Origin of the sequence: Flavobacterium flevense (genome assembly GCF_900142775.1) — a bacterium.
Taxonomy (GTDB): domain Bacteria; phylum Bacteroidota; class Bacteroidia; order Flavobacteriales; family Flavobacteriaceae; genus Flavobacterium; species Flavobacterium flevense.
Map to the genome: position 1 here is coordinate 115343 of NZ_FRCC01000004.1, position 230686 is coordinate 346028.

The 230686-nt window shown below is 34.4% G+C and carries 172 protein-coding genes, 4 tRNA genes and 1 riboswitch (1 of these 177 only partly in view); of the genes, 93 read left to right on the forward strand and 83 right to left on the reverse strand.

Going from position 1 to position 230686, the window contains the following annotated elements:
* Window positions 1-5 precede the first annotated feature (5 nt).
* From trxA to BUB89_RS08545, 4 genes are all read left to right on the forward strand, one after another.
* The gene (gene trxA / locus BUB89_RS08530; protein WP_073244015.1) at window positions 6-323 is read left to right on the forward strand and encodes a thioredoxin; all 318 of its coding nucleotides are present in this window, start codon (window positions 6-8) and stop codon (window positions 321-323) included.
* 140 nt (window positions 324-463) lie between these two features.
* Window positions 464-1390, forward strand: coding sequence for a DUF58 domain-containing protein (locus tag BUB89_RS08535; protein WP_073244017.1), 927 nt, complete (start codon window positions 464-466; stop codon window positions 1388-1390).
* Window positions 1391-1476: 86 nt separating this feature from the next.
* A tRNA-Asp gene (locus tag BUB89_RS08540) sits at window positions 1477-1550 on the forward strand.
* 287 nt (window positions 1551-1837) lie between these two features.
* Window positions 1838-1911 (forward strand) — tRNA-Asp (locus BUB89_RS08545).
* A gap of 155 nt (window positions 1912-2066) precedes the next feature.
* On the opposite strand, the gene BUB89_RS08550 is transcribed toward BUB89_RS08545, so the two are convergent.
* Window positions 2067-2567 carry a DUF456 domain-containing protein gene (locus tag BUB89_RS08550; protein ID WP_073244019.1) on the reverse strand — a complete coding sequence of 167 codons (501 nt, stop codon included), beginning with the start codon at window positions 2565-2567 and terminating at the stop codon, window positions 2067-2069.
* A 126-nt stretch (window positions 2568-2693) separates the two neighbouring features.
* Between BUB89_RS08550 and BUB89_RS08555 the strand changes: the two genes are divergently transcribed.
* Window positions 2694-3170, forward strand: a complete 477-nt coding sequence (locus BUB89_RS08555) for a hypothetical protein (protein WP_073244021.1) — start codon at window positions 2694-2696, stop codon at window positions 3168-3170.
* Window positions 3171-3247: 77 nt separating this feature from the next.
* On the opposite strand, the gene BUB89_RS08560 is transcribed toward BUB89_RS08555, so the two are convergent.
* The gene (locus BUB89_RS08560; RefSeq protein WP_073244023.1) at window positions 3248-4357 is read right to left on the reverse strand and encodes a glycosyltransferase family 2 protein; all 1110 of its coding nucleotides are present in this window, start codon (window positions 4355-4357) and stop codon (window positions 3248-3250) included.
* 15 nt (window positions 4358-4372) lie between these two features.
* Window positions 4373-5338 carry a lysylphosphatidylglycerol synthase transmembrane domain-containing protein gene (locus BUB89_RS08565; protein ID WP_073244025.1) on the reverse strand — a complete coding sequence of 322 codons (966 nt, stop codon included), beginning with the start codon at window positions 5336-5338 and terminating at the stop codon, window positions 4373-4375.
* Window positions 5339-6060: 722 nt separating this feature from the next.
* On the opposite strand from BUB89_RS08565, the gene ruvC reads away from it, so the two are divergent.
* From ruvC to BUB89_RS08625, 12 genes are all read left to right on the forward strand, one after another.
* Window positions 6061-6615 carry a crossover junction endodeoxyribonuclease RuvC gene (gene ruvC / locus BUB89_RS08570; protein ID WP_073244027.1) on the forward strand — a complete coding sequence of 185 codons (555 nt, stop codon included), beginning with the start codon at window positions 6061-6063 and terminating at the stop codon, window positions 6613-6615.
* A gap of 61 nt (window positions 6616-6676) precedes the next feature.
* Complete coding sequence (hemW, locus tag BUB89_RS08575) at window positions 6677-7810, forward strand: radical SAM family heme chaperone HemW (protein WP_073244029.1); 1134 nt, start codon at window positions 6677-6679, stop codon at window positions 7808-7810.
* Window positions 7811-7901: 91 nt separating this feature from the next.
* Window positions 7902-8651: a cyclase family protein gene (locus BUB89_RS08580; RefSeq protein ID WP_073244031.1), complete on the forward strand. Its 750-nt coding sequence runs from the start codon at window positions 7902-7904 to the stop codon at window positions 8649-8651.
* Window positions 8648-9046, forward strand: coding sequence for a GNAT family N-acetyltransferase (locus BUB89_RS08585; protein WP_073244033.1), 399 nt, complete (start codon window positions 8648-8650; stop codon window positions 9044-9046). Before BUB89_RS08580 ends, BUB89_RS08585 begins: the two co-directional genes overlap by 4 nt.
* The gene (locus BUB89_RS08590) at window positions 9046-9414 is read left to right on the forward strand and encodes an MmcQ/YjbR family DNA-binding protein (RefSeq protein WP_073244035.1); all 369 of its coding nucleotides are present in this window, start codon (window positions 9046-9048) and stop codon (window positions 9412-9414) included. The genes BUB89_RS08585 and BUB89_RS08590 overlap by 1 nt, the downstream gene beginning before the upstream one ends.
* 126 nt (window positions 9415-9540) lie before the next feature.
* Window positions 9541-10548: a LacI family DNA-binding transcriptional regulator gene (locus BUB89_RS08595; protein ID WP_073244037.1), complete on the forward strand. Its 1008-nt coding sequence runs from the start codon at window positions 9541-9543 to the stop codon at window positions 10546-10548.
* Between the two features lie 85 nt (window positions 10549-10633).
* Window positions 10634-11776 carry an iron-containing alcohol dehydrogenase gene (locus tag BUB89_RS08600; protein WP_073244039.1) on the forward strand — a complete coding sequence of 381 codons (1143 nt, stop codon included), beginning with the start codon at window positions 10634-10636 and terminating at the stop codon, window positions 11774-11776.
* A gap of 10 nt (window positions 11777-11786) precedes the next feature.
* Window positions 11787-12716: a dihydrodipicolinate synthase family protein gene (locus BUB89_RS08605; protein WP_073244041.1), complete on the forward strand. Its 930-nt coding sequence runs from the start codon at window positions 11787-11789 to the stop codon at window positions 12714-12716.
* The gene (gene pdxA, locus BUB89_RS08610) at window positions 12716-13759 is read left to right on the forward strand and encodes a 4-hydroxythreonine-4-phosphate dehydrogenase PdxA (protein WP_073244043.1); all 1044 of its coding nucleotides are present in this window, start codon (window positions 12716-12718) and stop codon (window positions 13757-13759) included. Before BUB89_RS08605 ends, pdxA begins: the two co-directional genes overlap by 1 nt.
* A 3-nt stretch (window positions 13760-13762) precedes the next feature.
* Window positions 13763-14914: a four-carbon acid sugar kinase family protein gene (locus BUB89_RS08615; RefSeq protein ID WP_073244045.1), complete on the forward strand. Its 1152-nt coding sequence runs from the start codon at window positions 13763-13765 to the stop codon at window positions 14912-14914.
* Window positions 14915-14926: 12 nt separating this feature from the next.
* Window positions 14927-16495, forward strand: a complete 1569-nt coding sequence (locus BUB89_RS08620) for a sodium:solute symporter family protein (protein ID WP_073244048.1) — start codon at window positions 14927-14929, stop codon at window positions 16493-16495.
* Between the two features lie 299 nt (window positions 16496-16794).
* On the forward strand, window positions 16795-17484 hold the full coding sequence (locus BUB89_RS08625; RefSeq protein WP_073244050.1) for a PH domain-containing protein: 690 nt from the start codon (window positions 16795-16797) through the stop codon (window positions 17482-17484).
* A gap of 89 nt (window positions 17485-17573) precedes the next feature.
* Here BUB89_RS08625 and BUB89_RS08630 read toward each other — a convergent pair whose 3' ends face one another.
* Window positions 17574-18959, reverse strand: coding sequence for a hypothetical protein (locus BUB89_RS08630; RefSeq protein ID WP_073244052.1), 1386 nt, complete (start codon window positions 18957-18959; stop codon window positions 17574-17576).
* A 17-nt stretch (window positions 18960-18976) separates the two neighbouring features.
* On the reverse strand, window positions 18977-21241 hold the full coding sequence (locus BUB89_RS08635) for a TonB-dependent receptor plug domain-containing protein (protein WP_083552617.1): 2265 nt from the start codon (window positions 21239-21241) through the stop codon (window positions 18977-18979).
* A gap of 141 nt (window positions 21242-21382) precedes the next feature.
* Here BUB89_RS08635 and BUB89_RS08640 point away from each other — a divergent pair, with 141 nt between their 5' ends.
* From BUB89_RS08640 to BUB89_RS08655, 4 genes are all read left to right on the forward strand, one after another.
* The gene (locus BUB89_RS08640) at window positions 21383-22459 is read left to right on the forward strand and encodes a helix-turn-helix domain-containing protein (protein WP_073244057.1); all 1077 of its coding nucleotides are present in this window, start codon (window positions 21383-21385) and stop codon (window positions 22457-22459) included.
* Window positions 22460-22707: 248 nt separating this feature from the next.
* On the forward strand, window positions 22708-25518 hold the full coding sequence (locus tag BUB89_RS08645; protein WP_073244058.1) for a TonB-dependent receptor: 2811 nt from the start codon (window positions 22708-22710) through the stop codon (window positions 25516-25518).
* Window positions 25519-25677: 159 nt separating this feature from the next.
* Window positions 25678-26733 carry a phytase gene (locus tag BUB89_RS08650; protein WP_073244059.1) on the forward strand — a complete coding sequence of 352 codons (1056 nt, stop codon included), beginning with the start codon at window positions 25678-25680 and terminating at the stop codon, window positions 26731-26733.
* A gap of 750 nt (window positions 26734-27483) precedes the next feature.
* The gene (locus BUB89_RS08655) at window positions 27484-28245 is read left to right on the forward strand and encodes a hypothetical protein (protein ID WP_073244060.1); all 762 of its coding nucleotides are present in this window, start codon (window positions 27484-27486) and stop codon (window positions 28243-28245) included.
* A gap of 111 nt (window positions 28246-28356) precedes the next feature.
* On the opposite strand, the gene pckA is transcribed toward BUB89_RS08655, so the two are convergent.
* The gene (gene pckA / locus BUB89_RS08660) at window positions 28357-29946 is read right to left on the reverse strand and encodes a phosphoenolpyruvate carboxykinase (ATP) (protein ID WP_073244061.1); all 1590 of its coding nucleotides are present in this window, start codon (window positions 29944-29946) and stop codon (window positions 28357-28359) included.
* Between the two features lie 74 nt (window positions 29947-30020).
* Window positions 30021-30416 carry a DUF423 domain-containing protein gene (locus tag BUB89_RS08665; RefSeq protein WP_073244062.1) on the reverse strand — a complete coding sequence of 132 codons (396 nt, stop codon included), beginning with the start codon at window positions 30414-30416 and terminating at the stop codon, window positions 30021-30023.
* 437 nt (window positions 30417-30853) lie between these two features.
* Here BUB89_RS08665 and BUB89_RS08670 point away from each other — a divergent pair, with 437 nt between their 5' ends.
* A complete protein-coding gene (locus tag BUB89_RS08670; protein WP_073244064.1) occupies window positions 30854-32212 on the forward strand; it encodes a saccharopine dehydrogenase family protein in 1359 nt (452 codons plus the stop codon).
* 679 nt (window positions 32213-32891) lie between these two features.
* The gene (locus BUB89_RS08675) at window positions 32892-33542 is read left to right on the forward strand and encodes a DUF4145 domain-containing protein (protein ID WP_073244066.1); all 651 of its coding nucleotides are present in this window, start codon (window positions 32892-32894) and stop codon (window positions 33540-33542) included.
* A 105-nt stretch (window positions 33543-33647) separates the two neighbouring features.
* Here the strand turns inward: BUB89_RS08675 and BUB89_RS08680 are convergent, their stop codons facing one another.
* The 4 genes from BUB89_RS08680 to BUB89_RS08695 all read right to left on the reverse strand — a co-directional run bounded on the left by BUB89_RS08680 (window position 33648) and on the right by BUB89_RS08695 (window position 39142).
* Window positions 33648-35126: a M56 family metallopeptidase gene (locus BUB89_RS08680; protein ID WP_073244068.1), complete on the reverse strand. Its 1479-nt coding sequence runs from the start codon at window positions 35124-35126 to the stop codon at window positions 33648-33650.
* Between the two features lie 44 nt (window positions 35127-35170).
* A complete protein-coding gene (locus BUB89_RS08685; protein ID WP_083552621.1) occupies window positions 35171-36907 on the reverse strand; it encodes a M56 family metallopeptidase in 1737 nt (578 codons plus the stop codon).
* Window positions 36904-37275 carry a BlaI/MecI/CopY family transcriptional regulator gene (locus BUB89_RS08690; RefSeq protein ID WP_073244072.1) on the reverse strand — a complete coding sequence of 124 codons (372 nt, stop codon included), beginning with the start codon at window positions 37273-37275 and terminating at the stop codon, window positions 36904-36906. The genes BUB89_RS08685 and BUB89_RS08690 overlap by 4 nt, the downstream gene beginning before the upstream one ends.
* Window positions 37276-37753: 478 nt before the next feature.
* On the reverse strand, window positions 37754-39142 hold the full coding sequence (locus tag BUB89_RS08695) for a dipeptidase (RefSeq protein WP_073244074.1): 1389 nt from the start codon (window positions 39140-39142) through the stop codon (window positions 37754-37756).
* A gap of 113 nt (window positions 39143-39255) precedes the next feature.
* Here BUB89_RS08695 and BUB89_RS08700 point away from each other — a divergent pair.
* Window positions 39256-39337: transfer RNA gene (locus BUB89_RS08700), tRNA-Leu, on the forward strand.
* A 116-nt stretch (window positions 39338-39453) separates the two neighbouring features.
* Here the strand turns inward: BUB89_RS08700 and BUB89_RS08705 are convergent.
* Together BUB89_RS08705 and BUB89_RS08710 are read right to left on the reverse strand one after the other, a co-directional pair.
* Complete coding sequence (locus BUB89_RS08705) at window positions 39454-41403, reverse strand: RagB/SusD family nutrient uptake outer membrane protein (RefSeq protein ID WP_073244076.1); 1950 nt, start codon at window positions 41401-41403, stop codon at window positions 39454-39456.
* Window positions 41404-41423: 20 nt separating this feature from the next.
* The gene (locus tag BUB89_RS08710) at window positions 41424-44492 is read right to left on the reverse strand and encodes a SusC/RagA family TonB-linked outer membrane protein (RefSeq protein WP_073244377.1); all 3069 of its coding nucleotides are present in this window, start codon (window positions 44490-44492) and stop codon (window positions 41424-41426) included.
* A gap of 430 nt (window positions 44493-44922) precedes the next feature.
* Here BUB89_RS08710 and BUB89_RS08715 point away from each other — a divergent pair, with 430 nt between their 5' ends.
* From BUB89_RS08715 to BUB89_RS08725, 3 genes are all read left to right on the forward strand, one after another.
* Complete coding sequence (locus tag BUB89_RS08715) at window positions 44923-46269, forward strand: rhamnogalacturonan acetylesterase (protein ID WP_083552624.1); 1347 nt, start codon at window positions 44923-44925, stop codon at window positions 46267-46269.
* A 19-nt stretch (window positions 46270-46288) separates the two neighbouring features.
* Window positions 46289-49147, forward strand: a complete 2859-nt coding sequence (locus tag BUB89_RS08720) for a glycoside hydrolase family 2 TIM barrel-domain containing protein (protein WP_073244381.1) — start codon at window positions 46289-46291, stop codon at window positions 49145-49147.
* Between the two features lie 189 nt (window positions 49148-49336).
* On the forward strand, window positions 49337-50875 hold the full coding sequence (locus tag BUB89_RS08725) for a rhamnogalacturonan acetylesterase (protein WP_073244078.1): 1539 nt from the start codon (window positions 49337-49339) through the stop codon (window positions 50873-50875).
* A gap of 380 nt (window positions 50876-51255) precedes the next feature.
* On the opposite strand, the gene BUB89_RS08730 is transcribed toward BUB89_RS08725, so the two are convergent.
* On the reverse strand, window positions 51256-53715 hold the full coding sequence (locus BUB89_RS08730) for a glycosyl hydrolase 115 family protein (RefSeq protein WP_073244080.1): 2460 nt from the start codon (window positions 53713-53715) through the stop codon (window positions 51256-51258).
* 191 nt (window positions 53716-53906) lie between these two features.
* Between BUB89_RS08730 and BUB89_RS08735 the strand changes: the two genes are divergently transcribed.
* Window positions 53907-54890, forward strand: coding sequence for a pectinesterase family protein (locus tag BUB89_RS08735; protein WP_073244082.1), 984 nt, complete (start codon window positions 53907-53909; stop codon window positions 54888-54890).
* Between the two features lie 604 nt (window positions 54891-55494).
* Here BUB89_RS08735 and BUB89_RS08740 read toward each other — a convergent pair.
* From BUB89_RS08740 to BUB89_RS08800, 13 genes are all read right to left on the reverse strand, one after another.
* On the reverse strand, window positions 55495-57342 hold the full coding sequence (locus BUB89_RS08740; protein WP_073244084.1) for a rhamnogalacturonan lyase: 1848 nt from the start codon (window positions 57340-57342) through the stop codon (window positions 55495-55497).
* 327 nt (window positions 57343-57669) lie between these two features.
* Window positions 57670-59802 carry a hypothetical protein gene (locus BUB89_RS08745; protein WP_073244086.1) on the reverse strand — a complete coding sequence of 711 codons (2133 nt, stop codon included), beginning with the start codon at window positions 59800-59802 and terminating at the stop codon, window positions 57670-57672.
* Window positions 59803-59805: 3 nt separating this feature from the next.
* Entirely contained in the window at window positions 59806-60888 is a 1083-nt protein-coding gene (locus BUB89_RS08750) for a glycoside hydrolase family protein (protein WP_073244088.1), read from the reverse strand.
* Between the two features lie 2 nt (window positions 60889-60890).
* Window positions 60891-64514 (reverse strand): DUF4450 domain-containing protein, encoded by a 3624-nt coding sequence (locus BUB89_RS08755; RefSeq protein WP_073244090.1) that lies wholly within the window; start codon window positions 64512-64514, stop codon window positions 60891-60893.
* 183 nt (window positions 64515-64697) lie between these two features.
* A complete protein-coding gene (locus tag BUB89_RS08760; protein WP_073244092.1) occupies window positions 64698-66155 on the reverse strand; it encodes a glycoside hydrolase family 28 protein in 1458 nt (485 codons plus the stop codon).
* Window positions 66156-66372: 217 nt separating this feature from the next.
* Entirely contained in the window at window positions 66373-67743 is a 1371-nt protein-coding gene (locus tag BUB89_RS08765; RefSeq protein ID WP_073244094.1) for a sulfatase-like hydrolase/transferase, read from the reverse strand.
* Window positions 67744-67762: 19 nt separating this feature from the next.
* Window positions 67763-69130: a glycoside hydrolase family 88/105 protein gene (locus BUB89_RS08770; protein WP_234982594.1), complete on the reverse strand. Its 1368-nt coding sequence runs from the start codon at window positions 69128-69130 to the stop codon at window positions 67763-67765.
* A 37-nt stretch (window positions 69131-69167) separates the two neighbouring features.
* The gene (locus tag BUB89_RS08775; RefSeq protein ID WP_141384378.1) at window positions 69168-70271 is read right to left on the reverse strand and encodes a PKD domain-containing protein; all 1104 of its coding nucleotides are present in this window, start codon (window positions 70269-70271) and stop codon (window positions 69168-69170) included.
* A 329-nt stretch (window positions 70272-70600) separates the two neighbouring features.
* Entirely contained in the window at window positions 70601-71926 is a 1326-nt protein-coding gene (xylA, locus tag BUB89_RS08780; RefSeq protein ID WP_073244096.1) for a xylose isomerase, read from the reverse strand.
* A gap of 15 nt (window positions 71927-71941) precedes the next feature.
* Entirely contained in the window at window positions 71942-73423 is a 1482-nt protein-coding gene (locus tag BUB89_RS08785) for a xylulokinase (RefSeq protein ID WP_073244098.1), read from the reverse strand.
* 3 nt (window positions 73424-73426) lie between these two features.
* Entirely contained in the window at window positions 73427-74425 is a 999-nt protein-coding gene (locus BUB89_RS08790; protein WP_073244100.1) for a GntR family transcriptional regulator, read from the reverse strand.
* 140 nt (window positions 74426-74565) lie between these two features.
* Complete coding sequence (gene uxuA / locus BUB89_RS08795) at window positions 74566-75741, reverse strand: mannonate dehydratase (protein WP_073244102.1); 1176 nt, start codon at window positions 75739-75741, stop codon at window positions 74566-74568.
* A 9-nt stretch (window positions 75742-75750) separates the two neighbouring features.
* Window positions 75751-76488: an SDR family NAD(P)-dependent oxidoreductase gene (locus tag BUB89_RS08800; RefSeq protein WP_073244104.1), complete on the reverse strand. Its 738-nt coding sequence runs from the start codon at window positions 76486-76488 to the stop codon at window positions 75751-75753.
* Between the two features lie 617 nt (window positions 76489-77105).
* Between BUB89_RS08800 and BUB89_RS08805 the strand changes: the two genes are divergently transcribed.
* From BUB89_RS08805 to BUB89_RS08840, 8 genes are all read left to right on the forward strand, one after another.
* The gene (locus BUB89_RS08805; RefSeq protein WP_073244106.1) at window positions 77106-79346 is read left to right on the forward strand and encodes a fasciclin domain-containing protein; all 2241 of its coding nucleotides are present in this window, start codon (window positions 77106-77108) and stop codon (window positions 79344-79346) included.
* A 4-nt stretch (window positions 79347-79350) separates the two neighbouring features.
* Window positions 79351-82632, forward strand: a complete 3282-nt coding sequence (locus BUB89_RS08810) for a SusC/RagA family TonB-linked outer membrane protein (protein ID WP_073244108.1) — start codon at window positions 79351-79353, stop codon at window positions 82630-82632.
* Window positions 82633-82650: 18 nt separating this feature from the next.
* Window positions 82651-84168, forward strand: a complete 1518-nt coding sequence (locus BUB89_RS08815) for a RagB/SusD family nutrient uptake outer membrane protein (RefSeq protein ID WP_073244110.1) — start codon at window positions 82651-82653, stop codon at window positions 84166-84168.
* Between the two features lie 13 nt (window positions 84169-84181).
* Window positions 84182-85900, forward strand: a complete 1719-nt coding sequence (locus tag BUB89_RS08820) for a fasciclin domain-containing protein (protein WP_073244112.1) — start codon at window positions 84182-84184, stop codon at window positions 85898-85900.
* Window positions 85901-85950: 50 nt separating this feature from the next.
* Window positions 85951-87432: a fasciclin domain-containing protein gene (locus BUB89_RS08825; protein WP_073244114.1), complete on the forward strand. Its 1482-nt coding sequence runs from the start codon at window positions 85951-85953 to the stop codon at window positions 87430-87432.
* Between the two features lie 85 nt (window positions 87433-87517).
* Window positions 87518-90643, forward strand: coding sequence for a SusC/RagA family TonB-linked outer membrane protein (locus BUB89_RS08830; RefSeq protein WP_234982604.1), 3126 nt, complete (start codon window positions 87518-87520; stop codon window positions 90641-90643).
* Between the two features lie 29 nt (window positions 90644-90672).
* Window positions 90673-92421, forward strand: coding sequence for a RagB/SusD family nutrient uptake outer membrane protein (locus BUB89_RS08835; protein ID WP_234982611.1), 1749 nt, complete (start codon window positions 90673-90675; stop codon window positions 92419-92421).
* A gap of 168 nt (window positions 92422-92589) precedes the next feature.
* The gene (locus BUB89_RS08840) at window positions 92590-93021 is read left to right on the forward strand and encodes a hypothetical protein (RefSeq protein ID WP_073244117.1); all 432 of its coding nucleotides are present in this window, start codon (window positions 92590-92592) and stop codon (window positions 93019-93021) included.
* 271 nt (window positions 93022-93292) lie between these two features.
* Here the strand turns inward: BUB89_RS08840 and BUB89_RS08845 are convergent, their stop codons facing one another.
* From BUB89_RS08845 to BUB89_RS08875, 7 genes are all read right to left on the reverse strand, one after another.
* The gene (locus BUB89_RS08845) at window positions 93293-94201 is read right to left on the reverse strand and encodes a pseudouridine synthase (protein WP_073244119.1); all 909 of its coding nucleotides are present in this window, start codon (window positions 94199-94201) and stop codon (window positions 93293-93295) included.
* Window positions 94202-94374: 173 nt separating this feature from the next.
* On the reverse strand, window positions 94375-95331 hold the full coding sequence (locus BUB89_RS08850) for a geranylgeranylglycerol-phosphate geranylgeranyltransferase (RefSeq protein ID WP_073244121.1): 957 nt from the start codon (window positions 95329-95331) through the stop codon (window positions 94375-94377).
* Between the two features lie 145 nt (window positions 95332-95476).
* Window positions 95477-96910, reverse strand: a complete 1434-nt coding sequence (locus tag BUB89_RS08855) for a sensor histidine kinase (RefSeq protein WP_073244123.1) — start codon at window positions 96908-96910, stop codon at window positions 95477-95479.
* A 212-nt stretch (window positions 96911-97122) separates the two neighbouring features.
* On the reverse strand, window positions 97123-98061 hold the full coding sequence (locus BUB89_RS08860) for a mevalonate kinase family protein (protein WP_073244125.1): 939 nt from the start codon (window positions 98059-98061) through the stop codon (window positions 97123-97125).
* 134 nt (window positions 98062-98195) lie between these two features.
* The gene (locus BUB89_RS17870; protein WP_083552631.1) at window positions 98196-98366 is read right to left on the reverse strand and encodes a type II toxin-antitoxin system RelE/ParE family toxin; all 171 of its coding nucleotides are present in this window, start codon (window positions 98364-98366) and stop codon (window positions 98196-98198) included.
* Window positions 98367-98368: 2 nt separating this feature from the next.
* Window positions 98369-98587, reverse strand: coding sequence for a hypothetical protein (locus tag BUB89_RS08870; RefSeq protein ID WP_073244127.1), 219 nt, complete (start codon window positions 98585-98587; stop codon window positions 98369-98371).
* Between the two features lie 30 nt (window positions 98588-98617).
* Window positions 98618-99703 (reverse strand): diphosphomevalonate decarboxylase, encoded by a 1086-nt coding sequence (locus BUB89_RS08875; RefSeq protein ID WP_073244129.1) that lies wholly within the window; start codon window positions 99701-99703, stop codon window positions 98618-98620.
* Window positions 99704-99808: 105 nt separating this feature from the next.
* Here BUB89_RS08875 and BUB89_RS08880 point away from each other — a divergent pair, with 105 nt between their 5' ends.
* Window positions 99809-100285 (forward strand): TspO/MBR family protein, encoded by a 477-nt coding sequence (locus tag BUB89_RS08880; protein ID WP_073244390.1) that lies wholly within the window; start codon window positions 99809-99811, stop codon window positions 100283-100285.
* Window positions 100286-100349: 64 nt separating this feature from the next.
* Here the strand turns inward: BUB89_RS08880 and BUB89_RS08885 are convergent, their stop codons facing one another.
* The 13 genes from BUB89_RS08885 to BUB89_RS08945 all read right to left on the reverse strand — a co-directional run bounded on the left by BUB89_RS08885 (window position 100350) and on the right by BUB89_RS08945 (window position 113201).
* Complete coding sequence (locus BUB89_RS08885; protein ID WP_073244131.1) at window positions 100350-101090, reverse strand: peptidase associated/transthyretin-like domain-containing protein; 741 nt, start codon at window positions 101088-101090, stop codon at window positions 100350-100352.
* A 102-nt stretch (window positions 101091-101192) separates the two neighbouring features.
* On the reverse strand, window positions 101193-101660 hold the full coding sequence (locus BUB89_RS08890) for a YdeI/OmpD-associated family protein (protein ID WP_073244133.1): 468 nt from the start codon (window positions 101658-101660) through the stop codon (window positions 101193-101195).
* A gap of 20 nt (window positions 101661-101680) precedes the next feature.
* Window positions 101681-102334 (reverse strand): hypothetical protein, encoded by a 654-nt coding sequence (locus tag BUB89_RS08895; RefSeq protein WP_141384380.1) that lies wholly within the window; start codon window positions 102332-102334, stop codon window positions 101681-101683.
* Between the two features lie 158 nt (window positions 102335-102492).
* Window positions 102493-103713, reverse strand: coding sequence for a BaiN/RdsA family NAD(P)/FAD-dependent oxidoreductase (locus tag BUB89_RS08900; protein ID WP_073244137.1), 1221 nt, complete (start codon window positions 103711-103713; stop codon window positions 102493-102495).
* Window positions 103714-103915: 202 nt separating this feature from the next.
* Window positions 103916-104026, reverse strand: a complete 111-nt coding sequence (locus tag BUB89_RS18370) for a GxxExxY protein (protein ID WP_373862908.1) — start codon at window positions 104024-104026, stop codon at window positions 103916-103918.
* 42 nt (window positions 104027-104068) lie between these two features.
* Window positions 104069-104752, reverse strand: a complete 684-nt coding sequence (locus tag BUB89_RS08910) for a glycerophosphodiester phosphodiesterase (RefSeq protein WP_073244139.1) — start codon at window positions 104750-104752, stop codon at window positions 104069-104071.
* A 97-nt stretch (window positions 104753-104849) separates the two neighbouring features.
* Window positions 104850-106655 carry a glycoside hydrolase family 13 protein gene (locus tag BUB89_RS08915; RefSeq protein ID WP_073244141.1) on the reverse strand — a complete coding sequence of 602 codons (1806 nt, stop codon included), beginning with the start codon at window positions 106653-106655 and terminating at the stop codon, window positions 104850-104852.
* A gap of 219 nt (window positions 106656-106874) precedes the next feature.
* The gene (gene acs / locus BUB89_RS08920) at window positions 106875-108782 is read right to left on the reverse strand and encodes an acetate--CoA ligase (RefSeq protein ID WP_073244143.1); all 1908 of its coding nucleotides are present in this window, start codon (window positions 108780-108782) and stop codon (window positions 106875-106877) included.
* Between the two features lie 23 nt (window positions 108783-108805).
* Window positions 108806-109168 carry a response regulator transcription factor gene (locus tag BUB89_RS08925; RefSeq protein ID WP_073244145.1) on the reverse strand — a complete coding sequence of 121 codons (363 nt, stop codon included), beginning with the start codon at window positions 109166-109168 and terminating at the stop codon, window positions 108806-108808.
* Entirely contained in the window at window positions 109165-111867 is a 2703-nt protein-coding gene (locus tag BUB89_RS08930) for an ATP-binding protein (protein ID WP_073244147.1), read from the reverse strand. The genes BUB89_RS08925 and BUB89_RS08930 overlap by 4 nt, the downstream gene beginning before the upstream one ends.
* Complete coding sequence (locus BUB89_RS08935) at window positions 111860-112054, reverse strand: hypothetical protein (RefSeq protein ID WP_073244148.1); 195 nt, start codon at window positions 112052-112054, stop codon at window positions 111860-111862. The genes BUB89_RS08930 and BUB89_RS08935 overlap by 8 nt, the downstream gene beginning before the upstream one ends.
* Before the next feature lie 62 nt (window positions 112055-112116).
* Window positions 112117-112677: an acetate uptake transporter gene (locus BUB89_RS08940; protein WP_073244150.1), complete on the reverse strand. Its 561-nt coding sequence runs from the start codon at window positions 112675-112677 to the stop codon at window positions 112117-112119.
* Between the two features lie 104 nt (window positions 112678-112781).
* Complete coding sequence (locus tag BUB89_RS08945) at window positions 112782-113201, reverse strand: IS1/IS1595 family N-terminal zinc-binding domain-containing protein (RefSeq protein ID WP_073244152.1); 420 nt, start codon at window positions 113199-113201, stop codon at window positions 112782-112784.
* Window positions 113202-113543: 342 nt separating this feature from the next.
* Between BUB89_RS08945 and BUB89_RS08950 the strand changes: the two genes are divergently transcribed.
* From BUB89_RS08950 to BUB89_RS08975, 6 genes are all read left to right on the forward strand, one after another.
* Complete coding sequence (locus BUB89_RS08950; RefSeq protein WP_073244154.1) at window positions 113544-114152, forward strand: RNA polymerase sigma factor; 609 nt, start codon at window positions 113544-113546, stop codon at window positions 114150-114152.
* A 76-nt stretch (window positions 114153-114228) separates the two neighbouring features.
* The gene (locus BUB89_RS08955) at window positions 114229-115344 is read left to right on the forward strand and encodes a FecR family protein (protein ID WP_073244156.1); all 1116 of its coding nucleotides are present in this window, start codon (window positions 114229-114231) and stop codon (window positions 115342-115344) included.
* A gap of 140 nt (window positions 115345-115484) precedes the next feature.
* A complete protein-coding gene (locus BUB89_RS08960) occupies window positions 115485-119060 on the forward strand; it encodes a TonB-dependent receptor (protein WP_200806824.1) in 3576 nt (1191 codons plus the stop codon).
* A 15-nt stretch (window positions 119061-119075) separates the two neighbouring features.
* On the forward strand, window positions 119076-121160 hold the full coding sequence (locus BUB89_RS08965) for a RagB/SusD family nutrient uptake outer membrane protein (RefSeq protein WP_073244158.1): 2085 nt from the start codon (window positions 119076-119078) through the stop codon (window positions 121158-121160).
* A gap of 202 nt (window positions 121161-121362) precedes the next feature.
* The gene (locus tag BUB89_RS08970; RefSeq protein WP_073244394.1) at window positions 121363-123969 is read left to right on the forward strand and encodes an alpha-L-arabinofuranosidase C-terminal domain-containing protein; all 2607 of its coding nucleotides are present in this window, start codon (window positions 121363-121365) and stop codon (window positions 123967-123969) included.
* Window positions 123970-124037: 68 nt separating this feature from the next.
* Window positions 124038-126410, forward strand: coding sequence for a glycoside hydrolase family 127 protein (locus BUB89_RS08975; RefSeq protein WP_073244160.1), 2373 nt, complete (start codon window positions 124038-124040; stop codon window positions 126408-126410).
* Between the two features lie 296 nt (window positions 126411-126706).
* On the opposite strand, the gene BUB89_RS08980 is transcribed toward BUB89_RS08975, so the two are convergent.
* Window positions 126707-126779 (reverse strand) — tRNA-Phe (locus tag BUB89_RS08980).
* A 99-nt stretch (window positions 126780-126878) separates the two neighbouring features.
* Between BUB89_RS08980 and BUB89_RS08985 the strand changes: the two genes are divergently transcribed.
* The 6 genes from BUB89_RS08985 (at window position 126879) to BUB89_RS09010 (ending at window position 133130) form a co-directional block, all read left to right on the forward strand.
* Window positions 126879-127613, forward strand: coding sequence for a type III pantothenate kinase (locus tag BUB89_RS08985; RefSeq protein WP_073244162.1), 735 nt, complete (start codon window positions 126879-126881; stop codon window positions 127611-127613).
* Window positions 127606-128847: a BamG family beta-barrel-assembly machinery protein gene (locus BUB89_RS08990; protein WP_073244164.1), complete on the forward strand. Its 1242-nt coding sequence runs from the start codon at window positions 127606-127608 to the stop codon at window positions 128845-128847. Before BUB89_RS08985 ends, BUB89_RS08990 begins: the two co-directional genes overlap by 8 nt.
* A gap of 45 nt (window positions 128848-128892) precedes the next feature.
* A complete protein-coding gene (gene lptC, locus BUB89_RS08995) occupies window positions 128893-129447 on the forward strand; it encodes an LPS export ABC transporter periplasmic protein LptC (protein ID WP_073244166.1) in 555 nt (184 codons plus the stop codon).
* An 18-nt stretch (window positions 129448-129465) separates the two neighbouring features.
* Window positions 129466-129660, forward strand: a complete 195-nt coding sequence (locus tag BUB89_RS09000; protein ID WP_073244168.1) for a hypothetical protein — start codon at window positions 129466-129468, stop codon at window positions 129658-129660.
* A 3-nt stretch (window positions 129661-129663) separates the two neighbouring features.
* Window positions 129664-130923 (forward strand): hemolysin family protein, encoded by a 1260-nt coding sequence (locus BUB89_RS09005; protein ID WP_073244170.1) that lies wholly within the window; start codon window positions 129664-129666, stop codon window positions 130921-130923.
* A 107-nt stretch (window positions 130924-131030) separates the two neighbouring features.
* The gene (locus BUB89_RS09010; protein WP_073244172.1) at window positions 131031-133130 is read left to right on the forward strand and encodes a peptidylprolyl isomerase; all 2100 of its coding nucleotides are present in this window, start codon (window positions 131031-131033) and stop codon (window positions 133128-133130) included.
* A 75-nt stretch (window positions 133131-133205) separates the two neighbouring features.
* Here BUB89_RS09010 and BUB89_RS09015 read toward each other — a convergent pair whose 3' ends face one another.
* Both BUB89_RS09015 and BUB89_RS09020 read right to left on the reverse strand, forming a co-directional pair.
* A complete protein-coding gene (locus BUB89_RS09015) occupies window positions 133206-134129 on the reverse strand; it encodes a GYDIA family GHMP kinase (RefSeq protein WP_073244174.1) in 924 nt (307 codons plus the stop codon).
* Between the two features lie 27 nt (window positions 134130-134156).
* A complete protein-coding gene (locus tag BUB89_RS09020) occupies window positions 134157-135476 on the reverse strand; it encodes a hydroxymethylglutaryl-CoA reductase, degradative (protein WP_073244176.1) in 1320 nt (439 codons plus the stop codon).
* A 179-nt stretch (window positions 135477-135655) separates the two neighbouring features.
* Between BUB89_RS09020 and BUB89_RS09025 the strand changes: the two genes are divergently transcribed.
* The 3 genes from BUB89_RS09025 to BUB89_RS09035 all read left to right on the forward strand — a co-directional run bounded on the left by BUB89_RS09025 (window position 135656) and on the right by BUB89_RS09035 (window position 140115).
* Window positions 135656-137821, forward strand: a complete 2166-nt coding sequence (locus BUB89_RS09025; RefSeq protein ID WP_073244178.1) for a S9 family peptidase — start codon at window positions 135656-135658, stop codon at window positions 137819-137821.
* Between the two features lie 238 nt (window positions 137822-138059).
* Complete coding sequence (locus BUB89_RS09030; RefSeq protein WP_073244180.1) at window positions 138060-139601, forward strand: peptide MFS transporter; 1542 nt, start codon at window positions 138060-138062, stop codon at window positions 139599-139601.
* A gap of 52 nt (window positions 139602-139653) precedes the next feature.
* Entirely contained in the window at window positions 139654-140115 is a 462-nt protein-coding gene (locus BUB89_RS09035) for a thioredoxin family protein (RefSeq protein ID WP_073244182.1), read from the forward strand.
* A gap of 16 nt (window positions 140116-140131) precedes the next feature.
* On the opposite strand, the gene BUB89_RS09040 is transcribed toward BUB89_RS09035, so the two are convergent.
* From BUB89_RS09040 to surE, 4 genes are all read right to left on the reverse strand, one after another.
* Entirely contained in the window at window positions 140132-142153 is a 2022-nt protein-coding gene (locus tag BUB89_RS09040; RefSeq protein ID WP_073244184.1) for a ComEC/Rec2 family competence protein, read from the reverse strand.
* Window positions 142154-142190: 37 nt separating this feature from the next.
* A complete protein-coding gene (locus BUB89_RS09045; protein ID WP_073244186.1) occupies window positions 142191-142697 on the reverse strand; it encodes a C40 family peptidase in 507 nt (168 codons plus the stop codon).
* Window positions 142690-143805 carry a lipid-A-disaccharide synthase gene (gene lpxB / locus BUB89_RS09050; RefSeq protein WP_073244188.1) on the reverse strand — a complete coding sequence of 372 codons (1116 nt, stop codon included), beginning with the start codon at window positions 143803-143805 and terminating at the stop codon, window positions 142690-142692. The genes BUB89_RS09045 and lpxB overlap by 8 nt, the downstream gene beginning before the upstream one ends.
* An 86-nt stretch (window positions 143806-143891) precedes the next feature.
* Window positions 143892-144671, reverse strand: a complete 780-nt coding sequence (gene surE / locus BUB89_RS09055) for a 5'/3'-nucleotidase SurE (RefSeq protein WP_073244190.1) — start codon at window positions 144669-144671, stop codon at window positions 143892-143894.
* A 184-nt stretch (window positions 144672-144855) separates the two neighbouring features.
* Here surE and BUB89_RS09060 point away from each other — a divergent pair, with 184 nt between their 5' ends.
* The gene (locus tag BUB89_RS09060; protein ID WP_073244192.1) at window positions 144856-147126 is read left to right on the forward strand and encodes a carboxy terminal-processing peptidase; all 2271 of its coding nucleotides are present in this window, start codon (window positions 144856-144858) and stop codon (window positions 147124-147126) included.
* An 80-nt stretch (window positions 147127-147206) separates the two neighbouring features.
* A complete protein-coding gene (locus tag BUB89_RS09065; protein WP_073244194.1) occupies window positions 147207-148037 on the forward strand; it encodes a DNA/RNA non-specific endonuclease in 831 nt (276 codons plus the stop codon).
* A 21-nt stretch (window positions 148038-148058) separates the two neighbouring features.
* On the opposite strand, the gene rodA is transcribed toward BUB89_RS09065, so the two are convergent.
* The 6 genes from rodA to purH all read right to left on the reverse strand — a co-directional run bounded on the left by rodA (window position 148059) and on the right by purH (window position 155268).
* A complete protein-coding gene (rodA, locus tag BUB89_RS09070) occupies window positions 148059-149291 on the reverse strand; it encodes a rod shape-determining protein RodA (protein ID WP_073244196.1) in 1233 nt (410 codons plus the stop codon).
* Between the two features lie 15 nt (window positions 149292-149306).
* Window positions 149307-151247 (reverse strand): penicillin-binding protein 2, encoded by a 1941-nt coding sequence (gene mrdA / locus BUB89_RS09075; protein ID WP_073244198.1) that lies wholly within the window; start codon window positions 151245-151247, stop codon window positions 149307-149309.
* A complete protein-coding gene (locus tag BUB89_RS09080; protein WP_073244200.1) occupies window positions 151244-151750 on the reverse strand; it encodes a rod shape-determining protein MreD in 507 nt (168 codons plus the stop codon). The genes mrdA and BUB89_RS09080 overlap by 4 nt, the downstream gene beginning before the upstream one ends.
* A complete protein-coding gene (mreC, locus tag BUB89_RS09085; RefSeq protein WP_073244203.1) occupies window positions 151743-152570 on the reverse strand; it encodes a rod shape-determining protein MreC in 828 nt (275 codons plus the stop codon). Before mreC ends, BUB89_RS09080 begins: the two co-directional genes overlap by 8 nt.
* An 88-nt stretch (window positions 152571-152658) precedes the next feature.
* Window positions 152659-153687, reverse strand: a complete 1029-nt coding sequence (locus BUB89_RS09090; RefSeq protein WP_073244205.1) for a rod shape-determining protein — start codon at window positions 153685-153687, stop codon at window positions 152659-152661.
* Window positions 153688-153741: 54 nt separating this feature from the next.
* Window positions 153742-155268 (reverse strand): bifunctional phosphoribosylaminoimidazolecarboxamide formyltransferase/IMP cyclohydrolase, encoded by a 1527-nt coding sequence (gene purH / locus BUB89_RS09095; protein ID WP_073244207.1) that lies wholly within the window; start codon window positions 155266-155268, stop codon window positions 153742-153744.
* A 194-nt stretch (window positions 155269-155462) separates the two neighbouring features.
* Here purH and BUB89_RS09100 point away from each other — a divergent pair, with 194 nt between their 5' ends.
* Complete coding sequence (locus BUB89_RS09100) at window positions 155463-156713, forward strand: ABC transporter permease (protein WP_073244209.1); 1251 nt, start codon at window positions 155463-155465, stop codon at window positions 156711-156713.
* A gap of 118 nt (window positions 156714-156831) precedes the next feature.
* Here the strand turns inward: BUB89_RS09100 and BUB89_RS09105 are convergent, their stop codons facing one another.
* The 6 genes from BUB89_RS09105 to tamL all read right to left on the reverse strand — a co-directional run bounded on the left by BUB89_RS09105 (window position 156832) and on the right by tamL (window position 162751).
* Window positions 156832-157128, reverse strand: a complete 297-nt coding sequence (locus BUB89_RS09105) for a type II toxin-antitoxin system RelE/ParE family toxin (protein ID WP_073244211.1) — start codon at window positions 157126-157128, stop codon at window positions 156832-156834.
* Window positions 157128-157391, reverse strand: coding sequence for a hypothetical protein (locus BUB89_RS09110; RefSeq protein WP_141384381.1), 264 nt, complete (start codon window positions 157389-157391; stop codon window positions 157128-157130). The genes BUB89_RS09105 and BUB89_RS09110 overlap by 1 nt, the downstream gene beginning before the upstream one ends.
* 50 nt (window positions 157392-157441) lie before the next feature.
* Window positions 157442-158044, reverse strand: a complete 603-nt coding sequence (locus BUB89_RS09115) for a hypothetical protein (RefSeq protein ID WP_073244215.1) — start codon at window positions 158042-158044, stop codon at window positions 157442-157444.
* Between the two features lie 88 nt (window positions 158045-158132).
* Window positions 158133-158987 (reverse strand): acetyl-CoA carboxylase, carboxyltransferase subunit beta, encoded by an 855-nt coding sequence (accD, locus tag BUB89_RS09120; RefSeq protein WP_073244217.1) that lies wholly within the window; start codon window positions 158985-158987, stop codon window positions 158133-158135.
* A 77-nt stretch (window positions 158988-159064) separates the two neighbouring features.
* On the reverse strand, window positions 159065-160132 hold the full coding sequence (gene fbaA / locus BUB89_RS09125) for a class II fructose-bisphosphate aldolase (protein WP_073244219.1): 1068 nt from the start codon (window positions 160130-160132) through the stop codon (window positions 159065-159067).
* Window positions 160133-160192: 60 nt separating this feature from the next.
* A complete protein-coding gene (tamL, locus tag BUB89_RS09130; RefSeq protein ID WP_073244221.1) occupies window positions 160193-162751 on the reverse strand; it encodes a translocation and assembly module lipoprotein TamL in 2559 nt (852 codons plus the stop codon).
* A gap of 37 nt (window positions 162752-162788) precedes the next feature.
* Between tamL and BUB89_RS09135 the strand changes: the two genes are divergently transcribed.
* Window positions 162789-163520, forward strand: coding sequence for a TrmH family RNA methyltransferase (locus tag BUB89_RS09135; protein WP_073244396.1), 732 nt, complete (start codon window positions 162789-162791; stop codon window positions 163518-163520).
* A gap of 2 nt (window positions 163521-163522) precedes the next feature.
* On the opposite strand, the gene porT is transcribed toward BUB89_RS09135, so the two are convergent.
* From porT to BUB89_RS09160, 4 genes are all read right to left on the reverse strand, one after another.
* A complete protein-coding gene (porT, locus tag BUB89_RS09140) occupies window positions 163523-164224 on the reverse strand; it encodes a type IX secretion/gliding motility protein PorT/SprT (RefSeq protein WP_073244223.1) in 702 nt (233 codons plus the stop codon).
* Window positions 164225-164239: 15 nt separating this feature from the next.
* Window positions 164240-164971, reverse strand: coding sequence for a bifunctional demethylmenaquinone methyltransferase/2-methoxy-6-polyprenyl-1,4-benzoquinol methylase UbiE (ubiE, locus tag BUB89_RS09145; RefSeq protein WP_073244224.1), 732 nt, complete (start codon window positions 164969-164971; stop codon window positions 164240-164242).
* A 534-nt stretch (window positions 164972-165505) separates the two neighbouring features.
* Window positions 165506-166003, reverse strand: coding sequence for a dihydrofolate reductase (locus BUB89_RS09155; protein ID WP_073244226.1), 498 nt, complete (start codon window positions 166001-166003; stop codon window positions 165506-165508).
* Between the two features lie 6 nt (window positions 166004-166009).
* Window positions 166010-166345 (reverse strand): 2TM domain-containing protein, encoded by a 336-nt coding sequence (locus BUB89_RS09160; protein WP_073244228.1) that lies wholly within the window; start codon window positions 166343-166345, stop codon window positions 166010-166012.
* Window positions 166346-166583: 238 nt separating this feature from the next.
* Between BUB89_RS09160 and BUB89_RS09165 the strand changes: the two genes are divergently transcribed.
* Window positions 166584-166880, forward strand: a complete 297-nt coding sequence (locus tag BUB89_RS09165) for an isoamylase early set domain-containing protein (RefSeq protein ID WP_073244230.1) — start codon at window positions 166584-166586, stop codon at window positions 166878-166880.
* Window positions 166881-166895: 15 nt separating this feature from the next.
* Here BUB89_RS09165 and BUB89_RS09170 read toward each other — a convergent pair whose 3' ends face one another.
* The 4 genes from BUB89_RS09170 to BUB89_RS09185 form a co-directional block, all read right to left on the reverse strand.
* On the reverse strand, window positions 166896-167720 hold the full coding sequence (locus BUB89_RS09170) for a thymidylate synthase (protein WP_073244232.1): 825 nt from the start codon (window positions 167718-167720) through the stop codon (window positions 166896-166898).
* Between the two features lie 73 nt (window positions 167721-167793).
* The gene (locus BUB89_RS09175; RefSeq protein ID WP_073244234.1) at window positions 167794-168414 is read right to left on the reverse strand and encodes a bifunctional nuclease family protein; all 621 of its coding nucleotides are present in this window, start codon (window positions 168412-168414) and stop codon (window positions 167794-167796) included.
* A gap of 147 nt (window positions 168415-168561) precedes the next feature.
* Window positions 168562-169530 carry an electron transfer flavoprotein subunit alpha/FixB family protein gene (locus tag BUB89_RS09180; protein ID WP_073244236.1) on the reverse strand — a complete coding sequence of 323 codons (969 nt, stop codon included), beginning with the start codon at window positions 169528-169530 and terminating at the stop codon, window positions 168562-168564.
* A gap of 146 nt (window positions 169531-169676) precedes the next feature.
* Entirely contained in the window at window positions 169677-170423 is a 747-nt protein-coding gene (locus tag BUB89_RS09185; protein ID WP_073244238.1) for an electron transfer flavoprotein subunit beta/FixA family protein, read from the reverse strand.
* Between the two features lie 265 nt (window positions 170424-170688).
* Here BUB89_RS09185 and BUB89_RS09190 point away from each other — a divergent pair, with 265 nt between their 5' ends.
* The 4 genes from BUB89_RS09190 (at window position 170689) to BUB89_RS09205 (ending at window position 177462) form a co-directional block, all read left to right on the forward strand.
* Complete coding sequence (locus BUB89_RS09190; RefSeq protein ID WP_073244240.1) at window positions 170689-171666, forward strand: pyruvate dehydrogenase complex E1 component subunit beta; 978 nt, start codon at window positions 170689-170691, stop codon at window positions 171664-171666.
* 70 nt (window positions 171667-171736) lie between these two features.
* A complete protein-coding gene (locus BUB89_RS09195; RefSeq protein WP_073244242.1) occupies window positions 171737-174223 on the forward strand; it encodes a DUF5686 and carboxypeptidase-like regulatory domain-containing protein in 2487 nt (828 codons plus the stop codon).
* Window positions 174224-174340: 117 nt separating this feature from the next.
* Window positions 174341-174871: an inorganic diphosphatase gene (locus tag BUB89_RS09200; protein WP_073244244.1), complete on the forward strand. Its 531-nt coding sequence runs from the start codon at window positions 174341-174343 to the stop codon at window positions 174869-174871.
* Window positions 174872-174981: 110 nt separating this feature from the next.
* On the forward strand, window positions 174982-177462 hold the full coding sequence (locus BUB89_RS09205) for a sodium-translocating pyrophosphatase (RefSeq protein ID WP_234982612.1): 2481 nt from the start codon (window positions 174982-174984) through the stop codon (window positions 177460-177462).
* A 58-nt stretch (window positions 177463-177520) separates the two neighbouring features.
* Here the strand turns inward: BUB89_RS09205 and BUB89_RS09210 are convergent, their stop codons facing one another.
* The 4 genes from BUB89_RS09210 to metK all read right to left on the reverse strand — a co-directional run bounded on the left by BUB89_RS09210 (window position 177521) and on the right by metK (window position 181937).
* The gene (locus BUB89_RS09210) at window positions 177521-177916 is read right to left on the reverse strand and encodes a hypothetical protein (protein WP_073244246.1); all 396 of its coding nucleotides are present in this window, start codon (window positions 177914-177916) and stop codon (window positions 177521-177523) included.
* Window positions 177917-178070: 154 nt separating this feature from the next.
* Window positions 178071-178685, reverse strand: a complete 615-nt coding sequence (locus tag BUB89_RS09215; protein WP_073244248.1) for a deoxynucleoside kinase — start codon at window positions 178683-178685, stop codon at window positions 178071-178073.
* A gap of 157 nt (window positions 178686-178842) precedes the next feature.
* Entirely contained in the window at window positions 178843-180597 is a 1755-nt protein-coding gene (locus BUB89_RS09220) for a DUF4153 domain-containing protein (RefSeq protein WP_073244250.1), read from the reverse strand.
* 89 nt (window positions 180598-180686) lie between these two features.
* A complete protein-coding gene (metK, locus tag BUB89_RS09225) occupies window positions 180687-181937 on the reverse strand; it encodes a methionine adenosyltransferase (RefSeq protein ID WP_073244252.1) in 1251 nt (416 codons plus the stop codon).
* Between the two features lie 475 nt (window positions 181938-182412).
* Here metK and BUB89_RS09230 point away from each other — a divergent pair, with 475 nt between their 5' ends.
* The 7 genes from BUB89_RS09230 to BUB89_RS09260 all read left to right on the forward strand — a co-directional run bounded on the left by BUB89_RS09230 (window position 182413) and on the right by BUB89_RS09260 (window position 190746).
* Complete coding sequence (locus BUB89_RS09230; protein WP_073244254.1) at window positions 182413-183687, forward strand: O-acetylhomoserine aminocarboxypropyltransferase/cysteine synthase family protein; 1275 nt, start codon at window positions 182413-182415, stop codon at window positions 183685-183687.
* 650 nt (window positions 183688-184337) lie between these two features.
* Complete coding sequence (locus BUB89_RS09235) at window positions 184338-184544, forward strand: hypothetical protein (protein WP_073244256.1); 207 nt, start codon at window positions 184338-184340, stop codon at window positions 184542-184544.
* Window positions 184545-184716: 172 nt separating this feature from the next.
* Window positions 184717-184823: riboswitch (SAM riboswitch) on the forward strand.
* Window positions 184824-184888: 65 nt separating this feature from the next.
* Complete coding sequence (locus BUB89_RS09240) at window positions 184889-185866, forward strand: alpha/beta fold hydrolase (RefSeq protein WP_234982614.1); 978 nt, start codon at window positions 184889-184891, stop codon at window positions 185864-185866.
* Window positions 185867-185873: 7 nt separating this feature from the next.
* The gene (gene thrA / locus BUB89_RS09245) at window positions 185874-188285 is read left to right on the forward strand and encodes a bifunctional aspartate kinase/homoserine dehydrogenase I (RefSeq protein ID WP_073244260.1); all 2412 of its coding nucleotides are present in this window, start codon (window positions 185874-185876) and stop codon (window positions 188283-188285) included.
* A gap of 156 nt (window positions 188286-188441) precedes the next feature.
* Window positions 188442-188894, forward strand: a complete 453-nt coding sequence (locus BUB89_RS09250) for an OsmC family protein (protein WP_073244262.1) — start codon at window positions 188442-188444, stop codon at window positions 188892-188894.
* Between the two features lie 97 nt (window positions 188895-188991).
* Entirely contained in the window at window positions 188992-190164 is a 1173-nt protein-coding gene (locus BUB89_RS09255; protein ID WP_073244264.1) for a trans-sulfuration enzyme family protein, read from the forward strand.
* 171 nt (window positions 190165-190335) lie between these two features.
* Complete coding sequence (locus tag BUB89_RS09260; protein ID WP_073244400.1) at window positions 190336-190746, forward strand: RrF2 family transcriptional regulator; 411 nt, start codon at window positions 190336-190338, stop codon at window positions 190744-190746.
* 104 nt (window positions 190747-190850) lie between these two features.
* Here BUB89_RS09260 and BUB89_RS09265 read toward each other — a convergent pair whose 3' ends face one another.
* Complete coding sequence (locus tag BUB89_RS09265) at window positions 190851-191633, reverse strand: sulfite exporter TauE/SafE family protein (RefSeq protein ID WP_073244266.1); 783 nt, start codon at window positions 191631-191633, stop codon at window positions 190851-190853.
* Window positions 191634-191941: 308 nt separating this feature from the next.
* On the opposite strand from BUB89_RS09265, the gene BUB89_RS09270 reads away from it, so the two are divergent.
* From BUB89_RS09270 to metF, 10 genes are all read left to right on the forward strand, one after another.
* On the forward strand, window positions 191942-192643 hold the full coding sequence (locus tag BUB89_RS09270; RefSeq protein ID WP_073244268.1) for a phosphoadenylyl-sulfate reductase: 702 nt from the start codon (window positions 191942-191944) through the stop codon (window positions 192641-192643).
* Window positions 192644-192734: 91 nt separating this feature from the next.
* On the forward strand, window positions 192735-193634 hold the full coding sequence (gene cysD, locus BUB89_RS09275) for a sulfate adenylyltransferase subunit CysD (RefSeq protein ID WP_073244270.1): 900 nt from the start codon (window positions 192735-192737) through the stop codon (window positions 193632-193634).
* A gap of 93 nt (window positions 193635-193727) precedes the next feature.
* On the forward strand, window positions 193728-194972 hold the full coding sequence (locus BUB89_RS09280) for a sulfate adenylyltransferase subunit 1 (protein ID WP_073244272.1): 1245 nt from the start codon (window positions 193728-193730) through the stop codon (window positions 194970-194972).
* Between the two features lie 125 nt (window positions 194973-195097).
* A complete protein-coding gene (locus BUB89_RS09285) occupies window positions 195098-197188 on the forward strand; it encodes a HEPN domain-containing protein (protein WP_073244402.1) in 2091 nt (696 codons plus the stop codon).
* 10 nt (window positions 197189-197198) lie between these two features.
* Window positions 197199-197822: a precorrin-2 dehydrogenase/sirohydrochlorin ferrochelatase family protein gene (locus BUB89_RS09290; protein WP_073244273.1), complete on the forward strand. Its 624-nt coding sequence runs from the start codon at window positions 197199-197201 to the stop codon at window positions 197820-197822.
* 236 nt (window positions 197823-198058) lie between these two features.
* Window positions 198059-199111, forward strand: a complete 1053-nt coding sequence (locus BUB89_RS09295) for an NAD(P)/FAD-dependent oxidoreductase (RefSeq protein WP_073244274.1) — start codon at window positions 198059-198061, stop codon at window positions 199109-199111.
* 377 nt (window positions 199112-199488) lie between these two features.
* The gene (locus tag BUB89_RS09300; RefSeq protein ID WP_073244277.1) at window positions 199489-200490 is read left to right on the forward strand and encodes a homocysteine S-methyltransferase family protein; all 1002 of its coding nucleotides are present in this window, start codon (window positions 199489-199491) and stop codon (window positions 200488-200490) included.
* Window positions 200491-200507: 17 nt separating this feature from the next.
* The gene (locus BUB89_RS09305) at window positions 200508-200933 is read left to right on the forward strand and encodes a hypothetical protein (RefSeq protein ID WP_073244279.1); all 426 of its coding nucleotides are present in this window, start codon (window positions 200508-200510) and stop codon (window positions 200931-200933) included.
* A 646-nt stretch (window positions 200934-201579) separates the two neighbouring features.
* Window positions 201580-204261 carry a methionine synthase gene (gene metH / locus BUB89_RS09310; RefSeq protein ID WP_073244281.1) on the forward strand — a complete coding sequence of 894 codons (2682 nt, stop codon included), beginning with the start codon at window positions 201580-201582 and terminating at the stop codon, window positions 204259-204261.
* 298 nt (window positions 204262-204559) lie between these two features.
* Window positions 204560-205513 carry a methylenetetrahydrofolate reductase [NAD(P)H] gene (metF, locus tag BUB89_RS09315; RefSeq protein ID WP_073244283.1) on the forward strand — a complete coding sequence of 318 codons (954 nt, stop codon included), beginning with the start codon at window positions 204560-204562 and terminating at the stop codon, window positions 205511-205513.
* A gap of 168 nt (window positions 205514-205681) precedes the next feature.
* Here the strand turns inward: metF and BUB89_RS09320 are convergent, their stop codons facing one another.
* Complete coding sequence (locus tag BUB89_RS09320; protein ID WP_073244286.1) at window positions 205682-206083, reverse strand: energy transducer TonB; 402 nt, start codon at window positions 206081-206083, stop codon at window positions 205682-205684.
* Window positions 206084-206298: 215 nt separating this feature from the next.
* Here BUB89_RS09320 and BUB89_RS09325 point away from each other — a divergent pair, with 215 nt between their 5' ends.
* Window positions 206299-208674 carry a TonB-dependent receptor gene (locus tag BUB89_RS09325; RefSeq protein ID WP_073244288.1) on the forward strand — a complete coding sequence of 792 codons (2376 nt, stop codon included), beginning with the start codon at window positions 206299-206301 and terminating at the stop codon, window positions 208672-208674.
* Between the two features lie 83 nt (window positions 208675-208757).
* Here the strand turns inward: BUB89_RS09325 and BUB89_RS09330 are convergent, their stop codons facing one another.
* Window positions 208758-209048, reverse strand: a complete 291-nt coding sequence (locus BUB89_RS09330) for a hypothetical protein (protein ID WP_073244290.1) — start codon at window positions 209046-209048, stop codon at window positions 208758-208760.
* 1 nt (window position 209049) lies between these two features.
* On the reverse strand, window positions 209050-209247 hold the full coding sequence (locus BUB89_RS09335; RefSeq protein ID WP_073244292.1) for a hypothetical protein: 198 nt from the start codon (window positions 209245-209247) through the stop codon (window positions 209050-209052).
* 170 nt (window positions 209248-209417) lie between these two features.
* Between BUB89_RS09335 and BUB89_RS09340 the strand changes: the two genes are divergently transcribed.
* Together BUB89_RS09340 and BUB89_RS09345 are read left to right on the forward strand one after the other, a co-directional pair.
* Window positions 209418-210005 (forward strand): hypothetical protein, encoded by a 588-nt coding sequence (locus BUB89_RS09340; protein WP_073244294.1) that lies wholly within the window; start codon window positions 209418-209420, stop codon window positions 210003-210005.
* 164 nt (window positions 210006-210169) lie between these two features.
* Complete coding sequence (locus BUB89_RS09345; protein WP_141384383.1) at window positions 210170-213268, forward strand: T9SS type B sorting domain-containing protein; 3099 nt, start codon at window positions 210170-210172, stop codon at window positions 213266-213268.
* Between the two features lie 3 nt (window positions 213269-213271).
* Here the strand turns inward: BUB89_RS09345 and gldA are convergent, their stop codons facing one another.
* The gene (gene gldA, locus BUB89_RS09350) at window positions 213272-214168 is read right to left on the reverse strand and encodes a gliding motility-associated ABC transporter ATP-binding subunit GldA (protein WP_073244298.1); all 897 of its coding nucleotides are present in this window, start codon (window positions 214166-214168) and stop codon (window positions 213272-213274) included.
* A gap of 285 nt (window positions 214169-214453) precedes the next feature.
* On the opposite strand from gldA, the gene BUB89_RS09355 reads away from it, so the two are divergent.
* The 12 genes from BUB89_RS09355 to BUB89_RS09410 all read left to right on the forward strand — a co-directional run.
* On the forward strand, window positions 214454-215299 hold the full coding sequence (locus tag BUB89_RS09355; RefSeq protein WP_073244300.1) for a prephenate dehydratase: 846 nt from the start codon (window positions 214454-214456) through the stop codon (window positions 215297-215299).
* A 76-nt stretch (window positions 215300-215375) separates the two neighbouring features.
* Entirely contained in the window at window positions 215376-216521 is a 1146-nt protein-coding gene (locus tag BUB89_RS09360; RefSeq protein WP_073244302.1) for a pyridoxal phosphate-dependent aminotransferase, read from the forward strand.
* Between the two features lie 4 nt (window positions 216522-216525).
* Window positions 216526-217383, forward strand: a complete 858-nt coding sequence (locus BUB89_RS09365; RefSeq protein WP_073244304.1) for a prephenate dehydrogenase — start codon at window positions 216526-216528, stop codon at window positions 217381-217383.
* A gap of 52 nt (window positions 217384-217435) precedes the next feature.
* Window positions 217436-218518, forward strand: coding sequence for a bifunctional 3-deoxy-7-phosphoheptulonate synthase/chorismate mutase type II (locus tag BUB89_RS09370; RefSeq protein WP_073244306.1), 1083 nt, complete (start codon window positions 217436-217438; stop codon window positions 218516-218518).
* A 173-nt stretch (window positions 218519-218691) separates the two neighbouring features.
* Complete coding sequence (gene rsgA / locus BUB89_RS09375) at window positions 218692-219672, forward strand: ribosome small subunit-dependent GTPase A (RefSeq protein ID WP_073244308.1); 981 nt, start codon at window positions 218692-218694, stop codon at window positions 219670-219672.
* Entirely contained in the window at window positions 219669-220121 is a 453-nt protein-coding gene (gene dtd, locus BUB89_RS09380) for a D-aminoacyl-tRNA deacylase (protein ID WP_073244310.1), read from the forward strand. Before rsgA ends, dtd begins: the two co-directional genes overlap by 4 nt.
* Before the next feature lie 109 nt (window positions 220122-220230).
* Window positions 220231-222657 carry an aminotransferase class I/II-fold pyridoxal phosphate-dependent enzyme gene (locus BUB89_RS09385; protein ID WP_073244312.1) on the forward strand — a complete coding sequence of 809 codons (2427 nt, stop codon included), beginning with the start codon at window positions 220231-220233 and terminating at the stop codon, window positions 222655-222657.
* 26 nt (window positions 222658-222683) lie between these two features.
* Window positions 222684-223064, forward strand: coding sequence for a DUF7793 family protein (locus tag BUB89_RS09390; protein ID WP_073244314.1), 381 nt, complete (start codon window positions 222684-222686; stop codon window positions 223062-223064).
* Window positions 223065-223388: 324 nt separating this feature from the next.
* Window positions 223389-224891, forward strand: a complete 1503-nt coding sequence (locus tag BUB89_RS09395) for an ATP-binding protein (protein ID WP_073244316.1) — start codon at window positions 223389-223391, stop codon at window positions 224889-224891.
* Window positions 224892-225037: 146 nt separating this feature from the next.
* Window positions 225038-226948 carry a transglutaminase family protein gene (locus BUB89_RS09400; RefSeq protein ID WP_073244318.1) on the forward strand — a complete coding sequence of 637 codons (1911 nt, stop codon included), beginning with the start codon at window positions 225038-225040 and terminating at the stop codon, window positions 226946-226948.
* Between the two features lie 5 nt (window positions 226949-226953).
* Window positions 226954-228972, forward strand: coding sequence for a DUF3857 domain-containing protein (locus tag BUB89_RS09405; RefSeq protein ID WP_073244320.1), 2019 nt, complete (start codon window positions 226954-226956; stop codon window positions 228970-228972).
* A 5-nt stretch (window positions 228973-228977) separates the two neighbouring features.
* Window positions 228978-230686: the 5' portion of a DUF3857 domain-containing protein gene (locus BUB89_RS09410; protein ID WP_073244322.1), read on the forward strand. The gene runs 292 nt beyond the window's last position; 1709 of the gene's 2001 nt are visible here — the first part of the coding sequence; its start codon is at window positions 228978-228980; its stop codon lies off the right edge, out of view.

Here is a 230686-nt window from a genome sequence, read left to right on the forward strand (position 1 = left end):
GAAATATGGCATTAGCAATAACAGACGCTACTTTTGAAGAAGTAGTATTGAAATCAGATAAACCTGTAATGGTAGATTTTTGGGCAGCATGGTGTGGACCTTGTAGAATGGTAGGTCCAATCATTGACGAATTGAGTACTGAATATGACGGAAAAGTTGTTATAGGGAAAGTAGACGTTGATGCAAACCAGGAATTTGCTGCAAAATACGGAGTGAGAAACATACCTACGGTATTGGTTTTTCATAACGGAGAAGTCGTAGGGAAACAAGTAGGGGTAGCTCCTAAACAAACTTACGCAGATAGTTTAGACGCTTTGTTGTAATCGTAAGATTATGATTTATATGAGAAAAAGGTTTGGCGAAAGTCAAGCCTTTTTTTTGCTTTAAACTGAATTCAGGAGTCTGTTTTCTTTTTTCTTGTTTCTTTTCTCTATTATTTTCAATCTTTTAATACATTTGAGAGATGAAGATAGCATCACAAATAGAAAAAATATCCAGTTTCCAACATTTAGAATTGTTGGCTAATCAGGTTGTGGAAGGTTTTATTTCGGGTATGCATAAGAGTCCGTTTCATGGGTTTTCGGCCGAGTTTGCGGAACATAAAGTGTATAATGTGGGCGAAAGCACCAAACATATTGACTGGAAGCTTTTTGCAAAAACAGATCGATTGTACACCAAACAATTTGAGGAAGAAACGAATCTGCGTTGTCATATTATCATCGATAATTCCTCTTCCATGCATTTTCCCAAATTGAAAGGAAGTCAGCATTTTTATGAAAACAAAATTGGATTTTCTGTTTTGGCTTCGGCAGTTTTGATGAATCTTTTAAGGAAGCAAAGAGATGCAGTAGGCTTAAGTGTTTTTTCGGACACCTATGAGTATTACGCACCCGAAAAAGGAAGTGACAGACATCACAGAATGGTGTTGAATGCTCTGGAAAATTTGTTGAAAGAATCTGTAGTTAAAAAAAGTACTGATACGATTACTTTTTTACATCAGATAGCCGAGAAAATGCACCGCCGCTCGATGGTTATTTTATTTACTGATATGTTTCAAACGGGTGATGAAGCCAAATTATTGAGTGCATTACAGCATCTGAAGCACAACAAACACAAAGTGGTTTTATTTCATGTTTTTGACGGTAAAACCGAGTTTAGTTTTGATTTTGACAATGCACCCCGAAAATTTATTGATGTAGAAACAGGCGAAGAAATTTCAGTTTTTGCCGAAAATGTCAAGTCAGCATATGAAAAACAAGTGGCTTTATACTTTAAAAAGCTTGCTTTAAGTTGCGCTCAAAATAAAATCAAGTACGTTCCTGTAAGTGTAAGAGAAGATTTTGAAAAAATCATCTTAACCTATTTAACTGAAAAACATAACTTTGGCTAAAGGGTCAAAAAAAATATTGTTATTTTTAATAAAAACACTTGTGTAAACAGAAATCTATTGTATCTTTGCCACCGCAATAAAGCAGAGGTTTGGTAGTTCAGTTGGTTAGAATACATGCCTGTCACGCATGGGGTCGCGGGTTCGAGTCCCGTCCAGACCGCTAATATTGGGAAAGCCTTTCGTAACAGAAAGGCTTTTTTTTCCACTATACGGTATTTAAAGCTAGTTGTGTTGTTTGGTTAGCATTTGTAACGCTAACCGCGGGTTTAGTAGTTAGACCAATGAAAAGCTTTTCACTTAATTGTGAATGGCTTTTTTGATTTAAATACGTGTTATACTGTCTAAATTCAAGTTTTATAAAATTGATTTAAAAAGTAAATAGTTTTTTGTTTAAGGCTTGTTTTTAAAGAAAATTATATTGTATATTTGCACTCGCAATAAAGCAGAGGTTTGGTAGTTCAGTTGGTTAGAATACATGCCTGTCACGCATGGGGTCGCGGGTTCGAGTCCCGTCCAGACCGCTAAAATTGTTAAAAGCGATTCATTTCTGAATCGCTTTTTTTGTTATATATTTCCTGTCATCTCGTCTTTTGGGATGAGACGGGTTCTAGTTCTCTAGTTAGGACAAGAACGATAAATTTGCAAGAAGCCTTTCTTAACGGAAAGGCTTCTTTAATCAAAACAGAAGCGCCCTATACTCCCAAACAATAGAAATAAATATTCCAAAGTAAATTACACAAAGCAGGAACTGAATAAAACTGGAAGCTAAAATTCCTAAAACAGATCCGGTTGCAGCTCTTAGTGCTTCTTTTGCATTTTTAGAATCAAAAAATAACTCCCCAATTAGCGCACCTAAAAACGGTCCAATTATAAATCCTAACGGAATAGGAGCTAATAAACCAACAACAAGTCCAATGTTTGTTCCCCAAATTCCCGCCTTACTGCCACCAAATCGCTGAGTCCCTTTGGCAGGTAAAACATAATTAGCAATCGAAAAAAGTATCACTATTAACAACGTGATTCCCAGAACCCAGTAATTAGCCGGGATTACATTTGTAAAATAAAGCAGCACAATTCCAAGCCAGCTAATGCTTATGCCGGGCAGCACAGGTAAAAAACTGCCCAATATCCCAACAAGCATACATGCTAGACCAAGTATTAAAAGAAAAATATCCATAAACTAATTTTTTAGTAATTTTGAAAAAATAAATTACAGAAAGTTAAAGATTATTTGCTTTCCAAAGCATCTCAAAAAAAATAATTGTATTTTTATAAAATATTGTTCCAATTCAAATTCTAAACCTTGAAGCATTATTACTTTTTTTCACTTTTCATTATAGTTACTTCCTGTCAATACTTCGAGAAGCAAGTGCCGTCAGAAAAAGAATTATTGCAAAAGGAACTGAAAGCCATTAACTGGAAAGAAGTAGATGAGTACCCTTCGTTTGCTGATTGCGATAAATTAGAAGATAAAACACAACGCAAACAATGTTTTTTTGAATATTTAACCCAATTAATACAGGAAAAATTACAAGTAGACACACTTTCTGTTTTGTATCCTGAACTCGATACCATTGAGGTAAAAGTAACTGTTTTTCCTGATTCCAGAATGCAATTTGAACCACAATTTCCTAAAGATTCCGTGGCTTATGACACCATAAAAATCGACAGCATTTTGCACGTGAAATTAGTAGATTTCCCAAAAGTTAATCCGGCGATTAAACAAGGAATCCCTGTTAAGACACAATTTATTCTTCCGGTTATTATTAAAGTTGAGTAGTTTTTTTAGGAGCTTATTCCAGCTTTCGCCTTTATCTCATTCCGTTTCACTTCATGAGGATATCGGCTCTATCTGGGCTAAAACCGTCTGCCTTTCCATTCATATTTTCCAAATAACGAGTACAAAGCAACTCCCACACTAAAAAAAGGATACAATAAACTGCTAACAACCAAATAGCGCATTTTCTGTTGGGTTAAAAATTGATGGGTTTGGTAAATCAAAATACTATCAACAATAAATTTGGAAAAAATCAGCATCAAAAAAACTGAGAACGAAATAAATCCTGTTATCCAAAATCCATAACTCAGCATCACAATCAAATTTCCGGCAAAAACCAACAAGCCTAATAATTTACCAAAATAACTTTGATACGAACTCGTTTTAGAAGCCCAGCGGACTCTTTGGTAAAATAAAGTTTTCCAATTCTCGACTGGTTTTGTAGTAACAATGTTATTTTCGGATTTTAAATAATGCACTTTTTTACTCCCAAAATTTCGGGAGAGTATTGCTTTTTGCAACAGGAAAACATCGTCTCCACTGGCAATAGCATCATTTCCTTCAAAACCATTCAGGACCTTAAATAGTGATTTAGTATAAGCGAAATTAGCACCATTACACATAAAACCTTTCTCTATTCCAAAACTGCCCATTGTTGCTCCTTGTAAACTAGCCAGATCCAATTGCTGAAAATGCTGTAAAAAAGAATTATTGCATTCATAAGTCACTGCTCCTGCAATCATTGCAACGTCATGTGTCTGAATGTAATTGTCTAAACTTAAAAGCCAGTTTTCAGGAACTTTACAGTCTGCATCGGTGCTGATAATCCATTCGTTTTTTGCAACTTGCATGGCGGTGCTTATAGCGTCTTTTTTAGGAGAATTCGACACGCGAAGATTGTCAATTTGTGAAATCTGAAATTTAAAATCTAAAATCTGAAATTTGAAATCTGATTCATCATCCACCAGAATCACTTCAAATAAATCCGTTGGATAATTCATTTTCGAAATGCTTTCTAAAAGAGCAGGTAAATTTTCGGCTTCATTCCGGAAAGGAACTACAATTGTAAAGCTGGTTTTAGGCTTTAAGCCAATAGCATCGTAGTTTTTTATTTTGGTAAACCCATAAATCAGTGTTCCAATTGAAATAATGTAAAATAAAAACGGTAAAAATAAAATAATTGTAATCATGATTATTTTATTAGGTTATAGCTCCCTATCGTCTGGAGAAGTCTGGGGTGAGGGCTTAAAATTCAACACATAATAACTGCCAATAACCACAGGAATTACCACATTAAGAAACCACATCAGGGTAGAAATAAAAACCACAATCCATTCGTTTACTCCTAAAATCCCAAAGAAATATATGGCAACACCACCTTTTACAGCAAAATCCAAAAACTGAAAAGTAGGCAAAGAGGAAGCTAAAAAATAAACGCTGGCAATGGTAGAAATTAGGATTAAATAAGGCAAATGAACATCAAAAGCCAAAAACAAAAAGTAGTATTGATGTGAGAAAACCAGATAACGACAAGTTCCTAAAAGAATATTTTTCCGGTGAATACTTTTAGGAATTTCATTGATTTTATGAATGAGTTTTTCTATCGAAAAGCCTTTTATTGTTATTTTTTTGATTGAAAAAAGTAAAAGAAAAACGGCAATCAAAATCCCAAAAAGTATCAGAACCATTTTTGGGGTGATTACCTCATACAGCGTGTTGAAATACAACAATCCAAATATTCCGAAAATAACCGTCAAAACCATTTGGATTCCGTTGCAAATTAAATTCAGGAAAACTACTTTTTTGGTTTCTGATTTATTGAAAAACAGCGCTTTTCCGGCATATTCGCCTACGCCATTTGGTGTAAATAATCCGGCGGTTAAAGCAGCTAAGACTTGTTTAGTGGATTCAGAAACGGAGATTTTACGAATGTGCTGTGCCAGATTTTGCCATTTTAAAATTTCAAAATATCGATTTAAAACACTCAGCAACAAGATAAAACTAATTCCTGTAATGGATTGATTTTTTTGGAATAAAGCAATGAATTTCTGCCAATCGAGTTGGTCGTTATTCGCCAGTTGGTTGTAAATAAAATAAAAGGCGCCACCTACAATCAAAACTTTGATTAGAAGTACCAGGAATTGCTTAGTTTTGTGAGGAATTGAAATCATAACGAAGAACTATTGCGCAAAGAAACGCAAAGACTCACAGAGTTTCACAAAGAATTTTAAATTTTTTAGCTGTGTGATAAAGTGTTTCACAAAGTTGCGCGAAGTTATCACAGAGATTCACAAAGAATTTTAAATAAGTTTTGTGCATCTCTGTTTTTTTTCTTTGCGAAACTCTGTGTAACAAAAAGAAGTATTGCAAAGAAATGAAAAGTAAATCCCGAAGAGATGTTAAGGATTAAAATTAGTTTTTATGATTGTTCACTAAGGGGACTAAATAAAAAAGGCTACAGATGACACTGATTGAACAGATAAAAACGGATTTTTATCACTCTTTAGTGAATTACAATCTGCGATAATCCGTAAAATCCGTTTCATCAGTGTGCCATTCTCAATGAGGGTATAAGAAACGATAGTAATTAACTTTGCGAAACTCTGCGTAACAAAAAGAAGTATTGCAAAAAGAAATGAAAAGTAAATCCCGAAGAGATGTTAAGGATTTAAATTAGTTTTTATGACTGTTCACTAAGGGGACTAAATAAAAAAGGCCACAGATGACACTGATTGAACAGATAAAAACGGATTTTTATCACTCTTTGGTGAATTTCTGCGATAATCCGTAAAATCCGTTTCATCAGTGTGCCATTCTCAATGAGGGTATAAGAAACGATAGTAATTAAATTTGCGAAACTCTATGTAACAATAAAAGCGTACAAAAATAAATAATGACAAAAGAACGCATCATATTAGGTATCGATCCGGGAACAACCATAATGGGTTTTGGTTTGATACGGGTTATCAATAAAAAAATGGAATTTGTTCAGTTGAACGAATTGCAGTTGTCTAAATATGATAATCACTATCAAAAGCTGAAAATCATTTTTGAGCGTACTATTGAATTAATTGACACGCATCATCCGGACGAAATTGCCATCGAAGCGCCTTTTTTTGGTAAAAATGTGCAATCTATGCTAAAGTTGGGTCGTGCCCAAGGAGTAGCCATGGCGGCGGGACTTTCCAGAGATATTCCTATTACCGAATACGAACCTAAGAAAATAAAAATGGCGATCACCGGAAACGGAAACGCCAGCAAAGAGCAGGTGGCAAAAATGCTGCAACAGCTTTTAGGACTGAAAGAATTGCCTAAAAATCTGGATTCCACCGATGGATTAGCAGCTGCAGTTTGTCATTTTTTCAACTCAGGAAAAGTGGTGGCTGGAAAAAGTTATTCGGGCTGGGATGCTTTTGTGAAACAAAATGAAGAACGAGTTAAAAAGTAATCAGTATGCAGTAGTTAGTCAGCAGAACTGACCACTGATCACTGTTGCTGACCATCAATTTATGTCAGGAATCTACATACATATCCCTTTTTGCAAGCAGGCATGCAATTATTGTGACTTTCATTTTTCTACATCAATGAAGAAAAAAGAGGAGATGGTTTTGGCTTTGGCCAAAGAAATAGCAATGCGTAAAAAGGAGTTTGCTAATCAAATGGTTGAGACCATTTATTTTGGAGGAGGAACGCCAAGCAGATTGCAGATTTCAGATTTGAAATTGCAGATGGATTCGATTTATGAAAATTATAAAGTTATCCAAAATCCAGAAATTACCTTAGAAGCTAATCCTGATGATTTATCAGAGGAATATCTGATTGAACTTTCAAAAATTGGGATTAATCGTCTCTCTATCGGGATTCAATCTTTCTATGAAGAGGATTTGAAAATGATGAATCGCGCTCATAATTCGGCGGAAGCCAAAAAATGTTTGGAAATAGCTACCAGATATTTCGATAATATTTCTCTGGATTTAATTTATGGAGTTCCCGGGATGAGTAACGAAAAATGGCAACATAATATTGAAACCGCTTTGAGTTTTGGAATCCCGCACATTTCCAGTTATGCCTTGACGGTGGAACCCAAAACCGCTTTGAAAAAACTGATTCAAACTGGTGAAATTGCTGAACCAAAAGACGAAGTAGCTTCGGAACATTTTATGATTCTGGTAGAAACATTGGAAAACAACGGATTTATTCATTACGAATTATCCAATTTTGGAAAGCCTGATTTCTTTTCTAAAAATAATTCGGCGTATTGGCTGGGTAAAAAATACATCGGGATTGGTCCTTCAGCCCACAGTTATGATGGGATTTCCAGAAGTTGGAATATCGCCAACAATGCATTGTATCTAAAATCAATTCAGAATAATGAATTGCCTGCTGAAACTGAAAAACTATCTGTTGAAGATCGTTATAACGAATATATTATGACGGGTTTGAGGACTATTTGGGGTGTTTCACTGGATAGAATTGCATCTGAATTTAGTCAAAACTTTTTGGATTATTTATTAAAACAAGCTCAAAAATTCCTGAATGATGATTTACTTTTTATAGAAAATAACATTTTGAAACCCACGCCAAAAGGAAAATTTTTGACGGATGGGATTGCATCAGACTTATTTTATTTAAATTTGGAATAATTGTTTAACCGCAAAGAACACAAAGAAGGCACAAAGTACGCTAAGCTTTGTGAAATTTGCGTAAACTTAGTGCCCTTTGCGGTTAAGAAAAATGAAAGCGAAAATCAACAACTTCGAAGTCGATTTATCAAAACCCATTGATATTTCTATTCCGTTGACCAATACGGATGCGAATCCTATTGCCTGGTATCTTGAAAAACCGGAAATAAAACCTGTTTTTTTTGGTGAATGGACGGGGAGTGTCAAAGATGGCGCTTCGACCAATTTTAATAATATCTTTTTTAATCCGCATGCTCACGGCACACATACCGAGTGTCTGGGGCATATTACTAAAGAATTTTATAGTCTCAATCAATGTTTGAAGCAGTTTTTCTTTGTGGCTGAATTGATTTCGGTGCAACCGCAAACTCAGGGAGAAGATTTGTTAATTGCTAAAAATCAGCTTGAGCATCTTTTGAAGGGAAAAACTCCCGAAGCTTTAATTATCAGGACGCTTCCTAATTTGGAAAACAAAAAGCATCGGAATTATTCGAATACCAATCCGCCTTATTTGTCTGAGGAAGCGGCGATTTTCATTCACGAAAGCGGAATTCAGCATTTATTGATTGATTTACCAAGTGTGGATAAAGAGCATGACGAGGGAAAACTGTTGGCTCACAAAGCCTTTTGGAATGTAAAAGATGTTGTTCACCTTAATGCTGATGCCCGATTGCATTGTACGATTACCGAAATGATTTTTGTTGAAGATGAGGTGCGAGACGGAAGTTATTTGTTGAATTTGCAAATTGCTTCTTTTGAAAATGACGCTTCGCCATCAAAACCTGTTTTGTATAAAATATGATTACTATATCTACTGATAAAAATAAATTAGACGTTGCTTTCATTCAGGATTTCCTGAAAGATATTTACTGGGCAGCGGGTCGTACTATTGAAGAAGTGCAAACAACAATTGAACATTCTTTTTGTTTCGGAATTTATTTAGACGATCAACAAATAGGTTTTGCCAGAGTAATTACCGATTATGTGGTTTTTGCCTATTTGATGGATGTTTTTATTGATGAAAAACACCGCGGAAATGGCTATTCATCACTTTTGATAGATGCTATGATGAAAGAACCGCAATTGAAAAACATAAAAATTTGGCGATTAGCGACCACTGATGCTCATTTTTTATATGAGAAATTCGGATTCAAATTGTTAGCACATCCCGAGAAATTAATGGAAAAAGTACTATAATGGATTTAGAAACATTTTACGAATATTGTCTTTCGAAAAAAGGCGTTACGGAGCATTTTCCTTTTGATCAGGACACTCTGGTTTTTAAGGTAGGAGGTAAGATATTTGCGCTTTCCTCTTTAAAACAATGGGAATCAGGGCAGCCATCGGTTAATTTAAAATGTGATCCCGATACAGCTAAAGAATGGAGAGTTCAATTTGAGGCTGTAAAGCCGGGTTTTCACATGAATAAAAATCATTGGAATACCGTTGCGATTAATTTTGATGTTTCTGATTTGTTATTGAAAGAAATGATAGATGGTTCTTATTCTTTGGTTTTCAATAGTTTGACTAAAAAAGTGCAAAATGAACTTTTAGCGGCTAATTAGTTGGTAAGTGTATCTGTCTTGTTTTTAGTGTTTTACGTTTATTTTAGCGTATTTAAAAAACAAAAGTCAGTAAAATTTGTTTTTTAAAATTAAAATCCACATATTTGTCATGTAAACGTTTACATTGTGTCAAATTTAAAGTCAGTAGCAAAGCATTCAAAGGTTTCCATAGCCACAGTATCTAGGGTGATTAATAATGATCCTAAGGTAAGTAAAGCTACTATGCTCAAAGTTATGGCTTCGATTGAAGCCTTAGAATACAAGCCTAATCGTGTGGCACAGCGTTTAAGAAGTACTAATAATAAAACCAAATTATTAGGCCTTATTATTCCGGATATTCAAAATCCATTTTTTGTTGATGTAGTCAGAGGTGTTGAAGATTATGCGTATCAGAATAACTTTGCGGTTATGATAGGTAATTTTGGACAGGATGAAAAGAAGGAAAAATTGTACTTAGATATCCTTCAGTCGGAAAACATTGATGGACTTATTGTAGCTCCCATTCATGGTAAAGACAAAGGAATTGAAAATTTAGTAAAAAAGAATATTCCGGTAGTTTGTATCGACAGGGGCTTGACTGAGATTGATGTTGATGTTGTAAAAGTTGATAATGAACAAGGAGCTTTTAATGCTATTGATCATCTATTGAGTATTGGTCACCGAAGAATTGCGTTTATTTCAGGTAATTTTAAGATTCCTACTTATATTGAGCGTTTGGCGGGATATAAAAGAGCCTTAAATGATTACGGAGTAGCATTTGATGAAAAATTAATTTTTTCAAGAGATACCGATTATAAGAGTGGATTTGAAATTGCTAATAAAATTTTAGAATTAAAAGACAGACCAACAGCTATTTTCTCCGGAAATAACCTGTTGACTTTAGGAGCTTTAGAAGCTATTCATGCAAAAAGCATCAAGATACCTGAAGAGATTTCGATAATAGGTTTTGATGATATGCCATGGTCCATTTCATTAAATCCGCCATTATCAGCTGTGCGTCAGCCTGGTTTTGACATGGGAAGAAAAGCTGCGGAAATGCTTTATGAAAGAATGCTGAACCCAGCTAAAAAGAAAGAAAATATTATATTAAAAACAGAATTAATACTGAGAAAGTCAACTACTCGATTGGAGTAGTTTTTTTATCATTAAAAATGTAAACGTTTACATTTTTTAAAAAAAGCTTTTTCCAGTTTAAGAATGGTGAGTTAAAAGAGAAAGAATGAAAGAAATTGTAATTTTAAATCCTAATCGTGTCGTTTTCGGGGAGGGAAGTATGCAGCGATTTGTTAGTGATTTTGTTGAAAGAGGACTAAAAAAGATGTTCTTGTTAAGTATAGCAGAACTTAATACTACACTAGCTCCTTTTTTACAGCAATTACAAGCACATGGAGTTGCAGTTTTTGTTGACGAATCTATTGTTGGTGAACCTACATTTGAGGATTTTGACAAAATTTTGCTAAAAGCAAAAAAATTTGATGCCGACAGTATTGTTGGTATTGGTGGAGGAAGCGTGCTGGATGTTGCTAAATTAGTAGCGGCACAGTTAAAGAATTCACAAACCTTAGAAGAAGTTAAAGGCAATGGCAACCTAAAAGAAAGACAAACTTACGTAGCCTGTATTCCTACAACTTCAGGGACAGGAAGCGAAGTTTCGCCTAACGCCATTTTTGTAAATAATCAGGGAGAAAAAGTAGGTGTTATTAGTCCGTATTTAGTTCCTGATGCGGCTTATGTTGATCCTGTTTTGACGGTTTTGTTGCCTAAAAAGATAACAGCGGCAACAGGAATTGATGCTTTAACGCATTGTTTAGAAGCCTATACCAATAAATTTGCACATCCTTTTGTGGATTTGTATGCTCTAGAAGGTGTCAGACTTATTGCAAAATACCTGAAAAGAGCCTGTGATGATGGAACTGATTTAGAAGCCAGAACTCAGGTAGCTTTAGGGAGCATGTATGGAGGAATGTGTCTGGGACCGGTTAATACGGCTGCTGTTCATGCTCTATCTTACCCATTAGGAGTTGAATATCATATTCCGCACGGATTGTCAAATGCTTTATTGCTGCCGTATGTGATGGAATACAATATCGAAGCCGATGCCAGTAAATATGAGCGAATAGCGGAGGTTTTAGGAGCAGAAAAAAAAGCTACTTCAAAGGAAACGGCTTTAGAAGGAGTAAAAATCATGAAACAATTAATTGTCGATTGTGGTTTACCGTTAACTTTAAGCGAGGCAGGAGTCAAAGAAGAATCGATTCCTCAATTAGCAGAAGGAGCTGTCAAAGTACAACGGTTATTAAAAAATAATATTAGAGAAATTGCGGTGGATGATGCTATAGCCATTTATAAAGCCGCTTTTTAACAGAATAAAAATGAAAAATATAAAGAAATATAGTGGAGTAGTTGTACCAATGGTGACCCCATTGCGTGCTGATAAGAGTATTGATTTAGACGCTGTAACTACTTTGGTTAATCATTTAATCGAAGGGGGATGTCATCCTTTTGTATTAGGAACTACAGGCGAATCCAGTTCTGTTACTTTCGAAAATAAAGTAGCATTAGTTAAAAAAACAGTTGAAGCAGCTAGCGGAAAAGCAATGGTATATGCTGGGATTTCGGGGAATTCTTTTCAGGAATCTTTAGATCAGGCTACAATTTATACTGATTTAGGAGTGGATGTTTTAGTAGCTCACGTGCCTTATTATTATCCGCTGAATCAAAATCATATTTTAAATTATTATCAGCAATTGGCATCGGCTGTTTCTTTGCCGTTGATTGTTTATAATATGCCTATGACCACTAATATGTCTATTGATTTAGAAACCGCAGACGTTTTGAGTCAGCATCCTAATATTGTGGGTTACAAAGAATCAGAAAGAGGTGAAGAACGTATGGCAAAAGCTATCAGCTTATGGAAAGACAGAGAAGATTTCTCCTATCTGTTAGGCTGGGCAGCCAAATCTTATGAAGGGATGCTACTGGGAGCCGATGGATTAGTACCAAGTACAGGAAACTTAACGCCTCAGTTGTACAGCACAATTTACGAAAGTGTGCTTTCAGGAAATAATGAAGCGGCACAAAAAGCACAGGAAAAAAGCGATGCTATTTCTAAAGTATATCAGGAAAACCAAATTTTATGTAATGCTATTCCGATTTTGAAATTCTTGTTGGCAAAATATAATTTATGTACAAAAGAAGTTTTACTGCCGATGATTGCTCTGAATGAAGCCGAAGAAAAGATAGCGACAGCAAAAATAAACCACTACGGAAACGATTTAAAAAGCTTAAACAGTATTGAATAATGGAGAATAGAAAGCCAATATTAGGGATAACAATGGGAGATCCCGCAAGTATAGGACCTGAAGTAGCGGTAAAAGCATTATTAGATCCAAAGGTGTATGAAGTATGTCAGCCTGTTTTAGTAGGGGAAGCCGATGTGTTTGAAAAAGCAATTGGGTTTTGTGGTCTGGATTTAAAAATAAACAGAATCTCAAAAATTGCCGACGCCAGATTCGAAAAAGGAATTGCGGATGTTTTTGATTTAAATTATATGAATATCGCCGATTTAAAGATGGGCGAAATCACTGCCGAAGCAGGCGATGTGGCTTTTAGAACGGTTGTTAAAAATATCGAATTGGCCTTAGCCGGAGAAATTGACGGAACAGTAACAGGACCAATCAACAAAGAATCTATCCAAAAAGCAGGACACGTTTTTGCCGGGCATACCGAAATCTATGCACATTATACCGATACCAAAAAATACGGAATGTTATTGGTAGAAGAAAACTTAAGAGTTATTCACGTTTCCACGCATGTGTCATTGCGACAAGCTTGTGATTTGGTTAAAAAAGACCGAATCCTGGATACCATTTCGTTGATTGATGATGCTTGTAAAAAATTAGGAGTTAAGAATCCTAAAATTGGAGTTGCAGGATTAAATCCGCATGCCAGTGATGGAGGACTTTTTGGTTGGGAAGAAGAACAAGAAATACTTCCGGCAGTTCAGGAAGCGCTAAAAAGAGGATTTAACGTAGAAGGACCTATTCCTGCCGATACATTATTCCCTAAAGCTATTGGTGGGGTTTATGACGGCTGTGTGGCTATGTACCACGATCAGGGACATATTCCTTTTAAAACAGTAGGATTCAACTGGGATCAGGCTAAGGGACAAATGAAGAGTGTAAGAGGTGTCAATATTACATTGGGATTACCCATAATCAGAACCTCGGTAGATCATGGTACTGCAATGGAAATTGCAGGAAGAGGCATTGCCAGTCCGGATGCTATGGTACTTGCCATAGAATATGCAGCTAAACTTCATAAAAATAAACAAGACAATCAATAGAAGATGATAGCGGTTATATCAGATGATTTTACAGGTGCTGCCGAAATAGGCGGAATTGCGCTTCGAAACGGATTTTCTGTTACGATAGATACTTGCGTAAACAAGGATTATACCTGTGATGTTTTAGTAATTGCAACAAATACAAGGTCTTTATGTAAAACTGAAGCTCAAAAACAAATCAAAGATGTTACAGAAGAATTACTTAAATTAGGTCCCGATTTTATTTATAAAAAGACAGATTCTTTACTTAGAGGGAAAATTGGAGACGAACTGGATGTACAATTAGCTATTTCCGGAAAGAAAAAAGTATTGTTAGTGCCTGCCAATCCTTCTATGAACAGGACTATCGTTAACGGAATTTATTATATCAATAATATTCCATTGATGGAGTCTGATTTTTTTGGAAATGAATTTGATAAAGGAACTACTTCTAATGTTTTAGACATGATTGGGGGCGATTATAAAGACCAGTCATTTTCTGTTTCTTTGGGGCAAAAAATACCACAGGAAGGTTTCATAATTGGGAATACCCCCACAAATGAAGATTTGATGGGTTGGGCTAATGTGATTGATGATACCATGTTACCTGCGGGTGGAGCCAGTTTTTTTAATGCTATTTTGAAAAAAATAAAAAAAGAAAAAGACTTAAAGAAAATCCCATTGTTGTTTGGTAAAAAAGCGTTGTATGTATGCGGAAGTAATCATTTACCAAGCAGGGAAGTAGTTAAAAAAGTTAAAGAGGATGGTGGAAGTGTTTTGTACATGCCAGAATCTATTTTTTGTAAAGAAGATTATCAGCAAACTATTGACGACTGGGCAGGCGAAATTAGTGTTGCCTTAGAAAAAAAAGATAAAGTAATTATTGCCATTGATACCTTAGATTGTGATGATGTTGATGACATTCCGTTTCGAATAAAAGAAATTTTTGCAACAGTCATAAAAAAGGTGCTTGCAAGGGTAAAAGTGGAAGAATTATTGATAGAAGGTGGTGCAACTGCCTATTCTATAATCGAAAATTTAGAATATAAAAAGTTTTACCCGGAACAGGAATTAGCACAAGGAGTGATAAGAATGAGAATTGAGCAGGAAAAAGAGATGTTTTTAACCCTAAAACCAGGAAGTTATCAATGGACTGAGTCTATCTGGAAATTTTAATTTTTATAAATTATGAATCAAGCTTCGTTACATTTTATTGATTATTTTATTATTGTTTTATCCCTGATTGCAACTTTTTGGGTTGGAGTTAAGTTTTCTAAAAAAAACACGAATACGGAACAATATTTTGCTGCCAGCGGAAGTATTCCGGCCTGGGCAGTGGGGATGTCTATTTTTGCCACATTAATCAGTAGTGTAACCTTTTTGGCTTATCCGGGAGAAGGATTTAAATCGAACTGGATTTTGCTGGTTCAGGGATTTATGGTTCCCATAGTTTTGCTGTTTTCTATTCGTTTTATTGTGCCTTTGTATCGCAATGTCATTGGTTTAAGTGCTTATGAATATTTCGAAAAGAGATTTGGCTATCTTGCCAGAGTCTATGGATCTTTAGGATTTATATTTGCTCATTTTTCTAAAATGGGTTCCGTACTGTTTTTATTGGCGTTAGCCTTGTCTTCCATGACAGGTTTTGATGCTTTAACTATTATCTGGGTAATAGGAATAGCCATTATTTTTATAACGCTTTTTGGCGGAATGGAAGCCGTTATCTGGCTGGATGTTATTCAGGGATTTTTATTGATTTTAGGAGGTATAGTAGCTATTGCGGTTATTATTTTTAAAACGGATGGTGGTCTTGGAGAAATAGTTAGTTATGCTGTGGAGCATGATAAAATAGGTTTTGGTCCTTATGATTTTGATTTTGTTAATCTTACTTTCTGGGTTATGGTGATTAATGGTACTTTTTATGCCATTCAAAAATACGGAGCTGATCAAACCATTGTACAACGTTATTTAACGGCTAAGTCTGATAAAGATGCAATTAATGCTTCTATATTGGGAATTGCCATTACCGTGCCTGTATGGACAGTTTTTATGTTTATTGGTACAGCATTATTCTCTTTTTATGCTTTAAATCCATTAGAGTTACCGGCTGGTATTAGTTCTGACGCTGTTTTTCCTTATTTTATTACAACACAATTGCCACCCGGTTTGATAGGTTTAATTTTATCAGCATTAATTGCCGCTGCTATTTCCAGTCTGGATGCCGATTTGAACTGTTTAGCAGCAGTAGGAGTTGATGATTATTATAAAAGAATCAAGCCTAATAGTTCAGGTGCTGATCAACTTAGAATGGGGAAAATTCTGGTAGTATTAGCAGGATTAGCCGCTATTATGGTAGCATCAGTGTATGTGTATTCAGGTGAAAACGAAGGGATTTTGTCAACTGTTTTTATGTTGTATGCTATTTTTTCCGGAGGTATTGCAGGGATGTTATTGCTGGGGCTTTTTGTAAACAGAGCTAACAGACAAGGATTGAATGTAGGTATTGTAGCCTGTATTTTGTTTACCGGTTTTGCTTTACTAACCTCTACATCAACAGGATCAGGCGAAAATAAACATCTTTTGTTAGATATGGGGATTTATAATTACACCCAACACAAATACATGTTAGGGGTTTACAGCCATTTAGTATTGTTTAGTGTGGGCTGGATCGCCAGTTACTTCTTTCCAAAAGCTGATGTACCTAACAATCTTACCTATTATGGTTATTTAGAGAAAAAAAGAAAAGGACTGATTTAGAATCGAAATAATAAATAATATAAAAAGCCTTAGTTATTTGTACAAAATAGCTAAGGCTTTTTTATGTATTTTTATACCAAATATAAGCGGTAATTTAGTAAAATCATTATGGGTATAATGCCGTTGTATATTTTATTTAGTTCAATTTTTTATTGAACTTTTTTGAAATAACAAACGGTATTATCGAAAATAATTCAGACTAAAGTTGGGATAATTAACTCTTATTTATGAAATTACGTATTACTTTTGTACTATTGAAAATGATTATCCAAACCTACAGCTAATAAATTAAGTCTAAAATGAAAGATCAGATTAAAAAATTTTTAAACGAAGAGCAAGATCCTAAGGCTATCGAAAAAATCACTTCAAAACTGAATGATTTATTGATGAAGAATGAAGAAATAGGCTATATAGGAGTACAGAAAAAACCGGCACTAACGGTTTTTCCGGATAGCATTGTTTTGACCAATAAAAGAATCATTATTTGTCAGCCTAAAAATTTAGGACTTTCAATGGATTTTATCGATTATACCTGGGATCAGATTGAAGGTACATTTGTAAAAGAGAATATCTTAGGTTCAGAGTTTTCTTTTTCTACCAAAACAGATATGACAGTTTCCATAGATTATATTCCGAAGATTCAGGCCAGAAAAATATTTACGTATGCTAAAGAACAATTGGATATTATAAAAAACGGAGCAGCTCATAATACTGCTGTTGTTGCTGAAGAAATTACTGAGGTTCCAGAAGAAATTGAAGAAATGGAAACCGAAGAGGTCACTCATTATGCTGAGATTATGCCGGCAGTTTCTAATCCTGTTGAGACTGTTCAGGAGAATCACACTCCTGCAACAGAAAAACCAAGCAGCGAATTGACGCAGGATGAACTTTTTGCAAAACTACAGAATTACAAAAAACTCCTTGACAACGGATTGATTTTACAAGGAGAATACGATGCATTCAAAAAAGAAATATTGAGTTTGATGTAAAATGGAATACTTATTTTAAAAAGCAAAAAATCCGGACAAATTAAAAACTTGTCCGGATTTTTTTATTTCAATTTTGTGAATTATATTTCTTAGTAAGCTCCAATATAGTAACTACCTGAAGCTGTTTTTAATTTAGCTCCTTTTTTGATTGTTTTGGTTTTTGTATTTACAATATAAATATTACCATCTTTCCCGGCCGGAGTTAATGGAAGATATACGTTGTCTCCAATAACACCAATATTCTGGAACTGACGTAAAGTTGTAGATAATTCGGCATCTTCCTCAATTTCTGTAGTTAATTTAACCGCAGTTTTGTCATTAAGATTAATTAACGCAACATATCCACCTGCTGTGTCTTCCATAGTATAAAGAACTACAGCAATACCATCTTTAACATATCTCCAGGCTTTAATACTGGCGCCAGTGATACTCAAAGCTGTATTCAAATTAAAATGATATGCTTGATCATACTCGTTAGTTGTTTTGTCAATACGAAGAATATCGGGACCTGAAGTTGCAGTAGCTTGATAAATATGACCATCAGTACCTACATATTGTGTCATGGTACGGTAACCAAGATTGTCTATCATAGTATTATTTGAAGAGATGATTTTAGCATTTCTTAAATTAGGATAATCTATTACATAGGTAAGGGTTCCTAAATTTCTTTCGTCAGTTCTGTCCCATCCATTAATAGCTCCGGAAGTTGGATTTGTAGTTACAGTACCGTTGATATCATGCCTGCGTACACCTAAGCCAATAAATAATTTAGTTTTTGCTTGGTTTAGCACAGGAACATCAGCTCTCCATACATGGTATCCTTGTGATTCTAATTCAGTACCAAGATCTATGTTAATGCTGCCAGTATTCGTAATAGCAGTGTTGTTTAAATCTATATTAGCAATTTTTATCGTTCCTTTAGGATTGCGGTAAACAAAATTTGGAGCTGTTCCTGTATATGGATCTAAAGCCTCACCAAAAGATACACCTACACCAATTCCCTCAGCTGCTTTAACCCAACGAGGGGATGTTCCTAAAATTGTAGCAGTATTTAATTCAAAACCTACTTCTTCGTATTTTCCTGCACCTGAAACACTGTATTTATTGAATACACCACCTTCAGTTCCGGTGTATTGAATATTGTATAAAAATTTACCATCTGCAGAAGCCTGAACACGTGCTGTACGGCTGGACTTTAAAGCAAATCCATTAACATATTTATCACCTTCCATTTTAAAAAGATCTACTTCATAGTCAGGGTTTTCAGCATTTTCTGGTGTTATGGCGTAAGCACGAGTTCCTCCATTACCAGCAGTACCATTTGCATCAGGAAAAGAACCTGTTAAGGAAATCCAGCGTGTTCCGTCATTTCCTGAATTGTCTCCTGAATCGTTGTTGTCATCATTACTACAGCTTCCTAATGTCAGGGCAGTAGCGATACTAAATAATGCTATTTTAAATAGATTTTTTTTCATGATATATATTTATTTGATTATAAAAATTTACTAAAGGTGTAATTCAATTTGAAATAGATTCCTCTACCTGGTTTTTGAATTTGGAAGTTGTCATAGATTTCTGCATTCAATAGGTTTTTTACATCTATACTGGCTACCAGTTTTTTAGAAGGGAATCGATAACTTACTCCTAAATCATGTATAAACTGACTGGGAGTTAAAGACCAATCAGGCTGTCCCCAAACAATGTAATATTCGCCTACATATCCTATTGTATAATAGGCGTTAAGTATGGATTTTTTTTGAAAAACATCATTAAAGCGATATTGAACATTGGCATTAGCGGTTAGGTAGGGTTCGTTAGGAACTTGTTGACCAAAGAGGCTATGTGCATTTCCATTTTCATCTCGTTCTTGTTTAAAAACGTTGTTGAATTTGGAGAAATTTAAAGAAGCATTTAATCTGTTATTATAGATATAAATAATTTCTGCTTCAAAACCACGTGCTTGTGTCCGGCCAAGATTTACATATCGGGTGGTTTGAATATCAGCATCAGCTTCATCTTCAATTTCTGAGACATCAACAGCTTGTTGGGTTATTTTTTTATAGCCATTACGCCAAAAAGCATTGGCATAAAAAGATATTTTGTGTTTACCAGAATCTATTGCTCCATAGCGAAAACCTAAGTTATAATTGATGTTTTTTTCTGGTTCTAAGCTAAGATTAGGCAGAATGTTAATCTCAGGAGCTCCAAATAATTGGTTTTCAGTAGGCATGATATAAGAGTTCTCAGTAGAACCAATAACAAATAAATCAGAAATTACATTGTATGATGCAGTAGCTCCGTAGCCAAAATTATAATTAGAGGTTGTAGTGTCTCGTTTTACAACTGCATTTACACCGTCTGTAGTAACAATTTCTGATTTTGTCTGATTGGTTCTGTTGGTTGTATATTTTCCTAAAAAGTTGGTTTTTAGCTTTCTGTTGAAAGTTTCAGCTTCATAATTCATCGAAATAATGTGTTTAGAAACCAGACTCCTTGTTGCTAAATCCTGAGAAGCCGGATTTAATAAATCTTCATCTTTTCTGTTAGTCGCTTCGTATTTGTGGTTTATAGAAATACGGTGTCCGTTAGCAATCATGTAACCCAGATTAGATCTTGCATTCGTGATTTTTCTATCGGTATTCGTAATCGTTTTTGGTCCTTGTTGCCCTCCATTTGTTCGTAATGGTACTCTTTCTCCAAATTCAACAACTTCTCTAATAGTGCCATCCCAATTGTAAGCAAAACTCACAGTATCTTGTAAATACGTACTTCGCTCGCTTCTTACCGCATTAATATTTAATGCTAAGTCTTTTAAAAGAAAATCTTTCTTAGTGTAATTAAGTATTAAAGCATGTGCTTCCGTTTCATTAAAACGACCTACATATGGAACTGCCATAGTTATTCCATGAGGAATTTCTCTGTAGTTGCTGGAGCCATTATAGCCTATGAAAAATTGATCAGCCCATTTGGTATCGGTAAAACCCACTTCAAAACGACCTCCCACGGATTTATAATCGTTGTTAAAACGTTTTGCCCGATAAGGTCTGATGATTTGTTGCAGATGATTTACGTAAGTTGTAGATCGGCCCCAGGTTTCAAAACTATTATCAGTATAAGTGTAAAATCCTGATCCTCTAAAAGAAATTCCGGTTTTTTTATCGCGATAATTAGCGCTTAAATCAGATTGAAAAGTATTGAATGATCCATAAGAGACAGCGGCAGTGGCATTATTTTGAGAAACATCCTTTTTCAAGACTACATTGATAGCACCACCTACATAATCACCTGTTAAATGAGAGGGTAATATTCCTTTGTAAACCTCGATACGCTCAATCATTGAGGGAGGTATGTTGTTCAGATTGAAAGAAGAACCAAAAGTGGAAACCTCAATTCCATCAAGAAATATTCCTATAGTACTCCCGGACATGCCGTTAAGGTTGTATTCAACATTCGAACCAATTCCTCCATTTTGCCTTACCCGTACACCAACTGAGCGGTCTAATAATTCATTGGTTGTTAAATTTCTTAGTGATGCATCTTTAGTTTCAATAACATTTACAGCAAAACCAGTAGTTTCTATTTTTTCTTTTTTTGATTTTCCTTTGATACTTACAGCATTTAGTTCTTCAGCCTCTTCAATTTCCTTCCTGTTTTTTTTTTCTGTTACAGCCGTTTTTTCTTTTGGTTGTTTTTCCTGCGAAAAGACCATTGTAGAAAGTAAGAGTATTACTGTAGAAAAAAGTAGTTTTATGTTCATTATCGAATTTAAATATGTTTTTTATCTAAAAATTATTCTTAATTAGATTTATTATAAATAGATTTGCGCAAAAATACTATCAGCATCCACAAGATGAATAGGGAAAAACGGATTATTACTTTGTAAAAACGGATTATTATTTTGAAATTTAAATCGAAAATTCCAGGACATCAGCAACCTTTCATTTCAATTGAAACAGGCGATTTATACCATCAGAAAAGTCAGTTTACTGAAGAGAGAAGCACTTTGAAAATGGATGAAAATGATGAAATTACTATTCATAACCAAATTTCTGAAGGGATTTTGATTATGGATATTAAAATGCGTTTTTCAACAGAGCAAACCATTCAGACCGAAATGCTGGGGGAATCGATAGTAATGAATTTTATTTGTTCGAATAATTTAGGAACCCGGATAGAGGAACTCGAAGGGGAACAATATTCTATTGAAAACACCCATAATATTTTGTATGCTTCTAAATTGAACGCTACTTATAAAATTCCGGCTTTAGAAGAAATAAATTGCCTGTACATTATTTTATCTCCTGATTTTTATTCGAAATTAATTAACGAAGATTGGGGACTGCACAAAAAATTCTCTAAAAATATCAATCAGAAAAAAACAGGATACTTAACCCCTAAATATGCTCCTTTTACTCCGGGGATACAGTGGATTATTCACGAAATCAAAAACTGTACTTATGATGGTTCGATGAAAAAAATATATCTGGAAGCTAAAATTAAAGAACTCCTTCTTTTACAATTGGATTCCTTAATAGAGAAACCAAAAAATGAAGAACAAGAAATAGGAGAGGAGGATTTAAGCAAACTTTTGAAAGCGAAATTGATTTTAGAAAAAAATTTCACAAATGCACCGTCTCTTTCGGAGCTGTCCCGATTAATTTCTCTTAACGAATTCAAATTAAAAAAAGGATTTAAGGCGCATTTTAAAACTACCATAAAAAGTTATGTTACGGAACTCAGAATGGAATATGCCAAAAAACTATTTAAAAATGAAGTTTCTAATGTAAGCGAAGTAGCTTATAAATGTGGTTATAAAGATGTATCTCACTTCTCGGCTGCCTTTAAATTCTTCTACGGATTTACTCCGGCCAGTTTTAGAAAATTAAACGCAGGAGCAAAAATCTACCTTTTGTACTTGGACTTTCTGGACATTTTTTATTTAGACCTACTGTCAATAGATTATTGTTTGGTTTAAGAAACTTTTAAAATTTATCAAATCATATGGATTCCCCTCTTTTGGAGGGGTGCCCAGCGGGCGGGGTAGTTTTTTATATTAGGGAGCTTCTTAAATTCAAATCTAAAATATTTCTTCTTTCGAATATTAGCTTATTGTAAACAAATATTTTTATAACCCAATATTGATAACAATACCTTAATTTTTTTCAAGGTTTTACTTAATAAATGACGCCTAGTTTTGCGTGAAAATTAATTAAAACAAGAACAATGAAGAAAAATTATTTAGTCGTGCTGTTTTTTTTACTGGCACTTGCAGGTTATGCTCAAAAAGGAGTAATATCCGGAAAAGTGCTTGATGTTGATGATAAAATGCCGTTACCTGGTGCAATGCTCCAGCTGGAAGGGATGAATAAATACACCATTTCAGATTATAACGGGCGTTATGAATTTTTAAATGTACAGGAAGGATCTTATACTTTAAAAGTGTCATACATAGGATATACTGCCGGATCAGCTACACTTACAGTGACTAAAGGAGGAAATACGGTTTATAATTTTGCACTAAAAGCTTCAGGAACAGAGTTGAATGAAGTGGTAGTGGGAGATATTTTAAAAGGACAGGCCAAAGCCCTGAGTCAGCAAAAACACAATAAGAATATTGGAAATGTAATTTCTTCTGATCAGGTAGGTCGTTTTCCGGATGCCAATATTGGAGACGCCTTGAAGCGTGTTCCGGGTGTTACCATGCAAAATGATCAGGGAGAAGCCAGAAATATTATCATTAGAGGTTTAGCGCCATCACTGAACTCAGTTACTTTAAATGGTGACCGAATCCCATCGGCTGAGGGAGATAACAGAAATGTGCAAATGGATTTGATTCCGTCAGATATGATTTCGACTATCGAAGTCAATAAAACCCTGACTTCTGATATGGATGCCGATGCTATTGGAGGTTCGGTAAATTTGATTACACGAGCAACTCCTAATGGTGAGCGTATTTCGGCTACAGTGGCTGGAGGTTATTTACCTATTCGAGAAAAAGCATCTTACACAGCCGGTTTGGTTTACGGAAATCGTTTTTTGAACGATAAATTCGGAGCGGTTATTAGCGGTTCGTACAATAATGTAGATTATGGTTCGGATAACGTAGAAAACGAATGGACAAAAGATGATTTTGGGAACGAATTTCTACAGGCTTCTGAAATCAGAAAGTACGATGTACAACGTATTCGCCGTAGTGCTTCGATTGCTTTGGATTATAAATTCGATGAAAATAACACCATTTTTGCGAATGCTATTTACAACTGGAGAGACGATAGAGAGAACCGTTTCAGAACTACTTATGATGATATTGAAGCGATTTATGATGGTGAAGATATCATTGGTTTTGAAGGTCGTGTAAAACGCCAGACTAAAGGTGGTGTGGATAATAACAGAAATAAAAGCAGAAGACTGGAAGATCAGCGTGTTCAGAATTACTCACTTCGTGGAGAGCACTTAATCAATTCTAAGCTGGATTTAGACTGGTCAGCTAATTATGCTAAAGCCAGAGAATACCGACCGGGAGAGCGTTATATCGAGTACCGTCAAGAAGGTTTGGATATTTTTCAGGACTTTTCTGAAAACAAATTTCCTTTAGTAACTTCATCAGGAGAAGCATTGGATCAATTAGAATTGGATTCCGCATCTGAAAATACCGATGATACTTCCGAAAGTGAATTTGGAGCCAAAGTAAATATCCGTGTGCCTTTTACGATTATTCCATCTGAAAAAGGAAGGTTAAGAACCGGTCTTAGATTACGACTGAAAGAGAAAATGAGAAACAATATTTTCTATGCTTACGAACCTGTTAATGATGATATGGCTTTGTTATCGGATGTACCAACGAGCTTTTTTGACGGAAAAGGATTCAATCCGGGAGATAAATATGTGCCGGGAACTTTTGCTTCGGCTGACTTTTTAGGAAATCTGGATTTAAATAATGCTTCACTATTCGATAAAGAAGCTGATCCAGCTGAATATTTGGCGGTAAATTACAATGCAAAAGAAAATATCTATGCTGCTTATGTAAGATGGGATCAGGATTTTAATGACAAATTATCGATGGTGTTAGGTTTCCGTTCCGAAACGACTCATATCGATTATACCGGAAACCGTGTATTAGACGAAGAAGAATTAGAAGGTGAAATCACTACAACTAATACTTACACCAATCTTTTGCCAAGTATTTCATTCCAATACAATGCTACTAAAGATTTGATTTTAAGAGCAGCGGCAACTACCGCTTTGGCCAGACCTAATTATTATGCTTTGGCTCCGTTTGTAAACAACATTGCTTCGGATATGGAAATTACTGCCGGAAATCCGGATCTTGATGTTACCTATTCTTATAATTATGATTTCATGGCCGAGAATTATTTCAAATCAGTTGGTTTGATTTCAGGAGGTGTTTTCTACAAAAGATTAAATGATTTTATCTACAATTATAGCGATAATCAATATACAACGGATAAGTTTACTGCTGATTTTCCAAATCAAAGCAACCCAATCCCAACAGGAGAAAACTGGTCATTTGTACAATCGAGAAACGGAAAAAGCGTAGATGTTTACGGATTTGAAGTGGCTTTACAACGTCAGTTGGATTTCTTTGAAAGTAAATTTTTAAGAGGATTTGGAGTTTATTTGAACTATACCTACACCAAATCAGAAGCAAAAGGAATTGCGGATGAAGACGGAAACGAAAGAAAAAACATCAGCCTTCCGGGAACAGCACCGCACATGTTCAACGGTTCATTGTCATGGGAGAACAAACGTTTTTCTGCCAGAGTTTCTACTAATTTTGCTGCCGATTATTTAGACGAATTAGGAGCTGATGACTATCAGGATAGTTATTATGACAAACAATTTTTCTTAGATGCGAATGCTGCTTACAAAATCACGCCAAACATTCGTCTTTTTGCGGAAGCGAATAATTTAACCAATCAGCCGTTGCGTTATTACCAAGGCGTAGAAGCAAACACAAAACAAGTAGAATACTATCAGGCACGTTTTAACTTTGGTTTGAAATTTGACTTTTAGTTCCACAGAAAATATAATTAATTTAAGATAGGCCACAGATGACACTGATTGAACAGATAAAAACGGATTTTTCATAGCTCTTTGTAAATCACAATCTGCGATAATCCGTTAAAATCAGTTTCATCTGTGTGCCATTCTCAATAATTGGTATAAGAAAATATGAAAACAACATACATAGCCATTGCATTTTTAGGATTAACAGCGGCATCTTGCGGGAGCAAATTGGCAGCCGTTAGAAAAGATGCTTTGAAACCGGCAGTAGTTACACAGCCATTACCACATGATACCGATGATCCTGCTATTTGGATCAACCCTACAGACGCTACAAAAAGTATTATTATTGGTACCGATAAAGATACCGATGGCGGATTATACGCCTTTGATTTGAACGGGAAAATCATTGGAAAATCGGAAGTTTTAATGAGACCTAACAATGTTGATATTGCTTACGGTTTAGTAATTGACGGCAAAAAAACAGATGTTGCTGTAACGACTGAAAGGGAAAATAACAAAATCAGAATTTTTAGTCTTCCTGACTTGAAGCCTATTGATAATGGAGGAATTCCTGTTTTTGAAGGCGAACTAATGCGCGACCCTATGGGAATTGCCTTGTACACACGCCCGAGCGACCAAAAGATTTTTGCTGTGGTAGGAAGAAAAGAAGGACCTGTTAATGGTTATTTGTGGCAATACGAATTGACCGATGCCGGAAACGGAAAAGCGGGTGCAACGGTGGTACGTAAATTTGGAAACTACAGTGGTAAAAAAGAAATTGAAGCCATTGCCGTGGATAACGAATTAGGTACCATTTTATATTGCGATGAACAATTTGGAATCCGAAAATATGTAGCTGACCCAGCCGCTAAAAACGATAACGAGTTAGCCCTTTTTGGTCAAAAAGATTTTAAAGCGGATAACGAAGGAATTGCTATTTATAAAAAATCAGCAACCGAAGGTTATATTTTGGTTTCCAATCAGCAAGCCAATACTTTTATGGTGTATCCAAGAGAAGGAGCTAACGGAAATCCAAATGAATATCCGTTACTGGCTGAAATTCCAACTTCAACCATAGAATGTGATGGAGCTGATGTGACGAATGTAAATCTTGGCGGTCAGTTTCAAAACGGACTTTTTGTAGCCATGAGCAACGGAATGACGTTTCATTATTACAATTGGGACAGTATTCAGCAATTGATTGATGCTGCTAAAAAGTAAGTTGTTTTTAATACGACCCTATCAGGGTTTTAAACCCTGATAGGGTTCTGAAAATCTTTAAATCGCCACTTTTAGCAATAAAAAGGCGATTTTTTTTGTTATCCCCTGCCAGTATTACTGTTTAACACCTGCTCTATTGGTACGAAGTACTAATAGTATTGGTAGGTCGAACCAATAGACCACCTACTTCGTACTAATAATAGAGGTACTTAACACCAATAGTATTGGTAGGTCGAACCAATAGACTACCTACTTCGTACTAATAATAGAGGCAGTTTAAACCAATAGTATTGGTAGGTCGAACCAATAGACGACCTAGTTAGCACCAATAATAGAGGTACTTAATACCAATATTATTAGTACTTCGAACCAATAGACCGCTTACTTCGTACTAACAATAGAGGTATTTAACACTAGTTTTTTAGGGAAATAGAATGGACTGCTAGTATAAAGCAAATAAAAGAGGATATTCGCTTGTATAAAAATGAATAGAAATGGCTTTTAAGCCATTTTAAAATTTAAGTTTTCAATAGGCTTTAGCCAAAATCTAAATACGGATTGGGCTAAAGCCTTTTTCTTTTGCAAATGTTTATCATCTGGCTAAAGCCAGACGCAATTGATGAAAACTTTAATTTTTGTAAGATTTATTTATATATTTGAGAAATCATACAGTAAACAAAACATGTACATATACCATTTAAAATAAAACAGTTTGTTTTAAGTGTATATAAATTCAATAAAACGATACCGTTGAAGCAACTTGAAATTAATAATAATCGAGCTCCATATATTTTTCGTTATCGTCCAGATAATAACTTTACATTGGATGAAATTTCGAACAGTTACATATATTTTCCTAACTCTGAAAAATTAAATGACCCATTTGATGCAAATTCAGAAATGTTAGATATTGTTTATACTCCATCCGAATTTCAAATGCTATTTGAAACAGTTTTTGAAAATATGCCTTTAGAAGCTCGTCAATATTTTAAGAAGACTTTTGAAAACAAGCCAGAAGAATTATTTGCTTTTGTCAACAATAGTAAACAAGAATTTATTGGTAAGTTTGGAATAGCATGTTTTACGATTAGTGAATTGAATCTTCTCTTATGGGCTAGTTATGCAAATAATCATAAAGGACTATGTATTCAATATAACATAGAATACGATAAAGAGTATTTTTCAGGCATCAGGCAAGTAGAATATTTTAAAAACTTTGAAAAAATAAAATATCATCCAGCTTCTAATCCAGATGGATTTCAGGATGTACTATTTAAAAAGTTTCATCTTTGGAGTAACGAATTTGAACTTCGATTATTAAAAGTAAATGAAGGCAAATTTCATCATAAAAAAGAAGCGATACGAAATATTATTTTTGGATTGAGAGCTTCGGATGAGTTCAAAAGTGAAATTGTAGAAATTATCAGATCAAAGTATCAACATGTCAAACTTTATCAACCTTTGATTTTTAAGGAATCGTTTGAAATGGGATATCAAGAACTTATACTATGAATTTCCCCGCTCGTGCGCGAATCCTTTCGCGTTCGTCCTTGGTAAAGTATATTAAACGAAAACCCGAAACTTTCCAGTTATCGGGTTTTGTGTTTTATAAAAATACTGTGTTTACACTTCCGGAGCTCCGTCCAGAATTTCCTCATTCGCATACGACTCAAATTGTACAAAATTTGCTTTGAATTTTGCGGCTAATTCAATCGCTTTTGTGTCATACAAGTTTTTGTCCTCCCAGGTGTTTCTGGGATTTAATATTTCGACAGGAACATTAGGACAAGATTCCGGAATAGCCATTTTAAAAATAGCATGATTGTGGTAATCAACATGGTCTAATTCCCCGTTTAAAGCTGCCGTAATCATGGCTCGGGTGTATTTTAACTTCATTCGACTTCCCGTGCCGTAAGGACCGCCGGTCCATCCTGTGTTGATGAGCCACACTTTTACATCGGCATCTTTCATTTTTTTGCTCAGCATTTCAGCATATCTGGTAGGATGCAAAGGCATAAATGGTGCACCAAAACAAGCCGAAAAATTAGGCTGAGGTTCTGTTACTCCAGCTTCGGTTCCTGCAATTTTTGCGGTATAACCGGATATAAAATGATAAGCCGCCTGACCCGGAGTCAGTTTTGCTATTGGAGGTAAAATCCCAAAAGAATCGGCAGTCAGGAAAAAGATATTTTTTGGATTTCGACCAATAGAACCCGGCTGTACATTGTGAATAAAGTCAATAGGGTAACTCACTCGTGTATTAGGAGAAATGGAAATATCGGTGTAATCGACTTCGTTAGTGTGTTTCTTGTAGACGATATTTTCCAGCAGGGCTCCTTTTTTTATCGCTCTAAAAATATCAGGTTCGTTTTCTTCGTTCAGGTTAACCACTTTAGCGTAGCAACCGCCTTCAAAATTAAAAACAGTGTTTTCGCTCGTCCAGCCATGTTCGTCATCTCCAATTAATTTTCTATTTGGGTCGGCAGAAAGTGTTGTTTTTCCGGTGCCTGATAATCCAAAGAATATTGCGGTTTGACCATCTTCGCCCACATTGGCACTGCAATGCATGGATAAGGCATTTTTAAAAACCGGAAGAATGAAGTTTAAAGCAGAGAAGATCCCTTTTTTCATCTCGCCTGTATATCCGGTTCCGCCAATGATGATGGTTTTTCGGGTAAAATTCAATATGGCAAAATTGCTCTGGCGTGTTCCGTCAGTTTCAGGATCAGCTAAGAAACTGGGAGCACAAATCAGCGTCCAGTCGGCAATAAAATTAGTTAGTTCTTTTTCATCCGGTCTCAAAAACATATTGTAGCAAAATAAATTTGCCCAGGCTGTTTCGGTAATCACGCGAACATTCAATCGGTAATTAGGATCGGCACATACATAAGCATCTCTTACAAAGAGCTCTTTATTCGCTAAATAGGCTGTTAGTTTGTTATAAAGCGCATCAAATTTTGCAGGTTCAAAAGGAATATTGATATCGCCCCACCAAACTTCGTTTTCGGTAATGCTGTCTTTTACAATAAAGCGATCCTGAGGCGAGCGACCCGAAAATTTCCCCGTATGAATGGCTAATGCTCCGGTTACCGTTTCAGTTCCTTCACCACGACTCAGAGTGATTTCATGAAGTTGATCAGCTGTTAACTGATAGTGAATTTTGGCGTTTTTAATTCCGATATTTTCAAGAGAAAACAAATTATTGACAATCATAAGGCAGCTTGTTTAGTAGTTGTTAGGTTTCATATTAAAGATAAAACATATATTTTAGTTCCTCTTTTGAATTCCTAATTTTTATCTGACTTTTTTGTGATATTATACAGCAAAACTGCCCAGGCACTGATTAATAAAAAGCCACCAATGGGCGTTACAAAACCAATGATTTTGAAGTCAAAAAAAGGAGTAAGCTCGTTTGTTGCCAGTAAATAAATAGAACCCGAGAATAAAACCACTCCCGAAAGCACTAAATTATAAATATTGTTTTTTGCTTTCGAAGTTAAATCAGGAATTAATCCAATGAATAAAAGAAACAAAGCGTGATACATCTGGTAGCGAACTCCAGTTTCAAAGGTGGCTAATTGTTCGATGCTGAGTACTTTTTTAAGAGCATGAGCACCAAAAGCACCTAAAATTATAGCAATCATTCCTAATATAGCCGCTGTAATAATCGTTTTTTTATTCATTTTTGTTCTGTTTGAGTTTCTTACAAAAGTATTCGAAATCCAAGGAAACCAAAAGCTTTTTGGCCGATAGTTTGCCGTAATTTGTGCTAAAGTTTTGTGAAATTTTATTTGACAAGTCGATTGATTTTTTACCGCAAAGCTTGCAAAGTTTTTCGCAATCTCGAAACTTCGGGACGTAAAAGTTCCTCAGAGTTACGCAAAGATTTTAAATAAAAAATAATTTGCGACCCGAGCCATAGGTTTTATTTAGCTTTTTAAAAATGATTTAACCGCAAATTACACAAATTAGCGCTAATTAATTTGTGGTAATTTGAGTAATTTGTGGTGAATTAGACTCTTAATGTTTGTGATACTTTAATCAGCGGTTATTTTTATTTAATGGCTATCCCTTGTCTTCCCACAAACATTTCCTTATTTTTGAGTACTATTTTCCAGCTATGAGAGAAATTCTAATTATTGGTGCCGGTCGATCCGCTTCATCGCTGATTCAGTATCTTTTGGATAAATCCCAGGAAGAGCAATTGCATCTTGTTATTGCCGATTTATCATTGGAATTAGCGCAAAAGAAAACCAATAATCATCCTAATGCGACTCCTATTGCCTTAGATATTTTGGATAAAAGTCAAAGAAAAGCCGCTATTGCAAAAGCTACTATTGTCATTTCGATGTTGCCGGCTCATTTGCATATTGAAATCGCCCGAGATTGTGTGCTTTTCAGGAAAAATCTGGTGACGGCTTCTTATATCAGTGATGCGATGCTGACTCTGGATGAAGAAGTGAAAGAATACGGACTCATTTTTATGAACGAAATGGGCTTAGATCCCGGAATCGATCACATGAGCGCGATGAAAGTCATTGACGAAATCAGAGAAAAAGGCGGAAAAATGCTGTTATTCGAGTCTTTTTGTGGCGGACTCGTAGCTCCCGAATCGGATACGAATCTTTGGAATTACAAATTTACCTGGGCACCCCGGAATGTGGTTTTAGCAGGTCAGGGTGGTGTGGCCAAATTTCTTCAGGAAGGAACCTATAAATACATTCCGTACACCAGTTTGTTCCGTCGTACCGAATTTCTGGAAGTAGAAGGTTACGGACGATTTGAGGCCTATTCGAACAGAGATTCTTTAAAATACCGAAGCATTTATGGCTTAGACGATATTCTCACTTTGTATCGCGGGACGATTCGCCGTGTTGGTTTTTCCAAAGCCTGGAATATGTTTGTGCAACTGGGCATGACCGATGATTCGTATATCATGGAAGACTCTGAAAACATGAGTTACCGCCAGTTTATGAATTCGTTTTTGCCGTATCATCCCACTGATTCCGTGGAGATAAAGACCCGTTTGCAGCTCAAAATTGATCCTGACGATATTATGTGGGACAAATTATTGGAGTTGGATTTGTTCAATGACAAGAAAATGGTAGGTCTTAAAAATGCCACTCCAGCCCAAATTCTCGAAAAAATCCTCAATGACAGTTGGAAACTCCAGCCCGATGACAAAGACATGATTGTGATGTATCATAAATTTGGCTATGAAATCAACGGCAAAAAAGTACAAATGGATTCCCAAATGGTTTGTATAGGTCAAGACCAAACCTATACCGCAATGGCAAAAACCGTGGGATTGCCTGTCGCTATGGCAACCTTATTAATCCTGAACGGAAAAATTACCACTCCCGGAGTACAACTCCCTATCCTTAAAGAAGTGTATTTACCCGTTTTAAAAGAATTGGAACAATATGGTGTTGTTTTCAAGGAACAAATGCTGCCGTATTTGGGGTATAAGTATAGTTAATAATTTGGCGTTTTTATTAAGTGATAAAATTAGATTTATTAATTTTCTTTTTTGCTTGATCAAAAAAGAAACAAAAAAATCAAGTCTTACGCTTCCTCATCGGTCAAATTAGTTTTCGAATACTAAAAGAAAAGAACTCGTCCCGAAGCATCGGGACTCAAACAGCTTTTCTTTTTACGCATTCTTCAAACATTTGACACTCGATTGCGGAAGCTAAGGACACATCCCAATGCAACTAAACGTTATTTAGATTATTTTTTTAGAAATAAAATGATACTTTGAAAGAGCTAAACTTTACAATCAAAGAGTGTTTTATTTAAGAAGTTTGATAAGATGATAATTTGGGCGTTCCCTCGTTAAGAAAATAATATTTTAATTCTGGATTTTTCAACGAGGTCAGGCTGTACGCTATATTCCCGATTAACAAAAACTACGGCTAAAAAGCCTTGTTTTTCTAAATCGGGAGATGCCGGTTCCATCCTTAACGCAATTCAGCGGTACCATTATTATTTTGTTTTTAAAGACATGATGTAATTTGTAATCATTTATTGATATATTTGGTTTGCGCAAAGTATATTAATGATTACTATAATCTAGCTTAATTTAGCAGAATATAGTGACTATATAATAATTTTTATAAATAAGTTAGAAGGTTCAACAACTAAATAAATCACAAAGTATGGCTAGTGTTAATAGTTTAAATGGTACAATGACAATAAAAAATCATCCAGATGAGTGCCCTTATTGTCATAAAAAAATAACACCTGTAAATATTTATGGTTTTCGAAATTCAAAAACCAACTTATTAGACGTTTTACAGAAATGTCCAAATGAACAATGCTCACAGACTTTTATTGCATACTATTTACATATTGGTGGTAGTTCATTTGATTACATTGGGAAAACTACTCAAGGAAGTTTGCGAGGAAAGGTTTTTTCTCAAACCATCATTGAAATTTCTCCTGCTTTTAATATTATTTATAATCAAGCTTTTACAGCTGAACAACAAGGTTTAGATGAAATTTGTGGTGTTGGTTATCGCAAAGCATTGGAATTTTTAATTAAAGAATATGCAATTAAAAATAAACCTGAAAAGAAAGATGCAATTGAAAAGAAACTTCTTGGACCTTGTATTGCTGAATATGTGGACGATAATAGAATTAAAGCAGTTGCAAAAAGGGCTGTTTGGTTAGGAAATGACGAAACACATTATATAAAAAAATGGGAAGGAAAAAATCTTGAAGATTTGAAAAAGTTAATTGAATTAACTGTTCATTGGATTGAAATGGAAGTTTTATCCAAAAGTTTTGAAGAAGAAATGCCTGAATAGCCTAATCGTAGATAACGCCCCAATAAAAAATCCGTTTACTCTTAAAAAAGGAATAAACGGATTAGTTTTTATTATTTTTGTTAAAATCTGTAAGCTATTAATAAATTAACTTTTGGATTGAATTGCAATAGGTAAGCTATATAACGTTCGGACAGCTTCTCCATTGATTTCCCCAGGAGTCCATTTAGGAGAGGTTTTTAAAACACGTATTGCTTCTTCACCAGCTCCATATCCAAAGTTATCTCTAATGATTTTAAAATTGGATAAATTTCCGTCTTTTTCGACAATGAAAGTAAGGTAAACTTTTCCCCTTAATGTATTTCCATCAGGTGTTTTAGGTGTTACAAAATTATCTCCTACGAATTTATAAAAAGCATCCATGCCTCCAGAGAATTCTGGTTTTTCCGTTAAACCAGCTGTGTTGTAGATTGTATTAGGATCTTGCTGTTTTGTTTTACTATTTTTTGGGTCAAATTCATCAATGATAAATGTTTTGGGTTCTTCTTTTTCTATTTTTTCTATTATTTCTTTTTCAGATAAGGGTTTGTCATTGTTACTACGAATAACTAATGGCGGAGCAAGTTGTTTTTGTTTTGCTGTTAAATCGGAATATTTTTTCTTTGCAACTACTTTTCCTTTTTCGTCTTTAATTTCAAAAGTGGTTTTCTTGTAATATGCTTCTCCGTTTACGTAGACATTTTTTCCTTCTTTTTGTGGAGTTTCTTGTGCTACTACTTTAGTGCATAAAGAAAACACGAGTGCTGTCAATAATGGAATTAGAATTCCTTTTTTCAGCAAAGCTCTTGTTGTAGATGTGTTTTTTGTCATCATAATTAATCTTTTTTTGGTTACTGAATAATTTAAATTACTGGCCAAGTAATAGGTTGGGTTCACGTTTGCTTTTGATAAAAGTAAATTTTGATAAAACGGAACATTGTTATGCGATTTCACGACTTTCTCGTCTGCAAGGAATTCGTGGTTAAGTTGGATTGCTTTTTTGTAGAAAATAAATATGGGATTGAACCAGAAAATTACTTTCAAAATCTCGATAAATAGAATATCTAAAGTGTGTTTTTGATTTACATGGATTAATTCATGGGTGTATAATTCATCTTCAATTTTTCGATCATTATAATCCGTTTCATTGATAAAAATGTAGTTTAGAAAAGTGTACGGAAGTGTTTTTTCTTTTAGTAAAACCAGTTTTGCATTTTTGTAATTTATCGTAGGATTTGATTGGGCTTTAGCGTTTAATTTCCAAATGTTTACAACAAACCGAAGTAATAATGACAATGTAATTACACTATAAAGACTCCAAGCGGATATTAGCCAATAATTAGTAGTATCTTCAATGACAGGCATACTAGTTTCTTCAGTCATTGGAATAATAGTTGGCATAGTTTCTTGTTGAGGTATTTGCTGAATGATTTCGATAGTTATAAAAGGAATAGCAAATGAAAACAGCAAACTAAACAACAAGTAAAACCTGTTGAACTGATGCATTTTTTCTCTTTCCAATAGTGAAAAATATACTACCAACAGCGCAGTTAAGGAAAGTGTGGATTTGATTAGAAAGTCGGTCATTTTTTCTTTTTTTGAAGTTCAACGTCAATTATTTTTTTTAATCCTTAATGTTTTTTGCCCGAACCAAAAGCTAAATTAGTGTTGTACAATACGGTAACGGCTTTATAGTTGATTTCTCCAGGTTTCCATTTAGGACTTAGTTCTAAAACACGAACGACTTCTTCGTTTACGATATGTCCTGTGTTGCTTTGCGTTCTTATATTGCTAAGACTCCCATCTTTTTCTATTTGGAAAGTTATATTAACTTCGTTGCTCTCTAGTAATCCCTTTGGTTTCTTTATGTTTTTATTGAAAAATTCTTCAAATTTACCATCTCCTCCAGGGAACTCTGGTTTTTCAGTTAGTTCTGCTGTGTTATAGAGTTGTTCTTTTTTTTCTGTTTCTTTTCCATTTACTTTTGTAATAATTTCTTCCTTTTTTTGATTTTGGGTAGCATTTACATAAAAAGTAATTTCAATTGTATCTCCTGGAAATTTCTCAGGGTTATTCCTCTTTTTTTCTTTCTCGTAATATGAAGGTGTCTGTAAGGAGTAGCTAAACATTTCTGGATTTTCTTTTGTTCTAAATTTTTCCTCCACAAATCCTCCAAAAATATTTGCAATTTCTGTATGTAGTACTAGTTCTTTTTGTGAATTGGTCAATAGTAGGCCATCCAGAGAAAAAGAACAATCTTTTTTGTTTATCAAATTCTCTAATTCTTCTCTTATTGGTTTTCTTTTTTCGGGATAGAGCCTTGTCCTTTCATAAATTAAATATTTATTTTTCTCTTCTTGGGTTAAAGCTTCATATTTTTTATTCAATAGTAATTTTTTGTTTTGATCTCTAACTATTACTTGTACTCCAGCATAATAAGTGTCTTTTTTTTGTTCGTTCACAACATTGGATTTTGTTGTTTCTTTAGCATTGTCTAACGGTGTCTTTTGGTCTGTTTTTTTGACACATGAAATGAAAACAAGTCCAGAAAGAAAAGGTATTAAAACCAATTTTTTCAAAATGGATTTAGATAGAGAGGTGTCTTTTGTCATCATAATTAATCTTTTTTTTGTTACTGAATAATTCAAATTACTTGCCAGGTAATAGGTTGGGTTTGCATTTGCCTTAGATAAAAGTAAGTTTTGGTACAACGGAACATTGTTATGCGATTGCACGACTTTCTCGTCGGCGAGGAATTCGTGATTGAGTTGGATTGCCTTTTTGTAAAAAATATGAATGGGGTTGAACCAGAAAATCACTTTTAAAATTTCGATTAGTAAAATGTCTAGAGTGTGTTTTTGATTTACATGAATTAATTCATGCGTGTATAATTCATCTTCAATTTTTCGATCATTATAATCCGTTTCATTGATAAAAATGTAGTTTAGAAAAGTGTACGGAAGTGTTTGTTCTTTTAGTAAAACCAGTTTTGCATTTTTGTAATTTATCGTAGGATTTGAGTGGGCTTTAGCATTTAATTTCCAAATGTTTACAACAAACCGAAGTAATAATGACAATGTAATTACACTATAAAGACTCCAAGCGGATATTAGCCAATAATTAGTAGTATCTTCAATGACAGTCATACTAGTTCCTCCACTCATTGGAATACTAGTAGGCGTAGTTTCCTGATGAGGTAACTCCTGAATGATTTCGATAGTTATAAAAGGAATAGCAAATGAAAACAGCAAACTGAACAACAAGTAAAACCTATTGAACTGATGCATTTTTTCTCTTTCCAATAGTAAAAAATATACTACCAACAGCGCAGTTAAGGAAAGTGTGGATTTGATTAGAAAGTCGATCATTTTTTCTTTTTTTGAAGTTCTACATCGATGATCTTTTTTAATTCTTCTAATTCTTTTTCGGATAAATTAGTTTCCTTAGTAAAGAAAGAAGCAAATTGCGATGCCGAATTATTGAAGAAGTTACTAATCAATCCATTGACATGTTTCGAGAAATAATCTGATTTTTTGACCAATGGATAGTATTGTCTGGAGTTTCCAAATTCAGTGTAAGCGACAAATTTTTTATCCATCATTCTTTTTAACAATGTAGCTACTGTGGTTGTTTTTGGTTTTGGTTCCGGAAAAGCTTCGAGCAAGTCTTTCATAAAGGCTTTTTCCAGTTTCCAAAGGTGTTCCATTAATTGTTCTTCTGAATTGGATAATGACATTTGTTCTATGTTTTTAGAGTTTGTTCTACAAATGTAGAGTAATAAATTGAATTTCCAAATTTTTTTACAAAAAAATCCATTCACTTTGTTTAAAATGAACGGATTAAACTATTTTTTCTTGGTCACTTAGCGTCTTTTTGGCAAAATCTATTTCGATAACCCCGATCGATTACTATCATTTTACCAAAGAAAATTCATAGTAATTGATTGGCGGTGGTTTGTTCTGTTTTAAATCGAAGCGTTTTTTTTGTAACGATTCGCTTGCGTTAGGGATTGAAGAGTAAATCCTTTTGTTTTTTCTTTAAAAACAAAAGATTGAAATGAAAAGCCCGACCTCGTTGCTTGCATAAATGTTTTTTAATTACTCACTTTCTGCAACGAGGGAACGCCCAAATAAAAAATCCGCTCATTGCTGAACGGATTTTGTTTCTTTTACTTAATGTCTTTGCGAAAAAACTTAGTGTCCTCTGCGGTTAAATTACTTTGATAACTCCACAAAATATTTATAAAATAACGGAATGGTTTCGATTCCTTTCAGGTAATTGAAAATCCCAAAATGCTCGTTAGGGGAATGAATGGCATCACTATCAAGTCCAAATCCCATCAGGATGGTTTTGCTTTTTAGTTCTTTTTCGAATAAAGCGACAATAGGAATGCTTCCACCGGAACGCACCGGAATGGCAGGAATGCCAAAGGTTTCGGTGTACGCCTTATTTGCGGCTTGGTAGCCAATGCTGTCAATAGGAGTTACATAACCCTGTCCGCCATGATGCGGAGTAACTTTTACGCTAACTGCTGCGGGAGCAATTGCGGTGAAATGTTTCGTAAATAATTCGGTAATTTCCTCCCAGTCCTGATTAGGGACCAGTCGCATTGAGATTTTGGCGAAAGCCTTAGAGGGAATTACGGTTTTGGCTCCCTGACCGGTATAACCGCCCCAGATTCCGTTGACATCCAGCGTAGGACGAATGGCGTTTCTTTCATTGGTAACATAGCCTTCTTCGCCGTAAACGGCATTAAGGTCGAGTGCTTTTTTGTAGTTTTCAATATCAAAAGGGGCTTTGGCCATTTCAGCTCTTTCAGCCAGCGATAATTCTTCTACCTTATCATAAAATCCCGGAATGGTAATGCGATTGTTTTCATCGTGAAGCGAAGCAATCATTTTACTCAGAATATTAATAGGATTAGCTACTGCACCACCATATAATCCCGAATGTAAATCGCGGTTAGGACCTGTAACTTCAACTTCTACATAACTCAAGCCTCTTAATCCGGTGGTTATGGAAGGTTGCTGATTAGAAATCATTCCGGTATCTGATATCAGAATAACATCATTTTTTAGTTTTGCTGTGTTGTTTTCGACAAAACTTTTCAGGTTAACGCTGCCCACTTCTTCCTCGCCTTCAATCATGAATTTGACGTTGCAAGGCAGGGTATTGCTCTGAATCATGTATTCAAATGCTTTGATGTGCATGTACATTTGGCCTTTATCATCGCAAGCACCACGGGCAAAAATAGCTCCTTCGGGATGAATGTCGGTTTTTTTGATTACGGGTTCAAATGGAGGAGAAGTCCAGAGTTCCATTGGGTCCGGTGGTTGCACATCATAATGACCATAAACTAAAACGGTTGGTAAATTAGGGTCAATAATTTTTTCACCATAAACAATAGGGTAGCCGTTGGTTTCGCAAATTTCGACTTTATCACATCCGGCTTTTTCCAGACTTTGCTTTACCGCTACAGAAGTATCGATTACATCCTGAGAATAGGCAGAATCAGCGCTTACAGATGGGATTTTTAATAGTTCGATTAATTCGTTGATAAAACGGTCTTTATTTTGTTGGATATAGGTTTTGATGTTTTCCATTGATTAGGCTCTATTTTGCTACTTTCAAAAATACAAAAAAGAGAATAATAATTTTTTTTAATTTTTGCTTTGAATATTGGAAAGTATGCTTATATTTGCACCCACAATAGCGCGCGGATATGGCGAAATTGGTAGACGTGCCAGACTTAGGATCTGGTGCCGCAAGGCGTGTAGGTTCGAGTCCTATTATCCGCACAAACATTAAGACTTAATTAGCTGAAATTAGCTTTTTAAGTCTTTTTTTTTGGGTTATAGTCAAAAAAAAAAGAGGAAGCTTATGCCTCCTCTTTGTAATGATAAATTGTTTTAAATTAGTTATATCCAGGGTTTTGCATTGCAGTTTTTTCTGCAGCAGTCAATGGTCTTCCATTTGCGTATATTCCATCTAAGAAAGTTTGAGGAATAGGTCTTAATATGTGATAATCCTGAATGTTTGGTGAAGCTTCAGGGTTGTAAGCTCTAGCTCTGGCTACTAAAGTTTTTGTTCTGCTTAAGTCTTCCCAACGGTGGAATTCGCCGCAAAGTTCTCTGGTGCGTTCATTTAGAACAAGACAAAGCATACGATCATAATCAGTTGTGTAACCTAATCGGGTGATTACGGCCTGATCGGCAGCTGGAAGTGCATTAATTGCACTAATAGTTAAATCAGTAGTAGCTGTTGTAGTTGCAATGTTGTTAGATTCATAATATGAATTTTCAGGTATGAATGAAACAGCTCTTGTTCCTTGTCCTGCGGCTGTCCATGCAGCTGATCCGTCAGTATAAGCAGCTCTGTTTTCGCCTGATTTATAAGTGGCACGATTACGAACATCATTAATGTACGGTAATGCATCTGCATAAGAGCCGGTTCCTAATTTAGCTAAACGAATTTTTGCTTCAGCTGCCATTAATTTAGTTTCAGCAGAACGAGCTAATATGATGTCTCGACTTCCTTTTGTAGCGTTAAAATCTAAACGTGACCCATCCATGTATTTACTTAAAGATGGAAATCTTACGTCTTTCATCAAACCAAAGTTGTCAGCAGCATACGCTACAAATACACTTGGAATTGTTTTACCTGTTTTAGAATAGATTATAGTTCCATTGTTTCTTGTTAAGGCAAATCTATTATCTGATGGACTGTTCATTATATACATGATACCTAAGTCGCCATTAACGTATCCGCTTCCTGAAGCAGCTTTATTGACAATGCTTTTTGTTTGGAAACTTTTCCAAAAACGGGAATCGTTTACTTTATCAAATATGTCATAAGTAAAATAAGTGGGTGCTAAACGGCTAAACGGTCTTCCTCCGGATGTATTACGCTCCATTTGTGGTAATTGATCATAAGTAGAAAGGAAATACAAATGTTGTTGGTTTCCTCCGGTTGTTAATTGGTTGGAATTAAAATCGGCTGATAAAATTAATTCTGACAATTTTTCATTAGCTCCATTCGCAGCTTTAAAATCCCATAATTCAACATAGTTGGCAGCTAGCGGATGACGTGAAATTACTTCATCTGATAAAGTAACTACTTGCTGTAAATCAGCTGTTTTAGTTGCTGAATTCCAGGCATCGTTGATTTCGCTGGCACGGGTTAGATAAGCTTTTGCTAAATAATGAGCAGCGGCATCTTTGGTAATTTTATTTGGACCACCTGTATTAACTAATAAATTGTATGCCTGAGTAAAATCGTCAATAACCTGATTTAGAACTTCCTCTGCAGTTGCTCTTGTATATTCAAGTTCGACTGTATTGCTAACGGTTAATTTTAATGGTACACCACCATATTGTCTCACTAATTTTAAATAATTGTAAGCTCTCATAAAATAGCCTTCTCCTAATGCGATTTTTTTAACAGCATCATTAGTTGAAGTGATTGCTGTTGCGGATTCAATCATTTGGTTGGCATTTCCTATGGCTACATATAAATTATCCCAATTGGTATTAGCAGCTACAGTATTGGAGTTGGATACGGTTACAAATGATCCAAATCCGGAAGCATAAGAATTCCATAGTCCATTGGATGGATCCCCACCCACATGGAACTCGTCTGTTCCTGATTGATTTGCTGTAAGGGGAACTTCGCGATTCATATCTAAAGCAAATGTCTGATAATAGGTTCCTACAGACAGTGCAAGGATTCCTTCTTCGGTATTGTAATAATCTTTACTGTATGCAGTAGTTAATTTTTCGTCTAGAAAATCCTGACTACAAGAGCTACTAAGTCCTAATGTAGCTACCAGCATTAGATTGATATATAGTTTTTTATAATTTTTCATAATTTATTTTTTTTAATTTATTAGAATTGAACATTTAATCCTAATGTCATTCCTCGGTTAGAATAAGAAGTTTGTGTATCCAGGTCAATCCATTTAACTTTAGAAAAAATCATTCCCGGATTAGCTGCCTGTACATAAACTCTTAGTCTTGATAATCCTAATTTTTCAACAAATTTTTCTTCAAAGTTATAGCCTAAAGAGATATTTCTTATTTTTAAGAAAGATCCGTTTCTGTAGCCTAGAATTGTATTGTACAAATCTCCGGTACCTGCTGAAAAGAAAGGTCTTTGGTACTCAGCATCAGTATTATCGTCTGTATAATAATCCAGTTGTCTTTGGCTGGTTTTTCCACTTAAATTTTCTCCGCCCACATTGTATAAATATCCAAAACGACCAATAACGAAGAACGATAATTCGATGTTTTTGTAATTAAAAGTATTAGTTAAACCAGCAATGTATTTAGGCTCTGTACTTCCTAAAATTTTACGGTCATTATTCGCATCAATTTTATAATCGCCGTTTTGATCTACCGGTCTGGCATTACCAAATGTGAAAACAGTACTTCCCGCAGCGTCATTAAATTTAGCCATTTCTGCGGCATCTTCAGGTCTCCATATTCCATTAGATTCAAAACCATAGATAACGCCTCTGGTTTGTCCAATAAACAGGCTGTTGTTAATGTCGTCAAATTTACCATTTTGTAATTCAACAATAGTACTCTTTTGATAAGAAGCACTTAAGCTGGAGCTCCACTCAAAGTCAGTGGTTTTAACGTTTACCGTGTTTAAGGTAAGTTCCACCCCATTTCCTTTAGTTTTTCCAATATTTTGTAATGTAGTATTATAACCAGTAATTGTTGGTATACCTCTGTTGAATAATAAATCATCGGTTTTTGAAGTGTAATATTCTAAACTTCCTGAAACTCTGTTGTTGAATAATCCAAAGTCGACACCATAGTTATATTGCGTAGTTCTTTCCCAGCCTAATTCTACGTTTCCTAATTGACTGCTATTTACAACTCCGGAAGAGGTAGAATATAAAATTTGAGCTAATGGCGGTTGAGTTTGGTAAGGGTCTACTGAGGCATTTGCAGTGACTCCGTATCCTGCTCTAAGTTTTAACGCATTCAGCCAAGTGATGTTTTGAAGAAACTTTTCTCTGTCTATTCTCCATGCAAGAGAAGCACTTGGGAAAAAGGACCATTTGTAGCCAGGTGCTAATTGTGATGCTCCATCATAACGTCCTGAAGCAGTTATTAAATATTTGTCGTCAAAGCCATAAGTTAATCTTCCCATGTAAGAAAACAATCCTGATTCTGTAATATTAGAAGAGTAGCCGGCTAAAGTTACATTTGCAGTTGTTAAAGCATTCCATTTGTTGTCTGGGTTTTTAATGTTTTGTGCAGACATTGCACTTTCTTCATTAAAATATTGTGTCTGGCTTTGTAATAAGGTTACACCAAAATCATGTTTGTCTATTGTTTTGTTATATAAAATCAAATGATCCAGAGTATAAGATATCGTTTGATTTTTTGATAATGAAGCAAAACTGGTTCCGGAGCGAGCAGATGATTGACCGTCCAGGAATGCTCCGTTGCGATAAGAAGTGATATCTGGTCCAAAATTTACTCTGTATTTTAAACCATCTAAAGCTTTTGAAAAACCTCCAAAATCCAATTGAGCATTAAGGCTTCCGAAAAATCGCAATGTTAAACGTTGATCCTGAGAGTATTTGTATTCTTCGTATACGTTTCTGATGGTAGAGTCTCCTCCTGGATTTTGTATTCTGTTTCCATCGGCATCAAGAGGTACGGCGTAAGGAAGATTCTGTCTTGCAGTAATGTAAATCCCGTCAGATGATGCTACTGCAGATCTACCTACATTTGATAGACCATATTCGTTTAGACCATAACTAGTGTTAAGGCTAACTCCCATAGAGAACCACTTTGTTGGTGTGATATCAACATTTGCAATACCATTATAACGTCTATAGCTTTGTCCTTTCAAAGTTCCTGTATTGTCTAAAAACCCGAATGATCCATAAGCTTTCATTTTTTCGGTACCACCACTAACGCTCAAAGTATGTTGTTGGGTAACTCCTGTTTGGGTAACATATTTTGTCCAGTCGGTTGTGCTTACTTTCGAACCGTCCCAGCTTCCTCCGGCCCATCCTTTTTCGATATTGGCCCAGGCAGCCGGATCGGTTGTAGCTAAAAAGATGTCTTTGTCATTGTCAATGTTAGGGTTGTTTCCTGCAGGAAAAGCACCAGGATTAGAGTAATGTCTCGCCCATCTGCGCAATTCAATATACTCTCCGGCATTCATCAATGGTGCTCTTTCGTTAATTGTTTCTGTGCTAACTGCTGAGTCATAATTGATAGTAAACTTTCCGTTTTTTCCTTTCTTGGTGGAAACAATGATTACCCCATTGGCTCCACGAGATCCGTAAATAGCGGTTGCAGAAGCATCTTTTAATACGTCAATGGATTCAATGTCAGTAGGGTTAATAAAATCGATACCTCCTGAATTTAATGGGATACCATCTACTACATACAAAGGGGAATTTGATGCTGAAATAGAACGTGATCCACGAATGGTAATATTTCCTACGGTTCCAGGACGTTCGTTTGAACCAATGTCAACACCGGCTGCTTTTCCCTGCATCGCTTGTACGGCATTTTGTACCGGTCGTGATGCAATTTCTTCAGCGCCAACACTAACAATGGATCCTGTTAAGTCTTTTTTCTTTCTGGTTCCATAACCTACTACAACTACTTCCTCAAGGCTATTGCCTTCTTCTTCAAGACTAAAGTTAATACTCTTTTGAGTTCCTACTTTAGCTTCTTTTGTTTTCATTCCAATGAAGGAAACGACTAAAATGTCTTCTGGGTTAGCTTTGATGGCAAATTTACCGTCAAAATCTGTTTGAACACCGGTGGATGTGTTTTTAATCAATACATTGGCTCCCGGTATTGGCATACCTGTATTGTCTTTAATGGTTCCTGTAACAGTATTGGTTTGGGCTATAGCACACATATTGGTTAGAATGATGCTAATTAAAACCACATACTTTAAGAATTGATGTTTCATAAAAAATGATTTTGGTTTGTTAATGGGTTTGTTTGTGTGATAATAATATGATAAAAATTGATTTGTATTTTTTGAAATTACAAAAAAAAATCCATAAATTATTATTAATACAAACATAAAATTAACTTTTATTTAACGTGTCCTGTACTTTCCTGTTTTTTTGTAAAAATGAATGTTTTTATCTAAAAAAAGATTTGAAATAAGATCTGGAAATGGTATTTCGGAGTTTGTTTTTTATATTTAACAGTACTATTTCTATCTAAAAAATGTGTTGGTTCTGGTTTTGTCTTTTTGTTTTAAGATTTACAGCAAAAAATATCAAATCAGTCTTGTTGCATTTGTCTTAATCCGGAATTACCTAGACAGTGCAGGATACTGATTTGTGATGAATACAGTATTTTAGTCAATTATTTTAAAACAAGCTTGATTTATGATTCAAAAAAACAAGATGGTTTTGCTATTGTTTTTAATATGCAGTTACCCTATTTCAAAAGCAGCTACTATTTCTCAGAATCTGGTTTCGGTTTCAAAAGAAATAGCAGAAAAAAAAGTTTTTTACTTTGGTAAAAAAGTAAAAAGATCCAAAGAAGCCTTTATTCTTAATAAGACAATAAATTACGATTCCTCTCTGGGTTATGGGTTTGATTTTAATACTGCTGAAAATGTAAAATTAAATTCAGATTCTTTTTCTATTGATACACCTGTCTATTTTTCGGTACAATTACCGGAGGGAAACTATCAGGTTTCGGTAACTTATGGTAGTGCTGTACAAAATACTAATACGACTATCAAAGCAGAATCAAGAAGATTGATGCTCGATCAGCATCCACTTAAAAAAGGAGAAACTACTACTAAAATTTTTAATGTAAATGTCAGAACTCCTAAAATCAATGAAACAGCTGAAATCAAACTGAAAGACAGGGATTTGGGACAGTTGAATTGGGATGATAAACTAACTTTGGAATTTTTGGGAACTGTTGCAATCAAGAGTATTTCTATTATTCCAATAAAAGAGGTAACCACCGTTTATTTAGCTGGTGATTCAACAGTAACTGATCAGGATTTAGAACCCTGGGCTTCCTGGGGACAGTTTATAACGAACTATTTTGACAAAAATATTGTTATAGCAAATTATGCTGCGTCAGGATTAACATTACGCTCGTTTAAAGCCAGTTTGCGATTAGAGAAAGTCTTATCAGTTATCAAGCCGGGTGATTATTTAATAGTCGAATTTGCTCATAATGATGAAAAAGAAAAAGGGGAAGGAATAGGTCCATGGGAATCTTATTCGGCTTCTATTCGAGAATATGTTCAGGCAGCCAGAGACAAAGGCGCTTTTCCTATTTTGATTACTCCGGTGCAACGTCGTGCTTTTAATGCCGATGGAACTTTAAAACCAACACACGGTGATTATCCGGATGCGATGCGAAAAGTGGCTCAGGAAATGAATGTTCCTTTAGTAGATATTTCAAAACTGACTACTACATTATATGAAAGTTGGGGCGATGAGCCTTCCCGAAAAGCTTTTGTTCAATATCCGGCTAATACTTTTCCGGGACAAAAGGAAAAATTAGAAGATAATACGCATTTTAACTCTTTTGGAGCCAATGAAATTGCACTTTGTGTAATCAAAGGACTTCGGGATTTAAATAGTCCGTTGGCACATTATATTCTAAAAGAAGTACCTCCGTACAATCCAAATCATCCTAATGCTTTCGCAAAATGGACTTTGCCTATGAGTAAGCGTTTTGAAATCGTAAAACCAGATGGAAATTAATTTTTATAACCAAAAAAATATGTTTTTAAAAAAATCATTACAAACTGCTGTTGCATTATTGCTACCATTCTTATGCGTAATAAACGCCAATGCACAGCAAACTAAAAAAGTTTTCCTTTCGGGAACGGATTTTGAACATCCCGTAAAATGGGATTTTATGTGTACTGCCGGAAATAACAGCAAGCAGTGGTCTAAAATTAATGTACCGTCAAACTGGGAATTGGAAGGTTTTGGCGAATATACCTATGGTCGCTGGTACAAAGAATTAAATCAAAAAGAACCTAGTAAAGAAGAAGGTTTTTACAAACACGAATTCCAGATTGCTGCTTCCGATAAAGGAAAAGTTATTTATATCGTTTTTGGCGCAGCCATGACGGATACGGAAGTTAAAATCAACGGAAAATCGGCAGGACCAATCCATCAGGGTGGTTTTTACGAATTCAAATATGATATTTCGTCATTGTTGAACTATGGAGGAAATAATGTTTTAGAAGCACATGTTTCGAAACATTCGGCTAATAACTCCGTTAATGCTGCCGAAAGAAAGGCCGATTGGTGGCTTTTTGGAGGGATTTACCGTCCGGTGTGGCTGGAAATTATGGCAAACGAAAATATCGCTCACGTTGCTGTGGATGCTAAAATGGATGGAACTTTGAATGCCCATTTAGATCTTCAGAATATTTCTGAAAAAAGTACTGTTGCGGCTTCAATTACTGCTGTAGGAAGTGAGAAAGTTATTGGAACACATTCTTTTGATGTGAATGCTAAAGAAGCTAAAAAAGTCATTAGCATGCAGTTTCCAAATATCAAACCCTGGAGTCCGGAAACGCCTAATTTGTATAATCTAAAATTAGAATTAAAACAGAACGGCAAAACCATTCATGAAATTACAGAACGCATTGGTTTCAGAACTTTGGAATTCATCAAAAAAGACGGAATCTACGTGAACGGTAAAAAAATCATCATGAAAGGTATCAACCGACATGAAATTTGGCCGGAATCAGGCAGAAGCACCAGCAAGCGTTTGAGTATTATGGATGTCAATTTGTTGAAAGACATGAATATGAATGCCGTACGTGGTCACTATCCTGCCGATAGTCATTTTCTGCAAGTTTGTGATTCATTGGGAATTTTTGTTTTGGATGAATTAGCAGGTTGGCAAAATTCGTATGATACGGAGACCGGAACCAAATTAGTAACAGAAATGGTAACGCGCGATGTCAATCACGCATCCGTTATTATATGGGACAACGGAAACGAAGGCGGATGGAATTATAAAGTAGATCAGGTTTTCAGAGATTTAGATCCTCAAAAACGTATTGTAATTCATCCTTGGTCCGATTATGATGGTTGGGATGTACACCACTATCCGGCGTATCAAACCGGGATTCATCGTTTTGTAAAAGGAGAAAATGTCTTTTTTCCAACAGAGTTTATGCATGCTACGTATGATAATGGCGGTGGTGCCGGATTACAGGATTTCTGGAATCATTTTAAGGAAAGCCCTTTGTTTGCCGGTGGATTTATCTGGGTTTTTTGTGATGAAGCAGTTAAAAGAAGTGACTGGACAGGAAAAGAACAATTTGATTCGAAAGGATCTCTGGCTGCCGATGGAGTTCTTGGTCCTCACCGTGAAAAAGAAGGGAGTTTTTATGCTATTAAGGAAATCTGGGCACCTATTCAGTTTGCGCCAGTAAGTATTACTTCTAAGTTTGATGGTTCGTTTTTTATTAGTAACGATTATATTTTTAGTGATCTAAACACTTGTACGATGGAGTACAAAGTGGTTAAGGGAGACAAAGAGGCTTTTTACGGTAAAAATACCAGTTCTATTTTAGAGAAAGGAAAAATTGAAATTCCAAGTATTGAACCAGGTGAAACTTCGAAGATAAAAATGCCTGTTGGAGCAAACTTTTTCGAAGGAGACTGGGTAGAAATTACCGCTCATGACCAGCACGGAAGAGAAATCTATACCTGGACCTGGACTATTCACAAAGCCGATTACTTTGCTGAGAAATTTTTATTGAAAAAAGAATCAAAAGCAAAAGTGAGTATCAAAGACGAAGCTGCTTCGGTTACATTGATTAGCAAAGAAGTTCAGGTTACATTCGATAAAAAAACTGGAAAAATCACTACAGTTAAAAATAAAAACGGAATTGTGCCTTTGACCAATGGGCCAACACCAATTGGGATGATAGCCGAAGTGAAAAATATTGAATCTGCTGTAGAAAATAATAATGCTGTAGTTACAGTGAATTATAAAGGAGGAATCAAAAATATCAAATGGACCATGACTGCCGATGGGCGATTGAAAATGGAAATGTTAGCGCTTAAAGATGCAGGAGCTAATAATGGTTTTGATGGTGCATTTTTTCAGGATAAAGTAGATGCTTTTGGTATTACTTTTGATTTTCCTGAAGAAGGAGTAGAGAGTATGAAATGGCTTGGGAAAGGACCTTATCATGTCTGGAAAAACAGAATTCAGGGAACGACTTATGGAATTTGGGAGAAAGAATACAATCAAACCATTCCGGGAGAAAGTTTTGAAAACATGGTATTACCGGAATTTAAAGGCTATCATGCTGATTTTTATGGAGGAGCTTTAAAAGCTAAAGGAAATAATAGTTTTAAAATGTTTTCGGCTTCCGAAAAAGTGTTTTTAAGATTATTTACTCCGGATTTACCTAAAAATGCTTTTGAAGGTGCTTATCCGCAACCCGCTTTCCCGGAAGGAAATATTTCGTTTATGTATGAAATTCCGGCCATGCGTTCCTTTAAACCAATTGAGCATCACGGGCCACACAGTCAGCCGGCAAGTATCCGAATTAAAAGTGGAGACGAAGGAATTCAGATGAATTTATGGTTCGATTTTAGATAAATAATAATTTATTTTGACACGAATTCTCGAATAATTTTTTAAATATTATTGCCAGATTACGCTAATTAATTTCGACAAAGTCGAATTGTATTTGTGACAATTATATAGAAAGAAAATTAATAAATAAAAATTATTCGAGAATTCGTGGGTACAAAAATAGAGAAGAAGTATAACAACAAATACTAAAAAATGAAGAATAATAAATTAATGTTATTTGCCTTTTTAGCACTTTTTTTAGTGCAATTTAAGGCTGATGCACAACAAAAAATAACAGTTTATACGGTAGGAGATTCTACGGTTAAAAATGGTCGTGGCGATGGAACAGGAGGTCTTTGGGGCTGGGGCGATTACATAGGGCAGTTTTTAGACAGTACTAAAGTCACAGTAGAAAATCATGCACTGGGAGGAACAAGTACCAGAACCTATCAGAATTTAGGCTTATGGGATGCGGTGTATAAAAAACTGAAAAAAGGGGATTATGTTTTAATCCAATTTGGTCATAATGATGACGGACCGCTAAATGATACCATAAGGGCCAGAGGTACCATAAAAGGAATTTCTGAAAAAACGGAAGAAATTGATAATTTGATTACTAAAAAACGCGAAACAGTACATAGCTACGGCTGGTACATTCGTAAAATAGTAAAAGAAGCGAAAGAAAAAGGAGCTATTCCGGTGGTGATGTCACCAATTCCAAGAAATACCTGGAAAGACGGAAAATTGCCAAGAAACAATACTTCTTACGGATTATGGGCAAAGCAAATTGCAGATCAGGAAAAAGTAACATTTATTGATTTGAATGATCGAATGGCTAAAAAGTTAGAGCAATTTGGCGAAGCAAAGGTAACTGGAACGTATTTTTATAAAAAAGACCATACCCATCCATCAGCAAAAGGAGCTGTGGTAGCTGCAACTTCTATAATTGAAGGTTTGCAAGTTTCTAAAAATCCTTTAAAAAAGTATATTCTGGAAAACCCGAAAATCAAATTGCCTCGAAAAATTAATATTTTCCTGATTGGTGATTCTACAATGGCAGATAACAAAAATGAAAATGCAGTAGGCTGGGGTGTGATGTTACCTCGCTATTTTGACACTACCAGAGTGAATATCGTCAACAAAGCCAGAGGTGGAAGAAGTTCACGTACTTTTGATTTTGAAGGACTTTGGGAGAAAACCAAAAAAGAAATCCAGCCGGAAGATTTCGTTATTATTCAGTTTGGACATAACGATGCCGGTAAAATTGACAAAGAAAAATTTAGAGGTTCTATCAACGGAATTGGCGATGAAACCCAAGTAGTCAATCGTGCAGACAGTTTGATGGAAACGGTGCATACTTACGGTTGGTATATGAAGAAATACATTCGTGAAGCCAGAGAAAAAGAAGCGACTCCAATTGTGATGAGTTTGACTCCAAGAAACGAATGGCCAAACGGAAAAGTGGAACAAAGAGACGAAACATATATTAAATGGTCGCAACAAGTAGCAGAGCTTGAAAAAGCAGATTATATCAATTTAAGTAAAAAAGTAGCTCAAAAATTTGAAGCTTTAGGACCGGAAAAAGTAAAAGAATTTTATCCTAAAGATCATACCCATACCGGTAGAGCAGGAGCTAATATTGTTGCCGAGACCGCTGCAGAAGAGTTAAGAAACCTAAAAGGAAGCAAGATTAGAGATTTTGTTTTAAGTAAAAAAGAAATTGATAGTTTGCCTTCAGATGCAGTGGAGTAAATAAATTAGTTTTTGTGTTTTAGTTGTCCTTAACGTCCGCAGTCGAGTGTCAAATGTTTGAAGAATGCGTAAAAAGAAAAGTTGTTTGAGTCCCGATGCTTCGGGACGAGTTCTTTTCTTTTAGCATTTGAAAACTAATTTGACCGACGAGGAAGTGTAAGACTTGATTTTTTTGTTTCTTTTTTGATCAAGCAAAAAAGAAAATTGGAAAATCTAATTTTTTACCTTTGACAAAAACGTCATTGATAATATAGAGAACTATAATTTAGAATGACTTCTCGATACAATTTTGAACAATAAAGCTATCGCATTATCATTCAAAATCACTCGAAGTGACGAACTAAAAAAAATTAGAATAAGTTTTAAAATATGAGATACCCTTAATCAAACGGTATCTCATATTTTTTTTGTCCTTTTGGGAAAATGGCTAATTGGTCAATTACAATTCCGGTTTGATTTACCTCGATTTTTATAGTGTGTTTTCCTGTGTTTTCTATTGTTACCGGAAGCCTAAAAATAGCAGCATTCCGCAATACATTCGCTTTCCATGCAGCGTTTCTGTCATAGCTGTTTAGCTTGAATGTTTCAGAAGTTTTTCCATCGAATGAAATAGTCGCCTGATGATCTGAATTGTTAGCATGCGTGGGAATAAAGCGAACTTCAATTTCGTATTCTCCTGTTTTTTTAGTTTCGAAAGTATAAGTTACCGAAGGTTTTTCGGTTTCAAAATAACTTGATTTTAAAGGAAACAGCGTGATAGCAGCATTGCTGTAGCCAAATCCTTCAATCAGTTTCCATTGGTAATTTTTAGCGCCTTGACTTGCTGTAAAATCCTTTGCCTGAATGGCAATTAATTCAGTTGTATTAGTTTTGCTTTCTTCAATTTTTTGGGTGTTATCATATTTTATGGGTTCAAAAACAGGCAATTTTCTCGGTGCCATACTCATCATATTGTTCCATTTTCCATTACTCATTCCGGTATTGTAATACTGAGTCAATTTTTCAATTTGCTCGAAACCTTCTTTCGATAAATTTTCGAATTTTTCCTTTTCTGTTTCGTCTTTACTTTCTAAAGATAATTTCCAATAGAGAAATTTATGATTGATATAAGTGGCTGCTTTTACAGGATATACAACCAACTGGAACCAGGCATCTTTTCGTTCATTAGGAATAGATACAGACAAACCATTTACTTTTTCAACTAATTCATCATAAAGTTGGATTCTTCGTTTGGCTTCATCAACAGTAAATTCAGAAGGATTAATTTGGGTAGTAGGTTCTGTTTGGCTCCAGCCCATGAATTCGGGTTTTCTCAACATGGCTAATCGGTAATATTCGCTCATTATATGGCTTACCTCATTAGCAACGGCATCGTTAAATTCTCTTGCTGCCCAGTTTGTCAAATGCTCATTGATTCCATCCGGTTTTATGGAGTTGATATCCCAAGCTAAATCCATGAAAAATTCCAAATCATATTCGGCAGGTTTGATATCGCCTACATTCACAATCCACATTTTTTGATCTCCATTGGCGTAAGCCTTTGACATTTCTGACCAAATTAAACCGGGTTGTGCCGTGGATAACCACAAATAATCATGCGGTCTTCCCCAATAACTTAGATGGTAATAAATACCGCCGCCGCCAATTCTTTTTTGCTCTTTTTCGTCGCTAATTCGTCTGATATAACCGTAGTTATCATCCGTCCACATCAGTGTCACATCTTCAGGAACCTTAAGTCCTTTGTTGTACAATTCTAAAACTTCTTTATACGGAATCATTACTTGCGGAATAGAAGTAATGGGTTTTTTAAAGGTCGAAGCCAGCATTTCGCGTTGTTTAGTAATGACTTTTTCAACCATTTCTTTAGCTTCTTCAGTACTTTTAGCACCTTCCATCTGGCTGTCATGAACCCCGCGAATTCCAAGTGTGAAAGAGGCTTCTGCTTTGCTATCACGAACTTCATTCAAACGATCTTGCCAATATTTATTGATGTTTTCGCTATTGGTAAAATAATTAAAAGCACCCATGGTTTCTTTTTTCCACTCGTCAACATTGTTTCTCAACATGGGTTCGGCATGCGAAGTTCCCAGCAGAATATGGTATTTTTGAGCCATTTCTTTGTTACCTTCGATTTTAAAAAATGCTTTAGTCGATTCGTGCATCGCTGGCCAAATCGTGTTGGCTTTCAAACGCAACAGTAATTGAAATATTTTTTCATAGGTTTTAGGACCAATATCCCCCGTTTCTTTTTCGAATGTTTTAGCCGCCCAGGGTTGCAATCCCCAGTCTTCATCGTTTAAGAATATCCCACGAAATTGCACCGAAGGATTTTCGGTAACGCCGCCAGCAGGAAGATTCAAAACTAATGTTTCTTTTTTAATAGGGTTTACATCAGCCCACCATTTCCATGGTGAAATCCCTAATTTTTCGGCAGTTTCAAAAATTCCGTAAACCGTTCCGCGAACATCACTTCCTACAATGTACAAATTGTTTTTTGTGTTACTGATGCTGAATTTTTCCCAGGAGCCGGATAAATTTTTATTTGTTTTTTTATAATTTTTTAAAAGATTTTCATCAATTTGTCCAATGTAAATTCCGCTTTTAGAAGTCGTTTTTTGAGTCGAAATAATCTCAGGTTTTTGCCCTGTGATCTCCTGAATGTCGTTTGCCAGTTCATTTACTGCCCAAACCACTAGTTGGTCTGTATTTTGATCGATGTAAATGGATGAAACTTCATTTTTGTTGGCAATAAGAAAGCTGTTTTTGCTTTCCTGACTCCAAAAAAGTTGTGTTGTAAAGACAAATACTATTAGAAGTGAATTTTGGATTTTGTTTTTCATTAAATGATTATTTTGAAGAAGTTTTGACGGTTTTTTAATAGCCGTCTAAAATAAGATAATAACTTCTAAATAAGAAGCTATTTCGTGTTTTTTATAGCTTGTAATCGATTACCGAAAACTGAGTTTTTTTCTTTATTTTTGGAGTTCGCTATGTTCTTTATTGAAAGAATGTATAATTAAATTATTAGACGATGAAGTATATTTTAGTATTGTTTTTTTGTGTTTTTTCGAATGTTAGTTTTGGTGCAGAATTAAAATTAGATTCAGATAAAAAGTTAATAGTTGCTCAGGATGGAAGCGGTGATTTCAAAACCGTTCAGGCTGCAATTGATGCAGCAAATACCGATGAAGGAGCTGTTGAAATTTATATTAAAAAAGGAATTTATAAAGAGAAGTTAGTTATTCTGTCATCTAAACCAGGATTGAAATTAATAGGTGAGGATAAAGAAAATACGATTATTACCAATGATGATTATTCAGGAAAACCAAATCCAAATTCGAATCGAAATTTTGGAACTTCCGATTCCTACACACTTTTAGTTCGCGCCGATGATGTTCAAATAGAAAACTTGACCATTGAAAATTCCTGGTGCGAAAAAGGGCAAGCGGTTTCTTTGTGTGCAAAAGGGAATCGTTTTATAATAAGAAATTCGAATATTTTAGGTTGTCAGGATACTTTGCTGACTGACGGTGATGGGTATTATCAATACTATGAAAATTGCTATATCGATGGGACAACTGATTTTATTTTTGGTCCAGCCAGAGCAGTATTTGTAGATTGTACTATTCGCAGTAAAAAAGATTCCTATATTACAGCAGCATCTACTCCCGAAAATCAGGAATTTGGTTATGTTTTTTTTAATTGCGTATTGATTGCTGATGCCAATGTGACCAAAGTTTTCTTAGGCCGTCCGTGGCGTCCTTATGCTAAAACAGTATTTATAAAATCAAAATTAGGAAGCCATATTTTGCCGGAAGGTTGGAATCCATGGGCAGATGAGCGTTTTCCTGATAAAACGAAAACTACTTTTTATGCGGAATATAAGAACAAAGGAAAAGGAGCAAAAACGAATAAAAGAGTTTCCTGGTCACATCAATTAACAAAAGAAGAAGCTGCAAAATATACTTTGAAGAATATCCTTCCTAAGGATGATTTTTGGAAAACAATTCGATAATTTCTCAGCTGCTCAGCTCCGCAAAGTCTGTGACTTTGAGGATGCGTTAGTCTGTCTCTGACAGACGTATAGAATATTGTTTTGTAAGGCAGGTAAAAATAGAGCCACGAATTCACGAATTAAATTATTAAAATTCGTGAATTCGTGGCTTTCTCAGCTCCGCAAAGTCTGTGACTTTGAGGATGCGTTAATCTGTCTCTGACAGACGTAAAAAGTATCGGTTAAAAACCGATTGTCACTACCTCAAAGTCGGAGACTTTGCGGAGCTGTCATAGATAAAAAGGCACGCAGATTTTGCAGATTTTCGCAGAAAAATTATTTAAAAAAAATCTGCGAAAATCTGTAGAATCTGCGTGAAAAATTATTGTTTGGACGGGTAAGGGTTTTTAAGAACCGCGTTGCAAACGCTTCATTTTGTTCTTAAAAGTAAGTAGGTACTCGTTGCAAACGAGCACCAGATGGAGTCTCCGGCTTTGAGTTATTCTGTCTCTGACAGACGTATAGAATATTTTTTTTAATGCAGTTAAAAACAGAGCCACGAATTCACTAATTATAAAAAATTTAATTCGTGAATTCGTGGCTTTCATTTAAAATAAAATACCTATTAAGGAACCAATTTAATATTCGGTTTTGGAGCTGGTTTCATTCCGGTTCCCATATAAAAACTGGTATGTGGCGGCTGATTGTAACCTACATTTTGCCAGGCTATCGCTAAACGATATTGCGAATCGTGCATTAGCGTATATTGTCTGATTGCGGTTGGAATTGTGGTAGAATAGATCCGCAATTCACTATTGTCTTCACTTCTTAAAATCAACTCTTCTCTCCAATCGCCCAGTATATCAGCCGAAAGGGCAGGAGTTGATTTTGAACCATTATTAGAACGGGCACCTTCGGCAGTGAAAATTCTGCCTTTTCCGTATTTGTCAATATAATTCGAATTTAAAATTTCTCTCGAAGCATCGCCATCCCAGTAAATTAAGAAATTGGTAGAACGAGGTGCTTCCCCAATTTTATTCCCTTTGATGTCATACAAACCTTTAGAACCTGACCACCACATTTGAGCACCCACTCTGCTCGAATCAATGTTATCAGCAACACCTCTTCCTATATCCTGATCTTCCATTGCGGTAAACAATACTTTTCCATCGGCAGCCGAGAACAAAGCTACTCCGGGACCTTTAGTGCCTTCTTCGATTTCGTGTACGCCAAAAACTTCCTGACCGGGAATTTCGGGATCTAAATCGCTTACATGAAGTGCATCCCCATGTCTGAAACCGGTGGTGTACAAGCCTTTTCCATCATTGTCAACAACCATAGCACCAAAGATAATTTCGTCTTTTCCGTCATGATCTACATCGGCTACAGAGAGTCCGTGATTCCCCATTCCCGAATAAGGATTTCCTCCATTTTTACTGTCAAAAACCCATTTTGAAGTTAATTGTTTGTCTTTAAAATCCCAGGCGGCCATCACAATTCGACCATAATATCCTCTGCACATCACCACACTTGGATGTACACCGTCAAGATAGGCAATACAAGCCGTAAAACGATCGACTCTGTTTCCGGTGTTATCGTTTTTTCCGTTTCCGCCTTTTCCACCCCATTTTCCTATGTCGCCTCTTTCAGGAATATAAGGAACAGTGTGGACAATTTTCCCTGTTTTTCCGTCAAAAACAGTCAGGTATTCCAGGCCTTGTAAAATTTTACCATAAGTGGGTGAATTTTTATTCAAATCCCGCCAGTCTTTTGATGCGTCTCCCACCACATTGTTGGCACTATCAGTCGTACCATCGGCAGTTTTACAAACCAATTCGGCTATGCCATCACCGTCTAAATCATAGACCATGAATTGGGTATAATGGGCACCTTCGCGAATGTTTTTGCCTAAATTAATTTCCCATAAAAATTTCCCCTCTAAGGTGTAGGCTTGAAAAACAGGAGTGTCGCTTATTCCTGTAAAAGAATTGTCTTTCCCAGCACCCGCCATGTGAACCACTAAATCATAACGTCCGTCTCCGTCTAAATCTCCCGTAGAACAGTCGTTAGGAGTATAACCGGATATCCCTTTTAACGGAATGGATAAATAGTTTTTATCGGGACTATTGGCCGGAATGCTGAAACTTCCTTTTGTTTGTTTTTCGACTCCGTTTACAACAGTTTTTACAAACCAGCTATTGTTTTCAGTGGGATTGGCTTTTTCATCAATTAGATTGGTTGCGTCAGAAATAGGTTTGTCGTTGACACGAATGGGAGTGTTGGTTCCGCTTTTTCGATACAAGTTAAAAGCTAAATTATCAGCATCGGTTCCTAAAACTCTCCAGCTAACATAAAAGCGTCCGTTTTCTTTTACGGCAATTAGCCCTCTGTCTAAGGATTCCATTTGCCTTTGACTGAATAATAAAGTGCTCGACAGCTGAAAAGCCAGTAATGCTATCAGGTATTTTTTCATTTTGGTGGTTAAATTGGTTAATAGGGTTTTGATTAAATTGTCTTTTGGACTTTAAATAAGGCTTAAGGTTTAAATCATCTAAAAATTTAATGTAGTTTATATCAGGTGTAAACGTCCTTAGCATCCGCAGTCGAGTGTCAAATGTTTGAAGAATACGTAAAAAGAAAATCTGTTTGAGCGCAGCGAGTTATTTTCTTTTAGTATTCGAAAACTGATTTGACCGACGAGGGTGCGTAAGACTTGATTTTTTTGTTTCTTTTTTGATCAAGCAAAAAAGAAAATTTAAAAAAAAATCCTGAGAGTTTTTAATTCTCAGGATTTAACTTACTAAAACATTTTTTCAAGACCTTCCCAGCGTACATTCCATTTTCCATCTTTAGGGAAACCCGGATTTTTTTCGGTAGTACCATCCCAACCGGCACACATCATGGCTACGGTTGTAAGTAATCCTCCATTTCCCGGAAGATAAATTGGTAAACGATCTTCCTGATAATTGTGTCCGTTAGCCAAATAAGTATTGGTTTGCACTTTCATAAACAACGCATCAACCGCTTTGTCACGCATTCCTAAACGAGCTGCTGTCATAGCTGTCATTGGAAAATCCCATCCCCAAGTGTCTTCCCATGACCATGTTTTCCAAATCAAATCGAAGGTATTCTTCATGATTTTTTTGTCTAACAAAGTCGTTTCCGGCAACATTCCGTAGGTTCCAAAAACGGATGGATGGTCGGTTTTGTATTCCGGATTCGTATAAGAATCGGTAGCGCTTTCGGTAGCTAAATATACATTTTCCTGAACAGGAAGTTTAGATAATTGAGCAATAACATCTTTCCATTTGGCTACTTCCGGTTCTCCTAAACGTTTTTTCCATTCTAAAGCGGTGTTTAAAGCCCAGTTCCAATACGCCAATTCATAAGTTGGGTTGAAAGTTTCAACGGCTTTAAAACGTTCTTGAGCAGGAATTACTCCAGGCCCCAGAATATACCTTTTTTTCTCTTTGTCATAATAAGCAAAAGAAGCCATAAAATCAGCCGTAGCAAAAACACGTTTTTTGTATAAATCTAAAGTAGCTTTGTCTTTGTATTTGCGGTACATTAATTCGGCATAAGTAATAAAGTGTGGCTGTTGCCAAATTAATAATGCTCCAATAGAAGATGGTGCTTCGTTACCATCCGGATCAGTCATTTTTTGCCATCTTACGCCTTCAAAACCTTGCCTTTCGGCAATTTTTTTAGCATTGTCATAGACTTTGTTGTACCAAGGCAAACTTTTTTCTAACAAACCAGCTCTTCCCCATAACGGAAAATGAACTCCATGCCACCAGTGCATTTCTAAGTGGGGTTTTCCGTACCAGCTGTTGTAAGTCAGCCCCGTTTCCTGTGGCGGTTCATTTCCTGTACATTGCAATTTGGTTAAGTATTGCGATAAAATTACTCTTCTTTCTAATTCAAAAGCGCGTTCATCAGTACATTGTGAAAAATCAACTGCAGCACCGCTTTTCCAGAATTTTCCCCATCCGGCAACGCTGCTCGATTGTACCGCTGCAACATCCGGAATACTTAATTTTCCTTTATGAGCTGGTGCAAATTCGCAACTGAATTCAAATTGGTTGCTTTTAGAAGGAGTTAAAAGATAATAATGCGCTTCTTTTTGAGCAATAGCTGCATTTCCTTTCCATTTTAAACCAATATTATAAGTTATCGAATCCATCTTGTGTGATACAATAGCTTCGTTTTTTCCATTGTTCGAAAGGGTGCTGGTGTATTTGAAATCAGATTTCCATTGGTTTCCATTGTCTCCCCATTTCATGGTTGGGAAAGGAATACGAAGGCGGATTTTCAATTGTCCTTTTTTCATTAAATCAGAAGCAACTTTGACTCCAATAACATCTTTTTCCTGATGCGAAGCGGTCCAGACTTTTACAGGAGTTCCTTCAAAAGTAAAAGTACTTTCGATTTCACCTGTCCACACATTAAGAACTTGTTTAATGTTTTTAATATCAGATGGTTTTGCCAGTGTTCCGTCATTTTTGTAGAATTCAAAACCTAAATTCCCCAGTTGCAATCGGTGTGCATTGGCACGGAAATATTCTACGGCTTTTGCAGCATGCTCCGGTGTTTTTTGCTGAACAGAATAAGGAACTTTTCTGCCATTCTGGTCAAAGTCTCTCAGTGTTTCTTCAAACTTATAATTTTCGGTGTTGGGAACAGCATCCCATCCCCATTCGGATTGCGTACCTAACGGAACACCCGCCTGATAATAATCCGGGAACGTTTGTAAACCGGTAGCATCAACGGTAAACGCAAAAGTTCCGTTACCAACTGATAACGAATTTAAAGTGTCAATTTTTGTGATATTTACATTATGTCTGCTTACTAATGCTTTTCGGTCAATTTTATCCTGTGCTTTTGCTGTGGTTAATAACAAACACAAGGAGAGTGTGATGAATACTTTTTTCATATATTATAATTTTTGATTGATTTTAAAAATAAAAGCGGAAGCGGTTTCATATTTTCCGCCTTGCGAAGCGGTAAATAGGTAAGTAGGCTTTCCGTCTTGAAATAAGAGTTGGGGTCTTTCGACTCTGCCGTATCGGTTTAAATGTTTTGGAGCAGGAGCTTGTGTGATATATTTACTCAGTTCCTGATAACCTATCAAGGGTTCTGACCAGTGTTTACCATCTTTGGATTCCATATACAATCCTTTGTCCATGCCAAAGACTCCCATATCCCGAGCCAGCATTTTAAATTTGCCGTTTTCAAACCATACATAAGCATCTTCACATTGCTGATTGTTTCCCATAGTATGAAAATCAACCACAGGATTTCCTTCATATTTGGTATAAGGTCCTTCCAGAGATTTGGCTGTAGCCAAACCATATTTTCGGTTTCCTTTGGTTTCAAATTTTGGATGAACATAACCATCCGTATCCAGCGATTTGTAATACAACCAATACTCTCCATTAGGATGTTTGATAAACGAAGGATTGGTAGTCAATAAATCGTCCCATTGCCCTTCTTTTCCGGGTAATAATAAAGGTTCGTCCGGTCTTGTCCATGGCCCGTAAAGCGAATCAGCTGTAGCCAGACCAATGCGTTTGGTATTCATTTTTCCATTAGAATTTCCTAAAAAAAACAAGGCATATTTTCCATCTACAAAATGAATGCTTGGATTGTGACAAGTGGTTGCATCCCAATAACCTTCACCTCTTGGCGAAAGCACTGTACTCACATATTCATAAGGGCCTTCGGGTGTATTAGCAACAGCATGAGCAATTTCAGAACTGTTAATCCATCCGCTCATACCTTTGGATTTAGGCCAACGGGAAAAAAACACATGAATCTTTCTATCCGGTCCTTCAATAGGACTGTTGCACCACACATAGTAATCTTCAAATTCTAAGGCGCGACCTACTGGCGATAAGCTTTTGGCAAAATCGGATAGTTTTGGTTCCTGGTCGATAGTTAAAAAATCATGAGCATGCACAGGAAGCATGGCTGCTAATGAAGCCAACAAAGTGGTGCCTAAAAATTCTTTTCTATTCATACTTAGTTTCTGTTTAACGTTAAACTCATAATTCCAATAATGACTTCATTGGCAATGGCTTTAATTTCTATATTTTTTAGCGTTTTATTTTTGTTCAGCGGTATATCAATAATTGTTCCGGCACCGCCTTCTACACCAAAATCACTGAATCCTTTTATGGATTTAAAATCTTTGAAATCGCGTGTGATGTTTCCGGTTTTTAAATACACTCTTGGAGGTTTTTGCGCATTAGTAGTAAAAGCATAACCATCAGTATAATAATCCTGCTCTATTGGCCACCAGTTTTCCGGATTTTTAAGTTCCAGTTTTTCGCTGCTTCCATCGCTGTAAGTCACTATAATTTCACCGTTAATAAAACGGCTTTGCATTGGATTTGTCGTTCCAGCCATCATCAAATAAGCCTGAGATGCCGTTCCCGACAGCGGGATTGAAAGCGCATTAGGGAAATTATCCCATTGCGAGACAAAAGCGATATTTTTATCAGTTGAAGGCGTTGTAAACGGAACACCTTGCGGACTAATAATCTGATTATTCGTTCCTGCTTTGGCTCTTAATCCGGAGTCGTCAATTATAGGTTTTATAAAAGGATAACACCAGTTCCCGATTCCCTGTGTTGGGATTTGAAGACTTGGCGATTGTGCTCTTGGACTCATGTATTTGTTTTCGAAAATATTCGTGATTTTATCATTAAAAAACGCGTCTAGTTTTACAGCTTCCCATTTTGCTTTAGCATTACTTGCAATGTCCCAGTTGGTAAAACTCAATTTTGTTGTAGTTCCATCTTCTAAATTCATTTCCAGCTGATTCGTTCCTGAATCCAATTGACCTAACGGAATTTCCATGTTGTTTTCTGAATTGGTTTGTAAACTAAATTTCGTTTTGCTTCCTTTTTGATTCGAAATAAAGAAACCGTTTACCGCTTTTTCAGTATTGTTTTTGATAATTACTACAGCATTTTCTCCTTGTATCGCATTCGAAATTACTTCGAGATTAGGTTTGATGTTAATATCAATGGCCTGCCACCAAATCATTTCTTTTTGTTTTAGTTTTACAAAAAATGATTTGTTGCCAATAGTATTCGCCACCGCAGTAATTTCATTAGTATTGATAACCGGATTTTTTAATGCATTTTGAGTATCTTTTATTTCTAAAATACTAGCGTTTTTTGTTGCAATACGAATGTTTTCGCCTTCGCAAATGGACGAAATTGGAGCCAGTTGCTCTAAGGTTTCGTTACTCCACACAATCTCAATTTTGTAGGAACCAGCATACGGATTTTCGATACTTATTTTTGGGCTGCCAACTGTTCCGTCAATCATTTTCCATGGTACTTCTTTTCCATTAACAATCACTTTGCTAATTGTTGAATGAGTAGCGTTGACTATTAAATTTAAGTTCATTTTTGTCGAAAAATGAGGTGTAATTTGGTAAATGTCAGTATCGTTTTTTCTTTCGAAAGAAAAAGCTATGTCAGGAATTTCAAGCGAAGCATGATTCCAGGCTTTTGGTAAGCCCGGCTGTATGGTTAAAGTGTTTTTAAGCGCATCAGGCTGAATTCCGAAAAGTCCTTCTACTAATGTTCGTCCAGTCATCCCAACTGGATCGGCAAAATCGCGGTACAATTCGCCACGAATGGCATCCTGAAATAATAATTGTTCAAATCCTCCCGGACAGGCACCCAGATACATGCTTTCGATTAAACCACTTTCCCAAAGTTGGTATGCTTTTTCCGATTGTCCGCCTTGCCAGTACGCTAATGCGGTGTGCAAAATTTCGGCAAGTGCCACATTATTGACAGACCAGGTGTAGGGTTGCCAGTTTGTGGTGGAAATTAATTCCAAATTGTCTTTATCCAAACCTTCTGCAGCAACGGGAATATGAGGAATTTCGGTATCTACAAATCGTAACGCCTGATACGCCTGAAAAGGATTGGCTATTTCACTGTCTAAAGCGTGGTAAACCGTCCAGATTCCGGGTGTATCATGCGTCAGTTGGTTGCCTAATAGGTCTTTGTATTCCGCAAAAATACCTTTGTTATTTTTCCATAATTTTTGCTGAATGGCCTGATGAATGTGTGCCGCTTCTTTGGCATAAGAAGAGCCGTCTTCGCCCACAATTGGAGCTAATTCAGCAGCCATTTTATTCGCATAATAATTGTATGCGGAAGTGTAGGTTACGCCACCACCACTGTAGCCCAAACCGTCACTCGCCCAGATCGCTGCATAGGCATCATACATGCCATCGCCATCTACATCATAATTTCTTTTTTCCCAAGCCAAATGTCTTTTGATAACAGGCCACATTTTTTTCAGGAAATCGATATCGCCAGTCCATTTAAAATGACGAATTAACTGGTCAATAAAAACCAGATTCATATCATAATGATGCGCTACGTCATTTCGGTTTGGATGGCGACTAATGTAACCACTGCTAAACATCGAAGTACCAATTTTTTCTAATTGGCGGGCATAATTTCTAACTGTATCAGGTACAACCGGACCCGTTTCAGGCTCAGTAACTTGCGATTTTCCATAACTTTCAAAATGGGTTTTTGCTCTGTCGTGCCAACCTAAAGGATCAGCAACATAAGCACCACGCCAGGCATTTAAGTGCATACGCCAGGCAATTGCTCCGTGTAAATAAGCCGGATTTTCCCAAATAGCATCCGCAGCCATGGCTAATGCTCCGCCCAAAGTATTGATGTAAGGGTCAGGAGTGTTCACTTTAATTCGGTTTGCCAAAACTTCGCTTTGTGCAAGGGCTTTTTGGAATTTTTCGGCTATTGCTTTTTGGCTTGTATTGTCAATTTTTGCAGTGTTTTCAAACAGCCAATAATTTCCTTCTTTCGAAAATTGGTTCAATTGTCCAATAATCATTGGAGCTGAATCTACTTTAGAAGTGTAATTTTCTAAAGGTGTTTTTAAGAAATTAGCACTGGACAAATGCGTTTTTGAATCCGGGAAAACAGCATTCATTATTTGCGTGTTTTCGGTTACTTTTTTACTGCTTTCAGAACCATAGGAAAGCGTAAAACTGTTTTTATTAATTAAGTATTTATTGTTGATACAATATTCCGGATGCAAGTAAAACACCGATTCAGGATCACCACCAATGTCTCCGTTTCTGGAGAATTTTTTTCCGCTGGCTCCACCATAAGCCCAAACCAACGAAATGTTTTCAGGGATATTATTGCCAATAACTTTTAAGATAAAACCATCGCTGTCTGCCAAAGCTACAACTTGAATCGTCAATGAAGATTTACCAAGTAAAGCATCGTTTATCTCATATTCTACAATTCCGGGAGTATATTTGGTGTTTATTTTATCGGCTTCGGTAATCCATTTGCTGTTTTTACCGTTGATAATTCCCAGTTTCAAATTCCCACCCATTCCTGGCATGTAAGTAGCAAATTCAGGTAAATCTCCGGCTTCAACTCTAAAAGCAGTATTGTTACCGTATAAAGCACGATTGAATTTTCGGGTTCCGTTTTTTAGAACGAAACTTTTGCCTTCGGGTGCGTAATGGATTTTTCGTGCTTCTCCATGCCATACATTTTGACTTTGAGCAGTCAGATTGGGTATAGCAAAAGAAAGACAAATAAGAGAAATAGAAACTTTAAACTTCATTATAGAATTATTTTTTTTTTGCCACGAATTACTTCGTCTATTCGCTATCGCTCGGGTCACGAATTTTATTTGTTGTTTATTATCCTTTTTATTTCTCAAATTTTATTTTAATTTGTGAAATAATAAATAATTTTTTGATGCTAAACCTCAATACTTAAATTAGTGAATTCGTGGCTTTATTTTTTATTTGTTTACAGATTTTGAAAAATCTACATTTTTAGTGTTTTCAATTTTTATCGTCGAATGATCCAATGCATTTATAGTTACATTGTCCAGCATCCAGTTGCTGCTGTATTTAATGCTTCCGGCAGTTTCGGCTGTAATGTGCACATCTTTTAGCGTTACATTTTCTACAATGGATTCTTCTAATCCTGCTACTGAAATCGCTTTTTTGGCTCCTTTGATGTCAATGTTTTTCAGATGAATGTTTCTAAAACTTGGAATTCCTTTTGACTCCGGTTCCACTTTAGTAAGCATTTTTTTCCAGTGTGGAGGTAGCGTTTCTTCGGTGTAACCTGCAGGAAGTTTAGAATAGCTGTAAGCGGGATTCCAATTCATCGAAATGGTGATAAAAGTACCTACACTTTCCATTTTTATATTTTCCATATAAATGTCTTCTACCGTTCCGCCTCGATTAGTAGCTGATTTTATATTTAATCCGTTTTTAGTGCCGTATCCCTGAATGTTGGAAACATAGACATGACGAATGCTTCCTGAAGTTTCACTGCCCAGAGTGAATAATCCTGCACCCTGACGGGCAATGCAATCGCGTACCACCACATATTCTGTTGGGCGGTTGACTCTTAATCCGTCCCAGTCGCGTCCTGCTTTTAGACAAAAATTATCATCATTACAATCAATATCGCAGTTTTGAACTAAGATCCATTTTGACGAATCAATATCTATTCCATCGGTGCTTGGTCCGTGTCCGCCAATGTTGTTTCTTATTTTGATGCCATCAACGGTTACATATTCTGAATACAAAACCTGAACCGTCCAAAATCCTGCTCTTTGAATGTTTAAATCTTTTAGAAATACATTTTTAGAATTCGTGATTAAAATGGTTCTTGGACGCTTGGCATCATAATCTACAATCCATCGCAAGTCTTTGGCTTCGTATTCTTTGCGTAAATTCCAGTAGTAATCCCAATATACTTTTCCCTGACCATCAATAGTTCCTTCGCCATCCAGTGTTACATTTTTTTGATCTAAAACATTGATCAAAGCTGCTGGCCATTTCATTTCGATTCCTGCCACCCGAGTATCAATTTCGAGATAATCGGCAATATTTTCGCTACCTAAAATAGTTACGTCTTTTGGCACATTAAAATGAACGCCTTCTTTGATAAATAAGGAACCTGTTAAGTAATTTCCAGGTTTGAAAGTAAGGGTTCCACCGCCATTTTTACTGCATTCGTCTATAGCTTTCTGAATACTTTTAGTCGAAAGTGTTTTACCATCATTAATAGCTCCGTAATCATTTGCATAATAAATTTTGGAGTTGAATTTATTTTCTTTGGCACCCACTTTGTTGATCCAATCCGGTTTAAAATCTTTGGAATGACTGCCGACTTGCGCTGTTGGTTTACATGCAAAAAGCAAAAATAACAGCGAACTTAAAATGATGTGGTATTGTTTCATTACAATTGATTTTATTTTCGAAAATCTTTATTTTATATTGAAATTGTATCCTGTACTTGCCTGATTTTAAGTTGAAATAGTGTAAATTGATAAAATGGAGATAGTTTTGGATAATTTAGTTTTGATTTTCGAACAACTTAGAACTGTTTTTAAATTTAATATTGGCACACGGATGAAACAAATGAAACAGATTTTCACTGATTGTTATCCGATTAATTTATTCTCCGGCTGAATTTACTTCTGTAGCATCTTTACTAAATTGAACTTCTAAACCTTGTTTTAATTTATCAGCAATATTAGGATGGATTTGTAATACGTTTTCTTTCTCCTCAGGATCTTTTTCGATATTAAAAAGTTCAAAAACAGTTGGGCTGTTTTTATGTCTTGTTCGGATTAATTTCCAGGGTTTTTCAATGATACTTTCCTGTAAATGCCCACGGATATAAATAGATTGATTAGGTATAGAATCATTAGAAATTATCGAATTCCAAATGTTTTTTCCTTCTATAGTTTTAGGAAGTGATTTGGCTCCAGCCAAAGACAAAATTGTAGGCATTAAATCAGTAACCGAAATGTAGTTTTGGTTTAAAGAAGGATTGATTTTGTTTTTCCAATAGATGATGGCGGGAACACGTATTGCTCCTTCGTAATTAGAAGTTTTCCAGTCCCGCAACGGATAATTACTCCCTAAAACGTCATTGGCTGCATGTCTTCCTTTATATTGGTTTCCCGGAATCCATTTGTCCATAGCGCCATTATCGCTCATAAAAATAATAACGGTATTCTTGTCTAAATGCTGTTGTTTTAAGGCTTTTAGGATTTGCCCGATGCTGTAATCTAAATGTGCCATAGCAGCAGCATAATCTCTTCGGGAATTATTTTTGATGGTTTTTAAATAGGGCTTTTTCCATTTGTCTTCTTCCTGCAAAGGAAAATGCGGAGCGCTATAACTCAGCTGAATGTAAAAGTTTTTAGAGGGATCTCTTTTAGTTTTAAGCCAGGAAATTGCTTCGTTTTCGACCAAATCAGTAACATGTCCTTTTTCGGTTATGAATTCGCCATTTCGATGCCAACTAGGATCTCCGTTTTTGTATTCGTGAGAATATTGATCTATTTGTCCGTGTAAAAAGCCATAAGAATAATCAAAACCATAGGCTTTAGGTCCGCTGGATGGATTCAAGCCCAAATGCCATTTTCCAAACAAAGCCGTTTGGTAATTTTGTTGGTGTAAAGCTTGTGGTAAAGTGGTCACATCGCTGGGAAGACTTAAATTACTTTTGTCGCTTATAGGAGCTACAATTCCCATACGGCTGGAAGGTCTTCCTGTAAAAAAACTAGCTCTTGATGGAGAACAGGTAGGAGCAGCGTACAAACGATTGAGTTGGGCACCATTTTTAGCTAACCAATCAATATTAGGAGTATGAATTTCGGAACCATTATAACCTACATCATTCCAGCCGGCATCATCAGCAACAATAACTACAAAATTAGGTGTAGCAGGAGAATTGTTTTTTTCTTTTTTTGGCTGACCAAAAGATAAAAAGCAAGTTGATAATGCTACTATGCTGTTGATGATGAGGCTGTTCATGAAATGATATTTTTAAAATTTATTTACTAGGTTTTAATTGTAAGGAGCTGTCGTTGATTTCGAATTCATTGTTTTTAAGCATTATAATAATTTCTGAACCTGCTAAAATCACAGGACCATAACCATGAGCTGCAAATACATTGATTGGTCGATAGTAGTAAAAGGCCGGGTCAAATCCCATTCCGGTTCCTACACAAGTTCCTTCTACTTCTCCTTTGTCGTTTACTTTTGTGGCAACAGCATTCCAGGCTAATAAAGCTGCCGGAGCATAAGCTGCTTTGTCAATATAGCCTCTGTTGATGGCGCGAGTAATAGAAAAAGCATAAATAGCAGTTGCCGAAGTTTCTAAGTAAGTGTCATTGCGATCAATCAATTGATGCCAAAAACCGGTACCGTCCTGATAAGCAACCAGTCCTTTGATGTGTGCTCTTAATTGATTTAAAACCCCATTGTATCCAGGGTGGTCTTTTGGTAAAACTTCTAATAATTCGACCAAAGTCATCACTGCCCAACCATTGGCACGAGCCCAATGAAACTGCGGATGCTCTTCCATTGATTGTACCCATCCGTGCATGTATAAGTTTTTCTCGCTGTTGTACATTCTGTCTGAGAATTGTTTCACTTGTTTCACGGCATCATCATAATATTTCACGTCGCCTGTTAGTTTCCCCATTTGTGCCAAAGCAGGAACCGACATGAACAAATCATCCAGCCATAAAGTGTTGGGTTGCGGTCTGTTTCTGGCTAAAGTTCCATCGGTCAGGCGAAATTCTTTAGTACTGATGTAATTCATGAAATGATCAATCAATGGTTTTAAATCAGCTTTTAAACCCGCTCTTTGTGCTTTAATCATGGAAGCCGTAACAGCACCACCATCATCAAGAGCATGTGGTGTTAAAAATCCATGAATTGGGGAAGGAAACTTAGGGTTTTTTTGAATTTCTTTCTTGTAATACGGTGCGATATCAGCGATTAATTTTAATCTTTTATTGGTATAATCAGCATATTTTTGATCTCCGGTTGCTTCAGTTGCAAGAAGCATTGCTGCATAAGTTACACCCCATTCATAACTGGTCAATCTAAAAGTTCCCGGAGCAAAAATGGTGTTTTCGTCCAGTTTTTTTAAATCAGTAACTTCTTGTTTTGTTTTACTATCTATCAAACTGGCAGGAGTTGTTTTTTCTAAAAAAGCATATATTTTATCAATCGTCGCTTTAATTTCCTGTGTTGATTTTGCTCCGTAAGGTGTTGGGTAATCCGGTTGTAAAAGATGCAATGGTGCGGTAACATCATTAGCAGGTTGTTGTGCATTTGCCAATGTTGGGATTGCCATTATGACTGCTGCAACGCCTATTTTAATTCCAGTTGAGAATGGTTTGGTTTTCATGTACTTAAATTTTGGTGGTTAGATAGATTAATAGCTATTATTTTACGGCAACATCCCATACTTTTGATAGTTGAGAAGTCCCTTTTGATCCTTGAACTTTTAAAATTACAACATATTTGCCAGCTTCTTTATACTGATGAATAGGATTTTGAGTGGTAGCGGTAGTTCCGTCTCCAAAATCCCAATTCCAGGAGTTGATTTCACCTTCCGATTCATCAAAGAAAGTGACTTCTCTTTTGTTCATGTTTATAATTTTATGCGACCATTTGGCTTCAATATCTTTTTTGAATTGCTTTTCCAAAGGCATTAGTTTAAAAGGCAGGCTGTAGGAAGCGTTTCCGTACATTTTGTGTTCTTTGGAAAGGTTCCAAAAACCGTTGTTTTCGGTTTTATTCACATCATCATAATCGATTATTGCCCAGCAAAGATCGATGTTTTTATTTTCGGTTAAAATAGATTCCACTGCTCTGGACGGATCATTTCCGGCATAATCAAAAGGGGTAATCCAGAATTCTAATGTTAGTTTTCCGCCTTGTCCGGGTTTAAAATCATAATGATAAGATGCATTTGCATAAGGTAAATTTTTAATCCACGGCTGGCTTCCCCAAACCATAGTCCAGTCTTTATCTACGGCAGGAGTAAAAATATGATAGTTTTGTGCATGCACTCCGTGGTAGGAGAAATAAGCATCCATGGTATTAGTCAGTGCAGGATTTGGATGAAAACGATCAATAAATGGTCCTCCTGACTGATCCGCATCGACTATTAATTCGAAAGTATCATTGTGTAATCCGGGAAGTGAAAAATCCCAATAATCATCATAAGCTTCATAAAGAAAATACAAACGATTGAGTCCTTTTACCCAGCCTACTTTTACACTAACATCCAGATTTTTTGGGTCGGCTTTGGGTTGTTTTCCACTGTCATCCCACAATTGATCCATGCCTGTAACATAATTTTTAGGAACTATTTTCCAATCTTCATTATTACCGTCAATGGTTGGGATTTTATTGGCTGGAAACTGAAAAATCTGAAAGCTTCTGTTATCCTGGGATTTGGCAGCGATGCTCATCAAAGAGAATAGCATCATCATCAAAATGTGTTTTGAATTTAGACTAATACATAAAGTTTTGATTTTCATTGCTATTAATTTTTCTTTTATAATTCAAAAGCCCTAGCATAAATGGTAGGGCTTAAAACTAAAAACTCACACTAAAACTAAACTAAAAACTAAATTATAATTTTCCAAAAAGGATGAAATTTCTTTTTCTAAATGCTAAAAAAAATGAATTTGCTTTTAAATAAGCCAAATTATTTATACATCAATATTAGCTTTTTAATCTTGTATGAGAATCCTGTACTATCCTGTTTTTGAGTAATAAAAAAAAGAGTGTATAAAAAAACACCCTACAATAAGATATTCTTATGCTGTAGGGTGTTTAAAAAAAAGGAAATTTTATTTAATTAAAATTAAATGTATTGATTGATAATGTTTTCAAAAAGCTCTTGTTTTCCGCTTTTTAAATCCAATTCTCCGTTTTCTAAGGCAATTTTGTATAAATCGTTTAAACCTAATTTTCCGTTTTCAAAATCTTTACCTTTTCCGGAATCGAAAGAGCTGTATCTTTCTGTTCTTAATTTGTCATAAGGAGAAGAAGTGATGATTTTATCAGCAGTTAGTAATGCTCTTGCAAAAGTATCTGCGCCACCAATGTGAGCTAAAAATACATCTTCCATATCCGTTGAGTTTCTTCTGATTTTTGCATCGAAATTAACTCCACCACCTTGTAATCCACCCGCTTTTAAGAAAACAAGCATAGCTTCAGTAGTTTCCTGAATGTTGTTAGGGAATTGATCTGTATCCCATCCGTTTTGGTAATCTCCACGGTTAGCATCTAAGCTTCCAAGCATTCCTGCATTAGCAGCAACTTCAATTTCGTGTTGGAACGTGTGTTGTGCTAAAGTAGCGTGATTTACTTCGATATTGATTTTGAAATCATCTTGTAAACCGTATTTGTTCAAGAAACCAATTGCTGTAGCCGAATCAAAATCATATTGATGTTTCATTGGTTCCATTGGCTTTGGCTCAATAAAAAAGTTTCCTTTGAATCCTTGTGCACGTGCATAATCTCTGGCTTTGATAAGGAATTGTCCCATGTGGTCTAATTCACGTCCCATGTCAGTGTTTAGCAAAGACATGTATCCTTCACGACCACCCCAGAAAACATAATTTTCACCATCTAAAGCGATTGTTGCGTCTAAAGCTAATTTTACTTGTCCACCTGCTCTGGCTAATACATTAAAATCAGGATTAGTAGAAGCTCCGTTCATGTATCTTGGATTTGAAAAACAGTTTGCTGTTCCCCAAAGCAATTTAATTCCAGATTCTGCTTTCTTTTGTTTTAAATACTCAGTAATAGCTGCTAATCTGCTTTCTGATTCTGCAAATGTTGCTCCTTCCTGAATTAAATCATAATCGTGAAAACAGAAATAATCAAATCCCATTTTGCTAATGAATTCAAAAGCAGCATCGGCTTTGTCCTTTGCAGCCTGAATTGGGTCATTAGACTGATCCCAAGGGAAATTTTGTGTTCCTGGACCAAAAGGATCAGAACCCTGACCACAGAACGTATGCCAATATGCTATAGCAAATTTAAAATGCTCACGCATAGTTTTTCCGGCTACAACCTGATCCGGATTGTAATATTTGAATGCTAACGGATTATCTGATTCTTTTCCTTCAAATTTGATTTCGCCAATACCCTTAAAGTATTCTTTACTTCCAATTATTGCCATTTTTTTTGTTTTTAGTTATTTGTTTATAATGAGTTCTAATTCTTTTTTCCAATTTTGATAGGCTATTAAATAAGGTGTACTGTTTTGTAAAGGCATGTAGGTCATTACATGATCGTTTTTGATGATGTTTTCACCAAAAGTTTCGTAATCACCATCAATTAAACCAACTGCTCTTGCGGCACCAACAGCTCCTGTGGTATTGTAAATCTCTATTTCATGTCCAATTAGCGTAGCTACTGTATTAGAGAAAATTTCGGAGCGGAATAAATTGTCGTTTCCGGCACGGATAACGTTTATTTGTGCTTTATCGGCTTTCATGATTTCCATTCCGTAAACAAAAGCAAAAGCAATTCCTTCCAGAGTAGCACGATACATATGTCCGTGTCCGTGTTTGTTGAGGTTTAAATTCAGGAAATGACTGCCAATATTCTTGTTGTTGAACATTCTTTCTGCACCGTTCCCAAAAGGAATCACAACCACACCGTCAGAACCTACGGCTACTTCTTCGGCTTTGAGATTCATGTTTTCATAAGAATCCATTCCGCATTGATTGCGTAACCATCGGTATTGAATTCCAGCGCCATTAATGCACAATAATTTTCCCACTGTAGGTTTTTCATTGGTATAATTAACATGGACAAAACTGTTGATTCTGGATGTTTCTTTCGATTTTAACTGGTCTGTCACAGCATATATTACTCCTGATGTTCCACCGGTTGCAGCAACTTCACCAGGTTTTAAAATGTTTAGTGATAAAGCATTATTCGGTTGGTCACCTGCCCGATAGACTACCGGAATACCAACAGGAAGTCCTGATTCCTTTGCACCTTTTTCATTCAGGAAACTTTGATTTGTAAAATTGTCTACAATTGTAGGTGTTAGTGAAGCGTCAATTCCGTAGTATTTCAATAACCATTCGGCAACTTCATTTTCTTTGTAATCCCAAAGCATTCCTTCTGAAAGACCGTTTTTAGTTGTGTTGATTTCGCCTGTCAATTTGTAAGCAATAAAGTCGCCCGGCAGCATGTACTTATGGATTTGAGCATAAATTTCAGGTTCGTTTTCTTTAACCCACGTTAGCTTAGACGCCGTAAAATTTCCCGGAGAATTCAATAGGTGAGAGGCACATTGCTCTTCGCCTAAATCTTCGAATGCTTTATCTCCAATTTCTACCGCCCGGCTATCACACCAGATGATAGAATTTCGAAGTGATTTTCCGTTTTTATCCACTACTACTAATCCATGCATTTGATAAGAAATACCAACACCAGTTATTTTAGAAGCATCAATATTGGCTTCTTTTATAGCTCTTTTAGTCGCAATGCAGCAGTATTCCCACCACATTTCAGGATCTTGTTCTGCCCAGTCTTTATGATAGGCGGTAATTGCCATTTCATCAGCCGGTTCGTGTAATGCGATTATTTTTTTTCCTGTTGCTGCTTCTACAACGGCAACTTTTACAGAGGAACTTCCTATGTCAAATCCGATATAATACATAATTTATAATGATTCTCTAATGGTTAATTTTGTTGGAACATAATATTGCATTGGTTCATCTTTGGTAACAAATTCGGCTGCTTTATTTCCTAATTCATTAAAGTCAGTTGTGACAACAGAGATGCCTTTATAAATAAACTTTTTCATTGGGGTTTCGTTATAGGATAAAAAACCAACATCTTTTCCCGGTTCTAAATCTTTTTCACGACATTGTTCTAAAAATATGCCTAAAATCCTGTCGCTTACACTGATGTACGCAATATCTTTTTCGATGATAAACTCTTTTGGATTAGTAATTATTTCATGATTAAGATTGAAATCAGTACAGAATTTTTTGAAAAAAGTTATTGTTTCTTTGGGATGATTGGTAAATGTTGGATAAACAAAAACCGTTTTTTTATATTTTTTAAACAAATGTTCTCCTTGTTCTAAAGCCTTATAAAAAGCTTTGCCAAAATCCTGAAAAACATAATTATTTTTTGATTTCGAATGAATATTCCAATCAATTAATAATAATTTTTCATTAGAAATGACGGATAGGGTAGGAGCTATTTCTTTATTGTCAAAATTCATCACAACATACTTGAAATATTTCCCAATACTGTTGTTGATGATGTTTTTAAAATTATCTATGTTATAATGATGAAACTGAACGTCAACAATAATATTATCGGCTAAATTGTTTACAAAGGAGTGGTATAAAACCTCTTTGTAGGCTTTGAAAGTGTCTAATACAAGCAAAACTTTTCTGGTTTCTCCCGCTACAAAATACCCTTTGTTAGGCACCGAATCAATAAGTTTTTGTTCTTTTAAAATGGTATAAGCCTTAAAAACAGTATCCCTTGAAAGCTGATTTTTTTTGCAAATGCTATTTACTGACGGAAGTTGTTCTCCTTTTGCTAAAATATTTTCGGCAATAGCATTGTTAATAGCATCAACTAACTGCTGGTATTTTGGAATATCACTTTCGTGATTGATAGTAAAGGCAAAGTTAGTTTCCATTTTTAACGTACTGTTCTGTTCCGGTATGCAAATATAGATTTAATTTTTATATAAAAAATAGTTTTGGAAATTTTGTATAAAAAAAAACTCTCATTTGCTGTTTTGCGAATGAGAGTTTTGTAAAAAAAAATGCGTTAGGATTAGTTTTGTTGCAACTTGTATTTCAGTCCAATTTCTAAGCCTCTTAATTCGGCCAGGCCTTTCATTCTTCCTATTAATGAATAGCCGGGATATTGTTCTTTGCCTTCTTCTAATGAATGTAGAAAACCGTGGTCAGGACGCATTGGCAAACTTACTTTTCTTTTGTTCATCAGTAAGATTAGTTTTTCCATAACTGCTTCCATCGGGTTATCTCCGTTAAGATGTTCCGATTCTCTAAAAATATTTTCATCCGTTCTAATTACATTTCGAAGATGTAAAAAATGAATTCTGTCACCAAAATTTTCAATTATTTGAACCAAATCATTTTTAGGATCCGCACCAAGCGAACCGGTACAATAACATAAACCATTTGCATTAACGGGAACAGCTTCGGTGATTTTTTTAATATCATCGGCAGTACAAACTACTCTGGGTAATCCCATAACCGGAAATGGAGGGTCGTCAGGATGTATGGCTAATTTTAGTCCTAATTCTTCGGCTACAGGTGCAACTTCAGATAAAAAGTAAATCAGATTTTCTCTTAGTTTATTGTCATCAATGTCTTTGTAATTGTCTAATAAAGACAGAATTTGTTCTGCTGTAAAATTGATTTTGCTTCCCGGTAACCCCAGAAGTACATTTTTAAATAAAAGTTCTTTTTCTTCGGTGGATAGGGTAGAGCCAAAATTCAGGGCTTGCTCTTTTTGTTCCAAAGTATATTCGTTTTCAGCATTGGGTCTTTTTAACAAATGAATGTCAAAATAAACAAAAGCAATATGATTGTACAGTAACGCTTTTGTACCGTCAGGATTTTCAAAATTATGATTAGTACGAACCCAGTCCAGAATAGGCATAAAGTTATAGGTAATCACTTTGATTCCACATTGGGCAATGTTTTTCAGGCTGGTTTTGTAATTTTCTATGTATTGTTTAAAATTACCGCAAGCTCGTTTGATTTCTTCATGAACTGGTAAGCTTTCGATTACGGTCCATTCCATTCCGGCTTCCCGGATAATTTTTTGTCTTTCCTGTATGGCTTCAACTGTCCAGATTTCTCCCACAGGGATTTGGTGTAAAGCCGTTACAATGCCGGAAACGCCACATTGTCTGATGTCTTGTAAGGCGATGGCATCAGTAGGGCCAAACCATCGCATCGTGTGTTGCATTTGTATCATTTTCGAAAATTAAAATCCGATACTGTTTCCTCCGTCAACCGGAAGGACAGTTCCTGTTACATATTTAGATTCTGATGTTGCATAGAAATAGGCGGCGTCTGCAATGTCATCTGGTTCTCCTAAGAATCCCATTGGAGTTCTTCCCAAAACTTTATTTTTTCTTTCCGGATCACTATCTAATGCTTTAGCCGACATTTTAGTTTTAATAAAACCCGGAGCGATACAGTTCACGCGAATTCCAAATGAAGCCAGCTCCACAGCCATAGCACGAGTCATGGATTCGATGGCACCTTTACTTGCTGAGTAAGCAATTACTTTAGGGATTCCGTATTGAGAAGCCATCGAGCTGATATTGACAATGCTTCCGTTTTTATTTGCTTTCATGTTTTTTACTACTTCACGGCTTACTGCAAATACACTTAAAAGGTTAGTGTGTATAACAGACAGGAAATCTTCGTCAGTAACATCAGTAAATTCTTTCTTAAGATTAATTCCTGCGTTATTTACTAAAATGTCTATTGGTGCGTCTTTAGCGAGTTCGGCAATCATAGCCGGAATTTCGTCTAAATTATTTAAGTCAAAGATTACAGGTATTGCATTTGCGCCAATTTCAGCACAGGCTTCTTCTGTTTTTTCTTTGGTACGTCCTATTATATAGGTCTTAATTCCGTTATCGCATAATTTTTTAGCGGTTGCAAAACCCAAACCTGAATTTCCTCCGGTAACAATAGCTGTCTTTGTATTCATAAAATTATAATTTTTTGGAAGTCAAAAGTAATAGTTTATTTGGATTAAAATAAAAATTAAATTCTTAATGTGAAAAAAATATTAAGTTATTTCAATTTATTTTAATGTGTAATTATCTGATATTGTGTTAAAAAGCAATATCTTTAATAGCGTTTTCGTGCCTGCTAATTTAAAATGTACTTCAGTTCGGGAGAATTATGAGATGATATATTTATTCTTTAAAAACAAACCTCAAAGAGTTTAGAAAATTTAACAAAAAAAATTAATTTGATTTATAATGGAAGGCAATAATAGGTCATTTTCGAAGTTAATCAGGCGTTTTTGTTAAATGTAAAAAATATGTTAATTTAATATACATGTATTTTAAACATTTATTTAAATCTTCATTGAAAACAAAAAACTCAGTAAATACAGGGGTTTGTTAATTTTTATAATATTAATAGATAGATTACGATATGTGTATTTTATTTTAATTTTTTTTAATACATATATAAAAAACAGGATACAACAGGATAGATGTATTAAGCTGAACCTATAACTTTGAAAAGTTAAATATTGATAAAAAATAGTTAAAAAAAACACAAATAAATTATTCACCACTTATAAGCTAACCAAGAATGAAGAGAAAATTGAATTACTATTTATTAATCCTGCCGCTTCTGGCGTTATTTTCCAGTTGTAGTCGAGACGTATTTGATGAATACTATGCACGTCCGGATTATCTTGAAAATCCTATTTATCAACGATTAGATGAATTAGGTAATTTTAAAAATTTCACTGCCTTAATTGAAAAAGCAGGCTATAAGGATATCTTGAGTAAATCAGGGTATTGGACTATGTTTGCGCCAAATGATGATGCATTTACTGCTTATTTCCAGGAAAGCGGCTTTTCTGATGTGACTAAAATAGACGAGGCAACAGCTGCTAAAATAGTTAGGTATGCCCTTGTTTATAATGCTTTTAGAGAAGATCAATTATCTGATTATCAGTCTTCTGCTGGATGGGTGCCTGATAATTCTTTTAGAAGAAGAACGGCCTTTTATGATAGTTTTGTAACTAAAACAATTGATGGTTTACCAAAAGTAATTGTAGGTTCTAACCGTAATGGGGTTAATAATTATGTTGCTGGGGACAATAATAATAAATACGTTACTTATTTTACCGATGAGTATTTTACGGCAGCAGGTTTGAGTGCTACAGATTTTAATTATTTCTATCCTGATAAAGAATATACGGGATTTAATCTTTTTGATGGTGGTGTAAAAGAAGCTGACATTATTGCCGAAAATGGTATTATTCATGAAGTAGATAAAGTAAACCTTCCTTTAATGAATATTGATCAGTATTTAGAATCAAAATCTGAATATAGTGAGTTTAGACAAATGTTAGAAAATAATTTGGTTGATTATGTCTTTAATCAAGCAGCTACTACTACTTATCGAAATTTCACAGGAAATTCTGAAGATGTTTTTGTTAAAGCCTACGATCCTACTTTAGTATTTGCACCTAATAATGAAAATTTTATAAAATCTGAAGATAATGATGGTCAGTCAGATGCTTACACTATGATTGTGCCAGAAGATGAACCATTAAAAGAATTTATAAGAACCATCTTGCTTAAAAACTATGCTTCTCTTACTGCGCTACCTCAGTATGTTTTTCAAGATTTTTTTAATGCTCACATGATACAACGTGCAGTTTGGCCATCAACTCCTGGAAGTTATACTAATGGTTTAGGTGAAGATATACGATTTGATTTTAATACTGATATTACTGATAAGAAAATATTGAGTAACGGCTTTTTTTATGGAGCTAATAAAGTTCAAAAATCAAATTTGTTTTATAGCGTTTATACTTCAGCTTATTTAGATCCTAAGTATACTTTTGCTACCAGAATTTATAATGATGCTACTGGATTTAAAGAAATGATTAGCAATATAAATCAGAAGTTTACAATTTTTTTACCTTCTGATGCTGTATTGAGAAGCCTAGGATTTGAATACGACGGAAGATTTTCATCATGGGTATATATTTCTCCTGTAAATGGTGCTGCTGATTCAGCAATTAATGCCAGAAATAGATTGATTAGGGTGTTGTATAATTGTATTGTATTAACTCCTGATGGAGAGCTGGATAATATAGCAACGACTTCAGGAATGATTCGTACAGGTGACAATGAACTTCCGGGTGAATATATAAAATGGGATCATAATAGAATTTATGCTGCAGGAAATCAAACAGGAGGAGTTCAGACTTATGTTAATATTATAGGAAGTGAAGAACAGCAAAATGGGACTACTTATTATATTGATAATGTGCCAAAATATTCTGAGGAACTTCAAGGCTTAGTAATTGCTCGTTTAGCAGCAACTAATCCACAGTTTAATAGTTTTTATCAATATTTACGTAATTCTTCTATTTATAATTCAACTACAGGTAAGATAGAAGGTGTAGAATTGGGTACCTCATATACTTTTGTAATACCAAATACTGCAGCTATTGCAAAAGCAATTCTAGCGGGTGATTTACCGTCTAATCCAGCAACAGCATCACTAGGAGAAAGGGACGTGATTGCAGATTTTATCCGTTATCATATTATAGTAAATAAGACAGCTTCGAATGATGGTCTTGTAACAGGTCAATACGAAACTTTAAGAAAAGATCAAATTGGAGATCCAACGTATGTTGGTATAATTAGCAACGCTGGAAGTTTATCATTTAAAGATGAAACAACAGTTAATAGTATCGGAGGAGAAAATCCTGCAGCTAATTTTATTCCAGCAAGCAGTAATAACTTAGCAGATAGATCTTTAATTCATTTAGTAGATAACTATCTTACACTTCCTAAAATTCAGTAATAAAATGAGAAAACAAATTACAAATATATTACGCAATTTTACATTTGCCCTCGTTTTACTGATGGCAATGCCAGCATTATCACAACAATCTAGTACTGCTATGTTAGTTCGTGGTCAGGTTATTGATGCGGGTGATAATCAAACTATTCCTGGAGCTACTGTAGTCGAACAAGATGCTGAGAGTCGTACAGTAGGTGGTGTGGTTACAGATTTTGATGGGAATTTTGCAATACGAGTTAAAAATCCAAATAATAAATTAGTAGTTTCTACTATAGGATATAAATCTAAGACGGTTGCTATTAACGGAAAGCAATCTGTTAAAGTATTCTTAGTTTCTACAGTTGAGTCCTTAAAAGAGATTGTGGTTACTTCGGCTAAAACTTCTGATAATGGATTAATGCGAATTGCAGACCGCGATCGTACTACGAGTTCGGTTTCTATTAATGCAGCGGATTTAGAAAATACGCAAGCAGCTTCTATTGATGAGGCTTTACAAGGGCGTTTGTCTGGTGTTGATATTGTTGCTACCAGTGGAGATCCAGGTGCTGGAATGCAAATTCGTATTCGTGGAACCTCTTCTATTACAGGTTCTTCAGATCCATTGATTGTAGTTGACGGTATGCCTTATGAAACTTCAGTTCCTGAAGATTTTAACTTTGGTTCTGCTGATGAACAAGGATATGCTGCATTAATTAATATTGCTCCATCCGATATTGAAACCATTACTATTTTAAAAGATGCGGCCGCTACTGCCATTTGGGGGTCTCGTGCAGCTAGTGGTGTTTTATTGATTACTACTAAGCGTGGATCGGTAGGTGCTCCAAAGATCACTTATACGTATAGAGGAACTTATTCTAAATTGCCTCCTACTATTCCTATGCTAAGTGGAGATCAATATTCGCAATTGATTCCTGAAGAGTTTATGAATAGAAATGGAGTGCCTTTGAATACTTTAAACGTAAAGGAATTTCAATATGATCCACAGGATGTATATTATTTTAATAACTACAGTCAAAATACTAATTGGATAGACGCAATTACTCAAGCTGGTATTACAGGAGAGCATACTCTTGCTCTGTCAGGTGGTGGTCAAAAAGCAAGATATTATACATCCGTAGGTTATTACAAATCAAAGGGGGTAACTATAGGTACTGGTTTAGAAAGATTGAATGCTAGATTGAATTTAGACTATAATGTCTCGGATCGTATTAAGTTCAAGACAGATTTGTCATACACAAATACAGATACTCAGCGTAATTATGTAAATGGAACGAGTAGTGGAGATCGTTTAAGAGGAGTTGCTTATACTAAAATGCCTAATATGAGTATTTATGAATATGATGAATTAGGAAATCTTACTCCAAACTATTTCTCACCTGCAGCAAACGTTCAGGGTACTTATGCAGGTACTTACAATCCGCTTGCGATGGCTAAGTTAGCAATTAACGATCAGGTAGAAAATCGTATTGTTCCACACTTTAATTTGAGCGTAGGTATTGTTCCAGGAGTATTCATGTCAACTTTTGATTTACAGTTTGATTATAAAAGTACGAAAACAAAATCTTTTTTACCTCAAAATGCAACAGGTCGCCCTTTTACCGAAACAGTGGTAAATAGAGCTTCAGATGCTGATGCCGATGAGGCTAGTATTATTACAAAAACTAATTTTATATACACGCCTAAAATAGGAGAAAAACAAACTTTTCAAGCTTTAGTTTCATTACAATCCAATGACTATCGTTATACGTCTCATCAAGCATTAACCTCTAATACGGCTTCGTCTTTGTTGACGGATCCATCAAATCCATCTCGTACGCAAAATTCGGAATTGTTTTTAGGTACGGGTAATCTTCAGGCCAGAAATGTTGGAGCTGTTTTTACAGCACAGTATGGTTTATTAGATCGTTATTTGATAAATGTAGGTTTAAGAGCTGATGGAAATTCAAAATTCACAGGAAAAAACAGATATGGGTATTTTCCTTCTGTTTCTGCTCGTTGGAGAATATCAGGTGAGCCATTCATGAAAAGTTTTGAAAAAATTGATGACTTAAGTATGAGATTGAGTTATGGACATTCAGGTGGAGCACCTCGATTTGATTATCGTTTTTTTAATGTCTATAATAATTATCAAACAGAATATCTAGGTCTTAACGGTGTTGTTCCTGGTAATATGGAGTTGACCAATTTAAAATGGGAAACAAAAATTGGTAAAAACTTAGGATTCAATCTTCAAATGTTTAACAAGCGTTTGAGCATTGATGCCGAAATATACCAGACCACTTCTAAAGATCTTCTTTTTAGGGATCTTGATGTAACATCTGTTTCTGGTTATAGTACTATTTCAGATCAAAACGTAGGTACAATGGAAAGTTCAGGATGGGAAATTGGTCTTAATGCAACTCCATTTAAATCAAAAAAGTGGAAAATAGATTTTAATTTTAATATTTCGAACAATCAGAACATGATTACAGAAATATCTGAATTTGTTGCAACTGAAAGTGGAAACACCGATAGAAATGGTCAGTTTAAACGTTTCTTACAGGTTGATAACCCTTTTGGTTCATTCTATGGATACCGTTTCAAAGGAGTGTATACTGATCTTGACGCAACAAGAGCTAGAGATGCTAATGGAAATGTGATTGCAGGTCCTAATGGAGAAGAGGTGTTTATGCGTTTCAACTATCCTAATACTGATTATGTATTTCAACCAGGAGATGCTATCTATGAGGATATCAATAAAGATGGAAACATTGATAGCCGTGATGTGGTTTATTTAGGGAATAGTAACCCTAAATTTGCAGGAGGTTTTGGGTCAAATGTTAGTTTTAATAATCAATTGAGGTTAATGCTTTTCTTTACCTATCGTTTCGATTTTGATATTGTTAATGGAACTGATATGAGTACTACTAACATGTATGGATGGAGTAATCAAAGTACTGCTGTTTTATCTAGATGGCGTAACCCTGGTGATGTAACGAATATGCCTAGAGCGATTTATGGTGCTGGGTACAATTGGTTAGGTTCTGATCGTTATGTAGAAGATGCTTCATTTGTTCGTTTACGTTCTGTAACTTTAAGTTATAATTTAGGTAAAAATATATTGAAGAAATTAAATCTAGATGAGATAAGAGTTTACGTAACAGCAGATAACTTGTATACTTTTACAAAATATAGAGGTCAGGATCCAGAGGTAAGTATGGGGTCAGGAGCTTTTGGAATGTCTATAGATAATGCAGCGACACCACCTACAAAACGATTTTCATTTGGTTTAACAACTCGTTTTTAAATAAAAAATATTTGATTTATGCAAACTAAAATAAAAACAATATTAGCAATCTTTATACTTTTTGTTGCGGCAAGTTCGTGCAATGATTATTTAGATTTACGTCCACAAGATGGAATTGTACGTGATGAATTTTGGAAGACAAAGGAGGATGTACAAGCAGCTGTGATAGGAATTTATTCCTCAATGTTAAGTTCGCCTCCAGGTGTTGGTGATTTAACAATGACTCAATATTTATTCATGCACGGTGAATTAAGAGGTGGAATGGTTACTGAAGGTCCTAATGTTACCGATGACGCAAGAGATATTATGAATACCAATGTTCTTCCCTCTAATGGATTGACAGATTGGGGTGCATTTTACAGAACGATTAATTATTGTAATACAGTTATTGCTTTGGCTCCAGCTGTTAGAAATGAGGATCCTACCTTTACTCAAATACAATTAAATCATTTTCTGTCTGAAGCTCTGGCTATTAGAGCATATTTGTATTTTACATTGGCGCGTACATTTAAAGATGTGCCTTTAAAATTGGAACCTACTTTAAATGATCAAGATAATTTTCAATTACCTACTACGCCACAAAATGTGGTTTTTGATCAGGTAATTGAAGATTTAAAATTAGCAGAGGAATATGCGGTAGAGGATTATGGAGATGTTGCTTCAAACAAAGGACGCATAACAGTTTATGCTATAAACGCTATGTTGGCAGATGTGTATTTATGGACAGAAGATTATGATCAAGCACTTATTGCAACAACTAAGGTAATTGACTCAAATAAATATTCTTTAATAGACGCATCTAATAGCTGGTTTAATACGGTATATGCCAGAGGAAATTCTAGTGAAAGTATTTTTGAATTTCAATATACTACAGCAAATTTGGGGCCTTTTTATAATATCTTTTTACAGAGACCTCAATTTATTGCTGGGCCAATTGTGTTAGAAGAAGTGTTTGGAGTTGATTTTGATAATCCAGAAAATGCTGACATACGTGGAGTACGTGCTTCATTAGTTGCGGGTACAAATGAGATATATAAATTTACTGGATTAAATAATGCTGATCGTAAAGCGTTGCAAGATTCTGATACGCATTGGTTTGTGTATCGCTATGCTGATGTGAAGCTAATGAGAGCAGAAGCCTTGGCTAGATTAGGAGGAATAAATGAAAACATAGAACAAGGTCAAGAAGCACTTGATATTATTGAGGAAATTCGTTTAAAAAGAGAAGCAATTGAATTGACTGAAATGACAGTTTTTCCAGATAACACAAGTGGAATTTTAGATTATATTTTGGCTGAGAGAGCTAGAGAATTTGCTTTTGAAGGGAAACGTTGGTATGATTTGTTGCGAATGGCTCGAGCTAATGATTATGAGCGTATTGATTTATTAATAAGTAATGCAATTGCGACTGCTCCTCCAGCTCAACAACAAACTATAATTGCAAAACTTAGAGATCCTAATAGCCACTATTTACCTATAAATACATTTGAACTTTTTACCAATAAAGCATTAGTACAAAATCCGTTTTACAAATAAAAAAAATTAAGTCATGAAAAGATTATTAAGATTGCCTAGCCTGTTGAGACTTACTTTACTATTTTTAATAGCTTTAGTGTTTCAAAATTGTTCCGAACCAAAAATAAAAGAGAGTACAGATGAAACTTTGAATATAACGGAATATTTAAGAGATAATCCAGATTATTCTATGTTTTTAGAACTTCTTGATTTGACAAATTATGCTTCCTTTATGAATACTTACGGTACTTATACCATATTTGTTCCAAATAATGAGGCTGTACAACAGTATTTGAATAGTGTGGGAGCAACATCATTAAGTGAAGTGCCTTTATTAGATTTACAAAATATAGCTAAACTGCATATTCTAGACAAAGTTGTTAATACTAATTCATTTAATGACGGTAAAATTGCTACACCAAGTTTGTATGGTCAGTTTTTAATAACTGGCGCTGTAAATGCTGATGATGGTTCTAGTATAACAGTAAATAAAAGTGCTAAAATTGTAAGTCCAAATATAAAATTAGGAAATGGTGTAGTTCATGGTATTGATCAAGTATTGCGTGTTGCTGATAAAACTTTAGCACAAACTATTGAAGAAGATCCTAATCTTTCTTTATTTACCGAAGTTTTAAAAGCTACGGGATGGTATGAAAAATTAAATCAACCTATTACTTACGATGATAATAATATTGGAAGTTATTTAACTGTATTAGCTCAAACTAATGATGTTTTTAATGAAACTAAATGGAAGAATCCTGCGAATAATAACGAGGAAATCACATTGAATACTTTAGAAAATTTAAAATTGAGATATAGTAAACCTGTTGATCCTTCAAAACCAGCAGATCCTACTGATTTAAAAGATAGTTTGAATTTATTTGTACAGTATAGAATTTTGCCAGGATTAAATTATATGGCAGATATTGCAACAAAGTCTTCATTTGAAACTAAAGCACCTCTTGAGGTTATTAGTGCTAGATTGAGTAATGACACTATATTGTTGAATGATGATGTTTTTAACGGTATTCGTGAAAAAGGTGTTGCCATAGTTAGAAATATAAGTGATGTTACTGCTTCAAACGGTGTTTTACATTATGTAGAATCAAACTTTAATATTAAGAAAAGACTTCCTGCTCCTGTATATTTTGATCTTTGTGATCAACCTGAATTCAAACAAAACACCGCTGTTTATCGTGTACCCGGAAAATGGGCTACTTATACTGATGAACAATTATCAGGTATAACTTGGGAAGGAAAAGCAACAACTGTAACTTATACGGCAGGAAATACTACTGCATGGCGTGGAGATGTTATTGAATTACTCCGTTTAAATTCAAGTTATTTCACATCAATAACATTTGATACGCCAGTAATAATTAAAGGACGATATAAAGTTTGGATTTCATTTAGAACAAATACAAGATCTTCAGCATCTGTAAGGGTATTAGTAAACGATATGCCAATGTCTAGACTTATTAATTTTAGAGAATATTATAATTCTACTATTCCTGAACGTGTTTATGAATCTCAAGGATATAAAACAAATTTATCGCCTGTGGATAGAAACTATTGTACTAGACTTGTAGGTATTGTAGAAATTCCTACTACAGGAAGACATAAATTGAAATTTGAAAGAATATTGGATAGTAGTAATGGTCAAACCTGGATTGATGTAGCTGAATTCCGTCCTGTTGAAATGGATCAGTTGTATCCAAGACTTCAATCAGGAGGAGATGGTTTAGTTCCTTAATAAAAGTTCAAGTTAAATAACAATTCAAATACAAACTTAATTAAGTAAAAATGATTCTATTAAAATATAATTATAAGAGATTTTTTGCTAGTGTTTTAACACTAGCAATAATCTCATGTTCTAACCCTTGGGATGACCGTGAAGACAATGGTGATTCTAATCTAGATAGTAATTTGACTGAGGCAATTACAAATACAACTGAGACTACCCAATTTGCAGAATTATTAGTAGAAACAGGTTATGATAAAGTTTTGGCGGCTTCAAAAACCTATACTGTTTTCGTACCTACTAATGCAGCTATGGCAGCGGTTAGTGATGCAATTTTAGACGATCCAGAAGCTTTAAAACAATTTGTAGCAAATCACATTGCTTTAACAGCGTATTCTTCTGAAAGAAATGAAGAGGAAACGCAAATAAAAATGTATAGTAATAAATACTTAACATTTCAAGGTAATACTATGATTGATGACGCAACTATTGTAACAGCAGATCAGTATGCGGCTAATGGAGTATTTCATATTATTGATACACCATTGATTCCAAAATTAAATATTTGGGAATATGTAAATTCAGTTTCAGAAAGTAATCAAACAGCTGCTTATTTATTAAGTTTAAAAGCATTTAATATTTATCAATCAGATAGTATTGGAAAGGTAGTGTCTGAAGAAAATGGTGCTGGGTATCTTGCAGACTCATTGACCAATTCCTATTTAAGAAATGTTTACAATCTAAACAATGAGAAAAATTCGTATACGTTTTTCTTAATGGAGGATGATGGATATAATGCTGAAGTAGACAAGATGAAACCCTATTTGATTAAAACTTCAATTGATCCTATAGTTAGAGATTCAACCGCTACTTATGCCCAGTATTTTACGTTGAGAGATATGGCTTTTCATGGAAAATATGAATTAGATGAATTACCAGCTACTTTAGTTTCAAGATTTGGCGTAGAAGTTCCTGTCGACAAAACTCAAATTGTAGAAGAAATTCATTTAAGTAATGGAATTGTTTATGTAATGAGAAAAGTAGATGTTCCTTTAGAAAAGCGTTTGCTTACTACTAAAATTGAAGGAGAGAACAATGGTCCATATTTTAACTTTATTCGCTCAAGAATGTTTTATCGAGACCGTACTGATCTTTCTGGATTGTTCTTTCAAGACATATTTGTGCAAAATCCAGGTTCTCCTTTGCCTTGGATAACTTATAATGCAAAAGATTTTTACAGTACTACTTATAAGGTATATTGGCGAGCTATAAATGATATTCAAACAAATGTTTTTCAACAGCGTTTATTGATATATGGAAAGTCTGAAGTTGTTAATGATGCGACAGTTTTTTCACAAACAATTGCTTTATTTCCGTATATGAATGTAGAACTTGATAACTATGAAGAGGTGTTTATTGGAGAATTTACATTAGGAGAAGCTCAGGATATCGATTTTATTTCATTAGTAGGTGCCAATACAGGAACTAACGGAAACAACTCGCTGACATTGGATTATTTGAAATTTATTCCTGTAATTAAATAATATCTATAAAAAATTAGTTATGCTAAAAAATATAAAACTAAGCTGCTTAGTAGGTCTTTTTTTTGCTAGTGGACTATACATACCAATGTATGCACAACAAGCACAAGATTCTACAGCTACAGCAACTACTACTATAAATAAAAATGTAAAAGGGATTTTGGTAAAAGGTATTGTTAAAAGTGCCAAAACTAAAACAGCTTTGTCAGGAATAAATATTGCTGTTGAAGGTTTTTCAGCAGTTATTACAAATGATGATGGTAGCTTTGAGATAAAAGTTCCTAATTTAGAAGCGCTACTTAAAATTAGTGGAGAAAATTTTCAAACTAAGGTTTATGCCTTAAGAAGTCAAGAGTCTGGAATTGAAATTTTCTTAAATGAACCTAATTATACTCAAGCCTATCAAGTTGCTAATACGGCAGCTGGAGACCAAATGCAGTACAATAATACAAATGCAGCTAGTGTTGTTAATTTCAGTAAAGACCAATGGTCAAATCCTATAAATGAATCTGTTGGTGGATTTCTTCAGGGAAAAGTTGCTGGTTTAAATACAGTTAGGAATTCTAGTACTCCAGGGGCAGGCAGTTATTTATCATTGCGTGGTTTTAACTCACTGTATGCTACTAACAAACCGTTGATTATTGTGGATGGAATGATTTATGATGACGAAGATTACGGTTCAGGAATTATACCAAATAATGTTTCTTCTCCTTTATCTAATTTGGATGTTAAGGATATTGAGGATATAACTGTTATAAAAGACGGTTCTTCATTATACGGTACAAAAGGTGCTAATGGAGTGATTAAAATAACAACGATTCGTCCAACTGAGTTATCTACTAAAATTGACTTTACAATGTACGGAGGGGTAAATCAAACTCCAGATCAATTGCCATTACTAGGTTCAGATGCTTTTCGTACTCATCTCTCTCAACTAGAAGCTACTCGTGGATTGTCTCAACAACAAATTGCTGCTTTGCCATACATGAATGACGAAATAGGTTCGGCGGGTTATTTTAAATACCATAATAATACTAATTGGCAAGATCAAGTTTTTAAGCAAACAACAAGTCAAAATTACTTTCTAAAGATTCGAGGAGGTGATGAAATCGCTAAGTTTGGTTTGTCTGTAGGTTATATGGATAGTAAAGGTATTGTTGATCAAACTAATACTAAAAGATATAGTACTCGTTTAAATGCAGCATTAAAATTAACAGATAGACTTTCTGTTGATGCTAATTTATCATTTATTAATAATGTACAAGAGCAGTGGGATCAAGGTTTTGCTTATAAGACAAGTCCTATGTATTTAGCGTTAACTAAATCGCCTTTTTTCGCTATAAATGATATAAATGATTTGGGAGAAATATCGCCTAACTTGTCTGATGTTGATGATTTTAATGTAAGTAATCCAAATGCAATTTTAACAAATGGTTTTGGAAAGAATAATAATTATCGCTTCTTTGGAAATCTTAAATTCAAGTATGCTTTAAATAAAGCTTGGGATATTAATACAATTTTAGGTTTGACGTTAAACAAAGAGAGAGAAACTTTCTTTATACCAGATTTAGGAGTGGCTGACATAGTACTTAATACTGCTATTGGGAACAACCGTTCAGGAAGTGAAGTCCAACAGTACAATAGTCTTTTTACAGATACTTATGCTAATTATTTTAAGAAGTTTAATAATGATCATAATCTAGACGTTCGTTTTGGAATTAGAACACAAAATAATAAGTCTGAAAGTGATTTAGGTTTAGGTTACAATTCTTCTACTGATGATTTTACGATGGTAGGTGCTGGATCTAACTTATTGCGTCAGGTAGGTGGAGCTCTAGGAGAATGGAATTGGTTGAATGTATATGCTAATGCAGATTATAACTATCGTAATAAATATTTCTTAACTACAAGTTATGCAGTAGATGGTTCAAGTAGATTTGGAGATAAAATTTCAAACGGAAATGATAAATACGCATTAATGACCTCTATAACAGGAGCTTGGTTGGTGTCTTCTGAAGGCTTTATGAAGAATGTTAAATCTATTGATTATTTAAAATTGAGAGCTAGTATTGGACATAGTGGGAATGATGATATTGGTAATTTTACCGCTCAAAAATACTATGAGTCTCAAAATTTATTGGGAATGCAAGGTTTAGTAAGAGGAAATATCGGAAATCCAAACTTACAATGGGAAACGGTTAAAAAATTCAATTTAGGTGCTGATTTAGGTGTTTTTAATGAAAGAATAAATGCTTCTCTTGATGTCTTTTCTAATAAAACCGATAACATGATTGTTTATCAAACGATTAGTAATTTAAGTGGTTTTGATGATGTTGTTTCTAATAGTGCGTCGATGCGTACTATAGGCGCAGACTTATCATTGAATGCACGTGTATTCAAATCAGCAGATTTTACTTTTGATTTTGGATTGAATATAAGTCGTTATAAAAATGAAATTCAAAGTTTGCCAAATGGAGATATTCTTACTCAATTTGCAGGGGCTACTTATCTAACTTCAGTAGGAAAAGATGCTAACTTATTTTATGGTTTAAAAAGTGTTGGAGTATTTAGTACTACTGCCGAAGCAAATGCAGCTGGTTTAAATAGACGTTTATCAAATGGCGAATTAGTTGCATTTACTGCGGGAGATATGCAATTTGTTGATAAAAACGATGATAATATAATTGACAATAATGACCGTATGGTTATTGGTAATCCAAATGCTGATTTGTTAGGTAGTTTTTCAACAAATATTGCATACAAACGTTTTAGTCTTCAAGCCTTGTTTAATTTTTCTCTTGGAAACGATATCTACAATGGCTTGCGTTATAACTTAGAAAAAATGAGTGGTTATGAAAACCAAAGTATCGCTGTAGCTAATCGTTGGAGAGCAGAAGAACAACAAACTGATATGCCAAAAGCAGTATGGGGTGATCCAATGGGGAATGCTGAATTTTCCAACAGATGGATTGAAGATGGTTCTTATTTAAGATTAAAAACATTAGTGTTGGGGTATGATTTTAAAGTTAACGATATGAATTATATTAAGTATATCAAGCTTTATGCTACGGCTAATAACTTACTAACTTTTACTAAATATCTTGGGTATGATCCTGAGTTCAGTGCTACTTCATCAATTTTTGGTCAAGGAACTGATATAGGCTTAGCTCCTCAATTTACATCGATTCAATTAGGATTGCGTTTAGGACTTTAATTATTTACTCTCATAGAAAGAACATACAGATGATAACAACGATTAAAACAAAAACAACAAAAAGTATCGTATCCATTTTATCGGTTATGACACTATTATTTAGCCTTGGCTCATGTCAGGACTATCTGGATGTGCAACCTGAAGATAAGCTTGTAGGGGATCAATTATATCGAGATATTTACGATGCTGATGCAGCCGTGATAGGAGTTTACGGTAAGTTTATGGCTCTTGCTGAAAAACACGTAATTCTTAACGAAATGCGTGCCGATTTGATGACTACTACTAGAAATTCCACTCCTTATTTAAAGGAACTTTCGCAGCATAATGTTTCAGCCGAAAACCCATACATTAGTCCTAAAGAGTTTTATGAAGTGATTCAAAATTGTAATGATATCTTAAAAAATTTCGATATCATGTTAGCTGATAAAAAATTTACGCAATCCCAATATGAACAACGTTATGCTGATGTAGGGTGTATTCGTTCATGGGTTTATTTGCAATTAGGTATTCACTTTGGTAGCGTTCCTTATATTACTGAGCCTATTGAAACTTTAGAAGATGTACAAAACATATCTAAATACCCAAGAATTTCTTTTGATCAACTTATTGATAAATTAGTAGTTTTTACAGAATCATTAACATATAAAAAATTATACGATTCACAAAGTAGTTTAGTTATAACAGTTGATACTTATAATACGGCGAAGTTCTTTATTAATAAAGAATGTTTATTAGGAGATTTAAACCTTTGGAAGGGTAATTATTTAGCTGCGGCTTCATATTATAAAAACGTTCTAGAAACTTCTTCTAATAGTGCAAATATTAATGAGTTGTTTGATGTTTACCGTCTTAAAGGGGCTGATGTTACAACAAATAATGATTTAGCTGTTGGTTATGTTAGATTTTCTGAACAAGATGCTAGATCTTTAATTAACAATAATACCCAAGGTTGGAGGTCAATATTTCCTAGAGAGAGAGATGCAACTTGGAATATTGAATGGATTTGGTCTTTGCCTTTTGATAGTGATTTTGCTCCTGCAAATCCTTTTATAAATATTTTTTCAAAAAATTCAGGAAGTTATTTAGCTATGCCATCACAAAGAGCTATTGATTTATGGAATAGTCAAAGACAACAAAATGATTTTCCTTACGATGCTCGTGGTTCAAAGTTTACTTATAATATGGTAGGAGATGATCCTGTAATTATGAAATATCTATACAAATTTGAAGCCGCTAATGATCAGTTTAAAAGAGAAGGTGATTGGTTTTTGTATCGTGCAGCTAAATTGCATTTGCGATATGCCGAAGCAGCAAATAGAGACAACCAGCAAAAAATTGCTTATGCTCTATTGAATGTTGGTATATACGAAGCATACAGAGATGGGCTTACGACTTCCGATGATGTAACTAATGTTATGCAAACTAAAGAGCCTTTTCCTTATGATTTTGATGCTCGTAATGGTGAAGCTCCCCGTTTTAGAGGTAATTGGCATCGTAATGTTGGAATTAGAGGACGTGCACGTTTGACAACTGTTGGCGCAATTGGTGATGACATGATAACTACTGAAAACAATATTATAAATGAAGCTGCTTTAGAGCTAGCATACGAAGGAAACCGTTGGGAAGATTTAGTGCGTATAGCTAGACGTAGAAATGATCCTTCTTTCTTAGCTGATAAAATCTATGAGAAATTAAATAAAGAGGGTAATGCTGAAGCTGCTAATGTTAGAACGAAATTAATGAATCCTAGTAATTGGTACTTGCCATTTAAATGGTAATATATAGATTGAATAGTTTGTAGAGAAAAGGTTTGTTGGTTATTCCAGCAAACCTTTTTGTTTGTATTTTAATTTACGAAAAAACTTGTTAATTTAAAATAATTTATTAAATTTGAATGGGTTACAAAAAATGTAACTCTTTAATCAATTTAACCAAATTTTTAAATTATGAAAAAATTAACCGTTTTTTTTGTTCTATTATTAAGCTTCTCTTTTGCAGAAATGTCAGCACAAAAAATATATTATTCGCTGATAGGACCAACTACTTTAAATGTTTATGTGAATGGTCATAAAGTTATTGATGTTACAAGTACTTACCAAGGACATAATGTTCTTAATGGCGAACTGGATATTACGGATAAGCTCATACATACTAATAGTCCTTGGGATATAATTGAGGTTTATGCATACAGCAACTTATATGGAAATACTCCTATAAATTTATTTGCTGGAGAATATGGATTACCTACTTATTCTCTGGAAGACGAATTAACTTTCAATTTTTTGAATGAAGAACATACTGCTGCGTCTTATTCTTGTACATGGGCACTGGGTGCCAATGATATGTATATAGAGGCAGCAGCACCTGGGTATAATTGATACACCTGGTTTTTTTAGGTAAATAAATTTATGATAAAAATCGAGATAAGACTGAATTTTAAAGTTGATTATGTTAGAACTAAATTAATGAATCCTAGTAACTGGTACTTACCATTTAAATGGTAATTTATAGATTGAATAATTTGTAGAGAATTAGCCGTTTCAAAATTTTGAAACGGCTTTTTTTTCATGAAAAATAGCTGATCAGTTCCCAACAAAAAACCGCCTCAAAACTTAATTTGAGGCGGTTTTTGTTTGCGTAAAACGAAAACTAGGTATTTTTCAAGTTGATAATTTCTTGCTCGGTTAGTAATCTCCAGTTTCCTCTAGGTAAGTTCTTTTTAGTCAAACCGGCAAAAGCAACACGATCGATTCTTAAAACATCATAATCAAAATGTTCAAAGATAGAACGAACTACTTTTACATTGGATGTTTTTAATTTCAGTCCGATTTCGCTTTTTGCTTCTCCTTCAATATAGCTTACTTCTTCTACAAAAACACGGTGTCCGTCCAGTACTAATCCTTTACTGATTTTTTCCAAATCTTCAAATTTCAAGTTTTTATCTAAGGAAACCTGATAGATTTTAGAGGACTTTTGATTAGGTAATGAAAACTTTCTAATCATATCCGTATCATTGGTAAACAATAAAAGACCAGTGGTATTTTTATCCATTCTTCCTACAGCTGCAATTTTTGAAGTTGTAGAACCTTTAACCAGTTCTAATACGTTTCTGAATTCCTGACCTTCGTCAAGAGCAGTAGTAAAGTTTTTTGGCTTGTTTAGTAAGATATATACTTTTTTCTCAGGCGTTAATTTTACACCGTCAAAATTTACTTCGTCTCCCGGTTTTACCAGATAACCCATTTCGGTAACAGGAATGCCATTCACTTTTACATTTCCTGATTGAATATAGATATCGGCATCTCTGCGAGAGCAAACTCCCGAGTTAGAAATGTACTTATTCAAACGGATTTCGTCTTTTGCCTTCGCTCTTTTAGGAGCCTGATTAGGCTTTTTCTCTATCTTTTTAGCAGCTTCTTCAGCAGCTTTTGCAGTTGGTTTTACTTTTTTAGGGCCTTGTGCTCTTTTTGGCATCGCAGGTTTTGGCTTGTTAGAGCTTGGTCTGGAGCTGTTAGGTCTGGAACCGCCTCTTTTATTATTGCCTTCCTTGTTGTTCATAATAATCAAATAATTTACTTCGTCAGTCAGGACTATTTAGTCCCCGAAGGTGCAAAGATACTATTTATATCATTGAGAAACGATTTTCGATAATCAGAAAACGATAACTACTTAATTAAAGGTGTTTTAATTAGTTTTTGGTTTTCTTTATAGCAGGAAATGTTATCTATGGACTAAATCGACATAAATAATTTTTTTCCGTGCCATAAAATGCTTGGATTAATAAGCATAATACAAAATACTCCTGCAACAATAAGAAATTTAAGTACGTTATGAAGCAGTAAAAAATGAGCTTTTGAATTAGATTTCCATAAATATTTTATAAAAAAGATTAGGGTTATCAGACAGAAATAAAAATAAATGTCCATATAACCTACATCATAAATTTCGATTAAAAGATAAATAGGGAACAAGGTAAGGAGGCTCAAAAAACTAATTACTTTTTTAGAGAATTGTTCTCCATAAATAATAGGAATGGTTCTGTAATTATCAGTTACATCACCTTTTATGTTTTCTAAATCCTTAATCATTTCGCGAATAAGTAATAAAAGAAACAAAAAAGCGGCATGTGCCGAAATTACGGCAAACTGTCTTTTATAGGTTTCTATTTCATACAAAGGTAAACGGGTGTAATAATACAACAAGATCGCAAAGAAAGGAAGAATAGCTAAAAATGCTGCCATAAGATTGCCTATCCAGGGCTGTTTTTTTATTTTATGCGAGTAAAACCAAATTAGGAAAATATAAACAGAGAAGAATAAAAAAGCACGCCATGAAATAAATAAGGCTATTACAGCTACAATAAAATTCAGCGTAAAATAAACCTTCAACTTTGTGCTTTGACTTACTAAACGATCCAACATAGACTTGTTAGGACGATTAATCAAATCTTTCCGACTGTCGTAAAAATTATTAATGATGTAACCGGAAGCGATAGTCACAGAAGAAGCAAATACGATTAAAAATAAATTAAAATCAAGCAGTATATCTAATGCCCGAATCTCAGGAGCAAGGATAAATATAGCCGACAGGTATTGTGCTAAAATAATAATTGGAATGTTATAACCTCTGACTACAGAGAACAAACTGATAATTTTTAACGCTAAAAGTTTGTTTTTTCTACTTAACATATTTTTTACTTCTCTTACTAGTATTCGTTCTAAACCGATATTATTTTCATCAAATTTAATGGTTTGTTTTTAAAACGAGCTTGATTTATTTAAAAAGAACTAAAAAAGAAGCGGTTTAGTATTTTTATTTTTTGGATTAGAAGAATCAGGCAACAACTTCCTGTTTTTTGGGTATTTTTACTGTAAACTTAGTGCCCAAATTAATTTCCGATGTGATTTCAACGGTTCCATTTAGATTTTCAATAGTATCTTTTACTAAATATAAGCCTAAACCCGATCCCTTATTATCGTTGTTAGTCACAAAAAACATATCAAATATTTTATTTTGATATTCTTTTTTTACACCTATTCCATTATCCTCAATTGAAATATAAATATAATCTTTATCCTGATAGGTTTTTATAGTTATAAAAGGTGATTCTTTTTGTGTGTCTGAATATTTGATAGCATTTGTCAGGATATTGTTGATGATGATTTTTAGTTTTAATTCATCACTATAAATGCTGTCAATATTTAATTCTTTGCTAATATTGATGCGTTTGAATTCCTCACGATATTGATTTTGAACAATTGCTTCTTCAATAATTTGGTTCAAATTCACTTTAGAGAGTGTCGTTTTAGTCTTTTTATTTTTGGAGTAATCAATAATATCTTTTATAAACTGATCTTGTTTATCAAGACTTTCTTGCATGAGCTCTAAGTAGTTTCTTATTTGAGTCATGTCATTTTCAGTATTCATAATTTCTATTAATCCTTTTAAAGATAAAATAGGAGATCTTAAGTCGTGTGATGCACTGTACACAAATTTATCTAACTCTTTGTTGGCAATAGTTAGGTTCTTATTAGTTTCTTCTATTTCCTGCTTAGAACGTCTTAATTTATTAATCATTAGCATATAATAAATACTGGCGCTTCCTATTATTAGTAAGATAAGAAAAAAGTTAATTACCAATAAAATATCCTTAACAAGACGGCTTCCGGAACTTAAGGTTTCCGAAAAAAGACGTTCGTTTAAAGTGAGTTTGCTACTTATTACTTTTATTTTTTTTAAGATAACTTCCTTGTCCTGATTACTTAAATTATTGCTGATGATTTTTTGGTTGACAATATTGCCAATTTGTTCTAATTCTTCCACTAATTTATCTGCTTCTTCCCATTCTTTTATGGCTTTTGCAAAAAAGGAAACATTTCTAAAGTTTTTAAAAAGCCATATTAAATCATCAAAATCCTCGGGACTATTTCTTCCCGCTCTAAGACTTTGTTCGATGTTTTCAATGGGGGCATTGTTGAGGAGTCCTATCCGGGCAATTTTGTCTCCTTTAGGGACATTTAATTCCTGATTGAATAATTGCCATTCACTATTCTCCTTCGTAAAAAGATAGGTTATTAAATGACGTGTAGCATCTTTTTGTCCTTTAGAGTAAAGAGATTCTCCATTGATATAAGCTCTTGAGGAAGATAGTATTTTGATTGTAAAAAAATTGGTGACAATCAACAAAGTGCATGATATAGCTACTATGAGCAGAGGAGTAAGAGAATGACTGAGCTTAATTTTTTTTAAAAAAGTAGTTTTAAGCATAGTGTTTTTTTAGATTATTAAAAAAAAACAGTAGCTAAAGATACGGTATTTTTATGTTTTAAAAGTAAGAATTTGTCCATTCTTCAAATAGAATAAAAATGGTTTATGGTTTATGTTCAATACTTTAATTTGAGAGCAGTTGTTTTTTTGCATAAAAAAACCAGAATCAACAAATATTCTGGTTTGTATGTAAATGAAATAGGGAATAAGAATTAAAATTGGTAGACTACTTCTAATTTGTAGTCTTTCAACGAAGCTTTCGCACGTTCTAAATCTTCTGTAAATCCTAAAATATAACCACCGCCGCCAGAGCCGCATAATTTTAAATAATAATCATTAGTCTCAATTCCTTTTTGCCAAATTTCATGAAATTGTTCGGGAATCATTGGTTTAAAATGACTTAAAACTACCCGGGATAATTTTTTAGTATTGGTGAATAAGGATTTCATGTCACCACCAAGGAAATTCTCTACACAAGCATCAGTGTATTTTACAAATTGATTTTTCAACATGGCACGGAAACCTTTGTCTTTAAGATTTTCCATGAAAATATTAATCATAGGAGCAGTTTCTCCTATAATTCCCGAGTCTAATAAAAAAACAGCAGCTTTTCCGTCAAAACTTTGAGTAGGAATTCCCGTTGCTTCAATATGATCTTTTGAATTAATTAAAATAGGGATACTCAAATAGCTGTTTAAAGGGTCTAATCCGGAACTTTTTCCGTGGAAAAAACTCTCCATTTGGGCAAAAATATTTTTTAATTGTAATAATTTATCACGGGTAAGGTTTTCAAGAACCGTGATTTTATTTTGAGCATATTTATCATAAATAGCCGCTACCAGTGCCCCACTGCTTCCTACACCATAACCTTGCGGAATACTGGAATCAAAATACATTCCGGTATCAATGTCATTTTTTAATGATTTTAAATCAAAAGAAACCAAATTTGCCTGCTCATTTTCCAGTTTTCCTAAATAATCAGCAAAACGTTTTAAGCTGGCATTAGAAGCGATGGCTTCTGCCGAAGGTTTTTCTTCTTTTTTTAAGGCTCCGTTATAGAAATTATAAGGAATGGACAATCCTTTAGAATCACGAATAATTCCATATTCTCCAAAGAGTAATATTTTTGAGTAAAATAAAGGTCCTTTCATATTTTTATTTTAAATCTTTCAATTATTTGGGTTTTGTCTGGTGTCAAAAACAGCAACTATAACAATCTGTTTGTAGTTGAAATGATAAAACAAACTCGTTTGTTTAGTAATAACTACCTTTCTAATCTTTTTATTTATGTTTGAAATTGAAATAATTCCGGATTTTCAACTATTAGTTGTATTGCAGAATTAATCTTATTTAAAAATTTTCTTTTTATTTCATTATTCCATTTTGCTTCTAAATAGTTGAAAATTTCTTCAATTTCAATTTTAGCTTTAGGAGTAATTACAACTTCTCTTTTCATCTTTAAAGATGAGGTTTTATAAAATCATCAAATGAAGAAAAATTGCCTTTTTCATATTCTTCTAAAGATTCATTTATAATATTTTGTTGTTCTTCACTTAAATTATTCCACCAATCTTTTTTCTTTGAATTAAAAATATTTTTAATGGATGTAATAATAGATTCATCATTGGTCTCTGCCAATAATTTTATCAATTCTAATTTTTCTAATTGAATATCCATTATCTAAATTTTATTAAAGATACTAATAAATTATTTTATTTGATGTGCTCCATTTCCAATTTCGTCACAAAGGTACTGCCCATTTTGACAATAGCCAACTAATTCGTCCTTAATAAATTGCAATACAGTCTCTTTGTGTGTCTTTGGGTATAAAACATGCACATTTGCACCGGCATCCAGTGTGAAACAAACCGGATTTTTAGTTTCAGCTCTGAATTTCCAGATTTTATTAATGATTTCCAGTGTATTGGGTTTCATCAATATAAAATAAGGCATCGAGGTCATCATCATGGCGTGCAAAGTGAGTGCTTCGCTTTCTGTTATTTTAATAAATTCTTCCAGATTTCCATTTTCAAAAACCCCAATCAGTTTATCCAGGTTTTCATGTGCCTGTTCAAATCGCCTTTCGGCAAAAGGATGATTGTGCATCAAGTCATGTCCTACAGTACTCGAAACTTGTTTTTCGCCTTTGTCAACAAGCAAAATAGTATCCTGGTAATTTTTGAAATTTTCATGAATTGTATATGGAAATTCAACTCCAAAGAAATCCGAACTCCCTTCAATATTAGCTTGATTTCCCCAAACTACAACTTCTCCTTTTACACTTCGGCAAGCACTTCCTGAACCCAATCGTGCTAAAAGCGAAGCCTTTTGATAAAAATAATCCTCGCTCATCTCCGGATTTAAAACTTTTTCCAGACTCATCAGGTTCATTGCTAAAGCAGCCATTCCGGATGCCGAGGAAGCAATTCCTGAACTATGCGGAAATGTGTTTTGTGTGTCAATCGTAAAATGATAGTCTTTCAAAAAAGGTAAATAGATTTCAATCCTTTCGAAGAATTTCTGAATTTTGGGTTTGAAATCTTCTTTAGGTTTTCCTTCAAATAGTAAATCAAAAGAGAAATTATCAGGATTAATTTTTTTCTCGAATGCCAATGTGGTAATCGTTTTGCAGTTGTTTAAAGTAAAACTCACTGATGGATTAGCCGGAATTTGATCTGCTTTTTTTCCCCAATATTTCACTAAGGCAATATTGCTGGGAGCGCTCCATTGAAACTGACCGCTTTCTAAAGTTTGAGAATATGAAGTGGGAATAAAATCCTTTGCTGTAAACATGAATGATAAAATTTTCGCAAAGATACTTTTTTTGATTTATTCATACATTTCTTTATTTGTTCAATCAGTATAAAGTTTTTGATTATTTTTGAAAAAAAGAAAAAAATGAATAAAATCACTAAAATACTCATCGTTGTTGTCACGTGTTTAGCTATTGGTTATTTTTCCGGAACGGTGACTCGTTCTGCCATTACAGATTGGTATCCAACTTTAGAAAAACCAAGTTTCAATCCGCCTAACTGGGTTTTTGCTCCGGTGTGGAGTATGCTGTACATTATGATGGGAGTTGCTGCGGGACTGGTTTGGAACCGAATCGATTTCGAAAAAGAACTGGTTAAAAAAGCCTTGATTCTTTTTGCAATTCAATTAGCTTTAAATGCACTGTGGTCGTATTTGTTTTTTGGTTTACACAACCCTATGTTGGCCGGTTTAGAAATAATCGTGCTTTGGCTGTTTATTTATGAAACCTATTTGCAATTTTCTAAAATCAATAAAATTGCAGGCTATTTATTTATTCCCTATTTGGCGTGGGTAAGTTTTGCTGCAGTTTTGAATATAAGTATCTGGTGGTTGAATCGATAAAAATGCAATAGCAATAACAATTTCAATAGCAATTTCAAAATCAAATTCAATAAGTAGTAATAATCTATTCAGGAGTGTGTAACTTTTTGAATTCCAGATTCTTTTTAAACAAAAAATCCATCGTTACTAGGGTGTTGTTTGATGTTGCGATGTTTTTTGAATTGGGATCTGCATCGCAAAATTCAAGAAATAATTCGATTTCATCTGGTTTTAACTTCAAAGTTTCAAGGAAATAGCTTTGATCACAACTTGTTTTAGCTAAGTCTTTAAAAGGAATTGTGGGTCTCTCTTTTTTTACCGGTTCTTTTTCTTTTTTAAATAATCCTCCCAACAGACTTCCAACAGCAATAAAATCGATTCCGTTGTCAATGGTACCCATATTTACACCAATAACTTTTGGTCTGTTCGCTGCTTTTTCTAAAGCATATTGAGCTAGTTTTTCTTGCTCGTACTTTGCATCTTTACTTAATTTTATAGACGGTATTTTAGTGATGACTACTTCCTTTAATTCTTCCGCTTTTAATGTTAATTCAATGATTAAATTCTTGTCATTTGTAATAAAAGGATTGACAATGATTTTTTTTAGCTCATAGTTTTTTGCTATAAAAAGGAGTGTGTCATCCATTTTTGCAGTAATTGAGAAGTTGCCATTAGCATCAGAAATACAAAGTGTTCTGGAGTTTGAGTTTATGATTTCTACATTTGGAATAGTATAATTGTTAAACACAATTTTTCCACTTATGGTTTGTGAGAAACTAATCTGAGAACTGAAAAGAACGAAGGTGCTGAGTAGTTTTATTTTCATAGGTTTGGTCTAATAGCTTGAAAGTAAAATTATTAGATTCTTCTTAATGAAAACTTACTAAATATGTAAAGTCTTGTTAATTTATTTTTTGTAAATAAAACTTCAATTTTCTCCTTTAATGATTTGGTTAATTGTACTGGCTATCCGGTCTACTTTGGTTTGGTCTTTTTTTGCTGCATAAATCCAGTCAATGTAAGCTTTTTGAGTTCCTTTAGTTAAGTTGGTAAAGATTTCATAAGCTCCGGGCTCGTCTTTTAAACAAAGTGCTAATTCATCCGGGATTTCAATAGCAGAATCATCTTTGTATAAAATGACTTTAACATAATCACCAGCTTCTTTTTTTATCTTTTTTCTAACAGCAGCTTTTAATGGAAGAAATAGTTTGCCATTTCCCATGGGCATTAACTTGTAATTCTTTAACTCATAATTATCAATACTTCCACTAACGGTTACCCAGCCAAAAGGAGCTTTTTTATCTTGTACTATTTCAGGTATAACGGCATACGTCCAGCCGCCTTTTCCAGGAAATTTTTCAAGTAAGTATTCCTTGTCAACTAAAGGTTTTTCCATTTTGAAATAATTAATCTGACTTATTTAGCAGCGTGTATTTTTCTGAATTCAATACTTTTTTTATAAAGAAAATCCATTAATATAAGATCATTTGAATTTTCAGATAAGGTTTTTTTAGATTCCGGATCAAAATTGCAAAAAGTAAGAAAGGCATTTATCTCTTCCTTTTTTAATTGTAACGTTTCGGTATAGAATTTTTGGTCAAAACTGCTTGTAGCAAGTTCTTTAAATTCTCTTTCAGGAATTTCTTTTTCGTCTTTTCCTTTAAATAATCCAGCTAGTTTTTTTCCGATTTTTACAAAATCCATCCCGTTTTCAATCGTACCATTATTTACGCCTTGAACTTTTAAAGCATTTGCTCTTCTGCGAACTCCTGCTTCTTCACTTTTTTGTTGTTCCCATTTTTTATCTAATCCCCAATCAATATCCACCCGATGAATAATAACTTCTTTCAGTTCTTCGGGAGTTTTTTCAATTCTGACAATAATATTATTGGTTTCTAAATCCTGTAAACTGAGTTTTATTCCTTTTAAAGTATAGTCTTTTACGTAAAAAAGAATACTGTCATTTACACTTGCTGATAGTATAAATTCTCCTTTTTCGTTAGTTCTTGTGCCTGTTTGTGTGTTTTTATTAATTACATCAACATTTTGAAGGAAAAAATTATCAGACATCACTTTTCCTCTAAGCAGTTTGTGGGCTTGGGAATATGTTATTTGACTAACAAAGACGAACAGAATAAGCAGCAATTTTACTTTCATTGTAAATTAATTTGTAAGTAAAATTACTTTTTTTTGTCGAAAGTATTCCTGATGTTCAGCGTAAATTTTTGTTAAATCGCATTGGCCAGAATAAATCCGCTGGTCCATGCATTTTGGAAATTAAATCCTCCTGTGATAGCATCAATATTGACGATTTCACCTGCGAAATAGAGATTTTCGTGTAGTTTGCTTTCCATGGTTTTGAAATTGATTTCTTTAAGATCAATTCCGCCAGCAGTAACAAATTCATCTTTAAAAGTACTTTTCCCATTGACCTGAAAACTGGCATTCGTGAGTTGTCCGGCCAGGTTTTGAATCTGAACTTTAGACAAATCAGCCCATTTGGTTTCTATGGAAATTCCGGAAGCGAGAACTAAACTTTCCCAAAGCCGGTTAGTTAGTTCGAAAGGTGATTTTTTAGAAACCGTTTTTTTAGCATGATCCTGCTTTAAATCTTTTAATTGTTGTTCAGCTTCTTCTGTGTCCACATCATTTAACCAATTTACAAAAATGCTAAACTGATAGTTTTTATCATGTAAAATGCGGGCTCCCCAAGCTGATAATTTCAGGATTGCCGGGCCGCTCATTCCCCAATGAGTAATCAATAACGGACCAGTTGATGTTAATTTTGTGTCTTTTACTTTCACCGAAACCTGTGCTGAAACTCCGGGAAGTTCTTTAATTCTTGCATCTTTAATATTGAACGTAAACAACGAAGGAACCGGACTTACAATTGCGTGACCATGCTGTTGCAGCATTTCCCATATTTTTGGATTGCTGCCTGTTGCTAAGATGAGTTTTCCAACTAAATAATTTTCGTTTTGAGTTTCTATTTTCCAATGATTTTCTCCCGAAATTTCAGAATTAAAAATCGATTGTACTGCTTGTCCAGTTAGCACACTGATGCCTAATTTTTGAGTTGCTTTTAGAAAACAATCAATAATAGTTTGAGACGAATTTGAAACAGGGAACATTCTGCCGTCTTCTTCAATTTTTAATTCTACTCCATGTTTTTCAAACCATTCTATGGTGTCGCCTGAGCAAAATTGATGAAAAGGACCTCTTAATTCTTTTTCACCACGAGGATAAAATTTGACTAATTCGTTAGGTTCAAAGCAAGCATGGGTTACGTTGCAACGACCACCGCCTGAAATGCGTACTTTTTGCAATACTTCGGCACCGCGTTCTAAAATAGCTACTTTTAGTTTTGGATTTTTTTCTACAATGTTAATGGCTGTAAAAAATCCTGCTGCGCCACCGCCAACAATTATAATGTCAAATTTTGAATTCATTTATAAACCATTAAGAGAGTTAAGGTTAGTTAAGTTTTTTTTACCATTAAGGAATATTAAGCTCTGTATGAAATATTTTTTTAAATCATTAAGAGGTTTTAGTCGTCTGCGAGTCTTGAAAAATAGTCATTTATTAATGGTTTATAAGATTTTGTTATGTTGGTTGTATTGAAGTTGATGAGTAGTCCTTGTGGGATACTCATTAACATTCTTCATATATTTTTTCTAACAAGCCAGGACCTAGTTTTTTATGAACTTTTATGGCATATCCAATAATTTCATACGATAATTGGGTTACTTCTTTTTTAGTCATAAATAAAATGATTTATTTAATAAACTTAATGTCCTTAATGGTTTAAAAGAAAATTCTATCTGGAAAATCAGAGATAATTCCGTTTACGTTGAATGTTTTTATTTTTTGAATGGCATTTTCCGAATTTACTGTCCAAGGATAAATTTCGAATCCCTTTTGTTGCATCAAAATTACATTTTCTTTTGATAATAATTTATAATAGGGATTAATAGCAAAAGCGTTTATCTTTTTGGCGAAAGCCAAAGCACTGTCAATGGATTCTTCGGTCAAAACACCAATTTTGATTTTTGGGTCTAATGAATGGGTTTCTTCGAGCATTTTCCAATCAAAACTGGAAATGAGAAAATGGTTGTAATCCCAATTTTTTTCTGAAATGTAACGAGATATTAATTGAATTACCGGCTTAGGAGTTCCAATACCTTTAAGTTCAATGTTGATAAAACACAGTTGATTCACTAAATCAAATACTTCGGTTAAAGTGGGTATTTCTGCTGTATTTTCAATTTTTAAAGCTTTCAATTCCTTTAAAGACAATTGATTTACTTTGCCTTTACCATTGGTAGTTCGGTCGACGGTTTCATCGTGGATAACAATTAATTCGTTGTCAGAACTTAAATGAACATCGAGTTCAATCCCGTCAACGCCTAAATGAATCGCTTTTTCGAAAGCAATTAAAGTATTTTCTGGTTCGTAACCTTTTGCACCGCGATGACCTATTTTGAGCATAAAGTTTTTTAATCGCAAAGTTCGCAAAGTTTTACGCAAGGTTCACAAAGTAGGAACTTTTTATTTTTTTTGAATTTTTAGGGTAAATCCAGGCATGTTATTCTAATTCTAAAATTAAAGCCGATTTACCTTCGATAACAATAGCGTTTTCCAGATTGTACATTTCATTTGTTAAAACGTCTTTTCCTGTTTTATAATCACCAATATTTTCTTTAAATCGCAAGGTGCTGATTTCCTGATTTTCCGGATTGTTGTTGATGATTACCATGACACTTTTTAACAGATTGTATCTAAAATAAACATACACATTATGCTCCGGAATATAATGCGTTGTTTTTCCAAAATGTACAGCATCATTGGTCTTTCGCCAATGAAATAATTTGGAAGTAAAATCAAAGTACGCATTCTGGCATTCGGAGCGTGTTTCGGGATTGAAGGCATTGTTTTCGTCATCCTCCCAGCCACCTGGAAAATCTTTTCTAATATCGGCATCACCTAAATGTTGATCTCCGGACATACCAATTTCAGAGCCGTAATATAACTGTGGAATTCCTCGTAAAGTGGCAAGCATACACATTGCCATTTTGTATTTTCGAATATCATTATTGTAAATCTGATTGAAGCGTTTGCTGTCGTGATTTTCGGCAAAAATCAATAGATTATTCGCATTTGGAAACAAAAAATCCCGGGCAATAATATCATACACTCTGGTAACTCCTCGATCCCAGCTGCCATCATCTTCATCAAAAAGGATTTGGAAAGCATCTAAAAGTGCAAAATCCATCACGCTGGGTAAATTAGAATTGAAATTCTGAATTTTCCCTATCGGGCTGTCTTTTTGCCAATAGGAGAGAAGTCCCTGATTACGCATGGTGATTTCGCCTACAAGATTAAAATCCGGATATTCATTGGTAATGGCTTTAGTCCATTTTGAAATATATTGAGGTTCGGAATAGTTATAAGTATCGATTCGAAGTCCGTCTAAATTGGCATATTCAATCCACCAAATCGCATTTTGAACCAAATAATTAAAAACCAGCGGATTTACGATGTTTAAATCAGGCATTGAAGGGACAAACCATCCTTTAATACAGGTGTTTCGGTCAATTTCAGAAGCATTAGGGTCACTTATGGTGCTTCTTTTATGATTGGTTTCAGTATAATTTTCAAATTGATGAATCCAGTCAGCGGTAGGTAAATCTTTTACCATCCAGTGTTGTAGTCCCCAGTGATTGGTTACATAATCCATGACTAATTTCATGTCACGCTGATGGATTTCACTTGCTAAACGAGTATAATCTTCATTAGTCCCATAACGCGGATCAATTTTATAAACATCTGATTGTCCGTAGCCGTGGTAAGAATATTCAGCATCATTGTCTTCACACAGCGGAGTACTCCAAATGGTTGTTATGCCTAATGAGTGAATGTAATCCAGATGTTGAATAATTCCTTCGATATCGCCACCATGTCTTCCTCCGGGCAAATCCCTGTTGTATTTTTCGGTGGTAAACTTGTCGTTATCATTGTTTTTATTTCCGTTAGCAAAACGGTCAGGCATTAAAAGATAAATGGTGTCCGAGGAATCAAAACTTTTACGAAGTGATGCACCTTTTCTTCGTGTTCTTAATTCATATTTTTGAATAAAAGTGGTTTTATCTTTTTGTTTAAATATAAAATCAATTTCATTTGCAGCTATCTTTTGGGTATCGATGGTTACAAAAATAAAATTAGGATTTTCGGTACGTTTTACATTTGTAATTGCACTGCTGTTGGGAATTGTAATTTGGCACTGCGCAATATTATTTCCGTAAAAAAGAAGCTGCAGTTCGGGATTGTGCATTCCTGAAAACCAAAAAGGAGGCTCTATTCTTTGTATTAATGGATGTAATTCAGTATTCATAAAATAGAAAATTAGAGCAGTAGCATAAACAAAGCTTAGATTTGGAAATTTAATGGGCTATTCATGAAACAGCAGCTGACGAAAAACTGATTTTAAACGAATGTAGTAAAAATAAAACCATTCAGGTTATTGATGATGTTTAAATAATTCTTATAAAAAAGAAAAGCTGCCCGGTTTAATGAGCAGCTTTGGGTTATTTATGAATATCTGATTGAAAAATCAGATTTTACCATTTTTAATTTCTTCTACGATTTCAGGATTTAACAACGTAGTTGTATCTCCAAAATTAGAATAATCACCTTCGGCAATCTTACGAAGAATTCTACGCATGATTTTGCCGGAACGTGTTTTTGGCAATCCGGAAACAAACTGAATTTTATCTAATTTAGCAATAGGTCCTATATGAGCCGAAATATGCTGGTTAATCTCTTTGGCAAGGTTTTCTTTATCCCGTTTTTCACCTGTTTCTTTTAGAATTACAAAACCGTAAAGTGCATTTCCTTTAATGTCATGAGGGAATCCCACAATGGCACTTTCGGCAACAGCCGGATGTTCGTTGATGGCATCTTCAATAGGTGCAGTTCCCAGATTGTGTCCGGAAACAATCACCACATCATCCACACGACCGGTGATTCTGTAATAACCTACTTCATCGCGTAAAGCTCCGTCACCACTAAAATATTTGCCTGGAAAGGCAGAGAAATAAGTATCTTTATAACGTTGATGATCGCCCCAGATAGTTCTGGCAATCCCCGGCCATGGATATTTGATACACAAACTTCCTACTACCTGATTGTCTTCGATTTCATTGCGTTTTTCATCCATTAAAACGGCCTGAATTCCAGGAAGCGGTAAAGTGGCATAAGTGGGTTTTGTAGGGGTAATAAATGGTATTGGAGAAATAAGAATTCCTCCTGTTTCCGTTTGCCACCAGGTGTCTACAACTGGGCAACGTTTTCCGCCCACATGGTCATTGTACCAATGCCAGGCTTCTTCATTAATAGGTTCTCCTACTGAACCTATGACTTTTAATGTGCTTAAAGGGTATTTTTGAATATAATCTAAGCTTTCTTTAGCCAAAGATCTGATAGCAGTAGGTGCTGTATAAAATTGATTTACTTTATGTTTTTCAATCACTTCCCAAAAACGACTGAAATCCGGATAAGAAGGAACGCCTTCGAAAATTACCGTTGTAGCCCCATTCAATAACGGTCCGTATAAGATATATGAATGTCCGGTAATCCAGCCAATATCGGCAGTACACCAGAAAATATCATTTTCTTCGTAATTAAAAACATTTTGGAACGTATAAGCGGTATACACCATATAACCTGCTGTGGTATGCACCATCCCTTTAGGTTTTCCTGTGGAACCCGAAGTGTAAAGTATAAACAATGGATCTTCGGCATCCATAATTTCAGCAGTGTTGTTATCGGATGCTTTTTCTAATAAAGGTGCTAGCCAGTGGTCGCGTCCTTCTTTCATCTGAACGGCAGCGTTGATTCGGTTAACCACTAAAACATTTTCTACCGATGGACAATTAATTAAAGCCTCGTCAATAATTCCTTTTAAATCAATGGTTTTATTGCCACGGTATCCGCCATCTGAGGTAATCACCATTTTACATTCACTGTCATTAATTCTGCTGGCTACTGCTGATGCTGAAAAACCGGCAAAAACTACCGAGTGAATAGCTCCAATACGGGCACAGGCAAGAGTAGTAATGGCTAATTCAGGAATCATTGGTAAATAGATACATACACGATCTCCTTTTTTGATTCCCTGGCTCAATAAAACATTGGCCATTTTGCTCACACGCTGGTGTAATTCATTGTAGGTAATAGCTTGTGACGCTTCATCCGGATTGTTAGGTTCAAAAATAATAGCTGTTTTATCTCCTTTTTTAGCAAGATGACGGTCAATACAGTTTTTAGTGATATTTACCTTAGCATCTGTAAACCATTTTATTTCGGCTTCAGCCATATTAAAATCAACCACTTTATCCCATTCCTGATACCAGGTAAAGTTTTCAGAAGCGATTTTGTCCCAAAATTTCTTAGGGTCTTTTATCGATTTTTTGTATTCTTTAAAGTATTCTTCGAAATTACTTATTTTGTAGCGACTCATAATTTTGTATATATTTAGTTTTGTTAGTTTAATAATTCCTGTGCTTGTTCAACAAGCTTTTTGAGTGAAAATGGTTTGGTGATGTATAAATTAGCACCCAGTGAAAGCCCTTTTTCAATATCTTTTTCTTTGTTTTTAGCCGAAAGGAAAATCACTTTGCAATTTTCTAATCGGGGTTCCTGTTTTATTTGTTCTAATGTGCTGTAACCGTCAACCATAGGCATCATTACATCCAGAATGATGATATCCGGAAGTTGGTTTTTTAAAATATCCAGTGCTTCCTGTCCGTCGCGGGCAATAAATACTTCAAAATTATTTTTCTTAAAAGTATATTCCAGTGACATCACTATATTAGGTTCATCGTCGACTATTAATATTTTCTTCATTTTTCAGCAGTGTTGTAATTGGGTAATGTAAAAATAATAGTTGTTCCGTTATCAACAGAACTTTTGGCCCATATTTTTCCTTTATGATGTTCGATTATTTTTTTGCAAATAGCTAAACCTAAGCCACTTCCAATGGGTTTTTTAATATTTTGATTTCGGGATTGATAGAATTTGTCGAAAACCGCTTCCAGATCATCCGGTTTTATCTCCTTGCCATTGTTATGAATGCTGACCGTAATAAAATCTTTGTCATCACTAATATTAATGCTGATTTCTCCTGCTGTATCATCACAAAATTTTATAGCATTTGAAAGAAGATTGTGCAGTACCTGAATGATACGTTCTTCGTCATAAAATGCTTTTATTTCGTGCTTTTTATTGTCAAATTTTATTTTTATGTTTTTGTTTGTAATCAATTGTTGTAATGATTCCAAAGTGCTTTCTATAGTGTTATAAATGTTGTTTTTAGAAAGGTAGATTTTTTGTTTTCCGGTTTCGAATTTTTCTAAATCCAGTATTTTGTCAATCAAACGGTTAAGTCGATCCGATTCGGAAATGATGTTTTGTAAAAATTTTTGGCGTACTTCTGTGGGAATATTTTCATCATCATGAAGTATTTCAGTTGCGGCTCTGATAGCTGTTATAGGAGTCCTTAATTCGTGAGTTACGGTATCCAGAAATTCGTCTTTTTGAATGTCTTTGTTAATGAGTTCCTGATTAGCCACCTGCAGTTGCTCGGAAATTTTTTTAAGTTCATTCGAACTTTCCGTTAGCTTCTTATTAATTATAATATTTTCTTTCGATTCTTCGAGAATACGCAGTACTTCGGGCAGACTTATTTTGTCTTCTTTGGCAACACTGGAAATAACAATTTTGGCGGAAGCCGTACCAATATGCCCGGTGAGTAAATTTTCGGCAAATTTTATAAAACGGGCATCTGCTATTTTATTGTCTTTATCAATATTGTACTTTAAATTAAAGATTGTCAGTGCGCGTTTTGTTCTTTCGATACCCAGAAAACGTTCCAGGATTTTTTCAATATCCGAAATATTAGCCGTTCCTTTCCATACATAGGCATTTTCATGATTGGTAATATAGCGGTCAATATCTACAAACATCTCGGCATAATTGCGTTCTCTGTAATTTCCGCTAAAGCTTACTGAAACAGCGATGTAGCTCATGAAATTAACTAATAAACTCCAGAAAACGGCTTGCGGAATAGGATCTAAATAATCCAATCCAAAAAGCTGAAAGGGTTTTAACAATGCAATTCCCCATGGGCCTTCCTGTACAAAAGTGCTTGCTGACTGCGTGGTTCCGATAGCATACGGAATTAATAAGGTGTAAAAACAAATTAAAAATCCAAGGATAATACCGGTTAAAGCTCCTTTTTTAGAACCTCTTTTCCAGAATAATGCACCAAAAAAAGCAGGTGCCAGCTGGGCAATTATTACAAAAGAAACCAGTCCGATAGAAACTAAAGTGTAGTCTAAAACAAATACACGATAAATAATATAAGCTAAAATAATAAGTGAAAAAATCCCTATTTTACGACTAAGTACAATTCGTTTGGTATTCTTTTCCGGTGAAATGTTTTCTAATGAGCCAATAAATCCATATGGAATTAAAAGGTTGTTGCTCAGCATAGTTGCCAAGGCTATTGAAGAAACGATAATCATCGAAATAGCAGCCGAAAACCCTCCCAGAAAGACTAAGGTAGTTAAAAAATTATTGTTGAAATGTTGCGGTATTAATAGAGAATAAGTGTCGGAATTGAGACCTTGTGTTTCAAAAAGAATATTTCCTCCCCAGGCTATAGGAAATACAAAAATATTAAACAGCAATAAATAGAGCGGGAGCAACCAGATGGCTGTACGAATGTGTTTTTCCTGATTGTTTTCTACTATTGAAGTATGAAACTGTCGGGGAAGAATAAAAATAGCAAACATAGAAATCAGGCACAGGAAAAACCAGTTAATCCCATTGCTCAATGGACCGATAGTGTTTTTTTTATCAAAATTTTCTAAAACGGAAGCTTTAGCATAAATATCGTCAAAACCATCAAAAACAAAATAGGTTACATAAACCCCAATAATTAAAAAGAAAACTAATTTTAATATGGATTCAATGGCAATAGCAGTTACAATTCCGCGTCTTTTTTCGGAAGCATCCACATATTTATTCCCGTAATAAGAGGCAAATAAAGCAAGGGCAACACAAATATAAGTCGTGTTATCGCTAAAAATATTAGAACTTGCCTGCGTTTTAGTTACAATATGAAAAGTATCTGAAATGGCTTTGAGTTGTAGTGCAATATAAGGTACAATTCCAAAAATAGATATTAAGGTTACAGCAGCTCCCAGCGAACGGCTATTGCCATAGCGTAGTGAAATAAAATCGGCTATACTGGTTATTTTATTGATTCGGGAAATCCGGATGATTCTTTTAAGGATAATAATCCAGGTAGGAATAATAATAATAGGACCCAGATAAATAGGTAAATAATCTAAGCCTGATTTTGCTGCTAAGCCAATACTTCCATAATAGGTCCAGGCCGTACAATAAACGGCTAAAGAGAAAGAATAAATATAAGGATTGTTAGTCCACTTTGAATGGCTTCTTTTTTCAGACCAATGCGCAATATAAAAAAGGATTACTACATAGATGGCCAGGATGATTAAAAGCCCAAGACTACTCATAATATTTTTTGATAATTAAGTAGGTTGTACCAATAGAAAATAACCAGGCCGAAAAGAGATAGATGTAAATAACAGGAAAACCAAATAACGGTTTAGAACTGTCAAATAAAAGGATAAGCGGAATGTTCAATGCTAAAATCATTAGCATTGAAAGGATAATTAGTTTTTGCTCATGTCTTTTTTTCATAGAAATGAAACACAATAGTCTTGGTTTTACAAGACTATTGTGTTGTGTTTTTACTGTTTATTTTATAAAGGTAACAGCTGTTTACCTGATTTTTCATTAATAACAATTGCGGCTGCCTCATAAAAAGCAAAAAATCCGCATAATATCCCTTCATAACCAGCAATGGTATGAATTTGTTCGCTTCCTGTAAAACTGGCTGCTGATAATAAAGCAAACAAAATTACAAGGGAACCAAAAATAAGTTTTCCTATAGTGTTTCCGTTTAGTGTTCCAACGAAAAAAGCCAGTGTGAATAAGCCCCATATCCCTAAATAACATCCCATTGAAGCGCCGTCTGGTTTTGTAACTCCTATTAATGGAAGCAGCCATAAGGTAACAAGAGAGATCCAAAAGAAACCATAAGAAGTAAAAGCGGCCATAGCAAAACCATTTCCTTTTTTCCATTCCATAATTCCTGCAATAACTTGTTGAGTTCCTCCAAAAAATATTCCCATCCCCATAATCATCGAATTCAATTCAAAGAATCCTGCATTGTGGATGTTCAATAACATGGTTGTCATTCCGAAGCCAAAAAGGCCTAATGGTGCCGGGTTAGCAGTGGTGTCTTTTAAGATCTGTTCCATTGTGGTTTAAAAAAATTAAGGTTAATTAAGGTTAAATAGAATACCAAATTCAGTTTTTTTAATTATAAAAAAAAATAGGCTATATATATATGTTAATGCTATAGTTATTTTTTAAAACGTTCCCATTTTATAAGCATAAATTTATCTCCTAATTCGGTGATAATCATTCCGGCTCCTGAAAGGGCTTCTTTGTTTTTTATATATTCAATTAATTCTAAATGGTTTAGTATTTTATAAGTAGGATGGTAATTAGAATTGATTGGCTTTTTTATATTAAAAGATTTTATCCAGTTGCTAATGCTTACATGAGACACTCCTATGATTCTTTCGATTTCTCTATAGCTCAATCCTTCAAGATAGAGCTGTAAAGCTTTTGTTACGTAGTAATCATCAATTTTTTTTCCAACTTTATTTACGGTAAAAAAATAGTTGCAGCTTTTGCACAGATACCTTTGTTTTTCGTTGATAACACCACTTTTTACAATTTTGTTATTTTGGCATTTTGGACAGCTGATTATTTCCATGTATATTTATTTTGCATAAATATACTAAATTAGCAATTATTTTTTATTAAAAAATAATTTTCATTTAATAATTTCAATTTTTTTTCATCATGTGTTTCTTTTATTTTAGTAACAATAATAATGATTGTCGGTTATTTTTGTATTAAATAAAAAAAAAGTTATAATTTAATGAGTATATAATAAAAAATAAGTCCTTTATGTATAAAGAAGCTTTATAGTATGATTTGGTTAGTCATATGTTGGTAGTGTTTTAAAGAGTTGTTGTTTTGTAACAGCAGCTCTTTTTACCCAAGAATAAAGCCCGAAAGGATGGGATGAAATATAAATAATTAATTTTTGAGTTTGAAAAATCACATTTTACATACCGGAGTTCTTGATGATAATAAGCTGTGGCAAGATTTAAAAGCAGGAGACGAGAAAGCTTTTTCTACGCTTTTTAAGAGGTATTATGGTAATTTAATTCAATATGGGAATTCCTTTTCTCCACATGCCGAGAAAATTCAGGATTGTGTTCAGGATGTTTTTACAGATATCTGGATTTATAGAAACAGCCTTAGTGACACTGTGGTTGTAAAAGCTTATTTATTATCATGTGTACGTAAACGTATTGTGCGTTTGCAACAGCGTGATAAGGTTTTTAACAAAGCAACATCTATGGATGCTGTTACTTTTTTGCTTGATTTTTCAGTAGAACAACAATTAATTTCCGATGAATTGACCGTAGCTAAAGTTGAGCATCTTAATAAACTGTTAAATATTTTGCCTTCCCGGCAAAAAGAAGCTTTGTTTTTAAAATACCATCATGGCTTAAATATAGATGAAATAGCAGCAATATTAAATGTGAATTATCAATCGGCCAGTAATTTATTACATAGGGCACTGGTAAATATTCGTAAGGAATGGAACATAAATGTAACCTTATTAATGGTATTAATGATGAATTGGGTTTAAGAAGGAAAAGAAAATTGCGAATAATGAGTATGTAAAAGGATGATTGTCCTTTATGATAGAAGAAATACGGTGCGAAATGAAAAAAAGAAATAAATATAGAGAAATAGAAGATTTTTTGGCTGACGAATCATTCCGACTGTGGATGAGGTCAAAAAATGATATGGCAGGTTGGGAAGACTGGACATTAGATCATCCTAAACGGGCTAAATTAGTCGAAGAAGCCCGTCTGTGGTTACTGGCTATGAAAGTTCCCGAACATGATTTGACTCAGGAACAGCTGGATGATGCTCTGCAAAATACCTGGCTGAAAATTGAACAAAAAGAGCAAAGTCCTAAAAGAGAAAATAAATTAATCAAAGTATGGAACGATGGCTGGTTTGGAAAAATTGCGGCAGTTCTGGTTCTTGGTTTGCTTTCATTTTATGCGTACACCAATTATTTTACTGCTGCAAACACCGATTTTTATCAGGAACAAATAGTTGCTCACGCAGAAGCAGATGGTTTATTAGAACAAATAAATAATTCGAATAAACCACAGATTATAAATTTATCCGATGGAAGTTCAGTGTTGTTACAGCCTAAAAGTAAGCTGAGTTATCCGAAAGTTTTTATGGGTAATGAACGAAAAGTGTATTTGTCAGGAGAAGCTTTTTTTGAAATTAGTAAAAATCCTCAAAAACCATTTTTTGTTCATGCTAATGAAGTTGTAACGAAAGTCGTGGGTACCAGCTTCCGAATTAAAGCGTATACAAATGATTCTGATGTGGAGGTTTTAGTACGAACAGGAAAAGTAAAAGTGAATTCTGAAAAAGCGTACTCTAAATCAAGCCAAAAAGAAATAGTATTGTTGCCCAATCAGGCGCTTCGTTTTGAACGTAAAAATCAAACTTTTAAGAAAATAACTGATATCACAACCGATAAATCAATTAGTAGTTCAGTGAGAAGTATTGAACAATTAAGTTTTGATTTTACAGATATTCCCGTTAGCCAGATTTTAAAAACAATAGAGCTGGCTTACTCGGTAGAGATAGATTATCCAAAACAGGAATTGAAAAAATGCCATTTGACCACCTCCTTAAATGATCAGCCTTTACCGGAAAAATTAAAGATTATCTGTAAAAGTATCGGTAATAATTCCAGTTATACCATGAATGGAAATCAAATCACGATTTTGTCTAAAGGATGTAATTAATTTCAATGCCTATGAATAAAAAAAGCGTCGAAAATGCTGCAACATTATCGACGCCTGTGCTCATTCTCACTCTGCAAAGTGGGTTTGAAATGTTTCTTAAAATACGCTCAAAATAGTATTAATCAAAACAAACCAAAATTATGAAAAAAAACCAAGTAAAACAACGATTTCTAATCCGACTCATGAAGATGACATTGTATCAATTTGTATTAGCGGTTGTGTTTTCGACCGTTACCATGGCAAATAGCCTTAATGGACAGGGAAAGTTAGACACAAAAGTGACTATATCCATCACGGATATGAATTTAAATAATGCCTTAAAAGAGCTGGGTAAATCAGCTGATGTGAAATTTTCATATAATTCCAGAATGGTAGCATTTGACCAAAAGGTTAGTGTTAAAGCTACTAATGAGGTTTTATCAGCTGTGCTTTCCAGAATCTTACAGCCATTGAATATTAAATATACGGTAGTTAGTAATCAAATTATATTACAAAAAGACAATAAAAAAGATAATAATGACATCGAAGCTTTTTTACAAACAGTTGGACAACAGCAAAAAACGCTTAGTGGAGTAGTTGTTGATGCCGGTGGACTTTCTCTTCCGGGGGCAAGTGTTTTAGTCAAAGGAACTAAAAATAGTGTTTCTACAGATATAGATGGAAAATTTAGCATTAGAGTCGATGATACCGCCACCACACTGGTAATCTCTTATGTTGGATTTGATTCAGTGGAAATTCCTATTGGTAATAAGACTGATTTTAGAATTACACTTAATGAATCTTCGCAAAGTTTAGAAGAAGTTGTGGTTGTAGGATATGGAACTCAAAGAAAGAGTGATTTAACAGGAGCAATATCTTCAGTTTCAGGTGAACAATTAGCTACGGTTCCGGCTATGACAGCTGCACAGGCTTTACAAGGTAGAGCGGCGGGTTTGAATATTGTAACTACGAGTGGTGCTCCGGGTGCGGGAACTAATATCACTATTAGAGGCGGAACCTCAATTACACAAAGTACTAAACCGCTTTATATTGTGGATGGTTTTCAAATGGATGATGCATTAAATGTTATAAATCCTAACGATATTAAAAGTATTGAGATTTTAAAAGATGCTTCGTCTACAGCAATTTATGGAGCTCGTGGATCTAATGGTATTATTGTAATTACAACAAAATCGGGAAAAAAAGGACAAACAACAGTTTCTTACAACTCTTTTATCTCGTTTGATGAACTTTCTAAAAAAATGGATGTAATGTCTAATACAGAAGATTTTGTCAAATATCAATACGAAATGGCAGTTTTACAAGGAAAGCCAGCCTCATGGAGTAATGTTTTTGACAATAGTTTAGCAACAGATACGCCTAATTTTTATACAGGTGCTTATGATCGTATTAATAATCGTTATGCTTCAGGTAATGCTATTGACTGGCAGAAAAAAATGTTTGGAGGATCAGGTTATACTCAAAATCAAAATGTTACCGTATCAACTGGTAATGAAAAAACACAGGCATTTTTAAGTTATAATTACAATAATCAGGAAGGGATTATAGCAAATCATAGTGACAGAAGGAACACATTCCGTGCTAAAATCAATTCAGAATTATATAAAGGCTTACGTTTAGACCTTAATACTATGTTTAGTAATACTTCAACAGATGGTGGTGGTGCTTATGGTGGTCTAAAGGATGTGCTCTTGCAGCCCATCAATGGTGGAACATTGTTTTCTCAGGATCAGCTGATTAATACACAGACTTTTGGAGATTTTTCCGGTTTAGATTCTGCTTATGATACTGAAAATCCATTAGTAGAAAACGAAGCTTCCCAATCTAATAGACGCTCTCGTGTTTTTCTTGTGAATACTGGTGTAGAATTTGATTTTCTGAAAAACTTTACATGGCGTACTTCCGGTCAATATTCCTGGTCAAGTGGTAAAGGAACTAGTTTTTCAGATGAAAATTCAAGAGCAGCATTAACTGATCCTGTTAATACCGGTATTAATGGAAGTATCAGTAATTCAGAATCGTTTAGTTACCAAATCACAAATACCTTGAATTACAAGAAAACATTTGCGGATAAACACGATGTTTCTGTTTTATTAGGACAGGAGGTTACTTATAATGAATCTGAAAGCAATAGTCTAAGTCTTAGACAATTTCCATTACCTAACTTTGGTTTAGACGATATTTCAAATGCAACTGTATCAGATAAAAATACAGGTCATTCCCGCAATGGATTAGCTTCTTTCTTTGGGCGATTAAATTATGCTTATGATAATCGTTATCTTTTAACTGGAACATTACGTTATGATGGTTCTTCTAAATTTGCAGAAGGAAATAAGTGGGGTGTCTTTCCATCTGTTTCCGGAGCATGGAGAATTTCAGAAGAAAATTTTTGGAAAAATAATGCTATTGGAAATGTTATCAATAATTTTAAACTGCGTGCCGGTTATGGTATTACCGGTAATAATGGAATTGGTAATAACTTATATCTTACAACCGTAAGTCAAACGGATTATCCAATTAATAACACTCCGGGGAATCCGGCTTATGTGCCAAGTTCAACATTGGGTAATCAAGGTTTGCAATGGGAAACTTTACATGCTACAAACCTTGGTTTAGATATTTCTTTATTCAATAGAAGAATCGATATCACAGCAGAATGGTATAACAATCAAATTAGTGATATGTTATTAAAAAGTATCATTCCTTCTTCAACAGGATACGCAAATCAATATCAAAATGTGGGAACAATGCGTAACCGTGGTTGGGAATTTACAGTGAGTACAACAAATGTGAAAACTTCTAATTTCCGTTGGACAACTGATTTAAACCTGGCTTTTAATAAGTCTAAAGTACTTTCTTTAGAAGAAGATCAAACACAGAAAACGTTTAATGTAGGAGGGAACAGATCCGGTTCAGTAACATATTATGCTACTGTGGGAGATCAATTAGGAGATATGTATGGTTATGTATATCAGGGACTTTATACAACCGATGATTTTACTCAAAATCCTGATGGGACTTATGTTTTAAATCCTGGTGTTGTAAAACCATTTAGTGGAACTGCAAGTCCGGGTGATGTAAAATTTGCTGCTGATAATGAAGCTGGCGATCAATTTACACGTCAATTAGTAAAAATAGGTAATGGTGCTCCTGATTGTATTGGAGGTATCACTAATACGTTTCGCTATAAAGGTTTTGATTTAAATACGTTTATGAAATTCAGTATTGGAAATGATATTTATAATGCTACTAAGCACAGTACAAGCCCTTATGCTCTTTTTCAAAATGTACCTACAGAGTTTGGTAATAATTACTACCGTTTAATTGATCCTTTGACAGGACAAAAAGCAACTTCGCTTAGTCGTTTACAAGAATTAAATCCTGATGAAGCATCTCGTACATCTGCTTTAAATCTTTTGAACTCAAGTTATATCACTTATCCTTCTTCTTATTTTGTTGAAGATGGTTCTTATTTACGCCTTGCGCAAATAACACTGGGATATACACTACCTAAAGCATGGTCTGAAAAAGCTAAAATTTCTAATGCCCGTTTTTATTTTACAGCTAATAACATATTGACTATTACAGGCTATTCTGGTTTTGATCCTGAAGTTTCTGCGGGTGATAATGATTTAGTAGCTGTTACCCCGGGATATGACAGCTCTGCTTATCCTCGTTCCAGAAGCTTTGTTCTAGGTTTAAACTTAACATTTTAATGCAAAATATACATCATGAAAAAATCTATTAAATTGTTTGAGAAAAAAAAGGCATTAATAATTTCGATTCTTATCGTTTCTCTAAATATGACTTCTTGCCAGGATTATCTGGATATGCCTTCTTATAACGCTGTTGATACTGAAACAGTATTTTCAGATGAATTAACCGCTGATATGTTTGTTCAGGGTTGTTATCGCGGTATTATTCATTCGGAGTTATTTTATCAGCTTGGAGCAGGGGAGACAGTAACACATTCTTCTGAAGACGGAACAACTAATAATTCTAAATATAACATTTGCAACTATTTTTACGACGCAACAACACCGTACACTGTTACAACTATTTTTAAAGAACAATACCGTATTATAGAATCCACTAATATTGCTATTAGTCGATTAAGTAAAATGCCTGAAACTAGTAAAACGAAAGCGTTATTAGGCGAAGCTAAAGCAATCAGAGCTTTTTGTTATTATAATCTAATTCGTGTATATGGAGATGTTCCCGCTGTATGGCAACCTTTGGAAGAGCTGAATCCGGATGATGAAAATACATTTTATCCAAAACGTGCTTCTCGTGATGAGATTTATGATCGTATTGTTGCTGATCTTCAGTCGGCTGTACAGGATATTCCCTGGTTTTCTGAAAGCGGTTATGCTACTTATGAGCGTTTAACAAAACAAGGTACTTATGCTTTATTAGCCCGTATCGCATTACACGCAGGTGGTTATTCATTACGCTGGAATCTGGAAACAAATGATCAGGGAAGCTTAATGATGTCCAGACGTTCGGATGTTGCTCGCGCTCAGGAGCTTTATCAAATTGCAGATAAGGCATGTGAGGCTGTTATTTCCAGAAATGAAAATAGTCTGGTTCAGGCACAAGGTAATAAAAGTGGCTTTGAATATTTATGGTATAATTTCTGCCAAAGAAATTTTTCAGCTACCAGAAATGAGATGCTTTGGGAAGTGGCTAATTTAGGTCAAAATACCAATTCTCCTTTTGGTGTTTATGCTCATCCGGGGACTAGAGGTGGAGTGTTTGGATCCCGTAAAGCATTACAATTCATGTTGCCAACATATTATTTGTCGTTTAATCCAAATGATACACGACGTGATGTCTCCTGTACTGCTTATAGTATTTATTTTTTAAATAATGGTTCGGCAAGTGATAAATGGGTTGATGTAGGAACAACATTCTCTTGTATTATGCCTGGAAAATTCCGTATCTCTTGGTGTAATGAGCCACAAGGAGCTTCACAACGTAATCTTAATATTCCTGTTTTACGATATGCCGATGTATTATTAATGTATGCCGAAACTCAAAATTATCTTAACAATAATCCAACAGCAGCTGCTAAAGATGCTTTGCAAAAAGTAAGGGATAGAGCAGGAATTGGTTCTTTAACTATACCTTCAGATAAACAAGGATTTGAAGATGCTATTGTTCAGGAACGTAAATGGGAATTTGCAGGCGAATTTAACTTGCGTACTGATTTAATTCGAATGAATCGTTTAGCAACTGAATTAGCAGCGACAAAACAGGATATGAAAGATCTTTCAGATAGAAAAAACGCATATGCTAACACAGCGGTGTATCGTTTGTATAAATTTCATCTTGACGCACAAACTTACGGAGATCCGTTTTTGGCAGTTAAATATATTGATTTAACTGATCCTGCAGAAATTGCAGCGATCCAAACAGTACCAACAACCTCTTCTCAATATGCTGCTTTTCTGGCTAAAACTGCCGGAATTGCACAGGCTCACGGTTATACTGTGACGGGAGATGATAAATGGTATCCGGTAAATATGTTTCAGGCTTACACAAGCGCATATAATGGAAATGCCCGTAAAACCGTTGGATTTACTTCAGGTTTTAATACACTTCAAATAGGGAATATTATTTATACTAAACCAACCGGTTCAGCTGAAAATGGAGGTCAATATCCTAATTGGATTGAGGCTCCTGACGGTAGCGATGGATTGTATTATGGCTTTCAGCAAAATCGTTCAGAATTGCTTCCTTTTGCTAATAAATCTGCTGGTCATCCTCTTGTTGATAACCCAAATTTAACGCAACATCCCGGTTATCTAAATTAATAATTTTAATTTAAGGGTATTATAAAAAATCTCAAAGCGATATTTAATTTGCTTTGAGATTTTTTATTTTAATATATTCCGTTCCTTGTATTTAATAGCTTTTATCATAATCAGTTTGATTTCCATTAAATTTATAATCAAATTAATAAATGTTTTATTTACATTTGTTAATTCCAATCAAAATTTTATAAAGAATAAACCAATGAAAAATAAAATTAAACAGAATGTCATTGCTTTTGCAATAAGTCTTTTAATGGTCTTGCCCTTTTTTGCAAATAACGCCAAAACAGAACATCCGGGCTCAGTCTATTTGTTTGCTTACACACCAGAGAATGTATCGGGGAGAACGGGATTGCAGTTTGCGTGGAGCGTCGATAGAAAAAGCTGGCATTCGGTGGGTCAGAATTACAATTTTTTACTTTCCGATTATGGAAGATGGGGATCCCAAAAAAAGATGATAGCACCTTATCTTTTTCAGGATGCACACGGGACATACCATTGTGTATGGAGTTTAAATGATAAAGATGGAACTTTTGCTCATGCAGCTTCGAAAGATTTGATTAGCTGGGGACGTCAATCTTATCCGGAAGTGATGCAGAATAACAATTGCATTAAACCAATAGTTTCTCAAAATAACGGTGTTTTTACTGTGTCATGGAAGAGTTCTGCTGCTGCGAATGGATTATTTGCCGTAACCACAAGTAATTTTGTTGATTATTCAGCTACAAAAACAATTCAGGATACGGAGCGTGTCGATTTAAGAGAAAAAATTACAATAGCCGGAATTCCTCAAAACGGAACTGTACATAAGGTTATCTGGGATGTAGTAAATAGTTTGATAAAAAATGAACAGTTAGCTGCTTATAATAATCAGTTAAAAGAAGAATCTTCAAAAACAGATGCTGTTCGTTTTGCGTCACTGAAACCGCTAAATGCTACCATTACTGTTGAAGCTACCGGAAGTAAAAAAATAAGCAACATGCTTACCGGAGTATTTTTTGAAGACATTAATTATGCTGCCGATGGTGGTTTGTATGCTGAATTGATTCAGAACCGTGGTTTTGAGTATGCTTTGAGTGACAAGGAAGGTCATGATAAATCATGGAATAGTTCTAAATCGTGGAGTGTCGAAGGAAATCAAAATACTTTTACTATTGATTCGCTTTCGCCAATTCATGAAAACAACAAGCATTATGCTGTTTTGAAAATAACTGAAATTGGAAGAGGTTTCAGTAATGAAGGTTTTGATGGTATCGCTTTAAAAGCAGGGGATAAATATGATTTTTCATTGTTTTGTCGAAATTTGGCTGCAGCCAAAACAAAACTCATCATTCGTTTGACAGGGAAAAATGGAGAAAAATATGCCGAAACTACTATTAATTCGAATGGTGTAAATTGGAAAAAATACAATGCTGTTTTGGTTTCGAATAAAACAGTAACGGATGCAAAATTAGAAATTCTACCTCAAAGTCAGGGAAGTATCGCTCTGGATATGATTTCGCTATTTCCACAAAAAACATTTAAAGGACGTAAAAATGGTCTCCGTTCCGATTTGGCACAGACCATTGCTGATATTCAGCCAAAATTCATGCGTTTTCCCGGCGGATGTGTAGCTCATGGTGACGGAGTTGATAATATTTACCATTGGAAAAATACCATCGGGCCATTAGAATCAAGAAAGCCACAACGCAATCTTTGGGGGTATCATCAATCGATGGGATTGGGTTATTTCGAATATTTTCAGTTTTGTGAAGATATGGGAGCAGCGCCTTTGCCGGTAGTTGCAGCAGGAGTTCCTTGTCAGAATTCAGGAACAGGCGGAGCAGGACAACAAGGCGGAATCCCAATGAGCGAAATGGACGATTATGTTCAGGATGTTTTAGATTTAATAGAATATGCTAATGGAGATGTGAATACCAAATGGGGTAAGAAAAGAGCCGAAGCGGGACATCCTAAACCCTTTAACCTTAAATATGTAGGAATAGGAAATGAAGATTTAATTACAGATATTTTCGAAGAGCGTTTTACAATGATTTTTAATGCTGTCAAAGCAAAATATCCTGAAATTACCGTTATTGGTACCGTTGGGCCATTTTATGAAGGAACAGATTATACTGAAGGTTGGGCTCTTGCCGATAAATTAAATATCCCAATGGTCGATGAGCATTATTATGAATCCGTGGGTTGGTTTATCAATAATCAGGATTTTTATGATAAGTACGATCGTTCTAAGGCGAAAGTATATTTAGGAGAATATGCCGCTTTTTTACCGGGACGTCCTAATAATATCGAAACGGCTTTGGCGGAAGCCTTGTATTTAACATCAATTGAACGCAACGGAGATGTAGTAAGTATGGCTTCGATTGCGCCAATGCTTGCCAAAGAAGGTCACACTCAATGGAATCCGGATATTATCTATTTTAATAATTCGGAAGTGAAACCAACGGTGGGTTATCAGGTTCAGAAAATGTACGGAAACAATGCAGGAGATGTTTATTTGCCGAATAATATTATGCTTTCTGATGGAAATGAAGCCGTTCGAAAACGCATCGGAGTTTCGGTAGTTCGCGATAGCAAAAGCAATGATTTGATTCTGAAATTGGTCAACATGCTTCCTGTTGCAGTAAATACCCAATTGGATTTAAAAAATCTGGGAGTAACCGCTTCGAATGCCAGTCGTACTTTGTTAACAGGAGTTCCTGATAGTAAAACGGCTTTACCAAAAACGGATACGATTGCTATAAGTGAAAATTTTTCGACTGAGCTACCAGCGTATTCATTTTCGCTTATTCGAATAAAAACAAAATAAATTCTAAAATTCATTTCTGAAAATAGATGAGGGAGCATTTGTTTTCAGAATAAAATCTAAATAAAATTATGGTAAAAAAACATTTAAAAAATACGTTTTACGTTACAGCATTTTTTGCTCTAAGTACTGCTGCTTATAGCCAGTCAGCACAATTACAAAGTTTTCCGTTAGCATCGGTTCGTTTGTTAGAAAGTCCTTTTTTGAAGGCACAGCAAACCGATATGAAATATATTTTAGAACTCGATGCCGACAGATTGCTGGCGCCTTATTTAAAAGAAGCCGGAATAACACCTTTAAAAGACAATTACGGCAATTGGGAAAATACAGGTTTAGACGGTCACATTGGCGGACATTATCTTTCGGCTTTGTCGGAGATGTATGCCGCAACAGGAAATCTGCAAGTAAAAGAACGATTGGATTATATGTTGGATAATCTGGAAAAATGCCAGTTAAAAAATGGTGACGGATACATAGGCGGTGTTCCCGGAAGCAAGGCTTTGTGGGCTGATATTGCTAAAGGGAAGATTGACGCAGGTGGCTTTTCATTGAATAATAAATGGGTGCCTTGGTATAATATTCATAAGGTGTATGCAGGTTTAGTTGATGCTTATAATTTAACGGGAAACGAAAAGGCTAAAAAAATGCTTATCCAATTATCGGATTGGTGTTTGAAATTAGTAGCTAATCTTTCGGAAGAGCAAATCCAGCAAATGTTAAAAAGTGAGCATGGCGGTATGAACGAAGTTTTCGCTGATGTAGCTGCTATTACCGGAGATAAAAAATACTTAGTTCTGGCTGAAAAATTTTCGCATAAGACGATTTTGAGTCCTTTGTTAAAAGAGGAAGATAAATTAAACGGACTTCATGCCAATACACAAATCCCTAAAGTCATTGGTTTTATGAGAGTTGCTGAGGTGGGAGGAGACGCTAAATGGGCAGATGCGGCTAACTTTTTCTGGAAAACAGTAGTCGAAAACAGAACCATTTCGATAGGAGGAAATAGTGTTAGAGAACATTTTAATCCTGCGGATGATTTTTCGTCAATGCTGGAATCCAGAGAAGGTCCCGAAACCTGTAACAGTTACAACATGCTTAAATTGAGTAAGCATTTGTTCCTGGCACATCCGGACTCGAAATACATGGATTATTACGAGCGTACCACTTATAATCATATTTTGTCATCGCAGCATCCTGAAGGAGGATTTGTGTATTTTACTCCTATCCGTCCGCGTCATTATCGGGTGTATTCGGAGTCTCAGGAATCTTTCTGGTGTTGTGTGGGTTCCGGTTTAGAGAATCACGGAAAATATGGCGAAATGATTTATGCTCATGATGCGAACGATTTGTATGTGAATCTTTTTATTCCTTCTACTTTAGAATGGAAAGAAAAAGGATTGAAACTAACGCAAAATACCAAGTTTCCTTTCGAAGAACAATCCACTTTTACATTGGATTTGAAAAAAGCACAAAAATTTGCTGTAAAGTTCCGATATCCTTCCTGGGTAACGAATGGCGAAATGAAAATCAAAGTGAACGGTAAAGCGGTTACGGTTGAAAAAGAGGCGAATTCTTATGTTTCGATTAATCGAAAGTGGAAATCAGGGGATGTAATTTCGTTGGTATTGCCAATGCACAGTACTGCCGAACAGCTTCCGGATCAATCAGCCTGGGTTTCTTTTGTACATGGTCCAATTGTCTTGGCTGCTGTTACCGATACTTCTGATTTGACAGGATTAACAGCCGATGGAAGCCGAATGGGGCATATTGCTAGCGGACCCATTTATCCTATTGAAGAAGCGCCAATGCTGATTTCAAATTCGACTGATTTAGCACCATCTTTGAAAGAGATAAAAAACAAACCATTTACGTATTCGATTTCGGATATTACGTATCAGGATCAATTTAAGAATTTACAATTGGTGCCTTTTTTCCAAATTCATGATGCGCGATACATGCTGTATTGGCCTTATACCACAAAGGAAAAATTACCTGAATTGCAGGCTGCAATGAAAGAAAGAGAAGAGGCGAAAATGAAATTAGAAGCGGTAACAGTAGATTTAGTTACTGCCGGTGAACAACAACCCGAAAATGATCATAATTTTAAAGGAGAACAAACGGATACCGGAATCTATAAAGAACGCCACTACAGAAATGGAAAAGGTTTTTTTAGCTACGAATTGAAGAACCCAAAACTGGAAGCACGTAAACTAAGATTTACTTATTTTGGTTCTGATAAAAATAAAAACTTTGATGTTTATATGAACTCGGTTTTAATTGCTTCGATTACATTGGATGGAAAAGAAGGAAATGAGTTTATTGATAAAATAATTGAAATTCCGGCTGAGGTTTTAAAAGCGAATCCAAAATTACTGGAAGTGAAATTTCAGGCGAAATCGAATTCGTCTATTGCAGGTATTTATGAAGTACGTTTGATGAAATAATTGAGAATAATTTGTAGTTGGAGCCTCCTGAAAACGGGAGGTTTTTTTTATGTCCTATATTTATTTGGAACACAGATAAAACAGATCTAACGGATTTACACTGATAGAAATTAAAAAAAAACCGTTTTTTGTGCTATATATTTATTTGGTACCCATATAAAAAAGATTGTAACGGATTTATAAATGATAGAAATTAAAAAATCCGTTTTTATCCGCTAAATCCGTTTTATCGGTGTGCCAAAAAAACTTAATATTAATAAAAACAAAAAACCCGAACTCTAAGAATTCGGGTTTTGTGGTACCTCCAGGGTTCGAACCAGGGACACATGGATTTTCAGTCCATTGCTCTACCAACTGAGCTAAGGTACCGTGCTTAACGCGGGTGCAAATATAGAACCATTTTTAATATATCCAAAACATTTTTATGAAAAAATCTATTCGTACCTTCGCCCAAGCAAAATCCAAAATATGATAGTAACTGTTGATGTGGGGAATACCCGAATTAAAGCAGCTGTTTTTGAGGGTAATACCCATTTGGAAAGCTTTGTTTTTGATAAAACAGTGCTTGAAAAAAACATAAAAAATATTTTAAAGAAATTTGAAGCAATAGTTAGCATTGTTGTTTCGTCAGTAGCGGATGTTGAAAAAGAGTCTTTTTTGATTTTCGAAAAAGAAGTTGAAGTTCATTTTGTTTCTCACGAAGATGCTTTTCCTTTTATCAACAATTACGGAACTCCAAAAACTTTAGGCATTGACAGAATGGTGCTGGCTTCAGGAGCGACTTTGTTATATCCTGATCAAAACCGCTTAATAATCGATGCGGGAACCTGCGTTACCTATGATTTTGTTGATGAAAACAATGTCTATCAGGGTGGTGCGATTGCACCGGGATTGCGATTGCGTTATGAAGCATTGCATAATTTTACGGCAAAGCTTCCGTTGTTGCATTTGCAAAGTCCGGAAAGTTATGTGGGAAAGTCAACTTCAGGATCCATACACTCGGGTGTGGTAAACGGATTGGTCTATGAGATTGACGGTTTTATAGATGAATATAAGGCAGGCTGTTCAAAAATTATCATAATTTTAACGGGTGGTGATGCAGAATTTTTGGCTAAACGATTAAAAAATACCATATTTGCCAATTCAAATTTCCTTTTAGAGAGTTTGAACCAAACATTTCAATATAAAATCAAAAATGATTAGAAAAATTATATCAAGCCTTTGTTTGCTTTTATCCCTGGCATCTTTTGCTCAGGAAGGAACTTCGTCTCCTTATTCTCTTTACGGAATTGGAGATGTTCGTTTTAAAGGGACTGTAGAAAGTCGTTCAATGGCAGGTGTTCAGGTGGAACAAGATAGTATTCATATTAATTTAGATAATCCGGCGAGTTTTTCTAATCTGAAATTAACCACTTTTACTGTTGGAGGTACCTATAACCAAACCACGCTAAAAAATGATTCCGGTTCTGAAAAAGCAAAAAGAACCACTTTTGATTATTTAGCTGTAGGATTGCCTATGGGTAAGTTAGGAGTAGGTTTTGGTTTGATTCCTTATTCTTCGGTAGGTTATAAAGTATCTTCTGTTGAAAATGATGTTAATAGTCGCGATTTTGGAAATGGAGGTTTGAATAAAGCTTTTTTTGCCCTTTCTTATAAAGTGGCACCCAGCTTTAGTGTGGGGGCTAATGTAGAATATAATTTTGGACATATTGAGACCACTGCTATGCAATACATTAATGGTGTTGCTTTAGGAAGTCTGGAATTGAATAAAGCTGATTTGTCAGGTGTGAATTTTAATTTTGGTGCGATGTATCAGGCAAAACTGAATGAAAAATTAAATTTTTTCAGTAGTTTGAGTTATAAATTAGAAGGTAATCTGGGGTCTTCCAATTCAAGAAGTATTTCTGCAGTGAGTTATAATTCGAATTTTGAATATTCTGAAGTGGAAACTTCTGAAGAGGAAACTTTTTCAAGAGATTTGACTTTACCTTCTGAGTTGAAAATAGGTGTAGGAATCGGTGAAACAAGAAAGTGGCTTATAGGTGCTCAGTTTGCTACAGCTAGTAAAGGTGATTTAGCCAATACTTATAATACTAAGCCTAATGTTTCTTATGATAAAGCAATGAAATATAGTCTGGGAGGTTATTTTATTCCTGATCATGACTCTTTTACAAGTTATTTTAAAAGAATCGTTTTTAGAGCGGGTCTTAAATATGAAGAAACAGGATTAATTGTTAATTCAGAGTCTATTAAAGATGCAGGTTTTAGTTTTGGATTAGGATTGCCTGTTACAGGTAGCTTTTCGAATATTAATTTTGGCTTTGAATATGGGAAACGAGGAACTACTTCAGCAGGTTTAATTCAGGAAAATTATGCTAAGTTCAGCGTAGGACTTTCGTTGAATGACAGATGGTTTGTGAAGAGAAAGTTTGACTAATACCTGTCTTTAAGAATTTTCAACAGCACTTTTTCTAATAGCATTATGCTTGTATTTAAAAAATATAAAATATTTCCGGTAGTCATGGCAGTAGCCGTGACTCTGTTTTTTGGGTGCGAAAGTAATTTTAAGAAAGTACAGCAAAATAATTTCACTGAATTTGCTCCCAGTGGCGATGCCGATAAAGTAAATTTAAAATATACCGATTCCGGTTTTATAAAAGCAGTATTGCTTAGTTCTAAAATGCTGGATTATGCCACAGTTGATTTTCCTTTTACGGAATTTCCTAAAGGTATTGATTTAACGCTGTATGATAATAAGGGTAAAGAAACACGTGTTACCTCTAATTATGCTATTTCGTATAAACAAACAGGAATAATTGATTTACAGGGAAAAGTAAAAATTGTTTCTCAAAACGGACAAATGCTGGAAACCGGGCAATTGTATTATGATCAAAAAAACGAATGGTTTTTTACGGAGAAAAAGTTTAAATTTACAGATTTAAAAGGCGTTTCAAACGGTCAGGGAATTGATTTTAGTAAAGATTTTAAAGTAGTTAATTCTCAAAGAATAACCGGTGAAGTACTAACCGCCGAATAATATAATTTTACAAATACTATGAGTTATTTAAAATATACCCCTTACATTTATATTCTTTTTGCTATATTTTTTATTTACGATGCTATCGTAAAATGGGATGACCCTACTAAAACGCCTCTTTTGAGTCTTTTAATAGCAGCTTTAGGTATTTTTATGTTTTTCTTTAGAAGAAGATTTGCAAAAAAAATGGAAGACCGCAACCGTAAATCATAATTTATGGAAATTAGTATTATTATACTATGTTTAATACTATCTGCTTTCTTTTCAGGGATGGAAATCGCATTTGTCTCGTCTAATAAAATTTATCTCGAAATAGAAAAAAAACAAGATAGTTTTATTTCTAAAATACTAACAAGACTTACTGAGAAACCTTCTAAATTTATTGCCGCAATGCTCATTGGGAACAATATAGCACTAGTGGTGTATGGTTTTTTTATGGGTGACTTGTTAATGAACTGGATTCATTCGCTGAGCTATCATTTTTCTGATTTGTTGAATTTGTTGATCCAGACGGTATTGTCTACAATCGTTGTTTTGATAACAGCAGAATTTTTCCCAAAAGTATTCTTTCAGATTTATTCGAATGTATTGATTAAGTTTTTTGCTGTTCCGGCTTATATTTTCTATTTGCTTTTTTATTTTATTTCTACTTTTTTAATTTGGGTTTCTGATTTTATTTTAAAACGATTTTTTAGAACAGAAGGAGATCAGATTCAGTTGTATTTTTCTAAAATAGAACTGGGAAATTACATTACCGAACAAATGAGCACTATAGAAGATGATGAAGAAGTAGATTCGGAAATTCAGATTTTTCAAAATGCACTGGAATTCTCAGGCGTGAAAGCCAGAGATATTATGACACCGCGTACTGAAATTGTAGCAGTCGATTTGTTTGATGCTGTTGATGAACTAAAAGATCTGTTTGTGGAAACGGGATATTCTAAAATTGTAGTTTATGAAAATTCATTAGACGAAATTATAGGTTATGTACATTCGTTTGATTTGTTTAAAAAACCCAAAAATATTAAATCAGTAGTGATTCCGGTCGAATTTGTTCCGGAAACCATTTATATCAAAGATGTTATGGATTTGCTGATTAAAAAACGTAAAAGTGTAGCGGTAGTTTTAGACGAATACGGAGGGACTTCCGGAATCATTACGGTAGAAGATATTGTCGAAGAGCTGTTTGGTGAAATAGAAGATGAGCATGATTCTGATGAAGAATTAATAGAAAAAGAGATGGAAGAGGGTACCTACCTTTTTTCGGCCCGTTTTGATGTGGAATATTTAAATCAGATGTATAAATTGCAAATTCCCGAAAGCGATTCTTATGGAACGTTAGGAGGCTTTATTGTAGATTTCACCAAAGAAATTCCTCAAAAAAACGATGTAATCACCATTGGGAATTACCATTTTGTGATTGAAGAAGCGACAAATAAAAAAATTGAATTAGTAAAAATGACTGTAAAAGAGTGATTTTTTTAGAAAAACAAAAAATCTTTTAAAATAAAACGTTACTTGTATTATTATTAACTAGATAATTGTATTTTCGCAAACTGAATATAAAATTAACAACAATAAAAATGGCAGTTTTATCAAAAATTAGACAGCGTTCCGCCTTAATGATTGCAGTTATTGCATTAGCTTTATTTGCATTTATCATTGGGGATTTATTCAAAAGCGGAAGTTTTAGCAGTACCTCAAAAGATGTAGGAAGCATCAACGGAAAAGACATTTCCTTTGAGGATTTTAGACTTAAAGTAAGTAATGTTGAAAAAAGTGGACAGGGAATCACTTCTACAGCTGCAGCTAACAGAGTTTGGGAACAAGAAGTTTCGGTTGCTTTATTAACTGATGAATTTGATAAATTAGGATTAAGAGTTGGCGAAAAACATATTGTTGAAATCTTAAAAGCAGACCAAAATATCGGACAAAACCCAATGTTCCTGAATGCTGCTGGAATGTTTGACCTGGCTAAATTTAAAGACTATTTTAAAGCTAATCCTGAGCAGGCTGAATATTTGAAACAAAGAGAAAAAGATGCTGAGTTAAATGCAAAATACCAAATTTACAGTACTTTAATCAAAGCAGCTTCTTACACCACTAAGGCTGAAGGTAAATTGAAATATGAAATGGAAGCGAATAAAGCTAACTTTTCATATGTGGGTGCTTTATATTCTTCAATCAAAGACAGTGATGTAAAAGTGACTGATGCAGAGATTTTAGAATACATGCAGGAAAATAAAAAACTATACAAAGCGGATGAATCCCGCGGAATAGAGTATGTTTTGATCGAAGATAAAGCTTCTGCAGCAGATGAGGCTGAAGTAAAATCAAGCATCAGCAGTTTGTTGACAGGAAGTGTGGTTTACAATCAGGCGACTGGTAAAAACGATACTGTAGCAGGATTCAGAACTACTAATAATGTTATTGAGTTTGTAAATTCAAATTCGGATATTCCTTATGATTCTACTTATGTAGCTAAAAAAGATTTACCGGCTGTAGATGCTGACAAGTTATTTAATTTAGCTCCGGGAGAAGTTTACGGACCTTATATTTTTGGAGATTACTACTGTATTTCAAAATCTTTAGGAAAAAAATCAGGAATTAATGCTAAAGCAAGCCATATCTTAATAAGTTATGAAGGTGCTCAGGTTCCTAACCAAAGAGAAAAAAGAACAAAAGAAGAAGCAAAAGCTAAAGCAGAAGAAATATTAGCACAGGTTAATGCTAGTCCGGATAGTTTTATGATGTTGGCTTTCCAATATTCTGATGATTCATCGGCACAACAAGGTGGTGATTTGGGTTATTTTGGACAAGGTCAAATGGTGAAAGATTTCAATGATTTTGTTTTCAACAACGGAATTGGAAAAATTGGTTTAGTGGAAACTCCTTTTGGATTTCACATTATCAAAGTAACAGATAAGCAGGACGGAATACGTTTAGCTACTGTAGCTCAAAAATTAGAAGCATCGGAAGCTACTTCTGATAAGATATTTACTGAGGCAACTCAGTTTGAAATGGCTGCTGCTGATGGTGATTTTAACAAAGTAGCAAAACAAATGAAATTGACTGTGACTCCGGCAATTTCGGTAAAAGCTATGGACGAGACTTTTGGTCCGTTAGGAAATCAAAGAGCTATTGTAAGATGGGCATTTGAAGATGATACTAAAGTAGGTTCAGTAAAACGTTTTGAAGTAGCTAATTTAGGTCACGTAATTGCTACAGTTAAAAATATTGATGATTCAGGATTTGCTCCAATTGATCAGGTAAGACCTTTTATTGAAACAAAACTGAAAAAAACTAAGAAAGCAGAAATGCTTAAAGCTAAAATGAAAGCTACTTCTCTTGAAGCAATCGCTAAGGCTACAGGAAGTAAAGTAGAACAAGCTGTTGGTGTAACTTTAGACAACCCTGTTTTAAACGGTGGTGTAGGTCAGGAGCCAAGAGTAGTAGGAAATGCATTTGCTTTAGCAGCTAATAAAATGTCAGCTCCTATTGAAGGAAATACAGGAGTGTATGTTGTAAAAACTACCAGTATCGTTAAAGCTCCGGCTTTGAAAGATGTTGCTCCTTATGTTGAAAAAGTAAAAGCACAATCAGCAGGAGATGTAAACAGAGTGTTGCCGGCTCTTAAAGATATCGCTGATATAAAAGACAACAGAAAACAATTTAATTACTAGATTTTAGTATCAATTTAATTCATAAAAAAACGTCCCGAATTTTATTCGGGACGTTTTTTTATATCTTTTTTTTGGTTACTCCAATATCATATCCTTATAAGGAATGATGGTTTTGAAGCCTTTAGAAGCAAAATAAGTAACTGGATTTACATCAGAAATAACCATAACAAAATCGCCTCCCCAGGCACCTAAACTTTTTATTTCACCCATAAAATCAAAGAACAAATTTTCTTTAACGGTAGGGGTTTCCAGAATGGTACTCATAATTGCTTCGTGTCTGGCAATTGCAGCAGCCATTATAGTGCTGTTTTTGGCATGGATAATTTCCTGAGTTATTTTATCTATTTTAGTGATGTTTTTTTCAATATCAGTAGTTTTGTTTTTTTGGTAATTGGCTATGGCAGTTTTGCTGCTTTGTTTTTTATTCAAATACACAAAATAAATAGTATCGGTAAAATGAGGATTAAAATGTACCGCTTCCACTTTAGGTTTCCCTTGCTTTAACTGATAGCTAACGGGCGTGTTGTTTTGTGCACAGGCAATGTCATAACCACTACCACCAAAGCTGTTGTTTAGCAATTTAAAAGCATCAATTTCCAGCCATTGAGCTATATTATTGATAAGTGTTGAAGAAGTTCCTAAGCCCCATTTTTTAGGAAAAGTCAATTCAGTACGTATTTCAAAACCTTTTTCCTGATTCAGAAAATCAGGATTTAACAGATACGCTTCGTGCAGAATTTTTAGCAAAGTGTTTTTTACTGATTCTTCTTTTGCCGAAACTGGGTTTTTTATTTCTGAAAAAGCAATGCTGTCTTCAAACCAGATGCTTCCATCAGCATCAAAACTTTTCCAGCGGATCTCCGGGTTTTTGCTTTCCTCAATAATTAAGTTTTGTCCAAATTTTGTTGGCAATGCCAATGCTTTAGCTCCGTCTAATACCAGATATTCAGCAGTGATTAATAATTTTCCGTTGCTGTAAAATGTTTTTTTTGTATCCATTTTCAAATTGAATTAAAATTGCAGCGCTTATTTTTTTCTGATATCTTCAATAAAATTAACTACACCGCTGTGCGATACTACATGGTTTTTAAAATGCTTTTGTACAGCATCACGCTCTTCGGTAGTAGCTTCAAGTTGGTTCAAAATATTGTTGAGATGCATTTTCATGTGTCCGTCCTGAATCCCTGTTGTGGTTAACGAACGCAATGCGGCAAAGTTTTGAGCTAGTCCCGCCACAGCAACAATTTTCATTAATTCTTTAGCAGATGGATTTTCGAGCATTTCCAGCGAAAGTTTAACTAGAGGATGTAAACTCGTTAATCCGCCTACAGTACCTAATGCTAAAGGCACTTCCAGCCAGAAACTAAAAATACCGTTTTCTATTTTGGCATGAGACAGACTGCTGTATTTTCCGGATTTTGCAGCATAAGCATGAACTCCGGCTTCTACAGCTCTAAAATCATTTCCTGTTGCCAGAATCACGGCATCAATACCGTTCATAATTCCTTTGTTGTGGGTTACGGCTCTAAAAGGTTCTACTTCGGCAATTTGTACGGCCTGAACAAAACGCTGTGCAAAAACTTCCGGATTCGGAATGTGTTTCTCGGCTAATTCTTCCACAGGACAGGAAACTTCGGCTCTTACAATGCAATTAGGAACATAATTTGAAAGAATGCTCATCACTACTTCGATGTTTTTTTCTTCTTCTGTAAAAAGTTCATAAACTTGCGCTTCTGTTTTTAAAATCTTAGCAAATTGTTCTAAGCAGGAATTGATAAAGTTAGCACCCATGCTGTCAATGGTTTCAAAAGTAGCATGAAGTTGAAAATAATGGTCTAATAATTGGGTTTTGTCTTCCAGTGTGATGTTTAAAATTCCGCCACCACGCTGTTTCATGTTTTTTGTAATACTTTCTGTTTCCGATAAAAACTTAGCTTTTGTCTGAGCAAAAAACAGCTCCAGTTTAGAAACATCTCCTTTGTATAAAAAATGAACCTGACCTATTTTTTCGGTATTGATAATCGTAGTTTTAAATCCACCACGACTAGCCCAGAATTTGGCCGATTTAGAAGCTGCAGCAACTACCGAACTTTCTTCAATTGCCATTGGGATGGTGTAATATTTGTCATTAATTAAAAAATTAGGAGCAACACCCAGCGGAATATAGAAATTACTAATGGTATTTTCTATAAATTCATCATGCAGTTTTTGAAGTTTTTCATCAGAATTCCAGTATTTTTTTAATAATAAAATAGCGTTTTCCGGATTTGAAAAGTAAGCGGAGGCAATCCAGTTTATTTTTTCTTCTTTTGATAGTTTTGAGAATCCTGCTACGGCTTTGTTCATTTTCAGTTAATTAAAATATAATGAGCGGCAAAGATACGTTTTAGCCCTTTTATTTGCCATTAATTTAGCATCAATAAATAACTCTTCCTTATTTATAATGTGCATTTAAATCAATTAAATAGGTGATAATTGCCGTTTTTTTACTAAAATTGAATTCATTTTATCTGAATCTCTGCTTTATGAATCATAAACTGTCTTCCTTTGTCCTGTTTTTATTGAGTTTTGTTGTTTTTGGCCAACAAAAAATAACTGTCGAATCTATTTATCGGGGGATGTATCGCACCGAAGATATGTACGAACTGCATTCGCTAAAAAAATCCAATCAGTACACGGTTCTAAACTATGATCAGTCGGGACAGTCCACTCAGATTGACTTGTATGATTTTGCCACGCTGCAAAAAACAGCAACAATTATTGATTCTAAACAGCAAAAAATACCTACTATTGATGCTTACACTTTTGATTTGGAAGAAAAAATACTTTTGTTAGCCTGCAATTCCACGCCTATTTATCGCCACTCTTTTACTGCCGATTATTATCTGTATGATATTTCTAAAAAGGAGCTAACACGATTGTTTGACTTCCAAATTCAGGAACCTACTTTTTCTCCTGATGGAAAGAAAATTGCTTTTGCCAGAGAAAATAATTTATATGTTTACGATATAGCATCCAAAACAACAGTCCAAATTACTGCGGATGGACAAAAAAATACAATTATTAACGGAATTTGTGATTGGGTTTATGAGGAGGAATTTGCTTTTGTTCGTGCTTTCGACTGGTCAGCAGACAGTAAAAAAATAGCCTACATTCGATTTGATGAATCCGAAGTGCCGGAGTTTTCAATGACGGTTTTCAATCAGCAATTGTATCCTGAAGTTACCACTTTTAAATATCCAAAAGCAGGTGAGAAAAATTCAAGAGTTTCTTTACATCTTTATGATATTGCCTCAAAAGGAATAAAAACAGTAGATTTAAGTAATTATTCTGATTTTTATATCGCCAGAATAAAATGGACTAATGATGCCAATGTTTTGTCAGCTCAGGTTTTAAATCGACATCAGGATAATTTAGACCTGCTTTTTATTGACGGAAATTCAGCGGCTAAAAAAGTGGTTTTAAACGAAAAAGACAAAGCTTATATTGATGTTACCGATAACCTAACTTTTCTAAAAGACAATAGTTTTATCTGGACCAGCGAAAAAGATGGTTTTAATCATATTTACTATTATGATAAAACAGGAAAGTTGAAGAATCAGCTGACTAAAGGCAATTGGGAAGTGACTCAATTTTATGGAATTGACGAGAAAACCAATACAGCGTTTTATCAGTCAACCGAAAATGGTTCCATAAACAGAGGTGTTTATAAAATCGCATTAAATGGAAAGAATAAAATAGCTTTATCAAATGAAACAGGTACTAACGAAGCCACTTTTAGTCCTGATTTTGATTATTATATTCGTACTTTTTCCAGTGCTAAACAATCTACTGCATATACTTTGAACGAAGTAAAATCAGGGAAAGAATTAAAAGTAATTGAAAATAATGCTGCTTTAGCAAGCCGGCTGAAAGAATATAATTTGCCCGCAAAAGAATTTTTTGTTTTAAAAACAGAGAAAGGAATTGAACTGAATGCCTGGATTATTAAACCAAAAGATTTTGATGCGGCTAAAAAGTATCCTGTTTTTATGACGCAATATTCCGGTCCCGGTTCACAGCAAGTAGCCAATCAATGGAATTCTCTGGATGATTACTGGTGTTTAATGCTTTCGCAACAAGGATATATTGTAGTATGTGTGGATGGTCGCGGAACTGGTTTTAAAGGTGCCGAATTTAAAAAAGTAACACAATTACAATTGGGAAAATACGAGGTTGAAGATCAGATTGATGCGGCAAAAGTTATTGGAAATTATCCGTATGTTGACAAATCCAGAATAGGGATTTTTGGCTGGTCTTATGGCGGATTTATGGCTTCGAATTGTATTTTGAAAGGAAATGATATTTTTAAAATGGCCATAGCTGTTGCTCCTGTTACTAATTGGCGCTTTTATGATTCCGTTTATACCGAAAGATACATGCATACTCCACAGGAGAATCCAAGTGGTTATGATGATAACTCGCCTATTAATTTTGCCGGTCAGTTAAAAGGGAAATACCTTTTAATTCACGGTAGTGCGGATGATAATGTGCATGTTCAAAATTCGATGGAAATGATGAATGCCTTGATAAAAGCCAATAAACAATTTGATTCCCAAATTTATCCGGATTGCAATCACGGAATTTACGGTGGAATGACCCGAATACAGTTGTTTAATAAAATGACGAATTTTATAAAGGAAAATCTATAAATCAATTTAAGAGGCTGTTTAAATTTAATTGCGAGTATCAGTTTTGTCAGTCTGAGCCTGTCGAAGACCTCGTTTAGTGAATAAATAAGCACTTCGACAAGCTCAGTGTGACAGAAAAAATATAGTTCTAAAATTTATACAGATTCTAATAAGTTTGAATTTTAGAACTATATTTGGATTTAAAATTTTTATTTTCGAAAATACTCATTAATAATACCAATTCTCTAAAACCTGATTTATGAATCAAGATACTCAAGATAATTTTTTTAAAAGCACCGTTTTAGGACATCCGGCAGGATTATTTGTACTGTTTTTTACTGAAATGTGGGAACGTTTTTCTTATTATGGAATGCGTGCTTTATTGGTTTTGTTTTTAACCACTTCATTGACTAAAGGCGGTTGGGCCTGGAATGTCGAAGACGCAATGGCACTATATGGGACTTATACGATGGTTGTTTATTTTACACCAATTGTAGGTGGGTATTTAGCAGATCGGTTTTTGGGATATCGCTGGGCAGTAGTTATTGGAGCATTTATAATGACCTTGGGGCATGTTTCTATGGCTGTTGAGACACCTACATTTCTCTATATTGGTATAGTTTGTCTTATGATTGGAAATGGTTTGTTTAAACCTAATATGACATCGATAATTTCAAATGCTTACGAAAAACATCCGGAAAAGAAAGACGGGGCATACTCTTTATTTTATATGGGAGTAAATGCCGGAGCTTTTTTAGGAATTATGCTTTGTGGTTACATAGGAGAAAAAGTTTCCTGGAGTTTAGGATTTGGTTTGGCAGGAATATTTATGTTTTTTGGAATGCTACAATTTTATTTTACGCAAAATATCTTTGGAAATATTGGTTTGCCTCCTACCGAAGAGACAAAAAAGGCATCTAAGGAAAAAGAAGCACAAGAGAATATAGCTCCCAATATCATTAGAGACCGGATAATTGCAGTAGTGATTTTTTCTGTTTTTTCTGTTTTCTTTTGGGCTGCATTTGAACAGGCTGGAGGTTCTATGACAATTTTTGCTGAAAAGTTTACGCAAAGGGAATTGTTTGGAAATGCAGCCTGGATTTTTAAAATCACTGATGCTTTACTGACTCTTATTCCTCTGGTAGTGATTACATATGTTTTGCTGAAATTGTTTTCTAAAACAGTTAAAGACTATGCTTTAGGAAATAGTATTTTATCATTAAGTTTTATTATTATTTGGGGAATTGTTATCTGGAAAATTAAAAGAGATTTTTCAACAACTGAAACTGAAGTTCCTGCTTCGTGGTTCGGAATTTTAAATTCATTATTTATTATTTGTTTTGCTCCGTTTTTTTCAAAATGGTGGGAGAGTAAGTACAATATTTCAGGTCCAATGAAATTTGGTCTGGGATTAGCATTGTTAGGACTGGGTTTTGGATTTTTAGCTTATGGAAGTATGGGGATTACTGCTGATTCGGTAATCAGGGTAAGTATGGTTTGGCTGGTTGCTGCTTATTTGTTTCATACTTTAGGAGAGTTGTGTATTTCACCTGTAAGCTTGTCTTATATTAGTAAATTAGTACCGGCAAGTTGGATTGGAATTATGTTTGGGGTATATTATTTGTTTTTAGGAATGGGAAATAAATTAGCAGGTTCTATGGGGGGATTGATTGAGACAATTAGTAATCAATACAGTTTGTCTACCTTCTTCCTGATTTTTACAATCATACCCATAGCTTTAGGAGTAATTATGTTGTTGTTGTCACCATTAATGAAAAAAATTATGCACGGTGTCAGTTAACTGACATTTACTGGTATTGTTTTTGTGTAAGTTTGTAGTTTAAAAATCAATTATGAAAAAAATATATTTAATCGCTGTTTTTTGTTTAGCTATGGTTTCAGCACAGGCTCAGGAGCTAAAATGGCACAATGATGTAAAAGAAGCCATTGCTATTGGGACGAAAGAAAATAAACCTTTACTGTTGTTTTTTACCGGAAGTGACTGGTGTGGATGGTGTATTCGTTTGCAAAAAGAAGTTTTAAAAACGCCTGAATTTACTAAATGGGCAAAGGATAATGTAATTTTAGTAGAGTTAGACTACCCTAGAAGTGTACCTCAGACTCCTGAAATTAAGCAGCAAAATTATGAAATACAAAATGTTTTAGGTGTTCAGGGATATCCAACAGTTTATTTTGTAAAAGGAGAGAAGAAAGATGAAAAATTTAATTTACAAGCTTTAGGGAAAACAGGTTATGTTCCCGGAGGTCCAGTGGCATGGCTAGAAGTGGCTAATGGAATTTTAAGTCAAAAATAAAATTTAGGAAATACAATTATTTTAATTGAAAGTATCCCTTTTCGGCTGTAGCATGAAAAGGGATTTTTTGTTTTTTACAACTCATTTCCCATTGCGCTAACAGCGATTTGTAATTAGAACCATCGGCAATTACCAGTTTGGGTTGTAAGGAGAGAAGCATTCGTTCTATATTTATTTTAGGCGATTGGGTAAGCAAAATTATATCCGGTTTTGAGTTTTTTATAAAAACACCGGCACTGTCCAGAATAAGAATTTTATTCTCCTTGAAATATGCCGTGTGCTGTAATGGTTTTTGATTTTTTAGCTGACCAGAATTTGCAATTAAATAGGAGTTGAGCATTTTGCTTTTTGCGGCAGCACTATCATTGGAGTAAAGAAAAACTTCATTACCCTGCCGCTTAACTATGAGGGTGTTTCTTTTTTGGTTAAAAACAAGCCATTCTTTCTGATGCCGGACTTGCCAGTTGTTGCGCAATACTGCTAATTGGAATCCGATAATGGCAAGCATTACCCATAATAAACTTTTAAAATAGGGTTTTTTAAGCCAAATGACAAATGCAATAATTAAGAGGTAACTACAAGTAAGCATGCTAAAATTAAAAGGTATGTCTCTGATAATAAATTGTTCGAATGAAGCAATGGTATTGATGATTTTGTTAAGTAAATATATACTCCATTCCAATGGTTTTATTAACCAAAAGGGAGTGAAGTTTATTGCCGCAAATGCCATAACTACTATTCCCAGAAACATTATAATGCTTAATAATGGGATAACGAACAGATTAGTGACGAAAAATAATCCGGGAAATTGATGAAAATAGTACAAACTTAAAGGCAAAGTGCCTATTTGTGCAGCGAAAGAAACCGTTAAAATATCCCAGCTGTATTTTATAATTTTATTTTTTGGTTTCCAAAGTTGGGATAAAACGGGTTGGAACCAAACAATGAAAAACACCGCTAAATAACTCAGTTGGAAGCCTACATCATACAGGAAATAGGGCTGAAAAAGTAAGATCAATAATATGGAAACTAACAAAGTATGGTAGATGTTAACGCTTCTTCGAAGATGTAATCCGATGGCAACAAACGAAAACATAACGACTGATCGGACAATGGATGGTGATAATCCGGCAATGAAAGCAAAAAAGAATAAACTGCTTACTATGATAGTTAATTTTAAAAAGGAGCCTTTTCGGGTATTTGGGATTGGGCTTAATATGAAATTTAAAAAAAGAAATATAAAACCAACATGCAATCCGGAAACGGACAGAATATGAATGGCGCCTGCATACTGATAATCCTGAATAATCTCAGGAGCAATATCCTGTCTTTGACCTAAAATCAAAGCAGAGGCTACGGCTAGTGCTGTGGAATTAAAATTTGCTTTTTCTAAGTTGTGAAGAATTCGGGTTCTGATTTTAGCAATGTAAAACCAGCTGTCTTTTTGAAATTCAGAACTTTGCTCAATAGCTGTTGGATTTGCATATAGCTGAGCATAAATTTGCTTGTTGTTGAGATAATTTCCATAATCAAACTGATTAGGATTATCAGGATTCTTGTTCTTTTGAATATATGCCTGAATGCGTAAAATATGCCCCACTTCAAATGTTTTAGGCAGACTTTTAGGGATATTCAGTAAAATTTTCCCACTGTAATTTGTATGGTCTATCGATGTAATCAAAGCGATGTAACGCTGATTGTACGTAGTGTTTTTTAGTTTTTCTCTAATAATAAGTGTAACAGAATGCTCTTTTTTAAAAATATTGTGGTTACTGTAATTGTTTTTTCGGAAAGAGTCTGTTTGGATAATCAAACTGCTCATTCCTATGAGAAAAGAAATTAAATAGCTAAGAAGGGAAGAATAGAATCTGGCATTTGGGATTTTGCTAACTAAAAAAGCAAAAATACTCCCTGTTAATAAGAAGATAAAAAGAAGCCCGAAAATCCATTTTGGATTTGGATTACAAATAAAAGCCGTCATAATTCCCAGTAGGAAACCTAAAGTGATTCTGGCTAACGGAAATTCAAGTACTTTCATGTTTCTAAAGTACGAATTTTCTATATGGATATTTTTTTTAAGGTAAAATTCTATTGAGCTGGGTAAAAGTTTTTTCGTAGTAAGCTTCTTTGGTTGAGGAAATTATGACACCTCTGGAAGTGGAAGAGTGAATAAACTGCAATTCATCATCTTTAGTTTCTGTAATGATGCCCACATGGTTGATTTTATTTCGATTATTAGTTTTAAAAAAGATTAAATCTCCTTTTTGAGCTTTCGAAATATTTTTTCCCAGATCAATCCCCACTTTAGATTGCTCAGCAGAACTTCTCGGGAGTTTGATATCATATTGATTAAAAGTCGAAAAAACCAATCCTGAACAATCAAAACCTGACTTTGTTGTTCCGGCATATTTGTATGGAGCACCCAGATTTTTAGATGCCGTTTTGATTATTTTTTCCGCCAGATGGAGGTTGTTGTTTTTCTCTTTTTTGCCGGTTGCTACAGCGGTAGATTTACAGGAAGTAAAGATAATTGATGAAATAATGAAATAAAATAACGGTTTTAAAAGGCTTTTGTTACGCATTTAAATGGGCAATAATTAATTGAGCTGTTTTTTCACTTGCACCGGTTCCGCCTAACTTTTGTTCTAATATATCGTATTTAGCCAGCAGTTTTTGACGGTATTGGGAATCCAGTATTTTAGTTAACTCCTTTTTTATGTTTTTAGTATTGCAGTTGTCCTGAATTAATTCGGTTACTACTTCTTCATCCATAATTAAGTTAACTAATGAGATGTATTTTAAGGTAATAATGCGTTTTGCGATTTGGTACGAAATCCAGCTTCCTTTATAACAAACCACTTCCGGAACTTTAAAAAGTGCTGTTTCTAATGTTGCAGTGCCTGAGGTAACTAATGCTGCATGAGCAATTTTAAGTAAATCATACGTTTTATTTGAGATAAAGCGGATGTTTTTTTTAGTAATAAAATTTTCGTAAAAAGAAAATTCCTGACTGGGAGCTCCTGCAATTACAAACTGATAATTCGGAAAATCATCTACTACGCTAAGCATCACCGAAAGCATTTTAGTGATTTCCTGTTTTCGGCTTCCCGGTAGTAAAGCAATAATCGGTTTTTCGCTTAAATTGTTTTCAGTTCTAAAAGTAGCAGGTTCTATTGGCTTCTGATTTTGAATGGCATCAATAAGCGGATGTCCCACAAAATCTACCGGATAATGATGTTTGTCTTCGTAAAAGTTTTTTTCGAAAGGCAAAATCACATACATTTTGTCTACATCTCTTTTAATCGCTTTGATTCTGTTTTCTTTCCAGGCCCATATTTGGGGCGAAATGTAATAGTGTGTTTTAATTCCTTTTTCTTTAGCCCATTGCGCTATACGCATATTAAAACCCGGATAATCAATAAAAATAATAACATCAGGCTGGAATTGCTGAATATCTTCTTTGCAAAATTTAATATTGTTTAAAATAGTTTTTAAATTAAACAGCACCTCTATAAATCCCATAAATGCTAATTCACGATAATGTTTTACTAAAGTTCCACCGGTATTTTGCATTAAATCACCACCCCAAAACCGGATTTCAGCACTGGAATCTTCTTTAAAAATAGCTTTCATTAAATTAGAACCATGTAAATCACCTGATGCCTCTCCGGCTATAATGTAGTATTTCATTGTATGCTGCTTGTTTTAAAATCAGTATCCAAAATTAACCATTCCATGTTGAGGAATCAAATAAAGAGCCGCTTTTAAGTTTTAATTTATTCGTTCCAGTTCCAGGTATTGAGTTGTTTTGTGGCATGGTATGCGGTTAAATCAAACTGAACCGGAACAATGGAAATGTATCCGTTGTTTAAAGCCCACTCATCAGTGTCTTCACCCTGATCCGGATTTGTAAATTCGCCCGACAACCAGTAGTAATCGCGTCCCTGTGGAGTTTCTCTTTTATGAAATTTTGCTGCCCAGAAAGCTTTCGCCTGACGGCAAATTTTAATCCCTTTAATGTCTTTTTGTTTTAGTTTTGGAAAATTTACATTCAAAACGACATCTTTTGGTAATTTGTTTTTTAGGGTTTCTAAAGTTATTTTTCGAATAAAAGGTTTGATTTCTTCAAAGTTGGCATTCCAGTTAAAGTCGGAAAGTGAAAATCCTATCGCCGGAATTCCTTCTATTCCGGCTTCAATTACCGCACTCATTGTTCCTGAATAGATCACATTTATAGAAGAATTAGAGCCGTGATTGACTCCGGAAACACATAAATCAGGTTTTCTTTTAAGGATTTCTTTTACGGCTATTTTTACACAATCAACAGGGGTTCCTGAACAGCTGTAAACAGTAACAGGATCATTTTCTGTTGAAATTTTGTTTAAATATAAAGTTTCACTCATGGTAATAGCATGAGCCATTCCGCTTTGCGGTTTGTCAGGTGCCACTACTACAATGTCGCCAATTTCTGCCATGACAGCCATTAAAGCATTGATTCCGGGAGCTGTAACACCATCATCATTAGTGATTAAAATCAGGGGTTTGTTTTTAGTCATGGTTGTAGTAGTTTGTTAAACAAAAGTTCTCAAAAAGAAATATTTTAAACAAAGTAAATAAAATTTATTTAGTTGCATGATTATTGCTATTGTAAAAAAAACATTTTTATATCTTTAACAAAAAATTAGGGAAGCCTTATAATCCTTGGCATAGTTTTTCCCGTAACTTAGTTTAAAAATTTGGATGAATACTATTATTAGTCTTATGAAGAGAAATTATAAATTACTTCTTGCCGTTGTTATTTTATCGGTAACATTGTTTGCTTTTAAAATGAAATCGGCTTCTGAAACCGACCCCGATAAAGATAAATTGCTTTTAGAATTATTAACATTTGTAATAGAAAAAGGACATTATGATCCTGCTGCTATTGATGATACTTTTTCTAAAGGAGTTTATAAAGATTATATTCAGGCTTTAGATCCTTCAAAACGTTTCTTTCTGCAATCGGATATTGATGAATTTTCAAAATACGAATTAGAACTTGATGACGAATTGATCAATAAAGACCTGACATTTTTTACTTTGTCTTATGAACGTCTGATGCAACGAATGAAAGAAAGTCAGGGATTGTATAAAGAGATTTTAAAATCACCATTTGATTTTACTATTGATGAGAGTTTTAATACCGATTATGAAAAAGCACCTTATGCTAAAAATGAAGCAGAATTAAAAGAACGCTGGAGAAAACAATTAAAGTTAACCACGCTTTCGTCATTGACAGATAAATTAAAAATTCAGGAGAATAAAGGAAAGGTTTCTAAAGATGAAGTTGCCATTCCGGGAAATCCATTAGAGGAAGAGGAAACAGCTAAAGTGGATGAAAAAGAAACAGCAGCAGACAGTAAACCTAAATCTTTTGAAGAATTAGAAAAAGAAACTCGTGAGAATACCTCTAAATCTCTTGATGAGTACTTTGGGTTTATGAAAGATTTGGATAGAAATGACTGGTTTTCTGTTTATATCAATTCCATTACCGCTCGTTTTGATCCGCATACCAATTATTTTGCACCGGAGGAAAAAGAGCGTTTTGATGTAAGTATCAGCGGAACTTTAGAAGGTATTGGTGCGCGTTTACAAAAGAAAAACGATTATACTGAAATTTCTGAATTGATTTCAGGAGGACCGGCCTGGAGAGGAAAACAACTTGAGGCAGGAGATGTGATTATGAAAGTAGCTCAGGGAAATGGTCAGCCGGTAGATGTAGTGGGGATGCGTCTTGATGATGTGGTTAAAAAAATCAAAGGACCAAAAGGGACTGAAGTGCGTTTGACCATCAAAAAAGTAGACGGAACTATTAAGGTGATTTCGATAATCAGAGATATTGTTGAAATTGAAGAAACCTATGCTAAATCCAGTATTGTTAACAAAAACGGACTGAAATACGGTGTGATTTATTTGCCTAAATTCTACATCAATTTTGAAAATAAAGAAGGCAGAGATGCCGGAAAAGATATTGCTTTAGAAGTAGAACGCCTTAAACAAGCTAAGGTTGATGGTATCGTTCTGGATGTTCGTGATGATGGAGGAGGATCTTTGTCTACTGTGGTAGATATTGCAGGATTGTTTATTGAGCAGGGTCCTATTGTCCAAATAAAATCAGCAGGCAGAAAAAAAGAGGTTTTATACGACAGGGATAAAAAGATAGAATGGGACGGGCCATTAGTAATTATGGTGAATAGTTTTTCTGCTTCGGCTTCTGAGATTTTAGCTGCCGCTATTCAGGATTACAAACGTGGAGTAATTATTGGTAGTAAACAAACTTATGGTAAAGGAACGGTACAAAATGTGATCGATTTAAATCAGTTTGTACGTAGTAATGAATTAGGAGATTTAGGAGCGCTTAAAACCACTACTCAAAAATTCTACAGAATTAATGGTGGTTCTACACAATTAGAAGGTGTAAGCAGTGATGTGGTAATGCCGGACAGATATTCTTACCTGAAAATGGGCGAACGCGATGTAGAAAATGCAATGCCTTGGGACAAGATAGATCCTGCTGATTATTCAGTTTGGAATAATAACAGCAATTTTGCTAAGGCTATTTTACATAGTAAACAGCGTATTGCTGCTAACCCACAATTTAAATTAATTGAGGAAAATGCAAAATGGATTGATACCCGAAGTGAAGAAAATGAGTACAGCCTGAATATTGATAAGTTTAAAAAGGCTCAAAGCGCTATTGAAGAAAAAGCTAAAAAATACAAGCCCATCTTTGATTACAAAAATGATCTGAAATTTACTTCTTTACCTTATGAAACGGAACAAATGAGTAAGGATAATGTTTTGAAAGAGAAGAGAGATCGTTGGCACGAGAGTTTAGCTAAGGATATTTATGTAGAAGAAGCTTTGAATGTCCTGGATGATTTACAAACTAAAGTTAGTTTGAACAAAACAAACAAAACCCCTCTTCCTGCCAATAAACTGAAAAAAGAAAAATTGGCTAAAACAAATTAGATACAATAATAGTAATGATAAGAACGCTTTGGGAATTTTAGTTTCCAGAGCGTTTTTTATTGGAATACAAGTTTAGGTTTATGAATAAGAAATTTATTTTAGGAGTTATTGTTTTTGGATTTGTTCTTATTTCCTGTAAAGAAGTAAGCTGGAAAGATATACTTGATTTGCAAAATGCTGCTATTCCGGCTGTTAATCCTGATGAAGATAAATCGTCAGTATCCGTTAAGGATTTGAGTTTTTATTTGCCTTCATCCACTACTTCCCAAATTGTAAAACACGATTATTTTACGTTGTCTTACAATGAAAATGCAGAGCAGGCTGAATGGGTTGCTTATGAATTAAAGAAAAGTTATATTAAGAACAATGATTTTAAACGTCCTTATTTTATTGAAGATCCTAAGGTAATAACTAAATCAGCCGATTGGAGGAATTATAAAAAGTCAGGTTTTGATAAAGGTCATTTGTGTCCCGCTGCCGATATGGAGTTTGATATTAATGCCTATAATGATACTTTTTATACTTCGAATATAAGTCCGCAAAATCATGATTTTAATGCCGGAATCTGGAACAGATTAGAACAGAAAATTCGTTTTTGGGCAGTAAAAAATGATGGGTTGATTGTGGTTACAGGAGGGGTGTTAAAAGGAAGTTCAAAGTCTATTGGAACAGAAAAAGTAATTGTTCCCAATCATTTTTATAAAATTCTTTTAAGTCCTTCTAAAGGAAATTATAAGATGCTGGCTTTTTTAGTTCCCAATGAAAAAAGCAGTAAGCCTATATTTAATTATGTAGTTTCGGTTGATGCATTAGAAACGATGACAGGGATTGATTTCTTCCCAAAATTAGAAGATAAGACAGAAAATGAGTTGGAAAAAAGCGTAAATCTTAATTCCTGGCTGGCTAAATAATTTCTCCAATTTAAAGAAGAATTACCACTCATTTACTTTATTGGCATCCATTTTAAGGAAAATAAAAAGCAAAATCGTAAATCCCCATAATCCCGAACCTCCATAAGAAAAGAAAGGAAGTGGAACTCCGATAGTTGGGAAAACACCAATAACCATCGCGATATTAACAAAAAAGTGAATGAATAAAATTCCGGCGGTACAATAACCATATACCCGGCTGAATTTAGTTTTCTGCCTTTCGGCCAAATATATAATTCTTAAAATTAAGGTTACAAAAAGCCCTACCACAACTAGTGAACCAATAAAACCCCATTCTTCCCCTACTGTGGTGAAAATATAATCAGTATGCTGTTCCGGTACAAAACCACCTTTGGTCTGCGTTCCTTCCAGAAAGCCTTTTCCAAACCAGCCTCCGGATCCAATGGCAATTTCAGATTGGTTGGTGTTATATCCAATTCCTTTTAAGTCTACTGTTTTTCCAAGTAAAATATTAAATCGATCCCTGTGGTGTTGCTTGAATACATTGTCAAAAACATAATCTACAGATAGTACAAATCCAGACATCAGCACAAATAGAATGCTGCTGGCAACAATATTTCTATCGGCTAATCTTGATTTAAAATAAACAATAATAGTAGTTATTAAAGCAAATAAAATAACATATATGGGTTCGAATATCAGCGTAAATACAAATAACAGAATGGCTATGAATCCCGTCCAGATGTACCAGGCAGGTAATCCCTCGCGATACAGAACAATAATAATCATACAATAAATTAAAGCACTTCCCGGGTCATGAGGAACGATAAGTAAGATGGGTAAGCCCAGAATACAAAGAACCTGCATTTGTCGGTTAGTGTCTTTTAAATTAATCTGACTGTCACTTAAATACTTTGCAATTGCAAGTGATGTTGCTGTTTTTACAAATTCAGAAGGCTGTATACCAAAAGAACCAAAAGAATACCAGTTTGTCTGTCCTTTTATCGTTTTACCAAAAACAAATAATCCGGCAAGAGATAACAATCCTATTATATAGATAACACTGGCATATTTTTCATAAAATTTTCCATCGACAGCAAGAATGATAAAAATCAAAGGGATGGTCAATAAAATAAATACCAATTGTTTCTGATACGTTTCTTCAGGAGAGGAGAGTGACGAGGAGTAGATATTCAACCATCCCATAATCACTAACGCACTATATATAATAATACATATCCAGTCAATATTTTTCTTTACACTTTGATTTTTCATTTGTAAAAGAATCTCTTAATTATTTTTTTTGGTGGTATCAGTTACCGTATTTGTTTTAGTCTCTTTGTATTTACGCAGGCTTATACTGTCTTTTGGAGTGGTTTCTATAGCACTGGCTTCATTCATCCCTCCTAATTTAGCATATTGATCTTTTAAGCTAATTCCAAGTACACGCTTTTCTAAGTCGATTCTGGTTATTTTCTTTCTCAAATATTTTTCAATCATTAAACTCGCAATTGGTCCTGCAATTCTGGATCCAAATCCACCATTTTCTACCATGATAGCGATCGCAATTTTGGGATTGTCTTTAGGTGCAAAAGCAACAAAAATGGAGTGGTCTTCTAATTGCACTCTTTTACCTCCAATTTTAGCAAAATTTTCTGCAGTTCCTGTTTTTCCACAAATGTCAATTCCGTCTACCCGCAATGCACTTGCTGTTCCAAAATTATAAACATCAAATAATCCTTGGATGACAGGTTTAAAATATTGTTTGTCAATAGTTGTTGTATGTTTTTCCTTGAATTTTGCATCAATTCTTTCTCCCTTAATTTTTTTAATAATGTGAGGCGTATAATAATAGCCTTCATTGGCTACAGTAGCCATCATATTGGCTAATTGGATGGGTGTCATTAAAACTTCTCCTTGTCCGATAGAATTTGAAATAATTGTTTTTCCACTATAATGCCAATCAGGATATATTTTTTTATACAATTTAGAATTAGGGACTTTTCCTCTTCTTCCTGTTGGTAAATCGTACCCCATAAATTGTCCCAGTCCGAAGCTTTTGACATGATTGCTCCAAGTGTCCACAGCATAAGGTGTGTTTCTATATTTTCCAATTATACGCAAATAAACATTTGCAAAATAAGAATTGCAAGAATTGTAAATTCCATTATTCAATTGATGTGGTCCAAAACCATGACACCTCATAAATCGACCAGGAGCATAACTAAATCCGTGATGACACATAAAACTTGTGTGTTCATCGATAACATTTTCCTGAAGACCAACCAGTCCCGTGAGGATTTTAAATGGTGATCCGGGAGGATATTCGGCTAATAAACTTCTATCGTATAATGGATTTGCAATGGAATCACGATACAATAAAGTATAGTTTTTAGAGCGTTGTCTGCCCACTAAAATAGCTGGATCATAAGAGGGAGCGGTTACTAAAGCGAGAATTTCGCCTGTTTTAGGTTCAATTGCTACAATTCCACCTCTTTTATTAATCATCAATTGTTCGCCATAACGCTGAATTTCAGCATCAATTGTCAGGTTAATGTCTTCTCCCGGAACGGCAATAGTATCGTATTTTCCTTCCTTGTAAGAACCTATCAGGCGATTGTATTTGTCTTTCTGGAAATATTTTACTCCTTTTATTCCACGAAGAATGTCTTCATAGTATTCTTCAACACCTTGTTTCCCTATTAAATCACCACTTTTATAATAGGGATGTTTTTCAATTATTCGATCGTTTACCTGCGTGATGAAACCAAATATATTAGCACCAAAATCGACTTCGTAATCCCGAAGGGAACGTTTTTGGACATAGAATCCTTCAAATTTTCGAATTTTTTCCTGAAAAGCAGCATATTCGCTTTTGTTCAATTGCGGTAAAAATATTGAAGGAAGCCGCGGACTGTAGATTTTTGCTTTAGCTATTTTTTCTAAAAAATCTTCTTTAGTAACATCTAGTAACTTACAAAATTCTAAAGTATCCAGATTTTTTATTTCTCTGGGAATCACCATGATATCATAAGAAGGCTGATTGGCAACTAAGAGTTTTCCGTTTCGGTCATAAATGTATCCTCGTTCCGGATAGTCATATTGTATTTTAATAGCATTATTCTCCGATTTTAATTTGAAAGTATCATTGATAACCTGCAAATAAAAAATCCGAATCAGGAGCAAGGATGCTGCAATAATAATAATAGAAGGCAGCAGAAGTTTTCTCATCGTTTGTTGGGCTTAATAAGATATATTATAATAATACAACTAATTATTGTAAATACGGTACTCAGTAAGGTTCTTATTAGGATGTCCCAAATGAAACTAACCTGAAATGCCTCTAAAATAAACAGGGTAAAATGATGGATTACCACTGCTAGGAGAATGAATGAAAACCTTTCTGGTGTTAATGATTCGTTCAGTTTAATGGTTTGGTATTCATAACTGACACCAAAAGCGAATTTAAAAAGATAAGGTCTGTAAAAAGCTAAAATAAGGCAGGCCGTAGCATGAATTCCACCCGAATTAGAGAAGAAATCCATTGTTAATCCTAATAAAAAACTGCTTATTAATAAAGAGGGTTTATTAGAATTTACAGGATATAAAATAATAAATAATATGTAAGGTAAAGGCATTATGTAACCTAAGAAAGTCATATTGTCAAATATGATAATCTGAACGGCTAATAATAAAATAAACCGAAAAATATTGACTAACAAAGTGCTATTCATCTTTTTTGCTCATTTTTTCTAAATTATTAACTTCATCTCTGTCTTTACTTTTGATGATATAAACATGACCTAAGTTAGTCATATCATTAAATAACTTAACATCTATAACGTAGTAGTTCGTTTTTTCCTCATAGTAATATTTGTGGATAGTACCAATGTTTATATTTTCCGGAAAAATAACGGATTGTCCTCCGGTTACAATAGTGTCTCCTTTTCTGATGGCTGCTAATCTTGGAACATCTGTAAGCTGAACAAAACCAGTGCTTTTTCCATCCCAACTCAAAGAACCAAAATGATTTGATTTCTTGATTTTAGCATTTATTTGCGATTTAACATTCAGGATACTTATTACAGTCGAGTAGTTTGGTGATGTTCTGTCTATGATTCCCACAATTCCCAAGCTGTTGATAACACCCATATCAGGTTTTACTCCGTCGTTAGAACCGGAATTTAAGGTTAGGAAATTCTCGTGAGTATTGTAAGTATTGTGAATCACTTTAGATACTAAAACGTCTTCCGGAGCAATGTTTTTCATGTTTTCCAGTCGTTTTACTGTCAAAGTATCTTTCATGTTGAAAAGGACGCTTTTAAGTCGGGCGTTTTCCAGTGCCAAAGCATCATTTTCTGTTTTAAGATTTAAATATTCGGTAATGTTGTTTATTTTTTCATAAACACCGCCAGTTAAAAAATTTGCAGAACTGATGATTCTGCTTTTATGGTAAGAATGAGACTGTATCGTAAGCAAAAGCGAAACGCATAATAACAGCAAAAACAGTAATCTAGTACTGTTTTTGAATATAAAATTGAATATTTGCTGCATTCTCTTATGTGATTATTAATTTCAAAATAGGCTTTTGGCGTTTAATTCCTGAACTGCTATAGTTTATAAATTAAATACAGTAACAGACTTATTTTATTAATATGCTTTTGAATTTTCCAATGTTTTTCAAAGCCATTCCTGTTCCTCTTACCACTGCTCTTAAAGGATCTTCTGCAATATATACAGGCAAATCTGTTTTTTGGGAAATACGCTTATCCAGACCTCTTAACATAGAACCTCCACCTGCAAGGTAGATTCCTGTGTTGTAAATATCAGCAGCTAATTCCGGCGGAGTTTGTGATAAAGTTTCCATTACCGCATCCTCGATTCGCTGAATTGATTTATCTAAAGCTTTTGCAATTTCTCTATAAGAAACGTCAACCTGTTTTGGTTTTCCTGTTAACAAATCTCTACCTTGTACAGACATGTCTTCCGGAGGAGTTTCTAAATCTTCAATGGCAGCACCAATCTGGATTTTTATTTTTTCAGCAGTACTTTCTCCTACAAATAAATTGTGTTGGGTACGCATGTAATATACAATGTCGTTAGTGAAAACGTCACCGGCAATCTTTACCGATTTGTCACATACAATTCCGCCTAATGCAATTACAGCAATTTCAGTTGTACCACCTCCAATATCAACAATCATGTTTCCTTTTGGTTGCATGATGTCTATTCCAATACCGATTGCAGCTGCCATTGGCTCATGAATCAGGTATACTTCTTTTCCGTTTACGCGTTCACAAGATTCCTTTACGGCTCTCATTTCAACTTCAGTAATTCCGGATGGAATACAAACCACCATTCTTAATGCCGGTGTAAACATTCTCTTTTTTAATGCTGGTATGCTTTTGATAAACATATTGATCATCTTTTCAGAAGCATCAAAGTCAGCAATTACACCGTCTTTTAAAGGCCTTATCGTCTTAATGTTTTCATGCGTTTTACCTTGCATCAAATTGGCTTCTTTACCAACAGCAATGATTTTACCCGAGATCCTGTCACGGGCAACGATAGATGGACTATCAATAACTACTTTATCATTGTGAATGATTAGTGTGTTTGCGGTACCAAGGTCTATCGCAATATCCTCGGTCATGAAATCAAAAAATCCCATAAGTTTTTTAGGGGTTTAAAAGTTATAAATTAGGAGCGTACAAAGTTAGTCAAATTAATGTTTAAAATGACGTGTTCCGGTAAATACCATTGCCAAATTATTTTCGTTGCAATAGTCAATGCTCAATTGGTCTTTAATTGATCCGCCCGGTTGAATTACAGCTGTGATACCAGCTTCTTTTGCAAGAGCTACACAGTCTGGAAAAGGGAAGAAAGCATCACTTGCCATAGACGCTCCTGTTAAATCAAATCCAAAATGTTTTGCTTTCTCAACTGCTTGTTGCAATGCATCTACTCTTGAGGTTTGCCCTGTTCCAGATGAAATTAAAGTTCCGTTTTTAGCAAAAACAATTGTATTTGATTTGGTGTTTTTACAAATTTTAGAAGCAAAAATTAAATCTTCAATTTCTTGCTCCGTTGGACTTGTAATGGTAACGGTAGTTAAATCTTTTTTATTGTCTGTAATGTTGTTTCTTTCCTGAATTAACAATCCGTTAAGACATGTACGAACTTGTTTTTGTGGTAATTCAACATTATTTTGTACCAGAATAATTCTGTTTTTCTTTTCTTGTAAGATAGTCACTGCTTCAGCATCATACTCAGGAGCAATTACAACTTCACAGAATAATTTGTTGATTTCAGTAGCTGTTGCCACATCAATTTTAGTATTTGAAATTAAAACTCCTCCAAATGCTGATGTAGGGTCACAAGCTAGTGCTGCTAAATAAGCTTCGCTAATGGTATTTCTTGAAGCTAATCCGCAAGCGTTATTGTGTTTTAATATTGCAAATGTAGGACCGTCAGTTTTGAATTCGTTAATCAAATTAACTGCTGCATCTACATCTAATAAATTATTGTATGATAATTCTTTTCCGTGTAGTTTTTTGAACATGGCGTCAAAATCTCCAAAGAAAAATCCTTTTTGGTGTGGATTTTCTCCATAACGCAATACCTGACCATCAGCAATGCTTGCTTTATAGATAGTTTCGTCAGTATTAAAATAACTAAAAATAGCTCCGTCATAATGGGAAGATACGTGGAACGCTTTAGTAGCTAATAATTTTCTGTCTTCCAGAGTCGTTGCTCCATTTTGCTTTGTAATCATATCTAAAAACAAGCTGTATTCGTTCATAGAAGCTACGATTACAGTGTCTTTGAAGTTTTTTGCAGCAGCACGAATTAATGAGATACCACCAATATCAATTTTTTCAATAATATCAGCTTCATTTGCTCCTGAAGCAACTGTTTTTTCAAATGGATACAAGTCAACAATAACTAAATCAATTTGCGGAATATTAAATTCTTCCATTTGTTGCACATCACTTTCATTATCCTGACGGTTGAGGATTCCTCCAAAAACTTTAGGGTGTAATGTTTTTACTCTTCCTCCAAGGATGGATGGGTATGAAGTTACTTCTTCAACTGGTACTACAGGAATGCCTAAATTTTTTATAAAATCTTCTGTTCCTCCTGTTGAGTAAAGAGTTACATTTTGACTGTGTAAGAATTTAACAATAGGCTCAAGACCTTCTTTCGAGAAAACCGAAATTAATGCAGATTGAATTGTTTTAGATGTGCTCATGAATAGTTTTAATTATAAAATGCAAAAGTAGTTTTTTAATGTGAAAATTAGCTATCTGGAAATAAGATAATTTATATTTAGTTGACTTTTTTTAAATCTAAGGGAAATAGCTGGATTTTATTGTGTTAAACCAATTTTATATTAGGTTTTTGAATAATATTTACAGAATTTTACCTTGTTAAAAATAGTTTTTTATGTTACTATATCTTCGATTGTTAAAAGAAAGCTTTGCTTTTGCTATCAATGCATTGCGCAATAATAAACTGAGAACCTTACTTTCATTACTTGGAGTTACTATTGGGATTTTTTCAATCATAGCTGTTTTGGCGGCAGTAGATTCATTAGACAGAAAAATCACTAATGATTTGAGTGGTTTAGATAAGAATACGATTTATTTAATGAAATTTTCTTTTGGACCTTCTGATATTCCAAAATGGAAAAGAGAACAATTTCCTAATGTGAAATATGATGAATATGTTTATCTCAAAGGTGCAATGACCAATACCGCTGAACTGGGTTATCAAATATTCACAAAAAGTGAAACGATTAAATACGATTCGAAAATAGTAAGTGATGTTAATATTGTTCCTGTTTCTTATGAATTTGTGGATATTGAACGTCTCGAATTTGAAAAAGGAAGATTTTACAATGAAGCAGAAGGGAATTCAGGAGCAAAGGTGGTTGTGATTGGGAGTGAAATTGCAACTTCTTTGTTTGATGGTGTAGATCCCATAGGGAAAGATGTTCGGTTGTATGGTCAGCGTTTTACGGTAATAGGGGTGCTGACTAAAAAAGGAGCAGGGCTTTTTGGTGACAGCAATGATTCTTCGGCTTATGTTCCGGTTAATTTTATTCGGCAAAAGTTTGGTGACAACAATACTTCTTTGACTAATGTAATTGTTTTTAAGCCTGTAGATGGTGTGGATATGGAAGCTTATAAAGCTGAGATTTCTCAAAAATTACGTGCTTATCGTGGTATTAAAGCAGGGGAAATGGACAATTTTTTTATTAATGTTTTTTCCGGATTTACTGATTTTATTGATGGGATTATTGGTAGTATGAAATTAGGAGGATGGGTGATAAGTGGATTTTCGCTATTAGTTGGTGGATTCGGAATTGCAAATATCATGTTTGTTTCAGTTAAAGAACGGACGCATTTGATAGGAATCCAAAAATCATTAGGAGCAAAGAATCGGTTTATTTTATTCCAGTTTTTATTCGAAGCAATAATTTTATCTGTAATCGGCGGTGCAATAGGTTTGTTGCTGGTTTGGGGAATTGCTGTTGGTTTAACAAAAGCTTTGGATTTTGAATTTGTGCTGGGATTGGGAAATATTCTTTTAGGAACCGGATTAGCGGGAATTATAGGATTGATTTCAGGAATTTTGCCAGCTATTTCAGCTTCGAGATTAGATCCTGTGGAAGCCATCAGAACGGGAATGTAATTTTAATTTTAGATTGCAGAGTCATTGCGAGGAACGAAGCAATCTCATTATAAAATTCCATTTTCGTTTTGAAGTACTTTGAGAGTAAAAAAATCGCAGAGTCTTTAAATCACAATTTCTATTTTTCTGTTATTTGACTTTGAGGATTTTTTCGGGTATCAAAAATTCGTAAAATCCAGATTGTATTTTCTTCTATTGTATAAATTAACTTGTAATGACTAATAATAATTCTTCTAAACTCGGGCTCGATTTCATCTTGTTGGTACTGTTTACTGAAGACTAATTCGCTGGCAGTATTTAAGAAAGTATCTTTTATGTTCTTTGCAGCTTGTGGAGAAGCAATTTTATAATAGTTAAAAATAGCTTTTAGTTGCTCTTTTGATTTGTGAGTCCAAATTACTTTTAACTGACCCATTACCAGTTTTCAGATTCTTTTTCTAAATCTTCCTGAGTAGTAAAATCACCTTTTTTTATTTCAGCAACAGCTTCATCTAATTCTTCTTTGTATGCTTTTTTTGTTAATGGTTTTCCGTCAATTGTATGAGCAATAATTTCATCTTCCCAATAACTCTCCATCACGGCTTTTACTACTTTTAAAAGTCGTTCATCAGCTTGATTGATGTATTGTAACAGATTGTCTCTTAATTCTAAAGCTCCCATAATGCTTTTTTCTTTCAAAGATAACTATTTTGTTTTGAATTTATTTTTTAATGTTTTGTTATTTTAATTTATGGTTTTATACTCGGTAGTTTGATTCTAGTTTTGTCCCATCTAATGTTTTCTGAATTGTAATATTTGTTATTTTTTTTATATTCCAAAACTGTATCTTCTTCTTGTGTGGTTCTTCTAATTATATAAGTGGGTATTTTGTTGTCATTTAAAAAATCCAGGAATGCGATGTTTTTAATTGTGTCTTTTTGAGATGCAATGATTAAAACTTGTCTGTCTTTTTCTTTAGATAAAATGTTTTCAGATAAAAAATCATTTAAACTTGATTCAGGAATCTTAACAATGTCTTTTGGATGTAAGTCTAAAAAATGTGGGAGTGTATCATTTTCGCTTCCGTAGTTACATGAAATTCGAATATGTTCCTTTTGGTAAAAAAACAAATTGCCATTTTTGTCGATAATAAGTTGGTTTTCGCGATAAAATCCTTTAGGTAAAAAGATTTTTAAGTTGCTGTTTCTTTCTATTGAGTCTGTATTTTTTCTGAGTTTTTTATCTTCATAAGAAATAATATAAGAATTTCTCTTGGATATGTTTCTTTTGTCTTTTTTGTTACAATTTCCAAAAAGCAGACAAATCATAAAGCCAATAACTATTCTTTTCATAATGGAAGATTTGAAATAAAGGTATAAAAAAATCCCATTCCGATAAACTATATCAGGATGGGATTCTGTATTTGTAAAAATTAGAAAATTATCTAATTTCGTTATTCTGAATCAAATCAATATACAAGTTAATCTTGTCTTTTAATTCTTTTCTGGCGGTTATAAAGTCAAGGAAACCATGTTCTAAAAGGAATTCAGCTGTTTGGAAACCTTCAGGTAAATCTTTACCTGTAGTGTCTTTAACAACACGTGGTCCGGCAAAACCAATTAAGGCACCAGGCTCAGCAATGTTGATGTCTCCTAACATAGCATAAGAGGCAGTTGTTCCTCCTGTTGTTGGATCCGTACATAAGGATATGTAAGGTAGTTTAGCTTGAGAAAGTTGGGCTAATTTTACAGATGTTTTAGCTAATTGCATTAATGAATAAGCGGCTTCCATCATTCTGGCTCCTCCTGATTTAGAAATCATCACAAAAGGTAATTTGTGCTGGATGGCATAATCAATTCCTCTGGCAATTTTTTCACCCACAACAGCTCCCATAGAACCTCCGATAAAGGCAAAATCCATACAGCAAATTACTAAATCTTTTCCTTTGGATTTACCAACACCGGTACGCACTGCGTCTTTTAGTTTGGTTTTTTCCATAACATCTTTCAAGCGATCTGCATATTTCTTTGTGTCTACAAAGTTCAAAGGATCTTTGGATGTGATGTTAGGATCTAATTCAGTAAACTCATTGTTGTCAAATAAGATTTCGAAATAAGTAGCACTGCCTATTCTTACATGGAAACCGTCTTCCGGACTTACAAATAAGTTGCGTTCCAGTTCTTCGGCATCAATAATTTTTCCGGTAGGAGATTTATACCAAAGTCCTTTTGGAACATCCATTTTCTGTTCGGTAGGAGTTGTGATTCCTTTTTCGTGTCTTTTAAACCAAGCCATATTTTTTTAATTTTGGTTTGAAGCAAGGAGTTGGAAGCTGGAAGATTACTTCCAACTTCTAACTTCTAACTTCCAACTTATAGTGTATTTACATTATTTAAGTCAGCAAATGCCTGCTCAAGTCTTGCATTGAAAGTTACTTCTCCTTCACGCAACCATTTTCTTGGGTCGTAATATTTTTTATTAGGAGCATCAGCACCGGTTGGGTTACCAATTTGAGTTTTTAAATAATCGATGTTGTCTACCATGAAATCACGAATTCCTTCAGTGAAAGCAAATTGTAAGTCAGTATCAATATTCATTTTGATTACTCCGTAGCTAATTCCTTCTCTGATTTCTTCAAGTGTAGAACCTGAACCACCGTGGAAAACAAAATCTACCGGGTTGTGTCCTGTGTTGAATTTTGCCTGAACGAAATCCTGAGAATTTTTTAAGATTTTCGGAGTTAATTTTACGTTTCCTGGTTTGTAAACACCGTGAACGTTTCCAAAAGCAGCAGCAATTGTAAATTTAGGGCTTACTTTAGAAAGTTCTTCGTATGCGTAAGCTACTTCTTCCGGTTGTGTGTATAATTTGGAACTATCTACGTCAGAGTTGTCAACACCATCTTCTTCACCACCTGTAATTCCAAGTTCGATTTCTAATGTCATCCCTATTTTGCTCATTCTTTCTAGGTAAGTTTTGCAAATTTCGATGTTTTCTTCGATTGGCTCTTCAGATAAGTCAATCATATGAGAACTGAATAATGATTTTCCAGTTGCAGCAAAATGCTCTTCAGATGCATCTAATAAACCATCAATCCAAGGTAGTAATTTTTTTGCGCAGTGGTCAGTATGTAAAATTACAGTTGCTCCGTAAGCTTCTGCTAAAGCGTGAATGCTTTTTGCTCCGGCAATTGCACCTGCAATAGCAGCTTTTTCTCCTGCATTCGAAAGTCCTTTTCCTGCATTAAATTGTGCTCCTCCGTTTGAGAACTGTATGATAACCGGTGCGTTTAATTTTGCAGCTGTTTCAAGAACTCCATTAATTGTATTCGATCCTGTAACGTTTACAGCTGGAAGTGCAAAGCCTTTTTCTTTTGCATAATTGAAAATTTCCTGTACTTGATCTCCAGTTGCTACACCTGCTTTAATGTTGTGTGCCATTTTGTTTTTTGTTTTTGTTAGATTTTAGTTTTAGATTGCAAAAATATGAATTTATTAGCATTAGAACGGATAATTTATTCCAAAATTTAAAACTGAGTTCCCAAAATTGTAGTCTCTAAACCATTTTTTACCTGATTCATCGGCGGGATTGTAGGTTTTGAAACCAAAATCAAATCGGACCACAAAAAAGTTTAAATCATATCTGAGTCCAAATCCTGAACCTAATGCAATGTCTTTTAAGCTGGAAAAACCATTAAAAGTAGACTTCTCATCAGTCACATTGTCAAAAACATTCCAGATGTTTCCGGCATCAGCAAATAAAGCACCTTTTAAATCACCTAGAATTTTAAATCTAAATTCAGCACTTAAAGCAATTTTCATATTGGCTTCATTAAAATCATTTGTGGCCCCACTGCGTCCCGGTCCTAAGCTATAGGGTTGCCAGGCACGGTTGTCATTAGATCCTCCGGAGAAATAACTTCGGGAAAACGGAATGTTATCAGAATTACCAAAAGGAATAGCAATCCCAAAAAAACTTCGTACCGCCAGTACTTTTTCGTGCCTTAAATCCCAGTGTTTGATATAATCAAATTCCGTTTTAATGTATTCAGAATATTCTAAATTAAAGAATTGAAAGTTGCCGTTTTCATTTCTTTTTTGATTGGTAGCATTTGAAATTAAAGATAAAATAGAACCGGCTGATTCTATTTTAGTCTTAAAGAGATAGAAGTCATTATCGGCTAAATCGGTCTTTGTGGTTTTGCTAAAGCTAAAATTAGTTGCTAAAATAAAATCATTTTCAGTAAGACGTACTCGTCTTTCCTCAATACTTTTTACTTCCTGGTAATCGTTGTCAGACGGAGTTAAACTGCCTATGTTTCCTGCCAGAACATCATTGGTAAAACCTCTGGTTCCGGATTCTATTATTAAATTATTATTGTCATCAAAATAGCTGCTGTTGGTATTGTAGATTTGTGCAATTTCATTCAGGGCATCGTAAGAAGAGCCATAAACATTAAAGTAATTAGGAGAATTTAAATTGCGTACAAACTGAATGTTGAAAAGATCAAAACGAGCGGTGTTGTATCTTTTTGGGTTCCAATTGTATGAAAAAGTTCCTGTAAAATTCTCCTTATCTAATCCGATGTTCTTTTGCGTAGCATAACCTAAACCAATTAATGTAGATGGAATCATGCTTTTTGGGATGATTTTTTCGGTAGAAAAAGGCATGAATATTCGAGGAAAATTCAATTTAAAATCAACACCATATTCGGATACGTTGAAGAACTGATTGTTAGGATTCGCTAAATCTTTTGAAGATCCAATGTTAGCTCTTGTAGAAATTTCTAATGTTTCGGCGCCGTTAAAAATATTTCGGATGCTTAATGACGGACTGAAGGAGATTCCGATATCCTGAATATTAGAATGGGTTAAGTCAAAAGAAGCCTGAAAACTGTATTTTTTTCTTGGTGTCAAATAAATTTTAGCAATAAGCGAATTGTTGAGCGTGTCTTTTTTATCTACTTCATATTGAATACTAGGCGGATTAAATATTTTAAGATTCGTTAAATATCTTGATGTCAGCACCGTTTTGTAATCGGCAAAAACAGTCCCTTTGGTGATAAAAATAGCATCAGTTATAGCATGTGGTTTGTATTTTAGTTTTTCACGACTGTACAAATTAAAATTCTCATAGGTAATACTGTCGGTAATATTCTGTTTGCTTGTATTAGGCAGGTAATCTGTATAGATATCTACACTGCTGATTTTGTATAATTTAAACTTCTCAGTTTTGGTAGAATCTTTATACTGATAGCTGTAATCACCAATGTTTACATTTACATTAGCTTTGTTTTTTTTGCCAATAGTGTCAATGTCAAAAATTATAGAAGTAGGCTGAAAATAATAAGCCCCGTGATTCCTGAAATAAGTAGTAAGACGGTTTTTTTCATCAGTAAAATCAGCAGTCTTGTATTGATTTCCTGTTTTTATAAGGGCGTTTTCTTTAGTGTCATCATATAAAGAATCCAGGTCAGGCGAGCTGATGGTTGCTTTTATCGAATCTAAAAAATAAGCTTTATTTGTTGTGATGGCATATTTTATTTTGCCTCTTTTTTCACTAATTGTGTCTTGTGTATAGCTGGTTTTTACGTCAAAATAACCATTGTTAAAATAATAATATTTAAGTCTGGAAAGTGATTTTGTAGTTTTTGCAGTATCAATAATCACGGGTGGTTCTCCTGTTTTTTTTAAAAAATCATGAATTCCGTGGTACCAGAAAGATTTGCCCAGTCGATCTACTTGTTTTGCAGACAGCCATTTGGCTTTACGCTCATATTTTCCGGGATTATTGGTGAATTTTGCCTGATAAGTGGAATCCGGATTCAGATTAGCTAAATTATATAAGTTCAGGCGTAAACGATACCCTAATAAAGTGCTGTTGGGTTTTTGGTACAATTGATTATGAACATCTTCGTCATTTACTTTTTTACCATTGACCAGAATTTGATTGCTTAAAAGTAGTTGTTTGCCATCTGGAACTCTTTTTTCAGCGTTACAGGCAGATATAATTATTCCTATTAGAATAAATAGTGATATTTTTGTTGAAATTTTTTTCAAGAGGTCTAAAATATTTAATTCAAAAGTACATATTTTTATGGTTAGTAAAAACCAAATAAAACTTATAACTAGTTTACAGCAAAAAAAGTATCGGATTACCCATCAATTATTTTTTGCAGAAGGTGTAAAGGTCATTCAGGAGCTTTTAGACTCTAATTTTGAACTGGAACATTTGTATACTACCCAATATGATTTTGAAGAAGTTTCAGGCGCTAAAAAATCATTAATCCATGAAAATGATTTGAAAAAAATTAGTGCATTGACAACTCCCAATAGTTGTTTGGCCGTTTTTAAAATACCTCAGGAGAGAGAAATTGCTACTTCGGGTTTGATAATTGCTTTAGACGATATTCGGGATCCGGGAAATCTAGGAACTATTTTACGATTATGTGATTGGTTTGGTGTGGAGCAAGTGGTGTGCTCCAGAGAAACAGTTGATATTTACAATCCTAAAGTTGTTCAGGCAACGATGGGTTCTATTACCAGAGTAAATGTGGCGTATCTTGATTTATGCGATTATATCACACAAACGGATTTAAGTGTTTTTGGAACTTTTATGGATGGTGAAAATATTTATAAAAGCAATTTGCCTCAGGAAGGAATTATAGTAATGGGTAATGAAGCTAATGGTATATCAGAAGCCGTAGGAGAATTGATAAAAAAACGAATTGCTATCCCTCGTTTTGGCGATTTACAAAAAACCGAAAGTTTAAATGTGGCTACTGCAACCGGAATTGTATTAAGTGAATTCAAACGAAATTTTGCCTAATATTAGTGAAAAGTGAAGTTGATAAAAACGGCTCTGCTCTGGAGTGATTCAATGTTTCCTGTCCAGGGACTGTTAGGGTCATTATCTCTGATAAGTTCGTCTTTTAAGCTAAAACAGCCTCTTATTGAAGGAGAAAATATGAAATATTCGGAGAAAAAATCAATTCCAAAACCCAATTCATAATTAGTACTCCAGGATTTTACCCTGAATTTCTGCTGTACATTATCGTCTATTGATTTTGAATTGGATGACAAATTCAGCGTAGTTGATAAGCCTCCTACAATATACGGACGTATATTTCCTGTTCTGAGAGAGGAGAATTTCAATAATAAGGGAAAATGAATATAGGTACTGTTTACATCTCTAAGGGCGTCTTTTTCTGTAGTGAAATTGGGATAATTTAAGGTTCTTTTTGTGTAATACAAACCTGGTTCAAAACGCAGATTAATGTATTCCTGCAGTTTTAAATCAGCAACTACTCCTACATTAAAACCGGTTGTTTTTTTTACCTGAATATCCGGACCTGCCGTTTTGTAGTCTATTTTGAAATCAAAAGAGTTGAAACCTAAAAAATAGCCAAAATAGAGACGCTGTTTCTGAAAATTTTCTAAATTAATGATAGGGTCTTTACTAAACATTCCTTTGGATTGTGTATGTCCTGAAAAACTCAGTAGGAGTAAGGTAAAGACGGCTATTTTTTTCATGTAAATAAACTTAGATTATTTTTTAGATGCTACATAAATGGTTGCCACTCCAAAAGTTTGTGGCATTGCTTTTACATCTATAAACCCAATTTTTCTCAAAATATTGTTTAATGCTTCACCATAAGGAAATGCAGCTGCAGATTCTGATAAATATCCATAAGCTACATTATCTTTAGAAAATAATTTACCAATAACAGGGAGGATGTTTTTAGTATAAAAATGGTATCCTTGTTTGTATGGGGTTTTGTCAGGAACTGATGTTTCCAGAATTACAAATGTTCCATTTGGTTTCAATACACGTAATATTTCAGCTAAACCTTTTTCTAAGTTTTCAAAATTTCGAACACCAAATGCAACCGTGATAGCATCAAAATAATTGTCGCTGAAAGGGATGTTTTCTGAATCACCCAGAATCATTTCAATTCGGTTGGATAAGTTTTTTTGAGCAATTTTTTTAACGCCTACTTCCAGCATTCCTGCCGAAATATCCAAACCTGTAATTTTTTCGGCATTTGTATTGGCCATTAAAATAGCCAGATCACCTGTTCCGGTAGCAATATCTAATATGGTTTTAGGCTGCGTGTCAGTAACTATTTTTAAAACTTTTTTTCGCCACTTAACATCAATTCCAAAAGAAATTACGCGGTTGAGATTATCATAGTTTCCTGAAATGGTATCAAACATTTGAGCTACCTGTTCTTTTTTACCTAATTCAGAGTTTTTATAAGGGGTGATATTTTTTGACATTTTTTAAATTTTGACAAATATACTATAATGCCTTTTAAATTAGAACTCAAATCGATTTTCAATTTAATAGCAATCTGATTCATTGTGTGATTTTGTTTGCAAATATCACTAAAAGTGGGTATTGTAAGGCTGGGGTAGAATGTTGAATTTTACTGAATGAATTTGTTTACAATAAATAAGGAACTAATGGTTCAGCTCAGATGGCTATTCTTTGCGTTGATAGTTTCATTTGTTCTTGTCAGCTATTTTGACGGTGCCGTTTTGTATAAAGGCGGTAAGGTGAAAGAGACGCAAAATACGTTCTTAGGACTAAGTTTATTTTTGGAGATTTTTATCTTTATTTCCTTTAGTACCTTCGTGGTATTTGGTGTTAAAGGATTCTTTGAGATGTTTTCCAGAAAGATTGCAAACATCATTATTATTCTTTCAGGGATAAGTTTGGTATTTGTAAATTTGGTTTTATTATGTCAGATTGTCTTTCAGGACTAGAACATTTTTTTCTAAATTAGTGTAACAAATAAAAAAACACCTCAATTACTGAGGTGTTTTTTGTTTTCTGACATAAGTTTCAAAACTATAATCATAAAGATGTTTTTCATCCTTAGTTTGAAAATCAGTATGGGTTAGTTGCCAGTCATCCGGATTTATTTCCGGAAAAAAAGCATCAGCATCAAAGACATGATGAACAACCGTAAGCTCTATTTTATCAGAATAAGGCATGGCTAATCGATAAATTTCACCTCCGCCAATAATAAAGGATTCTTCGTTTTCAGGGCATTTTTCAATTGCTTTTTCAATGCTGTCCACAACAATACAACCTTCAGCCTGATAATCGCTTTGTCGGGTTATGATAACATGTGTCCGGTTAGGAAGTGGTTTAGGAAAACTTTCAAAAGTTTTTCTTCCCATTATAATATGATGTCCCGTGGTTAAACTTTTAAAACGTTTAAAATCATTAGGTAAATGCCAGATTAATTGGTTGTCTTTTCCCAATGCTTTATTTTCAGCCGCTGCTGCAATCATTGTAATCATTAGTACTTATTTAGTAGGGTGTTCTTCGTTTAATTGATTGTTTAACTCGGCAATTTTTTGTTCCTGCATCGCAACTAAACGGTCAATTTGTTCTCTTTCCCAGTTTTTATTCATAAAACGATCGGTTATAAAAACTTTTATAAAATGTAAAATAAATATAAATAACCATGCTGTAATTAGCCATATATGCCAATTTGCATTTTCGTTAAAATGAAAGACTTTTGTGGATACAAATAAAAACAGACCGACTAAAAACAATAAAACAAAATGAAAATAAACCCTCTTTTTTTGTTTTATACGTTTTCTCGCATATTCGTATAATTCATATTGATCCGTTTTCATAGGCTGCTTTTTTTGATTATAAAGATAAAATTTAATTTGGAAATGCTCATTAGTACCGCAGAATAATTAAGAGTAAACTTCGCACTTTTTTGTTTTTTGAAAATTTAATCCTTCAAAATTTGTTTAATTTGCTAGTTTTTAACATTTTATTAAGTATTATGCTAAATCGCACTTCCAGATGTTAAAACTTCGATTAAAATGATTTACTTTGCCTCATAAATCTAAAAATGAAAGAGTTATGTCAATTAAAAAACAATTTATAAAGTCAAAACCAGTTTGTAAAGTTACATTTTCTATCGAAGCAAAAGAAGCAGCTCAGGTTTCTGTTGTTGGAGATTTTAACAATTGGAATCCGGAAGAAGGAACTTTAAGCAAATTAAAAAATGGTACTTTTAAGGGAGCTTTTGATTTAAACAAAGATGCTGCTTACGAATTTAAATACTTAGTTGACGGTCAATATATCAACGAAAGTGAAGCAGATTCTTTTAAATGGAATGAATTTTCAGGAACAGAAAACAGCGTTTTAGAGGTTTAATCTAAAACGCTTTTTTTATACTGCTACGTTTCCTTTTATCGTTTCGTGAGGTTCATAGCCCACGAGAGTGAAGTCATTATAATCAAAATCAAAGATGTTCTTTATCTCCGGATTTAAGATCATTTTTGGTAATGGTCTTGGTTCACGGGATAGTTGTAATTCAATCTGGTCAAAATGATTGTTGTAAATGTGTGCGTCTCCAAAAGTGTGGATAAAATCTCCGGGTTTTAAGTCGCATACCTGTGCAATCATCATTGTTAACAGGGCATAAGAAGCAATGTTGAAGGGAACTCCCAGAAAAATGTCGGCACTTCTTTGATAAAGCTGACAAGATAACTTTCCGTCGGCTACATAAAACTGAAAAAAGGCATGACAAGGAGGCAAAGCTGCTTTATTGTTAGCTACATTTTCTTCAAATGATTTCGTTGTATCCGGTAAAACCGAAGGGTTCCATGCCGAAACCAGCATTCTTCGGCTATTAGGATTGGTTTTTAATTCTTGTATTAAATCAGAAATCTGATCAATTTCTTCGCTGTTCCAATTACGCCATTGGTGACCATAAACGGGACCTAAATCTCCGTTTTTATCCGCCCAGGCATCCCATATTTTTACTCCGTTTTCTTTAAGATAACTAATGTTAGTTTCTCCCTTAAGGAACCATAACAATTCGTAAATAATGGATTTTAAATGGAGCTTTTTAGTAGTTACCATCGGGAAGCCTTCGCTTAAATCAAAACGCATTTGGTACCCAAAAACACTTTTTGTTCCTGTTCCTGTACGGTCGCCTTTTTGACAACCATTTTCCATTACATGTTTTACTAGATCCAGATATTGCTTCATAACTGTTTATTCGGTTATTCGGTAAATTGTTTAGTCGATTAAACGAATAAACAAATCTACGATTAATCAATTATTACGATTCTCTTTTTGAAATTTCGTCTCTTATTTTTGCCGCTTTTTCGTAATCTTCCTGCTCAACAGCCTGAATTAATAAATCATTTAATTCCTGAAGACTGTATTTGATATACACTCTGCCGCTTTCAGGTTCACCCGTAAAAGATTCGGGATTGGATATGATGTCATCCATTTCCTGATTTTCTTTATCTGTTTCCGAAGGATTTGTTTTCAGGTAAATACCGGCTTTGTCCAGAATGTTTTTATAGGTAAAAATAGGTGCGTTAAAACGAAGAGCCAGAGCAATAGCATCAGAGGTTCTGGCGTCTATTATCTCTTCAATTTTGTCTCTTTCGCAAATGATACTGGAGTAAAATACACCATCAACCAGTTTGTGAATAATAACCTGTTTTACTACAATGTCAAATCGCTCTGCAAAATTTTTAAACAAATCATGGGTTAACGGACGTGGTGGTTTTATCTCTTTTTCTAAAGCAATAGCAATGGATTGGGCTTCGAAAGCTCCTATTACAATAGGTAGTTTTCGTTCGCCGTCTACTTCATTCAAAATCAAAGCGTAGGCTCCATTTTGTGTTTGGCTGTATGAAATTCCTTTTATGGATAGTTTGACTAAGCTCATAATTGTTGAAATGAAAAAATGTAGTTTTTTTAAATTTAAATTCTTTTGTACTACTTTCAGGCTGCAATATTAATTAAAAATTCTGCCAATAAGCAAAGATACAATTATCTTATTTTACTGGGCAGAATTTTTAGATTGAAAATAGAATTATGCGTTTTGAGCTTTGAATGCTTTTAATTTTTCAATTAATTGAGGAACAATTTCAAATGCATCACCTACAATTCCGTAGTCAGCCACTTTAAAGAAAGGAGCTTCAGCATCACTGTTGATCACTACTTTTACTTTTGAAGCGTTGATTCCTGCAATATGTTGAATAGCTCCGGAAATTCCTATTGCAATATATAAATTAGTTGCTACCGGTTTTCCTGTTTGTCCTACGTGTTCCGCGTGTGGTCTCCAGCCTAAGTCAGAAACTGGTTTAGAACAAGCTGTTGCAGCTCCTAAAACAGCTGCCAAATCTTCGATTAAATTCCAGTTTTCAGGACCTTTTAATCCGCGTCCACCGGAAACTACAATATCCGCATCGGCAATTGAAACTTTTCCTGATGATTTTTCAACGGATGCTACTTTTATTCCAAAATCATTGTCACCAATGTTTGGGCTAAATATTTCTTCGGTTAAAGTTGATGCGTTTTCGAAAATACCATAAGAGTTTTTGGCTAAGCCAATTACTTTTACATCAGTATTAATTTCGGTTATGTTGAATGCTTTGTTAGAAAAAGCATTTCTTTTTACCTGAAAAGGGGCAGTGCTTACCGGTAATCCCACCACATTTGAAGCAAAACCGGCTTCTAAACTTACTGCCAGTAAGGAAGAAAGGTAGATGCTGTTTGTGCTGGAAGAAAGGATAACTAGTTTGGTATTTTCCTGTTGTGCTGCCTGTTTGATAACATCAGCATAAGCTTTAGCGTTAAATTCAACCAGCTTATCGTTGTTTACTTTTAATACTTTGTCTACTCCGTATTTAGATAAATCAGAAACATTTTCCATGTTTACAGTTAAAGCAGTAACGGTTGTTCCAAGAGATTCAGCTACTTTTTTAGCATAAGAAGCAATTTCAAAAGCTACTTTTTTAAACTTTCCTTCAGCTGATTCGGCATATATTAATATTGACATAACAATTTTAGATTTTAGATTTTAGATTTCAGATTTTTTTAAATGAAACCTAAAAAGATTATTGATTTTAGATTTTGAAGTGAATCAAATGTTAGTTTTAGATTTAGTATTGCAATTCAGCAATCTAAAATCTAAACTCTACAATCTTAAATCACCTTAGCCTCGTTGTGTAACAAATTAATTAATTCGTCTAAATTATCTGCAGCAACCATTTTAATTGCTGATTTTGGAGCTGGTTTTTCAAATTTTACTGCTTTTGTATTTACAGCTGCTTCAACCGGTTCGACAACATTTAAGGTTTTAGTTCTGGCAGTCATAATTCCTCGCATGTTAGGAATGCGTAAATCTTTTTCCTCAACTAAACCTTTTTGACCGCCTATAATTAATGGTAATGAAGTAGAAATACTTTCTTTTCCACCATCAATTTCCCGAACTGCTTTTACATTTGTTCCTTCAACGGTAATGTTGATACAGGAATTTAAAAAGTTGTATCCTGAAATTCCGGCAATCATTCCCGGAACCATTCCTCCATTATAATCTAAGGATTCTTTTCCTGCAATTACTAAATCGTAACCACCTGTTTTTATTACTTCGGCTAATTGTTTTGCTACAAAAAATCCGTCGGTAGGAGTAGCGTTGATACGAATGGCATCATTAGCCCCAATAGCAAGTGCTTTTCTTAATGTTGGTTCCGTTTCCGGTCCGCCTACATTTACTACTGTAACGGTAGCACCTTGTTGCTCCTGAAACCAAATGGCACGTGTTAAGCCAAATTCGTCATTAGGATTGATAACATATTGTACGCCATTGGTGTCAAATTCAGTATCAGCGTTAGTAAAATTGATTTTTGAGGTAGTATCAGGAACATGACTGATGCAAACTAGTATTTTCATGTTTGAATATTTATAAAATTGGTAAAATTGAGTTACAAAATTAGAACAATATTTCGAATAATTTGTCATCATTAACTACTTACCGATGCCACGTTGTTGTTTTTTGTTGTTTTGAAAAGGAAGGAATAACGGTATAAATACGAGATATTCACATACCAATAGTAAGATGTTAGATTTTAGGGAGGATTATTTAAGTTAATTTATGCATTAAATGGTTTAAAATATTTATTTTTGCTCTTCAGAAAATTCAACATACAATATAAATATGAGAACAATACAATTTAGAGAGGCCATTTGTGAAGCGATGAGCGAAGAAATGCGTCACGATGAATCCATATATTTAATGGGCGAAGAAGTTGCAGAATACAATGGAGCATATAAAGCTTCGAAAGGAATGCTTGCTGAATTTGGCGAAAAAAGAGTAATTGATACTCCAATTGCTGAGCTTGGTTTTACAGGAATCGCAGTAGGTTCTGCTATGAATGGTTGCCGACCAATTGTAGAATACATGACTTTTAACTTCTGTTTAGTAGGTATTGATCAAATTATAAATAACGCTGCTAAGATGCGTCAAATGACAGGTGGACAATTTGATGTGCCTATCGTTTTTCGTGGACCAACTGCTTCTGCAGGTCAATTAGGAGCTACTCACTCTCAGGCTTTAGAAAACTGGTTTGCCAATACTCCGGGTCTTAAAGTTATTGTTCCTTCAACTCCTTATGATGCAAAAGGACTTTTAAAATCGGCAATTCGCGATAATGATCCAGTGATTTTCATGGAATCTGAGCAAATGTATGGTGACAAAGGTGAAGTTCCTGATGGAGAATATGTTATTCCTATTGGTGTAGCTGATGTAAAAAGAGAAGGTACTGATGTAACTATTGTTTCTTTTGGAAAAATCATCAAAGAAGCTTTTATCGCTGCTGATGAGTTAGCTAAAGAAGGTATTTCTTGTGAAGTTATCGATTTAAGAACGGTTCGTCCAATGGATAATGAAGCGATTTTAAAATCAGTTAAGAAAACAAATCGTTTGGTAATTCTTGAAGAAGCATGGCCATTTGCCAGTATTTCTTCTGAAATCACTTATATTGTTCAGGAACAGGCTTTTGATTTTCTTGATGCACCTATTCAACGTATTACAACTGCTGATACACCGGCACCGTATTCACCGGTATTGTTAAAAGACTGGTTGCCTAATGCAGCTGATGTTGTAAAAGCAGTAAAGAAAGTAATGTATAAATAATACATACCAGATACTATTGAAGCTTCATCTTACGTTAGTTTGATGAAGCTTTTTTTTTAAAATTTACTACATGGATAAGAAATACCTTTTGTTAGCATTCTTTTTATGCGTTGTTTTTTCAAGCCTTTTTGCTCAGACAAAAGTGAGTGGTATAGTAGTGGATAAATCCAATCAGCCAATTCCTTTTGCAAATGTAGTTTTAAAAGGAGCTAATTTAGGGGTAATGTCCAATGAGGATGGGCGATTTTATATTGAATCTCCTAAAACCTTTACTACTTTAATAGTTACTTCGGTAGGATTTTCAGATAGTGAAATCACATTAGAAAAAACCGTAAATTATAATTTTAAGGTCATCTTAAAAGATACCGAAGAATTAAAAGAAGTAGTTATTTATGCCGGAAAAACTTCTAAAAAAAACAATCCTGCACTGGATATTCTGAGGAAAATCTGGGAAAGAAAACGCAAGAATGGATTGTATCAATTTGATCAATACCAAATGGAGAAGTATGAAAAAGTAGAATTCGATATGAATACTATTGACAGTGCTTTTATGAAAAGCAAACTTTTCAAAGGAATGGAGTTTGTTTTTGATCATATTGATACTTCTAAGGTTACAGGTAAAACTTATTTACCCATTTTTATAAACGAATCTTTATCGGATGTTTATGGAAGTAATAAATTAAATAAGGTAAAAGAAAAGCTTAAAGCTAATAAGAATTCCGGGTTTAGTGATAACCAGCAAATCTTATCTTTTGTTAAAGATTTGTATTCGAATTATGATATCTATAATAACCATTTAACTTTTTTTGATAAAAGTTTTACCAGTCCTTTATCTAAAACAGGAATTGATGTCTATAATTATGTGTTGACTGACAGCGCTTTTATTGATAAAAAATGGTGTTACAATATTTTATTTTATCCAAGAAGAAAAAATGAGTTGACTTTTAAAGGAGATTTTTGGGTTAACGACACCACATTTGCAATCAAAAAAATTAATATGGCAGTCACTAAAAGTGCCAATATTAACTGGGTAAAAGATATTTATATCGAACAGGAATTTGAGGTGCAAAATGATTCCGTTTTTTTATTGACCCGTGATCACATGATGTCTGATTTTGCTTTAAACAAAAAAGAAGAATCGAAAGGGGTGTATGGAAAACGAACTACGCTGTATCAAAACCATCAGTTCAATGTTGAAAAACCGGCTGCTTTTTATAAAGATGAAGTCAATTATATTGATAATGAGGTTTATAATAAATCCGACAAATTTTGGGAGGAGAATCGTTTTGAGAACCTGAATAAAGATGAAAGAGGTGTTTATAAAATGCTGGATACTTTACAAACAGTTAAGAAATTCAAGCAATTGTATAACCTCGTCTCGATATTAGGAAGCGGTTACATTCAATTTGGACATTTTGATTATGGGCCTATTTTTTCCACATTTGGGTACAATCAGGTAGAAGGTGTCAGAATCCGCACAGGAGGAAGAACTTATTTTGGACCTAATGATCTTTGGAGGCTTCAGGGATATACTGCTTATGGATTTGATGATAATAAATTTAAATATGGATTATCCGGAAAATGGATGATTGATAAGAAAAGACGAATTATTATTTCAGCAGGAAACAGACGGGATGTAGAACAGATAGGTGCGAGTTTAACCACTACTAATGATGTTTTAGGAAGAAGTTTTGCGTCGTCTTCCTTATTTTCAACAGGAAATAACGGAAAGCTTACCAATATAAATTTGTCGAATGCAGCTGTAGAAATAGAGCCGGTTAAAAATTTGACTTTTCAAACCGGATTTTCGTATAGAACATTAGAATCTGCTTCAGATACTTTTAGTCTGGATTATTTTACTGATGCATCACAAACGACAACCAGAAGTGATGTAAAACAATCGGAAGTAAATTTTCAGGTGGAATTCACACCTAATAGAAAAACTATTGGTTACGGAGTTGAAAGAAGTAATGTTGACAGTCCGTTTAGTCGCTTTTTCATCAATTACAGTCATGGTTTTAAAGGTTTGCTGGATAGCGACTTTAATTATGACAAACTGCAATTGTATTACAAACAACCTATAATTATTGGGCCTTTAGGGCGAACTAACTTAACATTAGAACTAGGGAAAATTTACGGTACGGTTCCATTGGGATTATTGAGTGTGATTCCGGGAAATCAATCTTATTTTACTATCGAAAACACCTTTAGTAACCTTAATTTTTACGAATTTGTTTCTGATCAATATGCAACACTGCAATGGGAACACAATTTTGGAGGACGATTATTTTCCAGAATCCCTTTTATGAGAAAATTAAACTGGAGAGAAATTATAGGAGCACGAACCGTTTACGGAACCATTTCAGATGCTAACAGAGCAATTAACGCCTCCGGATTAACGTATGTGGCACCAGAGAATGCGTACTGGGAATACAGTGCAGGAATAGGTAATATTTTTAAAGTTTTCAGAATTGATTTTACCTGGCGTGGAAATTATTTAAATACCCCTGATACACAACGATTCTCTGTAAAAGGCTCCTTCGGATTTTATTTCTAAATCAATATAAAGTAAAACAATGATTTGAATGTCTTTTAGATAGAAATGTTTTGCTATAAAAGAGGAATTGAATTACTTTTGTGTCCAAATAAATTCAACTTAAGATAATAAATAAAAATGACTGCAGACAAAATAAACACTTTCGATGTTTTAATCGAAATTCCAAGAGGAAGTAGAAATAAGTATGAGTACGATTTCGAAATTAAAAGAATGCGTTTTGACAGAATGTTATTCTCTTCGATGATGTATCCTGCTGATTACGGATTTATTCCTGAAACATTAGCGTTAGACGGAGATCCTCTTGATGTATTGGTTTTGATTAACGAGCCTACTTTTCCAGGATGTGTGATAGAAGTAAAACCAATTGGTGTTTTCCACATGGCAGATGATAAAGGTCCGGACGAAAAAATTATTTGTGTACCAGTTTCTGATCCAATCTGGAATTCGTTAAATGATCTTTCAGATATCAACGGACACTTGTTGAAAGAAATCGAGCATTTCTTCCAGGTTTATAAAGATCTTGAGAATAAAAAAGTAGATGTTGAAGGTTGGGGTAACTTAAGTGAAGCCATAGCTATCATTAAAGAATGTACTGATCGTTTCAATGCAATTGAAAACAAACCGGAAGGATTATTTAGTATTAAATAATTTTTACCCACATATTTTATAAAAAAAGCAATATTCCGCCGGAGTATTGCTTTTTTTGTTTAAATTCGTTCGTATACTGTTGAATATTAACCTTAAACCAAAACCGATTTATGAACGCAATTATGATTTGGGTGCCAATTTTCATGGCATTATTAGGACTGCTTTTTATGTTTGCTAAACGTGCCTGGGTGCTTAAACAAGATCCGGGAGATGGCAAGATGGCTTCAATTTCTGATTATATCTATGAAGGGGCTTTAGCTTTTCTTAAAGCAGAATACCGCTTGCTGGCTGTTTTTGTATTTTTTGCAAGTATTGTTTTGGCGGGTATTACTTTTTTACCCGGAGTAAAAACACATTTATTAATAGTTGTAGCTTTTATTATTGGAGCTTTTTTTTCGGCTCTGGCAGGAAACATGGGAATGAAAATTGCCACCAAAACTAACGTTAGAACCACTCAGGCTGCCCGTACCAGTTTGCCTCAGGCTTTAAAAGTCTCTTTTGGTGGTGGAACTGTAATGGGATTGGGAGTCGCCGGTTTAGCCGTTTTAGGATTAACGTCCTTTTTTATTTTCTTTTATCATTTTTTTATGGGCGGAACATGGACTTCTACAGAAGACATGACTATTGTTCTGGAAACTTTAGCAGGATTCTCGCTGGGAGCGGAGTCTATAGCTCTTTTTGCCCGTGTGGGTGGAGGTATTTATACTAAAGCTGCTGATGTAGGAGCCGATTTAGTAGGTAAAGTAGAAGCAGGAATTCCAGAAGATGATCCTAGAAATCCGGCTACTATTGCCGATAATGTGGGAGATAATGTGGGCGATGTTGCCGGTATGGGAGCTGATTTGTTTGGTTCTTATGTGGCTACGGTTTTAGCGGCGATGGTCTTAGGAAACTATGTTATTAAAGATATGGGCGGAAATATTCAGGATGCTTTTGGCGGAATTGGCCCTATTTTATTACCAATGTCTATTGCAGGTTTTGGAATTTTATTTTCTATTATTGGAACATTATTAGTGAAAATTTCAGATGATAATGCTAAGGAAGCTCAGGTTCAAAAAGCTTTGAATATTGGGAACTGGGTTGCCATTGTTTTAACAGCAGTGAGTTGTTTCTTTTTAGTTCAGTATATGCTGCCTCAAACCATGAAAATGGAGTTTTTTGGTGAAGGAAGCCAAGATATTTCATCGATGCGTGTTTTTTATGCCACTATAATCGGATTAGTCGTAGGTGGTGTCATTTCATCTGTGACAGAATATTATACAGGATTAGGAACAAAACCAGTAATGGCAATTGTTCAAAAATCTTCAACAGGTGCCGGAACAAATGTGATTGCAGGTTTAGCAACGGGTATGATTTCTACTTTTCCAACCGTTTTATTATTTGCAGCTGCAATTTGGTCTTCTTATGCTTTGGCTGGTTTTTATGGAGTGGCTTTAGCAGCTTCGGCAATGATGGCAACTACAGCAATGCAACTGGCAATTGATGCTTTTGGACCTATTTCAGACAATGCCGGCGGAATTGCCGAAATGAGCGAATTGCCTAAAGAAGTTCGTACCCGTACTGATATTTTAGATTCAGTAGGGAATACTACCGCAGCAACCGGTAAAGGTTTTGCTATTGCTTCGGCAGCTTTGACCTCATTAGCTTTATTTGCTGCGTATGTCACTTTTACCGGAATTGACGGAATCAATATTTTTAAAGCACCTGTTTTAGCGATGTTATTTGTAGGCGGAATGATACCGGTAGTTTTCTCGGCTTTGGCTATGAATTCTGTTGGTAAAGCAGCTATGGATATGGTGTATGAAGTACGTCGTCAGTTCAAGGAAATTCCCGGAATTATGGAAGGAACAGCAAAACCGGAATATGCTAAATGTGTGGATATTTCAACAAAAGCTGCTTTGCGCGAAATGATGTTGCCGGGTATTTTGACCATTGGTTTTCCTATTGCTATTGTGTTGCTAGGTAAATTAGTTTACGGAAGTAATAATCAATTAATTGCCGAAATGCTGGGAGGTTATATGGCTGGTGTAACAGTTTCAGGAGTGCTGTGGGCTGTTTTTCAAAATAATGCAGGAGGAGCATGGGATAATGCTAAAAAATCTTTTGAAGCAGGTGTGATGATTAATGGTGAAATGACTTATAAAGGTTCTGATGCGCATAAAGCTGCTGTAACCGGAGATACTGTTGGAGATCCGTTTAAAGATACTTCCGGACCTTCGATGAATATTTTAATTAAATTAACCTGTTTGATAGGTTTAGTTATTGCTCCTATTTTAGGAAATGGAAGTCATACCATTGCAACAAAAGCTTCTTGTTGTACTACGATGGGAGTTTGTACTTCGATGTCTGAAGAAGAATGTATTGCTAAAGGGTGTACCAATAAAAATTGTAAGCATCATAATCATGCTATGATGGGACATTGTGACATGTCTAAGATGGCAACAATGTCCAAAGAAGAATGTGCTAAAATGTGCGATAGTTTACAATGTACTCCTGAGCAAAAGGAAGCTTGTTTGTCTCATTATGATGCGAATGGGAAGTTTATTGCTCAGCATTCCTCAAAAAAGAGTTGTTGTATGCCTAAAAAGTGAGTTTACTATAAAACTAAAATGCCCTGCGATTGCGGGGCATTTTTTTTATACTAATAAATTAATAACCGCTATCATCAATATTGAAATCTGGGGCGAAATTAACAGTACTAATTAGTAAGATAGTTCCAAATGTTGCCAAAACAATTACTATGTTACCTATTAAAGATGATGTCTTATCCAAAATCCGAATACTTTTAATTTCATCTTCAGATAAAAGTTTTTGTTCGGTTTTTCCTTTTGTATTTATTTCGCCATAATAGTTGTCATCTATCTTTATGATTCGGGTGTATTTGTGTTTTACATTATCATCAGTGACAACTAAAGTCTTTAAGTTTGCTTTTTCGGCTTCACTTAAACTTACATTGGTTTTTTTATAAATACTGCAACTCTGAAAAGTTAGTGTAAAAACCAAAAGTAAAATAACCAATCTGTTTTTTAGAATAGTAATTTTCATGATTTTTTAGATTTAAATTAATAATCAGAAAAACCAGTTTATTAGTGAGTGCCTGTGTAATTTTGGGGCTAAAATACTATTATATAAAGGTATGAAAATAAAAAACTGCCTCATTCTTTTTAATAAGGCAGTTTCTTAAATAGTATATAGTAATTTAAAATAATCCGTTGAGTTCGGCATTAATTCTTTCGATGATACTTCCTAGATCTTCGGGATTGTCAACAAAATTCATTTTATCAACATCAATAATCAATAATTTTCCTTTGTTGTACGTGTGAATCCAGGCTTCGTAGCGTTCGTTCAGACGACTTAGATAATCAATCGAAATAGAGTTTTCATATTCGCGTCCTCGTTTGTGGATTTGTCCCACTAAATTTGGAATAGAACTTCTGAGGTAAATTAATAAATCAGGTGCTTTTACAGTAGATTCCATTAGCTCAAAAAGAGTAGAATAATTCTGGAAATCACGGTTCGTCATTAGTCCCATGGCGTAAAGATTGGGAGCAAAGATATAAGCATCTTCATAAATGGTGCGATCCTGAATTACTTTTTTTCCGCTTTCGCGAATTTGAATCACCTGACGAAAACGACTGTTCAAGAAATAAATCTGAAGATTAAAAGACCAACGTTCCATTTGATGGTAAAAATCATCCAGATAAGGGTTGTCTACTACATCTTCATAATGCGGTTCCCATTTAAAGTTTTTGGATAGTAAAGCGGTTAAAGTGGTTTTTCCGGATCCTATATTTCCTGCTACTGCTATGTGCATTACGGTGTTACGATTTTAGGGGTTTTTTACTTATTGATTTGTAAAAATAGGTAAATTTTAAACTTTGTCACTCTTTTTTTTAAACTAAATTATTCTGATTAAAAATAGATTTTTATTGAAATTCAGCTGTTATCTGAGATGTAACTTCCTCTTATTTTTACTTCATTTTTAATAAAACATTTATGGAGAACCAGTTTAGAGTTATTTTATCGTCTTTGTTTTCTCCGTCTAAGGATTGGTAATTCAATTGAATATCATAATCTTTGGTGGTAACTGTTTGAGTGATTTTTTTATGATTATCATTAAGCAAAGTTTTGTTTTGTAGAATAAAATTATTTATCTGAAGTGGAATGATGTCATTATTGATTTTTAATTCAATCCCATAATCCTTTTTAAGGTAAGTGATCGAATATTTTTTTCCGTTTAAATCTAAACAATTTTCGCAGTTCGAATTATTGTTATTGCTAATTTCGAAAGCAAAATCATATCCCTGAACTTTTTCAATATTCATTTCGTCAGCGTAATAACTGTAATAAAAATTTTCTTTTTTATCGTTTTCATTATAGTATCTCCCACGGTAAGTGTAACCCAGTGCTTCCATGATTTGAGAATCGCCGGGAGTTTTGTCTTTTTTAATTAATAGCGCTAATTTATTCGAGAAAGGAATTAATTCTTTAACACCATAATTTTCGTTAATAAAGCTTACAATACTGCTTAAATCTTTTTCTTCTTTAACAGTTAAAGTCGATTTTTTTCTCGTAATATACTCTTCAAAACGATCTAACTGGCTTCTTTTTGAAATTGAATCAGCACTTTGCGGACCTAATATGGTCAACATAGCAATCAGGCACATACTAATAGGTATAAACTTGATTTGAGGTTCTTTTTTAAAAATAAAATACACTGTTAAAATAGTCAGCCAGATTGATAAAGCTAATACGTAATAGCGTTCATGTGTAAATCCATAAAGATTAATTCGGTATAAAATGGCCCAAAATAAAAGTCCTATTAAAGGAACTAATAAATAATAAAACCATTTGTGAAAGGTACGCATCCATACATTTCCTTTCTCATTTGCAATAGGGTGAATTAATAATAAGGAAAGAATTCCAAAAATGGCAAAAACTAAAATCAAATTAGAAACCCATCCTACAGGCAGGGAAAATAAGGCAATAATTTTTATTTCATAAGATAATAAAATCAAGAAATAGATGCTTATTAAAGGGATAAGTACAAACTGAGTGAATTTTTTTAAAGTAATCGGGTAGTTTAAGTGTAAGGGTTCATTAGCATTATTTGTTTCGGGAATGCCCGAAAGGAAAAATATGGTGTTGAAAATTCCAAAAATGATATAAAATAAATCAAGGTAAATTTCATTGTAATAATCCACATTAAATAAGTGATGAGTAGCCAGCAAAGCAAATGAAAGTCCGGCATAAATAACGATGCTGTACAAAGCTGAGGTTAAGATTCGAAGGAAAAGTTGCTTATTAAATTCCCAAAAAGCGCCTTCATTATATTCTTTATTAATAAATGCCGCAAAAGATACCAGTAAATGCAAAGCCAGATTGAGTGCCAGAAACTGATAGGTTTCGAATTGCTTAATACGCTCGGAAAATTGAAATATAAATACAAAAACCAAAGCACCTAAAATGAAACTGCCGATGAATCGGAGTATGGTGTTTTTTTTATCATTTAAAAAGTATAAAGTAATGGATAGGAACAGAACCAGACACAAGGAGCATCCCATAATGATTTTGGTAAACAATTCTTCGGTTTGTCGATTCGTTTCATTAGTAGCATAAATTGCGCAAATAGTACCGATAATGGCAATAAGGATTTCGAGGGGAAATCGTAAAAAGGTACGCTGTGTTTCTTGGATTATTTTTTGAAAAGAAGGAAATGAAGCCATGAGGTTATTTTTTTTACTAAGTAACAAAAAATAATCCTACAAAAAAAGGCTGCCTTATGGCAGCCTTTACTATAATAATATAATAGATGTTATAATCCGAATGCTGTTTTGATTTGGTCAACATAATCCAGTTTTTCCCAGGTAAACAATTCGACAGTCACTGTTTTTTCTTCACCTCCGGGAGCTGAGAAAGTTTTTGTAACTACTTCAGGAGTACGACCCATGTGTCCGTAAGCTGCTGTTTCGCTGTAAATAGGATTTCTTAATTTTAAACGTTGCTCGATAAAGTAAGGACGCATATCAAAAATAGCTTCCACTTTTTTAGCGATTTCACCATTAGTTAAATTTACTTTAGAGGTTCCGTAAGTATCAATAAAGATACCCATTGGTTCAGCAACACCAATTGCATAAGAAACCTGTACCAGAATTTCATCAGCAACACCGGCAGCAACTAAATTTTTAGCGATATGACGTGTAGCATAAGCTGCACTACGGTCTACTTTACTTGGATCTTTTCCAGAGAAAGCACCTCCACCGTGAGCTCCTTTTCCACCGTAAGTATCTACAATGATTTTTCTACCCGTAAGTCCAGTGTCTCCATGAGGTCCACCAATTACGAATTTCCCTGTTGGATTAATATGGTAGTTGATTTTGTCATTAAATAAGTGAGCATGTTCCGGGTTTTTAGCAATAATTCTCGGAATCAAAATGTCTACAATGTCTTTTTTGATTTTAGCAAGCATCGCAGCTTCTTCGTCAAAATCATCATGTTGTGTTGAGATTACAATGGCGTCAATGCGAACAGGGGTATTGTCATCACTGTATTCTAAAGTTACCTGAGACTTTGCATCCGGACGTAAATAAGTGATTTCATTGTTTTCACGTCTTAAAGCCGCTAATTCTTTTAAAAGTTTATGAGACAAATCAAGAGCCAGAGGCATGTAGTTCTCCGTTTCGTTAGTTGCATAACCAAACATCATTCCCTGATCACCCGCTCCTTGCTCTTCAGGACTTTTACGGTCAACACCCTGATTGATATCTGCTGATTGTTCATGAATAGCCGAAAGAATTCCACAAGAATTCGCTTCAAACATATATTCACTCTTAGTATAACCAATTTTTTTGATTACATCACGGGCAATTTGTTGAACATCAAGATACGTATTTGATTTTACCTCTCCGGCAAGAATCACCTGACCAGTTGTTACTAAAGTTTCGCAGGCAACTTTTGAGTCAGCATCAAATGCCAGGAAATTATCAATTAATGCATCTGAAATTTGATCCGCAATTTTGTCCGGATGTCCTTCACTCACTGATTCTGACGTAAATAAATAGGCCATAATTATAATTTTTTTATAAATTAAGCGAGAAAAAAATAATTGCAAAAAGGACTAAAGGAGAGTTTCTGCTTTAGCATTTTTTTCTACTGAAAATTTTTCAGTACTCATAATGAATTCGTTTCATTATGAAGAGGTTGCAATCAGTTCAAATTTTTCCTCTTGTATTTTGAGGTGCAAAGGTATGAAACCATTTTTGAAATGTAAATTAATCTTAGCTAATTTTTTTAAAGAAAAAAAGCAGGATTGAAAAATGTTAATTTATTTAAAAATAGTTGGATTTTGAAAAATTACTTACGTAAATTTGGTTCAGAAATTTTTAAAAAAATGAAAACAGTAAAAGCAATAATGTGTACCATGAAACAGAATATATTCTGCGGGTTCACTATTGCTTAAACTTAAAATATAAATTTAGCAAAGCCTCCCGGGAAACCAGGAGGCTTTTTTTTTTTAATAATTAATCATAAACAAAAGAGACATGAGTACCTTAAAATTTGACACTAACGCTTTGCATGCAGGACATGACGTAACAAAACACGCAGGAACAAGAGCGGTTCCTATTTATCAGACTTCTTCTTATGTGTTTAATAATTCAGAACATGCGGCTAATTTATTTGGCCTTGCAGAAGCAGGTTATATTTATACACGATTAAATAATCCTACTAATGATATTTTAGAACAGCGTCTGGCTGCTTTAGAAGGCGGGATTGCAGCCGTAGTTACTGCATCAGGAACAGCAGCGATCTTTACAGCGTTGTTAGCCATACTTAAAACCGGAGATCATATTGTTGCTTCCAGCAGTTTATACGGAGGAACTTTTAATTTGTTTAATTCCACTTTACCGCGATTAGGAATTACAACCACTTTTGTAGATCCTTCGGATGCGGCTAATTTTACCAAAGCTGCTACAGCAAATACCAAATTGTTTTTTGTGGAAAGTTTAGGGAATCCAAAATTAGATGTATTAGACTTAAAAGCGATTTCTGCGGAAGCAAAAAAAATAAAAGTGCCTTTTATTGTTGATAATACGGTAGCTTCACCGGCTTTATTGCGACCAATTGAGCATGGGGCAAATATTGTTATTCATTCTTTGACAAAATATATTGCCGGAAACGGAACTTCATTAGGAGGTGCAATTGTTGATGCCGGAACATTTGACTGGAGCAGTGGTCGTTTTCCTGAATTTACAGAGCCTAATGCGGGGTATCACGGATTAGTTTATCACGAAGCTTTAGGTGCCGCAGCATTTATTGCTAAAGTCAGAATTGAAGGTTTGCGTGATTACGGAGCGGCTTTGAGTCCGTTTAATGCATTCCAAATTATTCAAGGATTAGAAACTTTAGCGGTTCGTGTGCAAAGACATAGTGAAAACGGATTGGCTTTAGCACAATGGTTAGAAACGCAAGAACAAGTGGCCTGGGTGAACTATCCGGGATTGAAATCAAGTAAATATTATGATTTAGCTCAGCAATATTTGCCAAAAGGTCAAAGCGGATTATTGACTTTTGGATTGAAAGGTGGTTTTGATGCCGCTAAAAAAGTAGCCGATGAAACCAAGTTGTTTTCATTGCTGGCTAATATAGGGGATACGAAATCGTTGGTTATTCATCCGGCCAGTACTACACACCAGCAATTATCAGAGGAACAACAATTGACATCGGGTGTTTCTAAAGATTTAATTCGATTGTCAGTAGGACTTGAAGATATAGAGGATTTGAAAGCCGATTTGAAAGCGGTTTTTGATACTCTATAATTAATATTAATTTAAAACAGAATTAATATTTAATTGTGTTTTCGGTTATATCTTTGAAACAACAAATCAGAAGAGTGGAATAGAGTTAATTTTTAAATTTTCTGGAGTAAAAAAGCTCTTACTTGGTTTGTATTTTTGGTTGACAATAGTAAATTGTCGTTAAAAAACATAAAGAACTGTTAATTAGTTATAATAACAGAAAAAATCTTTAAAAAAATACGGGTTGTAAAGAATAATTTATATCTTTGTGACTCTAAATAAAAAAGACAAAATGAATTTTATTATTTGTATAAAATCGATGGTTCAGATTAAAGAAATCCGCAGGAGTGCGATAGCTTAATTTATTTATTCAAATAAGATTAAAAATATAGCAAAAGCCTCCTGAAAAAATCGGGAGGCTTTTTTGTTAACAACAAATAATTAGATTCAAAAAAAATAACAGATGATTATTATTAACATTAAACAGAACAAACAGTTTTCAGTCTCTATGCTTTGCGCAAAGATGCTGGTCTGTTGATATCCAAAAGAATCGTTTATATCGTATATAAACCCTTTTGGTATCCTAAACCAAAAGGGTTTTTTATTTAGAAAAAGAATTAAAAATTACAAACAACAATAGTCAATAATTAACTAAATTAAATTTAAACATCATGAACACAAGAAGATTAATCACAAGGGCATTAGACTTTATCAGGGAGATAAGGACTAATAACAATACAGGAAAAGAGAATAGAGTAGAATTAACAAATCACAGATTTGGTATTAATGCGGGTGCGGATTTTAAAGATCAAAAAAAAGCATCTGATTCTTTAACGTTTTTGATGTATTCTAAAGAAAATGAAACACTTTTTATCTAAGTATAGTATCGTAAATAGAGGCTTCAAACGCAGGTGATTCCTGGATTTTGTGTTCAGTGATGACTTGCGTTTGTTTTTTTATTATAGCTGTTTTAAAACTAAATCAGCAAAATTTGTTTGTTTGAAAAAATAGTAGTTACTTTGTGCCTTTAAAGTTCATAAACGTATTGAAATGTTATAAAGAAAGCTCGAGGGAATAGACCCGATGAAAGCTTAGCAACCCTTTGCAAACGAAGAAGGTGCTACATTCTATCCCAATATACCGGGAAAAGATAACAACGATAAAGTCTACTTCTGACTTTCTTTCTAATGTTTCCATCATCAATCCTATATAAGATTTGAAATTGGAAAATAAACCCAATCCCATTATAATACAAAATTTCACTACAGAAAGTGGTGCAGTTTACCCTGTAATAAATTTGACATACCAATTTTTTGGACCTCAATTGCACACCGCTCCTGTGGTTTTAATCAATCATGCCTTAACCGGAAATTCTCAGGTAGTAGGTGAAAACGGTTGGTGGAATGATTTGATAGGAGATAATAAAACTATTGATACTACTCAATATACTGTTTTAGCTTTTAATGTTCCCGGAAATGGTTACGATGGTGTAATTGTAGAAAATTATATAGATTTTACTGCCCGCGATATTGCAAAACTCTTTATTGCTGGAGTAAAAGAACTTGGAATTCAGCAATTGTATGCTATCATAGGTGGATCAGTAGGCGGAGGAATTGCCTGGGAAATGATTGCCTTAGAACCTAAATTAGCTTTAAATGTAATTCCTATTGCGACAGATTGGAAATCGACTGACTGGCTGATTGCCAATTGTTTTTTGCAGGAGCAAATTTTAAAAAATTCCTGTAATCCCATTGAAGATGCCCGAATTCATGCAATGCTGTGTTACAGAACACCGGAATCTTTTAAGCTGAAATTTGACAGAACCATTAATACAGAACTGGCAATTTTTAATATCGAAAGCTGGTTGTTGCATCATGGTAAAAAATTGCAAAAACGCTTTCAGCTGGCGTCCTATAAAATGATGAACCAATTGCTAAAAACGATTGATGTTACCAGAAACAGTGACTCTTTTGAGGTTTTTGCCTCAAAAATTGAAGCTACTATATACATTATTGGTATCAATTCAGATTTGTTTTTTACCGCAAAAGAAAATAAAGAAACCTATCAGGAGTTAAAAAAATATCATGTGAATGTTTTTTATAAAGAAATTGAATCCATCCACGGGCATGATGCTTTCCTGATAGAATACGAACAATTAAACAACTTGCTTGCTCCTGTTTTTAGTAGCAACATAAAATAGAATAGAGATGAAAATATTAAAATTTGGAGGAAAGTCTTTGTCAAATGGTGAAGGAATCAATAAAGTTGTTTCTATAATTGCTGAGAAAGTTAATCAGGGAGAAGAAATTGCCATTGTTGTTTCGGCACGTGGAAAAGCAACTGACGAACTGGAAGAAATTCTGGGTGTAGCGGCTAAAAATGGAGATTACAAACCGTTGCTGGAAAACTTTAAAAAATACCAACAAGATTCTTATTCAGCAGTTGATTTGTCTGAAGAGTTTGCTGTTCTGGATAAATTATTCGAAGGTGTGAGCCTTATAGGGGATTACAGTTCAAAAATCAAAGATCAGATTCTTTCTGTTGGAGAATTGCTTTCGGCTAAATTATTGACGGCTATTTTAATCGAAAAAGGGGTCAATGCCCGTTTTGCGGATTCCAGAACATTTCTAAAAACAGATTCTAAATTTGGTGATGCACAACCGCTGGAACAAATTTCGAAGAAAAATGTAATTCAGTATTTCAAAGAAAATGCTGCTTCGGTGAATGTGGTAACCGGTTTTATTGGTTCTAATAATAATAACATTACCACTACGCTAGGTCGTAACGGGAGTAATTATACCGCTTCATTATTAGCAAATTATCTAAATGCTGAGGAACTTCAGAATTATACGCATGTGGATGGTATTTATACCGCTAATCCGGATTTAGTTGCTGATGCTAAAAAAATTGACCGTTTGACTTTTAACGAAGCAAATGAGCTGGCTAATTTTGGTGCCACTATTTTACACGCCAAAACAATCATTCCTTTGCTGGAAAAAAATATTCCGTTGCGAATATTGAATACCTTTAATCATGAAAATGAAGGTACTTTAATTACAGCAACTTCCTCAACTGGCGGAATCAAAACACTTTCGGTTTTAGAGGATTTAGCTTTAGTAAACCTTGAAGGTAGAGGTTTGCTGGGAAAAACAGGAGTTGATGCCCGTATTTTTAAAGTAATGGGCGATAATAATATCAGTGTAAGTATTATTTCTCAGGGTTCGTCTGAAAGAGGAATCGGATTAGTTGTGGCAGCTTCACAGGCAACTAAAGCGATGATAGAATTGGAAAAAGAATTCGAAAATGATTTCTATTCTAAGGATGTTAATAAAATTTCGGTAACCGATGATGTTTCGGTAATTTCGATTATCGGACAAGATTTGAGTACGTTTCATAAACCCTATACGGCTTTGATTCGCAATAAAATTGTGCCTATTTTGTTTAATAATACGGTGACAGGGAAAAATGTGAGTTTGGTAGTTAAAAAACACGAACTTAATAAAGCATTAAATGTTATTCACGGAGAGATTTTTGGCGTAGCGAAAAAAATCAATATTGCTGTTTTTGGTCATGGATTGGTAGGCGGAACGCTGATTAATCAAATATTAGAATCAGCAGTGGCTATCGAGAAAAGAAAAGACATCAAGCTGAATGTTTTTGCTATTGCAAATTCTAAAAGTGTGTTGCTTAACAAAGATGGTGTAACGCCAAATTGGACAAACGAAATTCAGACTAACGGATTCTCTTATACTATTGATGATGTTGTTGCTTACGCAAATGAGCATCATTTAGAGAATTTAATTGCGGTAGATAATACAGCAAGTGCTTCGTTTGTACAAAACTATATTCAGTTAGTTGAAAACGGATTTGATTTAGTTTCTTCGAATAAAGTTGCTAATACTTTAAGTTATGGTTTTTACAAAGAGCTTAGAAAAGTTTTGATTGATAATCAAAAGAATTACCTGTATGAAACTAATGTGGGTGCGGGATTACCATTAATCGATACCATTAAATTATTGCATCTTTCAGGTGAAAATATCACCAAAATTAAAGGTGTTTTCTCAGGAACATTGAGTTATTTATTTAATAATTTTTCTGCAAAAGAAGTACCTTTTAGCGAAATATTAAAAGAAGCAATCGACAACGGATATACTGAACCGGATCCAAGGGAAGATTTAGGAGGAAATGACGTAGGCAGAAAATTACTGATTTTAGCCAGAGAACTGGATTTGCAAAATGAATTTGAAGAAATTGCTATTCAGAATTTAATTCCGGAACATTTAAGAGAAGGTAGCGCCGCTGATTTCCTGACTAAATTAAAAGAATTCGACCCCATTTATCATAAAATCAAATCAGAACAGGCGCCTAATCATGTGTTGCGATACATAGGTGAATTGTCGGGTGATTTGCAAAATGATAAAGGAATATTAGAAGTAAAATTAGTTTCGGTACCTTCGGATACGGCTTTGGGCGGATTAAAAGGTTCTGATTCTTTCTTCGAAATTTACACGGAATCTTACGGTGACAGACCGATTGTTATTCAGGGAGCCGGAGCCGGATCTGCAGTAACAGCAAGAGGCGTTTTCGGGGATATTTTGAGATTGTCAGATAAAGGATAGTTGATTTTAGATTGCAGATTTTAGAATTCAGAATTCTGAATTTAGAGTTTAGATTTCAGATTGAAGATGAAATTCATAGAATAATATTAATTTAATACAGGCGAGACCTCCAGTCTTGACTCCCTTCCTTTTGGGGAGGGTTGGGGAGGGGATAAGATGAAAATAACATTAGACAGAGTAAACGAAAACTTCCACTTTCAATTAAAAAACGAAAGAGGACATATTGTAAATGTAGATGCGCGTCCGGATTTTGGAGGAAATGATATGGGGCCAAGCCCAATGGAATTAGTATTGATGGGTGTTGCCGGATGCAGCGGAATTGATATGATTTCGATTCTGAAAAAACAACGTCAGGAAATTACTTCTTTCAAAGCAGAGGTTGAAGGTGAGCGTGTACAGGTAGGAGAAGCAAAACCATTCAAAGATATTTATGTGGTTTTTTCTTTGGAAGGAAATATAAAAGAAGACAAAGCCGCTAAAGCCGCTCAATTGTCTTTCGAAAAATATTGCTCCGTTTCTAAAACGGTAGAACCTACTGCAACTATCCACTACAAAGTGATTTTGAACGGAATCCCCCTAACCTCCGAAGGGGGAACTAGCAATAAATAATTTGAAATATTTTTGCTTAATTAATAATTAATAACAATTCTCCAGTTTCGACTCCCTCTCCTTTGGAGAGGGTCGGGGAGAGGAAAATAATAAAAAAATGGACGAACAAGAATTTGGTTTTGAAACCCAGGCGATACGTACCCACATCGACAAAACACATTATCAGGAACATTCAACACCTTTGTTTTTATCTTCAAGCTTTGTATTTGAAGATGCTGAGGACATGAGAGCTTCTTTTACTGAAGAGAAAGAACGTAATATTTACAGCCGTTTTTCTAACCCTAACACCACTGAATTTGTAGATAAAGTTTGTGTTATGGAAGGCGCTGAATCTGGTTATGCTTTTGCAACCGGAATGGCAGCTATTTATTCTTCTTTTGCCGCTTTGTTGAGTTCCGGAGATCATATTGTTTCGGCAGGAAGTGTTTTTGGTTCTACGCATGCGTTGTTTATGACGTATTTTCCAAAATGGAATATTACCACTTCGTATTTTGATATCAATCAGCCGGAAACAATTGAAAGTTTTATCAAACCGAATACTAAAATTTTATATGCTGAAACACCTACAAACCCAGGTGTTGATGTGATTGATTTAGAGTTTTTGGGGCAAATTGCTAAAAAACACAATTTGATTTTGATAATTGACAACTGTTTTGCAACACCTTACATTCAGCAGCCCATTAAGTACGGAGCACATATCGTGATTCATTCGGCAACGAAATTAATGGATGGACAAGGACGCGTTTTAGGTGGAGTAGCTGTGGGTCAGGCTGATTTGATTCGCCAAATTTACCTTTTCTCGAGAAATACAGGTCCGGCGATGTCACCATTTAATGCATGGGTTTTGTCTAAAAGTATTGAGACATTGTCCCTTCGTGTGGAGAGACATTGTGAAAATGCAATGAAAGTGGCTGAGTTTTTAGAAAATCATCCTAATGTAAATAGTGTGAAATATCCTTTCCTGAAATCACATCCTAAATATGAGATTGCAAAAAAACAAATGCTTTTAGGAGGTAATATTATTGCTTTTGAAATAAAAGGTGGTATTGATGCAGGTCGTGCTTTTTTAGATAAAATAAAATTATGTTCGCTATCTGCAAATATTGGAGATGCGAAGACGATTGTGACGCATCCGGCTTCAACTACGCATAGTAAATTATCTATTGAAGAGAAACTAGCTGTAGGAATTAGTGAAGGTTTAGTACGTGTTTCTGTAGGTTTAGAAACCGTAAAAGATGTCATTGCCGATTTAGAGCAGGCGCTTTCTTAATGATTGCAGAATGTAGATTAACGATTTTTGATTTCAGATTTTCTGTAAATCAAGAATCGTTTTTTTATGATTATTAGTTTAAAAAAACATATTTTTGTTTATATCCAGAGATTAAGTGAGTTTTTAAATCAGCTATCGTTAATCTTCAATCAAAAATCTAATATCTTCATAATGCTCTCTAAAAAAACAAAATACGGAATTAAAGCTTTGACTTTTTTGGCTCGCCAGGAAGATCAAACGCCTGTTGCTATTGCTGACATTGCGAAGTCTGAAAATATTTCGATTAAGTTTCTGGAAAGTATTTTATTGCTTTTGCGTCATTCCGGTTTTTTGGGTGCCAAAAAAGGAAAGGGCGGAGGTTATTATCTGATCAAAGAACCCAAGGATATTAATATGGCAAAAGTGTATCGCATTCTAGAAGGACCTATTGCTTTACTGCCTTGTGCGAGTCATAATTTTTATGAACCTTGTGATGATTGCACCGATGAAGCTACTTGTGCAGTTAGAAAATTGATGACGGAAGTACGTGATAATACCCTGATGATTTTAGAAAATAATACGTTGGCCGATATTGCTTTTTAGAGTAGGGAATGATATAAATAAAAAATGACCTTTTCATTCCTTTGAAAAGGTCATTTTTTATATAAGCCATATTAAGTTTCGTCTCTGTCTCCTTTAGCGAGGATTTAAAAAATCAATTTATATCCGGCAAAAAATAACATGACAGCAATAGCGTTTCTTAAGTATAAGTCCGGAATTTTTCCGCTTAACATACTTCCAACAAAAATTCCCGGAAGCGATCCCATTAATAATTGTCCTAGTAACATATAATCCAGATTTCCCATGGATGCGTGACCTAACCCGGCAACTAATGTTAAGGGTACGGCATGAGCAATCTCGGTGCCAACTAATTTAGGAGTAGGTAAAAGCGGATAAAGGAAAAATAAAGTCACCGTTCCTAAAGCTCCTGCACCAATAGAAGTTAGTGTTACCGTGGCACCCAGCATAATTCCAATAGCAATAGTAAGTACATTTTGAGTCTTACTTTCATGATGAAATTTATCTCCTGCATGTTTCTTAGAAAATTTAGCAATTCTGGTTTTGAATAAAATAGCTACCGAAGTAAAAAGCAGTGCCCATCCTAAACTGTATTTAATAACCCTGTTAATGGTGGTTACGTCTGTTTTTATATTATCCAGAATCCATAAAGTTAAAAGAGCTGCCGGAATACTTCCTAATGAAAGCCATCCTGTAATTTTCCAATTGATATTCTTCTTTTTATTATGAACAAAAACCCCGGCCATTTTAGTGTAAGCAGCATATAATAAATCAGTTCCTACGGCTGTTGTTGGTGGGATCCCAAACCATAATAAGATGGGAGTCATCAATGATCCGCCACCTACACCTGTTAATCCTACTACAAAACCTACTGCTAAACCTGCAATAACTAAACCTATTTGGAAATCCATAACATAAAATTTTGGGCAAAAATACAATTATTTTATAATAATCCTATAGACAAGGTAGAGTTTATGAAAATTTATTTCAAAATTAAAGTTATCTTTGCCGAAAATTCGAAGCTTTACTAAGCTTGTGAAGGTGTTCGAATTAAAAAAGGGGATGTCTTTTTCTTGTGAAGTTCTAAAGTGTTGGAAGCGAAAACGTTTGAGGATTAAAAAAACTGATATATTGTTTTGTAATTTAGAAATAAGTATTACTTTTGCGGAGTAATCTACTAAACCGATAGGGTAATAGATTTATAATAAACGAAATTAAAATGAGTACAGCTATAGTTCAGACATTATTAGAAAAAACCAAAGATTTCTCTATTGAGGAAACTTTTACTTTTTTGGCTAATGAATACAAAGATCAGGTAGTTTTTTCAACTTCTTTTGGTCAGGAAGATCAGGTGATAACAGCGATGATTGCAAAGAGTGAAGCGCCAATTACTATTTTTACTCTTGATACAGGGCGTCTTTTTCAGGAAACCTATGATGTATTTCACAGAACACAAAAAAAATACAAATTACCCATTAAGGTATATTTTCCAGAAGCTAAGGCTGTAGAGGAATTGTTAGAGAAAAAAGGACCAAACAGCTTCTTTGAATCAGTTGAAAACAGAAAAGAATGTTGTTTTATTCGTAAAGTAGTGCCGTTGAAAAAAGCATTGGCAGGAAATAAAATCTGGATTACAGGATTAAGAGCAGAACAATCAGAAAACAGAAGCGATTTGCATTTGTTTGAATATGATGCTAATTTTGACCTCGTAAAATTCAATCCATTATTAAAATGGACATTAGAGGAAGTTCAAAAATACATTGATGATAATAACGTACCACAAAACAGCCTGCACAAAAAAGGTTTTGTAAGTATTGGTTGTGCCCCTTGTACACGTGCGATTGCACCGGGAGAAGATATAAGAGCAGGAAGATGGTATTGGGAACAAAGCCATAAAGAGTGTGGATTACACGGAAAATAATTAAGAGAAAAGATAATAGAATAAAGAGGATAGATTTTAGAATGCAGAGAATTTTATAGTCATTAAACCTTTCAATTTTTAAATTAAAAAAATGAGTTCAGTATTAAAAACAAATGCTTTAGAGAGCGAAGCGATTTACATATTCAGAGAAGTTATTTCTCAATTTGAAAAGCCAGTATTGCTTTTTTCCGGAGGAAAAGATTCTATTACATTAGTGAGATTAGCGCAAAAAGCGTTTTTTCCGGCTAAAATTCCTTTTCCTTTATTACACGTTGATACAGGTCATAACTTTCCGGAGACTATTGCTTTTAGAGATAAATTAGTTGAGGAATTAGGTTTAGAATTAATCGTTCGTAATGTTCAGGATGCTATTGATGAAGGAAAAGTAGTGGAAGAAACCGGAAAATATTCCAGTAGAAACAGTTTGCAAACTACTACACTTTTAGATGCTATCGAAGAATTTAAATTTGATGCCTGTATTGGTGGAGCTCGTAGAGATGAAGAAAAAGCAAGAGCTAAAGAGCGTATTTTTTCTGTTCGTGATGATTTTGGTCAATGGGATGAAAAAAACCAGCGTCCTGAATTATTTGATTTATTGAATGGTAAAATTGAAAATGGGCAAAATGTACGTGTGTTCCCAATTTCAAACTGGACTGAATTAGATGTTTGGAGCTATATTGAACAAGAGCAAATAGAAATTCCATCTATTTATTTTTCTCACAAACGTAAAGTGTTTATCAGAGATGGTATGATTTGGTCACATTCTCCTTTTGTTTATCAGGATGAAGATGAAGAAATCGAAGAAAGAATTGTTCGTTTTAGAACTGTTGGAGATATGAGTTGTACAGCTGCAGTAGATTCTTATGCTGCTACAATTTCTGAAGTTGTTGGTGAAATCAGAGCTTCTACTATTTCAGAACGTGGAGCGCGTATTGATGATAAACGTTCAGAAGCAGCAATGGAGAAAAGAAAACAACAAGGATACTTTTAATAAGTTAGAAGTTAAGAATTAGAAGTTAGAAGAATCAAAAACCATACAGATTTAAGTTTCGAAAGAACCTGAAACCTGAAACAAAATATTAGAATGGAAGTTTTAAAAATAGCAACGGCAGGAAGTGTAGATGATGGGAAAAGTACTTTAATCGGGAGATTATTATACGATACACAATCGCTAACTACAGATAAATTAGAAGCAATTGAAAAAAGCAGTAAACAAAAAGGATATGATTATTTAGATTTCTCTTTGGCGACTGACGGATTAGTTGCTGAGCGTGAGCAGGGAATTACTATTGATGTGGCACATATTTATTTTTCTACAGCTAAGAAAAGTTACATTATTGCCGATACTCCGGGTCACGTAGAATATACCCGTAACATGGTAACAGGAGCTTCTACTTCTCAGGTATCTATTATTTTAATTGATGCCCGTAAAGGAGTAATTGAGCAAACATACCGTCACTTTTTTATCAATAATTTATTGAGAGTAAAAGAAGTAATTGTTGCGGTTAACAAAATGGACTTAGTTGATTATTCTGAAGAAGTATTTAATAAAATCAAAGCTGATTTTGAAGCATTAAATGCTAAAAGTACTTTTAAAGAACAAGTAGTGAGCTATATTCCGTTAAGTGCTTTAACAGGAGACAACGTAGTTGAAAAAACAGAAGCAATGCCTTGGTACAAAGGGCAGACTATTCTGGAGCATCTTGAAGCTTTAGAACCAACTGATGTTTATGAAAAAGGTCAGGCACGTTTTCCTGTTCAAACGGTTATTCGTCCTAAAACAGAGCAATACCACGATTTTAGAGGGTATGCAGGAAAATTATACGGAAACAATATTAAAGTAGGCGATGCTGTAACGGTATTACCTTCTTTAACACAATCAAAAGTAACTAATATTCACTTTTTTGATAAACAATATGACGAAGCTGTTGCCGGTTCTTCTATTACTATTGAGTTAGAAAATGACATTAATGTTACAAGAGGAGACATGATTGTAAAATCAGATGAATTGCCTCAAATAGAAAAAGATATCACAACAACAGTTTGCTGGATGGATAGCAAAAAATTAGTTGGCGGTACTAAATATTTAATCCAACACAATACTAACAGAGTGTTGGCAAAAGTGGACAGCATTAAAAACGTTATTGCAACTGATTATTCAGGAACAACTCCTGCTTCTCAGTTAGCAATCAACGAAATTGGTGAAGTAACAATTAAATTGAGTAAACCATTGTACTTTGATGCTTATGATAAGAACAAGTCAAACGGAGCTTTTATTTTAATTGATCCATCAACTAATACAACAGCAGGAGTAGGATTTATAAAATAGTCCCCACCCCAGCCCTCCACAAAGGAGAGGGAGTTGGTATAGAAAACAGAATTAAATAGATTTAATATTCCCAATTTTGGCTCCCCCTCTTTCGGAGGGGGTTGGGGGAGGAAAAAAATAAAGAAATGGAAAGTTTTAGAACAGAAATAGAAAATCCGATTGTCCAGAAAGAGATTATCGATTTAGAAAAAAAGATACATTTATTCCAGGGAGGTAAAATTGATGATGAGCGTTTTCGTAGTCTTCGTTTAGCTCGTGGAATTTACGGACAGCGTCAGGAAGGTGTTCAGATGATTCGTATCAAGTTGCCTTATGGTAAAGTAACCAGCGAACAATTAAAAAGAATCACTCAGGTTTCTGATAAATATTCTACAGGACGTTTGCATATTACAACACGTCAGGATATTCAAATTCACTATGTGAGTTTAGACAGAACACCGGAACTTTGGGCTGATTTAGCTAAAGACGATATTACATTAAGAGAAGCTTGTGGTAACACCGTTCGTAATATTACAGGAAGTGAATTAGCTGGAGTTGATGTTGACGAGCCATTTGATGTGACTCCTTATGCTCATGCTTTGTTCCAATATTTATTGCGTAACCCAATTTGTCAGGAAATGGGACGTAAATTTAAAATTTCATTTTCTTCATCTGATAAAGATACAGCATTAAGTTATTTACACGATTTAGGATTTATTCCTAAAATTGTAGATGGGCAAAAAGGTTTTAAAGTAATGCTTGGTGGTGGATTAGGTTCTCAGCCTTCTCACGCTGAATTGCTTTCAGAATTTATTCCGGTGAACCAAATTATCCCTACAGCCGAAGGAGTAATCAGAGTTTTTGACCGTTATGGTGAAAGAGCAAAACGTTTAAAAGCACGTTTGAAATTCTTAATTAAAGATTTAGGTCGTGATGAATTCATGCGTCTGGTAGACGAAGAGAAAAAAGCATTGCCTTTCCATAGTTATGAAATTGATACTACTGCATTTGAAGGAGCAATTACAGAGCCTTTATTAGAAGTACCTACAGTTACTATTGATGATGTTGCCGCTTTTGAAGCCTGGAAAAAATCAAATGTAATTGCACAAAAACAAGCGGGATATGTAGCTATAGGTGTAAAAGTACTTTTAGGTGATTTTTATACTGATAAAGCAAGATTATTAGCTGATTTAATTAAAAATTACGGAGCTAACGAATTGCGTTTTTCATTGCGTCAGAATATTGTTATCCGTAATATCAAAGAAGAAAATTTACCATTTTTCTACCAGGAATTAGCCAAATTAGATATGGTTAATTTAGGATACGATACTATTGGAGATATCACAGCTTGTCCGGGAACTGATACTTGTAATTTAGGTATTGCAAGCAGTACAGGTATTGCTGATGAGTTAGAAAGAGTATTAAAAGCTGAATTTCCACAATTTGCCGATAATAAAGAAATTACAATCAAAATTAGTGGTTGTATGAATGCTTGCGGACAACATAACATGGCAGAAATTGGTTTCCAGGGTATGTCAATTAATGCAGGGAAATTAGTAGCTCCAGCTTTACAGGTATTATTAGGTGGTGGAATTTTAGGAAACGGAAACGGTCGTTTTGCTGATAAAGTAATTAAAATCCCTAGCCGTCGCGGACCGGAAGCTTTGCGTTTAATCTTAAATGATTTTGAAGCTAATGCAAATGGGACTCGATTTTTAGACTATTATGATGCTAAAGGTGAAAAGTATTTCTACGAATTCTTAAAACCATTAGCTGATGTAACGAATCTTACTGAAGAAGATTTTGTAGACTGGGGTAATGCAGACAACTATGTAAAAGCAGTAGGGGTTGGAGAATGTGCTGGTGTAGTAATCGACTTAGTAGCAACTTTGTTATTCGAAGCTAAAGATAAATTAACAGTTGCCCAAGAATCTTTTGAAGAAGGAAAATGGTCTGATTCCATTTATCAGGCGTATGCTGGTTTTGTTAATGGAGCAAAAGCTTTATTATTAGCTGAAAAACAAAAAACAAACACGCACGCCGGAATCATTGATTCATTTGATACTGTTTTTGTTGAAGGAAATAAAATTGAATTAGGTACTTCTTTTAAAGAATTAGTATACCAAATCAATAAAAACGAACCAACAGAAGCTTTCGCAAAACAATACATTCAGGAAGCTATTACGTTTTTTGAAAAATTAGAAGCATACAGAGCAGCAGATTTAGCTAAAGCATAATTCAAAAAAGATGAGTGAAATAAAAGACACAAATGGCAACAATTCTAATAGCCAGGAGCGTAACGAATTGTATCCAATTTTTTTGAAACTACATAACCTGAGTGTACTTATAGTAGGCGGAGGAAATGTAGGATTAGAAAAGCTGTCCTTTTTGCTCAAATCAAGTCCCAATGCCAAAGTTGAGGTTGTTGCACCGCGTTTTATGGATGAATTAGTCGCTTTAGCTGAAAAACATCCTTCAGTAAAACTGACACAGAAAAAGTTCAGAAAAAAAATGCTCAAAAAACGCAACATGGTAATTGCCTGCACAGATGATTTAAAGGTCAATAAACGCGTATACGAATTGTCCCGAAAAAGATATTTGATATGCAATATTGCCGATACACCTGATTTGTGTGATTACTATCTAGGCGGAATTGTAACCAAAGGAAATGTCAAAATCGCCATTTCTACTAATGGGAAATCGCCTACAACAGCTAAGCGTTTACGGGAGTTTTTTGAGGAAGTAATACCCGAAGATATCAATCAGATGGTACAAAACCTAAATGATTATCGCAAAACCTTAAAAGGTGACTTTGAAGAAAAGGTTCAAAAGATGAATGAGATCACTCAATCATTAAAAAACAAAGAATAAAGAGTTTTATAGAAACGATTCATATTGTAGCAACGGATTTTAATCCGTTGAAATGAAATAAAACACAAGTGATATTTGTCATTTAAAAAATCGTATCGCTTTCGTTTCTTTGAAAAATAAAAATAATAACCCACGCAGTAGGGTATAATTAGAATAATTAGTAAGAATACATATAACATAAGTAGCTCCATCCAGTCTCCTTTGTAAGGCTTGGGGGAGGATAAAAAAGTAAAAAAATGATTGAAACAGATATCCTTATAATAGGAGCCGGTCCAACTGGTTTATTTGCCGTTTTTGAAGCAGGTTTATTAAAATTAAAATGTCACATTCTGGACGCGTTGCCTCAGCCGGGTGGTCAGCTTTCAGAATTATATCCTAAAAAACCTATCTATGATATTCCGGGATTTCCGGAAGTATTAGCTGGTGATTTAGTTGATAATTTAATGGAACAAATCAAGCAGTTTGAACCAGGTTTTACTTTGGGAGAACGTGCTGAAACAATCGAAAAACAAGAAGACGGTACTTTTATTGTAACTTCAAATGAAGGAACTGAATTCCATGCAAAAGTAATTGCTATTGCAGGTGGTTTAGGAAGTTTTGAACCAAGAAAACCATTAATCGACGGAATCAATTTCTACGAAGACAAAGGAGTTAAATATTTTATCAAAAACCCGGAAGAATTCAGAAACAAACGCGTGGTTATTGCCGGAGGTGGAGATTCTGCTTTAGACTGGAGTATTTTCTTAGCTGACGTTGCTTCAGAAGTAACTTTGGTTCACCGTCGTAATGAATTCCGTGGTGCTTTAGATTCTGTTGAAAAAGTACAGGAATTAAAAGATGCCGGAAAAATTCGTATGATTACACCTGCTGAGGTAGTTGGAATCAACGGTGCAGAGCACGTAGAGTCTATCGATTTAGATGAAAACGGAGCACACCGTAAAATTGATTGTGATTACTTTATTCCACTTTTCGGATTAACACCTAAATTAGGTCCTATCGGAAACTGGGGATTAGAAATCGAGAAAAATGCCATTAAAGTAAACAATGCTTTGGATTACCAAACTAACATTCCCGGAATCTTTGCAATTGGAGATATCAATACCTATCCGGGGAAATTAAAGTTGATCCTTTGTGGTTTCCACGAAGCTACTTTAATGTGTCAGGCGGCTTACCAAATCATCAATCCTGGAAAACGTTATGTATTGAAATATACAACAGTTTCAGGTGTTGACGGATTTGACGGAACTCGTAAAGAAGCACCAAAAGCAGTCGTAAAAGCGATTAACTAAAATTAAGTTTCTAAGGTTCTGAGAATCTAAGATTTTTTAAATAGGAAAGCTCAAACTTGAAATATGGTTTGGGCTTTTTTTCTTAGAATCTTAGGGACTTAGCATCTCAGAATCTAAAAAAAAACACTTGCAAGTGGCGAGGCTATTGCTTTACTTTGCATTTCCAAAATTGTCAAATAATTAGGAGCGAAATATTGGCATTTATCAGTAAAAATGGGTTCCTGCTGTTCGCTGCTATCTATTGCATTCGCTTGTAGCGAATACAATAGGATATTCGCTTCCATCAGGGCTAAATAGCCAGGAATAGTGATTTTTTGGAAGAATAAAAAACAAAAGCTTTGCGCCTTAGTGCCTTAGCGGCAAAAAAAATAGAAGTTATGCCAAGCATTCAGGAAGAAATCAAAAAAAGAATACTCGTTCTCGACGGAGCGATGGGAACGATGTTGCAACGCTACAATTTTTCGGAAGAAGATTTCAGAGGCGAGCGCTTCAAGGATTTTCCCCATTCACTAAAAGGAAACAACGATTTATTGTCACTTACACAACCTAAAGCTATTGCTGAGGTTCACGCTGCTTATTTTGAAGCAGGAGCTGATATTGTAGAAACCAATACCTTCTCAGGAACCACAATCGGTATGGCCGATTATCACATGGAAGATTTGGTTTACGAACTGAACTACGAGTCGGCAAAAATTGCCCGTGAAGTAGCCGACGAATTCACTGCTAAAAATCCGGAGAAACCTCGTTTTGTTGCTGGTTCAATAGGTCCAACAAACCGTACAGCCAGTATGTCACCTGATGTAAATGATCCGGGATACAGAGCTGTAACTTTTGATGATTTGCGCATTGCTTATAAACAACAAGTAGAAGCGCTGATGGATGGTGGAAGTGATTTATTGTTGGTAGAAACTATTTTTGATACGCTAAATGCAAAAGCAGCACTTTTTGCCATCGAAGAAGTAAAAGAGGAACGCGGTATTGATATTCCTATCATGGTTTCAGGAACCATTACCGATGCTTCAGGAAGAACACTTTCGGGACAAACAGTAGAGGCTTTCTTGATTTCCGTTTCACATATTCCGTTATTGAGTGTAGGATTCAATTGCGCTTTAGGAGCCGATTTATTAAAACCTTATTTGCAGACTTTGTCTTCGCATACCTCTTTTAATGTTTCAGCACACCCAAATGCGGGATTACCAAATGCCTTTGGAGAATATGACGAAACGCCGGAGCAAATGCAGACTTTTATCAAAGAATATTTAGACGATAATTTGGTAAACATCATTGGTGGATGTTGTGGTACAACTCCAGATCATATTCGTCTGATTGCAGAAGCAGCAGCAAACTATAAGCCGAGAGTTTCGGAAGCGACGTTGTAAATAGGACATATTACACTATGAAGTATTTTATTTCGGAAGAAAATAAGATAAAAGCAATTAAGAAAAATAGAAGTTTTATGGCTCTTAATTATGGAGGAGGAATTTTAATTGCTATTCTAATTTTATTGTCTGATTTTGATTCATTATCAAATCAAAGTTTAATTTATTTCTTTGGGATTATTTTAGTAACACCTTTTGGATGGTGGTATTTTGATCACAATTTTAGAAATAAAATAAATACTGAATATGAAGTTAATCTTGGAAAATTGATAATTACAGAAAAAGGGAAACAGAAAATCCTTGATTTGCATTCAATTAAGTCAATTACAAAAATATCTAATGCGCACAGAGTTTTGAGTGGTAATGGGAAGTTTTATATTCTTGATGGGCTAGATAATAAAGAGGATTTATTAAAAGTGCTTGAAAGAACAATAAAAACATAAAAGTTATAGATAGCGCGGATTTGCAATCCGTGCCCGCAAAGAGAATAAAATATAAAAGTCTAGTTTTGTCATCTAGATAGCGCGGATTTGTAATCCGTGCCCACAAAGAGAATAAAATAAAGATTTAGTTTTGTCATTCTGAGGAATCACATAACGGATGTAACAGGATGAGATTCCTCCTTCGTCGGAATGACAAAAATGAGGAAGCTGGTAGTGAGATTGCTTCGTTCCAATAATTATCGGAACTCGCAATGACAAACTGGGTAAAAAACATAAAAGTTCCGTAGGAACGATTCATTTTGTAGCAACGGATTTCAATCCGTTGATGTAGAACGACATTTTGTAGCAACAGATTCAATCCGTTGATGTAGAACAACATATTTTTTAACAATGGAAATTATTCCGTTTATTGATGCGATAATAAATGAAATCCAGAGCGCGGATTTGTAATCCGTGCCCACAAAGAGAATAAAAGAATCACGCAGATTCAGCTGATTTTAGCAGAAAATAAATCTGCTGTATCTGCAAAATCTGCGTGAGAAAAATTAAAAGTAAGCTTTGTCTGGAATGACAAAAATGATGATGTAGATAATGAGATTGCTTCGTTCCTCGCAATGACTTGGACGAATAAAAATAAAATAAAAAAATGGCAGCAGTAGAACCAAGAAGAAATTTAGTTTTATCGGGATTAGAACCTTTGATTATTACGCCCGACAGCGTTTTTGTAAATGTTGGAGAGCGTACAAATGTTACAGGTTCCAGAAAATTTCTTCGATTAATCAAAGAGGAGAAATACGATGAAGCACTCAGTATTGCTAAGGAGCAGGTAGAAGGAGGAGCACAAATCATCGATATTAATATGGATGAGGGAATGCTGGATGGCGAATATGCGATGGTGAAATTCCTGAATCTTATTGCTGCCGAACCGGATATTGCCCGTGTGCCGATTATGATTGACAGTTCAAAATGGCATATTATTGAGGCCGGATTGAAAGTAGCACAAGGAAAATGTGTGGTAAACTCGATTTCGTTAAAAGAAGGCGAAGAACAGTTTATTCATCATGCTAAATTGATTAAACGTTACGGAGCAGCAGCGATTATCATGGCTTTTGACGAAGTGGGACAAGCTGATAATTACGAGCGAAGAGTAGAGATTTGTCAGCGTTCGTATGATATTCTGGTAAACAAAGTTGGTTTTCCGCCTCAGGATATTATTTTTGATTTAAATATATTTCCAGTGGCAACCGGTATGGAAGAACACCGCCTGAACGCATTGGATTTCTTTAGAGGAACACGTTGGGTTCGTGAAAATTTACCTCATGCACACATAAGTGGCGGGGTGAGTAACGTTTCATTTTCTTTCCGTGGGAATGATACGGTGAGAGAAGCGATGCATTCGGTTTTCCTGTATCATGCCATTAAGGAAGGAATGACAATGGGAATTGTAAATCCGGAGATGCTGACCATTTATGATGATATTCCAAAGGATTTATTAGAGCATGTAGAAGATGTGATTTTGAATCGTCGTGATGATGCTACTGAGCGTTTGTTGGATTTTGCTGAAAATGTTAAAGGCGGTCCAAAAACCAATGAAAAAGAAGTACAGGAATGGCGTTTTGGAACAGTACAGGAAAGAATCACACACTCACTTGTAAAAGGAGTTGATGCTTTTATTGAAGAAGATGTTGAAGAAGCGAGATTAGCGGCTGCAAAACCAATTGAGGTTATAGAGATCAACCTGATGGCAGGTATGAACGTAGTAGGGGATTTATTCGGAAGCGGAAAAATGTTCTTACCGCAGGTGGTAAAATCGGCTCGTGTAATGAAAAAAGCAGTGGCTTATTTATTGCCATTTATCGAAGCTTCGAAACAAGCAGGAGACAAAGAAGGAAACGGAAAAATATTAATGGCAACCGTAAAAGGGGATGTGCATGATATTGGAAAAAATATTGTTTCGGTGGTGTTAGCCTGTAATAATTACGAAATCATTGACCTTGGGGTAATGGTTCCGCCGGAGAAAATTATTGCTGCGGCACTGGAACACGAAGTAGATATTATAGGATTGAGTGGTTTGATTACACCTTCGCTGGACGAAATGGTGTTTTTAGCTAAGGAATTAGACAGAAGAAATCTAACAATTCCGGTAATGATTGGTGGAGCAACCACTTCGCGGGCACATACTGCTGTGAAAATTGCACCACAATATCGTGCTACTGCCATCCATGTCAATGATGCTTCGAGAGCAGTAACAGTGGCTGGAAACTTATTGGATCAGAATAAGGAAGCGTATATGAATGGTATTCGTGAAGAATACGATGCTTTTAGAGAGCAGTTCTTAAATCGTTCTAGAGATAAAAATTTCTTAACAATTGAAGATGCCCGTAAAAATAAATTACAATTGGATTGGGTTAATTATACGCCGAAGAAACCAAATTTCATTGGGACAAAAAGTTTCGAAGTAGATTTGGATGTTTTGGTTCCTTATATCGATTGGACACCATTTTTTAGAACCTGGGAATTGTTTGGAAAATATCCGGCAATTTTGACTGATGAAGTAGTAGGAGAACAAGCGACTTCTGTTTTTGCGGATGCCAAAGAAATGTTGGAAGTAATTTTGAAAGAAAAGAAATTCACTGCTAAAGGTGTTTACGGAATTTTTCCTGCCAACCAAGTGAACGATGATGATATTCAGTTGTATGACGAAAACGGAAAAGAATTGGAAAAATTCCTAACTCTGCGTCAACAGGCACAAAAAACCAAAGGAGCTCCAAATATCGCTTTGGCCGATTTTATTGCACCAAAAGATAACGGAGTAACCGATTATATGGGCGCTTTTTGTGTAACGACTGGTTTTGGAGTTGATGAATGGGCGGATGAATACCGTGATAATCTGGACGATTACAACTCGATTATGGTTAAGGCATTAGGAGATCGTTTGGCCGAGGCTTTCGCCGAATATTTGCACGAACAAATTCGTAAAGAAATTTGGGGCTATGCTCCGGATGAAGCTTTAACAACGGAAGCAATGATTGAAGAAACCTATGCCGGAATTCGTCCTGCTCCGGGTTATCCTGCTTGTCCTGACCATTTGGAAAAACCCACGATTTGGAAATTGTTAAAAGTAGAAGAAGAAATTGGAGTAACTTTGACCGAGAGTATGGCGATGTGGCCAGCAGCGGCAGTTTCGGGTTATTATTTTGCCAATCCTGAAAGCAGGTATTTCGGACTTGGGAAAATAAAAGAAGATCAGGTGATTGATTACGCTAAAAGAAGAAGTATCTCGACAGACAAAGCCATGAGATGGTTAAGTCCTAATATAGCAGATTAATCCCCACCCAGCCTCCCCAAAGGGGAGGAGCCGATAGTCTTAAGTTAAGGATTCGTCAGTTTGAGTTGGCTTGCAATTTGCGATAGAAAATTGCAAGGTAGTATTGAGAACTCCAGTTTAGACAGGGGTTCTTGATACAATTTTAAATGATAAAGCTATTGCATTATCATTTAAATTCATTCGAAGTGAGGATAAAAAAACTTATCTAAACGATATTAAGGGAAGAACCGATGTAAAAAAAATGTTCAACTAAATAACACCCAGTCTCCCCTCCTTTGGAGGGGTTGGGGGAGGAAAAATGAAAGTAACACAGCATATAGAAAACGCACAGGGAAAACCATTGTTTTCCTTTGAAATTGTCCCGCCTCAAAAAGGGAGTAACATCAATGATTTATACGTAAACATTGATCCGTTAATGGAATTTAAACCGCCATTTATCGATGTAACAACTTCGAGAGAAGAGTATGTGTATATTGAAAAAGACGGACTTTTTGATCGTCGTATTACACGTATGCGTCCGGGAACAGTAGGGATTTGTGCTTCTATCCAGCATAAATATGGAGTAGATGCTATTCCGCATGTGTTGTGTGGTGGTTTTACTAAGGAAGAAACCGAATATTTATTAGTAGATTGTCAATATTTAAATATTGATAATTTAGTGGCTTTGCGTGGTGATCCCATGAAAGGAGAGAAATATTTCGAACCTTGTAAAGGTGGTAATAATTATGCGGTAGATTTGGTTAAACAAATAAAAGCTATGAATGCAGGGAAGTTTTTGCATGGAGAATTGCCTATTGCTAATGCACCTGATTTTTGTGTTGGAGTAGCGGGTTATCCGGAAAAGCACATTGAAGCACCCAGCTTAGAAGCCGATTTGAAAAGACTGAAAGAAAAAGTAGATGCCGGTGCCGATTATATTGTAACGCAAATGTTTTTTGATAATCAACGTTATTTCAAATTTGTTGAAGCAGCCCGTGCCATTGGGATTACAGTGCCTATTATTCCGGGAATTAAACCTGTTGCTGTAAAACGCCATTTGCAATTGTTGCCACAGGTTTTTTGGCTGGATATGCCTGAAAGTTTAATTAGCGAAATTGAAAATGCTAAAGACAATGCAGCCGTTCGTCAAATAGGTGTAGAATTTGCCGTTCAGCAATCTAAGGAGCTAATCGAGTTTGGAGTTCCTTGTTTGCATTATTATTCGATGGGAAAATCAGACAATATTCATAAAATAGCAAGCGAAATTTTTTAGGAGCTTAATCCAGCTATTCGTTACAATCTTTTCTTATCTCCAAAAAAGAGATAAGAAAAGGATTTTCACTGATATCTGGGCTAGTGACATTCAAATCATAAAAAAAAAGCATCGTTTCCATAAGAATCGATGCTTTTTTAGTTAATTAAGAAATCTCATTTTTTTAAATTAAAATCCATTAATAGAAATAGGTAAACTAAAAAGAGTTCTAACTTGCATTCCTTTTTTTTGCCCCGGAATCCATTTTGGACTTTGTTCTAAAACTCGAATTGCCTCTTTTCCTGTGCCAAAGCCTATATCTCGTAAAACTTTTATATTAGTTAGAGTTCCATCTATTTCAACTACAAAAGTTACATATACTTTTCCTTTTATTTCTTTTGCTTCACGAGGGGTTATATAATTTTTTGCAATGTATTTATGAAACTCTTTGATTCCTCCGGGAAAATCTGGTTTTACGTCTATTCCGGCCGAATTATATAGAGAATTCTGATTAGGATGTGTTGTTTTTTCTTGTCCGTAGCCTAATTGTATCGCAAAAAACAAAACTACTAATAGTAAAAAGTTTTTCATTTTAAAGGTTTTTAAAGTGTTGTTTTATTTTGTAAATATATTCTTTGTTTTTGATTATTTATTACTTCATTTAAAAATAAGTGTATTGTTTTTTTATCCTGTATTTATATAAGTCCAAACGATCATCTGTTTTTATTTAGAATAAGTAAAAATAATTTTGCAACTTTCTTTTTATTGTATAGTTTTGCGGCTTATTAATTAAAAAAACAATTAAAATGAATTGTATTTATACTTTTAAGCTAAATAAGAATAGTAGTTGGGCTGCATTTTTACTGATTTTTTTTATATCAATTGGATATTCGCAAAATAATAAAGGTTCGGTTTCGGGTGTTGTTAGAGATGCTACAGGAAAACCTGTTGAAGCTGCAATTGTCGTGGTTAAAAAAATTAATAAAAGAACATATACGGATGAAAACGGAACTTTTATTTTGAAGAACATGCCAATTGGGCAACATGTTGTTATAATTAGAGGATTAGGATATTTAGCGGTAGAGAAAAATGTGCATGTGAAAACTGAAGCGGCTACTGTGATAGACAATATTGTTTTAACCGAAGATTTGACTCAGCTCGATGAGGTAAGTATTTTTAGTAACACAAATAAATTCGCAAAAAAAGAGACCGAATCTGTAGCTCGTTTACCGCTGCGAAATCTTGAAAATCCTCAGGTTTATAATGTAGTGGGTAAAGATTTGATGAAAGAACAAATTGTTTTAGAACGTACGGATATTTATAGAAATATTCCCGGTGCGGTTCCTAATTATTCAGCAGGTGGTTCTCAAGGATTAATGATGAGAGGGTTTTCAAATACAAGCGGGATGCTCAACGGGATGAATACAAGTCCGGTTTACCCATTGAATCCGGCAATTTTAGAAAGTATAGAATTTATTAAGGGACCTTCGGGAACTTTGTTTGGAGGAACCAGAAACACTTCTTTTGGTGGGGTTTATAATTATGTTACTAAAAAGCCTAATGATAATTTTGGAGGAGAAGTTAGTTTTACAGGAGGGAGTTTTAATTTTACCAGAGCTACTGCAGATGTAAATACTTCGCTAAATAAAGAAAAAACAGCTTTATTAAGATTAAATGTTGCAGGACAATCTGAAGGTTCTTTTCAAGATCAGGGTTATGCTAAAAACTATGTTTTTGCACCTTCCTTTTCTTATCAGCTAACAGATCGATTGAAGTTTTCTGTTGATTTAGATATTACAAAAAGTGCTTATACGATGACTACCATTTCAATAGGTTCTTTAACGAATGTTTCTGCAAGAAGTTTTGAGGATTTAGAATTTGATTATAATCGTTCTTATGCAAATAATGATGTAGATGCTGAAATAGGAGTTAATAATTTAGGAGCACAAATAGATTATAAAATATCAGATCAATGGAAATCAGAAACAAAATTTTTAAGTTCGGTGGGTTATTACAAACACCTGCTGTGGACTAATTTGAATGTTTTGACGGATTCTACAGCAACCAGAGTTATTAGAAATCAAACGCCTGAAACATTTGGAAACATCCATTTACAACAAAATTTTACAGGAGATTTTAAAATAGGAACGCTTAGAAACAGGATGTTAATTGGGGTGGATTATAATAATGCTTACAATGAATTAAATCGTGTTGTGGGTATAAATTATGATGTAATTAATGTAAATCAGCCTTTAAATGATTTTAATGCAGAAAAAATAAAAGATCTTTCGTATGCCAAAGGTTTTAGTGCCAGTACTACTAAAGCGGAGACTTATGGATTTTATATTTCGGATGTTGTGAATGTCACACCGTCTTTAATGGCCATGTTGAGTTTGCGTTTAGATAGATTTTCTACCAAAGGGAGTTATAATGTTTCAACAGGGATTTACGCACCTAATACAGCTTATCAACAAACTTCTTTAGCTCCTAAATTTGGATTTGTGTATCAGCCGGTTGAAGGCAAAATTTCTGTATTTGCAAATTATATGAATGGTTTTACAAATTTAGCACCGGTAGTTCAGCCAGATAATAGTGTGATGAAATTAGATCCTCAATATGGTACACAGTGGGAAACGGGTATTAAAGTAGCTATTTTAGATAATAAACTCAGCGGATCTATAAGTTATTATGATATTTCAGTAACAAATTCTACTTATAGAGATGCTGTAACAACTTATACCATTCAGGATGGAACTCAAAAAAGTAAAGGTGTCGATGTGGAACTTATAGCTAATCCAATTCCTGGTTTGAATATAGTGGGCGGATATGCTTATAATGAAAATAAATATACAAGAGCGAGTACCGCATTATTAGGAAAGTCACTTGTAGCCAGCCCTAAAAATGTGGCTAATATTTGGGCAAGTTATGTTGTTCCAGAGGGCAAAATTAAAGGTTTAGGGATAGGAGTAGGAGGGAATTATGTTAGTGATTCTTGGTTTGAAACAACGAATACATTTGTTCTTCCGTCATACACTTTGTTGAATGGAACATTGTTTTATGACCAACCAAAATATAGAATAGCGTTAAAAGGAAATAATCTTTTAAATGAAAAATATTGGAATGCAACTGGAATGCCGCAAAAAACTATAAATTTTTTAGTGAGTCTGGCTTTTAAATTCTAATTTTTAATCATAAACTTAAAAAGCATCGTTTCCATAAGAATCGATGCTTTTTGTGTGTTTATTCTTTAGTTATAATAATTTCGCTAAGTCATTAGGTTTCTGAGATTGTTCCAAAAAACATTTAGTGTAATTTTTTTTGTTTCAATGTTAAAACTATAATATAAAGTGGTTTGTTTAGAAATTACGAAACTATAAACATCACTATTTTTATTATAAAGACCTATTGCGGGATTTTTAGATAATCTTTGTAAACTTTCTTCAATTAGTATACTGAATTTCTCAACCTCTTTTGTATTCCATTTTTTTAAAATAAATTCGGCTTCTTCAAGATATGAATTTATTGAAGTTGAACTCCCAATGAGTGTATAGCTCATTCTAAATGGAGAATTTTAGTTTGATTTTTTGCATAGCTTCTTCATGAGAAAAACTGTAACCTTGTTCGTGTTCTTTTTTTGATTTTTCTATCAATTGAACTAATACAGGATGTAGCTCTTCTGAAATAACTCCATTTTTTGAAGTAACTTTGTAAATCTCAGTAGGTTCTTTTGCTATGTTTTTTTTCTTAGCATTCATAACAAGTCTTTTTACAAAGTTAGGGAATAAAATCAATTAACAAATTGTTATTTGTTTGAAATCAAATAGAGTTACATTGAAAACATGATTAATATTAATTGAAATGATAATATTTTGATTTTTTGCTGTTAAAATGCTATATTTGAGTTCACTGTAATAGTTTTTTCAAGATGAAACATTTTTATTATACTTTTTTAGCGACTGTTATAACTTTTACATCTTGTAAAAATGATGATAGTAAAAAAGCACAAGTTATGGATGGGGCTGTAGTGCCTTTTACACAACAAACGACTACAGCTAATAGTCCGCAAACTCCAGTAGTTGAACAGCATAATTTGTTTCGTGAAAATAATACAGCTACGGCTTCAGCTGCATCTGTTACAGGAGCTGTTAATCCTGCACATGGTCAGCCTAATCACCGTTGTGATATAGCAGTTGGAGCTCCTTTGAATAGTGCTCCAAATAAAAATGCTGCTAGTAGTCAAACGAATGTTCAGTCTCAGACTACTCAGATGGTAACTTCTAAAATGTCCCCGCCTAAAGTAGCAACTGCAAAAGGGATGAATCCTCCTCATGGTGAAGAAGGGCATCGTTGTGATATAGCTGTTGGAGCACCATTAAATTCTAAGCCTGTTGCAAATGCGGCTGTTTCAAATCCTGCGCTTACACCGAATACCAATGTCCAGCATCCTGTTCCTGCTTTGTTGTCTACAAAAGCTACAGGAACAAAAACTCTTGAAGAAGCGATAAATCCATAACCCATAAAAGGACACCTTTTTGATATGTGGTTAGTATTGTTTTTGTTCAAAAATCAAACATTGTTTTCAAAATTATTTGTCTGTATTTTTTTACGAATTTTAGCAAAATTAATTGCGTTGTTAAATAATTGTATATCTTTAATCAAATTAAATTTTTATTTACTTTGAATTTAAAATATATAAGTTGCCTTTTGTTTTTCTTTTTATCTACTTTACAAGTATGGTCACAATTTCCTCTTGGTAAGAAGAGTTATGGTGATCCAGTCTCTTATTTTGATTTCGGTTTTGGATATTCAGCTGATGGTCCAGAATTGTATTACGGAATGACGAATTATTCCTATGTCAGAGGCGAGGGATTGCCTGTTAAAGGGTCCTATATGGTTAGAAACTCCTTAACTTTACCAGAATTTAATGAACCCATAGGTGATATTTCAGGAGGATATGGATATATGCTTTTAGTTGATTCAGGTAATTCTAATTTTGATTATTTTTTTAAAAATACAATTACTGGATTATGTCCTGGAGCTACCTATGAGATTTCTGCAATGTTTAGGAGTCTTCTTAAGTTTGATCCTGCAGTTATAGATAAGCCTACTGGTATTGTTGTTACTACAGTTGAGGATACTAATGGAAATATTTTAAATACCTTCTATGTCAGTATTAGTCCATATTCGTATGGTTATTGGAGACAAAGTACTTTTGAATTTACACCCAGAGGTGTTTCTACAGTAATAATCCGAATGAAGAATTTTTCAATAGAGCTAGATAAACAGAATCCTATTGCTGTTGATGAATTTTTAGTTAGGCCTGTTAATAATAAGGTATATGCTGATATTAATTCCACTTCGTTATATTCTGATGTTTGTATTAATTCAATAAATTCAAACATAGTATTGACAGCTAGTTATAAAATAGAAACGGGTCTTCCTAAAAATGGATATCAATGGCAAGTTAGTAGTGAAGAGAATAATTATGTTTGGACTGATATTCCGGGTGCAAATAGAATTCAATATTCTTTTACTCCCACAACTGAAGGAAATTATAATTTTCGGGTAGGAAATGCTGATATAAGAGAGATTGATAATATAAATTGTCGTGTTTACTCGGATCTTGTAACTGCTAATGTAATGATGGGGCCTGTTAAGCCTGTTGTGCAAGTCACACAGCCTAGCTGTGATGTTACAACAGCTACTATTTCCATAACTGAGCCCAAAGGACTTTTATATAGTATTGATGGTGAGAATTATCAACCAGAAATGGTGTTCTCTAATTTGAGTGGAGGTAATTATACTGTTAGTGTGAAGAGTGGTGTTTGTGTTTCTGTGACTGATAATGTTCTTGTAAACTACGATGCTACAACTGGTCTTCTTCCAACGGCAGTTATTAGCCAGCCTTTAAGTTGTATTGATGCCTTTGGAACGATAACTATTACAAGTCCAGATGCTCAATATAGTTTTGATAATGGTCAAACCTGGCAAGATGATAATGTAAAGTCGGGATTAATTTCTGGAAACTATGTAATAAAAACGAGAGATAGTCGATTATGTCAAAGTTTACCATTATCCATAAATGTTGCTATTCCTAAAGATTATCCCCCCACACCTTCCGTTACCGTTACCCAGCCCGATTGTTATAATCGAATGGGAACAATTGAGATTTTAGATGATGCTACTGCTTATAGTTTTGATGGAGGTATTACTGAAGGAATAACAAAAATTAAGAGTAATTTAGTTCCAGGGACCTATCAGGTATTGATAAAAAATAATTTGGGTTGTAGCTCATTTGTTGCTAATGAGGTTGTTATACGTCCGTATGTGAGTACTGAACCTCTTCCTGTGGTTGCTAACTCTTCTCAAAGTTTCTGTGTGCAAGACAGTAAAAAACTTAATGATATTACAATTTCAGGAACTAATATTAAGTGGTATGATGCACCTGGTTTTGGGAATTTATTAAGTGGAACGACAGTTCTGACTAGTAGAACTTATTATGCCTCGCAAACTATTTCTATGTGCGAAAGCGAAAGAATTCCTGTTCTTGTTACGGTTCATGATACAGCTGCACCTACCGGTAATTCAGTTCAAAGCTTTTGTTCCACGCAAAATGCTGCGATTAGAGATTTAGAAGCTATTGGAACAGGTATAGTATGGTATGATTTAGCTGCAAATGGTACTGCCTTGTCTGCTTCAGTTCCATTAATTGACGGAGGACAATATTATGCTTCACAAACGCTGGATGGCTGTGAAAGTGTTGGTAGATTGAGGGTTTCTGTTTCTATAGGTAATCCAACAGTAGTTGTGAATGATGTCTCAGCTTCGTTTTGTGATGATTTTAATGATGGTGTTGAGAGAGTAGATTTGGTTTCTTATAATAGAGCCATTACTTTAGATGCATCAACTCAAATACGGTTTTACCCTACTCTTCTTGATGCTCAAAATCAAAATAATTCGGTTGAAATTATCTCGGCAAATAACTATAGTTTGAAAATGGGTGTAACTACACTTTATGCGAGAGTTGATTCTAATGATAAATGTTACCAGGTTGTGAAAATAGTACTGACTTTGTTTTCAGAGCCTGTAATTACAATTGGAGATAATGTAACGCTTTGTGAAAATTCAAGTGTTACTATTGATGCTGGCTCTGGTTTTGATAGTTATTTGTGGTCAACAGGAGCCACTTCAAAGACAATAATCGTTTCTGAATTGGGATCCTATTGGGTTACTGTAATTCAAAAACATGGCAGTGTAATTTGTTCATCAACAAAAGATTTTTCTGTAGTTTTATCTAATGTGGCGACAATTTCAGAAATTAAGATTCAGGATTGGACGGATGCGGATAATGTAATTATTGTTGAATTGACTAATAGTAGTATTGGGGATTATGAGTATTCTTTAGATGCAATAAATTATCAAGAAAGTAATACCTTTTCAGGATTACGGAGTGGAGATTATATAGTTTATGTTCGGGATAAAAATAATTGTGGGATTGTCAACCAAGAAGTATTTGTGTTGAGTTATCCTAAATATTTCACTCCAAATGGGGATGGTTATAACGATTCTTGGTCTGTTAGGTTTTCTGCATCAGAACCCACTTTAAATACCAAGATATTCGACCGTTATGGGAAAATTATCAAAGAATTAAATGGTAATTCTTCCTCTTGGGATGGTAATTTCAATGGAAAGGAATTGCCGGCAACGGATTATTGGTTTGTAGTAACTAGGGAAAATGGCAAAGTATTGAAAGGACATTTTTCTTTAAAAAGGTAGTTTCTACTTTGTAATCTCTCTAAATACCGCTTCCAGATTTTTATTTTTCTGATTGAGTTGCAGTGTTTTTAAACCATTGGCATTGGCAAAATCAAAAACAGCAGGACGCATGTCTTTGTCAGCTTTGAAAGTCAATTCCCAGGTCATGTCATGGGTGTTTTTATAAGCTACTAAATTTTCAATTTTAGCAATAGCTTGTTCTTCAATTTTATAATCAAATTCGACTTCGATAATCTGTTCTTTTTCGGCAGAAATTAAAGTATTTAATTTTTTATCAGTAACAATTTTTCCTTTGTTGATGATAATTACGCGGTCACAAATGGCTTCTACTTCCTGCATAATATGCGTAGAAAGAAAAACAGTTTTGTCTTTTCCTGCATTTTTGATCACGTTGCGTATTTCAAGTAACTGGTTTGGATCTAAGCCGGTAGTAGGTTCATCCAGAATTAATACATCAGGATTGTGCAGCAAAGCATTAGCAAGTCCCACACGTTGACGGTATCCTTTAGAAAGTTCCGCTATTTTTTTATGGCTCTCAGTAGTCAAACCCGTTAATGCTATTACTTCTTCTATTCTGGATTTGGCAACTTTATAAACATCGGCATTAAAAGCCAGATATTCTCTCACGTACAAATCTAAATACAACGGATTATGCTCCGGTAAATAACCAATAGAAAGCTGAACCGCTTTTGGATTACTGTTAACATCCTGTCCGTTTACTAAAGCTTTTCCTTCATCGGCAGCAAGGTAGGTGGTCAATATTTTCATCAAGGTTGATTTTCCGGCACCATTTGGACCCAAAAAACCCACAATTTCTCCTTTTTTTATAGAAAATGATAGGTTGTCCAATGCCTTTTGGTCGCCATAACTTTTGGAAATATTTTTTACTTCTATTGACATGTTTCTTTGAAATTTACAGCAAAAATAAACAGAAAAATCATTGCTTGATTTTTTTTATACAAAATGCAAAATATTTTTTGCTCAATTGAAAATTAATTCTACATTTGCAAAGTAAAAAAAATATTTACAGATAATTATATCAAGATGTCAAATAACCGTTTCTATTTTAGCACTACTTTTTATTTCTTTAGCGAGAGATAGGATTGTGCTATGGTAATTTGAAAATATAAAACAAATAAAACTAATATACAATCCTGATGAAAATCAGGATTTTTTTTTGATTAAATGGAAACAAAAATTGCGATACAAGGTATACTAGGTTCTTTTCATCATCAGGTGGCTCAGGAATATTATGAGCAAAATGTAGTGGTAGATGAGTGTTTGTCTTTTGATGAATTAGTAGATAGTCTTTTGTCAGGGAAATCAACTCAGGCAGTGATGGCTATAGAAAATTCTATTGCAGGTCCTATTATTCCCAATTATGCATTAATTGACAAGAATAATTTACATATTATAGGAGAGCATTATTTGAGAATTCATCAGAATTTGATGGCATTAAAAGGACAAAGTATTGCAGATATAAAAGAAGTTTATTCGCATCCAATGGCATTATTGCAATGTATGGATTTTTTAAAACAATACCCACACATCAAATTAGTTGAGGATAAAGATACGGCCGAAACAGCTCGTAGAATTCAGGAAAATCAGCTAAATGGAATTGCGGCAATTGCAAGTAAAACAGCTGCTGAAATGTATGATTTAGAAATTTTGGCTCCCGAGATTCAAACGATAAAAAATAACATGACTCGTTTTGTTATCATTAATAAAGAGAATTCATTTGTTCCTGAAAACGAAATAAACAGAGCTTCTTTAAAATTTGAATTAGACCATAAACGAGGAAGTTTAGCAGCAGTTTTGAATGTAATGAGCGATTGTAAAATGAATTTAACTAAAATTCAATCGCTGCCAAAAATTGAAACACCCTGGAAATATTCTTTTTTCGTGGATGTTACTTTTGAAAAATATGAAGATTATGCTAAAGCAAAATCATTATTAGCCATCATGGCAGAATATTTTAAAGTATTGGGAGAATATAGAAATACCAAGCCTTTAATAGAATCAGGAAGTTAGTAGTGAGAAGTTTTTTTAAACTTCGCTAAGAATGACAAGGAAAAAGATAGAAAACTCTATAAAGAGAATGTAAATCATGATTACAACAGCAAATAGATTAAATACAGTTGAGGAATACTACTTTTCATCTAAGTTGAGAGAAGTGAGACAATTAGCATCAGAAGGGAAACCGATTATCAATATGGGAATTGGGAGTCCTGATTTGGCACCGTCTCAGGCTGTTATTGACGCCGTTGCACTGGCTATGCAAGATGTAAATGCACATGGATATCAAAGTTATCAGGGTTTGCCGGAATTGAGAAGCAGTATGGCTGATTTCTACAAGAATAATTTTCAGGTAACTTTAAATCCAAATACGGAAATTTTGCCTTTAATGGGTTCGAAAGAAGGGATTATGCACATTTCACTGGCTTTCCTGAATGAAGGAGATCAGGTTTTAATTCCTAATCCGGGTTATCCCACGTATACTTCGGTAACGAATTTAGTAGGAGCTGAAGCAGTTTATTATGATTTGGCTGAAGCTAATAATTGGGAACCTGATTTTGATGCTTTAGAAAAATTAGATTTATCGAAAGTAAAGTTAATGTGGATAGGTTATCCGCACATGCCAACAGGAGCGAGAGGAAGTCTGGCTTTGTTTGAAAAGTTAGTGGCTTTCGCCAAAAAACACCAAATACTGTTAGTTAATGACAATCCATATAGTTTTGTTTTGAATGACAATCCGATGAGTTTGTTGCAGGTTGAAGGAGCTAAAGAAGTAGCTTTAGAGTTGAACTCATTGAGTAAAACTTTTAATATGGCAGGATGGCGAGTAGGAATGGTTTCCGGAAATGCTGATTTGATAGATGCTGTTTTAAGAGTAAAAAGTAATATGGATAGCGGAATGTTTTTTGGAATCCAAAAAGGAGCTATCGAAGCATTAAAAAGTGACAAATCATGGTTTGATTCCATGAATGAAGTGTATAAAAAACGCCGCGTTTTAACAGAGCAATTAGCTGAAAAATTAGGTTGTAAAGTTTATAAAGAAGGAGTAGGATTGTTTGTTTGGGCTAAATTGCCTGAAGGAATAAAATCGGCAGAGAAGTTCATCGATCAGATTTTGCATGAAAAATATATTTTTATTGCACCGGGAACTATTTTTGGTTCTAATGGAGAAGGATATATTCGATTTGCATTATGTGTGAAAGAAGAAAAAGTTCAGGAAGCAATAGATAGATTTTAATAAAATGAAAGTATTTGTAATAGGTGTAGGATTAATAGGTGGTTCGATGGTTTTAGACATCAAAGCACTTTATCCTGAAGCTACAATTTACGGAATAGATGCTAATGAAAACCATTTGCAACAAGCATTAGAGTTAGGCGTAATTGATGTTGCGGCTACGATGGAAGATTTAGCAAATGCTGATTTTGTAATTGTATCGGTTCCTGTTAATGTTGCTATTCGTTTATTGCCTCAGGTATTGGATTTAGTTGGAGATAATGCCATTGTTTTAGAAGTAGGCTCTACTAAGAATCCTATTTGTAAAGCGGTTGCTAATCATCCTAAAAGAAGAAATTTTATAGCCACACATCCTATTGCAGGAACGGAATTTTCAGGTCCTTCAGCAGCGTTGAGAAATTTGTTCAGAGATAAAACGAATATCATTTGCGAAGTTGAAAAAACGGCTTTCAAGTTGCAGGAAAAAGCCTTGGAAGTGTTCAAAGCTATGGGAATGCGTATCAGGTATATGGACCCTAAATCGCATGATAAACATATTGCTTATGTTTCACATTTATCGCACATCAGTTCTTTTATGTTAGGGAAAACCGTAATTGAAAAAGAAAAGCATGAGCAGGATATTTTTGACATGGCAGGTTCCGGTTTTGAAAGTACAGTGCGTTTAGCTAAGAGTTCACCAGCCATGTGGACACCTATTTTTGAGCAGAATAAAGCACAGGTTTTGGAATCATTAGAAGAATATATTTCGAATCTGACACAGTTCAGGGATCTACTGGCACAGGATGATTACAATGCAATTTATGACGAAATGGCCAGTGTGAATAAAATTAGAGAAATATTAAACGGTATAAGCGTTAAAAAATAGAGTAAGAGAATAAAACAACACAATAAAAAAAAGGAAATAAATAATTAAAAAGATGGAAAACAAGAAAGAAATGAGAAATTGGTTGGATGCTTTCAAATTGAATCATCCATTTGTGATAGCAGGACCTTGTAGTGCTGAAACAGAAGAGCAGGTTTTAAAAATTGCTCACGAATTGAAAAATTCTGATGTAAGCGTATTTAGAGCAGGAATTTGGAAGCCAAGAACTCGTCCGGGAGGATTTGAAGGAATTGGAGAAATAGGATTAAAATGGTTGAAAAAAGCTAAAGAAGAAACAGGATTGTTGATGGGAACTGAGGTTGCTACAGCGGCTCACTGTAAATTAGCTTTAGAATATGATATCGATGTATTATGGGTTGGAGCACGTACAACAGCTAATCCATTTGCTGTTCAGGAAATTGCTGATACATTAGCCGGAACTGATAAAATCGTTTTGGTTAAAAACCCAGTAAACCCGGATATGGCTTTGTGGTTAGGTGGTGTGGAGCGTTTACACATGGCTGGTATCAAAAATTTAGGAGTAATCCACAGAGGTTTTTCTACTTACGAGAAAACGAAATACAGAAATATTCCAGAGTGGCAAATTGCTATCGAATTGCAAAATAAATTCCCTGATTTACCATTAATCATAGATCCATCTCACATTACAGGAAACCGTAACATGATTCTTGAAGTAACTCAGGAAGCTTTAGATTTGAACTATGACGGTATGATTATCGAAACGCATATTGATCCGGATAATGCCTGGTCTGATGCTGCTCAACAAGTTACTCCGGATGCATTGAAACAAATCCTGAAAGACTTAAAAATTAGAAAAGTAAGCGGAGATACTCCTGATTTCGAAAACAAAATGGCTAAATTGAGAGCTAATATTGATGTTTTAGATGCTAATTTATTAGAGCTTTTAGGAAAAAGGATGAAAGTAGCTGACGAAATTGGTCAGGTGAAAAAAGAAAACAATGTAGCTGTATTGCAAAACAACCGTTGGAATGAAATTCAGGGTAAAATGATTGCAGAAGGTTCTAAAAAAGGATTGTCTGAAGAATTTATCACTAAATTGTTCAAATCAATTCACCAGGAAAGCATTGAACACCAGGAAAAAATTATCAACGGATAATTGAATTCAGATTTTAGATTTCGATAATTTAGAATTATATATAAGAAATCCCAGAACTTTATGTTTTGGGATTTTTTGTTTATTAGTATTCTAAAATAAAAAATCCTCCATAATTCCTTTATCTTTGCAAACATTCTAATCTAAAATCTGAATTCGGAAATCTAAAATTGCAAATGACAGGAATCGTTTATAAATCAACAGGAAGCTGGTACACCGTAAAATCCGACGAAGGGAATTTTGTGGACTGCAGAATAAAAGGAAAGTTTAGGATGAAAGGTATTAAAAGTACTAATCCTATTGCTGTGGGCGATCATGTGGATTTTGAATTAGAAGAGTCATCTGATGCGGTTACGGGAGTAATTAATACCATCCACGAAAGGAAGAATTATATTGTTCGAAAATCAGTGAATTTGTCACATCAAATGCACATTATTGCTGCTAATATTGATTGTGTCTTTTTGTTAATTACAGTAAATAATCCGCCAACGACTTTTAATTTTATTGACCGATTTTTAGTTACTGCCGAGGCGTACGGAATTGAAACTGTTTTGGTTTTTAATAAAATTGATACTTTAGATGATAATACGCTTGATGAACAGTTGTATATGCAATATGTGTATCAAAAAATCGGGTATAAATGTCTTCGCGTTTCTTCTACAGAAAAGAAAGGAGTGGAAGAATTAAGAGAATTGATGATGGATAAGGTAAGTATGTTTTCTGGGCACTCCGGAGTAGGGAAATCTACGTTGGTTAATGCATTAGAGCCAAGCTTAGACCTTAAGACAAAACAAATTTCTGAAGCCAGTAAACAAGGACAGCATACCACGACTTTTGCCGAAATGTATGATTTGTCTTTTGGTGCCCGCATAATTGATACTCCCGGTATCAAAGGATTCGGAATTGTAGATATGGAAAAAGAAGAGATTAGTAGTTACTTTCCTGAATTTTTTAAATTAAAAGATCAGTGTAAATTCAATAACTGTCTGCATAAAGAAGAACCTAAATGTGCTGTAAAAACCGCTTTGGAGAATGATGAAATAGCCTGGTCCAGATACAATAGCTATTTAAAAATATTGGAAGGAGATGACGAGCATTATCGTACCGATATTTACGATTACGATCGAAAACAAAGTGATGAATTGAGAGGTCAATGAGAGTTGTAATTCAAAGAGTCGCTGAAGCTTCTGTTACTATCGAAAATAAAATAGTAGCTTCAATAGAAAAAGGGTTGTTGGTTCTTGTAGGTATTGAAGATGCCGATACACAAGAAGATATTGATTGGTTAGTTGCTAAAATTGCTAAGCTTCGCATTTTTGGTGATGAAAACAATGTGATGAATTTATCTGTTCAGGATATCAATGGTGATATTATTGTGGTGAGTCAGTTTACACTTCATGCCGCTACCAAAAAAGGAAATCGTCCTTCTTATATTAAAGCATCTAAGCCTGAAATTGCTGTTCCTCTTTATGAAAACTTTGTTCGAAAATTAGAATCAGAAATAGGTAAAAAAGTACAAACCGGAGCGTTTGGTGCCGATATGAAAGTCAGTTTAATTAATGACGGTCCTGTTACCATAATTATGGATAGTAAAAGTAAGGAATAGCGTTTTTGTAGTATACTTTCCCATGTATTTTTTTATTCTGTTTTAATTGTTAAATTTGAGATTGCAACAAACTTAACAGCTGATTTTCTAACTTTAAAAACAATACATTTTGGCGAAAATTAATCATAATAATTATCTTGATATAGTGGATAGTGTGTGGTCTTCTGCCAAAGAAAAAGGGATTATGCACCTTAATTCTGAAGAACAAAATTTTAACGGAAAGAATTTCACAATTAACAACAAAGATTTAAAAAATTTTGGGACCTGTGGTTATTTGGGATTAGAAACACATCCGGATTTAATAGCCCAGTCTGTGGAGCTTACCAGGAAATTTGGTACGCAATTATCCATGTCCAGAGCATACATTCGTCCCACTTACATTCAGGAACTGGAAGAATTAATATCTCAAATATTTGATGGTAATAAAGTGATTTGTTATACGTCAACTTCAAATGCACATATTTCTGTAATTGCTACAATTATAAAACCTGATGATTTAATTATTCTCGATCAGCAAGTGCATTTTAGTGTACAGTTTCCCTCTAAAAATACTAAGTTACAAGGCACAGAAGTAAAAATGGTCAGACATTCTAATTATCAGATGTTAGAAGAAATGATTCGCGAAAATTACAATAAATACAACCGTATTTGGTATATGGCAGATGGTGTTTATTCGATGCATGGTGATTTACCTGATACCACTATTTTAAAAAAGTTACTGGATAAATATCCAAAATTGCATTTGTATTTTGATGATGCACACGGCATGAGTTGGGACGGAAAAAATGGAGCCGGATATATTTATAATCGATTGGGAGTTAGTAAACGTATTGTTTTGATTTCTACTCTGGCTAAAGGTTTTGGTTGTGTAGGCGGAACAGCTGTTTTTGGCGATGCCGAAATGTATCGAAGAACAGATATCTTTGGCGGGCCATTAAGTTATTCGCATCCATTATCTCCGGCTAATGTAGGAGCAGCAATTGCTTCTGCAAAAATTCATCTCTCAGCAGATATTTATAGTTATCAGTCCGAATTAAAAGAACTGATGGATTATATGAATTTAAGATTAGAAGAAAAAAATCTCACGAATATTTCATCTCCTGATTCTCCTATTTATTTTATAGGAAGTGGCTTGAATAAAGTAACCCGAAATTTTGTTCATCGCGTTTTGCAGGAAGGAATTTATGTAAATACAGCTACGTTTCCCGTTGTTCCTAATGATAAATCCGGATTGCGATTTACTTTAACCCGTCATAATACAAAAGTAGATATTGACTTGTTGACAGATGTCCTGGCGTATCATTTGCCTAAGGCTATTGAGGAAGAAGGGGATAATGTGCAAAGAGTTTATGAAGAATTTGGAATCCATTTGGAAAAAAAAGAAAATAATTCATCAATTAAACACATAAATAACCCGAACTTAGTTGTTGAAGAATACAATAGTATACAGGATATAAGTAGCATAGATTGGGATCGTATGTTTCAGGACAGAGGAAACATAAGTCATTCAGGAATGCAGGCCATGGAAGAAATTTTTTCCAATAATGAGAAACCAGAAGAGAATTGGAGTTTTCATTATATTATAGTCAAAGATAAGGCAGGCAAAATAGTATTAGCTACATTTTTTACCGGAGCAATTTATAAAGACGATATAGTTGCTCAGGAAAATGTTTCCAAACAAATAGAAGAGGTACGAAAAAATGATCGTTATTATTTATGTTCAAAAACATTAGCGATGGGGTCTTTGTTTTGTGAAGGTGATTTTGTTTATTTGGACGTTGAACACGCAGAATGGAGAAATGCAGTAAAGCATTTATTTGGTTTTGTTTCGAAAGTAAAAAAGGAAATCGAAGCGACAGCAGTTATTTTTAGAGATTTTGAGGAAGGAAATGTTTTAAACCAAATTCTGGAAGAAGAAGGATATGCAAAAATAAGAATGCCCAATACGAATATCATTAAAAATCCGAAATGGAACACTACTGACGATTTACTGGCTTTAATAAAATCAAAGAAAAAACGGGATAATATTAAGCAATATGCCATCAGGCATCTGGATAAGTTTGATGTAAAAATCAAGAACTACATTACAGATGAAGAGGCCAGCCGGTATTTTGATTTGTTTTCGAATGTTAAAAAAGCCAATTATTCATTTAATTTTTTTCAATATCCGGAAAAAATGGCCAGAGTTCTTTCTAAATATAAAGAATGGGAATTTGTTGAAATCAGCCTGAAAGAAAACAATCAGGTAGTTGCAGTTATCTTTGGTTATTCGGGTAGCAATCATTATTGTCCTTTAATCCTTGGGTTAGATTACAATTATATTAATACGCATCATATATACAAACAGGCGATGTTTCAAATGGTTAAAAGAGGAAATGAGTTAAATAAAAAAATAACTTATTTAGGACTAACAGCTGATTTTGAAAAGCAAAAATATTTAGCTTTGACAATTCCTCAATGGGCATATCTAAAAGTAGATGAAACCTATAATTTAGAATTGATAGAATCGTATTCAAACAACAGAAACCAACAATAAATTACAAAAAATAATACGTGTTAAATATGAAAGAAGTGGCAAATGATTTCGTTAAATTTTGGATAAAAGAAGGTATTCTTTATTCTAAATTTAAAAAGCCTGTGGTTATTGATATAGAAAAAATAAAAATCTTAATTGATTTGCGTCATGAAATATCAGCTGGTGAGAAACAATATTGGTGTTATAATTTTGATGGTGTGAAATCCTATGATAAAGAGGCACGTGATTATGCTGATATTCATGGGCAGGAATATTTACATGCCTGTGCAGTACTATTAAATTCTCATATTACCAAATTTACTCTCAATGCCTTTATGAAGTTAAAAAGACCTTTAATTCCTTTAAGAGGCTTTACTAAAAAAGAGAATGCAGTGAACTGGTTAAGAGAAATTAAGTACGAAATATAATAATTAAATAAATTATTAGTTTACCCCTAATGAAAAGTATGGCAGAAAATTACACTAAAAAGGATTAATGTTTAAAGAGATAGAGCCTGTTTTTATTTTTTCTAATAGTTAATAAGTTGTGAAAGCACTATTAAGATAACGATAGCCCAAAATAAAAACAGCTTAATCAGAATGATTATATTTAATTTAAAATTATTGCTGATTGTTCTTTTTTTTGAAAGACAATTACTATCTTTCGCCATGAATAAGTAAGATTTGTTTTCGGTTGTTTTTTAGAAAAAAATACGGGAGAACAAATATTTAATTAGGAATACAAAATATCAGATGTCTAAACTAGAGAAAATATTAGCCTTAGTGCGGTCTATAAATGAAGATGAGTTTCAGGAGCAACTCACTCATGGAAACACTCTGGATGATGTTTATGAGGAATTAGTGTTTTTGTCTGAAAAAATGACGTCCAAAAAAACAAGAACCGAGAGTATTATTGAACAAATGTCCAATTGTTATGCCGGAGATTTTTTTAATTATCTCCCCGTTTCTGATGCTAATGATGAGCTGGATGTTTTTTGTATGGGTTTTAACACCTATGTGGAAGAACTAAAAGATGTTATGGTTTCTAAAAAATTATTGGAAACTATAAATGAAAAATTAGTAAAAGAAAAAGATCGTTCGGAGCAACTGGCTTCAGCAAGAGATCAGTTTTTGTCTAATATGAGCCATGAAATCCGTACACCTCTTAACGGAATTCTGGGTTTTACAGATTTATTGTTAAATAATCCTTCTTTAACCTCTGAGCAAAAACAACAATTAGATTTCATCAAAATGTCAGGAGATATTTTGCTGGTAATTATCAATGATATTTTAGATTTAGCTAAAATTGAATCAGGCAAAATAACACTTACCAATAAACCTTTTAATTTATCCCAGCTAACCCGATTAATACAGGATACTTTTGCTATAAAAACACAGGATAAAGGTATTGATTTTCAGGTGTTAATTGATAGTAAAGTTCCCCCTGTTTTAATTGGAGATTCGGTTAGGGTTTCACAAATCTTATTTAATTTAGTAAGCAATTCAGTCAAGTTTACTCCTGCAAAAGGTAAAATTCGTTTAAAAATTAAATTGCTTGAAGAAGATGAGTCGCATCTTATAAAAATTATTGTTAAAGATTCCGGAATAGGAATTCCGCCGGATCAGTTACACGGTATTTTTAATCCTTACATTCAGGTGGATAATTCGGTTTCAGGAGTTGAAAACGGTACAGGTCTGGGGTTAACTATCGTTAAAAAGATAGTCGACATCATGAATGGTGATATTCAGGTAAAAAGTAAATTAAATGAAGGGACTAAATTTACCATAACCCTTCCTTTTCCTAAAGGTGATTATTATTTTGAAGCTTCGAAGGATTTAATAAAAAACGAAAAAAAGAAGCTAAGACCAGTCAGAAGCAGCAGAATTAAAATTTTGTTAGCCGAAGACAATCATGTAAATCAAGTATTGACCCAAAAAATAGTATCGGCTTTTAATATGGATTGTATGGTCGTTGCTAATGGTAAACTAGCTATTGAAGCTTTAATGAAAGAAGATTTTGATCTTATTCTAATGGACTTAATGATGCCGGAAATGAATGGTTATGAAGCTGCTTCGGCTATTAGAGCTTTGAAAAATCATACTAAAAAAAATATTCCCATTATAGCATTGTCAGCAGTAGTAACAGGCTTAGTTACTGAGACGTGCAAAGCCGTAGGGATTAACAGCTATATTGCTAAGCCATTTAATGCAGAAGAACTGCGTTATATGATAATGGAATTGCTTGAAAAAAGGTAATTTCAAACTTTAAAGAAACTACTGTTTTTCTTCTTTTTGAGGTTTCTAATTCTTACAACTTATTCTTGTTAAGAAAACTACCGATTTATTTGTGTTTTGTCTGATTTTTTTTATTTTTGATACTTGTCTCTATTCTCAAAATCAATATGAAAATCAAAAAAAGTCATTTTGTTGTAGTTTTTCTATTATTTTTATTTAAACTTCAGGCACAGACTAGTGAATATGCTGTATCACTTATTGCAGATAGTTTAAAAGAAAATGCAAATGCAGTAGTTCGATTGAATCAATTGGATATCATCATTTCTTCACAAAGAAGCATGACCATCAGGACTAAAAGAATTGTTACTGTTTTTGATGAAAGTGGTTTGTCGGCTATTGATGCTTCTGAAAATTACAACAAAACTACTTCGGTTAAGAATGCTGAAGCTAGGATAGTTAATGCTTTTGGTCATGAGATTAAAAAAATAAAAAAGAAAGATTTTAAAGATGTAAGTGCCATAAGCGGTAGCACTCTTTTTTCGGATGCGAGATATATTTATTTAGATTACACCCCTACGCAATATCCTTTTACTGTAATTTATGATAGTGAAGTAGAAACTTCAAATACGGCTTTTATACCTAACTGGATGCCTGTTAGGAATTTTCTTGTTGGGGTAGAGCTAAGTATTTTGAATGTTACTTATCCGGAAAATCTGGGTTTTAAAAGTAAAGAATTTAATTTTTCAGGATTTAATATTCAAAAAACAGCTGATACAAATACGCAGTTGAGTTATAAGGCAACTACAATTTTAGCACAAAAACAGGAACCTTATTGTGCTGCTTCAACTATTTTTCCAAAATTAATAATGAGTTTAGAAAACTTTCATCTGGAAGGAGAAGATGGAACAGCAAAATCCTGGAACGAATTTGGAAAATGGTATTACGATGAAATTCTGAAAGAAACCACTCAATTATCTCCTGAAACTATTAGTAAAGTCAAAGCGCTTACGGCAAATGAAACAGATCCTGTAAAGAAAGCAAAGCTGATATATGATTTTGTTCAGAAAAAATCAAGATATGTAAGTATCCAGGTAGGTATAGGAGGATGGAAACCGATGCTGGCTAATGATGTTGACCGACTGGGTTATGGTGACTGTAAAGCATTGACAAACTACACCAGAGCACTTTTGGAAGTAGTGGGTATCCCGTCTTACAATACAATTCTCTATGGTGATACTTATAAAAGAGATATTATTGCTGATTTTGTTTCGATGCAGGGAAATCACATGATTTTAGCAATACCTGATAAAGATAATTATATATGGCTGGAATGTACTAGTCAGGATGATCCTTTTGGGTATCAGGGAAAATTTACCGATGACAGAGCTGTATTAGTAGTAAAACCAACAGGCGGTGAAATAGTCAGAACTAAAATTTATGAAGACAAAGATAATTTGCAAGACAGCAAAGGAACTTACAGCATTGATGAGAAAGGCAATTTGTCCGGGAGTATAACTATTGCTTCACAAGGCTCTCAGTACAGCAATAAAGCCAGTTTAGAAAATAGTCAGCCCAATCAAAAAGAAATACATTACAAGGAATACTGGAGTAATATCAATAATTTAAAATTGGCTAACATCAATTTTTCTAATGATAAAGACAAAGTAGTTTTTGTAGAAAATGTTGGACTGAGTGCAGCCGGTTATGCTACTGTTTCAGGTTCTAAAATGATTTTTGCTATAAATGCTTACAATCAAAATACAACTGGTGTAAAGCGCATCAGAAATCGTAAAAATCCATTTGAAATCCAGCGTGGTTATGTTGATACAGATGAGGTAGAACTCCTTTTGCCACAGGGGTTTTCTATCGAATTTCTTCCGTCCAATTTTGAATTAAATGCTAAGTTTGGTGAGTATAAAACCGAGATTATAAAAAAAGATACCACCCATTTAGTCTATAAAAGAACTTTATATGTTCATAAAGGATTTTATTCTAATACCGAATACGATCAATACCGTCTTTTCATGGAACAGGTTTCCAGAAATGATAATGCTAAAATTATTTTAACCAAAATCTAAACCCAATGAAAAACAAGTTTTTTGTAACAACTGTTCTGTTCTTTTTGATCGTTTTTAGTTCTAAAGCGCAGGACTTCCGATTGGGGAAAGTTTCTGTTGAAGAATTAAAAGAAAAAGTACATCCTAAAGATTCTTCGGCAGTTGCAGCGATTCTTTTTGAGAAAGCACAGAATAAATTTGTTTACACTCAGGAGAAAGGTTTTGAAATAGAATTAGTGGTCAGAACCAGAATAAAAATCTATAAAAAAGAAGGTTATGATTGGGCTAATAAGGAAGTTCGCTATTATTTGGAAAGTAATTTAAAAGAAAAGGTTCTGTTTTCAGAAGCAGTAACCTATAATTTAGTAGATGGTAAAATAGAAAAAACAAAACTCAAAAGTGATGGAGAATTTGATGAGGTAATAAATAAGTATTGGGGGCAAAAAAAAATAACCATGCCTAATGTTAAAGAAGGTTCTATAATTGAATATGAATATACTTTGCATTCCCCTAATATAGGAAGTCCTAAAGATTGGTATTTTCAATCTGATATTCCGGTAAATCATTCAGAATATATTAATTGTGTTCCTGAATATTTTGTTTTCAATACCAATGTAAAAGGATTTATAAGACCTGAAATAAAAATTGAAAAACTCAATAAATCCATAAAAATTGATTCTAAAGAGCGGGTTGTAAATAGAATGGGAGTTACAAATACCAATTATAGCAGTGAGGATATCGCTTATGTAGAAACCAGAACGACTTATCTGGCTGAAAATATGCCCGCAATAAAGGAGGAGGAATTTGTTAATAATGTTAGAAATTACACCACTAGTTTAGAGCAGGAATTATCAATGACCAACTATCCTAATTCGATGCCCAAGACCTATTCTACAGATTGGGCTGCTGTAGTAAGAACAATATATGAATATGAAGATTTTGGTCCGGAATTAAACAAAACGGGGTATTTTGAAGATGATTTAAAAGTGGTGCTCACGGGCTTAAATACGCAACAGCAAAAGATTGATGCCATACTGAAATTTGTAAAATCAGCTGTGAAATGGAACGAGTATTATGGCTATTCCTGCAATGACGGAGTAAGAAAAGCTTATAAAGATAAAACAGGAAATATAGCCGAAATTAATTTAATGCTTACTGCAATGCTTCGTTATGCAGGCTTAAATGCAAATCCCGTTTTAGTGAGTACACGATCTAATGGAATTTCATTTTTCCCTAACAGAACCGCTTTTAATTATGTTATTGCAGCAGTTGAAAATGGAGATGATATGGTTTTGTTAGATGGATCTGATATTTATTCGGAACCTGATGTATTGCCTTTTAGAGCTTTAAACTGGCTAGGAAGACTGATTCGAAAAGACGGTACTTCTGCTGCAGTGGATTTAATGCCTAAAAAACCATCTCTGGAACTTAATTCCATGAATTATTCCATTAATGATAAAGGAGAGGTTTCAGGAAAATTAAGAAGTCAAAAAACTACACATAATGCCATGATCTTTAGAGACGAAATGAAAGGTTTTAAAGAAGACGTTTACCTTGAAAAATTAGAGAACAGTAACAATAAAATCGAGATAAATGAATATTCTTTGCAAAACGAAAAAGAAATTAATTTGCCGGTAATCGAGACTTATTCTTTTGTGGGTAATAATTTAAGCGAGAGCATAGGAGGCAAAATTTATATTAATCCATTGTTGTTTCTTACCCGAAAGCAAAATCCGTTTAAACAGGAAAACAGAGAATACCCGGTAGATTACGGCTTTCCTTTTCAGGATAAATATGCTGTAAATATCCAAATCCCTGATGGCTATCAAGTAGAAAATTTGCCTCAGCCAATGACTTTAACAATGAACGGTAATGTAGGTGTTTTTAGATATTTAACAAAGTTGGTAGGAAATATAGTTCAGGTTTCAGTTTCAAATCAAATTAATTCTTCTACTGTTCTTTCGGAAGATTATGCTGCTCTAAAATCATATTATCAAAAAATGATTGAAAAACAGAATGAGAAAATTATTATAACTAAAATATAACCCCAATGAAAAACAAGTTTTTTGTAACAACTGTTCTGTTCTTTTTGATCGTTTTTAGTTCTAAAGCGCAGGACTTCCGATTGGGGAAAGTTTCTGTTGAAGAATTAAAAGAAAAAGTACATCCTAAAGATTCTTCGGCAGTTGCAGCTATACTGTTTAAAAAAGGGCGAACTTATTTTAGTTATGATATCAAAAAAGGTTTTTATGCTAATCATGAAATCCAAATCAGAATTAAAATTTATAAAAAAGAAGGTTTAGATTGGGCTAATTTTGAAATACCTTATTATGTGGGATACCAGAATATTAATGATGAAATGGTGCGTTTTTCTGATGGAGTCACCTATAATCTTGAAAATGGAGCTATTGTAAAAACTAAGTTAAATAGTGAAGGTACATTTAAAGATAATGTAAATGAAAATTGGAAGAAAGCCACCATAACGATGCCTAATGTAAAAACAGGTGCTGTCATAGAACTTAAATATACCGTTATATCTGAGAATCTGACTAAATTTCCTGCATTTCAAATTCAATATCCCATTCCATCAAATCATGTAGAATATTGTAGTGAAATCCCGGAATATTTTATCTACAAACAATTGCTTACAGGCTATGTTAAAGTAGCATCAGATTCTAAGTTAGAGCACACTTCTCAAACGTATGATAATGAACACAGACAAACATCGTCAATTAGCTATAAACAAATAAAATCTACATTTGTTGTGGATGATGTGCCTGCGTTGATCAAAGAAAATTATGTTGATAATATAAATAATTACAAATCCTCACTGCAATATGAGTTAGAAACAACAAGATTTCCTAATCAGCCCGTTAAAGATTATTCGCAAACATGGGATGGCGTTGCAAAAACTATTTATGCAGATAAGTCTTTTGGTAAAGAATTGCAAGACCGATTGTATCTCATAGAAGATTTAAAGAAGCTTATTAATAATCCGGCTCAGACTCTGTCCGACTTAGATAAGATGAATCTTGTTTTTAAGTTCATTCAAAGCAAAATGAACTGGAATGGCGAGTATGGATATTATACCGATAAAGGAGTGAAACAAGCTTATCTGGACAGAACCGGAAATATTGCCGAAATCAATTTTAATTTAATGAATATGCTCAATTTGGCAGGTATTACAGCTAATCCTGTTCTGGTGAGTACTGTAGAACATGGAGTTCCTGTTTTTCCAAACAGAACTGTTTTTAATTATGTTGTTGCTGCGGTTGAAATTAATGGAGAAAAAATTTTGCTGGATGCAGCTAATAAGTATACTACAAACAATATTTTACCCTTATATGCATTAAACTGGAACGGCAGACTTATCCGTCAGGATGAAACTTCTGAGGAAATTAAACTTATACCTGATAAACCATCCAGAGAATATTATAATTTGCTGGTTTCTATTGCTGATGACGGAGGGATATCCGGAAAATATTTAGTGCAAAAAACAGATTATGAAGCACTTGTTTTCAGAGAAAATGAAGCAAATGTAAAAAATGATAATTATCTTGAGCAGAAAGAAAATGAGTTTAATGGCATTAGTATAACTGATTATAGTGTTGAAAATAAGAATACGGATTTATCAAAAGCTGTTGTTGAAAAATTTACTTTTGCAAGCAATAATCATTGTGAAATTATAGGAGGTAAAATGTATATTAATCCAATGTTGTTTTTTACAATGAATAAAAATCCTTTTGTTCAGGAAAAAAG

Bases quoted from the DNA above. Each gene is read 5' to 3' on its own strand.
- trxA (WP_073244015.1), top strand. From the start codon at position 6: ATGGCATTAGCAATAACAGACGCTACTTTTGAAGAAGTAGTATTGAAA.
- BUB89_RS08535 (WP_073244017.1), top strand. From the start codon at position 464: ATGAAGATAGCATCACAAATAGAAAAAATATCCAGTTTCCAACATTTA.
- BUB89_RS08550 (WP_073244019.1), bottom strand. From the start codon at position 2,567: ATGGATATTTTTCTTTTAATACTTGGTCTAGCATGTATGCTTGTTGGG.
- BUB89_RS08560 (WP_073244023.1), bottom strand. From the start codon at position 4,357: ATGATTACAATTATTTTATTTTTACCGTTTTTATTTTACATTATTTCA.
- BUB89_RS08565 (WP_073244025.1), bottom strand. From the start codon at position 5,338: ATGATTTCAATTCCTCACAAAACTAAGCAATTCCTGGTACTTCTAATC.
- ruvC (WP_073244027.1), top strand. From the start codon at position 6,061: ATGACAAAAGAACGCATCATATTAGGTATCGATCCGGGAACAACCATA.
- hemW (WP_073244029.1), top strand. From the start codon at position 6,677: ATGTCAGGAATCTACATACATATCCCTTTTTGCAAGCAGGCATGCAAT.
- BUB89_RS08580 (WP_073244031.1), top strand. From the start codon at position 7,902: ATGAAAGCGAAAATCAACAACTTCGAAGTCGATTTATCAAAACCCATT.
- BUB89_RS08585 (WP_073244033.1), top strand. From the start codon at position 8,648: ATGATTACTATATCTACTGATAAAAATAAATTAGACGTTGCTTTCATT.
- BUB89_RS08590 (WP_073244035.1), top strand. From the start codon at position 9,046: ATGGATTTAGAAACATTTTACGAATATTGTCTTTCGAAAAAAGGCGTT.
- BUB89_RS08600 (WP_073244039.1), top strand. From the start codon at position 10,634: ATGAAAGAAATTGTAATTTTAAATCCTAATCGTGTCGTTTTCGGGGAG.
- BUB89_RS08605 (WP_073244041.1), top strand. From the start codon at position 11,787: ATGAAAAATATAAAGAAATATAGTGGAGTAGTTGTACCAATGGTGACC.
- pdxA (WP_073244043.1), top strand. From the start codon at position 12,716: ATGGAGAATAGAAAGCCAATATTAGGGATAACAATGGGAGATCCCGCA.
- BUB89_RS08615 (WP_073244045.1), top strand. From the start codon at position 13,763: ATGATAGCGGTTATATCAGATGATTTTACAGGTGCTGCCGAAATAGGC.
- BUB89_RS08620 (WP_073244048.1), top strand. From the start codon at position 14,927: ATGAATCAAGCTTCGTTACATTTTATTGATTATTTTATTATTGTTTTA.
- BUB89_RS08625 (WP_073244050.1), top strand. From the start codon at position 16,795: ATGAAAGATCAGATTAAAAAATTTTTAAACGAAGAGCAAGATCCTAAG.
- BUB89_RS08630 (WP_073244052.1), bottom strand. From the start codon at position 18,959: ATGAAAAAAAATCTATTTAAAATAGCATTATTTAGTATCGCTACTGCC.
- BUB89_RS08635 (WP_083552617.1), bottom strand. From the start codon at position 21,241: ATGAACATAAAACTACTTTTTTCTACAGTAATACTCTTACTTTCTACA.
- BUB89_RS08645 (WP_073244058.1), top strand. From the start codon at position 22,708: ATGAAGAAAAATTATTTAGTCGTGCTGTTTTTTTTACTGGCACTTGCA.
- BUB89_RS08650 (WP_073244059.1), top strand. From the start codon at position 25,678: ATGAAAACAACATACATAGCCATTGCATTTTTAGGATTAACAGCGGCA.
- pckA (WP_073244061.1), bottom strand. From the start codon at position 29,946: ATGATTGTCAATAATTTGTTTTCTCTTGAAAATATCGGAATTAAAAAC.
- BUB89_RS08665 (WP_073244062.1), bottom strand. From the start codon at position 30,416: ATGAATAAAAAAACGATTATTACAGCGGCTATATTAGGAATGATTGCT.
- BUB89_RS08670 (WP_073244064.1), top strand. From the start codon at position 30,854: ATGAGAGAAATTCTAATTATTGGTGCCGGTCGATCCGCTTCATCGCTG.
- BUB89_RS08675 (WP_073244066.1), top strand. From the start codon at position 32,892: ATGGCTAGTGTTAATAGTTTAAATGGTACAATGACAATAAAAAATCAT.
- BUB89_RS08680 (WP_073244068.1), bottom strand. From the start codon at position 35,126: ATGACCGACTTTCTAATCAAATCCACACTTTCCTTAACTGCGCTGTTG.
- BUB89_RS08685 (WP_083552621.1), bottom strand. From the start codon at position 36,907: ATGATCGACTTTCTAATCAAATCCACACTTTCCTTAACTGCGCTGTTG.
- BUB89_RS08690 (WP_073244072.1), bottom strand. From the start codon at position 37,275: ATGTCATTATCCAATTCAGAAGAACAATTAATGGAACACCTTTGGAAA.
- BUB89_RS08695 (WP_073244074.1), bottom strand. From the start codon at position 39,142: ATGGAAAACATCAAAACCTATATCCAACAAAATAAAGACCGTTTTATC.
- BUB89_RS08705 (WP_073244076.1), bottom strand. From the start codon at position 41,403: ATGAAAAATTATAAAAAACTATATATCAATCTAATGCTGGTAGCTACA.
- BUB89_RS08710 (WP_073244377.1), bottom strand. From the start codon at position 44,492: ATGAAACATCAATTCTTAAAGTATGTGGTTTTAATTAGCATCATTCTA.
- BUB89_RS08715 (WP_083552624.1), top strand. From the start codon at position 44,923: ATGATTCAAAAAAACAAGATGGTTTTGCTATTGTTTTTAATATGCAGT.
- BUB89_RS08720 (WP_073244381.1), top strand. From the start codon at position 46,289: ATGTTTTTAAAAAAATCATTACAAACTGCTGTTGCATTATTGCTACCA.
- BUB89_RS08725 (WP_073244078.1), top strand. From the start codon at position 49,337: ATGAAGAATAATAAATTAATGTTATTTGCCTTTTTAGCACTTTTTTTA.
- BUB89_RS08730 (WP_073244080.1), bottom strand. From the start codon at position 53,715: ATGAAAAACAAAATCCAAAATTCACTTCTAATAGTATTTGTCTTTACA.
- BUB89_RS08735 (WP_073244082.1), top strand. From the start codon at position 53,907: ATGAAGTATATTTTAGTATTGTTTTTTTGTGTTTTTTCGAATGTTAGT.
- BUB89_RS08740 (WP_073244084.1), bottom strand. From the start codon at position 57,342: ATGAAAAAATACCTGATAGCATTACTGGCTTTTCAGCTGTCGAGCACT.
- BUB89_RS08745 (WP_073244086.1), bottom strand. From the start codon at position 59,802: ATGAAAAAAGTATTCATCACACTCTCCTTGTGTTTGTTATTAACCACA.
- BUB89_RS08750 (WP_073244088.1), bottom strand. From the start codon at position 60,888: ATGAATAGAAAAGAATTTTTAGGCACCACTTTGTTGGCTTCATTAGCA.
- BUB89_RS08755 (WP_073244090.1), bottom strand. From the start codon at position 64,514: ATGAAGTTTAAAGTTTCTATTTCTCTTATTTGTCTTTCTTTTGCTATA.
- BUB89_RS08760 (WP_073244092.1), bottom strand. From the start codon at position 66,155: ATGAAACAATACCACATCATTTTAAGTTCGCTGTTATTTTTGCTTTTT.
- BUB89_RS08765 (WP_073244094.1), bottom strand. From the start codon at position 67,743: ATGAACAGCCTCATCATCAACAGCATAGTAGCATTATCAACTTGCTTT.
- BUB89_RS08770 (WP_234982594.1), bottom strand. From the start codon at position 69,130: ATGAAAACCAAACCATTCTCAACTGGAATTAAAATAGGCGTTGCAGCA.
- BUB89_RS08775 (WP_141384378.1), bottom strand. From the start codon at position 70,271: ATGAAAATCAAAACTTTATGTATTAGTCTAAATTCAAAACACATTTTG.
- xylA (WP_073244096.1), bottom strand. From the start codon at position 71,926: ATGGCAATAATTGGAAGTAAAGAATACTTTAAGGGTATTGGCGAAATC.
- BUB89_RS08785 (WP_073244098.1), bottom strand. From the start codon at position 73,423: ATGTATTATATCGGATTTGACATAGGAAGTTCCTCTGTAAAAGTTGCC.
- BUB89_RS08790 (WP_073244100.1), bottom strand. From the start codon at position 74,425: ATGGAAACTAACTTTGCCTTTACTATCAATCACGAAAGTGATATTCCA.
- uxuA (WP_073244102.1), bottom strand. From the start codon at position 75,741: ATGATACAAATGCAACACACGATGCGATGGTTTGGCCCTACTGATGCC.
- BUB89_RS08800 (WP_073244104.1), bottom strand. From the start codon at position 76,488: ATGAATACAAAGACAGCTATTGTTACCGGAGGAAATTCAGGTTTGGGT.
- BUB89_RS08805 (WP_073244106.1), top strand. From the start codon at position 77,106: ATGAAGAGAAAATTGAATTACTATTTATTAATCCTGCCGCTTCTGGCG.
- BUB89_RS08810 (WP_073244108.1), top strand. From the start codon at position 79,351: ATGAGAAAACAAATTACAAATATATTACGCAATTTTACATTTGCCCTC.
- BUB89_RS08815 (WP_073244110.1), top strand. From the start codon at position 82,651: ATGCAAACTAAAATAAAAACAATATTAGCAATCTTTATACTTTTTGTT.
- BUB89_RS08820 (WP_073244112.1), top strand. From the start codon at position 84,182: ATGAAAAGATTATTAAGATTGCCTAGCCTGTTGAGACTTACTTTACTA.
- BUB89_RS08825 (WP_073244114.1), top strand. From the start codon at position 85,951: ATGATTCTATTAAAATATAATTATAAGAGATTTTTTGCTAGTGTTTTA.
- BUB89_RS08830 (WP_234982604.1), top strand. From the start codon at position 87,518: ATGTATGCACAACAAGCACAAGATTCTACAGCTACAGCAACTACTACT.
- BUB89_RS08835 (WP_234982611.1), top strand. From the start codon at position 90,673: ATGATAACAACGATTAAAACAAAAACAACAAAAAGTATCGTATCCATT.
- BUB89_RS08840 (WP_073244117.1), top strand. From the start codon at position 92,590: ATGAAAAAATTAACCGTTTTTTTTGTTCTATTATTAAGCTTCTCTTTT.
- BUB89_RS08845 (WP_073244119.1), bottom strand. From the start codon at position 94,201: ATGAACAACAAGGAAGGCAATAATAAAAGAGGCGGTTCCAGACCTAAC.
- BUB89_RS08850 (WP_073244121.1), bottom strand. From the start codon at position 95,331: ATGTTAAGTAGAAAAAACAAACTTTTAGCGTTAAAAATTATCAGTTTG.
- BUB89_RS08855 (WP_073244123.1), bottom strand. From the start codon at position 96,910: ATGCTTAAAACTACTTTTTTAAAAAAAATTAAGCTCAGTCATTCTCTT.
- BUB89_RS08860 (WP_073244125.1), bottom strand. From the start codon at position 98,061: ATGAAAGGACCTTTATTTTACTCAAAAATATTACTCTTTGGAGAATAT.
- BUB89_RS17870 (WP_083552631.1), bottom strand. From the start codon at position 98,366: ATGAAAAGAGAAGTTGTAATTACTCCTAAAGCTAAAATTGAAATTGAA.
- BUB89_RS08870 (WP_073244127.1), bottom strand. From the start codon at position 98,587: ATGGATATTCAATTAGAAAAATTAGAATTGATAAAATTATTGGCAGAG.
- BUB89_RS08875 (WP_073244129.1), bottom strand. From the start codon at position 99,703: ATGTTTACAGCAAAGGATTTTATTCCCACTTCATATTCTCAAACTTTA.
- BUB89_RS08880 (WP_073244390.1), top strand. From the start codon at position 99,809: ATGAATAAAATCACTAAAATACTCATCGTTGTTGTCACGTGTTTAGCT.
- BUB89_RS08885 (WP_073244131.1), bottom strand. From the start codon at position 101,090: ATGAAAATAAAACTACTCAGCACCTTCGTTCTTTTCAGTTCTCAGATT.
- BUB89_RS08890 (WP_073244133.1), bottom strand. From the start codon at position 101,660: ATGGAAAAACCTTTAGTTGACAAGGAATACTTACTTGAAAAATTTCCT.
- BUB89_RS08895 (WP_141384380.1), bottom strand. From the start codon at position 102,334: ATGTCTGATAATTTTTTCCTTCAAAATGTTGATGTAATTAATAAAAAC.
- BUB89_RS08900 (WP_073244137.1), bottom strand. From the start codon at position 103,713: ATGAATTCAAAATTTGACATTATAATTGTTGGCGGTGGCGCAGCAGGA.
- BUB89_RS18370 (WP_373862908.1), bottom strand. From the start codon at position 104,026: ATGACTAAAAAAGAAGTAACCCAATTATCGTATGAAATTATTGGATAT.
- BUB89_RS08910 (WP_073244139.1), bottom strand. From the start codon at position 104,752: ATGCTCAAAATAGGTCATCGCGGTGCAAAAGGTTACGAACCAGAAAAT.
- BUB89_RS08915 (WP_073244141.1), bottom strand. From the start codon at position 106,655: ATGAATACTGAATTACATCCATTAATACAAAGAATAGAGCCTCCTTTT.
- acs (WP_073244143.1), bottom strand. From the start codon at position 108,782: ATGAGTCGCTACAAAATAAGTAATTTCGAAGAATACTTTAAAGAATAC.
- BUB89_RS08925 (WP_073244145.1), bottom strand. From the start codon at position 109,168: ATGAAGAAAATATTAATAGTCGACGATGAACCTAATATAGTGATGTCA.
- BUB89_RS08930 (WP_073244147.1), bottom strand. From the start codon at position 111,867: ATGAGTAGTCTTGGGCTTTTAATCATCCTGGCCATCTATGTAGTAATC.
- BUB89_RS08935 (WP_073244148.1), bottom strand. From the start codon at position 112,054: ATGAAAAAAAGACATGAGCAAAAACTAATTATCCTTTCAATGCTAATG.
- BUB89_RS08940 (WP_073244150.1), bottom strand. From the start codon at position 112,677: ATGGAACAGATCTTAAAAGACACCACTGCTAACCCGGCACCATTAGGC.
- BUB89_RS08945 (WP_073244152.1), bottom strand. From the start codon at position 113,201: ATGGAAATAATCAGCTGTCCAAAATGCCAAAATAACAAAATTGTAAAA.
- BUB89_RS08955 (WP_073244156.1), top strand. From the start codon at position 114,229: ATGAAAAAAAGAAATAAATATAGAGAAATAGAAGATTTTTTGGCTGAC.
- BUB89_RS08960 (WP_200806824.1), top strand. From the start codon at position 115,485: ATGAAAAAAAACCAAGTAAAACAACGATTTCTAATCCGACTCATGAAG.
- BUB89_RS08965 (WP_073244158.1), top strand. From the start codon at position 119,076: ATGAAAAAATCTATTAAATTGTTTGAGAAAAAAAAGGCATTAATAATT.
- BUB89_RS08970 (WP_073244394.1), top strand. From the start codon at position 121,363: ATGAAAAATAAAATTAAACAGAATGTCATTGCTTTTGCAATAAGTCTT.
- BUB89_RS08975 (WP_073244160.1), top strand. From the start codon at position 124,038: ATGGTAAAAAAACATTTAAAAAATACGTTTTACGTTACAGCATTTTTT.
- BUB89_RS08985 (WP_073244162.1), top strand. From the start codon at position 126,879: ATGATAGTAACTGTTGATGTGGGGAATACCCGAATTAAAGCAGCTGTT.
- BUB89_RS08990 (WP_073244164.1), top strand. From the start codon at position 127,606: ATGATTAGAAAAATTATATCAAGCCTTTGTTTGCTTTTATCCCTGGCA.
- lptC (WP_073244166.1), top strand. From the start codon at position 128,893: ATGCTTGTATTTAAAAAATATAAAATATTTCCGGTAGTCATGGCAGTA.
- BUB89_RS09000 (WP_073244168.1), top strand. From the start codon at position 129,466: ATGAGTTATTTAAAATATACCCCTTACATTTATATTCTTTTTGCTATA.
- BUB89_RS09005 (WP_073244170.1), top strand. From the start codon at position 129,664: ATGGAAATTAGTATTATTATACTATGTTTAATACTATCTGCTTTCTTT.
- BUB89_RS09010 (WP_073244172.1), top strand. From the start codon at position 131,031: ATGGCAGTTTTATCAAAAATTAGACAGCGTTCCGCCTTAATGATTGCA.
- BUB89_RS09015 (WP_073244174.1), bottom strand. From the start codon at position 134,129: ATGGATACAAAAAAAACATTTTACAGCAACGGAAAATTATTAATCACT.
- BUB89_RS09020 (WP_073244176.1), bottom strand. From the start codon at position 135,476: ATGAACAAAGCCGTAGCAGGATTCTCAAAACTATCAAAAGAAGAAAAA.
- BUB89_RS09025 (WP_073244178.1), top strand. From the start codon at position 135,656: ATGAATCATAAACTGTCTTCCTTTGTCCTGTTTTTATTGAGTTTTGTT.
- BUB89_RS09030 (WP_073244180.1), top strand. From the start codon at position 138,060: ATGAATCAAGATACTCAAGATAATTTTTTTAAAAGCACCGTTTTAGGA.
- BUB89_RS09035 (WP_073244182.1), top strand. From the start codon at position 139,654: ATGAAAAAAATATATTTAATCGCTGTTTTTTGTTTAGCTATGGTTTCA.
- BUB89_RS09040 (WP_073244184.1), bottom strand. From the start codon at position 142,153: ATGAAAGTACTTGAATTTCCGTTAGCCAGAATCACTTTAGGTTTCCTA.
- BUB89_RS09045 (WP_073244186.1), bottom strand. From the start codon at position 142,697: ATGCGTAACAAAAGCCTTTTAAAACCGTTATTTTATTTCATTATTTCA.
- lpxB (WP_073244188.1), bottom strand. From the start codon at position 143,805: ATGAAATACTACATTATAGCCGGAGAGGCATCAGGTGATTTACATGGT.
- surE (WP_073244190.1), bottom strand. From the start codon at position 144,671: ATGACTAAAAACAAACCCCTGATTTTAATCACTAATGATGATGGTGTT.
- BUB89_RS09060 (WP_073244192.1), top strand. From the start codon at position 144,856: ATGAATACTATTATTAGTCTTATGAAGAGAAATTATAAATTACTTCTT.
- BUB89_RS09065 (WP_073244194.1), top strand. From the start codon at position 147,207: ATGAATAAGAAATTTATTTTAGGAGTTATTGTTTTTGGATTTGTTCTT.
- rodA (WP_073244196.1), bottom strand. From the start codon at position 149,291: ATGAAAAATCAAAGTGTAAAGAAAAATATTGACTGGATATGTATTATT.
- mrdA (WP_073244198.1), bottom strand. From the start codon at position 151,247: ATGAGAAAACTTCTGCTGCCTTCTATTATTATTATTGCAGCATCCTTG.
- BUB89_RS09080 (WP_073244200.1), bottom strand. From the start codon at position 151,750: ATGAATAGCACTTTGTTAGTCAATATTTTTCGGTTTATTTTATTATTA.
- mreC (WP_073244203.1), bottom strand. From the start codon at position 152,570: ATGCAGCAAATATTCAATTTTATATTCAAAAACAGTACTAGATTACTG.
- BUB89_RS09090 (WP_073244205.1), bottom strand. From the start codon at position 153,687: ATGGGATTTTTTGATTTCATGACCGAGGATATTGCGATAGACCTTGGT.
- purH (WP_073244207.1), bottom strand. From the start codon at position 155,268: ATGAGCACATCTAAAACAATTCAATCTGCATTAATTTCGGTTTTCTCG.
- BUB89_RS09100 (WP_073244209.1), top strand. From the start codon at position 155,463: ATGTTACTATATCTTCGATTGTTAAAAGAAAGCTTTGCTTTTGCTATC.
- BUB89_RS09105 (WP_073244211.1), bottom strand. From the start codon at position 157,128: ATGGGTCAGTTAAAAGTAATTTGGACTCACAAATCAAAAGAGCAACTA.
- BUB89_RS09115 (WP_073244215.1), bottom strand. From the start codon at position 158,044: ATGAAAAGAATAGTTATTGGCTTTATGATTTGTCTGCTTTTTGGAAAT.
- accD (WP_073244217.1), bottom strand. From the start codon at position 158,987: ATGGCTTGGTTTAAAAGACACGAAAAAGGAATCACAACTCCTACCGAA.
- fbaA (WP_073244219.1), bottom strand. From the start codon at position 160,132: ATGGCACACAACATTAAAGCAGGTGTAGCAACTGGAGATCAAGTACAG.
- BUB89_RS09135 (WP_073244396.1), top strand. From the start codon at position 162,789: ATGGTTAGTAAAAACCAAATAAAACTTATAACTAGTTTACAGCAAAAA.
- porT (WP_073244223.1), bottom strand. From the start codon at position 164,224: ATGAAAAAAATAGCCGTCTTTACCTTACTCCTACTGAGTTTTTCAGGA.
- ubiE (WP_073244224.1), bottom strand. From the start codon at position 164,971: ATGTCAAAAAATATCACCCCTTATAAAAACTCTGAATTAGGTAAAAAA.
- BUB89_RS09155 (WP_073244226.1), bottom strand. From the start codon at position 166,003: ATGATTACAATGATTGCAGCAGCGGCTGAAAATAAAGCATTGGGAAAA.
- BUB89_RS09160 (WP_073244228.1), bottom strand. From the start codon at position 166,345: ATGAAAACGGATCAATATGAATTATACGAATATGCGAGAAAACGTATA.
- BUB89_RS09165 (WP_073244230.1), top strand. From the start codon at position 166,584: ATGTCAATTAAAAAACAATTTATAAAGTCAAAACCAGTTTGTAAAGTT.
- BUB89_RS09170 (WP_073244232.1), bottom strand. From the start codon at position 167,720: ATGAAGCAATATCTGGATCTAGTAAAACATGTAATGGAAAATGGTTGT.
- BUB89_RS09175 (WP_073244234.1), bottom strand. From the start codon at position 168,414: ATGAGCTTAGTCAAACTATCCATAAAAGGAATTTCATACAGCCAAACA.
- BUB89_RS09180 (WP_073244236.1), bottom strand. From the start codon at position 169,530: ATGTCAATATTAATATATGCCGAATCAGCTGAAGGAAAGTTTAAAAAA.
- BUB89_RS09185 (WP_073244238.1), bottom strand. From the start codon at position 170,423: ATGAAAATACTAGTTTGCATCAGTCATGTTCCTGATACTACCTCAAAA.
- BUB89_RS09190 (WP_073244240.1), top strand. From the start codon at position 170,689: ATGAGAACAATACAATTTAGAGAGGCCATTTGTGAAGCGATGAGCGAA.
- BUB89_RS09195 (WP_073244242.1), top strand. From the start codon at position 171,737: ATGGATAAGAAATACCTTTTGTTAGCATTCTTTTTATGCGTTGTTTTT.
- BUB89_RS09200 (WP_073244244.1), top strand. From the start codon at position 174,341: ATGACTGCAGACAAAATAAACACTTTCGATGTTTTAATCGAAATTCCA.
- BUB89_RS09205 (WP_234982612.1), top strand. From the start codon at position 174,982: ATGAACGCAATTATGATTTGGGTGCCAATTTTCATGGCATTATTAGGA.
- BUB89_RS09210 (WP_073244246.1), bottom strand. From the start codon at position 177,916: ATGAAAATTACTATTCTAAAAAACAGATTGGTTATTTTACTTTTGGTT.
- BUB89_RS09215 (WP_073244248.1), bottom strand. From the start codon at position 178,685: ATGCACATAGCAGTAGCAGGAAATATAGGATCCGGAAAAACCACTTTA.
- BUB89_RS09220 (WP_073244250.1), bottom strand. From the start codon at position 180,597: ATGGCTTCATTTCCTTCTTTTCAAAAAATAATCCAAGAAACACAGCGT.
- metK (WP_073244252.1), bottom strand. From the start codon at position 181,937: ATGGCCTATTTATTTACGTCAGAATCAGTGAGTGAAGGACATCCGGAC.
- BUB89_RS09230 (WP_073244254.1), top strand. From the start codon at position 182,413: ATGAGTACCTTAAAATTTGACACTAACGCTTTGCATGCAGGACATGAC.
- BUB89_RS09235 (WP_073244256.1), top strand. From the start codon at position 184,338: ATGAACACAAGAAGATTAATCACAAGGGCATTAGACTTTATCAGGGAG.
- thrA (WP_073244260.1), top strand. From the start codon at position 185,874: ATGAAAATATTAAAATTTGGAGGAAAGTCTTTGTCAAATGGTGAAGGA.
- BUB89_RS09250 (WP_073244262.1), top strand. From the start codon at position 188,442: ATGAAAATAACATTAGACAGAGTAAACGAAAACTTCCACTTTCAATTA.
- BUB89_RS09255 (WP_073244264.1), top strand. From the start codon at position 188,992: ATGGACGAACAAGAATTTGGTTTTGAAACCCAGGCGATACGTACCCAC.
- BUB89_RS09260 (WP_073244400.1), top strand. From the start codon at position 190,336: ATGCTCTCTAAAAAAACAAAATACGGAATTAAAGCTTTGACTTTTTTG.
- BUB89_RS09265 (WP_073244266.1), bottom strand. From the start codon at position 191,633: ATGGATTTCCAAATAGGTTTAGTTATTGCAGGTTTAGCAGTAGGTTTT.
- BUB89_RS09270 (WP_073244268.1), top strand. From the start codon at position 191,942: ATGAGTACAGCTATAGTTCAGACATTATTAGAAAAAACCAAAGATTTC.
- cysD (WP_073244270.1), top strand. From the start codon at position 192,735: ATGAGTTCAGTATTAAAAACAAATGCTTTAGAGAGCGAAGCGATTTAC.
- BUB89_RS09280 (WP_073244272.1), top strand. From the start codon at position 193,728: ATGGAAGTTTTAAAAATAGCAACGGCAGGAAGTGTAGATGATGGGAAA.
- BUB89_RS09285 (WP_073244402.1), top strand. From the start codon at position 195,098: ATGGAAAGTTTTAGAACAGAAATAGAAAATCCGATTGTCCAGAAAGAG.
- BUB89_RS09290 (WP_073244273.1), top strand. From the start codon at position 197,199: ATGAGTGAAATAAAAGACACAAATGGCAACAATTCTAATAGCCAGGAG.
- BUB89_RS09295 (WP_073244274.1), top strand. From the start codon at position 198,059: ATGATTGAAACAGATATCCTTATAATAGGAGCCGGTCCAACTGGTTTA.
- BUB89_RS09300 (WP_073244277.1), top strand. From the start codon at position 199,489: ATGCCAAGCATTCAGGAAGAAATCAAAAAAAGAATACTCGTTCTCGAC.
- BUB89_RS09305 (WP_073244279.1), top strand. From the start codon at position 200,508: ATGAAGTATTTTATTTCGGAAGAAAATAAGATAAAAGCAATTAAGAAA.
- metH (WP_073244281.1), top strand. From the start codon at position 201,580: ATGGCAGCAGTAGAACCAAGAAGAAATTTAGTTTTATCGGGATTAGAA.
- metF (WP_073244283.1), top strand. From the start codon at position 204,560: ATGAAAGTAACACAGCATATAGAAAACGCACAGGGAAAACCATTGTTT.
- BUB89_RS09320 (WP_073244286.1), bottom strand. From the start codon at position 206,083: ATGAAAAACTTTTTACTATTAGTAGTTTTGTTTTTTGCGATACAATTA.
- BUB89_RS09325 (WP_073244288.1), top strand. From the start codon at position 206,299: ATGAATTGTATTTATACTTTTAAGCTAAATAAGAATAGTAGTTGGGCT.
- BUB89_RS09330 (WP_073244290.1), bottom strand. From the start codon at position 209,048: ATGAGCTATACACTCATTGGGAGTTCAACTTCAATAAATTCATATCTT.
- BUB89_RS09335 (WP_073244292.1), bottom strand. From the start codon at position 209,247: ATGAATGCTAAGAAAAAAAACATAGCAAAAGAACCTACTGAGATTTAC.
- BUB89_RS09340 (WP_073244294.1), top strand. From the start codon at position 209,418: ATGAAACATTTTTATTATACTTTTTTAGCGACTGTTATAACTTTTACA.
- gldA (WP_073244298.1), bottom strand. From the start codon at position 214,168: ATGTCAATAGAAGTAAAAAATATTTCCAAAAGTTATGGCGACCAAAAG.
- BUB89_RS09355 (WP_073244300.1), top strand. From the start codon at position 214,454: ATGGAAACAAAAATTGCGATACAAGGTATACTAGGTTCTTTTCATCAT.
- BUB89_RS09360 (WP_073244302.1), top strand. From the start codon at position 215,376: ATGATTACAACAGCAAATAGATTAAATACAGTTGAGGAATACTACTTT.
- BUB89_RS09365 (WP_073244304.1), top strand. From the start codon at position 216,526: ATGAAAGTATTTGTAATAGGTGTAGGATTAATAGGTGGTTCGATGGTT.
- BUB89_RS09370 (WP_073244306.1), top strand. From the start codon at position 217,436: ATGGAAAACAAGAAAGAAATGAGAAATTGGTTGGATGCTTTCAAATTG.
- rsgA (WP_073244308.1), top strand. From the start codon at position 218,692: ATGACAGGAATCGTTTATAAATCAACAGGAAGCTGGTACACCGTAAAA.
- dtd (WP_073244310.1), top strand. From the start codon at position 219,669: ATGAGAGTTGTAATTCAAAGAGTCGCTGAAGCTTCTGTTACTATCGAA.
- BUB89_RS09390 (WP_073244314.1), top strand. From the start codon at position 222,684: ATGAAAGAAGTGGCAAATGATTTCGTTAAATTTTGGATAAAAGAAGGT.
- BUB89_RS09395 (WP_073244316.1), top strand. From the start codon at position 223,389: ATGTCTAAACTAGAGAAAATATTAGCCTTAGTGCGGTCTATAAATGAA.
- BUB89_RS09400 (WP_073244318.1), top strand. From the start codon at position 225,038: ATGAAAATCAAAAAAAGTCATTTTGTTGTAGTTTTTCTATTATTTTTA.
- BUB89_RS09405 (WP_073244320.1), top strand. From the start codon at position 226,954: ATGAAAAACAAGTTTTTTGTAACAACTGTTCTGTTCTTTTTGATCGTT.